This window comes from Mannheimia sp. ZY171111 (assembly GCF_017750945.1).
In the GTDB taxonomy this organism is placed as follows: Bacteria; Pseudomonadota; Gammaproteobacteria; order Enterobacterales; family Pasteurellaceae; genus Mannheimia; species Mannheimia pernigra.
On sequence record NZ_CP046532.1, the window covers coordinates 1,903,152 to 2,133,837 of the forward strand.

226 protein-coding genes, 3 tRNA genes, 5 pseudogenes, 1 CRISPR repeat array and 4 riboswitches (2 of these 239 only partly in view) are annotated in these 230,686 nt (G+C 39.3%); of the genes and pseudogenes, 155 read left to right on the forward strand and 79 right to left on the reverse strand.

The window, feature by feature from the left end:
* A protein-coding gene (locus tag GM698_RS09075) for a DUF1287 domain-containing protein (protein ID WP_176808680.1) crosses the window boundary here: on the forward strand, positions 1-279 show its 3' end. Its footprint begins 306 nt before the window's first position; the window shows 279 of its 585 coding nt (coding positions 307-585); its start codon lies off the left edge, out of view; its stop codon occupies positions 277-279.
* 106 nt (positions 280-385) lie between these two features.
* Positions 386-889: a murein L,D-transpeptidase family protein gene (locus GM698_RS09080; RefSeq protein ID WP_238336854.1), complete on the forward strand. Its 504-nt coding sequence runs from the start codon at positions 386-388 to the stop codon at positions 887-889.
* 44 nt (positions 890-933) lie between these two features.
* On the opposite strand, the pseudogene GM698_RS09090 reads toward GM698_RS09080, so the two are convergent.
* Positions 934-1,448, reverse strand: a pseudogene (locus tag GM698_RS09090) (M23 family metallopeptidase).
* A gap of 178 nt (positions 1,449-1,626) precedes the next feature.
* Between GM698_RS09090 and argG the strand changes: the two are divergent.
* The 4 genes from argG (at position 1,627) to purF (ending at position 5,692) form a co-directional block, all read left to right on the forward strand.
* A complete protein-coding gene (gene argG, locus GM698_RS09095; protein WP_176808679.1) occupies positions 1,627-2,958 on the forward strand; it encodes an argininosuccinate synthase in 1,332 nt (443 codons plus the stop codon).
* 83 nt (positions 2,959-3,041) lie between these two features.
* Positions 3,042-3,503: a ribonuclease HI gene (gene rnhA / locus GM698_RS09100; protein ID WP_159630438.1), complete on the forward strand. Its 462-nt coding sequence runs from the start codon at positions 3,042-3,044 to the stop codon at positions 3,501-3,503.
* A 153-nt stretch (positions 3,504-3,656) separates the two neighbouring features.
* Positions 3,657-4,160: a CvpA family protein gene (locus tag GM698_RS09105; RefSeq protein WP_176812657.1), complete on the forward strand. Its 504-nt coding sequence runs from the start codon at positions 3,657-3,659 to the stop codon at positions 4,158-4,160.
* Between the two features lie 14 nt (positions 4,161-4,174).
* Positions 4,175-5,692, forward strand: a complete 1,518-nt coding sequence (purF, locus tag GM698_RS09110) for an amidophosphoribosyltransferase (RefSeq protein ID WP_209289313.1) — start codon at positions 4,175-4,177, stop codon at positions 5,690-5,692.
* A 148-nt stretch (positions 5,693-5,840) separates the two neighbouring features.
* Here the strand turns inward: purF and mltA are convergent, their stop codons facing one another.
* Complete coding sequence (gene mltA, locus GM698_RS09115) at positions 5,841-6,947, reverse strand: murein transglycosylase A (RefSeq protein WP_209289314.1); 1,107 nt, start codon at positions 6,945-6,947, stop codon at positions 5,841-5,843.
* Positions 6,948-7,158: 211 nt separating this feature from the next.
* On the opposite strand from mltA, the gene GM698_RS09120 reads away from it, so the two are divergent.
* The 3 genes from GM698_RS09120 to GM698_RS09130 all read left to right on the forward strand — a co-directional run bounded on the left by GM698_RS09120 (position 7,159) and on the right by GM698_RS09130 (position 9,246).
* Positions 7,159-7,235: transfer RNA gene (locus GM698_RS09120), tRNA-Met, on the forward strand.
* 165 nt (positions 7,236-7,400) lie between these two features.
* Positions 7,401-8,861 carry an exodeoxyribonuclease VII large subunit gene (xseA, locus tag GM698_RS09125; RefSeq protein ID WP_209289801.1) on the forward strand — a complete coding sequence of 487 codons (1,461 nt, stop codon included), beginning with the start codon at positions 7,401-7,403 and terminating at the stop codon, positions 8,859-8,861.
* A 299-nt stretch (positions 8,862-9,160) separates the two neighbouring features.
* Positions 9,161-9,246, forward strand: a tRNA-Leu gene (locus GM698_RS09130).
* 86 nt (positions 9,247-9,332) lie between these two features.
* Here the strand turns inward: GM698_RS09130 and GM698_RS09135 are convergent.
* Positions 9,333-10,190 (reverse strand): DUF2877 domain-containing protein, encoded by an 858-nt coding sequence (locus tag GM698_RS09135; RefSeq protein WP_209289315.1) that lies wholly within the window; start codon positions 10,188-10,190, stop codon positions 9,333-9,335.
* A gap of 98 nt (positions 10,191-10,288) precedes the next feature.
* Between GM698_RS09135 and allB (GM698_RS09140) the strand changes: the two genes are divergently transcribed.
* Together allB (GM698_RS09140) and GM698_RS09145 are read left to right on the forward strand one after the other, a co-directional pair.
* Positions 10,289-11,695 (forward strand): allantoinase AllB, encoded by a 1,407-nt coding sequence (gene allB, locus GM698_RS09140; RefSeq protein WP_176808674.1) that lies wholly within the window; start codon positions 10,289-10,291, stop codon positions 11,693-11,695.
* 95 nt (positions 11,696-11,790) lie between these two features.
* Complete coding sequence (locus GM698_RS09145; protein ID WP_176808673.1) at positions 11,791-13,119, forward strand: NCS1 family transporter; 1,329 nt, start codon at positions 11,791-11,793, stop codon at positions 13,117-13,119.
* 102 nt (positions 13,120-13,221) lie between these two features.
* Here GM698_RS09145 and GM698_RS09150 read toward each other — a convergent pair whose 3' ends face one another.
* A complete protein-coding gene (locus GM698_RS09150) occupies positions 13,222-14,076 on the reverse strand; it encodes an alpha/beta hydrolase (protein WP_176810142.1) in 855 nt (284 codons plus the stop codon).
* A gap of 74 nt (positions 14,077-14,150) precedes the next feature.
* Here GM698_RS09150 and allE point away from each other — a divergent pair, with 74 nt between their 5' ends.
* The 9 genes from allE (at position 14,151) to GM698_RS09195 (ending at position 26,168) form a co-directional block, all read left to right on the forward strand.
* Positions 14,151-14,936 (forward strand): (S)-ureidoglycine aminohydrolase, encoded by a 786-nt coding sequence (gene allE, locus GM698_RS09155; protein ID WP_209289316.1) that lies wholly within the window; start codon positions 14,151-14,153, stop codon positions 14,934-14,936.
* Between the two features lie 21 nt (positions 14,937-14,957).
* Positions 14,958-16,010, forward strand: coding sequence for an ureidoglycolate dehydrogenase (allD, locus tag GM698_RS09160; RefSeq protein ID WP_176808670.1), 1,053 nt, complete (start codon positions 14,958-14,960; stop codon positions 16,008-16,010).
* 81 nt (positions 16,011-16,091) lie between these two features.
* On the forward strand, positions 16,092-19,091 hold the full coding sequence (gene fdrA / locus GM698_RS09165) for a DUF1116 domain-containing protein (RefSeq protein WP_209289317.1): 3,000 nt from the start codon (positions 16,092-16,094) through the stop codon (positions 19,089-19,091).
* A 141-nt stretch (positions 19,092-19,232) separates the two neighbouring features.
* On the forward strand, positions 19,233-20,165 hold the full coding sequence (gene arcC / locus GM698_RS09170; protein WP_209289318.1) for a carbamate kinase: 933 nt from the start codon (positions 19,233-19,235) through the stop codon (positions 20,163-20,165).
* A gap of 59 nt (positions 20,166-20,224) precedes the next feature.
* Entirely contained in the window at positions 20,225-21,829 is a 1,605-nt protein-coding gene (locus GM698_RS09175) for an L-lactate permease (protein WP_209289319.1), read from the forward strand.
* 9 nt (positions 21,830-21,838) lie between these two features.
* Positions 21,839-22,054 (forward strand): hypothetical protein, encoded by a 216-nt coding sequence (locus tag GM698_RS09180; RefSeq protein ID WP_006252410.1) that lies wholly within the window; start codon positions 21,839-21,841, stop codon positions 22,052-22,054.
* A 41-nt stretch (positions 22,055-22,095) separates the two neighbouring features.
* On the forward strand, positions 22,096-23,331 hold the full coding sequence (locus GM698_RS09185; RefSeq protein WP_176808666.1) for a M20 family metallo-hydrolase: 1,236 nt from the start codon (positions 22,096-22,098) through the stop codon (positions 23,329-23,331).
* A 99-nt stretch (positions 23,332-23,430) separates the two neighbouring features.
* Complete coding sequence (gene allB, locus GM698_RS09190) at positions 23,431-24,813, forward strand: allantoinase AllB (RefSeq protein ID WP_209289320.1); 1,383 nt, start codon at positions 23,431-23,433, stop codon at positions 24,811-24,813.
* A 2-nt stretch (positions 24,814-24,815) separates the two neighbouring features.
* Positions 24,816-26,168, forward strand: a complete 1,353-nt coding sequence (locus GM698_RS09195; RefSeq protein ID WP_245189260.1) for an NCS1 family transporter — start codon at positions 24,816-24,818, stop codon at positions 26,166-26,168.
* Positions 26,169-26,283: 115 nt separating this feature from the next.
* Here GM698_RS09195 and GM698_RS09200 read toward each other — a convergent pair whose 3' ends face one another.
* From GM698_RS09200 to GM698_RS09255, 9 genes are all read right to left on the reverse strand, one after another.
* A complete protein-coding gene (locus tag GM698_RS09200) occupies positions 26,284-26,451 on the reverse strand; it encodes a zf-HC2 domain-containing protein (protein WP_176810133.1) in 168 nt (55 codons plus the stop codon).
* Between the two features lies 1 nt (position 26,452).
* Positions 26,453-27,034 (reverse strand): sigma-70 family RNA polymerase sigma factor, encoded by a 582-nt coding sequence (locus GM698_RS09205; protein ID WP_176810132.1) that lies wholly within the window; start codon positions 27,032-27,034, stop codon positions 26,453-26,455.
* 74 nt (positions 27,035-27,108) lie between these two features.
* Complete coding sequence (locus GM698_RS09210; protein WP_209289321.1) at positions 27,109-27,840, reverse strand: DUF2063 domain-containing protein; 732 nt, start codon at positions 27,838-27,840, stop codon at positions 27,109-27,111.
* A complete protein-coding gene (locus GM698_RS09215) occupies positions 27,830-28,753 on the reverse strand; it encodes a DUF692 domain-containing protein (RefSeq protein WP_176808661.1) in 924 nt (307 codons plus the stop codon). The genes GM698_RS09210 and GM698_RS09215 overlap by 11 nt, the downstream gene beginning before the upstream one ends.
* A 100-nt stretch (positions 28,754-28,853) precedes the next feature.
* Positions 28,854-29,141: a hypothetical protein gene (locus GM698_RS09220; protein ID WP_006248065.1), complete on the reverse strand. Its 288-nt coding sequence runs from the start codon at positions 29,139-29,141 to the stop codon at positions 28,854-28,856.
* Between the two features lie 26 nt (positions 29,142-29,167).
* Positions 29,168-29,608: a DoxX family protein gene (locus GM698_RS09225; protein ID WP_176809038.1), complete on the reverse strand. Its 441-nt coding sequence runs from the start codon at positions 29,606-29,608 to the stop codon at positions 29,168-29,170.
* 188 nt (positions 29,609-29,796) lie between these two features.
* Positions 29,797-30,714: a hypothetical protein gene (locus GM698_RS09230; protein WP_209289322.1), complete on the reverse strand. Its 918-nt coding sequence runs from the start codon at positions 30,712-30,714 to the stop codon at positions 29,797-29,799.
* A gap of 18 nt (positions 30,715-30,732) precedes the next feature.
* Positions 30,733-34,815 (reverse strand): YadA-like family protein, encoded by a 4,083-nt coding sequence (locus GM698_RS10620; RefSeq protein ID WP_245189261.1) that lies wholly within the window; start codon positions 34,813-34,815, stop codon positions 30,733-30,735.
* A gap of 162 nt (positions 34,816-34,977) precedes the next feature.
* On the reverse strand, positions 34,978-36,207 hold the full coding sequence (locus tag GM698_RS09255; protein ID WP_176808659.1) for an alanine--glyoxylate aminotransferase family protein: 1,230 nt from the start codon (positions 36,205-36,207) through the stop codon (positions 34,978-34,980).
* Positions 36,208-36,482: 275 nt separating this feature from the next.
* Here GM698_RS09255 and lepA point away from each other — a divergent pair, with 275 nt between their 5' ends.
* The 7 genes from lepA (at position 36,483) to GM698_RS09290 (ending at position 45,148) form a co-directional block, all read left to right on the forward strand.
* Complete coding sequence (lepA, locus tag GM698_RS09260; RefSeq protein ID WP_176809037.1) at positions 36,483-38,276, forward strand: translation elongation factor 4; 1,794 nt, start codon at positions 36,483-36,485, stop codon at positions 38,274-38,276.
* An 86-nt stretch (positions 38,277-38,362) separates the two neighbouring features.
* On the forward strand, positions 38,363-39,322 hold the full coding sequence (gene lepB, locus GM698_RS09265; RefSeq protein ID WP_209289323.1) for a signal peptidase I: 960 nt from the start codon (positions 38,363-38,365) through the stop codon (positions 39,320-39,322).
* A 45-nt stretch (positions 39,323-39,367) separates the two neighbouring features.
* Positions 39,368-40,042: a ribonuclease III gene (rnc, locus tag GM698_RS09270; RefSeq protein ID WP_176808657.1), complete on the forward strand. Its 675-nt coding sequence runs from the start codon at positions 39,368-39,370 to the stop codon at positions 40,040-40,042.
* Between the two features lie 177 nt (positions 40,043-40,219).
* The gene (era, locus tag GM698_RS09275; RefSeq protein WP_176808656.1) at positions 40,220-41,128 is read left to right on the forward strand and encodes a GTPase Era; all 909 of its coding nucleotides are present in this window, start codon (positions 40,220-40,222) and stop codon (positions 41,126-41,128) included.
* 436 nt (positions 41,129-41,564) lie between these two features.
* Positions 41,565-42,287 carry a DNA repair protein RecO gene (gene recO, locus GM698_RS09280; protein ID WP_006250642.1) on the forward strand — a complete coding sequence of 241 codons (723 nt, stop codon included), beginning with the start codon at positions 41,565-41,567 and terminating at the stop codon, positions 42,285-42,287.
* A 76-nt stretch (positions 42,288-42,363) separates the two neighbouring features.
* Positions 42,364-43,599 carry an ATP-dependent RNA helicase RhlB gene (rhlB, locus tag GM698_RS09285; protein ID WP_209289324.1) on the forward strand — a complete coding sequence of 412 codons (1,236 nt, stop codon included), beginning with the start codon at positions 42,364-42,366 and terminating at the stop codon, positions 43,597-43,599.
* 58 nt (positions 43,600-43,657) lie between these two features.
* Complete coding sequence (locus GM698_RS09290; protein WP_209289325.1) at positions 43,658-45,148, forward strand: helicase HerA-like C-terminal domain-containing protein; 1,491 nt, start codon at positions 43,658-43,660, stop codon at positions 45,146-45,148.
* Positions 45,149-45,208: 60 nt separating this feature from the next.
* Here GM698_RS09290 and GM698_RS09295 read toward each other — a convergent pair whose 3' ends face one another.
* The 4 genes from GM698_RS09295 to GM698_RS09310 form a co-directional block, all read right to left on the reverse strand.
* A complete protein-coding gene (locus GM698_RS09295; protein ID WP_209289326.1) occupies positions 45,209-45,835 on the reverse strand; it encodes a DsbA family protein in 627 nt (208 codons plus the stop codon).
* Positions 45,836-45,848: 13 nt separating this feature from the next.
* Positions 45,849-46,859: an ABC transporter ATP-binding protein gene (locus tag GM698_RS09300; RefSeq protein ID WP_176808652.1), complete on the reverse strand. Its 1,011-nt coding sequence runs from the start codon at positions 46,857-46,859 to the stop codon at positions 45,849-45,851.
* Positions 46,860-46,868: 9 nt separating this feature from the next.
* A complete protein-coding gene (locus GM698_RS09305) occupies positions 46,869-48,515 on the reverse strand; it encodes an iron ABC transporter permease (protein WP_176808651.1) in 1,647 nt (548 codons plus the stop codon).
* A gap of 121 nt (positions 48,516-48,636) precedes the next feature.
* Complete coding sequence (locus GM698_RS09310; protein ID WP_209289327.1) at positions 48,637-49,665, reverse strand: Fe(3+) ABC transporter substrate-binding protein; 1,029 nt, start codon at positions 49,663-49,665, stop codon at positions 48,637-48,639.
* A 377-nt stretch (positions 49,666-50,042) separates the two neighbouring features.
* Here GM698_RS09310 and rpsB point away from each other — a divergent pair, with 377 nt between their 5' ends.
* From rpsB to frr, 4 genes are all read left to right on the forward strand, one after another.
* Positions 50,043-50,762, forward strand: coding sequence for a 30S ribosomal protein S2 (gene rpsB / locus GM698_RS09315; protein WP_176808649.1), 720 nt, complete (start codon positions 50,043-50,045; stop codon positions 50,760-50,762).
* A gap of 135 nt (positions 50,763-50,897) precedes the next feature.
* Positions 50,898-51,749, forward strand: coding sequence for a translation elongation factor Ts (gene tsf / locus GM698_RS09320; RefSeq protein ID WP_176808648.1), 852 nt, complete (start codon positions 50,898-50,900; stop codon positions 51,747-51,749).
* A gap of 352 nt (positions 51,750-52,101) precedes the next feature.
* Complete coding sequence (gene pyrH, locus GM698_RS09325) at positions 52,102-52,818, forward strand: UMP kinase (protein ID WP_159630287.1); 717 nt, start codon at positions 52,102-52,104, stop codon at positions 52,816-52,818.
* Between the two features lie 51 nt (positions 52,819-52,869).
* On the forward strand, positions 52,870-53,427 hold the full coding sequence (gene frr / locus GM698_RS09330; RefSeq protein WP_159630285.1) for a ribosome recycling factor: 558 nt from the start codon (positions 52,870-52,872) through the stop codon (positions 53,425-53,427).
* 71 nt (positions 53,428-53,498) lie between these two features.
* Here frr and GM698_RS09335 read toward each other — a convergent pair whose 3' ends face one another.
* Positions 53,499-54,182: a 2,3-diphosphoglycerate-dependent phosphoglycerate mutase gene (locus GM698_RS09335; RefSeq protein WP_159630283.1), complete on the reverse strand. Its 684-nt coding sequence runs from the start codon at positions 54,180-54,182 to the stop codon at positions 53,499-53,501.
* A gap of 216 nt (positions 54,183-54,398) precedes the next feature.
* Here GM698_RS09335 and GM698_RS09340 point away from each other — a divergent pair, with 216 nt between their 5' ends.
* The 12 genes and pseudogenes from GM698_RS09340 (at position 54,399) to tnpA (ending at position 73,028) form a co-directional block, all read left to right on the forward strand.
* Complete coding sequence (locus GM698_RS09340) at positions 54,399-55,493, forward strand: peptidoglycan DD-metalloendopeptidase family protein (RefSeq protein ID WP_209289803.1); 1,095 nt, start codon at positions 54,399-54,401, stop codon at positions 55,491-55,493.
* Positions 55,494-56,333 (forward strand): divergent polysaccharide deacetylase family protein, encoded by an 840-nt coding sequence (locus GM698_RS09345; protein WP_209289328.1) that lies wholly within the window; start codon positions 55,494-55,496, stop codon positions 56,331-56,333.
* Between the two features lie 13 nt (positions 56,334-56,346).
* A complete protein-coding gene (locus GM698_RS09350; RefSeq protein ID WP_176810120.1) occupies positions 56,347-58,182 on the forward strand; it encodes an autotransporter assembly complex family protein in 1,836 nt (611 codons plus the stop codon).
* Positions 58,183-58,242: 60 nt separating this feature from the next.
* A complete protein-coding gene (locus GM698_RS09355; RefSeq protein WP_245189262.1) occupies positions 58,243-62,340 on the forward strand; it encodes a translocation/assembly module TamB domain-containing protein in 4,098 nt (1,365 codons plus the stop codon).
* A gap of 103 nt (positions 62,341-62,443) precedes the next feature.
* A complete protein-coding gene (cydD, locus tag GM698_RS09360) occupies positions 62,444-64,210 on the forward strand; it encodes a cysteine/glutathione ABC transporter permease/ATP-binding protein CydD (RefSeq protein ID WP_176808645.1) in 1,767 nt (588 codons plus the stop codon).
* Positions 64,210-65,877, forward strand: a complete 1,668-nt coding sequence (gene cydC / locus GM698_RS09365; protein ID WP_209289329.1) for a cysteine/glutathione ABC transporter ATP-binding protein/permease CydC — start codon at positions 64,210-64,212, stop codon at positions 65,875-65,877. Before cydD ends, cydC begins: the two co-directional genes overlap by 1 nt.
* A gap of 134 nt (positions 65,878-66,011) precedes the next feature.
* On the forward strand, positions 66,012-66,641 hold the full coding sequence (gene hflD / locus GM698_RS09370) for a high frequency lysogenization protein HflD (RefSeq protein WP_209289330.1): 630 nt from the start codon (positions 66,012-66,014) through the stop codon (positions 66,639-66,641).
* 33 nt (positions 66,642-66,674) lie between these two features.
* Positions 66,675-68,042, forward strand: coding sequence for an adenylosuccinate lyase (gene purB / locus GM698_RS09375; protein WP_209289331.1), 1,368 nt, complete (start codon positions 66,675-66,677; stop codon positions 68,040-68,042).
* Positions 68,043-68,108: 66 nt separating this feature from the next.
* Positions 68,109-68,870: a DeoR/GlpR family transcriptional regulator gene (locus tag GM698_RS09380; protein ID WP_176810116.1), complete on the forward strand. Its 762-nt coding sequence runs from the start codon at positions 68,109-68,111 to the stop codon at positions 68,868-68,870.
* The gene (gene ubiA, locus GM698_RS09385; RefSeq protein WP_209289332.1) at positions 68,863-69,738 is read left to right on the forward strand and encodes a 4-hydroxybenzoate octaprenyltransferase; all 876 of its coding nucleotides are present in this window, start codon (positions 68,863-68,865) and stop codon (positions 69,736-69,738) included. The genes GM698_RS09380 and ubiA overlap by 8 nt, the downstream gene beginning before the upstream one ends.
* A 171-nt stretch (positions 69,739-69,909) precedes the next feature.
* Positions 69,910-72,342, forward strand: coding sequence for a DNA topoisomerase (ATP-hydrolyzing) subunit B (gene gyrB, locus GM698_RS09390; RefSeq protein ID WP_209289333.1), 2,433 nt, complete (start codon positions 69,910-69,912; stop codon positions 72,340-72,342).
* Positions 72,343-72,583: 241 nt separating this feature from the next.
* Positions 72,584-73,028 (forward strand): annotated as a pseudogene (tnpA, locus tag GM698_RS09395) (IS200/IS605 family transposase).
* 317 nt (positions 73,029-73,345) lie between these two features.
* Here tnpA and GM698_RS09400 read toward each other — a convergent pair.
* From GM698_RS09400 to cas3, 8 genes are all read right to left on the reverse strand, one after another.
* Positions 73,346-73,480: a helix-turn-helix domain-containing protein gene (locus tag GM698_RS09400; RefSeq protein ID WP_176808638.1), complete on the reverse strand. Its 135-nt coding sequence runs from the start codon at positions 73,478-73,480 to the stop codon at positions 73,346-73,348.
* A gap of 103 nt (positions 73,481-73,583) precedes the next feature.
* Positions 73,584-75,480: a CRISPR direct-repeat array (repeat unit 32 nt; unit sequence GTTTCAACTCACAGCTACGTGTAGGTAGCTGC).
* 200 nt (positions 75,481-75,680) lie between these two features.
* On the reverse strand, positions 75,681-75,974 hold the full coding sequence (cas2, locus tag GM698_RS09405) for a CRISPR-associated endonuclease Cas2 (RefSeq protein WP_176810112.1): 294 nt from the start codon (positions 75,972-75,974) through the stop codon (positions 75,681-75,683).
* A gap of 55 nt (positions 75,975-76,029) precedes the next feature.
* Positions 76,030-77,043 carry a type I-C CRISPR-associated endonuclease Cas1c gene (gene cas1c / locus GM698_RS09410; protein WP_176810111.1) on the reverse strand — a complete coding sequence of 338 codons (1,014 nt, stop codon included), beginning with the start codon at positions 77,041-77,043 and terminating at the stop codon, positions 76,030-76,032.
* A gap of 456 nt (positions 77,044-77,499) precedes the next feature.
* Positions 77,500-78,177 (reverse strand): CRISPR-associated protein Cas4, encoded by a 678-nt coding sequence (cas4, locus tag GM698_RS09415; protein WP_176810110.1) that lies wholly within the window; start codon positions 78,175-78,177, stop codon positions 77,500-77,502.
* Position 78,178: 1 nt separating this feature from the next.
* Positions 78,179-79,021, reverse strand: a complete 843-nt coding sequence (cas7c, locus tag GM698_RS09420) for a type I-C CRISPR-associated protein Cas7/Csd2 (protein WP_176808633.1) — start codon at positions 79,019-79,021, stop codon at positions 78,179-78,181.
* Between the two features lie 20 nt (positions 79,022-79,041).
* Positions 79,042-81,027, reverse strand: coding sequence for a type I-C CRISPR-associated protein Cas8c/Csd1 (cas8c, locus tag GM698_RS09425; RefSeq protein ID WP_209289334.1), 1,986 nt, complete (start codon positions 81,025-81,027; stop codon positions 79,042-79,044).
* A complete protein-coding gene (gene cas5c / locus GM698_RS09430; protein WP_209289335.1) occupies positions 81,024-81,746 on the reverse strand; it encodes a type I-C CRISPR-associated protein Cas5c in 723 nt (240 codons plus the stop codon). Before cas5c ends, cas8c begins: the two co-directional genes overlap by 4 nt.
* A gap of 19 nt (positions 81,747-81,765) precedes the next feature.
* Entirely contained in the window at positions 81,766-84,195 is a 2,430-nt protein-coding gene (gene cas3, locus GM698_RS09435) for a CRISPR-associated helicase Cas3' (RefSeq protein ID WP_209289336.1), read from the reverse strand.
* A gap of 182 nt (positions 84,196-84,377) precedes the next feature.
* On the opposite strand from cas3, the gene ycaO reads away from it, so the two are divergent.
* The 8 genes and pseudogenes from ycaO (at position 84,378) to lysS (ending at position 91,695) form a co-directional block, all read left to right on the forward strand.
* On the forward strand, positions 84,378-86,141 hold the full coding sequence (ycaO, locus tag GM698_RS09440; protein ID WP_209289337.1) for a 30S ribosomal protein S12 methylthiotransferase accessory factor YcaO: 1,764 nt from the start codon (positions 84,378-84,380) through the stop codon (positions 86,139-86,141).
* Between the two features lie 78 nt (positions 86,142-86,219).
* Entirely contained in the window at positions 86,220-87,182 is a 963-nt protein-coding gene (gene cmoB, locus GM698_RS09445; protein WP_209289338.1) for a tRNA 5-methoxyuridine(34)/uridine 5-oxyacetic acid(34) synthase CmoB, read from the forward strand.
* Between the two features lie 220 nt (positions 87,183-87,402).
* Positions 87,403-87,618, forward strand: a pseudogene (locus GM698_RS10805) (transposase); the annotation flags it as partial.
* Between the two features lie 8 nt (positions 87,619-87,626).
* Positions 87,627-88,142 (forward strand): IS3 family transposase, encoded by a 516-nt coding sequence (locus GM698_RS09455; RefSeq protein WP_209289340.1) that lies wholly within the window; start codon positions 87,627-87,629, stop codon positions 88,140-88,142.
* The gene (locus tag GM698_RS10810; protein WP_371739893.1) at positions 88,043-88,258 is read left to right on the forward strand and encodes a hypothetical protein; all 216 of its coding nucleotides are present in this window, start codon (positions 88,043-88,045) and stop codon (positions 88,256-88,258) included. Before GM698_RS09455 ends, GM698_RS10810 begins: the two co-directional genes overlap by 100 nt.
* Entirely contained in the window at positions 88,161-88,385 is a 225-nt protein-coding gene (locus tag GM698_RS10815; RefSeq protein ID WP_209289805.1) for an IS3 family transposase, read from the forward strand. The genes GM698_RS10810 and GM698_RS10815 overlap by 98 nt, the downstream gene beginning before the upstream one ends.
* A 174-nt stretch (positions 88,386-88,559) precedes the next feature.
* Complete coding sequence (gene rng, locus GM698_RS09465; RefSeq protein WP_209289341.1) at positions 88,560-90,035, forward strand: ribonuclease G; 1,476 nt, start codon at positions 88,560-88,562, stop codon at positions 90,033-90,035.
* A 157-nt stretch (positions 90,036-90,192) separates the two neighbouring features.
* On the forward strand, positions 90,193-91,695 hold the full coding sequence (gene lysS, locus GM698_RS09470) for a lysine--tRNA ligase (RefSeq protein WP_176808624.1): 1,503 nt from the start codon (positions 90,193-90,195) through the stop codon (positions 91,693-91,695).
* 80 nt (positions 91,696-91,775) lie between these two features.
* Here lysS and GM698_RS09475 read toward each other — a convergent pair whose 3' ends face one another.
* The 3 genes from GM698_RS09475 to GM698_RS09485 all read right to left on the reverse strand — a co-directional run bounded on the left by GM698_RS09475 (position 91,776) and on the right by GM698_RS09485 (position 94,486).
* Complete coding sequence (locus GM698_RS09475; protein ID WP_159629878.1) at positions 91,776-92,849, reverse strand: homoserine O-acetyltransferase; 1,074 nt, start codon at positions 92,847-92,849, stop codon at positions 91,776-91,778.
* A gap of 311 nt (positions 92,850-93,160) precedes the next feature.
* Positions 93,161-93,997, reverse strand: a complete 837-nt coding sequence (gene purU / locus GM698_RS09480) for a formyltetrahydrofolate deformylase (RefSeq protein WP_159629880.1) — start codon at positions 93,995-93,997, stop codon at positions 93,161-93,163.
* Between the two features lie 69 nt (positions 93,998-94,066).
* Positions 94,067-94,486 carry an H-NS family nucleoid-associated regulatory protein gene (locus tag GM698_RS09485; RefSeq protein WP_176808622.1) on the reverse strand — a complete coding sequence of 140 codons (420 nt, stop codon included), beginning with the start codon at positions 94,484-94,486 and terminating at the stop codon, positions 94,067-94,069.
* A gap of 135 nt (positions 94,487-94,621) precedes the next feature.
* Positions 94,622-94,791, forward strand: a riboswitch (Lysine riboswitch).
* 111 nt (positions 94,792-94,902) lie between these two features.
* Between GM698_RS09485 and GM698_RS09490 the strand changes: the two genes are divergently transcribed.
* The 11 genes from GM698_RS09490 to GM698_RS09540 all read left to right on the forward strand — a co-directional run bounded on the left by GM698_RS09490 (position 94,903) and on the right by GM698_RS09540 (position 106,995).
* Positions 94,903-96,441: a Na+/H+ antiporter NhaC family protein gene (locus GM698_RS09490; protein ID WP_209289342.1), complete on the forward strand. Its 1,539-nt coding sequence runs from the start codon at positions 94,903-94,905 to the stop codon at positions 96,439-96,441.
* A 228-nt stretch (positions 96,442-96,669) separates the two neighbouring features.
* Complete coding sequence (locus tag GM698_RS09495) at positions 96,670-97,422, forward strand: SDR family oxidoreductase (protein ID WP_176808620.1); 753 nt, start codon at positions 96,670-96,672, stop codon at positions 97,420-97,422.
* A gap of 27 nt (positions 97,423-97,449) precedes the next feature.
* The gene (gene trpB / locus GM698_RS09500; protein ID WP_176810100.1) at positions 97,450-98,640 is read left to right on the forward strand and encodes a tryptophan synthase subunit beta; all 1,191 of its coding nucleotides are present in this window, start codon (positions 97,450-97,452) and stop codon (positions 98,638-98,640) included.
* Between the two features lies 1 nt (position 98,641).
* Positions 98,642-99,454: a tryptophan synthase subunit alpha gene (gene trpA, locus GM698_RS09505; protein ID WP_176810099.1), complete on the forward strand. Its 813-nt coding sequence runs from the start codon at positions 98,642-98,644 to the stop codon at positions 99,452-99,454.
* Positions 99,455-99,614: 160 nt separating this feature from the next.
* Positions 99,615-101,018: a YdgA family protein gene (locus GM698_RS09510; protein WP_209289343.1), complete on the forward strand. Its 1,404-nt coding sequence runs from the start codon at positions 99,615-99,617 to the stop codon at positions 101,016-101,018.
* 117 nt (positions 101,019-101,135) lie between these two features.
* A complete protein-coding gene (gene polA, locus GM698_RS09515; protein WP_209289344.1) occupies positions 101,136-103,994 on the forward strand; it encodes a DNA polymerase I in 2,859 nt (952 codons plus the stop codon).
* A gap of 117 nt (positions 103,995-104,111) precedes the next feature.
* Complete coding sequence (gene lolA / locus GM698_RS09520; protein WP_176808615.1) at positions 104,112-104,744, forward strand: outer membrane lipoprotein chaperone LolA; 633 nt, start codon at positions 104,112-104,114, stop codon at positions 104,742-104,744.
* Between the two features lie 88 nt (positions 104,745-104,832).
* Positions 104,833-105,141 (forward strand): trp operon repressor, encoded by a 309-nt coding sequence (gene trpR / locus GM698_RS09525; protein ID WP_176808614.1) that lies wholly within the window; start codon positions 104,833-104,835, stop codon positions 105,139-105,141.
* Positions 105,142-105,915, forward strand: coding sequence for a monofunctional biosynthetic peptidoglycan transglycosylase (gene mtgA / locus GM698_RS09530; RefSeq protein WP_176812619.1), 774 nt, complete (start codon positions 105,142-105,144; stop codon positions 105,913-105,915). It abuts the gene before it with no gap.
* A gap of 10 nt (positions 105,916-105,925) precedes the next feature.
* A complete protein-coding gene (locus GM698_RS09535; RefSeq protein ID WP_176808612.1) occupies positions 105,926-106,075 on the forward strand; it encodes a hypothetical protein in 150 nt (49 codons plus the stop codon).
* Between the two features lie 2 nt (positions 106,076-106,077).
* On the forward strand, positions 106,078-106,995 hold the full coding sequence (locus GM698_RS09540) for a RimK family alpha-L-glutamate ligase (protein ID WP_176812618.1): 918 nt from the start codon (positions 106,078-106,080) through the stop codon (positions 106,993-106,995).
* Here the strand turns inward: GM698_RS09540 and GM698_RS10705 are convergent.
* Complete coding sequence (locus GM698_RS10705) at positions 106,992-107,117, reverse strand: hypothetical protein (protein ID WP_256437769.1); 126 nt, start codon at positions 107,115-107,117, stop codon at positions 106,992-106,994. The genes GM698_RS09540 and GM698_RS10705 overlap by 4 nt on opposite strands.
* A gap of 24 nt (positions 107,118-107,141) precedes the next feature.
* Between GM698_RS10705 and rplY the strand changes: the two genes are divergently transcribed.
* Positions 107,142-107,429 carry a 50S ribosomal protein L25 gene (gene rplY, locus GM698_RS09545; protein ID WP_176808610.1) on the forward strand — a complete coding sequence of 96 codons (288 nt, stop codon included), beginning with the start codon at positions 107,142-107,144 and terminating at the stop codon, positions 107,427-107,429.
* Positions 107,430-107,711: 282 nt separating this feature from the next.
* On the opposite strand, the gene queA is transcribed toward rplY, so the two are convergent.
* The 3 genes from queA to purE all read right to left on the reverse strand — a co-directional run bounded on the left by queA (position 107,712) and on the right by purE (position 110,638).
* Positions 107,712-108,797 carry a tRNA preQ1(34) S-adenosylmethionine ribosyltransferase-isomerase QueA gene (queA, locus tag GM698_RS09550; RefSeq protein ID WP_209289345.1) on the reverse strand — a complete coding sequence of 362 codons (1,086 nt, stop codon included), beginning with the start codon at positions 108,795-108,797 and terminating at the stop codon, positions 107,712-107,714.
* Positions 108,798-108,894: 97 nt separating this feature from the next.
* Positions 108,895-109,998, reverse strand: a complete 1,104-nt coding sequence (purK, locus tag GM698_RS09555) for a 5-(carboxyamino)imidazole ribonucleotide synthase (protein WP_176808553.1) — start codon at positions 109,996-109,998, stop codon at positions 108,895-108,897.
* Positions 109,999-110,140: 142 nt separating this feature from the next.
* The gene (purE, locus tag GM698_RS09560; protein ID WP_159629910.1) at positions 110,141-110,638 is read right to left on the reverse strand and encodes a 5-(carboxyamino)imidazole ribonucleotide mutase; all 498 of its coding nucleotides are present in this window, start codon (positions 110,636-110,638) and stop codon (positions 110,141-110,143) included.
* Positions 110,639-110,805: 167 nt separating this feature from the next.
* Here purE and GM698_RS09565 point away from each other — a divergent pair, with 167 nt between their 5' ends.
* Both GM698_RS09565 and GM698_RS09570 read left to right on the forward strand, forming a co-directional pair.
* Entirely contained in the window at positions 110,806-111,450 is a 645-nt protein-coding gene (locus GM698_RS09565) for a glutathione S-transferase N-terminal domain-containing protein (protein ID WP_159629912.1), read from the forward strand.
* Positions 111,450-111,854: a ClpXP protease specificity-enhancing factor gene (locus GM698_RS09570; RefSeq protein WP_159629914.1), complete on the forward strand. Its 405-nt coding sequence runs from the start codon at positions 111,450-111,452 to the stop codon at positions 111,852-111,854. Before GM698_RS09565 ends, GM698_RS09570 begins: the two co-directional genes overlap by 1 nt.
* Before the next feature lie 65 nt (positions 111,855-111,919).
* Here the strand turns inward: GM698_RS09570 and efp are convergent, their stop codons facing one another.
* Positions 111,920-112,486, reverse strand: a complete 567-nt coding sequence (gene efp / locus GM698_RS09575; RefSeq protein ID WP_209289346.1) for an elongation factor P — start codon at positions 112,484-112,486, stop codon at positions 111,920-111,922.
* Positions 112,487-112,647: 161 nt separating this feature from the next.
* On the opposite strand from efp, the gene GM698_RS09580 reads away from it, so the two are divergent.
* Entirely contained in the window at positions 112,648-113,184 is a 537-nt protein-coding gene (locus tag GM698_RS09580) for a hypothetical protein (protein WP_209289347.1), read from the forward strand.
* 52 nt (positions 113,185-113,236) lie between these two features.
* Positions 113,237-114,229, forward strand: coding sequence for an EF-P beta-lysylation protein EpmB (epmB, locus tag GM698_RS09585; protein ID WP_209289348.1), 993 nt, complete (start codon positions 113,237-113,239; stop codon positions 114,227-114,229).
* Positions 114,230-114,315: 86 nt separating this feature from the next.
* Here the strand turns inward: epmB and asnS are convergent, their stop codons facing one another.
* Entirely contained in the window at positions 114,316-115,719 is a 1,404-nt protein-coding gene (gene asnS, locus GM698_RS09590; protein ID WP_209289349.1) for an asparagine--tRNA ligase, read from the reverse strand.
* A 429-nt stretch (positions 115,720-116,148) separates the two neighbouring features.
* On the opposite strand from asnS, the gene sbcB reads away from it, so the two are divergent.
* From sbcB to GM698_RS09605, 3 genes are read left to right on the forward strand one after another with little or no spacing between them, the layout of a single operon-like run.
* Positions 116,149-117,693, forward strand: coding sequence for an exodeoxyribonuclease I (gene sbcB, locus GM698_RS09595; RefSeq protein WP_209289350.1), 1,545 nt, complete (start codon positions 116,149-116,151; stop codon positions 117,691-117,693).
* Positions 117,693-118,292 (forward strand): DNA glycosylase, encoded by a 600-nt coding sequence (locus GM698_RS09600; RefSeq protein WP_176808548.1) that lies wholly within the window; start codon positions 117,693-117,695, stop codon positions 118,290-118,292. Before sbcB ends, GM698_RS09600 begins: the two co-directional genes overlap by 1 nt.
* A 2-nt stretch (positions 118,293-118,294) precedes the next feature.
* A complete protein-coding gene (locus GM698_RS09605; RefSeq protein WP_159629928.1) occupies positions 118,295-119,113 on the forward strand; it encodes a PHP domain-containing protein in 819 nt (272 codons plus the stop codon).
* Positions 119,114-119,195: 82 nt separating this feature from the next.
* Here the strand turns inward: GM698_RS09605 and efeB are convergent, their stop codons facing one another.
* Both efeB and efeO read right to left on the reverse strand, forming a co-directional pair.
* Positions 119,196-120,386 (reverse strand): iron uptake transporter deferrochelatase/peroxidase subunit, encoded by a 1,191-nt coding sequence (gene efeB, locus GM698_RS09610; protein WP_209289351.1) that lies wholly within the window; start codon positions 120,384-120,386, stop codon positions 119,196-119,198.
* A 14-nt stretch (positions 120,387-120,400) separates the two neighbouring features.
* Positions 120,401-121,216, reverse strand: a complete 816-nt coding sequence (gene efeO, locus GM698_RS09615; protein WP_176808546.1) for an iron uptake system protein EfeO — start codon at positions 121,214-121,216, stop codon at positions 120,401-120,403.
* Positions 121,217-121,476: 260 nt separating this feature from the next.
* Here efeO and uvrB point away from each other — a divergent pair, with 260 nt between their 5' ends.
* The 3 genes from uvrB to GM698_RS09630 are packed head-to-tail and all read left to right on the forward strand — an operon-like array spanning position 121,477 to position 125,186.
* Entirely contained in the window at positions 121,477-123,495 is a 2,019-nt protein-coding gene (gene uvrB, locus GM698_RS09620; RefSeq protein WP_176808545.1) for an excinuclease ABC subunit UvrB, read from the forward strand.
* A gap of 2 nt (positions 123,496-123,497) precedes the next feature.
* Entirely contained in the window at positions 123,498-124,250 is a 753-nt protein-coding gene (locus tag GM698_RS09625; protein ID WP_176810033.1) for a TatD family hydrolase, read from the forward strand.
* 36 nt (positions 124,251-124,286) lie between these two features.
* Positions 124,287-125,186, forward strand: coding sequence for a DMT family transporter (locus GM698_RS09630; protein WP_209289352.1), 900 nt, complete (start codon positions 124,287-124,289; stop codon positions 125,184-125,186).
* 85 nt (positions 125,187-125,271) lie between these two features.
* Here the strand turns inward: GM698_RS09630 and GM698_RS09635 are convergent, their stop codons facing one another.
* From GM698_RS09635 to mazG, 4 genes are all read right to left on the reverse strand, one after another.
* Complete coding sequence (locus GM698_RS09635; RefSeq protein ID WP_209289353.1) at positions 125,272-126,042, reverse strand: Nif3-like dinuclear metal center hexameric protein; 771 nt, start codon at positions 126,040-126,042, stop codon at positions 125,272-125,274.
* A 49-nt stretch (positions 126,043-126,091) separates the two neighbouring features.
* Positions 126,092-127,486, reverse strand: coding sequence for an envelope stress sensor histidine kinase CpxA (gene cpxA, locus GM698_RS09640; RefSeq protein ID WP_176810032.1), 1,395 nt, complete (start codon positions 127,484-127,486; stop codon positions 126,092-126,094).
* A gap of 51 nt (positions 127,487-127,537) precedes the next feature.
* Positions 127,538-128,257, reverse strand: coding sequence for a response regulator (locus GM698_RS09645; RefSeq protein ID WP_176810031.1), 720 nt, complete (start codon positions 128,255-128,257; stop codon positions 127,538-127,540).
* Positions 128,258-128,353: 96 nt separating this feature from the next.
* Positions 128,354-129,136, reverse strand: a complete 783-nt coding sequence (mazG, locus tag GM698_RS09650; RefSeq protein WP_176812611.1) for a nucleoside triphosphate pyrophosphohydrolase — start codon at positions 129,134-129,136, stop codon at positions 128,354-128,356.
* Positions 129,137-129,445: 309 nt separating this feature from the next.
* Between mazG and accD the strand changes: the two genes are divergently transcribed.
* On the forward strand, positions 129,446-130,339 hold the full coding sequence (gene accD, locus GM698_RS09655; protein WP_176808539.1) for an acetyl-CoA carboxylase, carboxyltransferase subunit beta: 894 nt from the start codon (positions 129,446-129,448) through the stop codon (positions 130,337-130,339).
* Entirely contained in the window at positions 130,340-131,641 is a 1,302-nt protein-coding gene (gene folC / locus GM698_RS09660; RefSeq protein WP_209289354.1) for a bifunctional tetrahydrofolate synthase/dihydrofolate synthase, read from the forward strand. It abuts the gene before it with no gap.
* Between the two features lie 48 nt (positions 131,642-131,689).
* Here folC and GM698_RS09665 read toward each other — a convergent pair whose 3' ends face one another.
* The 7 genes from GM698_RS09665 to moaA all read right to left on the reverse strand — a co-directional run bounded on the left by GM698_RS09665 (position 131,690) and on the right by moaA (position 137,663).
* Positions 131,690-132,886 carry an amino acid aminotransferase gene (locus tag GM698_RS09665; RefSeq protein WP_272955342.1) on the reverse strand — a complete coding sequence of 399 codons (1,197 nt, stop codon included), beginning with the start codon at positions 132,884-132,886 and terminating at the stop codon, positions 131,690-131,692.
* A gap of 107 nt (positions 132,887-132,993) precedes the next feature.
* Complete coding sequence (locus GM698_RS09670; protein WP_176812609.1) at positions 132,994-134,907, reverse strand: GNAT family N-acetyltransferase; 1,914 nt, start codon at positions 134,905-134,907, stop codon at positions 132,994-132,996.
* An 8-nt stretch (positions 134,908-134,915) separates the two neighbouring features.
* The gene (gene ybeY / locus GM698_RS09675) at positions 134,916-135,398 is read right to left on the reverse strand and encodes an rRNA maturation RNase YbeY (protein WP_176812608.1); all 483 of its coding nucleotides are present in this window, start codon (positions 135,396-135,398) and stop codon (positions 134,916-134,918) included.
* Between the two features lie 18 nt (positions 135,399-135,416).
* Positions 135,417-135,872, reverse strand: a complete 456-nt coding sequence (gene moaE / locus GM698_RS09680; RefSeq protein ID WP_176812607.1) for a molybdopterin synthase catalytic subunit MoaE — start codon at positions 135,870-135,872, stop codon at positions 135,417-135,419.
* Position 135,873: 1 nt separating this feature from the next.
* Entirely contained in the window at positions 135,874-136,119 is a 246-nt protein-coding gene (gene moaD, locus GM698_RS09685; RefSeq protein WP_159629954.1) for a molybdopterin synthase sulfur carrier subunit, read from the reverse strand.
* Positions 136,112-136,588 (reverse strand): cyclic pyranopterin monophosphate synthase MoaC, encoded by a 477-nt coding sequence (moaC, locus tag GM698_RS09690; RefSeq protein WP_176812606.1) that lies wholly within the window; start codon positions 136,586-136,588, stop codon positions 136,112-136,114. The genes moaD and moaC overlap by 8 nt, the downstream gene beginning before the upstream one ends.
* Positions 136,589-136,640: 52 nt before the next feature.
* Positions 136,641-137,663 (reverse strand): GTP 3',8-cyclase MoaA, encoded by a 1,023-nt coding sequence (moaA, locus tag GM698_RS09695; protein WP_176810022.1) that lies wholly within the window; start codon positions 137,661-137,663, stop codon positions 136,641-136,643.
* Positions 137,652-137,806: riboswitch (molybdenum cofactor riboswitch) on the reverse strand. (Overlaps the previous gene by 12 nt.)
* 160 nt (positions 137,807-137,966) lie before the next feature.
* Between moaA and GM698_RS09700 the strand changes: the two genes are divergently transcribed.
* The 3 genes from GM698_RS09700 (at position 137,967) to GM698_RS09710 (ending at position 143,678) form a co-directional block, all read left to right on the forward strand.
* Entirely contained in the window at positions 137,967-139,706 is a 1,740-nt protein-coding gene (locus GM698_RS09700; RefSeq protein ID WP_209289355.1) for a LuxR C-terminal-related transcriptional regulator, read from the forward strand.
* Between the two features lie 160 nt (positions 139,707-139,866).
* Positions 139,867-140,982 (forward strand): NapC/NirT family cytochrome c, encoded by a 1,116-nt coding sequence (locus tag GM698_RS09705; protein ID WP_209289356.1) that lies wholly within the window; start codon positions 139,867-139,869, stop codon positions 140,980-140,982.
* 4 nt (positions 140,983-140,986) lie between these two features.
* Positions 140,987-141,173: riboswitch (molybdenum cofactor riboswitch) on the forward strand.
* 18 nt (positions 141,174-141,191) lie between these two features.
* The gene (locus GM698_RS09710) at positions 141,192-143,678 is read left to right on the forward strand and encodes a molybdopterin guanine dinucleotide-containing S/N-oxide reductase (RefSeq protein WP_209289357.1); all 2,487 of its coding nucleotides are present in this window, start codon (positions 141,192-141,194) and stop codon (positions 143,676-143,678) included.
* A 238-nt stretch (positions 143,679-143,916) separates the two neighbouring features.
* Here the strand turns inward: GM698_RS09710 and GM698_RS09715 are convergent, their stop codons facing one another.
* A complete protein-coding gene (locus GM698_RS09715) occupies positions 143,917-144,894 on the reverse strand; it encodes a calcium/sodium antiporter (protein WP_176808526.1) in 978 nt (325 codons plus the stop codon).
* 112 nt (positions 144,895-145,006) lie between these two features.
* On the opposite strand from GM698_RS09715, the gene glnD reads away from it, so the two are divergent.
* A complete protein-coding gene (glnD, locus tag GM698_RS09720; RefSeq protein WP_209289358.1) occupies positions 145,007-147,568 on the forward strand; it encodes a bifunctional uridylyltransferase/uridylyl-removing protein GlnD in 2,562 nt (853 codons plus the stop codon).
* A gap of 50 nt (positions 147,569-147,618) precedes the next feature.
* On the opposite strand, the gene GM698_RS09725 is transcribed toward glnD, so the two are convergent.
* Complete coding sequence (locus GM698_RS09725) at positions 147,619-148,014, reverse strand: YhcB family protein (protein ID WP_209289806.1); 396 nt, start codon at positions 148,012-148,014, stop codon at positions 147,619-147,621.
* 294 nt (positions 148,015-148,308) lie between these two features.
* Here GM698_RS09725 and rplM point away from each other — a divergent pair, with 294 nt between their 5' ends.
* Both rplM and rpsI read left to right on the forward strand, forming a co-directional pair.
* Positions 148,309-148,737: a 50S ribosomal protein L13 gene (gene rplM, locus GM698_RS09730; RefSeq protein ID WP_025217228.1), complete on the forward strand. Its 429-nt coding sequence runs from the start codon at positions 148,309-148,311 to the stop codon at positions 148,735-148,737.
* 15 nt (positions 148,738-148,752) lie between these two features.
* Positions 148,753-149,148: a 30S ribosomal protein S9 gene (gene rpsI / locus GM698_RS09735; protein ID WP_159629968.1), complete on the forward strand. Its 396-nt coding sequence runs from the start codon at positions 148,753-148,755 to the stop codon at positions 149,146-149,148.
* Positions 149,149-149,208: 60 nt separating this feature from the next.
* On the opposite strand, the gene GM698_RS09740 is transcribed toward rpsI, so the two are convergent.
* Together GM698_RS09740 and lysC (GM698_RS09745) are read right to left on the reverse strand one after the other, a co-directional pair.
* Positions 149,209-149,556, reverse strand: a complete 348-nt coding sequence (locus tag GM698_RS09740; RefSeq protein WP_176810016.1) for a VanZ family protein — start codon at positions 149,554-149,556, stop codon at positions 149,209-149,211.
* 95 nt (positions 149,557-149,651) lie between these two features.
* The gene (lysC, locus tag GM698_RS09745; protein ID WP_159629974.1) at positions 149,652-151,004 is read right to left on the reverse strand and encodes a lysine-sensitive aspartokinase 3; all 1,353 of its coding nucleotides are present in this window, start codon (positions 151,002-151,004) and stop codon (positions 149,652-149,654) included.
* A 93-nt stretch (positions 151,005-151,097) separates the two neighbouring features.
* A riboswitch (Lysine riboswitch) is annotated at positions 151,098-151,282 on the reverse strand.
* A gap of 229 nt (positions 151,283-151,511) precedes the next feature.
* Here lysC (GM698_RS09745) and nagE point away from each other — a divergent pair.
* Positions 151,512-152,960: an N-acetylglucosamine-specific PTS transporter subunit IIBC gene (nagE, locus tag GM698_RS09750; protein WP_209289359.1), complete on the forward strand. Its 1,449-nt coding sequence runs from the start codon at positions 151,512-151,514 to the stop codon at positions 152,958-152,960.
* Positions 152,961-153,051: 91 nt separating this feature from the next.
* Here nagE and GM698_RS09755 read toward each other — a convergent pair whose 3' ends face one another.
* Positions 153,052-153,381 (reverse strand): DUF496 family protein, encoded by a 330-nt coding sequence (locus GM698_RS09755; RefSeq protein WP_176808521.1) that lies wholly within the window; start codon positions 153,379-153,381, stop codon positions 153,052-153,054.
* Positions 153,382-153,575: 194 nt separating this feature from the next.
* Here GM698_RS09755 and ppx point away from each other — a divergent pair, with 194 nt between their 5' ends.
* The 3 genes from ppx to GM698_RS09770 all read left to right on the forward strand — a co-directional run bounded on the left by ppx (position 153,576) and on the right by GM698_RS09770 (position 156,634).
* Positions 153,576-155,078, forward strand: coding sequence for an exopolyphosphatase (ppx, locus tag GM698_RS09760; RefSeq protein ID WP_176808520.1), 1,503 nt, complete (start codon positions 153,576-153,578; stop codon positions 155,076-155,078).
* Positions 155,079-155,290: 212 nt separating this feature from the next.
* Entirely contained in the window at positions 155,291-155,755 is a 465-nt protein-coding gene (gene nanQ / locus GM698_RS09765; protein WP_176808519.1) for an N-acetylneuraminate anomerase, read from the forward strand.
* Between the two features lie 9 nt (positions 155,756-155,764).
* Positions 155,765-156,634 carry a MurR/RpiR family transcriptional regulator gene (locus GM698_RS09770; RefSeq protein ID WP_209289360.1) on the forward strand — a complete coding sequence of 290 codons (870 nt, stop codon included), beginning with the start codon at positions 155,765-155,767 and terminating at the stop codon, positions 156,632-156,634.
* Between the two features lie 325 nt (positions 156,635-156,959).
* Here GM698_RS09770 and GM698_RS09775 read toward each other — a convergent pair whose 3' ends face one another.
* Positions 156,960-157,178, reverse strand: coding sequence for a cold shock domain-containing protein (locus GM698_RS09775; RefSeq protein WP_209289361.1), 219 nt, complete (start codon positions 157,176-157,178; stop codon positions 156,960-156,962).
* A gap of 99 nt (positions 157,179-157,277) precedes the next feature.
* Positions 157,278-157,850: a DUF1439 domain-containing protein gene (locus GM698_RS09780; protein ID WP_176810011.1), complete on the reverse strand. Its 573-nt coding sequence runs from the start codon at positions 157,848-157,850 to the stop codon at positions 157,278-157,280.
* Between the two features lie 295 nt (positions 157,851-158,145).
* On the opposite strand from GM698_RS09780, the gene tgt reads away from it, so the two are divergent.
* The 3 genes from tgt to GM698_RS09795 are packed head-to-tail and all read left to right on the forward strand — an operon-like array spanning position 158,146 to position 160,091.
* Positions 158,146-159,300 (forward strand): tRNA guanosine(34) transglycosylase Tgt, encoded by a 1,155-nt coding sequence (tgt, locus tag GM698_RS09785; RefSeq protein ID WP_176810010.1) that lies wholly within the window; start codon positions 158,146-158,148, stop codon positions 159,298-159,300.
* Positions 159,301-159,313: 13 nt separating this feature from the next.
* Positions 159,314-159,826: a hemerythrin domain-containing protein gene (locus GM698_RS09790; RefSeq protein WP_209289362.1), complete on the forward strand. Its 513-nt coding sequence runs from the start codon at positions 159,314-159,316 to the stop codon at positions 159,824-159,826.
* Between the two features lie 49 nt (positions 159,827-159,875).
* Complete coding sequence (locus GM698_RS09795; RefSeq protein WP_209289363.1) at positions 159,876-160,091, forward strand: sulfurtransferase TusA family protein; 216 nt, start codon at positions 159,876-159,878, stop codon at positions 160,089-160,091.
* 7 nt (positions 160,092-160,098) lie between these two features.
* Here GM698_RS09795 and GM698_RS09800 read toward each other — a convergent pair whose 3' ends face one another.
* The 4 genes from GM698_RS09800 to yjgA are packed head-to-tail and all read right to left on the reverse strand — an operon-like array spanning position 160,099 to position 162,060.
* Entirely contained in the window at positions 160,099-160,533 is a 435-nt protein-coding gene (locus GM698_RS09800; protein ID WP_209289364.1) for a pyridoxamine 5'-phosphate oxidase family protein, read from the reverse strand.
* Between the two features lie 9 nt (positions 160,534-160,542).
* Positions 160,543-161,106, reverse strand: coding sequence for a UbiX family flavin prenyltransferase (locus GM698_RS09805; RefSeq protein WP_176810394.1), 564 nt, complete (start codon positions 161,104-161,106; stop codon positions 160,543-160,545).
* A gap of 46 nt (positions 161,107-161,152) precedes the next feature.
* Positions 161,153-161,524: a SirB2 family protein gene (locus tag GM698_RS09810; RefSeq protein ID WP_176808512.1), complete on the reverse strand. Its 372-nt coding sequence runs from the start codon at positions 161,522-161,524 to the stop codon at positions 161,153-161,155.
* A gap of 5 nt (positions 161,525-161,529) precedes the next feature.
* Positions 161,530-162,060, reverse strand: coding sequence for a ribosome biogenesis factor YjgA (gene yjgA, locus GM698_RS09815; RefSeq protein ID WP_159630002.1), 531 nt, complete (start codon positions 162,058-162,060; stop codon positions 161,530-161,532).
* 99 nt (positions 162,061-162,159) lie between these two features.
* Between yjgA and pmbA the strand changes: the two genes are divergently transcribed.
* Together pmbA and hpt are read left to right on the forward strand one after the other, a co-directional pair.
* Positions 162,160-163,509: a metalloprotease PmbA gene (pmbA, locus tag GM698_RS09820; protein ID WP_176810007.1), complete on the forward strand. Its 1,350-nt coding sequence runs from the start codon at positions 162,160-162,162 to the stop codon at positions 163,507-163,509.
* A gap of 62 nt (positions 163,510-163,571) precedes the next feature.
* On the forward strand, positions 163,572-164,108 hold the full coding sequence (hpt, locus tag GM698_RS09825; RefSeq protein WP_209289365.1) for a hypoxanthine phosphoribosyltransferase: 537 nt from the start codon (positions 163,572-163,574) through the stop codon (positions 164,106-164,108).
* A gap of 164 nt (positions 164,109-164,272) precedes the next feature.
* Here the strand turns inward: hpt and GM698_RS09830 are convergent.
* A pseudogene (locus tag GM698_RS09830) lies at positions 164,273-166,649 on the reverse strand (exo-alpha-sialidase).
* A gap of 437 nt (positions 166,650-167,086) precedes the next feature.
* Positions 167,087-168,093 (reverse strand): annotated as a pseudogene (locus tag GM698_RS09835) (IS3 family transposase).
* Between the two features lie 587 nt (positions 168,094-168,680).
* On the opposite strand from GM698_RS09835, the gene gpU reads away from it, so the two are divergent.
* From gpU to GM698_RS09935, 21 genes are all read left to right on the forward strand, one after another.
* Entirely contained in the window at positions 168,681-169,076 is a 396-nt protein-coding gene (gene gpU, locus GM698_RS09840; protein ID WP_176810006.1) for a phage tail terminator protein, read from the forward strand.
* Positions 169,077-169,086: 10 nt separating this feature from the next.
* The gene (locus GM698_RS09845) at positions 169,087-170,268 is read left to right on the forward strand and encodes a phage major capsid protein (protein WP_209289366.1); all 1,182 of its coding nucleotides are present in this window, start codon (positions 169,087-169,089) and stop codon (positions 170,266-170,268) included.
* A 56-nt stretch (positions 170,269-170,324) separates the two neighbouring features.
* Positions 170,325-170,891: an HK97 family phage prohead protease gene (locus GM698_RS09850; RefSeq protein ID WP_371739894.1), complete on the forward strand. Its 567-nt coding sequence runs from the start codon at positions 170,325-170,327 to the stop codon at positions 170,889-170,891.
* Entirely contained in the window at positions 170,892-172,115 is a 1,224-nt protein-coding gene (locus GM698_RS09855; protein WP_176810004.1) for a phage portal protein, read from the forward strand.
* Complete coding sequence (locus tag GM698_RS09860; protein WP_176810391.1) at positions 172,099-172,446, forward strand: phage head closure protein; 348 nt, start codon at positions 172,099-172,101, stop codon at positions 172,444-172,446. Before GM698_RS09855 ends, GM698_RS09860 begins: the two co-directional genes overlap by 17 nt.
* On the forward strand, positions 172,439-172,744 hold the full coding sequence (locus GM698_RS09865; protein ID WP_171023768.1) for a head-tail connector protein: 306 nt from the start codon (positions 172,439-172,441) through the stop codon (positions 172,742-172,744). The genes GM698_RS09860 and GM698_RS09865 overlap by 8 nt, the downstream gene beginning before the upstream one ends.
* Positions 172,745-172,753: 9 nt before the next feature.
* Complete coding sequence (locus GM698_RS09870; RefSeq protein WP_209289367.1) at positions 172,754-173,110, forward strand: HNH endonuclease; 357 nt, start codon at positions 172,754-172,756, stop codon at positions 173,108-173,110.
* A gap of 463 nt (positions 173,111-173,573) precedes the next feature.
* Entirely contained in the window at positions 173,574-173,933 is a 360-nt protein-coding gene (locus tag GM698_RS09875) for a phage terminase small subunit P27 family (RefSeq protein ID WP_138316994.1), read from the forward strand.
* Complete coding sequence (locus GM698_RS09880) at positions 173,930-175,600, forward strand: terminase large subunit (RefSeq protein WP_209289368.1); 1,671 nt, start codon at positions 173,930-173,932, stop codon at positions 175,598-175,600. Before GM698_RS09875 ends, GM698_RS09880 begins: the two co-directional genes overlap by 4 nt.
* Positions 175,600-175,851: a hypothetical protein gene (locus GM698_RS09885; RefSeq protein WP_138316992.1), complete on the forward strand. Its 252-nt coding sequence runs from the start codon at positions 175,600-175,602 to the stop codon at positions 175,849-175,851. The genes GM698_RS09880 and GM698_RS09885 overlap by 1 nt, the downstream gene beginning before the upstream one ends.
* A complete protein-coding gene (locus GM698_RS09890) occupies positions 175,848-176,315 on the forward strand; it encodes an HK97-gp10 family putative phage morphogenesis protein (protein ID WP_176812590.1) in 468 nt (155 codons plus the stop codon). Before GM698_RS09885 ends, GM698_RS09890 begins: the two co-directional genes overlap by 4 nt.
* A 66-nt stretch (positions 176,316-176,381) precedes the next feature.
* Complete coding sequence (locus GM698_RS09895; protein WP_176812589.1) at positions 176,382-176,576, forward strand: hypothetical protein; 195 nt, start codon at positions 176,382-176,384, stop codon at positions 176,574-176,576.
* A gap of 97 nt (positions 176,577-176,673) precedes the next feature.
* Positions 176,674-177,471, forward strand: coding sequence for a hypothetical protein (locus tag GM698_RS09900; protein ID WP_176812588.1), 798 nt, complete (start codon positions 176,674-176,676; stop codon positions 177,469-177,471).
* A 132-nt stretch (positions 177,472-177,603) separates the two neighbouring features.
* Positions 177,604-177,807 carry an AlpA family transcriptional regulator gene (locus tag GM698_RS09905; RefSeq protein ID WP_176812587.1) on the forward strand — a complete coding sequence of 68 codons (204 nt, stop codon included), beginning with the start codon at positions 177,604-177,606 and terminating at the stop codon, positions 177,805-177,807.
* Between the two features lie 11 nt (positions 177,808-177,818).
* Complete coding sequence (locus GM698_RS09910) at positions 177,819-178,160, forward strand: hypothetical protein (protein ID WP_176812586.1); 342 nt, start codon at positions 177,819-177,821, stop codon at positions 178,158-178,160.
* On the forward strand, positions 178,157-178,387 hold the full coding sequence (locus GM698_RS09915; RefSeq protein ID WP_176812585.1) for a hypothetical protein: 231 nt from the start codon (positions 178,157-178,159) through the stop codon (positions 178,385-178,387). The genes GM698_RS09910 and GM698_RS09915 overlap by 4 nt, the downstream gene beginning before the upstream one ends.
* A 120-nt stretch (positions 178,388-178,507) precedes the next feature.
* Positions 178,508-178,642, forward strand: coding sequence for a hypothetical protein (locus tag GM698_RS10710; RefSeq protein ID WP_256437770.1), 135 nt, complete (start codon positions 178,508-178,510; stop codon positions 178,640-178,642).
* Between the two features lie 118 nt (positions 178,643-178,760).
* Positions 178,761-179,753, forward strand: coding sequence for an ash family protein (locus GM698_RS09920; protein ID WP_209289369.1), 993 nt, complete (start codon positions 178,761-178,763; stop codon positions 179,751-179,753).
* Positions 179,746-179,955: a hypothetical protein gene (locus tag GM698_RS09925; RefSeq protein WP_209289370.1), complete on the forward strand. Its 210-nt coding sequence runs from the start codon at positions 179,746-179,748 to the stop codon at positions 179,953-179,955. The genes GM698_RS09920 and GM698_RS09925 overlap by 8 nt, the downstream gene beginning before the upstream one ends.
* The gene (locus GM698_RS09930) at positions 179,948-180,256 is read left to right on the forward strand and encodes a hypothetical protein (RefSeq protein WP_238348713.1); all 309 of its coding nucleotides are present in this window, start codon (positions 179,948-179,950) and stop codon (positions 180,254-180,256) included. The genes GM698_RS09925 and GM698_RS09930 overlap by 8 nt, the downstream gene beginning before the upstream one ends.
* A complete protein-coding gene (locus tag GM698_RS09935; protein ID WP_176812583.1) occupies positions 180,249-181,982 on the forward strand; it encodes a phage/plasmid primase, P4 family in 1,734 nt (577 codons plus the stop codon). Before GM698_RS09930 ends, GM698_RS09935 begins: the two co-directional genes overlap by 8 nt.
* A 158-nt stretch (positions 181,983-182,140) precedes the next feature.
* On the opposite strand, the gene GM698_RS09940 is transcribed toward GM698_RS09935, so the two are convergent.
* The 9 genes from GM698_RS09940 to seqA all read right to left on the reverse strand — a co-directional run bounded on the left by GM698_RS09940 (position 182,141) and on the right by seqA (position 193,430).
* Positions 182,141-183,376 carry an integrase arm-type DNA-binding domain-containing protein gene (locus GM698_RS09940; RefSeq protein WP_176812582.1) on the reverse strand — a complete coding sequence of 412 codons (1,236 nt, stop codon included), beginning with the start codon at positions 183,374-183,376 and terminating at the stop codon, positions 182,141-182,143.
* A 189-nt stretch (positions 183,377-183,565) separates the two neighbouring features.
* Positions 183,566-183,651: transfer RNA gene (locus GM698_RS09945), tRNA-Leu, on the reverse strand.
* Positions 183,652-183,675: 24 nt separating this feature from the next.
* Positions 183,676-184,002, reverse strand: a complete 327-nt coding sequence (gene secG / locus GM698_RS09950; RefSeq protein WP_176808510.1) for a preprotein translocase subunit SecG — start codon at positions 184,000-184,002, stop codon at positions 183,676-183,678.
* Between the two features lie 124 nt (positions 184,003-184,126).
* On the reverse strand, positions 184,127-186,028 hold the full coding sequence (locus GM698_RS09955) for a DNA topoisomerase III (RefSeq protein WP_209289371.1): 1,902 nt from the start codon (positions 186,026-186,028) through the stop codon (positions 184,127-184,129).
* 67 nt (positions 186,029-186,095) lie between these two features.
* Entirely contained in the window at positions 186,096-186,926 is an 831-nt protein-coding gene (gene mepA, locus GM698_RS09960; protein ID WP_176808508.1) for a penicillin-insensitive murein endopeptidase, read from the reverse strand.
* Between the two features lie 51 nt (positions 186,927-186,977).
* Entirely contained in the window at positions 186,978-188,060 is a 1,083-nt protein-coding gene (gene aroC / locus GM698_RS09965) for a chorismate synthase (protein ID WP_176809991.1), read from the reverse strand.
* A 9-nt stretch (positions 188,061-188,069) separates the two neighbouring features.
* Positions 188,070-191,444: a mechanosensitive channel MscK gene (gene mscK / locus GM698_RS09970; RefSeq protein WP_245189265.1), complete on the reverse strand. Its 3,375-nt coding sequence runs from the start codon at positions 191,442-191,444 to the stop codon at positions 188,070-188,072.
* Positions 191,437-192,852: an o-succinylbenzoate--CoA ligase gene (menE, locus tag GM698_RS09975; protein ID WP_209289372.1), complete on the reverse strand. Its 1,416-nt coding sequence runs from the start codon at positions 192,850-192,852 to the stop codon at positions 191,437-191,439. Before menE ends, mscK begins: the two co-directional genes overlap by 8 nt.
* Positions 192,853-192,860: 8 nt before the next feature.
* Positions 192,861-193,430 (reverse strand): replication initiation negative regulator SeqA, encoded by a 570-nt coding sequence (gene seqA / locus GM698_RS09980; RefSeq protein ID WP_176812578.1) that lies wholly within the window; start codon positions 193,428-193,430, stop codon positions 192,861-192,863.
* A gap of 117 nt (positions 193,431-193,547) precedes the next feature.
* Here seqA and GM698_RS09985 point away from each other — a divergent pair, with 117 nt between their 5' ends.
* From GM698_RS09985 to GM698_RS10000, 4 genes are all read left to right on the forward strand, one after another.
* Complete coding sequence (locus GM698_RS09985; RefSeq protein WP_209289373.1) at positions 193,548-194,330, forward strand: alpha/beta fold hydrolase; 783 nt, start codon at positions 193,548-193,550, stop codon at positions 194,328-194,330.
* Positions 194,331-194,333: 3 nt separating this feature from the next.
* On the forward strand, positions 194,334-195,062 hold the full coding sequence (gene cmoA, locus GM698_RS09990; protein WP_176808503.1) for a carboxy-S-adenosyl-L-methionine synthase CmoA: 729 nt from the start codon (positions 194,334-194,336) through the stop codon (positions 195,060-195,062).
* A gap of 124 nt (positions 195,063-195,186) precedes the next feature.
* Positions 195,187-196,203, forward strand: a complete 1,017-nt coding sequence (gene purR, locus GM698_RS09995; RefSeq protein WP_176808502.1) for an HTH-type transcriptional repressor PurR — start codon at positions 195,187-195,189, stop codon at positions 196,201-196,203.
* A gap of 1 nt (position 196,204) precedes the next feature.
* Entirely contained in the window at positions 196,205-196,801 is a 597-nt protein-coding gene (locus tag GM698_RS10000; RefSeq protein ID WP_159630058.1) for a DedA family protein, read from the forward strand.
* 684 nt (positions 196,802-197,485) lie between these two features.
* Here GM698_RS10000 and GM698_RS10005 read toward each other — a convergent pair.
* Positions 197,486-198,520: a phage portal protein gene (locus GM698_RS10005; protein ID WP_209289374.1), complete on the reverse strand. Its 1,035-nt coding sequence runs from the start codon at positions 198,518-198,520 to the stop codon at positions 197,486-197,488.
* An 8-nt stretch (positions 198,521-198,528) separates the two neighbouring features.
* Entirely contained in the window at positions 198,529-200,331 is a 1,803-nt protein-coding gene (locus GM698_RS10010; RefSeq protein ID WP_209289808.1) for a terminase ATPase subunit family protein, read from the reverse strand.
* Positions 200,332-200,484: 153 nt separating this feature from the next.
* Here GM698_RS10010 and GM698_RS10015 point away from each other — a divergent pair, with 153 nt between their 5' ends.
* From GM698_RS10015 to GM698_RS10065, 12 genes are all read left to right on the forward strand, one after another.
* Positions 200,485-201,309 carry a GPO family capsid scaffolding protein gene (locus tag GM698_RS10015; RefSeq protein WP_209289375.1) on the forward strand — a complete coding sequence of 275 codons (825 nt, stop codon included), beginning with the start codon at positions 200,485-200,487 and terminating at the stop codon, positions 201,307-201,309.
* 15 nt (positions 201,310-201,324) lie between these two features.
* Positions 201,325-202,353: a phage major capsid protein, P2 family gene (locus GM698_RS10020; RefSeq protein WP_209289376.1), complete on the forward strand. Its 1,029-nt coding sequence runs from the start codon at positions 201,325-201,327 to the stop codon at positions 202,351-202,353.
* 9 nt (positions 202,354-202,362) lie between these two features.
* The gene (locus GM698_RS10025) at positions 202,363-203,034 is read left to right on the forward strand and encodes a terminase endonuclease subunit (RefSeq protein ID WP_209289377.1); all 672 of its coding nucleotides are present in this window, start codon (positions 202,363-202,365) and stop codon (positions 203,032-203,034) included.
* 109 nt (positions 203,035-203,143) lie between these two features.
* On the forward strand, positions 203,144-203,659 hold the full coding sequence (locus GM698_RS10030) for a head completion/stabilization protein (RefSeq protein WP_209289378.1): 516 nt from the start codon (positions 203,144-203,146) through the stop codon (positions 203,657-203,659).
* Positions 203,659-203,871 carry a tail protein X gene (locus tag GM698_RS10035; RefSeq protein WP_176808496.1) on the forward strand — a complete coding sequence of 71 codons (213 nt, stop codon included), beginning with the start codon at positions 203,659-203,661 and terminating at the stop codon, positions 203,869-203,871. Before GM698_RS10030 ends, GM698_RS10035 begins: the two co-directional genes overlap by 1 nt.
* 21 nt (positions 203,872-203,892) lie before the next feature.
* Positions 203,893-204,096 carry an HP1 family phage holin gene (locus GM698_RS10040; RefSeq protein WP_176808495.1) on the forward strand — a complete coding sequence of 68 codons (204 nt, stop codon included), beginning with the start codon at positions 203,893-203,895 and terminating at the stop codon, positions 204,094-204,096.
* Complete coding sequence (locus GM698_RS10045) at positions 204,096-204,623, forward strand: lysozyme (protein ID WP_209289379.1); 528 nt, start codon at positions 204,096-204,098, stop codon at positions 204,621-204,623. Before GM698_RS10040 ends, GM698_RS10045 begins: the two co-directional genes overlap by 1 nt.
* A gap of 1 nt (position 204,624) precedes the next feature.
* Positions 204,625-205,080: a hypothetical protein gene (locus GM698_RS10050; RefSeq protein WP_209289380.1), complete on the forward strand. Its 456-nt coding sequence runs from the start codon at positions 204,625-204,627 to the stop codon at positions 205,078-205,080.
* Positions 204,974-205,204 (forward strand): Rz1-like lysis system protein LysC, encoded by a 231-nt coding sequence (lysC, locus tag GM698_RS10820; protein WP_371739895.1) that lies wholly within the window; start codon positions 204,974-204,976, stop codon positions 205,202-205,204. The genes GM698_RS10050 and lysC (GM698_RS10820) overlap by 107 nt, the downstream gene beginning before the upstream one ends.
* Before the next feature lie 24 nt (positions 205,205-205,228).
* Positions 205,229-205,450 carry a TraR/DksA family transcriptional regulator gene (locus GM698_RS10055; protein WP_176808492.1) on the forward strand — a complete coding sequence of 74 codons (222 nt, stop codon included), beginning with the start codon at positions 205,229-205,231 and terminating at the stop codon, positions 205,448-205,450.
* The gene (locus GM698_RS10060; RefSeq protein WP_176808491.1) at positions 205,447-205,932 is read left to right on the forward strand and encodes a phage tail protein; all 486 of its coding nucleotides are present in this window, start codon (positions 205,447-205,449) and stop codon (positions 205,930-205,932) included. Before GM698_RS10055 ends, GM698_RS10060 begins: the two co-directional genes overlap by 4 nt.
* On the forward strand, positions 205,925-206,389 hold the full coding sequence (locus GM698_RS10065; RefSeq protein WP_176808490.1) for a phage virion morphogenesis protein: 465 nt from the start codon (positions 205,925-205,927) through the stop codon (positions 206,387-206,389). The genes GM698_RS10060 and GM698_RS10065 overlap by 8 nt, the downstream gene beginning before the upstream one ends.
* 27 nt (positions 206,390-206,416) lie before the next feature.
* Here the strand turns inward: GM698_RS10065 and GM698_RS10070 are convergent, their stop codons facing one another.
* A complete protein-coding gene (locus GM698_RS10070) occupies positions 206,417-206,695 on the reverse strand; it encodes a hypothetical protein (protein WP_176808489.1) in 279 nt (92 codons plus the stop codon).
* A gap of 387 nt (positions 206,696-207,082) precedes the next feature.
* Here GM698_RS10070 and GM698_RS10630 point away from each other — a divergent pair, with 387 nt between their 5' ends.
* The 18 genes from GM698_RS10630 (at position 207,083) to GM698_RS10170 (ending at position 221,768) form a co-directional block, all read left to right on the forward strand.
* On the forward strand, positions 207,083-209,788 hold the full coding sequence (locus GM698_RS10630) for a tape measure protein (protein WP_371739923.1): 2,706 nt from the start codon (positions 207,083-207,085) through the stop codon (positions 209,786-209,788).
* A gap of 625 nt (positions 209,789-210,413) precedes the next feature.
* Entirely contained in the window at positions 210,414-211,070 is a 657-nt protein-coding gene (locus tag GM698_RS10080) for a BRO family protein (RefSeq protein ID WP_245189267.1), read from the forward strand.
* A gap of 72 nt (positions 211,071-211,142) precedes the next feature.
* Positions 211,143-211,322 (forward strand): hypothetical protein, encoded by a 180-nt coding sequence (locus tag GM698_RS10085; protein WP_209289381.1) that lies wholly within the window; start codon positions 211,143-211,145, stop codon positions 211,320-211,322.
* Entirely contained in the window at positions 211,315-211,602 is a 288-nt protein-coding gene (locus tag GM698_RS10090; protein WP_209289382.1) for a type II toxin-antitoxin system RelE/ParE family toxin, read from the forward strand. The genes GM698_RS10085 and GM698_RS10090 overlap by 8 nt, the downstream gene beginning before the upstream one ends.
* 126 nt (positions 211,603-211,728) lie before the next feature.
* A complete protein-coding gene (locus tag GM698_RS10095; RefSeq protein WP_209289383.1) occupies positions 211,729-212,298 on the forward strand; it encodes a phage baseplate assembly protein V in 570 nt (189 codons plus the stop codon).
* Positions 212,298-212,633, forward strand: a complete 336-nt coding sequence (locus GM698_RS10100) for a GPW/gp25 family protein (RefSeq protein ID WP_176808480.1) — start codon at positions 212,298-212,300, stop codon at positions 212,631-212,633. The genes GM698_RS10095 and GM698_RS10100 overlap by 1 nt, the downstream gene beginning before the upstream one ends.
* Positions 212,630-213,547, forward strand: coding sequence for a baseplate J/gp47 family protein (locus tag GM698_RS10105; RefSeq protein ID WP_209289384.1), 918 nt, complete (start codon positions 212,630-212,632; stop codon positions 213,545-213,547). The genes GM698_RS10100 and GM698_RS10105 overlap by 4 nt, the downstream gene beginning before the upstream one ends.
* Positions 213,537-214,079 (forward strand): phage tail protein I, encoded by a 543-nt coding sequence (locus GM698_RS10110; protein ID WP_176808478.1) that lies wholly within the window; start codon positions 213,537-213,539, stop codon positions 214,077-214,079. Before GM698_RS10105 ends, GM698_RS10110 begins: the two co-directional genes overlap by 11 nt.
* Before the next feature lies 1 nt (position 214,080).
* Positions 214,081-216,402, forward strand: coding sequence for a phage tail protein (locus tag GM698_RS10635; protein ID WP_245189268.1), 2,322 nt, complete (start codon positions 214,081-214,083; stop codon positions 216,400-216,402).
* Positions 216,403-216,410: 8 nt separating this feature from the next.
* Positions 216,411-217,085, forward strand: coding sequence for a DUF4376 domain-containing protein (locus GM698_RS10130; protein WP_245189269.1), 675 nt, complete (start codon positions 216,411-216,413; stop codon positions 217,083-217,085).
* Complete coding sequence (locus GM698_RS10135) at positions 217,069-217,338, forward strand: hypothetical protein (protein WP_209289385.1); 270 nt, start codon at positions 217,069-217,071, stop codon at positions 217,336-217,338. The genes GM698_RS10130 and GM698_RS10135 overlap by 17 nt, the downstream gene beginning before the upstream one ends.
* Positions 217,339-217,445: 107 nt before the next feature.
* Complete coding sequence (locus GM698_RS10140; protein WP_209289386.1) at positions 217,446-218,627, forward strand: phage tail sheath protein; 1,182 nt, start codon at positions 217,446-217,448, stop codon at positions 218,625-218,627.
* Positions 218,628-218,636: 9 nt separating this feature from the next.
* On the forward strand, positions 218,637-219,143 hold the full coding sequence (locus GM698_RS10145) for a phage major tail tube protein (RefSeq protein ID WP_209289387.1): 507 nt from the start codon (positions 218,637-218,639) through the stop codon (positions 219,141-219,143).
* 65 nt (positions 219,144-219,208) lie between these two features.
* The gene (locus GM698_RS10150; protein ID WP_176808473.1) at positions 219,209-219,520 is read left to right on the forward strand and encodes a phage tail assembly protein; all 312 of its coding nucleotides are present in this window, start codon (positions 219,209-219,211) and stop codon (positions 219,518-219,520) included.
* A gap of 32 nt (positions 219,521-219,552) precedes the next feature.
* Complete coding sequence (locus GM698_RS10155; RefSeq protein WP_371739924.1) at positions 219,553-219,660, forward strand: GpE family phage tail protein; 108 nt, start codon at positions 219,553-219,555, stop codon at positions 219,658-219,660.
* Between the two features lie 64 nt (positions 219,661-219,724).
* Positions 219,725-220,162 carry a phage tail protein gene (locus tag GM698_RS10160; protein ID WP_209289388.1) on the forward strand — a complete coding sequence of 146 codons (438 nt, stop codon included), beginning with the start codon at positions 219,725-219,727 and terminating at the stop codon, positions 220,160-220,162.
* Positions 220,162-221,394 carry a phage late control D family protein gene (locus GM698_RS10165; RefSeq protein ID WP_209289389.1) on the forward strand — a complete coding sequence of 411 codons (1,233 nt, stop codon included), beginning with the start codon at positions 220,162-220,164 and terminating at the stop codon, positions 221,392-221,394. The genes GM698_RS10160 and GM698_RS10165 overlap by 1 nt, the downstream gene beginning before the upstream one ends.
* Positions 221,394-221,768 carry a hypothetical protein gene (locus GM698_RS10170; protein ID WP_209289390.1) on the forward strand — a complete coding sequence of 125 codons (375 nt, stop codon included), beginning with the start codon at positions 221,394-221,396 and terminating at the stop codon, positions 221,766-221,768. The genes GM698_RS10165 and GM698_RS10170 overlap by 1 nt, the downstream gene beginning before the upstream one ends.
* 149 nt (positions 221,769-221,917) lie before the next feature.
* Here GM698_RS10170 and GM698_RS10175 read toward each other — a convergent pair whose 3' ends face one another.
* Genes GM698_RS10175 through GM698_RS10195 form a run of 5 tightly spaced genes read right to left on the reverse strand, consistent with a single transcriptional unit; the run spans position 221,918 to position 224,563 of the window.
* Entirely contained in the window at positions 221,918-223,096 is a 1,179-nt protein-coding gene (locus GM698_RS10175) for a hypothetical protein (RefSeq protein WP_209289391.1), read from the reverse strand.
* Positions 223,097-223,122: 26 nt separating this feature from the next.
* Positions 223,123-223,395, reverse strand: coding sequence for an excalibur calcium-binding domain-containing protein (locus GM698_RS10180; RefSeq protein ID WP_209289392.1), 273 nt, complete (start codon positions 223,393-223,395; stop codon positions 223,123-223,125).
* Positions 223,396-223,414: 19 nt separating this feature from the next.
* Positions 223,415-223,636, reverse strand: a complete 222-nt coding sequence (gene yidD / locus GM698_RS10185; RefSeq protein WP_371739896.1) for a membrane protein insertion efficiency factor YidD — start codon at positions 223,634-223,636, stop codon at positions 223,415-223,417.
* Positions 223,623-223,859: a DUF4177 domain-containing protein gene (locus tag GM698_RS10190; RefSeq protein WP_209289394.1), complete on the reverse strand. Its 237-nt coding sequence runs from the start codon at positions 223,857-223,859 to the stop codon at positions 223,623-223,625. Before GM698_RS10190 ends, yidD begins: the two co-directional genes overlap by 14 nt.
* Before the next feature lie 38 nt (positions 223,860-223,897).
* Positions 223,898-224,563 carry a S24 family peptidase gene (locus tag GM698_RS10195; RefSeq protein WP_209289395.1) on the reverse strand — a complete coding sequence of 222 codons (666 nt, stop codon included), beginning with the start codon at positions 224,561-224,563 and terminating at the stop codon, positions 223,898-223,900.
* Positions 224,564-224,695: 132 nt separating this feature from the next.
* Here GM698_RS10195 and GM698_RS10200 point away from each other — a divergent pair, with 132 nt between their 5' ends.
* The 3 genes from GM698_RS10200 (at position 224,696) to GM698_RS10210 (ending at position 225,481) form a co-directional block, all read left to right on the forward strand.
* Positions 224,696-225,124, forward strand: coding sequence for a hypothetical protein (locus GM698_RS10200; protein WP_209289396.1), 429 nt, complete (start codon positions 224,696-224,698; stop codon positions 225,122-225,124).
* Between the two features lie 61 nt (positions 225,125-225,185).
* Positions 225,186-225,344 (forward strand): hypothetical protein, encoded by a 159-nt coding sequence (locus tag GM698_RS10205; protein WP_209289397.1) that lies wholly within the window; start codon positions 225,186-225,188, stop codon positions 225,342-225,344.
* A complete protein-coding gene (locus GM698_RS10210; protein ID WP_209289398.1) occupies positions 225,332-225,481 on the forward strand; it encodes a YdaS family helix-turn-helix protein in 150 nt (49 codons plus the stop codon). Before GM698_RS10205 ends, GM698_RS10210 begins: the two co-directional genes overlap by 13 nt.
* Positions 225,482-225,537: 56 nt before the next feature.
* Here the strand turns inward: GM698_RS10210 and GM698_RS10215 are convergent, their stop codons facing one another.
* Positions 225,538-225,948, reverse strand: coding sequence for a hypothetical protein (locus GM698_RS10215; RefSeq protein ID WP_209289399.1), 411 nt, complete (start codon positions 225,946-225,948; stop codon positions 225,538-225,540).
* 139 nt (positions 225,949-226,087) lie between these two features.
* Here GM698_RS10215 and GM698_RS10220 point away from each other — a divergent pair, with 139 nt between their 5' ends.
* The 7 genes from GM698_RS10220 to GM698_RS10250 all read left to right on the forward strand — a co-directional run.
* Complete coding sequence (locus GM698_RS10220) at positions 226,088-226,360, forward strand: hypothetical protein (RefSeq protein ID WP_159630130.1); 273 nt, start codon at positions 226,088-226,090, stop codon at positions 226,358-226,360.
* Positions 226,361-226,442: 82 nt separating this feature from the next.
* Positions 226,443-226,772, forward strand: a complete 330-nt coding sequence (locus GM698_RS10225; protein ID WP_176808461.1) for a hypothetical protein — start codon at positions 226,443-226,445, stop codon at positions 226,770-226,772.
* 9 nt (positions 226,773-226,781) lie between these two features.
* Complete coding sequence (locus tag GM698_RS10230) at positions 226,782-227,075, forward strand: hypothetical protein (protein ID WP_159630132.1); 294 nt, start codon at positions 226,782-226,784, stop codon at positions 227,073-227,075.
* A 60-nt stretch (positions 227,076-227,135) separates the two neighbouring features.
* Positions 227,136-227,399, forward strand: a complete 264-nt coding sequence (locus tag GM698_RS10235; RefSeq protein WP_209289400.1) for a hypothetical protein — start codon at positions 227,136-227,138, stop codon at positions 227,397-227,399.
* A complete protein-coding gene (locus tag GM698_RS10240) occupies positions 227,383-227,715 on the forward strand; it encodes a hypothetical protein (protein ID WP_209289401.1) in 333 nt (110 codons plus the stop codon). The genes GM698_RS10235 and GM698_RS10240 overlap by 17 nt, the downstream gene beginning before the upstream one ends.
* Positions 227,712-230,084, forward strand: a complete 2,373-nt coding sequence (locus tag GM698_RS10245) for a replication endonuclease (protein ID WP_209289402.1) — start codon at positions 227,712-227,714, stop codon at positions 230,082-230,084. Before GM698_RS10240 ends, GM698_RS10245 begins: the two co-directional genes overlap by 4 nt.
* A 187-nt stretch (positions 230,085-230,271) precedes the next feature.
* Positions 230,272-230,686: the 5' portion of a single-stranded DNA-binding protein gene (locus GM698_RS10250; protein WP_209289403.1), read on the forward strand. 38 nt of this gene lie beyond the right edge of the window; only the first 415 of its 453 coding nucleotides appear in the window; it begins with the start codon at positions 230,272-230,274; its stop codon lies beyond the right edge, outside the window.

The window sequence follows — 230,686 nt, forward strand, 5'->3', positions numbered from 1 at the left end:
ATCGATCATCGCCGTGTCCCTAATTTAGAAACTTTTTTCAGCCGTTATGGAAAAACATTATCATTAACCGATATCAATAGCTTCCAAGCAGGGGATATTGTAACTTGGCGGCTACCGAAGAATCTCCCACATATTGGTCTTGTCTCAGATAAAAAATCAGCTGATGGCACGCCGCTTATTATTCACAATATAGGCAGAGGTACAGTTGAAGAAGATATTTTATTTAAGTATAAAATAGTTGGGCACTATCGATTACCTGAAAACATTAAATTCAAATAGTGAGGAAAAAATGAGTAAATTAATTAAGATTGTGTTGTTTATAGGTGGGCTAATAGTTGCTATGGTATCAATCTGTTTATTAATACAGGCTAAGGAGATAAGTCGAATGATACCAAAACAATTACTTGAAGGTGAGATTGAGGCTGCACCAATGGTAAAAAATTTTGAATCTTTACCAGAAGGAATTGAAATTACTCGTTTGGTGGTACTCAAAGGACAACGTCAAATGTTTGCTTATAATGGGGATAAACTTATTAAAATTTATCCAATTTCTTTAGGTTTTAATCCAATAGGGCATAAACAATTTGAAGGCGATGGCAAAACCCCTGAGGGGATTTATACCATCAATGAACGAAACAAAAACAGCAGCTATCATAAAAATCTGGGTATTTCTTATCCTAACAGTCAAGACAAGGCATTCGCAGAGGCTCAAGGGAAATCAGCGGGCGGATTAATTAAAATTCACGGTTTACGCAATGGATTTGGCGATATCGGACGTAACCACTTACTGAAAGATTGGACACACGGTTGCATTGCTGTAACAAATGAGGAAATTGATGAGCTGTTTTTATCAGTTATACATCGGGCTGAAATTGAAATTAAGCCTTGATATTTTTAGCTACAAGCGGTCATTTTTCCTTGAAAGTTTGCAAATCACTGTCTAATCAACGGATACGGATTTATTGCTCCGCTTGGTGTATAAATACCATAATGCAAGTGTGGCGGCGTGCCTCTAGCATTACCACTGTCGCCTACTGTGCCAATGATTTCTCCTTGCTCAATCCATCGGTGGCGGGAAATATTGCCATAATCTTCTAAATGGGCGTGTAGTGTACTGTTCTACCTGTCATAACCGAAACTACTTTACCGCCTAGTCTGTTTGTGCCAATTCGCACTACAACCCCGCTCGTAGTGCTACGAATAGGTGTTCCTCTCGGTGCAAAAATATCTACACCTTCGTGTTTACGTCCTCCACTTCTTGGGCTGTGCCAACTGTCAATAAAGCGTTGCCCTGCAATAGGATTTGGCAAACTTTGTTTAGTTGGAATGCCTTGTTTTAATGTCGGTATCCAACGCAGATAATCATAGAGATAAGGTACTTTAAATTGCTCAATACCGATCAAAGTAATCAATAGTATAACAATCCCTATTAGGCATTTTTTTAACATATCTATCTCCTAAAGAACTTAATATGACAAGCGGTTATATTTTACGGAAAATGTGCAAATCTGATGTGTAAATTTTAGATGAATTTTTAACGCTTTTCAGCTAGAATATTTTCCTTGAATGCATACGCAAGCGTTTGCGTTTAATTGTTTTTTACTTTCAAAATTTATAGGAATTCGTATGTCAGCAACAATTTTAGAAGCTTTACCTTTAGGGCAGAAGGTTGGTATTGCCTTTTCAGGCGGTTTAGATACCTCAGCAGCATTACTTTGGATGCGTAAAAAAGGCGCCGTACCTTATGCGTATACCGCAAATTTAGGTCAGCCAGATGAAGATGACTATAATGCAATTCCGAAAAAAGCCATCGAATATGGTGCAGAAAATGCACGTTTAATTGATTGTCGCCAACAATTAGCCCACGAAGGCATTGCAGCAATCCAATGTGGTGCTTTCCATATTTCAACAGGCGGCATTCCTTATTTCAACACCACGCCTCTTGGTCGTGCGGTAACTGGTACGATGCTTGTTGCTGCGATGAAAGAAGATAATGTAAATATCTGGGGTGATGGCTCAACGTTTAAAGGCAATGATATTGAGCGTTTCTATCGCTATGGTTTACTCACTAACCCAAAATTAAAAATCTATAAACCGTGGTTAGATCAACTCTTTATTGATGAGCTTGGTGGTCGTTTAGAAATGTCAACATTCTTAATTGAAAATGGCTTTGACTACAAAATGTCAGTTGAAAAAGCGTATTCCACTGACTCAAATATGCTAGGCGCAACCCACGAAGCGAAAGATTTAGAAGAGTTAAGCACAGGAATGAAGATTGTAAAACCAATTATGGGCGTTGCTTTCTGGGACGAATCTGTTGAGATTAAAGCTGAAACGGTTTCTGTGACTTTTGAAGAAGGCGTGCCAGTTGCATTAAATGGTAAACGCATTGATGATGCGGTTGAATTAATTATGGAAGCGAACCGCATTGGTGGACGTCACGGTTTAGGAATGTCAGACCAAATCGAAAACCGTATTATCGAAGCAAAATCACGTGGTATTTACGAAGCACCAGGAATGGCGTTATTACATATCGCTTATGAGCGTTTGGTAACGGGTATTCACAATGAAGACACTATCGAACAATATCGTATCAACGGTTTACGTTTAGGTCGTTTATTATATCAAGGGCGTTGGTTTGATCCGCAAGCATTAATGCTGCGTGAAACGGCTCAACGCTGGGTGGCAAAAGCAATTACTGGAACCGTAACGCTTGAATTACGTCGTGGTAATGACTTCACGATTCTTAACACAGAATCGCCAAACTTAACTTACGAATCAGAGCGTTTAAGTATGGAAAAAGTGGAAGATGCACCGTTTACACCAGCTGATCGAATTGGTCAATTAACAATGCGTAACTTAGACATTGTGGATACTCGTGGTAAATTAGCGGTTTACACCGATGCTGGTTTATTAGCTGCAAATAATAGTGTCATTCCTCAGCTTGGAAAAAAATAATGAGCGGATCTCAATGTTGATAATTGAGTAAAATCTGCCCCAAAGTGAAGGCTTTGGGGTTTTTATTTTCAAAGATTAATGTGATGAAATTAGTTGAAATATTTACAGACGGTTCTTGTTTAGGCAACCCAGGTAAAGGCGGACTTGGCATTTTACTTCGCTATAACGGATATGAAAAAACGGTTAGCAAAGGTTATTTTCAAACCACTAATAATCGTATGGAATTACGTGCGGTAATTGATGCATTATCTATGTTGAAAGAACCTTGCAAGGTAAAACTTAGCAGCGACAGCCAATATATGAAAAACGGTATCCAAAAATGGATTTTTAATTGGAAGAAAAATGATTGGAAAACAAGCGATAAGAAACCTGTTAAAAATAAAGATTTATGGATAGCCTTAGATAACGAGATTCACCGTCATCAAATTGAGTGGGCGTGGGTTAAAGGGCATTCGGGGCACCGTGAAAATGAAATTTGTGATGAACTGGCAAAAAATGGGGCAAATAACCCGACTTTAGAGGATGTTGGCTATGTTGTAGAATAGCCGCTTTTGACAAGCGGTCAGATTTTGCCATTTTTTTGTCAAATACACCCGCTTGTTATTTTACGTAGATTATCAAATTTTTAACAAAATGGGGCTACGCAAACGTTTTCTTTTTTTGTAGAATAGGAGAGCTTTAAGCTTTTAAGGGTATTTATGGTTGATTTAGTTATTATCGGAATTATTACTTTTTCTGTACTCGTAAGTTTATGGCGAGGGTTTACTAATGAAGCGTTATCACTACTTGGTTGGGTAATTGCTTTTTTTGTGGCAAGTTCGTTTTATCCTTATTTGAGCGGTTATTTAACACAAATAAATTCAGTTTACCTACAAAACTCAGAATTTTTACGCAATGGGTTAGCCGCAGTTATTTTATTCATTTTAACTTTAATTGTGTGTGGCGTAATTAACGGTTTGTTAGGCAGAGTAATTGATTTAAGTGGTTTGTCTATTACTGATCGCATTTTAGGGGGAGCTTTTGGGGCATTGCGTGGCATTTTAATCGTTTCCGCCGTTTTATTCTTTTTAGATACTTTCACACAATCAAGTCAGACGGATTTATGGAAATCATCATTATTGATTCCGCACTTTGACTTTATTGTGAAATGGTTCTTTGAACAGTTACAAACAAATTCTACTTTTCTAAACTCGACTAAATAAAGAGGTTTTTCTATATGTGTGGCATTGTCGGTATTATTGGGCATTCTCCTGTTAATCAGGCGATTTATGATGGTTTGACATTACTACAACACCGAGGACAAGATGCCGCAGGTATCGTCACCATAGACGATGAAAGCCGTTTTCGCTTACGTAAAGCAAATGGTTTGGTAAGCGATGTTTTCCGGCAAGAACATATGTTACGTTTGCAAGGAAATGTAGGTATTGGTCACGTGCGTTATCCTACAGCAGGGAGTTCTAGTGTCTCAGAAGCTCAACCTTTCTATGTAAACTCGCCTTTTGGTATTACACTTGTGCATAATGGTAATTTAACTAATAATGCACAATTAAAAGAGCGTTTATTTAATGAGGCTCGCCGCCACGTTAACACCAATTCAGATTCAGAATCGCTACTCAATATTTTTGCCTATTTTTTAGATCTTTATCCAAACAAGCATTTAACATCAGCGAATATTTTTGAAACAGTACGCAAAACAAACGACAGTATTCGGGGTGCTTATGCGTGTATTGCGATGATTATCGGGCACGGTATGGTGGCATTTCGTGATCCTTTTGGTATTCGTCCGCTAGTACTTGGTAAGCGTGAAGTAGAAGGCAAAACCGAATATATGTTTGCCTCAGAAAGTGTAGCACTGGATGTTGTAGGCTTTGAATTTGTGCGAGATGTGTTACCAGGCGAAGCAATTTATATTACCTTTGAGGGTGAACTACATTCTCAAATCTGTGCAGATAGCCCAAAACTTAATCCTTGTATTTTTGAGTATGTTTACTTTGCTCGTCCTGATTCCGTGATTGATGGTGTTTCTGTCTATGCAGCCCGTGTGCATATGGGAGAATTACTCGGTGAAAAAATAAAACGAGAATGGGGGCGTATTGTAGATGATATTGATGTGGTTATTCCGATTCCAGAAACTTCCAATGATATCGCAGTGCGTATTGCAAATGTACTTTATAAACCATATAGACAAGGTTTTGTGAAAAATCGCTATGTGGCTCGTACCTTTATTATGCCAGGTCAAGCTCAACGTAAAAGTTCAGTTCGCCGCAAGCTAAATGCGATTGCCTCAGAGTTTAAAGGTAAAAGTGTATTATTAGTTGATGACTCTATTGTTCGAGGCACTACCTCAGAGCAAATTGTCGAAATGGCAAGAGCGGCAGGGGCAAAAAGAGTTTATTTTGCCTCTGCCGCACCAGAAATTCGTTATCCGAATGTTTATGGGATTGATATGCCAACTTGTGAAGAGCTGGTAGCCTATGATCGTTCAGTGGAAGACGTTGCTGAAATGATTGGTGTAGATAAGCTGATTTTCCAAGATTTAACAGCACTTTATAAATCAATTCAAATAGAAAATCCCTCTATTCACAACTTTGATGACTCCGTCTTTACTGGCGAATATATCACAGGTGATATTGATAAAGGCTATTTAGATGCAATTGCTAACGCTCGTAATGATAAAGCAAAGACAAATGCGGCAAAGCAAGCCACAAATCTAGAAATTCATAACGAAAGCTAAAAAGAAAACTCGCAGCGTAATAAACTGCGAGTTTTCTTTATTTCTTCTGTTTTGCTAAAGTACTGGTAAGCGGTCAAATTTTTCGAATGATTTGCAAATACAAACAATCGAACTATATTAAGACTTCTTTTAACATATTTTTCTTAGATTAATTTAACACCCAAACACGACCATAGTGCTTCATTAAGCCTGCAACGTGTCCTGCTTTATCACCCACACCTTGATATAGATCGAAGTGATGTCCTTTTACCGCACCGCCTACATCAAGTGCAACCATTAAACGCATTTCATGTTTACCAGTCCAATTACCATTGTTATCAATAAGTGGCATTTCTACCAATAATACACTGCCAGTAGGCACGATGCTACGATCGGATGCTACAGAAGCTAGCGGTACTAACGGCACGCCTGCTGAGCCTTTTACTTTACCATTAGGATCGTTTTGGAAAAAAACATAAGATGGGTTACGTTCTAACAAGCCTTGAACACGACTAGGATTGCGAGTTCCCCATTCACGAATAGCTTGAACTGACATCTTTTCTTTTGCAATTTCACCATCTTCAACTAATAAACGTCCAACGCTGGCATATTTAAAGCCATTTTGTCCTGCATAAGCAAGGTAATTCAAATGACCATCGCCAAAATCAATATAACCACTACCTTGCACGCCTAATAAGAAATTGTCTAACATTGAATCACTATAAGCTAATTCCAAACCTTTCCCCCGTAATGCACCAGCATAAATTTCCGCACGAGAAAAGCGTTTGTTTATTGGCATTGCATAAATTGGGTGCTGATATTGCCCTTGAGGCATACGACGAGCTTTAATCACAGGGGAGTAATAGCCCGTCATTAAAACATTCTGATAACCGTCTTCGCCCCGCATTAAACGGGTGCTGATGCCATATTTGGCAAGATCATTAATATTTGCACCTGATGAAATCCAGCGATTAATCTTGCCATACGCCAAAGCGTGAGTATTCGCTAGGCGACTATAAGTTAAAACATTGGAGAGCTGCTGTAAAAAATCTTTCTGATTAACTGGAGAGGCATTTAAACTTAAACGACCACTTTGAAAATGTATGCCATAAGAGATAAATTGGCGACCATTATATTTTGCACCAAATTTTGCTTTATCGACGTACGAAGTGGTGGCTTGCTCTTTTTTGACTGAAGACGAACAGCCCACTAAAATTGTTGCTATAATCGCAACGCTAGTAGCAGTGATTGATTTTTTATATGCTTTCCAATTCATTGAAAATCCTTTTATTGTTAATAAAATCTGAAAAATTATTTTGGAGAATAGCAAAAATACTATTAAAAATAAAACAATAATATATTCTGCTTGATTTTGAATCGATAAATGGATTTTTATACTATTTTTGTTGTAAATTACATCATTCAGTGCGGTTTTTTATGATTTTACTTGTCAATATGCCAGATTGATATATTATAGCGACATCTGACGCGGGGTGGAGCAGCTTGGTAGCTCGTCGGGCTCATAACCCGAAGGTCGTTGGTTCAAATCCAGCCCCCGCAACCAAATTTAAACCCTCGATTATATCGAGGGTTTTTCTTTATTTGCTTTCCTAAAAGCGAATTTGCAAAAAAATGTGTAAAAATGACCGCTTGCATTGACTGCACACTTCCTCTCTTTCTGATTTCTCGCTACACTAAACCAACCTTTCCTCATTTACTTGTGATGATTATGAGCAATATCTTAACTGTTACGCAACTTAACTATTCTGTCCGACATTTACTTGAAATGGAATTAAGCCAAGTTTGGCTAACAGGCGAAATTTCTAATTTTAGCCAGCCAGTATCTGGGCATTGGTATCTCACGCTAAAAGATGACAAGGCACAAGTTCGAGCGGCTATGTTTAAAATGAAAAATATTAAAGTGAATTTTCGTCCGCAAAATGGTATGCAAGTTCTGGTTAGAGCAAGTGTCACACTCTATGAGCCAAGAGGTGATTACCAACTTATCATTGAAAATATGCAGCCAGCTGGAGAGGGTTTATTGCAACAGCAATTTGAACAGCTCAAAAACAAATTAGCAGATCAAGGTCTATTTGCTCAAGAACATAAAAAGTACATTCCACAATGTGTAAAAAAAGTAGGGATAATTACTTCATCAACAGGTGCGGCATTGCAAGATATCCTACATATTTTACAACGCCGAGATCCGAGTTTGTCAGTCGTGATTTACCCTACCTTAGTGCAAGGTAAGGAAGCTGCTCAAGACATTGTAAATATGATTAAATTAGCAAATCAGCGTAATGAATGCGATGTGTTGATTATTGGACGGGGCGGTGGTTCGTTAGAAGATTTATGGTGTTTTAATGAAGAAGAAGTGGCTTATGCGATTTATCATTCCAATATTCCAATTATTAGTGCGGTAGGACACGAAACTGATGTTACGATTGCCGATTTTGTTGCAGATTTAAGAGCGCCAACGCCTTCAGCAGCAGCGGAATTAGTTAGCCGTGATCAAAAAGAGCTACAACGCCAGCTACAGCATCAGCTTGATAAAGTAAGCTTAGCCTTTGACAGATGCTGGACTGCAAAAATGGCCCATTTCCAACAACTTCATCTACGTTTAAACGCTCAGCATCCAATTAAACTTATTGAAATACGACAACAAAAGTTTGATTATATGGAATACAGACTTGAGCAAGCGGTTTATAAATTACTTTCAGAGAAAATACAACAAATCAAAGATCTTGATTTGAGTTTGAAAAATCAACATCCCAAAAAGCAAATTGAGAGACAAAGCCTGCGATTAGCACAAATTCAACAAACACTTCACTGGCAGATAACACAGCAATTAAGTAAAAAACAGCAACAGTGGAAAACAGTCACTCAATGTTTGGAACGAAATCCACTACCTTATCAAATTAATCAGCAGCAAATGTTGTTGGCAAAATTTTCTCAACGCTTAAATTACACAATCGAAAAAATGATACTAAAAGAGAATCAGTATTTTCAGGAACTTTGTACAAAATTAGACGGACTAAGCCCATTAAAAATTCTAACCAGAGGTTACTCAATTACCCAAACAGAAGAGGGGAAAATGCTTGTTTCAAGCAATGATGTTAAGTATGGGGAAATGATCATCACACAACTAAAAACAGGAAAAATAAGAAGTCAAGTAGTGGGTTTTTTGTAGGGGAATTTTTGAACGCCTCTGATTTGAAAAATTAAATATATGAAAATCAGTAGGTTAAATGTTTATAAGCAGGCTTTTTCACTTACTTATCCACAGAACGTGTGCATAACTATTTTTGTAAAGATGAATCGAATGCTGGTTTTTAAATCAACCGATTTTTAAGACGTTTTTAACACTTGCGAAAGCGGTCATATTTTTCTATAATTCGGCAGAAATTTAAACCAGAGCTAGAAAAATAGTGAATGGTTCTAATCTGTACTCTTTACATTAAGAGTAATCAAATCAAAAACACACTCTCAGCCTGAGTGACGAAATTGGTAGACGTAGCGGATTCAAAATCCGCCGGTGAATAACCGTGTCGGTTCGAGTCCGACCTCAGGCACCATTTAACTAAAGTTAGCTCAACGAAGTTAAACAAAAAGATTTGAAAGCCTGTAAATTAACGTTTACAGGCTTTTTGCTATCTTGCAATTAACAATATTCGTTTTCATTCAATAGCAGAATATAACCATAATAAATACCAAAAAGCGTATCTATTCCTGAAGAATGTCCGATATTTTCAAATAGTTTACTAAGTTTTTCTATCTCTGCATTTTGTTTATTAATATTTTTAAAGAAAGCTAGCACAGGTAAAGAAAATTGTTGTTGTAATGCACATTCTAAAAATCGGCTACTGATGAGATTGGTGTTAGTCAAATTTTGTTTAATTTGCTGAGAAAGTCTTTGGTAAAAATGGGACTGTGTTGCATTAGAATGTTGGAGTGTTGCAAGCAAACCACAGAGAAAATCATCGCCACTTGGTGTAAGCCCTATTCCTAAGCCAATTAATTTACTCAACATATTACAGGCGTTTTCCTCATCATTCATATAATAAAAGTGTTTAGCTTTAATTAAATATTGCTTGAAAGCAGATAATATTAAGTCATCATTTTGCTTGTGAAAGAGTAGATTCAATCCTTTTTTATCTGACTGCTGTAAGATTTTTTTAGATAGTGAGGCATAACGGCTCAGTTGGTGGGTTAAAGAGGATGTACAAGCGGTCAATTTTGTACAAAAAGTTGTACAATCTTGATAATTAAAATGAAACGGATAAGTTCGATGAGGTTGTAATCTGAGTTGTTGAAATTGAGCGCGTGTTGTGATTAAGCTAATTGGCGATAGATGGCTTTCTTTAGGTTGTAGTGAGAAAAGTTGATTATTTATCAATAGGTTAATTGTGTTGTTGTAAATAGAATGAATGGTTGCTACACAGTTGCAACCTATAGACAGTTGAGCATATTGGCTGATTTTTAACAGGGAAATATGTATTGTTTGCTCTTTTTCAGTCATATTGTAAAATACCTATTGCTTTTTAATCGCTATTGATTAGTATAATGCTTCCTATTTTCCTTTCAAACCGTTAAAAGTCAATAAAAAGAAGGTTTATTATGTATGATTTAATTATTAAAAACGGTCAGTTAGTTACGCCTGATAGAATTTATTTTGCAACTATTGCGGTAAAGGAAGGCAAATTTGCTGGTTTTTTAGCACCAGAGGTCGAAGTTCAAGCAAAAGAAGTGGTTGATGCAAAAGGCAATTTGGTTTATCCAGGGATTATTGATTGCCACGCTCATCTAAACGAGCCAGGTTTTGATTACCGTGAAGACTTTGAAACAGGCTCCCGTGCTGCAGTGGCTGCAGGTTGTACAACCTTAATTGATATGCCACTTAATAATGATCCTTCTTTAATTAACAAAGACGTTTTTAAACTTAAACACGACAATGTGAGTAAGCATTCCTTTATTGATTTTGCTCTTTGGGGCGGAATTGTGGGTGATTATGATGATAGCCCGAACTCCATTAAAAGTAATTCCGCTGATCTTGTTGAGCTTGAAGCTTGTGGCGTAGCTGCTTTTAAAGGATTTACCTGCCCGAATGGGGATTTATTTCCAACGGTTAATTTAGGGAACGTACGTAAAGCGTTAGAAATCTTAAAGCCGTTTAATGCGTTATCGGGCTTTCACTGTGAAGAATATGGCCAAGTAAAAGAGCGTGTGAAAGAGGCGAAAGCGAAAACTGGCTTAACCAATCAAGAAAAAATCCGTGAATTTTTAGATGCTCACGATGTGTGGGTGGAATATGTGGCGACAAAAAATATTATTGATATGTCTCGAGCAACAGGTGGTCGTGTGCATATTTGCCACGTGACACACCCTATGGTGGCTCAGCTCGTTAAAGATGCCATTTATGAAGGTCTGCCAGTTTCCGGCGAAACTTGTCCACATTACTTAGGTTTTACCGAAGATTTTGTATTTGAAAAAGGGGGGCCTGCCAAATGTACGCCGCCGCTTCGTAAAAAAGAGGATATGGAAAAACTTTGGGATTATGTGATTGATGGTACGCTTTCTTGCGTGGGTAGCGATCACTCTCCAGCAGCCGATGAAGAAAAAAATAATGAAACTCACGATATTTGGGAGGCTTGGGGTGGTTTAAATGGTATTCAGTTTTTCCTGCCGATGATGTTTGATATGGTCGTGCATCAACGTAAACTCAGTCCAAGTTTAATTGCCAAAGTAATGGGTGTGAATCCAGCAAAACTATTTGGTTTATATGGTCGTAAAGGGGCGTTTGAAATTGGTTTTGATGCGGATATTGTGATTGTTGATCCAGAAAAACCGTGGAAAGTAGAACAAGAAAAACTCTTTACCAAGGGGCACGTTACCTGCTTCAACGGCTTAGAGGGCAAAGGTGCGGCAACGCATACTTTCATTCGTGGTCGTTTAGTTGCGGAAAACGGTATGTACAAACAAGATGCGATGGGCTATGGAGAGTTTATTCGCCCAGTCAAACGCTAGAATTTAAGTGCGGTCAATTTTTCAAAAATATCTGAAAAAATGACCGCACTTTTATTATCATAAAAATAAAACAATGTTATTACAGGAGAGACACAATGTCTGAAAATACCAACTTACAACCAATTCTGGCAAATAAGCGGATTATGGATTTACTTTCTTATCTCTTTCTTTGGCTAGGGGGCTGTGTATCTATTGGCACCTTTGCCCTCGGTTCAGGACAATTAGAGAAAGGGCTGAACTTAACCCAAGCTTTTGTTGCAATGCTAATTGGTTCATTGTTGTTGATTATTTGTTTATGTTTAAACGACCAAATGAGCTATAAAAGCGGTGTACCTTATGCGGTACAACTGAAAAGTGCATTCGGTACGAAGGGGGCTATTTTACCAGCAATGTTGCGTGGCTTGCCTGCGATTGTATGGTACGGCGTGCAAAGCTGGTTAGGCGGTTCGGCAATCAACCAAATTTCTATTTTATTAGTTGGTTATGACAATATCGTGCTTTACTTCTTGCTATTCCAAGCACTGCAAATTTGGATTTCTACCACTGGCTTCCACGGCTTGAAATGGTTGGAAAACATTGGTGCTGTAGTGATTATTGCCTCTCTTGCTTATATGTTTTACGTTTGTATGACCAAATTCGGTGGGCGTATTGAAGAAAACCTTATTAATAAAGAAGGTACATGGGGCTTGCCGTTTGTGAGTGCGATTGTGGCATTCTTTGGTGTGAATGTGTTGGTAATGCTGAACGTGGGTGACTATGTACGCGAATTAAAACCAGGCTATTCCACGACTAAACGTGGCGTGGTTTATTTTTTAGCAATGGTACCTGCTACTGTATTTATGGGTGTGATTGGTTTGATGATTTCATCTGCAACTGGTTTAGGCAATCCAATCAATGCGTTCGCACAAGCGGCGGATAATAAATTCTTAGTGGTTATTACGTTAGTATTTATCTTATTCGCTCAAATGACGACCAACCTGGCAAGTAACGTAGTGCCACCAGCCTATGCGTTAATGGATGCGTTCAAAATCAAACATAAAACTTCGGTAATCATCATCGGTTTAGTTGCGATTGCCACCTGTCCGTGGTTAATTACCTCAGATTCTTCATCAAGAGGTGTAGATATTTTCGTTTTAACCTACACCGTATTCTTTGGTCCGATTTTCTCCGTCTTATTGGTGGATTACTACATTCTCCATAAAGGCAAGATTAATGTTGCCGAGCTTTATGATGAAAATGGTAACCGCAAAGGCGTGAACTGGGCTGCAATCATTGCTATTTCTGTTGGGGCATTAATTGGTTTATTTAATGCGGATATATCATTCCTAACGGCTACCATTCCAACTGCCTTAGTTTATTACTTTGCGATGAAATATATGGCATCAAGTGCACGTTTCAGAAAAGGCACAATTTTGGAAAAATAATAACAACCCCATACGAGCCGTATGGGGTTCAATAAGCTGAGCACACGCTGTGACTTTGTAAAATCCCAGAGGGACTTATTATGTAACCTAGCACTTCTTGTGCTAGGTGCTTTGAATAAATTTTATCGTCGCTTGAATCAATTCCTCTGTATCTTTCGATTGTTCATCTCGGTCGAAATCGTGTAATTCGGCGGCGATGACAAATTTGGTTGGGTTGAATTTTTCGCACAGGGCTTGAAACTCTGCAAACGGCACATCAGGGTCGTTTGTGGCGTGAGCAGCGAAAATCGGTAGATTTAATTCTGCCAAACGTAAGCTGTAATCGAGGTAGAAAAATTTATCTCTGCCCTGATAAATTAATGATTTCCACTTGCCAGTTTGGCGAGCGTGAACATAACAACTGAAATGTGTGTTTAAATCAGCTTCTTGGCTTGGAGTGGCTATTAGTGATTGAACGGTATTTTCAATGACTAATGGTAATTTTAAATAGTGTGGGCTTGGGCTATCAAACCAACCATCTTTCAAAAAGCCATAACCATAATAAGAGATAACACCTTGTGGCTTTTCAATTTCTATTTGCTGGCTAAGTCTGACAGCAGTCAGTAATGCAAGATAAGCTCCAGCAGAACGCCCGAATAAAAAATAAGGGAGTTCTAGGTGTAGTTGGTTCTGTAAATGTTTTATAGATTGTTGAATGGAGCTTATAATTTCCTCAATCTGAGCCTGTGGTGCAAGCGGGTAATTTATTGCAAAAATTTGCAAACCAGCTTGAGTAAATGTTTCAAGATGTCGTTGAGGCAAATCCTCTTTTGTACCATAAAGTAGGCCGCCGCCGTGTAGATAAATAAGATTCGCTTTAGGTGCGATATTATCATCTAGATAATGGGTTGCTTCAATTACAAGAGCTGTGTCTTGGACTTGAACCGTATTTAATGTGATTTGTGTTGCTTTTAGCATAATGAACCTCTATTTTTGTATTATTATAGTACAAAATAATTCAACTTAACTTATATAAAAAGAAGGAGAATATTATGGGATATTTGAATGGTCAAACAGGTTATCGACAAGGATTACTTGAAACACGTTCGGTAATTCGTAAGCATAATTTTGTGATTTTGGAAACAGATGGTTTAGTGAGAAATAGTATTCCAAATTACCATAACTGCGATATTAGTATTTTATCCTCTCCTGCACTCGGTGCATCTTTTGTTGATTATATTGCTACAGTTCACCCGAATGGTGGCTGCACACAATTAGGTGGTAACGGTATTGAGGTTTTTGTTTATTTGATTAGCGGGCAGCTCGCTGTTAACAATGGTGATACTGATGTGGTTCTAGAAAGCGGTGGTTATATCTTTTCGCCTGCCGATCAAGTGCTGAGTTTTATCAATAAATCGGAACACGCTACTAAAATCTATATTCACCGTCGCCGTTATACCGCGTTAGAAGGTCACCAGGCAATCACTTATGTAGGTAATGTGAATGAAATCGACTATGTTGAATATGAAGGAATGAAAACCTGTTTAATTAAAGATTTACTTCCTTCTGCAACTGATTTTGGCTTTGATATGAATATGCACATTTTGTTATTTAAGCCTGGTGCGTCGCATGGTTATATTGAAACGCACTTCCAAGAACACGGAATGCTGTTTCTTTCAGGTAAAGGAATGTACCGTTTAGATGATGAATGGATTCCTGTGAAAAAAGATGATTATGTTTTTATGGATTCCTACTGCCCACAAGCCTGTTATGCGGTAGGTGATGAGGATTTTGTCTATATCTACTCGAAAGAGTGTAACCGTGATGTAGAACTTTAATTTAACGTTGAGGAATTGACAATGAAACTATCAAGAGAAGAATTAAAAGGCTTAATGAAAGCTAAATTAATGAAAGCGGGTTTAAACGATCAGCACGCAGATATTACAGCAGAAATTCTGACGTGGTCTGATGAACGTGGCTACCACTCTCACGGTGCCGTTCGTATGGAGTATTATTGCGAGCGTATTTTTAAAGGTGGCATCACACATAATCCTAAATTTGAATGGAAAGAAACAGGGCCTGCCTCAGCGATTTTTGAAGGCGATAACGGCTGTGGTTATGTCGCTGCAACCTTTGCGATGGAAAAAGCGATTGAAATGGCGAAAAAATCGGGCATTGCAATTGTAGGTATCCGTAACATTTCTCATAGTGGTGCGATAGGATATTACACAGAAATGGCAGCGAAAGAAGGCTTGTTATCTATTTCATTTTGTCAATCAGATCCTATGGCGGTGCCTTATGGCGGTTCTGAACCTTATTACGGCACAAACCCAATTTCTTTTGCAGCACCTGCAGATGAAGGCAGAAATGTCGTGTTTGATATGGCAACGACCGTTCAAGCTTGGGGTAAAATTTTAGATAAGCGTTCTCGTGGCGAATCTATTCCACCAGATTGGGCAGTTGATGTTGATGGCAATCCTGTAACCGATCCGAACAAAGTGAATGCTCTAGTACCAATTTCTGGAGCGAAAGGTTATGGTTTAATGATGATGGTAGATATTTTCTCAGGTATTTTATTAGGGGTACCATTTGGCAAACACGTTTCTTCAATGTACCACGATTTATCGGAAGGTCGTCGTTTAGGTCAAATGCATATTGTGATTGATCCTGCTCGTTTCTGTGGTGCAGAACAATTCCGTGAAAATATGGCACAATCAATTAATGAGCTAAATGAAATGTCTCCAGCACCAGGTAACGATAAGGTGTATTACCCAGGGCAACGTGCTGAAATGCGTCGTGATAAATACGCTGCAACAGGTGGTATTGAAATTGTGGATAAAGTCTATGAATACTTAATCAGTGACGATATTCATTTTGACCGCTACGATCATAAAAACCGTTTTGCGGACTAATCTTATCATATAGCCATAGTGTGGCTGAATTCAAAGAACCCTATACAGCTTGTATAGGGTTATAAAATTAGGAAGAATAATATGTTAAAAACAGTAGTAAAAAAAGGCAGCTACCAAGACTCGGTAGTGTTAATGTTGCTCACTAATGCCATTTCAGGCTTAGAAGGGGTAAATAAAGTATCTGTAATGATGGCAACCCCAGCCAACAAAGATATTTTTGCTCAAAGTGGTTTAGACACCGCGGAATTATTAGAAGCGACTGCCAACGATATGGTGGTGGTCGCAGATGTTGATCAAGAAGATGTGATCAATGTGGTAATGGAAAAAGTTGAAGCATTTTTAAAACAGAAATCTCAAGCAAGCTCGGCTCAAAGCGGTACGGAAGTGGTGAAATCTTGGAATAAAGCGACCGCTTCTCTGCCAGATGCAAACTTGGCAGTGATTTCAATTCCTGGTGCTTATGCTGCATTGGAAGCGAACCGTGCGTTGGATGAGGGATTAAACGTTTTTATGTTCAGCGATAACGTAAGTGTGGAAGATGAGAAAGCGTTAAAAGAAAAAGCTCATAGCAAAGGTTTAGTGGTAATGGGGCCAGATTGTGGAACAGGCATTATCCAAGGTGTACCGATTGCATTTACTAACAGCGTAACGCCAGGCTCAATCGGTATTATTGGTGCGTCTGGTACAGGTATCCAAGAATTAACCACGATTATCGACCGCTTAGGCGAAGGCGTGGAAAATGCGATTGGTACGGGGGGGCGTGATTTATACGAAGACATCGGTGGTATCACAATGTTAGATGCCATTGAAGCGATGGAACAAAACGACAAAGTGAAAGTGCTGATCGTGATCTCCAAACCACCAGCAAAAGCGGTACGTGAGAAAATCTCTGCTCGCTTAAGCCGTTATAGCAAGCCTGTTATTACCTTATTTTTGGGCGAAAAACCAACATTCCACGAAGAAGATTTCTATCACGCTTACACCCTAGATGAAGCGGCTCGTTTAGCGGTGGCATTAGTGCGTCAAGAGCCAATTCCAACATTTGCAAAAAATTCGACAAATTCGACCGCTTGCGGTAAAACCTTAAAAGCCTACTATTCGGGCGGCACACTGGCTGGCGAAGCGGCAATGTTGCTGAAAGATGCGTTACGCATTGAAGGTAGCGGCTCAAAAGCCGATGGGTTTATGTTCAAACAAGATGGACACATCGTGGTGGATTTAGGCGATGATATTTATACTCAAGGCAAACCGCACCCGATGATTGACCCCGCCAAGCGTATTGAATCTATGCGTGATGCGGTTGATGATGCGACTACTGGCGTGATTTTATTCGACATTGTGTTAGGCTACGGCTCGCACGAAGATATGGCAACAGCCTTAATTCCGACCATTCAAGAACTGCAACAAAAAGCCAAAGCTAAAAGCCGTGATGTTGCTTTTGTGGCAACCGTATGCGGTACTCGCAGCGATTACCAAGGCTATGATGAAACCGTGCGTAAATTGGTAGAAGCAGGCGTTGAAGTATGCGAAACCAATAAAGCTGCAGTAGAAAAATCATTAGATTTATTAGGTTTACAATTTGATGAACCAACCAAACCAATCCAGCTGAAAACCGTAGTGCAAGGCGAAAATAGCCCAGCTTCTGAGCAGTTATTACGCTTATTATCTGAAAAACCTAAAATCATTAATATTGGTTTGAAAAGTTTTGCAGATGTAGCAGAAAAATTTGGTTGCCAAGTAGTGCAATTTAACTGGCAACCTCCAGCAGGTGGTAATATTCAGTTGATCAAAGCACTGAATTTCTTAAACGAATATGAAGCGGTGGATATTGATGAGGCAAATCGTAAAGTGATTGCTAAGGTTGTGGCAGCCACACCAATTATTCGTGATAACGTGTTGGCAAAAACGGTGATCAAAGAGCTAAACGATGGCAAAGTGATCTTACACGCTGGTCCACCAATTCAATACAAAGATATGCCGAACACGGTGCAAGGTTCTTGCGTTGGGGCAGTATTATTTGAAAAATGGGCGACAGATGAAGCCTCGGCTCGTGCTTTATTAGAAAACGGCGACATTACATTTTTGCCGTGCCACCATGTGAATGCGGTGGGTCCGATGGGCGGAATCACGACAGCAAATATGCCTGTTTGGGTAGTAGAAAATGCTACAGATGGCAATTTCGCTTACTGTACAATGAATGAAGGTATCGGTAAGGTATTGCGTTTTGGTGCGTATTCAGATGAAGTGGTGAAACGTTTAGAATGGATGCGTGATGTATTAGGTCCAACACTTGGCAAGGCAATCCGTTCAATGGAAAACGGTTTGGCAGTCAATCCACTGGTGGCGAAAGCGATTGCGATGGGGGATGAGTTCCACCAAAGAAATATTGCAGCCTCAATGTCTTTCTTCAAAGAAGTGGCTCCACGCATTACTGCAATGAGTGATTTGGCAGAAAATGATAAATACGATGTGATTAAATTTTTAGCGGATACCGATCAATTCTTCTTAAACATTATGATGGCAAGCTGTAAAGCGATTATGGACGGGGCGAGAACCATTACAGAGGGTACGGTTGTGACTGCAATGTGTCGCAATGGGGTGCATTTTGGTATTCGTATTGCGGGTATGGGCGATGAATGGTTTGTAGGTCCAGTCAATACACCACAAGGCTTGTATTTTACTGGCTATGACGGCGAAGATGCTTGCCCTGACATTGGCGACTCAGCAATTACCGAAACCCTTGGTGTAGGTGGCTTAGCGATGATTGCAGCACCAGCGGTAACTCGTTTTGTGGGAGCGGGTGGTTATGAAGATGCTCTTCGCACTAGCAATGATATGATGGAAATTTGTATCGATCGTAACCCGAACTATGTGGTGCCAAACTGGAATTTCCAAGGGGCTTGCTTAGGTGTTGATGCTTGTTTAGTGGTAGAAAAAGGCATTACGCCAGTTATCAATACGGGTATCGCTCATAAAGTGGCAGGTTTTGGGCAGATTGGTGCTGGTACCGTTCGCCCACCGCTTGCCTGCTTTGAAAAAGCTGTGCTTGCGTATGCGAGAAAGTTAGGGTTTAACGAGTAAAATCCTGCATTAACCTAGCCAAGGCGTGCTAGGTTGAATAAACTAAGTCCTAGGGCTTTATGAGCCACGGCGTGGTTGAAATAATAGAACCCCATACGGCTCGTATGGGGTTGTAGTTCGGATAATTTTTAAGGATAGATAATGTCAAAACAAACCATCGTTTTAGCTTTGGGCGGCAATGCTCTTGGCAATAATTTAACAGAACAGCGTGACGCGGTTGCAAAAACAGGGAAAGTGATTGTGGATATTTTGCAACAAGGTAAAAATATCGTTATTACTCACGGAAATGGACCGCAAGTGGGAATGATCCAACGAGCAATGGACGATTTTGCTAAAACTTCAGGCGATGAAATTCCATTACCAACTTGTGTAGCAATGAGTCAGGGCTATATCGGGATTGATTTGCAAAATGCGATTAAATATGAACTGGTTGCTCGTGGCATTCAGAATAAAGTGAGTACAATTTTATCGCAAATTGCAGTTGATCCGAAAGATCCTGCATTCCAAAATCCAGATAAGCCGATTGGTAGATTCTTAACTAAAGAAGAAGCCGAAGAATTAGAGACAAAAGGTATTTGTACAATGGAAGATGCAGGACGTGGTTATCGTATTGTTGTGCCTTCTCCTAAACCACTACGGATTTGTGAATTAGAAACGATTAAAACGCTAGTAGAAGCAGGGCATATTGTTATTGCGTGTGGCGGTGGTGGTATTCCTGTTATTGATGATGAGCAAGGGCGTTTAGTCTGTGTAGATGCGGTTATTGATAAAGATAATGCCAGTTCGTTATTAGCTGAAAAGCTCAATGCAGACTATTTAGTTATCTTAACAGCAGTAGAAAAGGTTGCCATTAACTGGGGTAAGCCTAACCAAGAGTGGCTTTCTGAATTAAGCACAGAACAGGCTCGCCAATATATTGCCGAAGAGCAATTTGCAAAAGGATCAATGCTGCCGAAAGTAGAGGCTGCGTTAAAATTTGCAGAAAGTGGTGAGGCACGTAGAGCATTAATCACCTTGCTAGATAAGGCTGCAGAAGGCATTGCAGGCGAAACAGGTACGGTAATTTATTCGTAAAATATCTAGCACAAGCGGTCATTTTTCTTCATTTTTTCAATTAGGTTGTTTAAACGAAAATGGATATTCCAGTTAATTTTTTTATGTGGTTTATGGCGTCATTGCCGATTATCACCTTAGTTATTTTAATGGTTAAATTCCAATGGGGGGCGACTGAAGCTGCTCCTGTTGGATTATTAATTACCATTATTTCAGGCATTTTTTTATACAAAGCAGATATTACATTAATTGCAATTGAATCAGCAAAAGGGATTTGGTATGCATTAATTATTTTGTTAATTGTTTGGACTGCGGTATTAATGTATCAAGTCAGTGACGCTGCAAAAGCCTTTTTAGTCATTCGTTCGGAAATGAGTAAATTATTCCCGAACGAATTATTACTGGTATTGGCAATGGGCTGGATTTTTGAAAGTTTCTTACAAGGTATTACTGGCTTTGGTGTGCCAGTAGCAGTGGGCGCCCCGCTTTTAATTGGCATTGGGGTTCGCCCATTATGGGCAGTTGTTTTGCCATTGTTAGGTCAGGCTTGGGGAAATACTTTTGGTACATTAGCGGCTGCTTGGGATGCTTTAGCAGGCTCAGCTGGGCTTGAAATTGGTAATGAAAAATACTTTTTAACAGCACTTTGGTCTTCTGCATTCTTATGGTTTTGGATTGTCATTACAGGCTTAGCGATTGCGTGGTTTTATGGTAGAGGCAAAGCAGTTAAAAAAGGCTTAGTTGCAACCTTAATTATTGCGACTATTCAAGGCGGTGGCGAATTATTACTTAGCCAGGTAAATACAACAATTTCAGCGTTTATTCCTGCTTGTTTGTCAATTTTAGCGATTGTGCTTATCAGCAAAATGAGTATGTATAAAGAAGTTTGGCGTGTGGAAGAGAGTCCAATTATGGATAGAACTAAAACCACCGAAACGGAAGAAGCATTGCCGAATATGAATTTGTTACAAGCCTTTATTCCTTATATTGTGCTTTCAGTGATGACGCTTGCAATTCTTGTCATTACGCCAATCAACCAATTCTTATCGCAATTTAAGTTCGGCTTTGCATTCCCTGAAACGATAACAGGCTATGGCTTTTTGAATAAGGCTTATACCTCTTATTCGCCTATTGCCATTTTTACTCACGCAAGTATGTTCTTATTTATCTCTTCAATTATTGGCTTGATTTATTACCAACGCAAAGGCTGGATTGCGAAAGGAGAATCAAAAACGATTTTTGCTAAATCTATTTCAATGACAACGCCGTCTGGTATTGCAGTAGTAGGGCTTGTGATTATGTCGAAAATTATGGGGGGGACAGGGCAAACCGCCGTGTTGGCTGAAGGAATGGCTACGGTATTAGGTAAAACGTATGTGATTTTATCACCATTTATTGGTTTGTTAGGTACTTTTATGACGGGGAGCAATATGAGCTCTAATATTTTATTTGGTGACTTTCAAATGACGACCTCTAAACTCCTGAATGCGAATTCAGCTGCTGTGCTTGGTGCCCAAACTGCAGGCGGCGCTATTGGCAGTGCAATTAGCCCAAGTAAGATAATTTTAGGTACGACAACGGCTAATATTTTAGGTAAAGAAGGCGATGTGTTAAAAACAATTATTTGGATAACGTTACTTCCTATTTTATTAATTGGCGTTGTGGCTTATTTTGCTTCACTTTAGGAGGAGTTTATGACAGTAAAATCTACATTAGAAAGTAGTTTTTTTAAAACTAAAGCAGGCAAAATGACTCTTGCTTTCATTGTGATTATGTTAGCGTTTGCATTGATTATGCTTGGCATTTATCAAGTGAATAATGTCTTTATTCATATAGGATTTGTGCTAATGTTGGTGGCAATGTTATATTCGCCAGTTGATGTATTTATTCTAAATCGTAAGAAAAATTAACGTATGGCGAAATATTTTCGTTTATAAAAAGGAATAAAAAAATGGAACGAATTACTCAGCGTATTACGCAAAATTTAGAAACTTTAAAACAATTTACCGCGACACCAGGTAATGGTTGTACACGTTTACCGTTCTCACCAGAGGCGAGGAGTGCGGTAAATTATTTAAGAGATTTAATCGTGGAAGTTGGTCTTCGTGTGAAAGAAGATGAAGCTGGAAATATTTTCGGTATTTTAGAAGGCGAAGAGCCCAATTTACCCTGTGTGATGTCTGGTTCTCACTATGACAGTGTGCTTCATGGTGGCGATTATGATGGTATCGCAGGCGTGATTACGGCACTGGAAACGGCTCGTTTATTGAAAGAAAGCGGAAAAAAATTTAAACGTAGCTTTGTCGTTGCAGGCTTTAATGACGAAGAAGGTATGCGTTTTGGCACAGGTTATTTTGGATCGGGTGCAATGTTAGGGCTTCGTGATGCAGAGTATTGCAAAAAATTCTTAGATAAAGATGGCATTTCCATTTATGAAGCAATGCGTAATTATGGTTTAGATCCAGAAAAAGTTCAAAATGCAAAATGGGAAGAGGGCTCAATTGGCCACTTTATTGAAACCCATATTGAGCAAGGACCGGTGTTAGAAAATCAAGGGCTTGAAATTGGTTTAGTAACGGGTATTGTTGGCTTACATCGTCATATGTTTACGGTTCATGGGCGAGCAGATCATGCAGGCACAACCCCAATGGATATGCGTTTAGATGCCGTTGATGTGGCAACTAAAGTGATTGCTAAAATTGCAGACTGGGCAAGAGAGAAAAATGATGGCACTGTAGCGACGGTTGGCTATATGAATGTTCTACCTGGTGGGATTAACATTGTGGCAGAAAAAGTGATCTTTAGTGTTGATATTCGTTCTTTAAATATGGCAAATATTGAAGATATTACGGCAAAAATTGATGTAGCATTAGCGGAGGAAACTAAAAAAATTGGTTCGAGATTTGATAAAGAGACAAAATTGGTTATTCAACCCGTTAAGCTATCTGAAAAAATGTTAAACATTTTAGAAGAGGCTACTAAAGCTCACCAATTCAGCTATAAACGTTTGCCAAGTGGAGCAGGACACGATTCATTAGAAATTGGGCAAAAAATTCCAACTGTGATGATTTTTGTTCCAAGTAAAGAGGGGCGTAGCCATACTCCAGTAGAGTTTACTGAGTATCACTATTTCTCAAAAGCAGCGGTATTACAACAAGAATTAGCTGAGCAATTATTAGACGAATAATATTCAAATGAGGGGATTTGCAAAGTTTTTTTAAAATTTGACCGCTTGTAAATTGCCTATAAATTTTAATACAAACACAACTATAAGGAGTATTTGACTATGTATGATCTCATCATAAAAAATGGGAAGATAGTCTTATCCGATACCGTTTTCAACGGTAATATTGCCGTTAATTCAGGTAAGATTGCTGCTATTTTAGAAGAAGGCACAGAGCCAGATGCAAAAGACGTTATTGATGTTAAAGGAAATTATGTTTTTCCAGGGGCAATAGATACTCACACCCATCTTAATGACCCAGGTTATGAATGGCGTGAAGATTATGCACACGGTACAGCCGCCGCCGCAGTTGGCGGATATACCACCATTATTGATATGCCTTTGCAAAATGAGCCTGCTTTAACTAATGGCAAAATATTTGATGCCAAAATGGCTAAAGTATCGCCAAATGCGTATGTCGATTACTGTTTCTGGGGTGGTTTAGTACCAAGTAATTTTGAGCATTTAAGTGAATTAAATGATAAAGGCTGTGTCGCGTTAAAGTCCTTTATTGGGCCTGTTTCTCCTGATTATGCTTCACTTAACTATGGTCAAACTGTTGAGGCAATGGAAATTATCCAAAAATTTGGTGGTCGTGCTGGCTTCCATTGTGAAGATTTTTCCACCATCAAATGGCAAGAGCAAAGAATGAAAAACGAAGGGCGTTTAGACTGGAGAGCATTTCTAGATTCCCGTCCGCTTATTGCAGAAATGCTTGCCACCATTAATATTATTGAAATTGCTAAAGCGACGGGCTGTAAGGCGCATATTTGCCATGTTAGCCATCCTGATGTAGCTCAAAAAATTAAAGAAGCTCAACAAGAGGGCTATGATATTACCGCTGAAACCTGTGCACATTATCTCTGCTTTAGTGAAGATGATGTGATTGAAAAAGGGGCGTTGTTCAAATGTGCTCCGCCACTTCGCTCAAAATCTGATGTTGATCGTCTATGGAATTATGTGGTAGATGGGACATTTAGCGGCATTAGTAGCGACCATTCTCCTTGTTCTTATGATGAAAAGTACAATAAAATTTTAGGTCAAAAAATTAACAATGTATTTGATGTATGGGGCGGGATTAGTGGCATTCAAAGTTGTGTACAAGTGGCTTTCTATGAGGGTTGTATAAAGCGTGGAATATCTCCAACTGTATTGGCAAATGTAATGGCAAAATTACCAGCTAAAGCGTTCGGTATTTATGGGCAGAAAGGCGATATTCAAGTTGGATTTGATGCAGATTTTACGATTATTGACCCAAACAAGCAGTGGGAAATTAAAGCGGAAGATCTGCAATATGTGAATAAAATCTCCGCTTATGTGGGCAAAAAAGGTCAAGGTTTACCAGTTTGCACCATCGTACGTGGTAAAGTGATTGCTCAAGATGGGAAACTCACCGACAGTAAAGGTTTTGGAAAATTTATTACTAAAACAAAACAAGGAGCATAACAATGCAACACAACACACAACTTAACCCTGAGTTAGCAAAAGAAGTAAATGTTGACTTACAGCCAACCAAAGAACGCATTATGGATAACTTTTCCTATTGGGCAAGTTTTTTAGGTGGCTGTGTTTCTATTGGTACATTTTCTATGGGGGCAAGCCTGATTGGAGCGTTAACGATAACACAAGCGATTATTGCAATGTCGTTTGGTTGTATTGTGATTGCTATCGGCCTTGTGCTAATTGGCAATGGCGGGCATAAATATGGTATTCCGTTCCCAATCCAACTACGAAGCTCTTTTGGTACAACAGGTGTAAAAATTCCTGGTATTTTACGTGGTGTCCCTGCAATCGTTTGGTTTGGATTCCAAAGTTGGGTGGGGGCAGGTGCTATCAATATGTGTTTAAAACTGTTGTTCGGTTTTGATAACTTGCCTGTTGTTTATGTGCTATTCACTGTTCTTCAAGTTGGCTTATCCATTAATGGTTTTAAAGGTATTAAATGGTTGGAAAATGTTTCTTGTGTGTTCCTCATCGGTATTCTTGCTTATATGCTTTATGTTGTGAATACAAAATTCTCTGTAGAAATAGGCGAGCGCTTTGCCAATATTGAAGGCACTTGGGGAATGCCATTCTGGGCTGCAACTACAGCATTCTTGGGTATTTATTCAACAATGATTTTAAATGCTTCCGATTATTCTCGCCACGTTAAAAAAGGAACAACCCCAACAGCAACAGGTGTGATTTATGTATTATCAATCCTCCCTGTAACCTTATTTATGGGGTTAATAGGGTTGTTAGTTACGGCAGCTACAGGCAATAGTGACCCAATTGAAGTATTTGCAACTGCAATGGATAATAAATTTTTAACTGTAATAACGTTATTATTCATAGCTTTTGCACAGGTTACGACAAACGTGTTGAATAATATTGTTCCGCCATCTTACATTTTAATGGATTCATTTAAAATGAAATGGTCACATGCCACCATTTTAGTGGGCATTCTTTCTATATGTGTAATGCCTTGGAAATTGGTAACTGCTGAATCAGCAGATGGATTATCTTTGTTTATTAAAATTTACTCGGCATTCTTAGGCCCTATTTTTGCGGTAATGGTCGTCGATTACTACATCTTAAGAAAACGTACTTTAAACGTAAATGACTTATATAATAAAGAAGGTATTTTCAAAGGGATTAACTGGGCTGCAATCATAGCTATTACAATTGGTTCACTTTGCTCATTGATTGTGGTTGATCTTTCTTGGTATGTGAGTTTAATTCCTTCTGGTTTAAGCTACTACTTTCTTATGAAAGTATTGAAAAGTTCAGCATCTTTCCGTAAAGGGACGATTTTAGAATAAACCAAAGGAAAGGCCTTTATCTCTTGAATGTAGCGGCAGGTTAAACCTGCCGCTATATAAATTTGTGGATTTGCTCTTGTCATATCGAACATATACGAGATGACATCGTATTTTATTATTTAAACTCTTTCATTAATTTTTCTACTGTTTGGCAATTCTTCTGAAAACTACGGCAATGAGAGCACATCATTAAGTGAACTTCGAGCTGTAATTTCTGTTTAAACATCAATTTTTGTTCACAAGAGAAGGAAATTAACTCGGTATATTTCTTACAATTAAACATATTATTCTCCAAACCATTTTTGTGTTAGGCAAACTTGTAGCTGTAATCTTGCCCGATAAAGTAGTGTATGCAGATTTGCAGTGGAAATATCACATTCTCTGCAAATTTCATCGCTTTGCATTTCCAAGTGGCTTCGCATCATAAATACTCGAGCTTGGCTTGGCGGTAAATGATTCAGGCAAAGGTCAAATACTTGCCAAAACTGATCGGAATAAGCTTGGCTATCCGTGCTTTTCCATTCGGAGGATTGATAAACATCACTATCCCACATCCCGTTTTCGTGGAATAATTTCTCGCTGAGATCTTTTTCGTCTTGTTCGACTAATTCGGATATAGCTACCATTTTGCTCTTAGTCTTGAGTAGATCAACGAGCTTATTTTTTAAAATTGCAAATAACCAAGTTTTTAATGCACTTTTACCTTTAAAACTATCAGCATATTTATATGCACTGACAAAGGCTTCTTGTACCGCATCTTCGGCAAGATCTCTATTTTTTAAATGTAAAATGGCAAATTTCACCATTTGCAGTCGGATTTCTTCTAGCTGCTGAGGGGAAATTTGTCGTAGGATTGGAGTATTCATCTATATTCTATGGATAACGTTGTTTATTTGATTCTTCATTCTCTCTTTTCTTTTTTGTTAAAAAGAAAGTCATACTATACGGGATAAATCACGTCTGCATTTACCCATTTTACCCAAATCTGCTGTAATACGGCTTTCAAATTTGTGTTTTGGTCGAGAAATTCACTGAGTTCTTCAAATAAGCCATTGAGTGAATTTGCCCCTTCCTGTAATGAGCTGAGCAAGAAAAAATCGAGTTCCTCAAGCGTATTATGATAAATACCAAATTCAGCATCTCGCCAAACTAACGCATTACTGGGTTCTTGTTCAAACTGCTTGAAGTTACTACGTAGAAAGTGAGTTTCATATTGACGCAGCTCAGCTGCACCAGAAAATTGCATTATAGTATCGTTATCCCATTCAAATTCTGATGGTACGGTTGTCATTGATACCTCAGCCAGTAATTGAGCATTTTCAAAGTCCATCAACTCAAGCAAGTGTGGTGGCATACAGCCATTTTCTCGGCAAAAATTGAGAAATTCGCCAGCAATATCTTGGAAAAAGGGCGAGTGAGCCTTACCTTCTCGTATAAATTTTTCTTTGACTGCAAGCCATTCTTCAGGACTTAGATGTTGAGGGAGCTGTACATAACAACGGTCGATAAAACCGAGAGTATTATTGCGAACCAAGCGAGAATAGACGCCAAGCCGCTGTGGAGAGATATTACCACTCATCAGCTTTACATCGTTATGGCGAATTGCATTCGTAAACTCGGCTTGAATCTCTTTGAGTGAAGGTTTGTGTTCTTCAACGAGTTTAAGCGGCATTTTTTAGCCTCGTTTTTGCATATTTTTTCTGTAAGCTCATAATGTGCTGTACTTCACTAATCAGTTCTTGAAACGGTGGGAAGTTGAAATCCCGTTCTAACAGTGTTGGTGGAATATGCGGTAGGCGTTCATAGGTGTACTCTAGTAAATCCCACACGGTTTTTTGTACCGCTTCTCCGTGGGTATCGACCAATAAAGTTGGCAGATGACGCAATTCGCCTTTCACCATATTAAATGATTCGCCCTCGGTCATTTTAACTTCTTCCGCCGCACCGTGATCTTCATCGTGGCCTGCAATATGAATATAATTGACACGAGATTTATCCACTTGATCAATAAATACAAATGGATCAAGCAAGCCGTGATTTACGCCATTAACATAAATATTATTCACATCAAGGTGAATGCCACAATCCGCTTCTTGGGCAATTGCATTGAGAAACTCTACCTCATTCATCGTACTGGTTGGTGAATGCAGATAGTAGGACGTATTTTCAAGGGAAATTTGCATACCTAAATAATCTTGCACTTGTTTAATGCGATTTGCCACGTGATGTACGGCTTCATCGGTAAACGGCATTGGCAGCAGGTCATATAAATGCCCTTCACATTCGCAATAGCTTAAATGATCAGAGAAGAAAAAGGAGTTATACTGCTGCTGCATATTCTTGATCCCTTTTAGTAGCGTCATATCTAAAGGCGCTTGCCCGCCGAGAGAGAGGGATAAACCGTGAATAATAACAGGGATTTTTTCAGCGACTTTATCGAAGTTATACCGAGCCTGACCGCCCATTTTCAGCCAGTTTTCTGGGGCTACTTCCATAAAATTAATTATATTGTTATCTGTGAGAGATAAAAATCCGTCCGCTAGATCACGGCGATAGCCTAGACCGGCACCAGTAAATTTTAGCATCGTCTTGTTCCTTTAATTTGCAAAAAATCAGCGGAATTTAACCGCTTGTAGATTGTGTTTATAAGAGGTTAGGTGCGTTTAGAAAACGCACCTTCGCTACTTATTTAGAGGCTCCACACTTGCCTTCACCGCATTTACCTTCTGCCGCTTTTGGTGCCGTTGCTCCACATTTCCCTTCGCCGCATTTACCTTCGGTTGCTTTTGGCTCAGAAGAGGTTGCTCCGCATTTGCCTTCGCCACATTTACCTTCTGTAGCTTTGGTTTTTACACATTTGCCATCTTTTACTTCCATACAAGCATCTGCTTTCACTGATTTAGTTTCAGCGTTTACAGTTGCGGTTGCCATAGTTAATGCACCAGCTAATGCCATTAAAGTTGCTTTTTTCATTAAAAAATTCTCCATAAATTAAGGGATTAAAGGAATTTCAACCAGCGTTTGGTTGGGGATTTTTTCTGTAACAGAAAATCGAGAGAGAGTGAGCCAGCACCTTGTAGTAAAAGTGGTACTAACATCACTAAATAAATGAGTGCCATTTTATAGCCATTGTTGCAGACATTGTAGCCATTGCCAGCGTGAACAGCATACCACGCTACCGCTGTTAAGATCATTAATCCTAACGCACTGAAGCGGGTGAACAGACCTAAAGCGAGTAAAATAGGCAGTAAGATTTCCGCTCCGCTAGCAATAGCCCAGCTAAGATCGGCTGGTAGTACGTTAAAGGGGAATGGGAAGCTCTCTTGAATTGAGGCAAACCAATTTTCACCGTTTAGTTTTGATAACCCTGCTTCAAAAAATTCATAAGCAAGAAATAGACGTAATACAAGAAAGCCCAAGCCGTTTTTACAAGCTGTCATTGAGCAAGCTGACTGGGTTGAAAATGATGACATAAAAATGCTCCTAACTAAAAATGTGACTATTAGACAGAATAAGTATACGTTTATTACAAAAAATGTGTGAAAAATTATAACCTATTTTTATAGGTAAATAAAAATAGGTTAAATTCAGTGCAGAATTTAACCTATTTGTTTTTTAGCAAGGGTATTTAATTAGCTTTAGCTAGTTTATATTGCTGTTTATCAGGCGCTGTAATTAAAATTTCCTTCGGCGGTGTTTTCTGACGATGTAAAATTCCAACTACGTTACCTACGATAGCGATATCCTGAAATTGACCTTCAACTTTATATTTACTCATATCAATGCCATCTTTAAAAATTAAGAAGGTACTGATTTTAGTACTACGGATATTTTCTAACCCTAATGCGTGTTGGTTAACCACATTATAGGTAGGCACTTTTCGTTTAGCATATTGACTAATTAATTTCGTATTTTGACTCAATGCTAAAATATCACCGAGCTTTTTTTCTTCAGCACTGCTAACCTCGCTATATGATCCTTTATTTGATTGAGGAGGTACTGATATATTCTCAATAAGTTTTTTTGAGGAGTCATCTTCTGATTTCTCACTTTCTTTCTCAGTAGGATCTGAAACTATGGGTACAGAGATAATATTACGCTCTTCCTCTTCTTGAACTAGAGCTTTATTATCATAGACCACATCCCCAATAAATTGAGTTGGAGCTAAACTGACATTGTTGCCAACTAAAGCCAACACTACTTTATCATCTAGCATATCAAAGCGTAATTGCTGGTTACTATTTTGCTGTTTAAGTTGCTGGTTTATTTGATCGAGCAAATGTTGCAAGGTGTCGTTATCGGTCTGTTTCAACTTTACTTGAATAGATGAATTATGCTGTGTGGCATAATAACCAATTCCTAACTTCTCAGCGAGTTGTTGAGAGAGATCACCAACGTTACCTTTATAAGTTACCGCAATACGTGCTTGCTGGTATTTTGTTAAGCTCGCCTCATCAGCATAAGAGAAACCTAATGGAGCTAAAAGTAACATAGCAGCAAGTATTTTGTTTGCCTTTACAAAATGAGCATTCATTTTTTTAGTCATACAATACATTATGTTTCCTTACCATGAGAAACCAATACCAGCACCAACCGCAAAATTACTGTTTTGCGATACAGATGTGCCTAGCTTGTAAGATATTCTACCGTTATCACTAAGGCCATTTAAACCTACTGCAACTGAAGTGGTACCAAGGGTATGGCCTGTAGCGACAGAGAGTTGACGTTTTCCTGGTACAGATACTTGAGGTAAGCTTGCTATTGCGATAGCATTTGATACCGAACCTTTCACGTTTTTTACCTCTTTTTCTACATTACCGACCCTGTTTTCTACACCACCAACTCTGTTTTCTACACCACCGACTCTGTTGACTACATTACCGACTCTGTTTTCTACATCACCAACTCTGTTTTCTACACCACCGACTCTGTTGACTACATTACCGACTTTGTTTTCTACATCACCAACTCTGTTTTCTACACCACCGACTCTGTTTTCTACACCACCGACTCTGTTTTCTACACCACCGACTCTGTTTTCTACACCACCGACTCTGTTTTCTACACCACCGACTCTGTTGACTACATTACCGACTTTGTTTTCTACATTACCGACTCTGTTTTCTACATTACCGACTCTGTTTTCTACACCACCGACTCTGTTTTCTACATTACCGACTCTGTTGACTACATTACCGACTTTGTTTTCTACATTACCGACTCTGTTTTCTACGTTACCGACTCTGTTTTCTACGTTACCGACTCTGTTTACTACATCACCGACTCTGCTAACTACATTACCGACTTTGTTTTCTACACCACTGATTTTGTTATTTACTACACCTATTTCACGATCAAGTTGTGCTTTATTTACCGCATCTGTTGGTGCAAGACCTTCAGAAAGTCCAGTTAAGAGACGAGTATTGCCAGACTTATTGCTGATATTGACTTCATTACCATCTAAATGGTTAGCAATCCCTACTACACCTGTAGTTGTATATCTTACAACACCGATTTTACCTTCATTGGCTGCTGTAGTTAGAGTATCTAATCCACTATCAAGCTGTGCTTTATTTACCGCATCTGTTGGTGCAAGACCTTCAGAAACGCCAGTTAAGCGACGAGCCGTGCCAGAGCTATTTTGGATATTAACTTCATCACCACCTAAATGAGTGGCAATCTCTACTACACCTTTAGTGCCCGTAGCAGTTTCGGTCGTTTTATATTTTACTGCACCGATTTTACCTTCATTAGCTGCTGTGGTTAGAGTATCTAATCCACTCTCAAGTTGTTGTTTATTTACCGCATCTGTTGGTGCAAGACCTTCAGAAACGCCAGTTAGGCGACGAGCCGTGCCAGAGCTATTTTGGATATTAACTTCATCACCACCTAAATGGGTAGCAATCTCTACTGTACCTTTAGTACCCGTAGCAGTTTCAGTCGTTTTATATTTTACCGCACCGAGTTTACCTTCATTAGCTGCTTTGGCTACGGCATATAATTGGCTACCATTTACTGCATCAGTACTGGTTTCAGAAACTAAACCAGCCGCAACATTTTGAACACGACGCTCTTTACCTTTTGCCCCAACAGTCACGACTCCAGCAGGCTCTGAGGCGGCAAATTTATAGATCTCACCTAAAATCTCGGCATGTGCGTATTGCGTTGTGCCAGCCGTTTCAGGTGTCAGTTTTACGGTTGTTGCGGATTCATTGCCTAAATTTACTGAGTTTTCAGCTGTTTGGGTAATATTTGAACCAATAACTACTGCATTTTTATGCACAACGATATTATCTGCACCAATACTTACTGCACCATCGCCGAATACAATAGAATTTGAACCAATACCTACGGCTTTTTCACCAGAAACACCTACATTATCACCAATCGCAATAGCAGATGCCCCGTTGGCAATGGCATTTTCGCCTAAAGCAAGGGCTTTTTCTTTTAATGCTTGTGCACCTTTACCAATTGCAATCGCACTTTCTGCGTTTGCTTTTGAATTTGCACCTAGTGCGATAGCATTATTACCCGTAGCTTGTGAATCCGTGCCGAATGCGATGGCATTCTCACCAGAAGCAAAGGCATTCGTGCCTTCTGCAAGTGCATTTTTACCTTTTTTACCCAGTGGTGAGTTATCTAATTGGTTATTTAGCCCTAGTAATTCATCACGCTTTTCTTTGAGCGTTTGCTGGTTTTTTGCTAAGGCTGCTTTAGCCTCATCAAGCTTTGAGGTTAAATCATTTTTCACATCTTCCGCAAGTTTTTCTTCACCAGTTAAAGCTAAAGCATTAATTTGGTTTTCAAGTCTCTCGATCTCCCTTTCTTTATCACCAACCTCTCGTGCTTTAGTAGCTATTTCAGCCGTTTTTTTCTTGATTTCATCTTGTATAGCACTAGATACTGTATTTTCTTTGTATGGTTTTAATGTTGTTTTGGCTTCCTCTTCATATTTTAACCATAGATTTTTGGATTTTGTCATTTGATCTTTAATTTCAGGAATCCAATCGGTAGGTACAAATCCATTAATATAACTTTTAGGATTTTTTGCTTGTTGATTGAGATATGTTCTTAATTTAACGACTTCAGCTGTTTTGGTTGCACGTTCCTCTACACCTAAGTTATTGCTAGATAAAGCTCTTAATGTTACAGTAAATTCCTCTACCTTATTCATAAAAGGAATTACATTATCATTCATATAAGTGCGATATTCTTCTTTATCAAAGATCCACGCATCGCTATTATAATCAATTAAATCTCTGAAGTTATTGAACTTTTCTACAGTTTTTTCTAAATCAACAATTTGTTCTTCAGTAATGTTTGATGTGGTCCGTGCAATAGCGTAGTTGGTAACATTAAATTTCCAAGACAGATCGCTAGGGAATGACATTTCTGCTTGGTTTTTTAAACTTCTTTTAAGCGCAGGTGCTGTTAAGAATTCAAATGAATTTCCAGTGTAATTGCTTGAATTATATCCACCTATTAAGAATTCACCATCGGTTCCATATAGATTTTTCAGTTTATTAAATGTAGAGTCGAGTTTATTGGATAATTCTTTTTTCAGGTTTTCATAGGACATTTTCGCAACTACAAGATGGTAATTGTTAGCCATCCCATGATAATTTCTTGTTCTGAAAGAATCACTTAGAGCATAAATAGTGTCAGTAGCTCTTTGACTCATAAATGCTCGCATGAGTTCTGTTGAAGTTAGATTATCATCATAATAAATTCCATTTAGTGTTCGAAAGTTAAAATTAGAATGCCCCCACTCCTTAATACCACTGGGATGATAAGTAAGGTAGTAACCATATGTTTCTTCCTTTATAGCAAAATCATCATTAACTCTATTCAGGAAGTTAGGAATGGCATTTACTAAGTTACCTTGAATATTGCGATAACCTTCAATGAGATCTTTATATTTGTCATTTGAAAGATTAATATTAGGGAAATCAGTTTCAATTTTAGTTTTTAAGTCTGTTGCTAATTGATCTACCCCATTAGTTTTTGATAATTTACTCCAGTCTAATGATTCTATTACTGTAGTAAAATTTTGATATATTTCTTGTTTATTTTTTCCTGGTAAAAAACTAGTATTAAAATTATTTTGCAATTCTAGTAACTGGTTTCTTCTATTAACTAATTCTTTCCGAATTGGTATAACTCTATTGGCTAATGTTACTTGTTGTGCTTGTTTTTCACGTACACGCTCTAAAATAGTGTCATATTGAGCAATCTGACTCTTTAAAGCATCTTGTAATTGTTGATTAACAGAGCCTTGTTTTTCTTGTTCAGCAATTTGAGTACGTAACTCTTCAATTTGATTAACTAAATCACGGAAGTTTTCTAACTCCGCATTGAATTCTTTGGGGGAGATATTACCACCGGTTGCAATGGCATTCTTGCCGACTGCTTGAGAACCTGTGCCTGACGCGAAACTACCTTCACCTACAGCAAGGTTATTGGTGCCAGCGGTGTTGCCTAAAGGAAGTGGATTGGCATAAGAGACTTGGCTAAGCCCTATCAGAGCGGTAAGCAAGGTAACAGCAGGGAGCTCTTTTGTGTGTTTTTTATACAGGCGGGGGGGGGGGGGAGGTAAAACTAAAGTTTGGCATATCAAAATTTCCTCATTAAAATTTTTACTTTTCATTCTTAAAAAAAGAAATGCTCCGTATCATAATATTTAATTTGATTAAATAAAATAGGAAAAGATTAAATTTGTGAAAATATTTTGAGTTTCTGCGGTTTTACTGTGGATAAATATCCACAGTATTAATTATTAGTGAGTTGTATTGTAAATTTAGGAAGGTGGTTATTTATCAGCCTCTTTATAGACTGCCAAGGCAGCTGCAACCGCATCGCCTGAAGGCACTTTTACTTTATGGCTTAAAAGTACGGCTTCTAACGCACCTAAGGTTAAAAGTACGTTACGTTTTTGGCTTGAGAAACCCATATTACCGATACGGATTACTTTTCCATCTAAGGGGCCGAATGAGGTGGCTAATTCAATACCGAAGTGGTTTAAAATATCGCTACGCAAAGCAGGGCCACTAATACCTTCTGGAATGTGGAATGCCGTTACAACGGGGGCTTTGTGTTTGCGATCGCCAAAAATTTTCAAACCCATTGCTTCTAAACCAGCACATAATGCTTTGTCGTTTAAAATATGGCGAGCAAAACGAGCTTCTAAGCCTTCTTGTAAAATAATGCGTAACGCTTCGTGTACACCATATTGTGCAGAAGTGGCTTCTGTGTGGTGATTTAAACGGCGTGGGCTCCAGTAATCTTGTAGCTGTGCCAAGTCTAAGTAGTTACTTGGAATTGGCGGTAATGTGCCATCTACATCAGACTCTGCACGAATGCCTTTTTCCACACGTTTACGTTTTGCAATAATCTCTTCAATCCGTTTGTTATAAGTGATTAAAGCTGTGCCTGATGGGGCGGAAATACATTTTTGTGTACCGCCGATACAAGCATCAATGCCCCATTCATCCACACGAATATCTACACCGCCTAAGGTTGCAACGGTATCTACAATTAACATGGCATCATATTGTTTACAGATTTTGCCGATCTCTTCTAACGGTTGCATCATAGAGGTTGAGGTTTCGCCGTGAATAATTGCAACGGCTTTGTAGCCACCTTTTTTCAACTCTGCTTCAATTTCTTCTGGTTCAAATACGGTTCCCCACTCTCTTTCGATAATGGTAATATCTGCACCGCTACGAGCTAAAATTTCATTTAATAAATAACCAAAACGACCAAATGCAGGAATTAACACTTTATCGCCTGGGCAAATCGCTGCGGTTAGAACAGTTTCTAAGCCACCACGAGAGGTGGAGTTGACTACATAAGTTTGCTCATTTTTCGTTTGGAATAAGCGGCGTTCCATTTCCATTGTTTCGTTCATTAATGAGGTAAACTCTGGATCAAATTGACCTAAAATGGGTGCAGACATTGCACGCAAAACACGTGGGTCAGCATCTGTTGGGCCAGGGCACATTAATAAACGTGGGGAAGGGTTGATTTCTCTGAATTGCATTATAATTTCCTACCTGTGTAATATGAATTAAAAAAACTTATGGATTTTACAATAAAAATTTGTGATTGCTCAATATTTTTTATATTTACGGGAAATTATTTGCAATTAGGGTGAGTGCAAGCGGTCATTTTTCTCAAGAAATTTGCACATTTTTAGGAAAAAATAACCGCTTATTGCTATTTGTTTTCTTTGCAAAACCTTGTATTTCAAGTACAATTCCCCGATTAATTTTTGATAAACAAATAACAAAACAGGACATTAACTGCCCGATGAAAATGCAAAATATTCGTAACTTTTCGATTATCGCTCATATCGATCACGGCAAATCGACTTTATCTGACCGCTTAATTCAAACTTGTGGCGGCTTATCAGACCGTGAAATGGAGGCTCAAGTATTAGATTCAATGGATCTTGAGCGTGAGCGTGGAATTACTATTAAAGCACAAAGTGTAACCCTAAACTATAAAGCGAAAGATGGCGAAACTTACCAGCTGAATTTTATTGATACGCCAGGGCACGTGGATTTCTCATATGAAGTTTCTCGCTCGCTTGCTGCTTGTGAAGGTGCTTTATTAGTGGTTGATGCAGGCCAAGGCGTGGAAGCACAGACGTTGGCGAATTGTTATACCGCAATTGAAATGGATTTAGAGGTTGTGCCGATTTTAAATAAAATCGATTTACCAGCCGCCGAGCCTGAGCGTGTGGCAGAAGAGATTGAAGATATTGTCGGTATTGATGCGATTGATGCAGTGCGTTGTTCAGCAAAAACAGGATTAGGCATTGAAGATGTTTTAGAAGATATTGTCAAAAAAATTCCAGCCCCAGAAGGTGAGCCTGACGCACCGTTACAAGCGTTAATTATCGACTCTTGGTTTGACAACTATTTAGGCGTTGTTTCTTTAGTGCGTGTGAAAAACGGTGTGCTGAAAAAAGGCGATAAAATCAAAGTGATGAGTACAGGTCAGTCTTACAACGTCGATCGCCTTGGTATTTTTACACCAAAACAAGTGGATACCGCAGAACTTAAAACTGGCGAGGTAGGCTGGGTCGTTTGTGCGATTAAAGATATTTTAGGCGCTCCAGTGGGTGATACTTTAACTCATCATCACAACGCAGCAACTGAAGTATTACCTGGCTTTAAGAAGGTAAAACCACAGGTTTACGCAGGTTTATTTCCGATTAGTTCGGACGATTATGAAGCCTTCCGTGATGCCTTAGGCAAATTAAGCCTAAATGATGCATCCCTTTTCTACGAGCCTGAAACCTCAAGTGCGTTGGGCTTTGGCTTCCGGTGTGGCTTCTTAGGCTTGTTGCATATGGAGATCATTCAAGAGCGTTTAGAGCGTGAATACGATCTTGATTTGATTACTACCGCGCCAACCGTAGTTTACGAAGTGGTAGAAACCAGTGGCGAAACCATTTATGTCGATAGCCCATCTAAATTACCTGCCATTAATAATATTGCGGAAATTCGTGAGCCGATTGCAGAATGTAATATGCTTGTGCCGCAAGAGTTCTTAGGCAACGTGATTACCCTGTGTGTGGAAAAGCGAGGCGTGCAAACCAATATGGTGTATCACGGCAACCAAATCGCGTTAACTTATGAGATCCCGATGGGCGAAGTAGTGTTAGATTTCTTCGATCGTTTAAAATCCACCTCGCGTGGCTATGCTTCACTTGATTATGGTTTCAAACGTTTCCAAACTGCCGATATGGTGCGTGTGGATATTATGATTAACGGAGAGCGTGTTGATGCGTTGGCGATTATCGTTCACCGTGCAAATGCGGCTTATCGTGGGCGTGAATTAGTAGAAAAAATGCGTGAGCTGATTCCTCGTCAGCAATTTGATATTGCGATTCAAGCGGCTATCGGCAACCACGTTATTGCCCGTTCTACGGTAAAACAGCTACGCAAAAACGTACTGGCGAAATGTTACGGTGGTGATGTAAGTCGTAAGAAGAAACTGCTACAAAAACAAAAAGAGGGTAAAAAACGAATGAAATCTCTCGGTAACGTAGAAGTGCCACAAGAAGCATTTTTGGCAATTCTTCATGTGGGTAAGGATTAATTGTCAATATTCGTGTAAAATACGACCTCTTGCAAGCGGTCATATTTTGAGAAAACTTTGCAATTTTGAATAAAAAGGAGCATTCAGTGGCACAATTTATGCCAATTATTTTTCTAGGTATTATTTATGGTATTTGGCAATGGCTTGATTCAATGCAACTGCCAAATACTATTTCCATTATTTTAGTTGCCTTGGTTATTATTTGTGGTGGATTTTGGGCGTTTTACAAATTCAGTGCTGACCCAAGACGTAAACAGGCGATTGCTCTACAACAAAAACGTTTAGGCAGAGAATTAACCGCTGAAGAAATAGCGGAAATTCAACCTAAATCCGCAGTAGGCGAATTTTTTGCCTCACTTTTCGGCATTTTATTCTTTGTTACAGTACTTCGCTCGTTCTTATTTGAACCATTTCAAATTCCAAGTGGTTCAATGGAGCCAACATTGCGTGTGGGCGATTTTTTAGTGGTGAACAAATTTAGTTACGGTATTAAAGATCCAATTTGGCAAAATACTTTAATTGAAACAGGTAAGCCTGAACGTGGCGATGTGATTGTGTTTAAAGCACCTGCACAACCACACATTGATTATATTAAGCGTGTGGTGGCAGTAGGTGGTGATAAGCTTAAATATGATTTTGCAACTCAGCAATTAACAATAACTAAAATTAATGGTGAAGCCAATGTGTTTGAATACAGTGAAGGCAAGCCAAATCCTGAGTTTTTTTATCATGGTGAAATGCAAATCGAACGCACCGAAAAAGGTAATGTAACTCATCAAATTTTAAATCATCCAATGGCATTTAACTATGCACCTTATTTCTACCAACAAGAAGGGCAAGTAGAGGGTGAATGGATTGTGCCACAAGGACACTATTTTGTGATGGGCGATAACCGTGATAACAGTGAAGATAGCCGCTTCTGGGGCTTTGTGCCTGAGAGAAACATCGTTGGTAAAGCCACTTTTATTTGGTTAAGTTTAGATAAAAAAGCAAATGAATTCCCAACGGGGCTTCGTTTTTCTAGAATGTTTACCTCAATCAATTAATCTTAACAGGGGCGTATGAGATACGCCCCTTTATTCACATAAACTATGCAACTAGAACGATTACAGAAAAAATTAGGTTATCAATTTCATAACCTTGATTACCTCATTCAGGCCTTAACACACCGCAGTGCGGCAACCAAAAACAATGAGCGTCTTGAATTTCTAGGCGATTCAATTTTAAATTTTACTATTGGTAAAGTATTATACGACAAATTTCCAAAAGCGAATGAAGGTGAGCTTAGCCGTATGAGAGCAACTCTTGTGCGTGAGCAAACTCTAGCGATTATTGCTCGCAAATTTGATTTAGGCGACTACCTAAAATTAGGTCCAGGAGAGCTAAAAAGTGGTGGTTTTCGCCGAGAATCGATTTTATCGGACTGTGTTGAAGCGATTATTGCGGCCATTTATCTCGATCAAGATATGGCAAAAGCAATGGAAAAGGTGGAAGATTGGTATTCAGATTTGCTTAAAGACATCAGTCCAGGCGATTCACAAAAAGATCCGAAAACACGCCTGCAAGAGTTTTTACAAGGTAGAAAATTGCCATTGCCTGAATATGATGTATTAGATATTAAAGGCGAAGCTCATAACCAAACTTTCCGTGTAACCTGTAAAGTGATTAATATTGAGGAAATCTTTATCGGAACAGGCACAAGCCGCCGTAAAGCAGAGCAGAATGCGGCGGAGAAAGTGTTAGAATCGATTAAAATGAAGAAGTAAGCACTCTCTCCCCTTGTGGGAGAGAGACCGCGTATGAGCGTTCAGCGAAATAAGCAGAGAGAGGGGGCTTATGGGTATGATATTAGATTCCCCCCTCTCCCTGATTTTTATTCTGAATGAATAAAAATCTGTCCCTCTCCCACAAGGGGAGAGGGTTATAAATAAAAGGAATACAAAATGACAGAACAAACAGCCAAAACCTACTGCGGTTTTATTGCGATTGTTGGTCGCCCAAATGTAGGGAAATCAACATTATTAAATAAGATTTTAGGACAAAAAATTTCCATTACCTCACGCAAAGCTCAAACGACTCGCCATCGTATTGTTGGCATTCACACTGAAGATCAATACCAAGCGATTTATGTAGATACCCCGGGCTTACACATAGAAGAAAAACGTGCGATTAATCGTTTAATGAACCGTGCAGCAAGTTCTGCTATTGGCGATGTAGATCTCATCATCTTTGTTGTGGAAGGCACAAAATGGACAGAAGATGATGAAATGGTGTTAAACAAATTGCGTTCGGCAAAAGCCCCTGTTTTATTGGCAATCAATAAAATTGATAACATCAAGGAAAAAGAAGAACTTCTGCCGCATATTACCGAGCTTTCACAAAAATTTGATTTTGCTGAAATTCTGCCAATTTCGGCACAACGGGGTAAAAATGTGCATATTTTACAGAAATTTGTGCGTCAATCACTGCGTCAAGGTGAGCACCACTTTCCTGAAGAGTATGTGACAGACCGCTCTCAACGCTTTATGGCATCAGAAATTATTCGTGAAAAACTAATGCGTTTTACAGGTGAAGAGTTACCTTATTCGGTAACGGTAGAAATCGAACAATTTAAAATGAATGAGCGTGGGGTGTATGAAATCAATGGCTTGATTTTAGTAGAACGAGATGGTCAGAAAAAAATGGTTATTGGTGCGGGGGGGCAAAAAATCAAAACCATCGGCATTGAAGCTCGAAAAGATATGGAACGCCTATTTGACAACCAAGTGCACCTTGAGCTTTGGGTGAAAGTAAAAGCTGGTTGGGCGGATGATGAAAGAGCATTGAGAAGTTTAGGGTATATGGATGAGTAGTTTTTTTGTCACTTTTCTTTACTTGTGCAAAGAAAAGTAACCAAAAGAAAGCACACCCTGCTTCGTTGCTATCCTCACTTGGTTGAAATTTTCTTAACGAAAAATAACCCTGATGTTCGCTTCGCTCTCGCTCGGGTTATTTTCCTAAAAATTTCAAGTCGTTCGGGCAACTCAGAAGGGAACCGATCCGACCATACAAGCGGTGATTTTTTTGAAAAATTTTGCAAAATGATGCTCTGCCGAGTTCCCTTCTGAACCGCCTGAGCGACTTTGAATTTGTAGGAAAAATTCCTTGTTTGAGCAGCGAAGCGGCGAGTTTGGAATTTTTTCGTTAAGCAAATTCAAACCAAGCGAAGACAGCGGTGAAGTAGGGTCGCCTTTCTTTGGTTACTTTCTTTGGCGAAGCAAAGAAAGTGACATATAGTCGGGATTAATTATGACCACAGATCAATGGCAACGAGCCTTTGTACTCCATCGCAGAGAATACAGCGAAAGCAGTTTATTAGTGGAGTTTTTTACCGAACATCACGGGCGGATTACTTTACTTGCTAAAGGTGCAAGGCGGGCTCGCTCGCCGTTGAAAGCCGTGCTTCAGCCTTTTACACCCTTGTTAGTGCGTTGGTCTGGCAAGGGTGATTTAAAAACACTCACAAAGGCAGAGCCTGCTGCTCTTACTTTACCAATGGAAACGGCTGCACTTTATAGCGGTTTTTATATCAATGAGGTGCTTGCAAGAGTGTTAGAAAATCAGACCGCTTACCCTGAATTATTTCAACATTATTTGCGTTGTATGACGGAGCTGGCTACTCAACACCAAATTGAGCCGATTTTGCGTACTTTTGAATTTCATACATTAAAAGCATTAGGCTATGGCGTAGATTTTACCCATTGTACGGCAACAGGTTTGCCAATTGATCCGAAAATGAGTTACCAATTTAGAGAAAGTGAAGGCTTTATTGCCTCATTATTACAAAATAACAATAGCTTTTTAGGCTGTGATTTATTGGCGTTTGCTCAATTAGATTTTTCAGAAAAACAAACACAACAAGCTGCCAAACGATTTACCCGAATTGCATTGAAGCCTTATTTAGGTTCTCAGCCACTAAAAAGCCGAGAACTTTTTCAATCTATCTTGCCTAATAAAGTGAAAAGCGGTTAGTTTTGTTAAATTTTTTTGCAAATTTTAATTAAAATATAACCGCTTGTAGCAATAACAAATATCTCAAGGAAATATTATGTCAAATCATCTTACCGAACACCGTTTTATTGACTTCCCCATTCACACAAATGTACTCAATGCGTTGAATAGTAAAGGCTTCGAGTACTGTACACCTATCCAAGCAAAAACTTTCCCGATTACGCTTAACGGAAATGATATTGCAGGACAGGCTCAAACAGGCACAGGTAAAACGCTTGCTTTTTTAATTGCCACGTTCAACCATTTATTAAATAACGAAATTGAGACAGCAAAAAATCAGCCAAGAGCATTAATTCTTGCACCAACTCGTGAGCTGGCGGTACAAATCGGGGCAGATGCACAGCTTTTTTTACCACATTGCGATCTTAAACTTGCCCTTGCTTATGGTGGAGATGGTTACGACAAGCAAATACAAGCCATAGAAAAAGGGGTAGATATTTTAGTTGGAACCACAGGGCGTGTGATCGATTATGTTAAGCAAGGGATTATTCATTTAGATAAAATCCAAGTGATTGTGCTAGATGAAGCTGATCGTATGTTTGATCTCGGTTTTATTAAAGATATTCGTTATTTAATGAGAAAAGCTCCCGTGCCTACTGAGCGTTTAACGTTGCTCTTTTCAGCAACTTTATCCGCTAAAGTACGTGAGCTTGCTTATGAAGATATGGATAATGCTGAATATATTGAGATTGAACCGCTACAACGTACAGGGCATCGTATAAAAGAAGAGTTATTTTATCCGTCTAATGAAGACAAAATGGCACTTTTATTGACGTTATTGGAGGAAGAATGGCCAGACCGCTGTATGATTTTTGCCAATACTAAGCATAAATGTGAGGAAATTTGGCAATATTTAGCAGCCGATGGTCATCGGATTGGAATGCTAACAGGTGATATTCCACAGAAAAAACGCCTATCTCTGTTAGATAATTTTACCAAAGGTAATTTAGATATTTTAGTCGTGACTGATGTGGCAGCACGTGGATTACATATTCCAGATGTTACGCATGTGTTTAATTATGATTTGCCCGATGATAAAGAGGATTATGTTCATCGTATTGGTAGAACGGGTCGGGCAGGGGAGAGCGGCCATTCAATTAGTTTTGCTTGCGAGCGTTATGCGGTTAATTTGCCTGCAATTGAAGAGTATATTGGGCATCAGATTCCAGTGAGTCAATACGACAAGGAATCCTTACTGACTTTACCGAAAGTGAACCGCTCAAGAAGTAAAAAAACGTTCTTGGCAAAAACGAAAAAGAATAGCCGTAATTAAGTGATAAATTTTTATATGATGAGAACAAAAAATTAATTTACCTTTAAGAGAATGAAAGATGAGTTTGTATCAAATTGCTCAAACAGAAACAGGCAAAGTTATTTCGCTTAATGCCAAAATGGCAAATCGGCACGGTTTAATTGCTGGGGCTACGGGTACAGGTAAAACGGTTACTTTACGCAAATTGGCAGAATCTTTGAGTGATGATGGCGTGCCAGTATTTTTAGTAGATGTAAAAGGTGATCTTTCGGGCTTGGTACAAGCGGGTAATTTTTCAGGAAAAATTGCAGAACGCATTTTACAGTTTAATTTAGGGGGAGAAGATTACTTAAAGGGCTATCCAGTTTCGTTTTGGGACGTATTTGGTACATCGGGTATCCCACTTCGAACCACTATTTCCGAAATGGGACCGATGTTACTTTCTCGTTTACTCAATTTAAACGATACCCAAGAAGGCTTGTTAAATCTCGTTTTTCGTGTGGCAGATGACAGAGGTTTATTGCTAATTGATTTAAAAGATTTGCGTGCGTTGCTTAAATTTGTCGCAGATAATGCGAAAGAATTCCAACTGGAATATGGGCATATTTCTGCAGCAAGCGTCGGAGCTATTCAGCGTGCGTTATTAAGGCTTGAAAATGAAGGGGCAGATAATTTATTTGGTGAGCCCGCATTAGATTTGCACGATTGGATCCAAACCCGTAATGGGCGTGGTGTAATCAATATGTTGAATGCAGAAAAATTAATTAACTCACCAAGAGTGTACAGTGCATTCCTGCTTTGGTTTATGGCAGAGCTCTTTGAGAATTTGCCAGAAGTTGGCGACCCTGAAAAACCGACGTTTGTTTTATTCTTTGATGAAGCTCATTTATTGTTTGACGATGCCCCTAAGGCATTGGTGGATAAAATTGAACAGGTGGTTCGTTTAATTCGCTCAAAAGGGGTGGGTGTTTATTTTGTTACGCAAAATCCGCTGGACATACCTGATTCAGTATTAGGGCAGCTTGGCAATCGTATCCAACACGCTTTGCGTGCTTTCACGCCACGTGATCAAAAAGCGGTAAAATCAGCAGCGGAAACCTTCCGAGCCAATAAAGATGTGGATGTGGTGGAGGCCATCACCCAGCTAGGTGTGGGGCAGGCTTTGGTTTCGGTGCTAGATGAAAAAGGGATGCCAACTCCGGTGGAAATTGCCTATATCTATCCGCCAAAAAGCCAATTAGCACCATTAGCGACGGGCGAGCGTGATGCTATAGTGAAACAAGATGAGTTATATCATCACTACAGCCAATATGTGAATAATCAATCTGCCTTTGAATTACTCAATGCGAAAGCAGAAGCGATTAAAGCTGAGCAAGTCGCTGCGAAAGAGGCAAATAATGATTTCTTTGGCGGTATTCTTTCTTCGATTTTTGGCTCGAAGAAGAAAAAAGATCAATCTATTACTGAACAAGTGGTGAGCCAAGTGGCACATTCAGTTGGTAGAAATTTACGCAACCAAGTAACCAAGCAAATTATGCGTGGCATTTTAGGGGCGATCACAAAAAAATAAATTGCAAATGTTAAGAAGAATTAGACCGCTTGTAATGAATACAAGCGGTCTTTTTTTAGATTATTTTTGCAATGCTTGTTTGATAGCATCTAGCAACACCTTTGGCGGTTGAGCTCCTGACACACCGAGTTTTTCATTGATCACAAAAAACGGTACGCTGTGAATGCCATATTTGTGAGCGACTCGCTCATCTTCACGGACTTCGTGCCCGAAATCATCACCTGTGAGCAGTTGAGCGACTTCATCACGCTCTAAGCCAATGTCTAAGGCTAAACTGATAAGCTCTGTGCGTTTAGCTAGAATAGTGTTATCGGTAAAATAGGCTTTGAATAAACGTTCAACCATTGCTTCGCCTAAGTCTTTACTTTCCGCAAATTTTGCCAAGCGATGAGCCTCAAAGGTGCGAGTGTATTGTGTGGTGCGGTAGCGTAAATCTAGCCCGGCTTGTTTTCCAGCTTCCTCCACATAGTTAATCATTTCATCAGCCTGTTCAGCCGTTTTTTGATATTTCTGCATTAAGCGTTGCTGAATATCACCTTCTGGTTCACCATTTGCGTGTGGGTCAAGCTCAAAGGCTCGGAAAATCACTTCAACCTCACCCTCAAATTGAGCTAAGGCTTGCTCTAAATGGCGTTTGCCGATGTAACAAAACGGGCAGGCAAAGTCTGACCAAACTTCAATTTTCATATTCTCTCTCTGTTTAAAATAGGATAAATTCTCTCACTTGGAAGCCAACTTCCACTTGTTCGCCAATTTTCAGCTCTTGGGATTGGTAAGTTACAATCTCAATGCCTTTAATTTCAACTTGATAGCGGTAGTATAAGCCTAAAAACAGTTTGCCTACCACTTTACCTAAGCCTAGCTCATTGGGTTTTAAGATAATCTGTTCTGGGCGAAGAAGCCAGCGGTAACGCCCTTTCTGAACGTCCATTTCAGGGAAGAGTCGGAACTCACCAATCGGGCTACATAGCACTTTATCTTCCGTTACATTACAGTTAAGATAGTTTGTACCACCTAAAAAATCCGCTACAAATGGATTAACTGGAGAATGGTATAGCTCGTTTGGCTTACCAAATTGAATAATTTTCCCTTGATCCATCACCGCAATTTTATCGGCAAATGCAAAGGCTTCTTCTTTGCTATGGGTTACAAAAATAGCGGGCACATTTTGGCTTTTTAAGATTTGCTTGATCTCTTGAATCATTGCATAGCGAGTTTGGCTGTCAATATTGGAAAACGGCTCATCTAACAGTAGCAATTCTGGCTGGCAGGCTAATGCTCGGGCAATAGCGACACGCTGTTGTTGCCCGCCCGAAAGTTCGTGTGGAAAACGGCTTTCAAAGCCTTGTAAATGCACAACTGAAAGCATTTTTTCGGTAATTGCTTTTTGTTGTACTTTTGGCAATTTAGATAAACCAAATTGGATATTTTCTGCCACGGTTAGGTGTGGAAAAAGAGCATAATCTTGGAAAATCAGCCCGATTTTACGTTCTTCTACCGCTTTGCTTTTTAAGCATTGCCCAGCTAAATGAATATCGCCTTGTTCAATTGGTAACAAGCCTGCGATCGCTTTCAGTAAGGTTGTTTTACCGCAGCCGCTTGCACCAAGCAGGCAGATAATTTCATTTTGGTTTACCGCCAGATGGAGATGTTGTAAAACCGTTGTGCTGCCAAAATTAAGATTCAGATTATAGATAGTTAAAACAGACATAAAATTCCTTTATCTTTCCTTTTCAGACTGCGAAATAAGGGATCGGGTAAGCCAAATAACAGGCAGTAAACCGACTAACACCAGTACAATGGCAGGTAATGCTGCACGCTCAAGCTGCTCGTCTGATGTAAAGGTAAACACATAGGTTGCGAGTGTATCAAAATTAAATGGGCGAAGTAGCAGAGAAGCATTTAGCTCTTTCATACTCTCAATAAAGACCATTAATCCTGCAGTTAAAATACCTTTATAAATTAAAGGGATATGAATTTTTACTAACATTGCTGAGCCATTTTTACCAAGCGTTTGGCTTGCCATATCCAATGAAGGTGAAATTTTATTGAGCGAAGTTTCAAGACTTCCGATTGCCATTGCTAAAAATCGGATGGTATAAGCTAATACTAATGCAAAGAGTGAGCCTGAAAAAATCAATCCAACGGGTGATAATTCAAGGCTTTTTAGCCAAGCATGGAGTTGATGATCGGCAAATGTTAAAGGCGAAAGTAAACCGATCGCTAATACTGTGCCAGGAACCGCATAGCCCAGTGAGGCAAGTTGTAATGACAAGCGGTCATTTTTGACTAAAATTTTGCGGGTATTCAAACGTTTAGAAAAATGCAGAAGTAGAGCAATCAGTACCGTTATCACGGAGGCGATGATCGATACTTTCAAACTATTAAGCGAAAATTGGACAAAGTCTAAATTCCACGCTTGCTCGAAATAGTCGTATGCCCAATAGAGCAACCTGCCAAACGGAATGAAAAAGGCTAACGCCAATAAACCCCAGCACCAAGCAAGGGCTAATGCTAATTTCCAACCAGTTAAAAATTTAAAGGCTGATTTCTTTTCATAGCCACGTTGATAGCTTTTTTGTTTACGGCGACTATATTGTTCTAAACTTAAAAACAGGAAAATCATTAGCAACATAAAGATCGCAATCTGGCTGGCAGTACCAAGATCGTGATAGCCTAGCCACGAATCATAAATTGCCGTAGTCAGTGTTGGCACGGCAAAATAGGCCACAGTACCGAAATCGCCAAGCGTTTCCATTGCGACTAATGCGATACCAACTGCGATAGAAGGTCGAATTAATGGTAATGTAATACGGCGAAAAAGTTGAGCAGGAGATGCACCAAGCATTTTTGCACTCTGTGTTAAGTTTTCAGACTGTTCTAATAATGCCACTCGCACTAATAAAAAAATGTATGGATACAGTCCTAACGCAAGCACAAAGCAAGCACCATACAATGTACGAATTTGAGGAAACCAGTAATCTTGTGGATGAGTCCAGCCAAAAATACTACGCAGCCAGCCTTGAAAAGCACCTGAGTAATCTAATAAATCGGTATATAAATAGGCAATTAAATAAGCAGGCATAGCGAGGGGCAAACAAAGTAACCATTGTAAGGTTCTTTGCCCCCAAAAACGGTAATTTGCCACAATCCAAGCGGTAGGTAGAGCAAAAATCAGTGCAAGGAAAACGGTTCCTAATACTAATAAAGTTGAGTTTTTAAGATAGATTGGCAACATTGTTTGCCAAAGGTGAGCAAGGTTTTCATTATCCCCTTGCAATGCGTGATAGCAAATTGCAATAAGAGGAAGCAAAACGATAAAAGTTGTTAGGGCAGCAATACTTTTCCAGCAAAATTGTGATCGCATTTTTCTTTAAGCCTGTTATTCCATAAAAAATAAAAGGACGCAAAATGCGTCCTTTTGCAAGCGGTTGTATTTTAACAAAATTTTGCAAATTTTTGTGGAAAAATGACCGCTTATTGGTTGATTATTTTTTCTCAGAGAAATCGTCAAATTTCACTTCATCAACTAATTTTAATGCGGCTTCGTAATTTTTTGCGATATCTTCAAGTTTGATGGTATCTGATTTGAACGTACCCCAACCTTTTACGATTGCTGATGGCTCGATGCCTTCTTTTACTGGATATTCGTGGTTAAGTTCAGCATATAAACCTTGTGCTTTTTCGCCACTTAGGTATTCAATTAATTTCACCGCGTTTGCTTTATTTGGTGAGTGTTTTGCAATAACTACGCCGCTGATGTTTTTGTGCGTGCCGTGTTCACCACTCGGGAAATTAATAATCGCTGCTTCAGCCCACGATTTTTGTTTCTCATCATCTAACATTTTGCCGTAGTAGTAGCTGTTACCGATAGAGTAATCACAGATGCCTTCTTTAATTGCTTTTACTTGATCACGGTCACCACCTTGTGGTTTTTGTGCTAAGTTCGCTTTTAAGCCTTCTAAGAATGCTTTGGTTTTTTCAATGCCGTAATGTTCGATCATCGCCGCGAATAGTGAGACATTGTAAGAGTTTTTGCCTGAACGCACGCAGACTTTACCTTTATACTCTGGTTTAGCTAAATCTAGGTAGTCAAAGCCTGCTGGTAATTTACCTACACGATCTTTTGACGTGTAGATAACACGAGCACGTGTGGTTAAACCAAACCATTGGTCGTTAGAGTCACGGAATTGTGCAGGAATATTTTTTTCTAACACTTTAGAGTCAATTTTTTGTGCAAGATCAGCGTTAACAATTTCCATTACGCGTGAAATATCTACTGTTAAAAGCACATCAGCAGGACTTAATTCACCTTCTTGTTTTACACGATCAACCAACCCTTTATCAGCGAAGATGATGTTTACTTTAATGCCAGTATCTTTTTCAAAGTTTTTTAGCATTGGCTCAATTAAGTAAGGCTGGCGGTAAGAATAAACATTCACTTCATTTGCAGCAAGCGTTGAAGTTGATGTAAAAGTGGCTGCAGCAATAGCAAGTGCAGAAAGTGTTTTTTTCATGATTGTCTCCTTCAGACAGGTTTTCATAACAGAATGAAAGACATTCTAAACCTCCCCATTTTTTTAGTCAATAATGAGAACGGTTTTTGTTATTGATTTTTAAATGATGGCTTTTAGCATTTCTTAAAATGATAAGCTCGCAAAATGGAGAAAATATTTGGCAAACTGTTTGTTTTTTGGCATAATACACGCCGTTTTTTGTCTTCGTTAAGATAGAAAACATAAACATTTATTTTTTAACACTAAAACACACACATATTGCAAGCTAGGAATTGGGGTGTCTTTATAAAAAGATCGATTTTCTAGGATATGTGGAGGCTAAACCCCGTCTTGCCTTACATAAGTGGTAAGACAAACAACTTTGAAGGAAAATTCTTATGGCACAAGTTTCTATGCGCGATATGCTTAACGCAGGCGTTCACTATGGTCACCAAACTCGTTATTGGAACCCAAAAATGAAACCATTCATTTTCGGTGCTCGTAATGGTGTTCACGTGATTAACTTAGAAAAAACATTACCTTTATTTAACGAAGCATTAGCGGAATTAACTCGTATTGCCTCTAACAACGGTAAAGTTTTATTCGTAGGTACAAAACGTGCAGCGTCAGAAGCAGTTAAGCTAGCTGCTGTAGATAGCCAACAATTCTACGTTAATCACCGTTGGTTAGGTGGTATGTTGACTAACTGGAAAACAGTTCGTCAATCAATCAAGCGTTTAAAAGATTTAGAAACTCAAACTCAAGACGGTACTTTTGACAAAATCACTAAAAAAGAAGCGTTAATGCGTACGCGTGAGTTAGAGAAATTAGAGTTAAGCTTAGGCGGCATTAAAGATATGAACGGTTTACCAGATGCAATCTTTGTTATCGGTGCAGACCACGAACATATCGCAATCAAAGAAGCAAATAACTTAGGTATTCCAGTATTTGCGATTGTTGATACTAACTCAACTCCAGATGGCGTTAATTACATCATTCCAGGTAACGATGACGCAACACGTGCAATTCAACTTTACTTAGATTCAGCCGTTGCTGCTATTAAAGAAGGCCGTGGCGTTGAAGCGAAAGAAGTTGCAGCTGAAGAAGCAGCAGAATAATCGTATTAGGCAAACGATAAGGCGTAGCCCTTAATCATTTGATTATCATTTGATTATCATTTGATTATCATTTGAGAGCAGGGGTGAAAGGCTCTGCTTTTATCGTATTAAAAATCATCTTAGAGGAATAGTAAAATGGCTGAAATTACAGCATCATTAGTTAAAGAACTTCGTGAACGTACTGGTGCAGGTATGATGGAATGTAAAAAAGCATTAGTAGAAGCGAACGGTGATATTGAATTAGCGATCGACAATATGCGTAAATCTGGTCAAGCAAAAGCGGCTAAAAAAGCAGGTCGAGTAGCGGCTGAAGGTGTAATCCTTGCGCGTGTTGCATCAGGCTTTGGTGTATTAGTTGAAATGAACTGTGAAACTGACTTCGTTGCAAAAGATGCAGGTTTCTTAGAGCTAGCAAATGAAGTTGCAGATTTTGCGGCAGCGAATAAAGATACAACTATCGAAGCATTGCAAGCACAATTTGAAGAGAAGCGTGCTGCATTAGTTGCAAAAATTGGCGAAAATATGAATATTCGCCGTGTCCAATACTTAGAAGGTGAAGTAATTGCTCAGTACTTACACGGTGCGAAAATTGGTGTATTAGTAGCAGGTACAGGTTCTGAAGATGAACTTAAAAAAGTAGCTATGCACGTTGCTGCAAGCAAACCTGAATTTGTAAACCCAGAAGATGTTTCTGCTGATGTAGTTGCTAAAGAGCGTGAAATCCAAATCGAGATCGCAATGAATTCTGGCAAACCAAAAGAAATTGCAGAGAAAATGGTTGAAGGTCGTATGGCTAAATTCACTGGAGAAGTTTCATTAACTGGTCAGCCGTTTGTAATGGACCCATCAGCTTCTGTAGGTCAATTCTTAAAATCAGTAGGTGCTTCTGTTTCTAACTTTATCCGTTTAGAAGTGGGTGAAGGTATTGAGAAAGTGGAAGAGGATTTCGCAGCAGAAGTCGCTAAAATCACAGGTGGCAATGCTTAATTTTAGTTGAATGATGATATAAAGCAGGCTTATCGCCTGCTTTTTTTCTGTCTGGAATTTACTATTAGATAATCGTATAGGAAAGTTATAAGTGAATAGCAATTTTTTCGAAAAAAAAGTTATAAGTGAATAGCAATTTTTTCGAAAAAAATGACCGCTATACAACAAATTGGCTTATCCAAACTGAAAGTATAATTAATGAGTAGCAGACAGCGTTGCTAGTAAAGCGAATAATGATGCTGAAATTTGTTTTTTCTCATTTTTGTTAAAATTTTTCGGTTTATCGTTGGGTTGGATTGTTCTATAATAGCGTAATTTTGTGTTTACCCGATACAGTTAAGAGGCAAATAAAATGAGCAAACCTATTTACCAACGAATTCTACTCAAATTAAGCGGTGAGGCCTTACAAGGCAATGAAAGCTTTGGTATTGACCCATCTATTTTAGATCGTATGGCGTTAGAAATTAAAGAACTACTTGCAGAAGGCGTGGAAGTTGGTGTTGTACTTGGTGGCGGTAATTTATTTCGTGGAGCGAAGTTAGCAAAAGCAGGTATGAACCGCGTAGTTGGTGATCATATGGGAATGTTAGCAACGGTAATGAATGGTTTGGCAATGCGTGATGCACTGCACCGTGCTGAAGTGAATGCAAAATTAATGTCTGCATTCCAATTAAATGGTATTTGTGACACATACAACTGGTCTGAAGCAATTAAAATGTTGCGTGAAAAACGTGTGGTGATCTTCTCTGCTGGTACAGGTAGCCCATTTTTTACTACCGATTCTGCAGCTTGCTTACGCGGTATTGAAATTGAAGCTGATGTGGTATTAAAAGCCACAAAAGTGGATGGTGTTTATGATAAAGATCCTGCAAAATATGCGGATGCAAAACTTTACAGCCAATTAACGTATGCACAAGTAATTGATGAAGAGTTACAAGTAATGGATTTAGCGGCATTTACTCTTGCACGCGATCATGGAATGCCAATTCGTGTATTCAATATGGGTAAGCCAGGTGCATTGCGTAATGTTGTATTTGGTACAGAAGAAGGCACTACTATTTCTGAATAATTTATTTCTCGGTTTTAAACTCTCTGTTTTAAGTAAAAGGATAAAAAATCAATGATTAATGAAATCAAAAAAGATACACAAGATCGTATGGAAAAAAGCTTAGATGCTTTAAAAGGTCATATTGCAAAAATTCGTACAGGTCGTGCACAACCTTCTTTATTAGACGGTATTCAAGTCGAATATTACGGCTCCGCCACGCCTTTACGCCAAGTTGCTAACGTAGTAGCAGAAGATGCTCGTACATTAGCGGTAAACGTATTTGATAAATCGCTAATTTCTGCGGTCGAAAAAGCCATTTTGACCTCAGATTTAGGTTTAAATCCATCATCTGCGGGCACTACAATACGTGTTCCACTTCCACCATTAACAGAGGAACGCCGTCGAGATTTAATTAAAATCGTAAAATCTGAAGGTGAACAAGGTAAAGTGGCAATCCGCAACGTACGCCGCGATGCTAATGACCAAATCAAAGCGTTACTAAAAGATAAAGAAATCAGCGAAAATGAACAACATAAAGCTGAAGAAGATATCCAAAAAATTACCGATACTTACATAAAAAAAGTAGATGAAGTGCTAGCGGCAAAAGAAAAAGAACTGTTAGATTTCTAATTTGCAAAAAATAGGTAAAAATAAACCGCTTGTAGCAATACAAGCGGTTTATTTTTATAAAAACTTTACTATTATAAGTAACGTTTGCTGATTACTTTTAAGTTATCATCTAACTCATACACTAATGGCTGACCAGTTGGGATTTCTAAATCCATAATGTCCGCATCAGAAATGCCTTCAATGTGTTTTGCTAACGCACGAAGTGAGTTACCGTGTGCGGTAACTAGTACGGTTTTACCTGAAATTAACGCAGGGGCAATTTGATCTTCCCAGAATGGTAATACACGCTCAAGCGTGATTTTCAAGTTTTCTGCGTTTGGAATTAAATCTTTCGGTAAGTTTGCATAACGGCGGTCGTTATGAGCAGAGTTGGGATCTTGTGGGTCTAAATCTGGTGGTGAAATATCGTAAGAACGACGCCAAATATGAACTTGTTCATCGCCATATTTTTCAGCGGTTTCTTTTTTGTCTAAACCTTGTAATGCACCGTAATGACGCTCGTTTAAACGCCAATTCTTGATTTGTGGAACCCATAATTGGCTAGATTCTTCTAATACAATATTACAAGTTTTAATTGCACGGGTTAAAACGGAAGTGAAGGCAATATCAAATTCAAAGCCTGCCTCTTTTAATTTTTGACCAGCAGATTTCGCTTCTTCAATACCACGCTCTGTTAAATTCACATCACGCCAACCAGTAAATAAATTTTTAGCATTCCATTCACTAAAACCGTGGCGGATAAAGACTAATTTCATAACAACTCCTTACATTGAGTAAAATTAATGGGTGTAAACTGTGCTATTTATAACAAAATTTGTTAGATTTTTAAATAGATAGTTAAATTCTTTCACTAAAAAGCTGATCTTGAGCAAATAACCGACTAGAATATAGCCTCGTAATGTTTTGGATTAAAAGGTATATTTGTGAAACGAATAAATTCTTACACTTGGGCTGCCATTTTAGGCGGGGCAATGAGCATTTCTGTATCGTTTTCTTTTGCGAATAATCTAAATCAAATTCAGCAAAAAATTCAACAGCAAGCTTCAAAAATTAATGAGCAGAAGCAAAAACGTAACGAATTGCAATCCACACTTAAAACTCAAGAGGTAGAAATGGGAAAAGTGCTGGATAAGTTGCAACAAACTCAGATGTCGTTAAGTGAAGTGAGCAGAACCATTAAAGCAACTGAGGCGGAAATCACTCGTTTAGAAAATCAAGAAAAAGAGCAAAAAGAGCGATTAAAAGAGCAGTTAGATTCGGCGTATCGTTCAGGGGTAAATCCATCGGTTCTAGCACGTTTAATGTCTGAAGAGACAAAAAATGTGGAAAGAATGACCGCTTATTATGAGCATATGAATAATATTCGTATTGATGCTATTGTTGATATTCGCAAAACGCAAGCAGATTTAAAAGCCAGAAATGATGAGTTGAAAGGACAGCAGAAAGATCACCAGGCTCAGCTAAGCGAGCAGAAGAAGCAAGAAAGAAATTTAAAGAAAGTACAGAGCCAACGTGAAAGCACATTACGTTCGCTTAATAAAACCTTGGAAAAAGAGGAAAGCCGTTTAGAAAACTTACGTAATAATGAAATAGCATTAAGAGAACAATTAGAAAAGGCACAGAGAGAATCACAACAAGCACAAAATAGAGAAGCGAAGGAACAGGCTAAATCCTCTAAAAATGCAAATAAAATAGATACACTAATTACGTCAGGCAGATATATTATGCCAGTTTCGGGGAATATCATAACTAAATTTGGCAATAATTGGCATGGTGTTGTGATTGGTGCGGCTGCGGGGACGTCTGTAAAAGCAATGGCAAGCGGCAGAGTAATTATGGTAGAATGGCTCGCTGGCTATGGCAATATGGTGGCAATTGATCACGGTAATGGTGACATTTCCCTTTATGGTTATAACCAATCTATTTTAGTAAATAAAGGTAGCCGAGTAAATGCGGGGCAAATTATTGCAAAAGTGGGAAATACAGGCGGTCAAAGTAGCTCTGCACTCTATTTTGGAATAACTCGTAAAGGCAGACCGATTAACCCCCTAAATTTGGTGAAATAGATGCTAAAACAGATTTACAAGCGGTTAAATTTTAAGAATTTTTTGCAAATTTTTCTACTTTTTTCACCGCTTGCACAAGCCGCAAAGTTAGCGATTGTAATTGATGATGTGGGCTATCGCGTTAAAGGCGATCTTGAAATCTTATCACTTCCCAAAGAAGTGAGCGTTGCGATTATTCCTGCAGCTCCTTATGCTGAAGAACGGGCTACCGATGCTTATGTTCAAAAGCGTGATATTTTAATCCATTTGCCGATGGAGCCGAAATCTAAAGAATTCATTGAAGTCGGTGTTAAAATTGGCGATAGCGAAGAAAAAATTCGTAAACTTGTTGAGTCTGCTCGTAGCCGAGTGCCTTATGCGATTGGTTTAAATAACCATATGGGCAGTGGTGCAACGTCAGATTTGGCAACAATGCAACATTTAATGAACGTATTGAAAGAAAATGCCCTGTTTTTTTTAGATAGTAAAACGATTGGCAGTAGTGTTGCTGCCAAAACAGCTCGTGAATTTGGCGTGAAAACGTTAGAGCGAGATATTTTTTTAGATGATAGCGATCTACTTTCTGATGTACAAAAACAATTTGCATTGGCAATTCAATATGCCCGAAAAAATGGCGTAGCCGTGGTAATTGGGCATCCTCGCAAGAATACAATTAGTGTACTTAAACAAAATTTAGCTCAGTTGCCTAAAGATATTGAATTAATTGGGGTAGGAGCATTATGGCGAAATGAAAAAGTTGTGCCAGAAAAACCGTTCATGATGATATTTGAGCAAGAGCCTGCACTAACTTCTGTGCCACCTTATGAAAGCGTGCCGCTGTTACGCGGTATTCCAAAATAATAAAAGGTTACCAATGAATACAAAATTACATTTTTTAACATTCTGTTGCTTAGTTGTCTTTACTTCAATGGCTCAGGCTAATCAACAACATAGAATTACAGATGTTGATGCCAAGAGGATTAGATCGTTAGAAGACAAACTCACAGACGAACCTAATGAAAAAGAAAAGGTTGAAGCATTAGTAACTTTAGAAGTGAAAGGTATTCACGATAAAGAAGCGAAAAAAAACGTTGATTTGTATTTAGGTCAACTTGCCAATCAGTATGCAGATGGTTCTAAACGCCATCAATATTTAGTGCAAACTGCTGTGGATAAAGCGTTACGTGCCTTGGGTTACTACAATAGCGAATATCAATTTATGCAAGTTCCACAACAAGGCAAAAAGCCTTCGTTAGTGCTAAATGTGCAGTTAGATAAAGAAGTAGTTAAAATTGATGAAACGGATATCTTGTTACAAGGTGAGGCAAGAAATGATGGGGATTTTGCTCATCTTATCAAAAAAGTGCCGAAGCAAGGTTCTCGCTTAAACCATAAAACTTATGAAAGCTTTAAAAGTAGTATTGAAAGTAAGGCATTTAGTAAAGGCTATTTTGATGGGCATTGGCTTTATCATCGTTTAGAAGTTTATCCAACGGATCATAAAGCTGATTGGCGTTTAGGTTACGATAGCGGTATTCGCTATCGCTACGGGAAAATTCGCTTTGTAGATAGCCAAATTAAGGAAGAGTATTTGCAAAATATTCTACGAATACGTTCAGGCGAACCTTATTTTGCTAACGAGCTTTCTATTTTAACTCAAGATTATTTATCTAGTAACTGGTTCTCGTCGGTTATTGTTGAGCCACATTTAAATGAGCAAGCTAAAATTGTTGATTTAAATATTCTTTTTCAACCGAAGAAGAAAAATGAGGTTGAAGTTGGTATCGGTTATGAAACTCAGATTGGACCACGTTTACAATTTAACTGGAAAAAGCCTTGGCGAAACAAGCGAGGGCACAGCATTGAGACTCGAACTTATCTTTCTACTCCTGAGCAGAGATTTGAGTTTGGTTATAACGTTCCACTAAAAGAAGATCCGCTGCATTACTATTACCAATTTTCGGGTACATTTGAAAATGAAGATCAAAAAGATACTAAATCAACAGCAGCAACTTTGGGATTAAAACGCTATTGGACGCATACCACTGGTTGGTCGTTTTCAGCAGGTGTCAAAGCTCGTTATGATTCTTTTACTCAAGCACGTGATAAATTTAAAACCTTACTGATTTACCCAACTGCTTCGTTAAACCGCACTCGTACAGATGGTAAACCTTATCCATTATGGGGGGATAGCCAGAGGCTAACAGTGAATTGGGGGAGTAAAGCGTTCGGTTCGGATGTGAATTTTTATAGTTATAAAGCATCTACATCTTTTGTGAGAACTTATATTAATAACCATCGTTTCTATCTAAGAGCAGAATTAGGGTATTTGAAAGCTAACCAGTTTGAACGTATTCCTCCTTCATTACGTTTTTTTGCTGGGGGAGATATGAGTGTGCGTGGTTTTGGTTATAAAGAGATTTCGCCACGTGATCCCGCTACAGGAAAACGAGTAGGCAGTTCGCATTTAGCGACAGGGACAGTAGAATATCAATATCAAGTTTACCCAAATTGGTGGGGAGCAATGTTTTATGATGTGGGTTTAGCTTCAAATAAGTTTAAAACAAAAGCACTACATCATGGCTCTGGGCTAGGGGTTCGTTGGGTTTCTCCTGTCGGTGCTATTAAATTTGATGTTGGCGCACCAGTAAAATCGCCTGAAGGTAAACGTGGTGTCCAAATTTACATCGGTTTAGGCTCAGATATTTAATACAAGCAGTATTATTTTACTCAGTATTTACTTTTATCACACTACTATTAAGTATTTAAAATGATGAATGAAGAAAAACAACAAATAACTGATAATACAGAAGCACAGTCGCAACATAAAGTGCCTAAGAATAAGTCAAAATGGCGTTTCTTAAAATGGGGGATTTGCATTATTTTAGCACTTCTCTTTTCCCTCATTTTATTTTTATCTACGGGCTTTGGACAACGTAAAACAGTACAATGGGTGGCTGAAATTATTGAACCTTTAGAAATTGGTAAAGTAGAAGGCAGTATTCAAGATGGATTAGTCCTTTCCGATACTCAATTTGTCATAGATGGTGTGAATGTACAACTAGGTAAATCGAATTTACATATTGATTTTAACTGCTTGATTAAGTACGAGGTTTGTTTAAATGATTTTAATGTGAAAGATGCTAAAGTTGCTATTGATACGACTAAATTACCTCGTTCTCCAGAAAAAGAAAATAAGCCGTTTACTGAGTTAAATTTACCACTGGGCATTTCAGCGAAAAATATTACATTAGAGAATATTGAGGTTAGTGTTGATGATATGGATATTCATCTCAATCACTTAAATACCTCAATTTCTGGCAAAGACCGTGAAGTTATTATTCACCCAACAAGATTAGATGGCTTAAATCTGCTATTAGCTGCAAAAAAAGTAGATGCGTCAGAGACACAAGCGGTCGATTTTAAGTCAGAAAATGCAACAGTCACGGTAGAAAAAAATCCAACGAATGCACAAGAAATCGCAGAGCAGGTGATTCAAGATGCAGTCGAGAAAACAGATGAAAAATTAGCTGAAGGCTTCCAGCAATTGCAGGGAAAAACTATAGCAGAAACACAATCTCATCATAAAAATAAAATAGATTGGGCCGCAATTAGAACCCAATTAGAACAACCAATTCTGAATAAAAATATTCGCCTTTCTTTACCGCTAGATTTAACTATTGAGCAAATTGATATTACGAATGTTTCAGTCGCTCAAAAATCGCAAGCCGACCAAGATCATTGGGCTGATTCGATTCCGTTGCTCAATGTAGAGTCTTTACAAATTGAGGCACAAGCAAAAGATCAGCTTGTTAGCTTACAGCGTTTGGACTTAAAAAGTGATCTAGGTGATCTAAGTGCAACAGGTACGCTCTCACTTAAAGATAATTATCCATTAAATTGGCAGTTAGAAGGCATAGCGGCAAAACAGGCAAATGTGACGTTGCCATTTAGTTATATCAATGCCAATCTTTCTGGAGCGCTCTATGATAAAACGACTATTAACCTAAAAACAGAGGGTGCGATTAATGCTAGGTTAGATGGTCATATTGAACTTGCTACTGAAAAAACACCTTTTGACATAGTGCTTAAAAGTGAATCGGTGAAGTATCCTTTTACATCACAAAAAGACGATGAAAAGCTGGTTTTAGAGCATATCGACATTCGTTTAAACGGCAATCTCTTTGCCTATAATCTGGCAGCAAAAATGAGAGCTAAAGGAATGGGCATTCCTCCAAGTTTCGCTGATTTAACAGGAAATGGGACATTAACGCATTTTAATATTGATGATTTAAACTTAAATACGTTAGACGGCAACGTACAACTTGTTGGTTTAATTGACTGGACAGAAGGCGTAGAGTGGAACTCAACGCTTAAGCTGAGCAATATTAATACAAAAACGTTAGCGGGTGATTGGAATGCAGTATTATCAGGCTCTTTATCTTCTCAAGGTTATGTAGGACGTGGCAACAAGGGCAATGATTGGAAAGCGGATATTTCAAATATTGATATTAACGGTGCGTTAAACAACAAAAATCTTCAATTAAAGGGAAATCTAAATGCGAACAATCAGCAACTTTTAGATGTTCCAAGTCTATCTCTTATTTATGGTGAAAATAATATTGATCTGAAAGGCATTTTAGGTGAAGAGTCAGATTTTTATGCTGACATTAAAGCCCCTAATCTGCAAGGTTTAGTGCCGAATTTAAAAGCAAGTGTAAATGGTAAGGTGAAGTTATCAGGCAAGCTTACTGAGCCAAATCTGGATTTAGATTTAGTTGCCTCAAATGTGAGCTATGAACAATTCAAGCTGCAAAGTTTAATCGCAAAAGGCAACATTATTACCGAAAAAGCTAGCCAAGGTAATTTATCATTAGAGCTCCGTCAATTTGCCTATAATGATATTAAAGTAGATAGTGCCACTTTATTGGCAAAAGGCAATGAAGCTAACCATACCTTAACATTTACCTCAAAAGGTAATCCAGTTGGGGTGGATTTGCAAATTTCTGGAAAATTTGACCGCTTGCAACAAATTTGGGAAGGGCAATTAAGCCAAGTAGTCATTCAATCTGCTGAGTTTGGCAAACTGCAAACAGACAAAGCAGTAAATATAAAATATGACAATAAGGCGGTTAATGCGAATGTGTCTGCTCATTGCTGGCATAATCCGAAAGTTCATATCTGCTTCCCTACCGCGTTTAATGCAGGACAAGAGGGTAAAGTACCGTTTGATATCCGCAAGTTTGATTTGGCAATATTACAAAATTATCTTGATAACGCCAGTCAAATTTCAGGTATCGTGAATGCTAAAGGTGATGTTGCTTGGTTTAAAGATAAACAACCACAGGTTAATTTGGATGTAATGTCCAACTCAATAAAACTTGTGCAAAAAATAGAAGGAGGCCGTACTTTCCCTCTCACTATTTCGCCATTAAAAATGAATTTGAAAATGGCGGATAACAATTTAACCTTGAAATCTAAGTTAAAGGTTGAAAATAACGGCACACTTTCAAGCGATTTAGTGATTCGAGATCTGACCAATACTAGAACTTTATCGGGTAATATCAATATTGATCAATTAACCTTAAAGCTTGTTCAGCCACTGCTTGATCGAGGTGATTTTGTTGATGGAAGTATTAATGCTCGCTTAAAAGTAAGTGGTAAAGCGACCTCGCCATTGCTATACGGTAATCTAAATTTAACTGATCTAAAAGTTCGCTCTGTGACTATGCCATTTGATATAACAGGCGGTAATTTAGCGATGAACTTTCAGGGGGCAACCTCTACATTAAGTGGGAGAGTAAAAACGAAAGAAAGTGATTTGCTCTTAGAAGGTGATGCAGATTGGCGAAATATCAATGCTTGGAGAACGAGAATTCACGCACAAGCAGACCGCTTTAAAGTGGATATTCCAAACTTGGCGAGAGTAGAAGTTAGCCCTGATATTCAAGTAGTTGCGACACCAACGTTATTAACCTTAAGCGGTAATATTGATATACCTTGGGCAAGAATTGAAGTAGAAGAGTTGCCAGAACAAGCGATTAAAGTAAGTAATGATGAAGTTATTATGGATGGCTCAGCAATAAAAAAAGTGCCATTTAATCAACAGACTATTCCGAATAAAACGGCTGGAGGAATGGAGATTAATGCAGATATTAACATTAACATTGGCAATGATGTAAAAGTTAAAGCCTATGGTTTAAATAGTAATTTAAATGGATCGCTCTCAGTTCGCCGTGGTAAACAAGGTTTAGGGCTTTATGGACAGGTTCGCTTAGATGAAGGCCGTTTTGCTGCTTATGGACAAGACTTGCTGATTCAAAAAGGAAATATTAGTTTTGCTGGCTCACCATCGCAGCCTTACTTAGATATTGAAGCAATTAGGAATCCAGATGTAATGGAAGATCCTAATATTACCGCGGGTGTGCGCGTGACGGGGTTAGCGGATAATCCAACAGTGAAAGTATTCTCCAATCCTGCAATGTCGCAAAATGAAGCACTTTCTTATGTGTTGACAGGGCGTTCATTAGACAGTAGCGGCGATCCTGGTTCAAGTAATGAAATGGCGGCAGCCTTGCTGAGTATGAGTTTATCAAAAAGCAGTAAATTACTCGGCGATGTGGGTAGTGCTTTTGGCTTAAAAGATTTAAGTGTAAGTACTGCTGGTATCGGTGACAAAACCAGAGTAGAAGTGAGTGCTAGCCTGTCGCCTCGCTTCCGTGTGAAATATGGTTTTGGCTTATTTGTTCCTTTAACCGAACTCACATTAAGATACAACTTAACCAGAAGACTTTATTTGCAATGGGTTTCTAATGTAAACCAAGCGGTTGATTTAATGTACCGCTTCCAATTTGATAAATTGTTCTAATCTAAAGGTTGTTAATGTGGCACATTAACAACCTTTTTTCTTTATATTTATAGTAAAATGGCACCTCTATACAAGCGGTCGAAAAAGTAAAAAATTACACATTATGGAAAAACAACGCCAACACGAATTGCAAAAATGGCTTAAAAGTCAGCAGAAAGTCATTAAAAAATATATACACTTAAATGTACTGTTAGGGATATTCAGTAGTTTATGTATGATTGGGCAGATGTGGTTGCTAGCCACAATGCTTCAAAAAATGATTGTGGAGAAACTATCTCCGAACACTTTTATTAACGAGATCATTTTATTATTTGGCTGTTTCATCGCTAGAGCATTATTGATTTTTTTGCGTGAGCGTGTTGGCTTTAAAGCAGGGCAAACGTTACGTTTGCATCTTCGTAAACAAATTTTGGCGAAGTTGGAAGCGGTTGGGCCGATGAGCATTCAGCAAAAGCCAGCGGGTAGCTGGGCAATTTTAATGTTAGAGCAGGTAGAAAATCTGCATAATTTCTATGCTCGTTATTTACCTCAGCAATTTTTATCGCTAATTATACCGCTTGTAATCCTATGTTTTGTTTTCCCAATTAACTGGGCGGCGGGTGTGATTCTGTTTGCTACAATGCCGCTATTGCCACTATTTATGATTTTAGCTGGAATGAAAGCCGTTGAGGCAAATCAGCGTAATATCGGTATCCTTTCTCGTATTAGCGGTCAATTTCTAGATAAATTAAAAGGCCTTGAAACTATTCGTCTATTCGGGCAATCTGAAAAACAGACCCATCAAATCCACCAAAGTACGGAAGATTTCCGCACCAGCACTATGGACGTTTTAAAAATGGCATTTTTATCGTCAGCAGTATTGGAGTTTTTTACCTCTATTTCGATTGCGGTGATGGCAGTTTATTTTGGTTTTATCTTCTTAGGGGAGCTTGATTTCGGCTACTACAACACGGGCGTTACATTGTTTATTGGCTTTTTCTGCTTAATGTTAGCGCCTGAATTCTATCAGCCTATGCGTGAATTGGGCGTTTTTTATCACGATAAAGCGGCAGCGATTGGGGCGGCGGATAGTATCGAAAAGTTTTTAAACGAAGAAGTTAAAACGCAAAGTGGCAATTTGCAAAAATCAATGGAAAATCGACCGCTTGTGATTGAGGCAAACGCGTGTATTATCCTTTCACCCCAAGGCAAGGCTTTAACAAAACCGTTGAATTTTAAGATAAATGCCAATAAACACATTGCCTTAGTTGGGCAAAGTGGGGCAGGTAAGAGTTCGTTAATGAATATGTTACTTGGCTTTTTGCCTTATGAAGGGTCAGTTAGTATTAATGGTACAGAATTACGTGAGCTGAATTTAAACGAATGGCGAGCAAAATTAGCGTGGGTGGGGCAAAATCCGCAATTAATGCGTGGTAGCTTAAAAGAGAATATTTTGCTTGGTAATTCAGCCGCGACAGACAATGACATTGCACAAGCATTACGTTTAGCTAAAGCGGATGAATTTGTCTCACGCTTAGGGTTAGAGCATCAAGTACAAGATAGCAATATCGGCATTTCGGGTGGGCAAGCTCAGCGTATTGCGATTGCTAGAGCCTTGCTACGCCGTTATGAATTATTGTTACTTGATGAACCAACGGCAAGTCTAGATATAGACTCTGAGCAGCAAGTATTAGACGCATTACATCATTTAAGCCGTGAGCAAACTACGTTGATGATTACCCACCGTGTAGAAGATTTAACACAATGCGATGAAATTTGGGTAATGAAACAGGGGCAAATTATCCAACAAGGTAATTTTGCTGAATTAGAGCATACAGGCTTTTTTGCTGAATTATTGCGTAATGAATTAGTTCATCAGGGAGAAATCTAATGAAATCGTTATTCCCATTCTTTTCTCTCTACCAAACCCATTTCGGGCGTTTATTGTTAGGGATTGTACTGGCAATTGTTGGATTGGCGGCTAGTATTGGTTTATTAAGCCTATCAGGTTGGTTTTTAGCTGCCTCATTTTTAGCGGGTAATGCAATTATTTTTAACTTTTTTTACCCAGCTTCAGGCGTGAGAGGGCTGGCGATTTTTCGTACCGTATCACGCTATTTTGAAAAATTAGTTACCCATGATGCGACCTTCCGTGTATTGGCGAACTTGCGTGTCAGTGTGTTCAAAAAACTCATTCCACTTAGTCCAAGCGGTCTAAATCGTTTTAGAAATAGCGAATTGTTAAACCGTTTAGTGGCGGACGTTGATACTTTAGATACGCTATATCTTAACCTCATTTCGCCATTTATGAGTGCAATAATGATTATTTTGTTTATGGCAATTGGGTTATCGTTCGTTTCTGTTTCATTAATGCTGATCATTTGTGGCACACTTTTAGCATTATTAATTATTGTGCCAACGGTGTTTTACCATTTAGGGCTGAATTTGGGGCGAAATGCAATACAAAATCGAGCGAATTACCGTAGCCAATTTATTGAATGGATTCAACTAAATGCGGAATTTTTATTGTTTGGCAACTTAAACCAAGTAACTAAAAGGCTACAAAATACAGAACGTCAATGGCTCAACGCACAAAGTAAAGAAAGCCAACTTTCGGGTTTGTCGAATGCTTTGCTAATGCTCTCAAATGGCATTTTAACTTGTGTTGTGATCTACTTGGTTTCTACTGCAATTAATGTACCAACAGCGGAATACCCCGAAGCTTTAATTGCATTAGTGGTGTTTTGCGTAATGGCATCAGCTGAAATACTTAGCCCGATTGGCATCTCATTTTTACATTTAGGGCAGGTGATTACTGCTGCCGAACGTATTAACGAAATTACGGAACAGCAGCCGAATGTGCAATTTAATGGCAGAGCAGAATGGCAAAATTTGAGCCTGAATCAACCGCTTGTACGTTTTGAAAATGTTAATTTTGCGTATTGGAATGGCGAGCAACAGGTATTAAATGATCTTTCATTTGACGTGTTTAAAGGACAAAAAGTCGCAATTTTAGGTAAAACAGGCAGCGGAAAATCGACGATTTTCCAATTGTTAAACCGTAATTATGATCCAACAAGCGGTCAAATTTGGCTAAATAATTGCAAAATTGAAGATTTCTCAGAGCAAACATTACGCTCAAAATTAGTCACGCTTAGCCAACGCGTGCATATTTTCAGCCAAACTCTGCGTGATAATTTATTAATGGGGAACTCAGCAGCAACTGATGAACAGATGATTGAGGTGATAAAAAAAGTAGGTCTAGGCTACTTACTAGAAACGGAAAGTTTAATGCTTTGGTTAGGCGAAGGTGGAAGACCGCTTTCAGGTGGCGAACAACGACGATTAGGGCTTGCTCGTTTGCTGCTAAGTTCAGCTGAGTTAGTACTACTAGACGAACCAACCGAAGGGCTAGATCGTGAAACCGAACAGCACATCTTAAATCTGATTTTAACGCATTGTGCAAACAGAACATTATTGATGATTACCCATAGACAAAGTGGATTAGACAGATTTGATGTCATTTACCGAATGGATAATGGAAAGCTATTAGGATAATTTTATAAAGTTACTCAAAAACGTATCTATTATCGATTAACACATTTATCAGATAAATACCTTTTGCCATTCAAAAGAATGGTAAAAAATGCTATATTCGCCACTGATTTTTAACCATACTGAACTTTAGAAAAATGGCAGATTATTACGATATTACAATTTCCTATGCTGGAATATGCCAAGCGGCGAATTTAGTGCAACAATTTGCACATAAAGGCACGGCAGATAGAGAAGCATTTAGACAATCTATCCGTAGCTTATTAGTGACGCAGCCTGAGTCCACGCTAAGTGTATTTGGCCATGATCTTTCTCATCTAAAAATAGGGTTGGAAACGGCGATGTCTCAAACAGGTGGTGGCAATGGTAAGTTAGATACTGAAGTGGGGCGTTATTGGGTAAGCTTGATTGCACTTAGTCAGAAATTAAATAAAAATCTTGAAGCGAAGCAGCAGCTCTCTCAACGTTTGCAACAGATTGAACGTCAGTTACCACTTTATGAAGATAATATTTTAGCAGATCAAATGATTGTGAATTTGGCCTCAATTTATAGCGATATTATCAGCCCATTAGGCACCAAAATTCACGTGATGGGTATGCAGGATTATTTAATTCGCCCTGATATTCAACATAAAATTCGTGCATCACTTCTTGCAGGTATTCGTGCTGCTATTTTATGGCAACAAGTAGGTGGTAGCCGCTGGCAGTTTTTATTTTCACGCAAGAAAATTTTCGAACAGGCACAGCAGCTTTATCGTCAAATCTAACCGAACATTTATTATTTTGGAGAACATAAAACAATGGAACTTACTGCTCTAACAGCGTTATCCCCAATTGACGGGCGTTATCAAGATAAGGTTGCTTGCCTTCGTCCTATTTTTAGTGAATTTGGTTTATTAAAATTTCGCGTAGAAGTTGAGGTCCGCTGGTTACAAAAATTGGCGTCTCACCCACAACTTAATGAAGTTCCTGCTTTTTCAGAAATAGCAAACGATTACCTAAATCAAATTGTAGCAAATTTCTCGTTAGAGGATGCCAATCGTATCAAAACGATTGAACGTACGACCAACCACGATGTAAAAGCGGTGGAGTATTTCTTAAAAGAAAAGTGTGAGGTGTTGCCTGAATTACAAGCGGTGAATGAATTTATCCATTTTGCCTGTACTTCAGAAGATATTAATAATACTTCACACGCCTTAATGCTAAAAAAGGCACGTGAAGATGTGTTATTGCCTGAATGGAAAAAAGTGATTGATTCAGTAGTAGCGATTGCAAAATGTTATCAAAACATTCCATTGCTTTCTCGTACGCACGGTCAGCCCGCTAGTCCAACCACAATGGGGAAAGAGATGGCAAATGTTGCTTATCGTTTAAAGCGACAATGTAAACAGCTGGAAAATTTGGAGATTTTAGCGAAAATTAATGGTGCAGTAGGGAACTATAATGCACATTTATCGGCGTATCCTGAAATTGATTGGCATAATTTCAGCCAAGAGTTTGTGGAATCTCTAGGGGTCACGTGGAATCCGTACACTACGCAAATTGAACCGCACGATTACATTGCGGAATTTTTTGATTGCGTGGCTCGTTTTAATACCATTTTGATCGACTTTGACCGTGATATGTGGGGTTATATTGCATTAAATCATTTTAAACAACGCACTATTGCAGGCGAAATTGGATCAAGTACAATGCCGCATAAAGTGAATCCAATTGACTTTGAGAACTCTGAGGGAAATTTAGGTTTAGCGAATGCGGTTATGGCTCATTTAGGGCAAAAATTACCTATCTCTCGTTGGCAGCGTGATTTAACCGATTCAACTGTGCTGCGTAATTTAGGCGTAGGTTTAGGTTATGCGTTAATTGCTTATGCTTCAACTTTAAAAGGCATTAGCAAATTAGAAGTGAATGAGCAGCATTTACGTGATGAGCTTAATCAAAACTGGGAAGTGTTAGCTGAGCCAATTCAAACCGTAATGCGTCGTTATGGCATTGAAAAACCATACGAAAAGCTGAAAGAATTAACGCGTGGTAAACGTGTTGATGAAGTAGCAATGCATGAGTTCATCGAGAAGCTGGACATTCCTGAAAATGAGAAAGCCCGCTTAAAAGAGATGACACCAGCGACTTACATCGGCTATGCTGTCGAGCTCGTTGATAAATTGTAAAATATAACGCAAAAAAGACCGCTTGCAAGCGGTCTTTTTCTACCCAATTTTTGCAAAAGGAATGATATGAAGCAAGCAAATAGACATAAAAAAATTATTGAATTAGTCAATCAGCTAGGTTATGTCAGCACTGAAGAGTTAGTGGCTCAGATGAAAGTGAGTCCACAAACTATTCGGCGTGATTTAAATGAGATGGCGGAGAACAATCTTATTCGTCGTCATCATGGTGGAGCGGCAGCACCTTCTAACACGGAAAATAGTGATTATACGCACCGTAAGCAATTTTTCTCGCAAGAGAAAAATGCGATAGCTCAGCAAGTGGCAAAATTAATACCGAATGGATCGTCGATCTTTTTAGATATTGGTACAACCTCTGAGGCTGTGGCATTAGCGTTGCTTTCACATAAAAATTTAAAAGTAGTAACAAATAATTTAAATGCTGCTCATATTTTAATGAAAAATCCAGAGTGCCAAATTACGGTAGCGGGCGGTAATTTAAGAAGCGATGGTGGATTAATTGGCGAAGAAACGGTTCGTTTTATTAATCAGTTTCGTTTGGATTTTTGTATTTTGGGTATTAGTGCGGTGGATTTAGACGGCTCAATGTTGGATTATGATTATCACGAAGTTCAGGTAAAAAGAGCGTTAATGGAATGTGCTAGACAAGTGGTGTTGGTCGCCGATCACTCAAAATTCAGTCGCAATGCTATTGTTCGTTTAGGAAATATTAAAGAAGTAAATTATTTGTTTACAGATACTGATTTGCCGCTAGAATTACAACATCATTTAAGTCAATCAGACGTTATTGTTAAAGTTTGTAATGAATAAAGAAAGCCTTTTCTCTAAACAAAAATGGATTGCTTACGCTCAATTAATGCGATTCGATAAGCCAATTGGTACCTTGCTATTACTTCATCCGACATTATGGGCGTTATTTATAGCAGCAGATGGAATGCCACCCCTTTCTATTTTGCTTATTTTTACTCTTGGCGTAATTGTAATGCGAGCCGCTGGTTGTGTGATTAATGATTATGCAGATAGAGAAATTGATAGGTACGTTAAGCGTACCTCACAACGCCCGTTAGCAACAGGCAGGGTTACCATTACAGAGGCTAAAATCATTTTTGTGATATTGCTATTGTTTGCTTTTATGCTCAATTTAATGCTCAACCGATACACCTTTTTGCTTTCATTTGTAGCCGTATTTTTAGCGGTTATTTATCCTTTTATGAAACGTTTTACCCATTTACCGCAAGTGGTGCTTGGAGTGGCATTTGGCTGGTCAATTCCAATGGCTTTTGGGGCGGTAAGTGAAGCTCTGCCACTTGAATGTTGGCTACTTTTCTTTGCCAATCTTGCGTGGACGGTGGCTTATGACACCCAATATGCGATGGTTGATCGTGATGATGATTTGCGTATTGGGGTAAAATCCACCGCAATTTTATTTGCTCAATATGACAATAAAATTATTGCGTTATTGCAATTGATCACCTTGATATTATTAACCTTAGTGGGCATCGTACAAGAGTATAATATTGGCTATTTCATTGTTTTGGCGTTAAGTGCAACGCTATTTATTTATCAATGTTGGCTAACGAGAAAACGAGAGCGTAGCGATTGCTTTAACGCATTTTTGAACAATCATTACGTTGGCTTAGGTGTCTTTTTTGCGATTTTAGTTGGGGTTTATTTCTGATGGCAGTAAGGGCTAAAAATTTAGCCCTTATTTATTCTCTACAAGCGGTTAAATTTATTGGAAAATTTGCAAATTCCAATAGAAATTTAACCGCTTGTTTTACGATACATTTTGGCATTTTTCTGCTATAATTCACGCAATTTTTTCGATTTTAAATTAGTAGGAATAACAATGTCTGAACAAACTCAACCAACAAGTTATGATTCTTCAAGTATTAAGGTTTTACGCGGCTTGGATGCGGTGCGTAAGCGTCCAGGAATGTATATTGGTGATACCGATGACGGAACGGGTTTGCACCATATGGTATTTGAAGTGGTAGATAACGCCATTGATGAGGCATTAGCAGGACATTGTAAAGATATTATCGTGACCATTCACTCTGATAATTCAGTTTCCGTGCAAGATGATGGACGTGGTATTCCTGTTGGCATTCATCCAGAAGAAGGCGTTTCTGCAGCGGAAGTGATTATGACGGTTCTTCACGCAGGCGGTAAGTTTGATGATAATTCCTATAAAGTATCGGGTGGTTTACATGGTGTAGGCGTGTCGGTAGTAAATGCACTTTCTTCAAAATTACAACTTACTATTCGCCGTGAGGGGCACGTTCACGAACAGTTCTATAGTTTAGGCGAGCCTGATGCACCATTAACGATTATTGGTAATACCGATAAAACAGGCACATCTGTTCGTTTCTGGCCAAGTTTAGATATTTTTAAAAACAAAACCGAATTTGAATATAAAATTTTATCAAAGCGTTTGCGTGAATTGTCTTTTTTGAACTCAGGGGTTTCGATTAAATTAGTTGATGAGCGTGATGGCAAAGAAGAACACTTCAAATACGAAGGGGGCATCAAAGCCTACGTCGAATATTTAAACGAAGGCAAAACGCATATTCACAATACCCCTTTCTATTTGACGACTGAAAAAGACAGTATTGGCGTAGAGATTTCTCTGCAATGGAATGATAGTTACAACGAAAGCGTTTATTGCTTTACTAATAATATTCCACAACGTGATGGTGGTACGCATTTAGCCGGCTTTCGAGGGGCTTTAACCCGTGCATTGAAAAATTATATGGATAACAGCGGTGTGTTGAAAAAAGCGGATGCGAATATTGATGCTTCAGGTGACGATGCACGTGAAGGCTTAGTCGCCGTGATTTCGGTAAAAGTGCCTGATCCAAAATTCTCCTCACAAACAAAAGATAAATTAGTTTCCTCTGAAGTGCGTAGTGCGGTTGAAAGCTCAATGAATGAAGCATTATCAGACTATTTAGCTGAAAACCCAGATGACGCAAAAAATATCGTGACTAAAATTATTGATGCTGCACGTGCAAGAGAGGCTGCTCGTAAAGCTCGTGAAATGACACGTCGAAAAGGGGCGCTGGACTTGGGCGGTCTGCCAGGCAAATTAGCAGATTGCCAAGAGAAAGATCCTGCATTGTCTGAGCTTTATTTAGTTGAGGGCGATTCTGCAGGCGGATCGGCGAAACAAGGGCGTGACCGTAAAAACCAAGCGATTTTACCGTTAAAAGGTAAAATTCTAAATGTAGAAAAAGCGCGTTTTGACAAAATGCTTTCTTCACAAGAAGTGGCAACCTTAATTACCGCGTTAGGCACAGGGATTGGGCGTGATGACTACAATATTGAGAAATTACGTTACCATAAAATCATTATTATGACTGATGCAGATGTGGACGGTGCCCATATTCGCACGCTTTTATTAACTTTCTTTTATCGTCAAATGCCAGAGTTGATTGAAAATGGCTATATTTATATCGCTCAGCCACCGCTTTATAAGGTGAAAAAGGGCAAACAAGAGCGTTATATTCAAGATAATGATGAAATGGCACAATATGAAATTGACATTGCCCTTGAAGGCGCAGGTTTATATGTAAGCAAAGATGCACCTGCATTAAGTGGTGTGGCATTAGAGAATTTAATTTCGCAATATAATCACGTGCAAAAACTCATTGGGCGTTTAAGTAGACGTTATCCAATATTGTTATTAAATGAATTAATTTACTCAAAACCGCTTTCAGTTGAATTTGCAAAAAATGAAGCAAATATGACCGCTTGGAGCGAGGCTTTTGTGGCTAATTTAATGGAGAAAGAAGTAGGCGGTAGTTTCTATCGTATTCATACGGTGTTTAACGAAGAACGTCAAATTCACGAGCCACACATTATTGTGACCACTCATGGTATGGATACGACTTATCGCTTGGATTATAACTTTATCAATGGTAATGAATACGCCCACATTGTGGCATTGGGTAATGAATTGAATGATTTATTTTCTGATTCAGCCTACGTTGTGCGTGGTGAGCGTCGTCAAGATATCAGTAGCTTCGCTGAAGCATTAGATTGGTTGGTGAAAGAGTCTCGTAAAGGTTTAACTATTCAACGTTATAAAGGATTAGGCGAGATGAACCCAGAGCAATTATGGGAAACTACAATGGATCCAGTAGCTCGTAAAATGTTGCAAGTCAATATTAGCGATGCAATTGCAGCAGATAAGCTCTTCAGTACGCTAATGGGCGATGAAGTTGAACCAAGACGTGATTTTATAGAAACCAACGCATTATATGCTCAGATTGATGTCTAATTAACTGTAGAAGAACAGACTTGATCTGACAATTCACTCTAAAAATTGAGAGTTTACCGTTTAGAATATGAGTTTCCAAATTCAATCTAAACAAAAAAGGAAACTCTCATGTTTTATTACTAACTAAAAACCACCTTCTATGAAGGTGGTCATCGCCTTAAAAGGCTTTTGCCTGAATAAAAAAACTCATAGAGAATTTTCCAAGAAAGTTATCCCCATAACCAACATAAGGAAAAAACCTATGAGTCGATTTACAAAATCATCGCACGTTATCTGGCATTGTCAATATCAATATCATTTAATTTGGACACCCAAATGGCTGTTATAGAATACTAAAAGGAAACGTCGGGAAGGAAGTCTACGTTCAGCTGAGGATTTTATGTGAGCAGTTGAAAGTAGAGGTAGTGGAATTAAATGTCCAAATAGATCACATTCATTTATTGGTAAAAATTCCCCCGAAATTATCTGTATCAGAGGTAATGGGACATTTAAAAGGTCGAACAGCAATAAGATTGTTCAATAAGTTTCCCTATTTACGTAGGCATAAATTGTGGGGTAACCACTTTTGGGCAAGAGGTTATTGCGTAGACACCGTAGGTGTCAATGCGGAAATGATAAGGAAGTATGTGAAATATCAGGAAAAGCACGAATTAGAAGATAAGCAACTTCGTTTATCAGATATATAAAAATTCGGGTTCTATGAATTCGAATTTTAATTGCCCCCTTCTAGGGGGCTTTAGCAAATCCACCTTCTATGAAGGTGGATTTTTACTCCTAAATCCGTCACCGCCTGCGATACACGCCGTGAGCCATAGGTTTCACCGCTTGCCTCAAAGGCGGATAGCAACGTTTCCTGCAAGCTCATCAACGTTTGATTAGGCGACGATTTTTCTCAACGATGGCTGGTAGAACGGTTCAACGAAAAACAACGGGACAGTTGTGAGTGGGAAATGCCTTCTCGCAAACGCTGAATTCCCCGCTGCTCGGCGAGAAATTGCCGCTTCTAACGATTCAAGCAACGATTTAGGGCAGATTGGCTGACTCGCATCATTTTACACACTTGACTGACGCTATGTTTGCCGTCTAACACCATTTCAACACATTGCTTTTTATACTCAGGGGTAAAAAGTTTAACCATTTTGCTGTTCTCCATTTTGAGAGAGTTTATCAAAAATAGTCTTTGGTTTGTTGCTATGGGTTAGACCATTACATCCTGAATTTTCACGATTTACCGAACCAGTGTTTCAACTCACAGCTACGAGTAGGTAGCTGCCTTTCAACAGTTACATCAATGCTATTTAATTTAAGTTTCAACTCACAGCTACGTGTAGGTAGCTGCAGCGATAATAGAATCGCATTGTGCTAATCCCTCGTGTTTCAACTCACAGCTACGTGTAGGTAGCTGCAATGCTCCGTATTTTAAAAAATCTCGTTTGGGGAGTTTCAACTCACAGCTACGTGTAGGTAGCTGCATCTAACACTTGCACGATAGGGCGGCTTGCCAAGCAGTTTCAACTCACAGCTACGTGTAGGTAGCTGCTATAAACAGTCTCAAATTTACCTCCTAATTGTATTGTTTCAACTCACAGCTACGTGTAGGTAGCTGCATACTTCTCATTACGCTTTTTTGCAGCGATTAGATGTTTCAACTGACAGCTACGTGTAGGTAGCTGCATGAAGAATATGTCATTCTATCACCAACGGAATTTGTTTCAACTCACAGCTACGTGTAGGTAGCTGCAATATGACGGAGAAGCAGCACCTGCTTTAACTGGTTTCAACTCACAGCTACGTGTAGGTAGCTGCATAAAATTGTAGGCTATCTACAAGGACAAATCACCGTTTCAACTCACAGCTACGTGTAGGTAGCTGCTGATTCAGGTCAGTTTTTCTCCCTTGATAAAGCGGTTTCAACTCACAGCTACGTGTAGGTAGCTGCTAAGGTGTATCATTGCCTTAGCCTAAACAAAAAGTTTCAACTCACAGCTACGTGTAGGTAGCTGCCTTCGTCATTTCAGACAACATTCCATCAATGCCTTTGTTTCAACTCACAGCTACGTGTAGGTAGCTGCCTAATAATTGAACCTCCGCAGCGTACTTAGGGCGTTTCAACTCACAGCTACGTGTAGGTAGCTGCCTTGCGAATATGGCTTCAGTTGCTGCAGCTGGTGCGTTTCAACTCACAGCTACGTGTAGGTAGCTGCTGAAATAGTTAAAATATTATTACAACTTAACAATGTTTCAACTCACAGCTACGTGTAGGTAGCTGCCTCACAATCTGACTTTTGAGGAAATTTGCCAAAATGTTTCAACTCACAGCTACGTGTAGGTAGCTGCGCTTTTGTAAAATTCTGAGCAAAAGCGACCGCATTGTTTCAACTCACAGCTACGTGTAGGTAGCTGCAATAATTTAGCATCAGCTGTCCTAGTAGTTGATGCGTTTCAACTCACAGCTACGTGTAGGTAGCTGCTACCGACTCCAAAATATCTTGATGGTTCTGTGATGTTTCAACTCACAGCTACGTGTAGGTAGCTGCATTCCCCAAAATCAACTAATTAAATTAGCCGTTGAGTTTCAACTCACAGCTACGTGTAGGTAGCTGCCTCCTAACACGTCTTCCATACCACCGAAATCACTAGTTTCAACTCACAGCTACGTGTAGGTAGCTGCGGTCAGTGAAACCGCAGAATCAAATGCCCCTTGTGGTTTCAACTCACAGCTACGTGTAGGTAGCTGCCATCTTTCTGCAGTTGTTCCGCCTGCATCAATCGGTTTCAACTCACAGCTACGTGTAGGTAGCTGCAACAGGAGCTACTTATGATTTTTACTGTCGGTCTTGTTTCAACTCACAGCTACGTGTAGGTAGCTGCCCGAAGATGAAAACCCATATTAAATACTTGCTAGTTTCAACTCACAGCTACGTGTAGGTAGCTGCGTGGCTTCTTGGCTTTTATTTAGCGGTCAGCAAATGTTTCAACTCACAGCTACGTGTAGGTAGCTGCAACTGTCTGATGTATGTCCTGTTTTAGGCACAATCAGTTTCAACTCACAGCTACGTGTAGGTAGCTGCTTAATAGAAGAACACTAACAGTTGTAAAAGAAAATGTTTCAACTCACAGCTACGTGTAGGTAGCTGCCCCCTATATCAAAATACGTTATGCTATCAGGTTGTATTACCTGATTTTCGCTAAAGCAGTCGTTACAGGGGGTGATTTGAGTATAGCACATTCAGTAATATGCTATAAAAATTTTTAACTAATTAATTATTAAAGAACTTTTAAAATCGCTAGCCTCCCTATATATTGATGAGAACAAGTAGCTAGCGATAACAGAAAATCTATAAAATTAGAACATCTTTGAACATATCCACCGCTTTTTTTGCTCCGTGGTGCTCCACTTTGTTTCTCCATTTGCTTCCGAGATGATAGAAACGTAAACTATCCGTTTCCGGATTATAGGTGGAGAGTAATTTCTGTTTGAGTTTAACCCATTGGTCGGGTGTGACATCGCATTCAAATACAGAATATTGAACCCTGATGCCGTAATCTAAACAGTATTTGGCAATATGCCTCAGGCGCTTCTGCCCTTCTGGGTGGTCAAAAGAAATATCGTAAGTAATTAACATCATCATAATTCTATCCCTATACTTACTACAAGCGGTTAGTTTTTTCAGATTTTTTGTAACATTATCGCATTAAAAATGGGGGATACTCTGCCAAATCACCTCGTAGATGGCGAGCTAATAACATTGCTTGAATATAAGGCAATAAACCAATTTCTACCTCTTCTTGTAGAAACGGGTGCATAATCTTTTCTTGCTTTTTAGCTTGTAGCGTTTGGAAAACCACCTTTCGGGCTTCTGGTTTAAGAATCACAGCGCCACTCGCTTCGTTCACAAAATCAGACAATTTAATTTGCCCTCGGTTAATCAGCGATAGTACCATTCTGTCTACCCACCATGCACGGAACTCCTCCAAAATATCAAGTGCTAAGCTATCTCTCCCAGGTCGAACTGCATGCATAAAGCCAACCTGCGGATCTAATCCTACTCCTTGCAATGCTCCGCTAATATCCTTGCTCAATACACTGTATAAAAACGAGAGCAAAGCGTTGACGCCATCTCTTGGAGGGCGACGATTGCGTCCGTTAAATTGAAATTCACATTTTTCACTTAATAAATATGATAAAACACCAAAATAGCGAGAAGCAGCTTCGCCCTCAATACCTCGAATTAAATCTAAATTATCCGCTTTCTGTAGCTGTCTGAGGCTAATGTTCAGAGCGCTTATCGCCGACTCTACAGGCGCACAATCTCCGTGATTTCGCAACCTCCGCTGTAATACACGTTTAGAGGCTTGAATTTTCACCGCGATAATATTTTTAGCAATCGGCATAGGGTTTTCTTCCGAGCGTTTATATTGAGCCCTTCGGAGCAACACATTACCGCTCTGCCGCCCTTGCAAGCGGGCTAAAAATCGTCCATTTTCGCTAAAAAAGGCGACATTAACATTATTCTCCCCACAAAACCCTAGCAAAAACGGCGAAACCAACACATTACCAAAACAGAAAATATGTCCGATGGAATGAATCGGCAACTGTGCCACTTTCTTTCGTTCTTGCTCCACCACTAAGGTTTCACGTTCTTTGTGCAAATAACTGCCTTGGGTGGTGATGTAGAGGGTGTTTTGAAGTTTTCGCATTTAGAGAATTCCCTTGGTTTTAGTCGCACTTTTATATAACAACTGCCCTAATTCGGGCAGTGATGCTTTACAACAGCTCACAAAAAACCATTAATATTTCAACTCACAGGCATTAAATGACTGACAATCGATCTTCCTTTAAGAAACAATATCCTAAGATATTAGAAAGGAAGCTTTCCTGAAATCAATAAGCTAACGCTTATAACAGATATTATAAAATATATTAGCTTTCCTATATTTCCCTCCAAAAGAAATAAGAATTTATTTTCCTGTCTATAAATCAAGCAACGCAGATAATTTCTAACTTTCATATTCACCTCTCAATTATTGATTAAAAATGCAATTATGATAAGACGAGCTAATGAACAGGTCAATAATGATTACTAAAATAAACCGTTAATGAAATATTAAATATCACTAGGAACTAAAAACATTTCTCATATACTTAAATATTATTTAGACGTCTTCACCAAATAATCCTCCCACATACACTACCGACCTATCCCTGCCCAATAACTTTGGCTGACAAACCTCCACCAACGAGCAAGCTTTGCAATGTTTGCCGTATTCAGGTGCAGGCGTTTTTCCACTGATAAACAATTTACGGACTTGGGCTATAGTATCCTGTGTTGTCTGTCTAAGACTGTCTGAAAATACTACCAACACACGATGCCGGGTTTGTTGATACCACAATGCCCCTTCCTCAATCCGCTGCCCCGTCATTTCTTCCAAACAGAGGGCTTGGGCGCAGAGTTGGATTTCATCCATGGCGGTCGGTTTTGGTTTGCCGTGTTTGTATTCGACAGGTTTGAACTTGCCGCTTGCCAGTTCATATTCCACCATATCCGCAATGCCGGTTAAGCCAAGCTGCTCAGCACAAAGATGTACGGTGCGTTCAAAACGCACGCCTTTGCGGGTTTCTGGCTCGCCGCTATCCACCCGTTCGTGTAATACGCGACCTTGGGCGGTGAGATAATTTTCTGCCCACGCCTGTTCATTGTGGATCAACGCACATTGTCTTGGGCAAAAAGCGTAGTGTTGCAGGGCAGAAAGAGGAATAAGCAACGTTTCTTTATTGCTTTCCTGCCCTGTAAGCGGTCGGATTTGCTCGGAATTTTGCAAAACCGTTGGCATATTAGAAACCGTCAATTTCTTGTGGTTTCAAGCCTTCGAGCTGGCTTAATGTGTAACTGCCATCTGCACTCACGTTCAAGCTACCATGCACTTTCGCTGAGGAATACTGCCCCGTTTTGCAGTTATGCTCCCACCAAATCAATTTCAGCACCTGCATTGAGCCTTCCGGGCGAGCGGAAGAGGCATCGCCTTCAAACAATTTGGTAAGAACAGATTTGATTTTGTCTGCATCGTTATCAGAGAAACCCGTACGTTCGGCAAGTTGCGGCGACATTGCCCCATATGCCACATAAATACCGCCATCAACACGGTGTTTCATTCCCATAGTGTCGGAAGATTTTTTGCTGCCGTCACCTTCGCCACTCACGCTTTTAGTGATTTGCGTGCTGGTAATCAACACCGGCTCAACACTAAATGCCGATTGAATGGTTACCGGCCCACGCACGGCAATCGACACGCCGGCACCGTCATCACTTTTACCAAAAGCGAATACTTGCCCGAAGCTCCGTACATCAAGCCATTTTTCACAGGATTTTTTCGCCGTTTCATCACGGTTGGATTTTTTCGCGTTGAATGCCTCATTACCCAAACCTACATCCTTATCTTTCGCACGGTTGGCAAGGCTGGTCATTCCGTCAGTTTTCTTTTCGTCAGATTGCACAAAAATGCTCTCGCCGTCATCTTGCAAGCGGTCACGAATTTTGCGTTTTAAGCAAACATCGGTGATTTCGCCGAAGCCTTCAAAATCGGTACGAGGACGGTTGCCGTTTAATGGGTCACCGTTTGGATTAGCATTTTTTACTTGGATAATTAAGGCAAAGTCGATTTTTTTGGTTAAAGACATACTATTTTCCTTCTATAAAATTATTCTTCAGTTGATTTAGCACTTTTCGCTTTTAATTCAGCAACTTGGCGAGCAATTTCCATTTTTTGGCAATGGTAACCTAATAAAAATTCGCCACTTAATTTGCCATCATTGATAAAATCATTATGCTCAAAGAGATCGGTTATCTCACTAATGGCCTGCATTCCCGTATCTTTGCCATTATTTTTCAGGCGTTCTTGGTAAGGCTGTAAGGCTAATTCAAGATTACGCCAAGTATAATAAGGGCGATCAGCAAACTGCTGCATATAGCGTTCTGCATTGGTTGAGCGTTTTTCGCCGGCGAGATAGAGTGCGTAAGATTCAATATTTTCTGCAACAGCCAAGAGTCTGCCGTACAGATAATCCCGTGAGCGATTTTTGATGTCTAAGCTCATATCGTAAGTTCTCCTTTCTGATTCTTTGTGATGACGAGCGCACCAGCCTCGATATAGGCCGCAAGCTACGCCGATATTGCGTTGCCACTCCCAAGTATCGCAGCCGTTTGGATTACAGGCGACTTGGAAACTTTTTTGCACCAAATCGTAGGGAATTGGCACACTTTTCCCACCAGCAATCACGGGGAGCAAGCGGGCATAAAGTTGTTTTTTTAACTTATCATTTAACGATTTGCCATACACGGCTTGCGCAATCGCAAAAGGGGATGGCGGAAGCTCGAACCACAAGGTGCGTTTTTCGTTTTTCTTACCGCCTTTTACCTCAAAAGTGTGGCGTTGGAACCAAGTAAAATCGTCCAACCACGCTTCTAAATTGGCAAAATAATCCTTTGGCAAAAATTCTTGATAATAGGTTAATGCCATTCGCCCCGGTGTGGCAGAATCTAACATCAGCAGCGAAATTTGCTCGTGATGATCCAATTTCGCTTTATAGCCGTGATATTTCTTTTTGATGAGGTTGGCTGCCTCTTTGCCGATATTCTCTGACCAGTCCAGCTTCGTTTCCGAATCTGCCGATGTTTGAAATTCAGCGTTATTTTCGATCGCACTGGTATCCGCATTATCAAAATCGAAGTTTTGAAACGGATCTTGTAATGGCGAAGGCACTTCTTTACCACTAATCGCCCAAGCCACGGTGACTTGATCGCCATTGCGAATGCCCTGGCGGGCAATCAACCAACGCAATGCACTATGGGCTTTGGCTGAAACCTCGGCTGAAATCGTCGCTGCTTCATCTGCCGTTTCAAACCGGCCACGGAAGGTATAACCGCCAGTGTCATTTGATGAAATCAGCTTAGCTTTATCGCCTGTATGACGTAACTTCGCAGGGTGCATCGTAGAAATAGCTGCCTCCTCGCCTTTTACCAAGCAGAAGCCTTTGTTGCTGTCGGCAGAAGCTAAGTAATCAGCCCAAGATTGTTGCACGCTGCTATCCGTCCAAGTATCAGACTGCGGATCATTGGGTATTTCCACACACCAACACACTAAGGCAGAACCAAACTCAATTTCGCCTTTGGTTTTTGGCAAGGTTGAAAAAATAGCCGGGGCTTCACTGTCATTTTCCCATTTATTCAGCACCTTACCATTCGCATCAAGCGGCAAAACAGCAGCTCGGGCTAAATCTGCAATCACCTGCCCTTTTTTAACATAATGGAGAACGGCTAACACTTTTGGGTGTTGAAAAGATGAATCACACCAAGCCTGTAATTGGGTTAAATAGCCCTCAAAATAAGCTTTTTTCTCGCCACCGAAATCGACATAATCTTTCGCGACATATTGTAGTTTGTCCGCCAGCGGATGAGGGGCTTCACCGCTTGTGCGGTTTTCCGAGGATTCTGTCGCCGGTAACATAATCGCCGTTTTCGGCGGCATCACTCTTGCGGTTTGAAACTCACTATCTCCATTCAAGACAATCACAATATGGGCATTTTGTAGTGTATGCCCTATCGGTGTTAAAGGATCGCCATCAAGTTTATCCGAACGAGCTAAAACCGCTTCATAAGTCCGATAAAGTTTCTGCATCCAGCTCATAATTCAAGCTCCTTTTCCTCGTCTTCCACCAGTTTCACATTTTCGCCGCGTTTAAAAGGTTTAAACGGTTTCATTTCACGAATAAAACGTTTTTTTAAACGACCGGATTGATCATTGACGCTTGGAAATTCAATCACGCCATTTTGCATCGTGGCATTCCAAAAACGGCTAATCAGTTCGTGTTTGCCGGTTTCTTCCGGATAGCCAAAACTGTGGAACATTAAACCAAAATCCAACTCGCCTGTTCCATCATAAAAACTCTCGCCCGCTCCAAACTGACAAGGCTCAACATAACCTTGGCAATCTCTTGTGCCAAGGAAAATATCTTGTCGTCCGCCTCGGGCTAACATTCGTTCGGCAATCGCCATATGTTTTCCTGGATTACGATCACCGGCTAATTCGTCCCAATGTTCGTTCCAAGTAAAATGGGCTTCCACTTGATATTCAACCTCTTGCAAGAAAGTATAAATGGCTAAGGTATTGCCGCCATTCCAATCCAAGGGTTTGGTGGATTTAGTTTGAGTACGAATTTGCTTCATAATCCGCACGCGGTCGATATGCCAAATCAAGGTCGGCTTCCAATAAATGCTTCTTAAAATACCTTTTAAGGCTTCACAAGTCGGCACCGGATAGCTAAATTTTTCACCGCCAATTTTAGTGACAGGATCAGTAAAAAGTGCTTGCCTACCCCATACGCGAAAACTAATTTTATTATTCATATCGCTCCTTTTTCACAACTTAAAAATCATAGCAAGTCATATTGCCTGCACGATCTGTACATAAACCATATTCTTCCAAATAATGCCGTTCATCTAAATAGTAGATTCCCGACCCTGCCTGCGTTTCTTGTAAGGCCTCTGCCTCCACCAATTTTCGCCACACCTTGGGGAAAACATTCACGCTATATCGTTGGGCTTTGGCAAGAGCTTCATATTTCTCCTTGTTATCTTCCACGCTACATAATGTCGTAATTATCTCTTTTCCCTCACCATAAGGCACAATGATCGCTTGGGTTGGGGCGTCAATCATTTGAAATTCCCTCCCCGTACTTTTAAAGGATTGCATCAATAACGGGAAAGGCCGGGTTCTTCGATCATTTTTCGGGGCATAAACATTGTGGCAATTATCCGACAACCAATCCAGCAAGGATCCCGATGTACTATTTTTGAGCGGATAAACCATTTCATCACTGCGATCGTGGAAATAATACTTGAAATATTGCGTCATTGCCGCCGGTTGTAAAATATCTTGCCCTTCATATTCACCAAATACCCGAGCCGCTTTATCTTGCCCGATTGTAATATCCGACAAGACTTCTTCTAAATTGGGTTCTTTCAGATTTATCACATAAACTTGCCCTTTGCCCTCTTTTTCACCGTGGCGATTACAACGCCCTGCCGCCTGAGCAATGCTATCCAAACCGCCTAAGGCTCGAATGACACACGCCATAGAAATATCTACACCCGCTTCAATAAGCTGAGTACTGATACAAATCACCGGCTCTTTATTTTTCAATCGAGTTTTAATTTGCTCAAAAATCACTTTTCGATGAGCAGAACATTGGTTGGTACTTAAATGAAAAAGGGCATCTTGGGGAATATGGTGATCCTGACAGTAACGATATAAATCCTGAGCCCATTTTTTGGTATTCACAATAAATAAACAGCTAGAATGTAATTTGAACTGTTCTAGCAAAAACTCACCTGCATTTTCTAGCGAAAATCCGCCCACTTGCGAGCGATAGTGGATTTCCACACGGGAGAGATCATCAAAAAGTGCGGTTAAATTCTGTTGATTTCCCATTAACTCCGCGTTTTCCGCTAATTTCACTTGCCCTAATTCCGGCTTTTTGAGCTGATTTAATAAAGGTTGTGTCGCGGTACATAAAACGGCGGTACTTTTACCAAATTGGGCAAGCCAATTTAATACATTGGAAAACAGATGAACGCATTTAATCGGCAGGGTTTGAATTTCATCAAAAATCAAAACGCTTCTTGTCATGGCGTGAATATGACGAACACCACGCGTGCCACCGCCAAACCAAGCATCAAGAAATTGCACCATTGTCGTGAAAATAATCGGCTTATCCCAGTTCTCAGATAACACTTTATTTTGCCAAGTCTGTTTTTCCGGCTCAATGTTGGAATGATGCTCTAACACCCAATCATCGCCTAGAATCTCTCTCACATTCTGAGCATTTTGATCGATAATTGATGTGTAGGGAATAATGTAAATAATGCGATCAAGTTGGTGTGTTTGAGCGTGATGTAACGCATAACGCAAAGTGGCAAGGGTCTTACCTCCGCCAGTTGGCACGGTAAGAGAATAAATACCTTGTTTATCACAGGCTCGCGTTAAGCAATCGTTGGAAATATTACGGCGAATTTGGTCAATCGGATATTTAATTTCAAAACGAGATAAATAGTTTTCTAATGTATCAATCGCCTGTTGCCAGTTTGGTTTTTCGTTGAAATGGCGAATCTCTTTTTGTTCTTCCCGCTCGAAATCAGCACTATTTATACGGTCGGCATCAATCAAACAACTAAATAAAAAACGGGTTAAACAGGCTAAATAAAGCTCTTTAATTTTAAAGGGAACATCTTGCTGACTTAAAATTGCGGCAATCGGTTTTTGAAGGGATTGAATGAGGGATTCAGAAGCTAATTGCTCTGCACGTTCAAGAATAGATTTATCCACCTTTTGCTCACATTCGCTAAGATGGGCGTCTTTATCCTCCTTATTAAAACGGTCTCGCCAAACCGCCTTACCTTCCGGACTTAAACAGTCAATCAAGCCTGCACCGTGGTGAGAGGCAATGCATAGTCCTAAAATTTGCCCACAAAGCTCGCCAATACCGTTCGAACCATATTTTATCAAACGGCGATAAATCCACTGAGCCCCTGCGGTGGAATGGTCGCCGCCGTTGGTTTCATCTTCGCTGTCTAAATCCGCTTGATTTAACATACTGGTCACTCGGCGAATATATTTCTGGAATTTCTCGGAATATTTGCCGAAATCGTGCATTAAACCAAGTAATTCTCCCGCCTCAGCTAAATCTAACTTCGTTGCCAAAATGCGAGCAATTTGAGCGGTTTCCAAAAGATGGGTTAGAACAGATTGAATCACCCCATCAGATTTTCTAATGTGTGCAAAGTATTCATTTTTCATATTTATATAAATCCCTATCTATATTCTCTAGTACTATAATTTATTATAAATAGAATAACAATAATGTGGCGTATATTCACATTAAAGTATAAATTTCTCCAAATTCTATTGATTAAACTTCCCCACTTTATATCCATTTTTTAGTATAATAATTAGCTTACTAAATCATATTAAAGGCCTCTATGTCAGAACAAACTTTTATTACCGGTAAAGATGCTGCTCTTGAAGAGAGTATTTCTACCTTTCAACACAAATTAAAAAACCTTGGCTTTAATATTGAAGAAGCCTCTTGGTTAAATCCCGTTCCAAACGTGTGGTCTGTACATATTCGTGATGCAGATTGCCCGCAATGTTTCTCAAATGGTAAAGGGGCAAGCAAAAAAGCAGCGTTAGCTTCTGCATTAGGCGAATATTTTGAGCGTTTATCCACTAACTATTTCTGGGCAGATTTCTACTTAGGGCAAGAAATTGCTAACAGCGCTTTCGTGCATTATCCAAGCGAAAAATGGTTCCTGATTGAAGATGAAGATGTGCCACCACCAGAAATGATGGATGATTTCTTATGGGAATATTTCGACCCGAATGGTGAACTTACCCCTGAATTATTAGTGGATTTACAATCGGGCAACTATGATAGAGGCATCGTTGCTTTACCTTATATTCGCCAATCTGATAATCAAACCGTCTATATTCCGCAAAGCATTATCGGTAACTTATTCGTATCAAACGGTATGTCTGCAGGTAACACCAAAAACGAAGCTCGTGTGCAAGGTTTATCCGAAGTGTTCGAGCGTTTCGTAAAACATCGCATTATCACTGAAGCGATCAGCTTGCCTGAAATTCCGCAATCGGTGATTGATGGCTATCCAACGATTAAGGCTTCTATCGAAAAATTAGAGCAAGAAGGCTTCCCGATTCTTTGCTACGATGCCTCATTAGGTGGCGAATTCCCTGTAATTTGTGTGATTTTACTCAATCCACAAAACGGCACTTGTTTCGCCTCTTTCGGTGCACACCCAAATTTCCAAGTCGCATTTGAGCGTACTGTCACCGAGCTTCTGCAAGGTCGCAGCCTCAAAGATTTAGATGTGTTTGCACCGCCGTCTTTCAATAATGAAGATGTAGCCGATCACGCGAATATGGAAACCCATTTTATTGATTCAAGCGGTCTTATTTCTTGGGATCTTTTCAAACGTGATGCAGATTATCCATTCGTGCATTGGGATTTCTCTGGTACAACCGAGCAAGAATTTAATAATATGATGGCGATTTTCAACAAGCACAATCAGCCAGTTTATATTATGGATTACGAGCATTTAGGTGTGTACTCTTGCCGTATTTTAGCACCAGGAATGTCAAATATTTACCCAAGCGATGATCTCATCTACGCTAACAATAATATGGGATTAGATTGGCGTGAAATTTTGTTGGACCTGCCACACTTCCATCACGATGCAGACACTTATCAAGAATTGCTTGATGAATTAGACGAGCAAAGCATTGATGATTTAACCCGTGTGCGTGAGTTTATCGGCGTGGTAGCAGAAAAAGAATCTGCAATGCAAACCTTGCGTATCGGTGAGTTAAAATCAATGTTGCATTTAGCACTCGGAAATTTAGAGCAAGCCTTAGATTGGGCAAACTGGACGGCAAATATGAACGCCAGCGTCTTCTCAGCAGAGCGTAACAATTATTATCGCTGCTTAATCAGCACGCTTGAATTATTTCTAGATCAAAACCGTGAACCGGCTCAATATCGTTCTGTATTCGAGAAAATGTACGGCGTGGAAGCGGTGGAATTCGCTTGGAATGCGGTGCAAGGCGGTAATCCGTTCCACGGTTTAACCGCTTCTGACGAAACGTTGGAAAATATGATCGCTCATCAGAAATTACTCAACGCTTACCGCAAAGTACAGAAAGCGAAAGTTAATCCGATTGTGAGATAATCCAATTTAATTTGTGGGGCAGGCACTTAGGCTCGCCCTTACAAAATTCAATATTTTATTATTAAAACCCCTGAATATATGATCGACTTCCGTCCTTTTTATCAACAAATTGCAACTACGCCACTTTCTGATTGGCTTGAAACCTTGCCTTTGCAGTTAAAGCAATGGGAAAAAACCACTCACGCCGATTATGCAAAATGGGCAAAAGTTGCAAATTTTTTACCAAATTCGACCGCTTGTATTAACCTAAAAGACAAAGTGGAATCAATTCCAAGTGAAGTGTTGTCTGAAGGTGAGATAAAGCAAATCACCCATCATTTAAGACAACTTATGCCTTGGCGTAAAGGCCCTTATCACTTACACGGCATTCATATTGATACCGAATGGCGTTCCGATTTTAAATGGGATCGTGTGTTGCCACACTTATCTCCGCTTGAAGGAAAAACCATTTTAGACGTTGGCTGTGGCAGCGGTTATCATATGTGGCGAATGGTCGGTGAAGGGGCAAAAATGGTGGTAGGAATTGATCCCACCGAGCTTTTTCTTTGTCAATTTGAGGCAGTCAGAAAATTATTAGGCAATGACAGACGAGCCAATCTTATCCCACTTGGGATTGAGCAAATGCAACCGCTGGCGGCTTTTGATACGGTTTTTTCAATGGGCGTGCTTTATCACCGTAAATCACCTATCGATCATCTTTCTCAGCTCAAAGCACAATTAGTAAAAGGCGGGGAATTAGTGCTGGAAACTCTCGTCATTGATGGTGATATCAATGATACACTTATGCCAACGGATCGCTACGCTAAAATGAAAAATGTCTATTTTATTCCGTCCGTGCCTGCATTAATTAACTGGTTGAAAAAAGTCGGCTTTAAGAATGTACGTTGTGTTGATGAAGGAATCACCACCCTTGAGGAACAACGTAAAACCGATTGGTTAGAAAATGAAAGTTTGGTAGATTTTCTAGATCCAGCCGATCGCAATAAAACCATTGAAGGCTACCCAGCCCCTAAGCGTGCGGTTATTTTGGCTAATAATTAAAAACTCAAATACTGTAAATTATTACACTATTTTATTGACATAAAAATCCTCACTCATTATACTGTATGTAAAATCAGTAACCAAAGTGAGGATATAATGAAAACACTTGATATACGTTTTGTAATGGTCTAACCCACTGCAATAAACCAAAGACTATTTTTGATAAACTCTCTCAAAATGGAGAACAGCAAAATGGTTAAACTTTTTACCTCCTGAGTATAAAAAGCAATGTGTTGAAATGGTGTTAGACGGCAAACATAGCGTCAGTCAAGTGTACAAAATGATGCGAGTCAGCCAATCTGCCTTGAATCGTTGGAAGCAGCAATTTCTCGCCGAGCAGCGGGAAATTCAGCGTTTACGGGCGGAGAATGAGCCGTTGCGTAGCGACAATGCCTTACTAAAAAAGGTGTCCGCCTTCTTGCTCGAGAAGTCTTGAAATCCTGTGTGGTGGATTTACGGCGAGAAGGCATTTCCCCCGCACAACTGTCCCGTTGTTTTTCGTTGAATCGCTCCACCAGCCATCGTTGGGAAAAATCGTCACCGAATCAAACGTTGATGAGCTTGCAGGAAACGTTGCTATCTGTCTTTGAGGCAAGCGGTGAAACCTATGGCTCACGGCGTTTATCACAGGCGGTGACGGATTTAGGGATAAAAATCGGGCGGTTTAAAGCTCGCCGTTTAATGCGGGAGCTCGAGATAAAAGCCAAGTGCCCGAAAGCTAAAGTTTGGCGAAAACAAGCGGTCGATTTTGCGGAAAATAGTGCAAATGGGCAGTGTGCAATGATGCCCGACACCATTTGGGCAGAATTGTCGGCTGGTCGGTATCGGATACGCCGGACAGCCGCTTATGCGTTCAAGCCTTGCGACTTGCCATTCACCGCCGCAAGCCCCCTGCGGACGTTATTTTCCACTCAGACCGCGGCTCCCAATACAGCAGCCAAGCCTTTCGGAATGTGCTGACAGAAGCGAAAATGGTGCATAGCCAAAGTAGGGCGGGGGAAATGTACGGACAATGCGGTAACAGAGCGTTTTTTCCGCAGTTTAAAGACGGAGAAACTCAACGGCTACCGATTTAAGACACGCGAGCAGGCATTGCTTTGTGTGGCGGAATACATTGAAGATTTTTACAATCCGAGACGACTGCATTCTGCATTAGGAAATCGCTCCCCAATGCAGTTTGAAATGGATTGTTTAAGGATTTAAATGTGGTTGTGTCTTTGGAATGTTGCAAGGAATTGAACTATTACAGTTTGTGCAGTACGATTTATCATTCTTTCTTTTGCAGCTACCATACAAATATACATACTATACTAAGGTTTTGTTTTCTTAATGATGAAATGGTAAACTTTAGAGTAGTTTACAAATATAGAGAAAAAAATGAGTGGGACAGAATTATTAGTTAATGTAACTCCAAGTGAAACTCGGGTAGCATTAGTTGAAAACGGATTGTTAAGAGAGCTACACATTGAACGTGAAGCTAAGCGTGGTATTGTCGGTAATATTTACAAAGGACGAGTAACCCGGGTGTTGCCAGGAATGCAGTCTGCTTTTGTGGATATTGGGTTAGAAAAAGCGGCTTTTCTACATGCCTCTGATATTGTTTCACATACAGAATGTGTTGATGAAAATGAGAAGAAGCAGTTTGTAGTAAAAGATATTGCCGAGCTAGTGCGTGAGGGGCAGGATATTGTTGTGCAAGTAGTTAAAGATCCGATTGGTACCAAAGGGGCTCGTTTAACGACTGATATTACGTTACCTTCTCGCTATTTAGTTTTTATGCCAGAAAATAGTCACGTTGGGGTCTCGCAAAGAATTGAAAGTGAGGAGGAGCGTGAGCGTTTAAAAAGATTGGTTGAGCCTTATTGTGATGAATTGGGTGGATTTATTGTTCGTACTGCGGCTGAAGAAGCAAATGAAGAAAGCTTAAAGCAAGATGCTGCTTTTTTGAAAAGATTATGGCGAAAAGTGTTAGAGCGGAAAACAAAATATCCAGCTAAGTCAATGCTTTATGGAGAGCTTGCGTTGGCTCAACGTGTGCTAAGAGATTTTATTGGCACGCATATTAATGCAGTCTGGATTGATTCAAAAACAACTTGTGAGCAAGTCAAAGAGTTCTTAACTGAGTTTATGCCTGAGCTAACAAATTCTGTAAGTTTGTATATGGGGGCTAAAACATTATTTGACGCTTACGGTGTTGAGGAAGCTATTCAAAAAGCACTCGATAAGAGGGTAAATCTGAAATCAGGCGGTTATCTGATTATTGAACAAACAGAATCTATGACAACAATTGACATCAATACAGGTGCATTTGTTGGGCATCGAAATCTTGCACACACCATCTTTAATACGAATATTGAAGCAACGCAGGCAATTGCACACCAACTTCAATTACGTAATTTAGGCGGTATTATTATTATTGATTTTATTGATATGCAAGAAGTAGAGCATCGCAACTTAGTTTTACAATCGTTACAAGAAGCGTTAAAAGGTGATCGAGTAAAAACTAACGTAAATGGCTTTACTCAACTTGGTTTGGTTGAAATGACACGCAAGCGTACGCGTGAGAGTTTAGAACGCATTCTTTGCTGCGATTGCTCGGCTTGTCAGGGGCGTGGTACGGTAAAAACAGTTGAAACCGTCAGCTATGAAATTATGCGTGAAATTGTGCGTGTACATCATCTATTTAAAACAGAAAAAATGCATGTTTATGCGTCTAAAGAAGTGGCAGAATACTTGATTAATGAAGAAAGCCACGCATTACTAGCTGAATTGCAGGCCTTTATCGGACAAAAAATAGAGATAAAATTAGAACCGTATTATCATCGGGATCAATTTGATGTTGTTGTAATGTAATGTATAACGGATTGGAGTTAAGTGATTTAGCTTCAATCCTGCCTATTTGCAAAATTTATTGAAAATCTTACCGCTTGTTTCCTACCAAAATTCCTGAAAATAACGTATAATCGCCCAGTTTTATTTATCCAAATTTTGAAAATCTAAAGGTAATTTAATGTCTGAAGTAGAAAATCAAGAATTAGATCTTAATGGAGAAATGTTAGCTCGTCGTGAAAAGTTAAATAAAATTCGTGAGCAGGGTAACGCTTTTCCAAATACTTTTCGTCGTGATGTGTTAGCAAAAGATTTACATACTAGGTATGATGAAGTCGAAGGCGAAGTATTAAAAGAGCAACATATTCAAGCTAAAGTAGCGGGCCGTATTATGCTAAAACGTGTAATGGGCAAGGCATCTTTTTTTACCATTCAAGATGTGAGTGGTGCCATCCAACTTTATGTGGCACGTGATAATTTGAGCGAAAGTGTTTACGAAGAAAACGTAAGTCTTTGGGATCTTGGTGATATTGTTGGTGTTGAGGGAACTTTATTTAAAACTAAAACAGGCGAATTAACTATTCGTTGTTCTGAAGTTCAACTTTTAACAAAAGCGTTACGCCCATTACCCGATAAACATCACGGCTTAACGGATTTGGAAACTCGTTATCGCCAACGTTATTTAGATCTTATTTCTAATGAAGAATCTCGCCGTACTTTTATGATTCGTTCGCAAGTAGTATCAGGCATTCGTAAATTCTTCTTAGATAGAGATTTTATTGAAGTTGAAACTCCGATGTTACAAGTAATCCCAGGTGGAGCAGCAGCGAAGCCTTTTGTTACACACCATAATGCGTTAGATATGGATATGTATTTGCGTATTGCGCCAGAACTTTACTTAAAGCGTTTAGTCGTTGGTGGCTTTGAACGTGTATTTGAGTTAAACCGTAACTTCCGTAACGAGGGGGTGTCTGTTCGTCATAATCCAGAATTTACAATGATTGAGTATTATCAAGCCTATGCAGATTATCACGATTTAATGGATAACACCGAAGAATTGTTAAGACAATTATCATTGGATATTCTTGGCACGACAGATGTACCTTATGGCGAATATGTGTTTGATTTTGGTAAGCCATTTGAGCGTATTACAATGCACGATGCTATCGTGAAATATGGTAATGGTATTTCTCGTTCCGATTTAGATAACATTGAGAAAGCCGTTGAAATTGCAAAAGGTTTAGGCATTGAAATTCAAAAATCATGGGGATTAGGCTCTGTAGTGAATGCAATTTTTGAAGAAGTCGCAGAACATCAATTAATTCAGCCGACTTTCTTAATGGCACATCCTGCAGAAATTTCACCGCTTGCACGCCGTAATGATGAAAATCCAGAGGTGACCGATCGTTTTGAGCTCTTTATCGGTGGTCGTGAAATTGGTAATGGTTTCTCTGAATTAAATGATGCGGAAGATCAAGCTGAGCGTTTTGATGCACAAGTTGTCGCGAAAGATGCAGGTGATGATGAAGCGATGTTTAAAGATGAAGACTTTATTGTAGCATTGGAACACGGTTTACCACCAACAGCAGGTGAAGGTTTAGGTATCGACCGTTTAGCCATGATTTTTGCAAATGCACAGTCAATTCGTGATGTGATTTTATTCCCTGCAATGCGTTTGAAATAATCAGTAAAATAGTGAAAGCACACCAAGGTGTGCTTTTTTCTTGATGACAAGCGGTCAAATTTCGCTAAAAAAATGTAAATTTACTTTTCTAAGCCTTTTTTAATCATCGGTTCAAAGAAATCATAATCCACCAAGAATGAGTCGTGTCCAAAATCGGAATGAAACTCGTGGAATTCTAAATTCACCCCAGCTTGCTCTAATTTCTGTTTGCTTTTATATACATCAATTTGTTTGAAAAGCTGATCGCTAGTGACCGCAACAAATGTATAGTTAGCTTTAATGCGTTTTAACGCCATTTCTTCGTTTTCATAACCAAGGGCGGGATCGTATAAATCCAGCGCTCTTAATAAATGAATATAGGTATTTGCATCAAAACGCCCCAGAAATTTTGTGCCTTGATAGCTTAGATAAGATTCCACTTGGAAATATTCACCCCAAATTTTGCCTTGCTGTTTTGTTTCTCGTCCGAACGCTTTAGCTAACTGAATATCGGTACGGTAAGTGAGCATTCCTAACATTCGAGCTATTGTTAAGCCGTTATCTGGTGCTATGCCATCATAATAATCTCCACCATTAAAATGTGGATCGTGAATAATGGCTTGACGCATAATATGGTTAAAACCTATCGCTTCAGCACTTAAGGTAAGCGATGAGCAGAGGTTAATAATGTTACGCACTTGGTCTGGATAACTAATTCCCCATTGTGTTGCTTGCATTCCACCAAAAGAGCCGCCCACTACTGTATGAAGTCTTGGGATTTCTAGATAATCAATCAAGGCTTTTTGTACATTCACAATATCTTGTACCGTAATAATGGGGAATTGGCTACCGTAAGGTCTATTCGTTTTAGGGTTGATAGAAGCGGGACCTGTCGTACCTTTACAACCACCCAACACATTACTACAAATAAAGAAGTATTTTTCGGTATCAAAAGCTAGCCCTTTTCCCATAAAATCTTGCCACCAACCTTTTTCAGTTGCTGTATCGTAATAAGGCTCAGCATCGCCAGTAAGGGCGTGGCAGATTAAAACTGCATTACTTTTATCTGCATTTAAGACGCCGTAAGTTTGATAAGCGACAGTAATAGGGGAAAGTTCACCGCCTAATGAAAGTGGCAGGGGCGTTTCCTCAAAAAGCGTGATGTGCTGAGCCATAGAATCCTTATTTGCAAAAAATTGTGTTTTTTTGACCGCTTGTAGTTGTAATAATATGGCTAAATTAGCGGTGTTGCGGTGAATTGTCAAGGATTTTTAGACGTCTAAACGTCTGGATTTTTAAACGGCTAAAAAATTTAAGTTTATTTTGTTTTTTAATCTATTTATTGGAAATTAGAACTTAGAGGCCTAGATCGGGGAAAGATTTATAGCGATTATGAAAGGGCATTATTTTATTGCTGAGTTTAGAATATTGATGCAATTAAATAGAGAGAAGCTGGTTATTAAGATGAACCAGCTTTTTATTTTGGTTATAGAATAATCGTCTTATTTTTATAGACAAAAATTTTATCGGTAAGCACTAATTCTAATGCTTGGCTTAGAACTGTTTTCTCTACATCTCGCCCTGCACGCATCATTGCTTCTGCGGTATAGGTGTGATCGACGTTGATCACATTTTGCATAATAATTGGGCCTTCATCTAATTCATCATTTACGAAATGTGCAGTTGCTCCAATAATTTTTACCCCACGCTCATAAGCTCTTTGATATGGCTTAGCCCCAATAAAAGCAGGTAAAAAAGAATGATGAATATTTACGACTCGGTTTGGATAACGAGCAACAAATTCAGGATTTAAAACCCGCATATATTTAGCTAGAACAATATAGTCAGGTGAGTATTCGTCAATTTTTTCAGCAAGCATTTTGTCGTGCTCAATACGAGTTAGGTTTTCGTGGCTGATTAAATGAAATGGCACATCAAAGCGTTCAACTAAGCCTTTTAGCGTATCGTGGTTGCCAATTACAGCAGCAATTTCTACATCTAATCCACCATAATAGTTTTTCATTAATAAATCGCCTAAACAATGAGCCTCTTTTGTTACTAAAATAACAATACGCTTTCTCTGTTTTGGTAATAATTTATAAATAGAACCTTCTGGTAAAGTAAATTCCAGATCTGCTAATAAGGTTTTATCGTTAAAAATACCATTTAATTCAGTACGCATAAAAAAACGTTTGGTTTCGTTATCTACAAATTCCGAGTTTTTAATAATATTTAATTGGTGTTTGTAACAAATATTAGTAATTTTGGCGACTAATCCTGTGTCATCAGGGCATTCGGTTAATAATATTTTGTGTTCAAGCATAGCATTTCCTGTTATAAAAATAAGAGAACTCAATAGAGTTCTCTCTTATATTTAATGTTATTTAATATATTAAATAGCGAAATCTTCTAACTTTTTACCTTTATCTAGTGCTTGTTGCAATGCTTTTGGTGTTCTGCCTTGACCTGTCCACGTTTTTTCATTGCCTTTAGCATCAATAAATTTATATTTAGCAGGGCGAGGAGAAGCTGATTTGCGTGCTTTAAGTGTTTTACGGCCTTTAATCATTTTATCTGCTAATAATTGTGCCAATTCATCAATAGAGAGCCCGTCTTGTTTAAGCATTTCGGTATATTTTTTCAAGCTTTCTAATTGTTTTGCTTTTTCCTGCTCTTCTTTTCTAATTTCTTCTTCTTTTTCAGCAATAATAGTATCTAGTTTTTGAGCAATTGATTTTAATTGCTCAAGAGCTAAATCTTTAGCGAATGCTCTTAAACTACGAATATTTAAAAGACTTTTTAAATCTGACATTTTTTACTCCTTATTTTATTAGTAGTAACGAAAAGTTAAAGTTATTGCTATTTATCATATATTAAAAGATATTTAAGGTAAATAAAAAAGAGATACTTTATATCTTAAGATATTCGTGGTATCTTACGACCTCCTACAAAATGTAGAGGTGCAAATTCAATAAGTATTTTTTCTGAGTGGAAAACGATGAAGAAAAAGGAAAGGTGAGTTTGCCGAAATCAATTAAGCGTCATCTTAATTGGTTGGGGTCGTTATCGAAAGAAACGACACTGTCGTAGTTAATGCTACGGAGTGCTACTGTTAGGGTGGGTTTTAGGCTTTCATATTTCCTTCCTTTATATTTATTTTATAAATATCTCAGTACATCTCTTGTTTGGCTGTTATCCTTAATTATACAAAGTCATTTTAGAGGTTTTATGAATCTAGTTGATTATTCTACATCGCTTTGGTCTGTGTTGCCTGCATTGATTGCATTAATGTTAGCAATAATTACGCGCAAAGTGATTATTTCATTAAGTATCGGAATTATATTTGGTGCATTTATGCTAACTAATAGTAATTTTCTTGATGCACTTACCTATATTAAAAATAGTGTTGTTTCTTTAGTCTATAAAGGTGCTGGGGAAGGTTTAAATGCTAATAATGTCAATATTATTTTATTTTTGGTTTTATTAGGCGTGTTAACTTCTTTATTAAGTATTTCTGGCAGTAATCAAGCCTTCGCTAATTGGGCACAAAATAAAGTAAAAGGTAAACGTGGTGCAAAATTAATGGCAGCTGGTTTAGTATTTTTTACTTTTATTGATGATTATTTTCATAGTTTAGCTGTAGGGGCTATTGCTCGTCCAGTTACGGATAAATTTCGTGTTTCTCGTGCAAAATTAGCTTATATTCTAGATTCAACTGCTGCCCCAATGTGCGTATTAATGCCTATTTCAAGCTGGGGGGCTTACATCATCACTTTAATCGCAGGTTTATTAGCGACGCATTCTATTAGTGGCTATTCGCCACTTGGTGCATTTATGACAATGAGTATGATGAATTTTTATGCGATTTTTTCAATGATTATGGTATTCGTTGTCGCTTATTTCTCATTTGATATTGGCTCAATGGCTCGTTTTGAACGCCATACAGAAGCGTTAGATTCATTAGAGGAAGAGCAAGTAGAGACAAAAGGACAAGTTCGTGATCTGATTTTACCAATTGCTACTTTAATTTTTACAACTGTTACAATGATGATAAAAACGGGGGCAGATGCTTTAGCTGACGCTGGTACACCATTCTCTATTTTAGGGGCGTTTGAAAATACCACCGTAGGTATTTCGTTGGTTGTCGGTGGGCTTGCTGCACTTATTGTCGCAACGATTTGTATTGTAACAAGCGGTCATATTTCGCTAAAAAATTACTTCCGTGCTTATGGATTAGGCGTAAAAATGATGTCTGGTGCAATTACTATTTTATTCTTCGCCTGGACAATCAATGGCGTAGTAAGTGATATGCAAACGGGTAAATATTTATCTGGTTTAGTTGGTGAGCATATTGCAGCGGGTTTCTTACCTGCGATTTTATTTGTATTAGCGGCGGCAATGGCATTCTCAACAGGTACAAGTTGGGGAACCTTTGGTATTATGCTGCCAATTGGTGCAGCAATGGCTGTACATTCTGACCCTTCATTAATTATTCCTTGTTTATCGGCAGTAATGGCGGGCGCAGTATGTGGAGACCACTGCTCACCTATTTCTGATACAACTATTCTATCTTCAACAGGGGCTCAATGTAACCATATGGATCACGTTATTTCTCAATTACCTTATGCGTTATTAGTGGCAGTAGCATCTATTGTTGGTTATTTGTTTGTGGGCTTCACACAATCAGCCTTATTAGGATTTGTATCAACTGCTGTAGTAATGGCACTATTGATTTTAATCTTTAAAGCGAAAAAAACAGAAAAATAAGGTTAATTTCTAAAAATGTGAAGACAATCACAGAATTAAAGGGATTTATGGTATAGAATGCAACTCAAGATATGGATATCGAATGTTGTGTTATATAAAATTATAAGATCCTCCTATGTATTTAGCGTACCTTTTGGTACGCTTTTTTTCTCTTCTGATATATATTCCTTGCAATTTTGTTCTTTTTGTACTACTTTGATAGTACATTTTAATTTTGAGAGTAAAAAAATGAAAACTGCATTAGTAACAGGCGTAACCGCTGGTTTTGGTTTAGCCATTTGTAAATTACTGCTTCAATCAGGCTATAAAGTGATTGGTACGGGCAGACGAGCGGAGCGTTTAAACGAGCTACATTTGCAATTTGGCGATCAATTTTTACCGCTTGTATTTGATATTCAGCAACCAGAAAAAGTGGAAGAAGCATTAAACAGTCGTCCTCAAGGTTGGCGAAAAATAGATGTATTAGTTAATAATGCGGGGCTAGCCCTTGGATTAGAGCCTGCCTATAAATCTGATTTAAATGATTGGTATCAAATGATCGATACTAATATTAAAGGCTTAGTCACAATAACGCGTATAGTACTACCTGAAATGGTTGAGCATAATTCAGGCCATATTATTAATATTGGCTCAATTGCAGGCACTTACCCTTATCCTGGCGGGCATATTTATGGTGGGACAAAAGCTTTTGTAAAACAGTTTAGTTTAAATTTACGTGCAGATTTAGCAGGCACAAAAGTACGAGTGTCGAATGTTGAGCCAGGCTTATGTGGTGGAACCGAATTTTCTCATATTCGTTTTAAAGGCGATGATGAAAAAGTAGCAAAAATTTATGAAAATGTGGAATTTATTCGCCCAGAAGATGTTGCCAACATTGTGTTATGGTTAAATCAACAACCAGAACACGTGAATATAAATCGTATTGAAGTAATGCCAGTTGCACAAACTTCATCAGCTTTGAATGTGGCACGCAGTCTTTAGCGAATTAAATTTAGAAAAGGAAAAATTATGTCAGATACACTTCTTAATCCTTATTTTGGCGAATTTGGCGGTATGTATGTGCCAGAAATTTTAGTGCCCGTACTCAAAGAATTAGAGCAAGCTTTTGTTGAAGTGCAGCAAGATCCAGCTTTTCAAGCGGAATTTGCTGATTTATTAAAAAATTACGCAGGTCGTCCAACGGCATTAACTCTTTGCCGTAACTTAACAAAAGGTTCAAAAACGAAGCTTTATTTAAAACGTGAAGATTTATTGCACGGCGGAGCACATAAAACTAACCAAGTGTTAGGACAAATCTTACTAGCAAAACGTATGGGCAAAACGCGGATCATTGCTGAAACTGGAGCAGGGCAACACGGTGTTGCAACAGCTCTTGCTTGTGCAATGCTTGGAATGCCTTGTGTGGTGTATATGGGTGCAAAAGATGTTGAGCGTCAATCGCCTAATGTATTTCGTATGCATCTAATGGGAGCAGAGGTCATTTCGGTGCAGAAAGGCTCTTGCTCATTAAAAGATGCCTGTTGTGAGGCAATGCGTGATTGGGCAGCGAATTACGATACAACCCACTATTTAATAGGCACGGCAGCAGGCCCACACCCTTTTCCAACAATGGTGCGTGAATTTCAAAAAATGATTGGCGAAGAGACTAAATGCCAAATTTTAGAAAAAGAAGACCGCTTGCCAGATGCAGTGATTGCATCAGTTGGCGGAGGCTCTAATGCGATTGGTATGTTTGCGGACTTTATTGAAGAAAAAACGGTTAAATTAATCGGTATAGAGCCTGCGGGCAAGGGGATTGAAACAGGTGAACACGGTGCACCGCTTAAACACGGTACAACAGGAATTTACTTTGGTATGAAATCCCCAATTATGCAAGATAAAGATGGGCAAATTGAAGAGTCTTACTCCGTTTCAGCTGGCTTAGATTTTCCATCGGTTGGTCCACAGCACGCTTATTTAAATGCAACAGGGCGAGCAGAGTATGTTTCAATTACAGATCAAGAAGCACTAGATGCTTTCCAAGCCTTAGCGAAGTATGAAGGAATTATTCCAGCACTAGAATCTTCCCACGCTCTTGCTTATGCGTTAAAACTAATTCACCAAAACCCTGAGAAAGAACAATTGCTCGTCGTCAATCTATCAGGACGAGGCGATAAAGATATTTTCACGGTCGATAAAATTTTAAATGGAGGAAAGTAAGATGAGTCGCTTTGATACTTTATTTAATAGCTTAAAGGCAAAAAATGAAGGGGCTTTTGTTCCATTTGTTACTTTATGTGATCCTGATTTTAATCGCAGTGTTGAAATTATCGAAACAATGATTGCAAAGGGGGCAGATGCTTTAGAGCTTGGCTTACCATTTTCTGATCCTCTATTAGATGGACCCGTTATTCAAGCGGCTAATAAACGTGCATTAGATGCAGGTTACAGTACGAATGCGTGTTTTGAATTAATTGCACAAATCCGTAATAAATATCCAGAGATTCCAATTGGTTTATTGCTTTGTGCAAACTTAATTTTTGTACCAAGTGCAGAGACATTCTTCCATCGCTGCCAACAAGCAGGTGTTGATGCTGTCTTAATTGCAGATTTGCCCGTTTTAGCGGCTGAAGAATTTACTCCTGTGGCTAAAAAATATGGTATTCAGCCTGTCTTTATTTGCCCACCCAATGCAGATGAAAATACGATTCAACGCATTGTACAATTGACCGAGGGCTATACTTATTTGGTTTCTCGTGCAGGGGTCACTAGTGCAGAAAATCAGGCTCACGCAAGTAATCTGGATTCTTTAGTAGAGAGCTTAAAAAAAGCAAATTCAGCCCCTATCTTGCAAGGCTTTGGTATTGCTACACCTGAACAAGTTAGAGAAGCGTTACGATTAGGGGCAGATGGAGCTATTTCAGGTTCGGCAATTGTGAAAATCATTGAGCGTAATTTAGATGATCAAGCAAATTTGCTTAAAGAGCTAGCGGAATTTGTCGCTTCAATGAAGTCAGCAACTAAAAGTAAGTAGCAAGCGGTTATTTTTTTGAAATAATTTGCGTATAATATGGCAGGCAATGTTCGCCCAATAGCGTTTAGTGCAAATAAACTGAGCGTTTTTTAAGTTGAAGAAATTTAAAAAACGATGATCTAAACGACAGAAATAACTATTTTAAATAAAAGGAAACACAATGAAATTAAGCAAAATTACACTTTCAGTCGTTGCTGTAATTGGTGTAGTGGCAGTTGGTGGCAGCTGGTATACAGGTAAACAAGTCGAAGAAAAATATCAAGAATTAGTTACGCAAGCCAATCATCAATTTAAACAATTGAGTGGTGAATTGGGTGCAAATATTGCGTTTAAAGATGTGCAGATTGAACGCCACTTCTTCAGTTCTGAAGCGAAATATCGATTAGAGGTAGATTTAGGTGATGGTGAAAAATTAGACTTTATTGGTAATGATAAAATTCATCACGGCCCATTGCCACTTAACCGTTTAGCGAAGTTTAATTTCCTACCTGTTATGATGAGTACTGAAAGCGAACTTCAAGCACCAACGCAGTTTAAAAAATTCGTTGGAGAAAATATTGGTTCGGGGGTGGCTAATATCAGTTATTCGGGTGATATAAAAGGAAATTTTGAGGTATCTCCGATTAAATATGGTGATGAAGCTGGCTTTGTTGAAGCAACACCCATTAAGTTAGAATATAGTTACCAGAATGCAAAGGCAATAGATGGCACGGTTGAATTAGATGCCTTTAAGGTAATGGATAAAGAGCTTGATTTCCAAGTGCAAGGTGTGTCTTATGAGATGCAAGCAGAGGTTAATGGCGATTATCCGAATCTCACCTTTGGAGTAGGAAGTGCGAAAGTTAAAGATATTGAATTTAAGTCTAAAAGTGGCAAGTTATCACAAATTAAAGATATTGTGGTTAAAGGTGATAATCTGTTAAAAGGCGAGCGTTTAGTTTCTACAGGTAGTTTGACTGCTGAATCTTTCAACCTTGAAGGGGTTGAAATGGGAAAATTAAAAATGGATATGGCATACGATTTAGATGCTAAATTAACTAACGATATTAAGCCATTATTGTCTAATCCTGAAGCTATCGAAAATCAGCAGACAACCGAACTCTTATTGAAATTACTGGAAAAATCAGCCAAGTTCCACATTAATAATTTCTCTTTTGAAAATAGCAAAGGAAAAGTGGATTTAGCCTTAATACTAAATATGGCTCAAGTTAATTTACAAGATCTTGGTAATATTCAAGAGGTATTAAAAGCCCTCTCAACCAGTAAATTTACTTCAAATATCAACCGTGAATATGCAGAAGATCTTATTCGCCAAATCTCAATGGCAACAGAGAAGTTAAGCGAAGAAGAAGCAAAAGCGTTTGCCAAACAACAAGTCGATGCTATTTTTCTCAATGCCGACGTTGGACACTACGGATTAAGAAAAGTAGATGAAAACAACGTGAAGATGGAATTATCGGTTGAAAATGAGAAATTAATCGTCAATGGACGTGAATTAACCGAAGATGAAATTCAAATGGCGTTATTTATGATTATGATGGGAGCAAGTTCGCTCGGTCAATAATCGTAACCACTTGAAAAAGCGTATTTTGGCTATGGCTGAAATACGCTTTTTTATCCCTTTCTTTTACGATTCTTGTATAATAACGCCAATATTTATTTGATTTTCAAGAGATTTTTTATGGCAACTATCGCAAAAAATCCACTGGTGCTAGTGGACGGTTCTTCTTATTTATATCGAGCATTTCACGCATTCCCTTCGCTAACTAATCAAAATGGAGATCCAACAGGGGCAATGTATGGTGTATTGAATATGTTAAAAAGCCTGATCGCACAAGTAGAACCCAGCCACATTGCCGTTGTGTTTGACGCGAAAGGAAAAACGTTTCGTGATGAATTGTTTGAGCAATATAAATCGCACCGTCCGCCAATGCCAGATGAGTTGCGTGCTCAAATTCAACCGTTACACGCTATTATTAAAGCGTTAGGTATTCCACTGATTTCGATTGAAGGGGTAGAGGCAGATGATGTTATTGGCACATTAGCTGTGCAAGCAGCTAAAGATGGCAAAGATGTGTTAATTAGCACTGGCGATAAAGATATGGCACAACTGGTGAACGATCACATTATGTTGATTAACACAATGAATAACACCGTGCTTGATCGGGAAGGTGTTATTGAAAAATATGGTATTCCACCTGAGTTGATCATCGACTTTTTAGCCCTAATGGGAGATTCAGCAGATAATATTCCTGGCGTTAAAGGCGTTGGTGAAAAAACCGCACTCGCTTTATTGCAAGGAATTGGATCACTTAAACAGATTTATGATAATTTAGATAAAATTGCCTCACTTTCGTTTCGTGGAGCAAAAAGTTTCGCCCCAAAATTAGCCGCTGAAAAAGAGAATGCTGATTTATCTTATCTGCTGGCAACGATTAAAACCGATGTGGAATTAGATGTTACTCATCATCAGCTTTTAACCCAAGCACAAAATCGTGCGGAACTGACGACTTTATTTGAATATTATGAATTCAAACGTTGGCTGAATGAGGTAAATAATAACGCCAATCCGCTTACTCGCATATCTGCAGAGAAAGTGCCCAATCATTACCAAGTGACACAAGCGGTTAAAAAAGAGGAAAATGTTGCAGATCCTATCGTGATTGACCGCAGTAAATATGAAACGGTGGACACACAAGAAAAATTGGCGGCTTGGATCGGCAAATTGAATTCAGCCAAGATGGTTGCAGTGGATACTGAAACGGATAATTTAGATTCAATGTCAGCCAATTTAGTGGGGATTTCATTTGCGCTTGAAAATGGCGAAGCGTGCTATATTCCACTTGGGCATAAGCAAAAAGCGGAGCAAAAACAAGTAGATATGTTTGGTGAGCTTGGCGATACAGATAATGAAAATAGTGATGAATTGGTAAAAAATCAGCTAAATTTGACCGCTTGTTTAACGCAACTCAAACCAATTTTAGAACATTGTGGCATAAAAAAAATTGGGCAGAACATCAAATATGATTTAACCATTTTTTCTCACTATGGCATTGAGTTACAAGGCGTTGAGTTTGATACGATGATAGAATCGTACACCTTAAATAGTACAGGTCGCCATAATATGGATGAGTTGGCTTACCGTTATTTAGGGCATAAGACTATTCCATTTGAAGAGTTGGCGGGTAAAGGCAAAAATCAGCTTACTTTCGATAAAATTGAGATTCCTAAAGCCGCAGAATATGCCGCCGAAGATGCTGATGTCACAATGAAGTTACACCAAGTGTTATGGCAAAAATTATCATCAGAGCCTGAGTTGGTGAAATTGTTTAACGAAATTGAAATGCCATTGGTGAGCGTGCTTTCTCGTATTGAACGCAATGGTGTGTTAATTGACCAAAAAAAATTATTAACACAATCGGCAGAAATTGAAAAACGTTTAAGTGAAATCGAGCAGCTAGTTCACGCGGAAGCAGGACAGACGTTTAATTTAGCTTCAACCAAGCAGTTACAAGACATTCTATTTGGCAAATTAGGCTTACCAGTTTTGAAAAAAACGCCCAAAGGTGCACCCTCGACGAACGAGGAAGTGTTAGATGAATTGGCACAGCGAGGGCATATCGTCCCGAAATTATTAATGGAGCATCGTGGATTAAGTAAATTGAAATCAACATATACTGATAAACTTCCACAATTAATTAATAAAAAAACAGGGCGAGTACATACCTCATATAACCAAGCGGTAACTGCAACAGGGCGACTTTCTTCTAGTGATCCAAATTTACAGAATATTCCTATCCGCAACGAAGAGGGCAGACGAATCCGTCAGGCATTCGTTGCAAGAGAAGGCTATAAAATTGTTGCCGCCGACTATTCCCAAATTGAACTACGGATTATGGCGCATTTGGCCAATGATGAAGGGATGATCGCTGCGTTTGTGGAAGGAAAAGATATTCACCGAGCAACCGCCGCAGAAATTTTCAGTGTTGCATTAGAAGAGGTTACCAGCGAGCAACGCCGCAGTGCGAAAGTGATTAACTTTGGATTGATTTATGGAATGTCATCATTTGGGCTTTCAAACCAACTCGGTATTGGACGAGCAGAAGCCCAAAAATATATGGAGCTCTATTTTAAACGCTATCCAGCCGTGCAGCAGTTTATGACAGATATTCGTGAAGTTGCCGCAGAAAAAGGCTATGTGGAAACTTTGTTTGGTCGCCGTTTATATTTGCCCGATATTAAATCAAGCAACGCTATTTTGCGTAAAGCAGCGGAGCGAGTGGCAATTAATGCCCCAATGCAAGGCACGGCGGCAGATATTATCAAAGTTGCAATGATCGGTATTGATAAAGCGATTCGTGGTAATCACGAGATTAAAATGATTATGCAAGTTCACGATGAATTAGTGTTTGAAGTGAAAGCAGATAAGCTAGAACAATACAGCCAGCTCATTAAAGCTGAAATGGAAAAAGCCATTTCGCTTAACGTACCACTGATTGCAGAGGTCGGAATTGGCGATAATTGGGACGAGGCTCATTAATCTAACGCTATACAATGGCGAACTTTTATTGTATCGTTGTAGCAGTTCATTAATATGAAGCGTTTAATTGGTTCGTTGCCAAAGAGGTAAAAATTCTTTGAATAGTAAGGAAAATAAATGAAAAAATTACTCAAAAAATCCGTATTAAGTTTCGCCTTATTAGGCTTAGCAGGCACGGCATTTGCTGATGCTCAATCAGTTGCTGAATTACAACGCCGTTTAATGCAAGTTAGCCAATATAGTGCAGATTTCGATCAAGTTGTACGTTCAAGCAAAGGCAAAGAAATTCAAAAAGGTAAAGGAAAATTCCAAGTAAAACGCCCTAATTTATTTAGAATGGAGACTAAATCACCACAAGAAAATTTGATTGTTTCTGATGGTGAAAATTTATGGTTTTATGATCCTTTTGTGTCACAAGTGACCGTAAATAATGTGCAAGATGCGGTTAATAATACGCCATTTGTATTATTAACCAGCAATGATAAGAATCATTGGGCGCAATACGATGTAACCCAAAATGCGGATACTTTTGTATTAAAGCCAAAATCCAATAAAAGTAACTTAAAACAGTTTGATGTACGTATTGAGAAAAGCGGTTTATTAAAAGGATTCAGCACCATTGAGCGTGATGGGCAAAGCAATTTATATGTATTACGCAACATTACCACAGGCGGTGTTTCAAGCGAGTTATTCAAATTCAGAGTACCCAAAGAGGCTGAGTTAGATGATCAGCGTGCTAGTAAAAAATAGAAAATAATATAGTGACAAGCGGTTATAAAAAGTGAGATTTTTGCAAAATTTCTGACAAAAATGACCGCTTGTATATTGAGGAAATAAAATGAAAACGCTTTATAACCAACGAGATCCAAAAGAATGGGAGCAATTTTTAGTGTTGCTTAAACAAGCTGTGACGGAAGATAAATTAGCACTTTTTTTCTCAATGTTTTTAACTGCAGATGAGAGAGAGTCTTTAGGGCTGCGGGTGAAAATTGTACAAGCCTTGTTAGAGGGTAAAGATTCGCAACGTGAAATTCAACAAAATTTGAATACCAGTGCGGCAACTATTACACGTGGCTCAAATATGCTAAAAACCTTAGATCAAGATTTTCTGCAATGGGTGAATGGCAAGCTCAATGGTAAATCGTAAATGGCAACGCGTAAGAACTGTTTGTTAAGCTCTCTTTTGAAGAAAATAGGGCTTTTTTTTATTCCTCGAAAAATAGGAACGATATTTGGCTGGCTTTGGTTTGGTTTTAGTCGGTTATTTACTTTTTGGAGTGGTTTTTTCTTAATCGCTATTTTAGTTTTTTCTGTGCTGCCTGTCCCTTACTCTGCGTATATGGTGCAGAAAAAAGTCGAAAATATGTTACAAGATAAAACTTACGCTATTAAGAAAGATTGGGTAAGTCTTGATGCGATTTCTTGGCAGGTGAAAATGGCTGTTATTGCTTCTGAAGATCAAAAATTTGAAAGCCATTTTGGCTTAGATCTTGCTGCTATTGAATCCGCGTTGAAATTCAATGCGAAATCGAAAAAAATTCGAGGCGGCTCAACGATTTCCCAGCAAACCGTGAAAAATCTATTTTTATGGCATAGGCAGAGTTGGATAAGAAAAGGCATTGAGGCACTATTGACTCTTTTAGTTGAGAATATATGGACAAAATCCCGAATTTTAGAGGTTTATCTCAATATTGCTGAGTTTGGCGATGGTATTTTCGGCGTTGAAGCTGCAGCCCAACATTTTTTCAAAAAATCAGCTAAGCACTTGAATTTACAAGAATCAGCATTATTGGCGGCCTCTCTACCAAATCCAATTGTGTTTAAGGTGGATAAACCTAGCTTAAGTATGCGAAAACGCCAAGCGTGGATTATACGTCAAGTCAGCTTGCTTGATGGTAAACATTATTTAGACAAACTATAGAAAAATAACGATGACAATACAAAGCACACTAGCTTCACATTTAAACCATTTACAATCCGTTGCAGAGCGAGATTTAACTCAATATCAACCTTTTGATGCGGCAGAATGTGCAAAATATAATGAAAATTTGACCGCTTGCGTTACCCAAGAAGGATCGTAAAAATGAGATGGTTAATGTTATGTCGTGAACCTCGTCTCTATAGTTGCAAACGCATTAAAAATGCGTGCATCAAAAGAGGCATTGAATTAGATATTTTAGATCCAAATAAAATGTTACTGATGCTAAATAATGGAAAATTTGAGGTTTTTTATCAACAAGAAAGAGAGCATTATGCTAAAAGCTATTCAGAGGCTGTGCTATTAAAGGATTATGATGGCATTTTACCCCGTTTTGGAACAAGCAGTACCGAAATGGGCTGCACAGTGTTACGCCATTTTGAAGCAAAAGGTATTCCTGTTTTAAATAACGCTCAAGCTTTTGCCTTAGCGCGCAATAAATGGCAATCTTTGCAAAGGCTAGTAGAATATGGTTTACCTGTCCCGAAGACTAATTTGGCAGGGGATTTAGTTTCAGTGAAATCGCAACTAAATCATTTCTCTTTTCCGCTTATTGCAAAAGTCCTGAATGGCTCGCAAGGCAATGGCGTAATGCTGTTTGAAAATAGGCATAATGCCGAATCGGTACTCTCAACTTTTAGGCAAGTAGAGGAAGCTTATCTGTGCCAAGAGTTCGTTACCGAATCGAAAGGGCGTGATATTCGAGTTTTTGTGATTGGTGATAAAGTTGTAGCTGCGATGAGTAGAACCAGTGCAGCAGGAGACTTTCGAGCCAATCTCCATCAAGGCGGAATAGCAGAAAGTATTGAATTAACTGAAGAAGAAAAAATATTAGCGATTAAGGCAACTCAAGTAATTGGGCTTGAGGTAGCTGGAGTAGATTTCTTTCGTACGGCAAATGGAGTGGTTGTTCTAGAAGTCAATGCAAGTCCTGGATTTGAAGGCATAGAACAAATAAATGAGATAGATATTGCCCTAGAAATTGTGGATTATTTCATCAGGAAAATAAGCAAATTATCTTAATTTACGTTGCATTTTTCGCCATCTTCAGTAAAATACGCACTCAGCCTACCATAACCATAGTAGGCTGAAGTTTTTTCACAAACAGCTGGGTCGCCTGCTGTTTTTTCTATCAACGGGGTCATTCCCATTTTTAAGAGAATTAAACAATGTCATTCAAATTTGAAGCTGAAGTTCGTTCAACGCAAGGTAAGGGTGCGAGCCGCCGCCTGCGTCATAATGGTCAAGTTCCTGCCATCATTTATGGTGGTAGTGCAGAACCTGTATCAATCATCTTAAACCACGATGATGTAAATAACGCACAAGTACACGATGCGTTCTACAACGAAGTTTTAACTATCGTTGTAGGTGGTAAAGAAGAGCAAGTTAAAGTACAAGCAATTCAACGCCACCCAACTAAACCAAAATTAGTTCACTTGGACTTCAAGCGTGTTTAATTTGCGGTAAGTGAATAACAAAAAATCTGCACCCCAAAAGTTGGGTTAAACAACCAACTGATTAAGGTGCAGATTTTTTATAACTAAATACAGCCTATCTTTCAAACAGCAAATCATTGTTTCTTCAACGGTAAAAATGGCTCACTGAGCCGTTGGGATTTTTAGCTTGCAAAAACAACACTAAAACGTTGGATTAAACAGTATAATCATTTGGCATCAATAGATGAGTGTCCTTAGAAAAAGCGGATTTACTCGTTTGAATTTAAATGAGTAGCCCTTAAATCAAGGTACGTCATTTAGTGCATTCGGGTTTTTATTAATAAACATAGCGTCACCGTAACTGAAGAAGCGATATTTCGCTTCAACCGCGTGGGCATAGGCATTCATCGTATTTTTATAACCAGCGAAAGCGGAAACTAGCATAATTAACGTCGATTCAGGTAAATGGAAGTTGGTAATTAACGCATCAACTATTTTGAACTGCTTGCCTGGATAGAGAAAAATCGTGGTGTCAGAGAAAAATGGAGCAATGAGTTTACCTTCTTTTTCTGCTGCCAAAGCGGCACTTTCTACTGAGCGAACAGACGTTGTGCCAACTGCAATCACTCGCTTTCCTAGCGCTTTGGTGGCTAAAATTTTATCTACAACCTCTTGGCTTACTTCGGCATATTCTGCGTGCATTTTATGTTCTTCAATAGTATCGACTCGCACAGGCTGGAATGTACCCGCACCAACGTGAAGGGTGACAAAAGCCGTATCTACCCCTTTTGCTTTTAGTTTTTCAAGCATCGCATTATCAAAATGTAAGCCCGCAGTGGGGGCGGCTACGGCACCTAACACTTTGCTATAAACGGTTTGATAACGTTCTTGGTCAGTATATTCATCAGGGCGGTTGATATAAGGTGGCAGAGGTATATGTCCGGCTTGTTGTAATAAATCAAATAACGGTTGATTTTCACAAAACACTAATTCAAATAAAGTCTCGTGGCGAGCAATCATTGTGGCGGTAAAACCGTTTCCTTCGCCTAATTTATCTTCTCCGAAAATTAATTTTGCCCCTTCTTTGGGGGCTTTTGAGGATTTAACGTGTGCCAAACATCGGTGTTCATCTAATACGCGTTCCACTAATGCCTCAACTTTTCCACCACTTGGTTTACGGCCGTAGAGTCGAGCAGGAATCACTCGAGTATTATTGAAGATTAAAAGATCACCTTCATTAATGTGATCGTATAAATCAATAAATTGCTGATCAGCAAACTTGCCTGTTTCGCCGTTTAAATGAAGTAGTCGGCTGGCAGAACGCTCGGCAGTTGGGTAGCGAGCAATTAGCTCATCGGGCAAGTCAAAATAAAAATCTGAAACTAACACGGTTATTCTGTTCTCTCTAGTAAAAAATGGCAGAAATAATAGCATAAAAAAAAGCACAAGTCAGAAACCTGTACTTCTTGAAATGAGCAAATTTTTCTTAAAATTTAACCGCTTGTCTTAACTTCTCAATGGTCCAATCCAATCCTGAATAGAAATCATCAGTTAAAGTAGGTTTTAATTGTTCAAGTAAATTAATCAGCTCATTTTTATCTGGATGAGTAAGGTTGATGTGCCCTACTTTTCTGCCTGCTCTAACATCTTTACCGTACCAATGGAGCTGGCTAAATGGAAGGTTAAGCCATTGGTTGGTGTGTTCAATGCCGATTAAATTCACCATTACACTAGGTGCAATTTGCTTAAGCTCTGGTGTTGGTAAATCAAGTAAAGCTCTTAAATGAAGCTCAAATTGGCTGATAGAACATCCAAGTTGTGTCCAGTGTCCGCTGTTGTGAACACGAGGAGCAAGTTCGTTAATTAATAAATGCTCTCCCACGACAAAGCATTCCATTGCCATTACGCCGATGTAATCTAATTCTTGCATTACCGCACTGAGCATTTGTTCAGCTTGTTGTTGGTAAATAGCTTGGTTAGGTAAATTTATATCTGACACCGAATAACGCAAAATACCATTTTGTTGGAGGTTGTGAGAAATTGGATAGAAACGGGTTGAGCCATTTCTAAATCTTGCTCCAATAATCGAAATTTCGCCGTCAAATGGAATAAATTTTTCGGCAATCACCTCTCCGAATAAAGAGGCTGGAATTTGGTCTATCGAGTCTGGGGTAATAATCCATTGCCCTCGTCCGTCATAACCGCCAGTACGGCGTTTAACCACTATTTTTTCTCCAATATGTTGAAAAATAGACTTTAATTTCTCCGCATTTTCTACTAATTGCCAAGTTGATGTGGCAAGGTTAAGTTCATCAAGTAGCGATTTTTGCGTGAAGCGATCAGCTAATCGTCCAAATACGTTGAGATTCACAAAATTTTTATGATTACCGAGTAGTTGCGTTAGGGGGGTATCTGACCAACGTTCAATTTCGGCGGTAATAATGCTATTTGGATTAATATCAAAAATCGGGGCATCGAAGGCAAGTGGCTTGACCTCAATATCAAGCGGTGCTCCTGCATAACGCAACATTCTGCCCAATTGACCATTGCCTAATACATAAACAGGAGGGTAGATTGTACTTTTTTGCATAGTAATGTTCTCAAATAAATAATTTGGTCGTGAGGATAATTAAATAATAGTAAAGCCATATTTTGCAAATACTCGCAAGCGGTCAATTTTTGAGAAAAAATTACCGATTTTTCTTCACTCATTTGCAAGAGTTAGGCAAATGCTATTCCATGCGGGGATCTGGATTATCTAACACCACTTTAGTTTGATTTTGGCGGAAAGCGTGTAACTTTTCTGCAATTTCAGGATTGAAAGCAGCTAGAATTTGAGCGGCTAATAAGCCTGCATTTGCTGCACCTGCTGGGCCAATAGCAAGTGTACCAACAGGAATGCCTTTTGGCATTTGTACGATAGAGTAAAGGCTATCTACACCGCTTAACATTGAGCTTTTCACTGGTACGCCTAGCACAGGTACAATAGTTTTGGCTGCAATCATACCAGGTAAATGGGCTGCACCACCTGCTCCAGCAATAATGACTTTATAGCCTTGAGCTTGGGCGGATTCAGCAAAAGAGAAAAGTTTATCGGGTGTACGGTGAGCAGAGACGACCTCAACGTGGTAGTTCAAACCAAATTGATCTAAAATTTGTGCGGCTTCAGACATTGTAGCCCAATCACTTTTAGATCCCATAACAATAGCAATTTCCGCGTTCTTTGACATTTTAAATCCTTATGTGCTATGTAAAATGGCGTCATCATACCACACAAAGCAATCGTTTGCTTGGCTATTTCATACCATAAAGCCAAATTTGGGGGCTATTATCTATTAGTTGAAATATGATATAATTAGCGACCAATTTTAGTTAAATGTAATCATCGGAGATATAAATGACGAGTAGTATAAATAAACGTTCAGTAATGACGCTTTTTTCGGATAAAAATGATATTTATAGCCATCAAGTACGTATCGTATTAGCAGAAAAAGGGGTTCCTTATGAAATTGAGAACGTTACGCTAGGTAGTATTTCTGAAGATTTATTAGAATTAAACTCTTATGGTAATATTCCGACCTTAGTTGATCGTGAGTTGGTGTTATTTAACCCTCGCATCATTATGGAGTATTTAGATGAGCGTTTTCCACATCCTCCATTAATGCCCGTTTATCCTGTTTCTCGTGGGCAATGTCGCTTGAATATTTATCGTATTGAACAAGATTGGTATGCACAAATTGATTTAGTGAATAAAGATCCTGAATCGGCAGAAGGCAAAAAAGCATTAGCACAGTTAAAAGAAGATATTTTGGCATTAGCTCCCGTTTTTTCTGCTAAACCTTATTTTATGAGTGATGATTTTAGTCTTGTTGACTGTTATATCGCACCATTATTATGGCGTATGCAGATTTTAGGCGTGAAATTTACTGGCTCTACAGCAAAACCAATTAATACTTATATGACCAGAGTATTCCAACGAGATAGTTTTATTCAATCTGTTGGTGGTGAAGCACCTAAACACTTAATGGATGATAAAGATTAATGAAACCGTTAAGACCTTATCTTTACAATGCGTATTACAACTGGATTATTGATAACGACAATACGCCTTATTTATTAGTAAATTCAGAGTATCCAGATGTTGATGTGCCAGTAGAATTTGTCAAAGAAGGAAAAATTATCTTAAATATTTCTTCTCGTTCTATTGGACAATATATTGCAACCGAAGAATATATTGGCTTTAGTGCACGTTTTCAGGGAATGTTAAGAGATATTCACATTCCTTTTGGCGCAATGGAAGCTATTTATGCTCAAGAAACAGGTGATGGTATTATGTTTCAAGAGGAAGAGTATTATAGCGTGGAGGCTTATCAAGCCCGCTTGGGTACTGAAAAAATTCAGAATCCTAAAGTGAAAAAAGCATCAACTTTAAAATTAGTCAAATAGCACAGTAAAATTAAGCCCTGTATTACAACAGGGCTTAATTTTTTTAATTATAGTGAGATAAAAACTTATTTCACACGAGAAACATATTCACCAGAACGTGTATCTACGCGAATTACTTCGCCAATTTGTACGAATAGCGGTACGCTAACAACCGCACCTGTGCTTAGTGTTGCTGGTTTACCGCCTGTACCTGCGGTATCGCCTTTTAAGCCTGGATCAGTTTCAACAATCTCTAACTCAACAAAGTTTGGTGGCGTTACGGCAATGGCAGAGCCATTCCATAATGTCACGATACATTCTGCATTATCAACTAACCATTTTACGTTATCGCCTAATGCTTTTTCATCAACAGAAATTTGCTCAAACGTTTCTGGGTGCATAAAGTACCAGAAATCGCCATCGTTGTATGAGTAGTTGTAATTAGAATCAACAACATCGGCTGCTTCAACAGAAGAGCCTGATTTGAAGTTGATCTCTAATACTTTGCCAGAAATTAATTTACGAATTTTAGTACGTGTAAATGCTTGACCTTTACCTGGTTTTACAAATTCGTTTTCAACAATTACACAAGGCTCACCATCTTGGATAAATTTTAAACCTTTTTTAAAGTCATTAGTGCTGTAACTAGCCATTATTTCCTCAATTATTCAAAAAATAACAATAAATTAACGTATTTTGAACCGAACCCTCTTGGGGTTTCCAAAAAGAGCTATATAATAACCTAAATTCATAAAATTAGCGAAAGATCTCTAAAATTTTTTGCTATACTTTTTACTTTTAATGAGGAATACGAATGAAAAAATTAATTACTCTTTCTGCTATTTTAGCGGTTTCTGTTGCCACAGTTGCAGAGGCAAAACGAGGTGGTGGTTTCCGTTCAATGAGTTCATCAAAAGCGATTTCGACTAAACCTGTAACTAAAAAACCAACTCAACAGCAAAGAGACGCAACATTTGCAAATACGCCAAATAACACAGCAACTCAACCGCAAGTTCGCCAAAGTAGCACAATGGCCAATGTCGCAATAGGGGCGGCGGCAGGCTATATTTTGGGTGATATGATGTCATCAAATGCACACGCAAACCAACCAGCAGAGGTAAATGCACAACAAGCGGTTAATTCTGCGCAAAATATTGCAAATGGTGCGATTGCAGAATTTAAGAGCATTGGTGGACAAATTGATCCTTTCTTAGTTGAGAAAACAGATGGCTACCGTCGTTACTGTATTTCTGGGGTGCAGTATTTGGTGGCAGCACAAGGTGCTCAAGCTTCGCCTGTGGTAATGGTAAATCCAAATGGTACACCATTACAATGTAACTTAATTCCTTAGCTTCTTGTCATTTTTTACTCTCGTTCTTTATGGAGCGGGAGTATTTTTGTTTATGCAACCAATTCAAATTAAACCACATTGGCTTACTGAACTTGCTCAGGCCTTTAATAATCCTATTGATTTACTGGAATTTTTATCGCTTAATCCTGCAGATTTTGAGGCAGATATTGCTGCTCGAAAATTATTTGCCCTCAGAGTACCAAAAGCATTTGCAGAGAAAATGGAAAAAGGGAACCCCAAAGATCCGCTTTTTCTGCAGGCGATGTCATTGCAAGAGGAATTTATTGAGCAGAAGGGATTTATCGCTGACCCTTTAGAAGAGCAGAAAAGTCCAGCACCGAATATTTTGCACAAATATCATAACCGTTTATTATTTATGATAAAAAATAGTTGTGCGATTAATTGTCGATACTGTTTTCGCCGTCATTTTCCTTACGATGAAGTGAAAAGTGGTAAAGCGGTCTGGCAAGAAAGTTTAGACTACATTGCACAACATACTGAGCTGGAAGAGGTTATTTTTTCAGGCGGTGATCCGCTAATGGCAAAAGATCAAGAATTACACTGGCTGTTAGATAAACTTGAGCAGATTCCACATATCAAAACGTTGCGTATTCACTCACGGCTTCCTGTTGTTATCCCAAATCGGATTACTTTTGAATTATGTGAACGGTTATCAGAATCTCATTTGAATATAGTTCTGGTTACACATATTAATCACGCTAATGAAATTGATGAAATTTTTGCTGAAAAAATGAGAATGCTTACAAAAGCAGGCGTAGTATTACTTAATCAATCGGTAATGTTAAAAGAGGTAAATGATAATCCTCAAACCTTAAAAGCATTAAGCGATAAATTATTTGAGTGCCGTATTTTGCCTTATTATTTGCATTTGTTTGATAAAGTAGCGGGGGCAAGTCATTTTTATATTGAAGATGAAAAAGCGATTAAGATTTATCGAGAATTACAAAAAATAACTTCAGGTTACCTTGTTCCCAAACTGGCAAGGGAAATTGCAAAAGAGCCGAATAAAATATTAAAAGGCTAGTAACGATATGTAAAAAAGGCGAAATGTAAAATTTTCGCCTTTTTTGATCGCTTGCAAGCGGTCGTTTTTATTCGATTTTTTGCAAATTAGAAGCTTGCATTGCGTGGAGAGCGAGGGAATGGGATCACATCACGAATGTTTTGTAAACCTGTTACATAAACAATTAAACGCTCAAACCCTAACCCGAAACCTGAATGTGGCACTGTACCGTACTTACGTAAATCACGGTACCACCAGTAATCCTCAGGATTTAAGCCCATTTCATTCATACGTTTATCTAATACATCTAAACGCTCTTCACGCTGTGAACCACCGATAATTTCACCAATTCCTGGTGCCAAAACATCCATAGCCGCAACGGTTTTCCCATCATCATTTAAACGCATATAGAACGCTTTAATATCTTTCGGATAGTTTTTCACCACCACGGGTGATTTAAAATGTTCCTCTGCTAAATAGCGTTCGTGTTCAGAAGACAAATCAATTCCCCATTCTACTGGGAACTCAAATTCCTTGCCTGATTTTAATAAAATCTCAATAGCATCAGTGTAGTCTACCTGAGCAAAAGGTGCATTAATAAAGTTTTCTAAACGGTTGATTGCCTCTTTATCAACGTGTTTAACAAAGAATTGCATATCGTCTTTACGTTCTGCGAGCACGGCACGGAAAACGTATTTCAACATATCTTCCGCTAATTTTGCATTATCATTTAGGTCTGCAAATGCAATTTCAGGCTCCATCATCCAAAACTCCGCTAAGTGACGAGTTGTGTTTGAATTTTCAGCACGGAAAGTGGGACCGAAAGTGTAAACTTTGCTTAATGCACAAGCATAAGTTTCCGCATTTAATTGACCTGATACGGTTAAGAAAGATTCTTTACCGAAGAAATCTTGGTTGAAATCTACTTTACCACTTTCGCCGCGTGGTAAATTTTCTAAATCTAATGTTGAAACACGGAACATTTCCCCTGCACCTTCAGTATCTGAAGCAGTAATCACAGGGGTTGCAACCCAGTAGAAACCTTGCTCGTGAAAGAAACGATGAATAGCTTGTGCTAAACAGTGACGAACACGTGCTACGGCACCAATTAAGTTTGTACGAGGGCGTAAGTGGGCGACTTCACGTAAATATTCGACAGAGTGGCGTTTTGCTGCCATCGGATAGGTATCGGGATCTTCAACCCAGCCAACAACTTCTACGTTTGTTGCTTGCAACTCAACAGCTTGCCCTTCAGCAGGTGATTCAACCACTTTACCGGTTACAATCACAGAGCAGCCAGCAGTTAATCGTAATACTTCATCATTATAATTTGTTAAATTGTTATTGATGATTGCTTGGATTGGATCAAAACAAGAGCCGTCATAAACGGCTAAGAAAGATAAACCTGCTTTTGAGTCACGGCGGGTACGAACCCAGCCTCGCACGACAACTTCTTCACCTACTGCAATTTTGCCAAATAGGATATCCGAAACGGTTGGAAATTTAGACATTTAATACCTCAAATTTTTCTTGTGAGTTCTTTTTATAAATAATGTGGAATATTCTACAAGAAAATGGGGGGAATTATAATAAGTTTACGGAATTATTTGAAAATTTGTTGGTCAATAAACATTGTAAGCAGTTAAATCTGGAAACTGGATTTACGGGTGGTTAAAAAATTTTTTGTTTTTAATGAACTTTTTATTTAATCAGCTGGTCTTAATATCCGTATAACCGATTTATGCAAGTTTTTTCATTTTTCATTTTTCCTTTTCCTTAGGTAAGACCTCCGCCCCTTTTCGATATTTGATTAGGGGCTTTTTTTATTTAAACATTTGCACATTTTTATTGAAAAATAACCGCTTGTATTTCTGCCACTCTTTTACACTAGATATGATACAATCTCTGCAATTTTTATAATTTCTGGATAACGAAAACTAATGAGCAAATCCTTTTCTTTTTTCTTTTATGACTATGAAAGTTTTGGTGTAAGCCCATCTCACGATAGGCCAGCACAGTTTGCAGGCATTCGTACCGATGAGGATTTTAATATCATCGATGATCCAGTGATGTTTTATTGCAAGCAAACACCAGACTATTTGCCTAGCCCTGAAGCCGTTATAGTTACAGGCATTACACCGCAACAATGTAACGATAAGGGTTTGTCTGAGCCTGAATTTACAGCCAGGATTCACGCAGAATTTAGCCAAGCAAATACTTGTACTATTGGTTATAACAATATCCGTTATGATGATGAAATGACACGTTATACTTTTTTCCGCAATTTTTACGATCCGTACGAATACAGCTGGAAAAATGGCAATTCTCGTTGGGATTTATTGGATTTAGTGCGTGCGTGCTATGCTTTACGCCCCGAAGGTATTGAGTGGCCCAAAGATGAAAACGGTATGCCGAGCTTTAAGTTAGAAAATTTAACGAAGGCAAATGGCATTTCTCACGAAAACGCACACGATGCAATGTCGGATGTTTATGCCACCATTGCGATGGCGAAATTGATTAAAGAAAAACAGCCGAAGTTATTTCAATTTTTCTTTAATTTACGGATTAAAAAAGAGGTGAAAATGCTTATTGATACAGGCGAGATGACTCCGCTTGTACACGTTTCAGGAATGTTGGGCAATTATCGTGGTAATACGGCTTGGGTAGTGCCGTTAGAATGGCATCCAACTAATCCCAATGCAGTGATTGTGTGCGATTTATCGGGCGATGTGAATGGTTTACTGAACGAAAATGCAGAAACCTTACACCAACGTTTATATACCAAACGTGAAGCATTAACTGAAAATGATCTCCCTGTGCCACTAAAATTGGTGCACATTAATAAATGTCCAATTTTAGCACCAGCAAAAACCTTGTTACCTGAAAATGCAGAGCGATTAGGTATTGATAGGGCGTTATGTTTAGCAAATTTGCAGGCATTAAAAGCACAAAAATCGCTTGTGCGAGAAAAAGTACTGGAAATTTTTAATGACAAACGAGTTTTTGAGTTGTCGCCTAATGTAGAAACAACCTTGTATGATGGTTTTTTCTCAACATCAGATAAAAATAATATGGCAATTTTACGTACGTTATTACCTGAACATTTAGCTAATCACGGTTTGAAATTTGAAGATCCTCGTGTAGAGAAATTGTTATTCCATTATCGAGCAAGGCATTATCCACAAACGCTGACGAGGGCTGAACAGATAAAGTGGCAGAAATACTGCCATCAGCAAATTGATGCAAAAGCAGAGCAGTTTGCGAAGTCTATTGATGAGTTATACCAACAATATAATGATAACCCTGGAATAGTAAAATTATTGGAAAATTTGACCGCTTACGCAGAACAAATATCACAAAAACAAACGGCGGTTTACACAAAAAATAACGAAGATGGAAAATTAATCAGTGATTTAAATAAGGCTGCAGAGCAACAGTTAAATAAGGCTGAAAAATTGAAATTATTAAAGGAATTGATCAAATAATGCCAATACCTGAATTAGAACATCATCCTTTTGAGCCAGTTCTGCCAGAACAATCTATCGTTATGATGATGGGAACTTTTCCGCCAACATCAGAAAAACGTTGTATGGAATTTCATTATCCTAATTTTCAAAATGATATGTGGCGAATAATGGGAAAAGTGTTTTTTGATGATATAAACTATTTTCGAGTAAAGGATGAAAAACGATTTGATCCTATTCAAATTGAAGCCTTTTTACAAGAAAAACAGATCGCACTTTGCTCATCTGCCAAAACAGCCATTCGTTTGAAAGGGAATGCGGCAGATAAAGATTTGCAAATTGTGGAGCCTGTAGATATGGACGAGCTTTTAATCCAACTACCAAAAATGAAATGGATTTTTACTACAGGTGGTTTGGCAACAGAGACTTTATTAGCACTTTTGCCAGAAAAAATTAAAGCACCCAAAACAAATGAATGGGTGAACTATCCGTATTTGAAATCAAGAGAGCTATATTTATATCGTTTGCCTTCTACTTCAAGGGCTTATCCATTAAGTTTGGAGAAAAAGATTGAGGCCTATCGCCAATTTTTCATTCAAGCGGGGTTAATTAAGGATTAATAATGAAATACGATTTACATTCACACAGCACGGCTTCTGATGGAATGCTTTCCCCAACCGAATTAGTTCAAAGAGCAGTTGATCAAGGCGTTGATATGTTAGCTTTAACTGATCACGATACTATTTCAGGTATTCGTGAGGCAAAAAGATTCGCGCAAACTCAACCAATCACTTTTATTTCTGGTGTAGAAATTTCGATTTTGTGGCAGGATAAAAGTATCCATCTAGCGGCACTCAATATTGATGACAAGAACGAAGAAATGATCCAGTTTCTTGATAATCAAGCACTATTACGTGAAGAGCGAGCGGTCGAAATTGGCGAAAAATTAGCAAAAGAGGGGATTGCAAATGCCTATGAAGGTGCAAAGGCTTTAGCAAGTGGCGAAGTAACCCGAGCACATTATGGGCGTTTCTTGTATGAACAGGGATATGTCCGTAACATTGAACACGCTTTCAAACGTTATTTAGGTATGGGAAAGCCAGCCTATGTAAAACCTCGGTGGAGTAGTTTGGAGGAAGCCGTTCGGACAACACACAACGCAGGCGGCGTGATTAATATTGCCCACCCATTACGTTATAAAATGACAGCGCGTTGGATTCGCCGTTTAATTAGTGATTTCAAATTAGCTGGGGGAGATGGCATAGAAGTTTCAGGATGTGGGCAAACCCTAGACCAACGTCAACTACTCACTCGCTGGGCGAAAGAGTTTGATTTATATGGCTCAGTAGGTTCTGATTTCCATCACCCGACAGGTTGGATTGAACTCGGTAAAAGTTTAGAGCTACCAAGAGAGTGCAAGCCAATTTGGGAGCTATTTTAGATTATAGGAGCAATAGTGATTTGCTCCTATGTTTTATAAGTACAGAATAAAATGAACTAAATTAGTAACCATTTTTATTCCTTTAAATCAAATCAAATAAGGCTTTCCCCAAATAATCATTTTCATCTTTCACACCTGCAAAACAGGCAAATAAACCACTGCCAATGTGGGTAATATATTCATTCATTTTATCAATATTACCCAGTGAGTTTTGAATTTGGATAAATTGCTCAGGGCTTTGTTGAAACGAGATAAATAACAAACCAGCATCAAACTGCCCCTTGTCATCAATACCGTTTGAGTAAGAAAAGGAGCGGCGAAGTATTTGTAAGCCTGTTTTATTTGCAAGATGTGTATGGGACATTTCAGGAATAGCAGTATGACCTTTTTCGTCTTTTTTTGCCAAATTCAATGTATCAAATTCGTGTTGGTGCCTGAGCCCTACACCAGAATCTCGATGGCGACCAAAAGTTTCTTCTTGAGAGTGGAGATGGGTGCGATCCCAGGTTTCTAAAAACATCTTAATGCGACGAACTGCTAAATAAGAACCGCCTTTCAGCCAGCCATCTTTAACCCAAATGGTATTATCTTGTTCTTTTAAGCTACGGGCATTGGCAGTACCATCTTTAAATCCGAATAGATTGCGAGGGGTTCGCTCATCAATAAAAGAGTTAAAGCCCATTTGTGACCACCTCATTTTAACTTCACCTCGTGCTGCACGAACCAAATTGCGTATGGCATGAAAAGCCACTTGTGGATCATCAGCACAAGCCTGAATACAAATATCACCAGCAGTATATTCGGTTTGAAGCTGATCACGAGGAAAGCGTGGGAGGTTATTGAGTTGGGTAGGTTTCAGTTTTTCAATGCCTAATTTACTGAAAAAACTGTGGCTAATACCAAAAGTTAGCGTAAGACCTTGTGGCGACAAGCTATCTGCTTCCCCAGTATCATTAGGCGGAAGGAAATTATTCGTACTATAAGGCTTTACATTTTTGCCCTGCGTGAGGTTATTACTGTAAGCCGTCCATTTCTGAAAAATGGTTTTTACTTTATTAATATCGTTGGTATCTAAATCAAGCACCAAAAAATAGATATGTTTTTGTGCCGCAGTAACGATACCAGCTTGGTGTGTGCCAAAAAATGAATGTTGATTTTCTGCGTTTTGAGGAATTTGTCGTGATTCTAAACTAAAAGCAGGAGCAGACAATAAACCTGCTCCCATCAATGTAGAGTTTTTTAAGAAATCACGGCGAGAACGATTTTCTGCCATAATTGTTACTCCCATTATTTATTTAACAGCACACCTAATTGAGCTAATGGTTCGCCAAGTTGATTCACTGCTTCTGCAAGGGATTTGATATCTCCTTTTGAAAGTGCATCGTAACTTATGTAATCATAACCACCTGTTTTTGATTTATTATGCTTTTCTAATAATGCATTCACAGTAATAAAACGGCTAGCAATCTCAGCGGAAAGCTTTGCATCTACTTTTTCAAGCTGAGGTTTGAAAATCTCATAGATTTTCTCAGCCCCTTCAATATTGGCTTTAAAATCGTACAGGTCAGTTTTTGAGAAGATCTCTTCTTCGCCCATTACCTTAGTGGTAGAAACTTCATTTAATAAATCCACGGCACCAGTAATCATTAGCTCGGGCGTGACTTCTGCAGTTGGAATTTTAGCACGTAGCTCTTTCACGTCTTTAAGTAATTGCTCAGCGATTTCTTTTGTGCTTTCAGTCGTATTTTTCTCCCACAGTGTTTTTTCAATTTTATGGAAACCAGACCAGTCTTTTTCGGTTTTGCCTTCTTCTACTAAATCAACAAGGCGAGCATCAATACGAGGGTCTAAATCGTCAAAGCTCTCTGCAATTGGCTCAGAACGTTCAAAATACATTCGAGCAAGCGGGTAAATTTCTTTCGCTTTTTGCACATCTCCTTTAGCTAAGTAACTGACAAATTTTTCTGTACTAGCCACTAATTGGTCTATCTCTTCAATGACAAATTGCTTATATGCCTCAGTTTCTTTGGTTAAATCTAATGCAAAAGCTTGAGTTGCTACAAAAAAGCTAGAGATGGCAAAAGTAAGTTTAGTTAAACGCATAATTTCTCCTTAGTAATGGTAAACTTATATATCATATTGATATTACGAATTATTATCAAGATGACTATGATTTAATTTATATAATAATTTGCAAATTATTATCAAAAAAACACCGCTTGTTTATTCCAGTTATAAAGAAGAATATAAATAGGCAAAACAACAGCTTACATCCCTAATATTAGGGGATTTCTAATGAAATTATGCGATCAATTATTAACTTATGCTAAAATCCTGCGAACATTTTTCAGGATTTTTATTTTATGAGCAAACAGCACAAACCTTTTATTCTTCACGCCCCATTTAGCCCCTCTGGTGATCAGCCAACTGCTATTGCAAAGCTAGTCGAAGGCTTAAATGACGGACTTGCTCATCAAACATTATTGGGTGTAACAGGATCGGGGAAAACATTCACTATTGCAAATGTGATTGCTACGCTTAATCGTCCTGCTATGTTGCTTGCCCCGAATAAAACCCTTGCGGCTCAGCTCTATGCGGAAATGAAAAGCTTTTTCCCTGAAAATGCGGTGGAATATTTTGTCTCCTACTATGATTACTACCAACCCGAAGCCTATGTTCCAGCAAGCGATACCTTTATTGAGAAAGATGCCTCAATTAACGAGCAAATTGAGCAGATGCGACTTTCTGCTACTAAATCGTTCTTGGAGAGACGAGATACCATAGTAGTGGCCTCTGTTTCCGCTATCTACGGTTTAGGCGATGTTGATGCCTATATGCAAATGATGCTGCATTTACAAGTAGGAGCGATGATTGGACAACGGGAAATTCTCTCTCGTCTTGCGGAGCTGCAATACACTCGCAACGATCAGGCATTTCAACGTTCAACTTTCCGTGTACGGGGCGATGTGATTGATATTTACCCCGCAGAAAGTGATGAAGTGGCATTGCGTGTTGAGTTGTTTGATGATGAAATCGAAAACCTCTCATTGTTCGACCCGCTCACGGGGCATAATTTAGGCAAAGTGCCACGCTACACGATTTACCCGAAAACGCACTATGTCACGCCACGAGAACGAATTCTAGAAGCCATTGAGCAAATTAAATCGGAGCTGGTCGAACGCCGCACCTACTTTATTCAGGAAAATAAACTGCTGGAAGAACAGCGGATCGCTCAACGCACGCAATTTGATATTGAGATGATGAATGAGCTAGGTTACTGCTCGGGCATTGAAAATTATTCACGCTATCTTTCGGGGAGAAAAGAGGGAGAGGCACCGCCCACCTTGTTTGATTATATGCCTGCAGACGGTATTTTAGTGATTGATGAAAGCCATGTTACCGTACCACAAATCGGCGGTATGTATCGGGGAGACCGCTCAAGAAAAGAAACACTGGTGCAATATGGCTTTCGACTGCCGTCTGCACTTGATAACCGTCCGCTTAAATTTGAGGAGTTTGAACGCCTATCACCACAAACAATTTATGTATCTGCCACACCTGGGGCGTATGAGTTAGAGAAAAATCCCGAGGTGGTCGATCAAGTTGTTCGTCCAACAGGTTTGCTTGACCCCATTATTGAAGTCCGCCCAGTGGCTACGCAGGTGGACGATTTATTGTCGGAAATTCACAAACGAGTAGCGGTAAACGAGCGTGTGTTGGTTACTACGCTTACTAAAAAAATGGCGGAAGATCTCACGGATTATCTAGATGAACACGGCGTTCGGGTTCGCTACTTACATAGCGATATCGATACGGTAGAACGGGTCGAGATTATTCACGACTTGCGTATGGGAATGTTTGATGTACTGGTAGGAATTAACTTGCTCCGTGAAGGTTTAGATATGCCTGAGGTCTCACTGGTAGCGATTTTAGATGCAGACAAAGAGGGTTTTCTCCGTTCTGAACGATCGCTGATTCAGACCATTGGGCGAGCTGCCCGAAACCTTAACGGCAAGGCAATTTTATATGGCGATCGTATTACGAACTCAATGCAGAAAGCGATTTTTGAGACCGAACGTCGTCGTGAAAAGCAGATAAAATATAACGAAGAAAAAGGCATTGTGCCACAAGCATTAAATAAAAAAGTCGGTGAGCTACTCGATATAGGACAATCCGACAAACCAAAACGTGGCAAACAAGCGGTCAAAAAAGCTGAAAATTCTGCAAATGAATACAAACCGAAATCCCGCAAAGAGTTGGAAAAAGAGCTGAAAGTGTTAGAACAACAAATGCGAGATTTTGCCGCCAACTTAGAGTTTGAAAAAGCGGCTGCAACAAGGGATAAACTGCAGCAATTGAAGGCGGTTTTATTGGAAGTCTAAAAATGCTTTTCGATACCCATATCCATCTTGATCAATTTTCAGATCAAGAAATAGCAGACATTTTACAGCAACCTAATTTACAAAGTGTGCTGGCGGTTGCAACAGATTTAGCCAGTTGTGAAAGGTTATTGGCATTAAAAGAGCAATATTCTAAGCTTTATATTGCCGCAGGTTTTCACCCAGAACAGGCGTTACTTTCGGAAAATGAGATCGAAAAACTCTTCGATTTTATTGCAAAAAATCATCAAAAATTGACCGCTTGTGGGGAGGTTGGCTTGCCGCATTACCGAAAGCGGGAAAATCCAGTATTAGATTATCAGCCTTATATTGATTTGTTAGAGCGTTTTATCATAACGAGCAAGCGGTATAATTTGCCGTTAAATTTGCATATTGTGTATGATGATACAAATATTGCCCTTGAACTACTGGCAAAACATCAAATTCAACAAGCCCATTTTCATTGGTTTAAGGCAAGTGATGAGACGCTGGAAAAATTGCTTTTAACCCCTTATTTTGTTAGTCTTACGCCCGATATTTTGACTAACCCGAAAACGCAAAACGTTGCTCAGATTTTTCCGTTAGCACGGCTTTTAATTGAAACCGATGCCCCTTGGCAACACGAGGGCTTTGAGCCTGTCGAAATTACTCAGCAACTTTCCGCCGTAATTAAAAAACTGGCAGAAATTAAGCAGTTGCCTGAAATAGCTGTTACAGTGCAGATTAAGCAAAACACGCAGTCATTTTATCTCATTTAATATCATCTTTTAGCTTAACGTATTTTATTAGAACCTATGAAAAATCATCAACCGATTAAAGGGGCAATTGCAATTATTACCGCAGGGGTATTGTTTGCCTGTATTAATACACTTATTCCGAAACTCACGTCCATTTCGCCCATTGATTCTAGTGTGATTGCATTGGTGCAATATCTTATTGCATTCGTGTTCCTTGTGCCAAGTATGAATAATGTTGGTTTTTTTTCTTCGCTGAAAACCGCCCATTTTGGACAACATTGTTTTCGCATTTTTCTTTCAGCTATTGGTATTCAATGCTGGACAATGGCATTGGCTAATCAATTACCTATTTGGCAGGGTATTGCGTTATTGATGACATCGCCATTATTTGTCACTATTGGTTCTGGCATATTTTTGAAAGAACAAATTGGAAAACGGCGTTGGATTGCTACCGCACTGGGTTTTATTGGTGCGATGATTATTTTAGAGCCTTGGAGTGATGATTTTAATCTTATTGCTTTACTACCCCTTGCTGCTGCTTTTTTCTGGGCAGGCTATTCATTGATGGTTAAAAAACTTTCTCGCTATGATAGCCCAACCACAATGGTTGCCTATTTATTTATTTTAATTACGCCATTTAACGTGCTGATTGCTTTAACTAACCTAAGTCCAAGCGGATTTAGCCTGCCTTCTTGGAGTGATTTCGGCTTTTTAATTTTGCTTGGTTTTTTAACAGCACTGGCTCAATTAGCGGTTGCAAAAGCTTATAACTTAGCGGATGCTTCTTATATTCAACCGTTCGATTTTATTAAATTACCACTCAATGTATTAGCTGGTTGGCTCGTTTTTAACTGGGTTCCACCAGGTAAATTATGGTTAGGGGCGGCGATTATTATTGCTGCAACAGTTTACATTACCTATGCAGAAGGAAAAGTAAGTAAGCGGACAAGCGGTTAAATTTGGCTGATTTTTTGCAATAATCTAACACCTTTTAAAAGGCGGGCGTTTCCGCCTTTTGCTTTAAACGCTGCGGAATAATTTATTATGCAGGGTTATTAATATCAATGAATTCCACGTCTAAGCCGTACTGTTGAGCCAGCCATTCACCGAGGGCTTTTACACCGTCTCGCTCTGTGGCGTGGTGTCCGCAGGCAAAGTAGTAAATGCCTTGTTCACGTGCTGAGTGAGTAGTTTGTTCAGAAATTTCACCACTAATAAAGGCATCACAACCTTTTTCAAAAGCTAAATCAATATAGCCTTGTCCGCCACCAGAGCAAATGCCGATTTTTTTAATCATTTTTTGTGGGGTAGAAACAAATTCATCACACAAAATCACCGTGCGTTGTAACGTTTTTTCAAGCGTTTGTTTTAGATCTTCGGCAGAAATTGGGCTGTCTAATTCGCCGTACATTGGAATTGAGTTTGGGCTATCTTCAAGACCTCTAAAATTAAGCAGCCCTAAATGTTTTGCCAATTGTGCGTTGTTGCCTAGTTCTGAGTGGATATCAAGCGGTAAATGGTAGCCGAAAAGATTAATATCATTCACTAAAAGTTGTTTGATGCGTTTGCCTTTCATACCACGAATACACGGGTTTTCGCTTTTCCAAAAATAACCGTGGTGAACTAAAATCGCATCAGCATTTTTCTCAATTGCTTTTTCAATCAGTGGCAGAGATGCTGTTACGCCTGTAATAATTTTACGAATCTCTTTTTTGCCTTCAACCTGTAAGCCGTTTGGGGCGTAGTCGTTAATGGCAGAACTATTTAGTTTAGTATTGAGAATTTGCTCGAGTTCAATATTGGTTATGGTCATTTTGTTTTCCTTATAAACAAGCGGTCGTTTTTCTTATCATTTTTACAAATTATGAATATGGTTTCCAAAGCGGAATTTCTAATTCCGCTCTTAGACCACCCAGATCACTTTTTGTTAAGTGGATATTGCCTTGATGCTGCTGTGCGGCATTATGCACAATAGAAAGCCCTAAGCCTGAGCCACCCGTTTCTCTTGTTCTGGCTTCATCTATACGGTAAAAAGGTTTTAAAATATTTTCATATTCATTTTCTGGAATGCCTTCTCCGTTATCTTCAACCACTAAAATCAATTTTTCCTCTTTAATTTCCATTGAAATAGAAATGATTTTATTCGAATATTTTTGTGCATTGCGAATTAAATTTTCCAATGCACTGGTGAGTGTGCTTACTGAACCATTAATAGAATATAATTCAGGGTTGGAGATATTTTGTTTGATGATGAGTATAATATTATTTTGAGCTGTTTCAAATTGTGCATCTTCAATGACATCGTGCCAAATTTCATTAATTTTAAATATTTTCTTATGAATCTGATAATTTAGTTTTTGCTGTGAGATAACCAATAAACCTTTAACCATCTGATCAAGTTTTCTGATTTCCGTTTCAATACGATGAATTTCAGCAGATTCGCCCATTTTTCGGCGTGAAATCGCGGTTGCCAGTTGTAATCTTGCCAACGGTGTTTTTAGTTCGTGAGAAATATCAGAAATCATTCTTCTTTGCTGTTCGGTTAAGTCTTTTAAACTTTTTACCATATGATTAAAACTTTTGCCGACTTCTCTGATTTCATAAATATCTTCTTTTTCAAGTTTAGGATTTATTTCTAGGTGCCCTGTTGCGATAGCATTTGCAGAGGCTGTTAAACTTTGAACAGGTTTTGTGATTTTAAATGATAACCATAATAGTAATGGCATACCTGAGAGCATCAGGATGAATATCATCAGAAATGGTGAATCCAAAATTGTATCAAACCATTCTTCTTGTGCATCAACTGCTTTAATAAAATATTGGTTATAAGTACGTATTGGAGATTTAACGACAAAAGGTCCGTATATTTCAATATTTTCAAAACGGCGTTGGTATGGCATTTTCGCTTGTTGTGATTGGTAAATAAAAAATTGTAACGATTTAATATTACTTTGGTTTACACCACTTAAATTTCCAGTAGTGTTGTCTTCTAAAATAACATCATAGCCGTTAGCTGTTTCAACGGATAAATTCCGTTCGAATACGTCATCTAAATTTAAATTTTTTTCTGTTTCAACACTTTCGTTTCTAAAATAAGATTGGTCTTTTTGTGAAAGCGGTGAGAATTTTCTGGCATCAAACTTATCTAAATTAAAGGTAATAGTAATAAATAAGATAAGCAATAAACCATAATATTTAACAAGTTTATAAGCTAAACGTTTTCTAAGTTGGGAAATTCTTTTAAATAAGTTTGACATAATAATAGAATGTAAAAATCCCTAATCACGTTAGGGATCTGAAAGAGTATTTTATTTTTCAGTGACTAATAAGTAACCTTTGCCTCTTAAGGCTTTAAACCAAGGTGAGCCATCATTTTTTTCAGGTAATTTTCTACGAAGATTAGATATGTGCATATCAATTGCACGATCGTAAGGGGTTAATGGTTTGCCTAATATCTCTAAACTTAATGATTCTCTAGTGATAACCTCACCAGGATTACGCACGAACAATTGTAATAGTGCAAATTCAGTGGCTGTTAAATCTAAATTGTTACCTTGGTAAAATGCTTGTTGGCGACCTGAATGTAATTCTATACCTGTAAATTGAAATAATTTGCTATTATGTATTTCAACTGGAGCATTTTTTTCTTGTTCTGGTAATGACACGGGAGCAGTACGTCTTAAAATAGCTCTCATTCTAGCGACTAATTCTCGGTCATTAAAAGGTTTTGGGAGATAATCATCAGCCCCTAATTCTAACCCTAAAATACGATCAATTTCATCATCTCTTGCACTCAACATTAAAACAGGCAATACATATTTTTGCCTTATTCGTTTTAATGTTTCTGTGCCATTTAATACAGGCATCATCACATCAAGTAGTATTAAATCATATTGATTAGCTTCTAATTCATTTAAGCCTTCTTGACCATTATGAGCGACAGTGACTTGAAACCCTTCTAATACAAGCAGTTCAGTTAATAATTCGGTCAATTCAATATCATCATCTATTAATAAGATTTTTGACATAAGATATTTCCTATAAAATATGAATGCTATATTTTTATAGCTAAAAATAGGGGGGCTAAAATATTAAATTTGCCTTATTATAACAAGCAAGATGAATTATTCTACCCTTTTTATTTCGTGCCAAATAGCATCTAATTCAGCTAAACTACAGGCTTTTACAGATTTTCCTGCATTTTTAACCGCTTGTTCTACTTTTCTAAAGCGTTGTTCAAATTTAAGATTTGCATTCCGTAAATTTTCTTCAGCATCGGTATGATAATGACGACATAAATTCACCGTGGCAAATAATAAGTCACCTAATTCTTCGGCCAGCTCTGCAGAGCGATTAGGGTATTCGGCAATTTCGACTTTTACTTCGTGAAGCTCTTCTTCTACTTTTGCAAGCACATCTTTAGGATCATCCCAATCAAAACCAACTTTCGAACAACGTTTTTGCAATTTATTAGCACGAGTCAGTGCGGGTAAAGCAAAGGGTAAATCATCTAAAATAGATTTTTGCTTTTTATGCTTAGCATCATTGGCTTTTTGTGTTTCCCAATTTTTTAATGCCTCTTCACTATTTCCTGCTTTTTCATCACCAAAAACGTGAGGGTGTCGGTAAATTAGCTTATCGTGAATGTCGCTGACAACATCATCAAAAGTAAAAGCCCCTTCTTCTTTTGCTAATTGGCTTAAAAACACAACCTGAAGTAATAAATCGCCCAGCTCCTCCCGGAGTGCTGTGCGATCATTGGTGTGAATTGCTTCTGCAACTTCGTAGGTTTCTTCTAGTAAATGGGGGAGCATAGTGTTAAAGTTTTGTTTTAAATCCCACGGGCAGCCGTGTTCTGGATGACGAAGTTGATTTACCACTTCAAGAAATTGTTCAATAGTTGCCATATTTTCCCTCACGACAAGCGGTTGTTTTTGCTTAAAATTTTGCAAATTCTAGCATAATAATACTCTTTTCGCTTATAATACGGCATTCTTAGCAAAACAGGAGAGAAAATGGCAGCAGAAAAATTAACTAAACAACGTTTAATTCAAATTGTGATTATGTTAGTCATTCTTCTGATTGCGTTTTTTTATCGAACTTATACGCACGCTTAGTGATCTGATATGTCAATAAAACATATCACAAAAGCGTAAATTGTGCTTTAATAGCAAAAATTTGTTTATATCCCAAAACTCAATCCAAAAGGAATAATAATGAGCTGGTTAGAAAGAATTTTAGGTAGAGACTCATCATCAAGTGCAGCAAAATCAAAAATCCCAGAAGGCGTTTGGACAAAATGTACAAGCTGTGAACAGGTGCTCTATAGCGAAGAATTGCAACGCAATCAACACGTTTGCCCTAAATGTGAGCACCATATGCGTATTGATGCTCGTACTCGTTTACTCAACTTATTAGACAATGATTCAGCAGTTGAAATTGCCGCAGACCTAGAGCCTCAAGATGTGCTGAAATTTAAAGATTTAAAGAAATATAAAGATCGTTTGACCGCTGCACAAAAGCAAACGGGCGAAAAAGATTCCTTCATCGTGTTATCGGGTAAACTTTATGGTATGCCAGTAGTGACCGCTTCATTTAACTTTGAGTTTATGGGCGGTTCAATGGGATCTGTGGTAGGGGCAAAATTTGTAAAAGCGGCAGAGAAAGCCTTAGCAGAAAGCATTCCGTTTATCTGTTTCTCTGCATCGGGCGGTGCACGTATGCAAGAGGCATTATTCTCATTAATGCAAATGGCGAAAACCAGTGCCATTTTAGCAAGAATGAAAGAGCAGGGCGTGCCATTTATTTCTGTATTAACTGATCCAACTTTAGGCGGTGTTTCAGCCAGCCTTGCAATGTTAGGTGATGTCAATATTGCTGAACCAAAAGCATTGATAGGCTTTGCAGGCCCTCGAGTTATTGAGCAAACGGTGCGTGAAAAATTACCAGAAGGTTTCCAGCGAGCAGAGTTTTTATTAGAACACGGTGCTATTGATATGATCGTTCCCCGTAAAGAGATGCGTGATACGCTTGCCCGACTTTGTGCTAAATTAACCAATCAACCAACGCCATTTAAAGTGGCTGAATTGATTGTTGAAAACATAGAATAAATGAATAGATTAATGACTCCTAAAGCCACGGATTCTTTGGAAACGTGGCTTTCCTATTTAGAACAAGCTCATACAAAAGCGATTGATATGGGCTTAGAGCGTATTACAACTGTGGCAAAAGAGTTGGATTTACTGAATCCTGCTCCTTATGTGATTACCGTTGCAGGTACAAATGGCAAAGGTTCTACTTGCCGACTTTTAGAAGTAACATTATTAAAAGCGGGGTTTCGTGTAGGGGTTTACTCTTCACCGCATTTAATTCATTACAATGAACGAGTAAGGATTAATGGTGAGGTTTTAGTCGATGACGATCACGTTCGTGCATTTGCAAAAATTAATGAAAAAAAGACCGCTTCACTCACTTATTTTGAGTTCAGCACACTCTCGGCTTTTGAATTATTTAAGCAACATAAACTAGATATTGTGATTTTAGAAGTCGGTTTAGGCGGGCGGTTAGATGCAACGAATATTGTTGATCCGAACCTTGCGATTATTACGTCTATTGATATCGACCACGTCACATTTTTGGGTGATAATCGAGAAGATATTGGGCGTGAAAAAGCGGGAATTTTCCGTGAAAATATTCCAGTGATTATTGGCGAGCCAGATTGCCCGAACTCGATTAAAGAAATTGCAAAATCGTTAAGTTGTCACGCTTTTTATCGAGATAAGGATTGGCAGTTTGACATTAAAAACAATCTATTTCATTGGACTTCTAAAGAAAAATCCTTTAAAGATTTACCTTTGCCATTAATTCCTATCCCAAATGCAGGTACGGCACTTGCGGCATTAATGCAATTACCCTTTGAAATTGATGAGCAAATTATTCGCGAAGCCGTTCTTGAAGCTCAAATGACAGGGCGTTTCCAAATGCTGACGGATAAGGATTTTGAGAAATTCTCAGGACGAAAACCAGTTGCAAAAGTGATTATTGATGTAGGGCATAATCCACACGCTGCTCGTTATTTGGCAGATAAACTTGCAGAGTTAAAACAAGCAAATCAAAAAATCTATGCGGTATTTAGTGCATTGGAAGATAAAGACTTATCGGGTATTGTTGAGCCGTTAGAACATTTGATTGATGAATGGTATTGTGCCAGTTTAGATTGCTGGCGAGGGCAAAGTGGTGAAGCTGTGTTGAGTAAACTGGTAAACGTGTTACCGAATTCGATCGCTTTTAGTTATGAGACGGTTGGTCAAGCAAGCCTAGCATTATTCAAAAAAGCCACAGCACAAGATATTGTGTTGGTGTTTGGTTCATTCCATACTGTAGCAGATTTTATGCTTTGGTTGGAAAAATAGCAGAAAATGATGGCGAAAGCAGTATATGCTACGCCATCTACATTTTAATTAAAGCACGTTGACAATGGCATCAGCAAGTACATCAATGTTTTTGCTGGTAATTCCTGCAACATTAATTCGGCCTGAACGCACCGCATAAATGGCGAAATCATCTTTTAATTTATCGACTTGCTCAGGCGTTAAGCCACTAAATGAGAACATACCATTTTGCTCAGTAATGAAAGAGAAGTCTTTATTTGCCCCTTTTTCTTTTAATTTTTGTACTAATTGAGTACGCATATCTTTAATGCGGTTACGCATTTCGTCTAATTCGTCAATCCATAATGCTTTCAGTTCAGGATCAGCTAATGCCACTGCTACCGCACTTGCACCGTGGGCAGATGGGTTAGAATAAAGCACACGAATAATCGATTTAATTTGTGTGAATGCACGGTTTGCATCCTCTGCGTTATCGGCAATTAACGTAAATGCCCCAACACGCTCATTATATAAACCGAAGTTTTTCGAGAATGAGCTGGCAACTAATAATTCACGGTTGTTTTTAGCGAAAGTACGTAAACCGTAAGCATCTTCTTCTAAACCGTTCGCGAAACCTTGATAAGCAAAATCGAATAACGGTAACCAGCCTTTTTCTGCGGATAATGCTGCAAGTTGTTCCCACTGTGATGGCGTTGGGTCAATCCCTGTTGGGTTATGACAGCAACCGTGGAGTAACACCACATCGCCAGCCTCAGCTTGGCTTAGGTCTGCAATTAAATTGTCCCAATCTAAACCATTGGTGTCTTTATTATAGTAGCGATAACCTTTTACATTCACACCAACCGCATCAAAAATACCGTTGTGGTTTGGCCAAGTTGGGGTAGAAATCCACACATTTTTCGCATTAGTATGGCGTTTAATAAATTCTGCTGCAATACGCAACGCCCCTGTGCCACCTAAGCTTTGAGCCGTTTTTGCACGCCCTGAGGTAATCACTTCAGCCCCTTCGCCAAATAATAAAGCTTGAGTTGCTGCATTGAAGGCTTGAACACCATCAATAGTGAGGTAGTTTTTACTGGTTTCGGTATCTAGTAAGCGTTTTTCTGCTTCTTTTACCGCTTTAACGATAGGGGTTTTGCCCTCATCTGTCATATAAACGCCAATACCAAGATTAATTTTACCTTCACGGGTATCGGCTTTGAACGCTTCGCCTAAACCTAAAATCGGGTCGGCAGGGGCGGCTTGAATATGGCTAAACATTGGCATAAGAAATACTCCTAAAATTTAAAAAATAAACGTTGAATTTATACGGCTAAATGGAAAATTTAGCAAGAGGGAAAGCATAAAAAAATTAAGTTAATCCATAAATTATTTTAATGATTTACACTTTTTAAGTATGTTTTCACAATTTCCCGATACTTTTCAATTTCTACTTTTGAATATTTTTGCTGATGTTCGTTAAAAACAGCAAGTGAGTTCAGCGTTTGCGGAGCAGATAAATATAAACGTTTTAAACTAATATAAACAGCAGGCAAGGCTCGCTTTCCATTTGCAAATGCGGTTAAATTTTGCCAATCACGCTCATCTAAAGAGATTTCTACAAGCGGTTGAAATTGCTCGAAATTTTGCAATTCCTCACAAATTTCCGTGAAAAACGGTTGAAGAGCGAAATCTCTGACAAAAGCTTGGGTAGCTTGTTGGCTAAATTGTTTACCTTGTTCTGAAATTGGGTAAATCATCATCGCACTGCGGTAGCCGCTACTGGCTTCTTTGTTGGGGGTAATTTGCACCAGTTCAAAACCGCAATTTGCCCAAAATTGATAGAGCGGAGCTGTGAGCCCAAAGCTGACAGAAATAAAATCAAGCGGTTGTTTTTGTTGAATATTTTGCAAAATAAATTGAGAAATTAACCGCTTGCCAATACCTTGATTTTGCTTTTCAGGCAGAACCGCAATGCGAGAAATACGAACCGAATGCAATTTACAAGCTTCTGGTAAATTGCCTTGAAAGCAGAGATATTGAGCCACTAAATTACCCTGCGGGCGGCGTTCGCCACGCCAAATTGCTTGAGTTAATTCGTCACTAAAGCCACCTTCTAACATTGCCCAAATACCGCCAATTAGTTTTTCATTCTCTGTTTTATGTAGAAAAATTTGCCTCTCGCCGTCAAACAAGCGGCGTAAATCGGTTGGCGTGGTTTTGTAATGGGCGGAGGCAAGCAGATGATAGAAGGAACTTTTTTCCTGTAAATGCTTGTTTGAATAAATTATATTCTTCGATAATTGCTTCTGCCAAATCTCCCCCTGCCCCTCTTTGTTAAAGAGGGGGGCTTTTTCTTCGGAAAGTAAAAGCAAATCTGTAATAAATCTCTCAAGGGGATCATTCTCCCCCCAGCGTAACGGTTCAGATAACGTCCAATGTTTGAATGGCTTATTTAACATCTTCGGTAATTTCAGCTCAAACCCTCGCCCCGTGCCTTCGTAATTTTGCGTGGTGGTGGTTAAAACCACTTTGTCAAAATGCTCACAACATTGCTGCAACATCGGCAACGGCAAGCTCGCTGCTTCATCAATAAACAGCCACGTTTTTGCAAAATTTTCACCATTTCCCACCGCTTGTATCAACCGATCTGGAGCAAAAAAACGGACTTTCTCACCCTCCACCTGCTTCCAAAAATTCGGCAGAGCAGAGTGGGAACGAGCGGTAATTACAACAGGATTTTCTTGAGAAATGGTTTCCGCTAATTTGCCTGCAAGGGTGGATTTCCCTCGTCCACGAGGGGCAGTAATTAAATGAATATCAGCATTATCAAGCGGTAGATTTTGTAGAATTTTTTGCTGTTGCTCGGTTAAATTGCAAAATTTTGTTGAAATTTGACCGCTTGTTACAGGGAGTTTAGGCAGATCTGGCTTGATTTCAAAACCAAATTTGGCGACTAATTGCTTGAAATGCTGATAAAAATTAGGACAGGCAATTGCGTGATTAGCGTTCCAACGTAACGCATCATAATCTAATTCGTTTTCTAAATTATGCCACTGAGGACAAAGCAAAAATAGAGTACCGTTTTCTTGAATAGTGCCAGCAAGAATAGAAAATGCCTCAAGATGAAAATTTATACCATTTTCTGCTTGCATATTATAGAGCGCAAAAGGATGTTCTTGCCCTAAAATAGTTTTGGCGTTGGAAAAAGGAATAGCCTTGAGGGTATGGTTTTCAGAAATGTAAAAATAGCCTTGCTTAGCAAGGCTAAAGGTATTTTGATTTGTTATAATGACTAGCGAACGCATTGTTTTATTTACATTTTCTCACTCAAATACGGATCGTCATAGCCTAAACTTTGCATAATTTCCGTTTCCAGACTTTCCATTTCCTCTGCATCCTTTTCTTCGATGTGGTCGTAGCCAAGCAGATGGAGTGTGCCGTGAACGCTTAAATGAGCCCAATGGCTTTCTTCGCTGATTTGCTGTTCCTTGGCTTCTTTTTCCATCACTTGACGGCAGATAACTAAATCTCCCAATAGCGGCATTTCAATGCCTTCTGGTACTTCAAATGGGAAAGAAAGCACGTTGGTCGGTTTATCTTTGCCTCGATAAGTGAGATTGAGTTCGTGGCTTTCGGCTTCATCCACAATTCGAATAGTGATTTCACTTTCGGGGAAATTTTCCGTTTTTGCTTCAATGGATAAAGCTTTGTGAACCCAGGTGTAAAATTGTTGTTCGCTTGGTAAGTTTTCGGTATTTTCACAGGCGATCTGTAAATCAATATATAAATTTTCCATTCGTATTACCTTTGCAAATTATAGCCATTTTTCGACCGCTTGTTGATCGCTCTCACGCCCTTCAATCCAACGTTCTCCTTCTTGAGTTTGCTCACGCTTCCAAAAAGGGGCTTTGGTTTTGAGGTAATCCATAATAAATTCATTGGCATGGTAGGCATCGCCTCGATGAGCTGAACTGACTCCAACTAATACAATTTCATCGCCTGTGTGAAGCTGCCCAATTCGATGAACAACGGCAACGCGTTGTAAATCCCAACGTTGGCGTGCTTCATCAACAATTTCTTGCAGGGCTTTTTTCGTCATTGCAGGGTAGTGCTCAAGAAATAAACCCGACACATTATCGCCTAAATTCATTTCACGCACTTTGCCGATAAAAAGCGTAGTTGCCCCAACACTATTGTATTCACTGAGCCAACGATAGATTTTGTTTTGGTCAAATTCAGCTTCTTGTACTTCAATCAATGTAGCGTGCATTTTAACCCCCTGTTACTGGTGGGAAAAATGCGACTTCATCACCATCTTTGATGGCTGTCTCAAACGGACAGATGGTTTGGTTAATTGCTACTAAAAGTTTGCCTTTTTCTAACGCTAACTGCCATTTTTTCCCTTGTTGGCTTAAATGCTCACGCAGCTCTTCTGCGGTATTAAATGTGGGGTCAATTTCTAACATATCTGTTGCCACAAGTTCACGTACTTGGGCGAAAAAAAGCACTTTAATCAATGTTGAAGTCTCCTGATTTTCCGCCACTTTTGTGTAGCAGGCGGACATTTTCAATAATCATATCTTTTTGCACCGCTTTGCACATATCGTAAATTGTTAGTGCAGCAACACTTGCAGCCGTGAGGGCTTCCATTTCTACACCTGTTTTACCTGTGAGTTTGCAAAGAGATTCAATACGAACTTGGTTAGTCTCAGGCAAGGCTTCAAGCTGTACTTCTATTTTAGAAAGTAGTAATGGGTGGCATAGTGGAATAAGCTCCCAAGTTCTTTTTGCTGCCTGAATACCTGCAATGCGAGCGGTGGCAAAAACATCGCCTTTATGATGATTACCGCTGACAATCATTTGTAGCGTTTCCGCATTCATTCGTACAAAGGCTTCGGCACGAGCAATGCGTACCGTTTCTTGTTTCATCGAAACATCGACCATATTCGCTTCGCCGCGTTGGTTGATATGAGTGAAGGTTGTCATTTATTTTATCTCTTTCTTTATTTGTGCCAAAAAGTAAATTCTAGATGGTGATTTAACCGCCTATGCTTGATAAATTATTCCTTACGCCACTATCCCCAATATGTAAATAGTGGTGTTCTCTCTTGCCTTGTAATGCTGATTTTAAACGAGTTTCTAGTTGTAATTGCTGTTCGTCTCGTTCAAGTAAATCACGAAGATCTATTCCTTCTTCGCCAAATAAACAGAGATGAAGTTTACCAAGTGCGGAAACACGCAAGCGATTACAAGAGGCACAGAAATTCTTTTCATAAGGCATAATTAAACCGATTTCCCCTTGGTAATCGGGGTGGGATAGCACTTTTGCTGGCCCGTCTGATATTGCTTTCGGTTGTAATTGCCAGCCTTCATTTAGCAAGCGATTTATAACAAACTGGCCAGAAAGGTGCTGCTGTTTGAAAAAACTATCCATTTCCCCTGTTTCCATTAGCTCAATAAAACGCATTTGAATAGGCTTATCTTTGATCCAAGCAAGGAAATTATCTAACTCGTGCGCGGTGTACTGCTTCATTAAAACGGCATTGACCTTGATTTTTTTGTAGCCAATTTCAAAGGCTTTATTAATGCCGTTTAAAATCGATTGTAATTTATTTTCGCCCGTGATTAGTTGAAATTGTCGTGTATCTAAACTATCTACGCTCACATTAATATCCGTAATACCAGCTTGTTGCCAAAGAGCAACGTCACGTTCCATTCGGTAGCCGTTGGTGGTTAAGGCGACTTTGTGGATGCCAGCAGTTTGTGAAAGAGTATGAGCAATTTCGGCAAAATCTTTGCGTAAAGTCGGCTCGCCACCAGTGATACGGATTTTCTCTGTACCTAGATTAGCAAAGGCTTTAGCGATTCGTTGAATTTCATCAACGGTGAGAAATGTTTGTTTATGCGAAGGTGGTCTATAGCCATTAGGTAAACAGTAGTTACAACGGAAGTTACAGACATCAGTAATAGAAAGTCGTAAGTAAGTATATTGACGCTGAAAACGATCAACAAGCCCAGAAATATCATTACCCACGTTTTTAATTGGAATAATAGATTGCATTTGACACCTTTCTAAATACGAGAGGACAACTCATTTCTAAGTTATCCTTTGAACAGCTAAGCTGTTACTGGCATAAATTCCATATCAAAAAATGTGCTTTAATTTTTAGAGTTAGGAAATAATGCTCGGAGTCTTAAATAAAATTGGTTTTATTGTAGGGGGAGAATGCGGATTAAGCAAGGGTATATCACGTTATATTTTGATAAGTAGCCATCACTAAATCAGGTTGGTTTGATTTATATCATTTTTTTGAATAGGTAATTTTGTTATTTTAGTGTTGCAATTTTTTATTTAGGAAACGGAATGAGTGAAAATAATCGATGGTCTTGCTTGATTAATAAGCAGGGTGATGTTTTAGAGTGGGAAAATAAAGCAGGGGTGCAATATTTTACGCAGTTAGAACAACTCTGCTGCTATGCTCAAGCGTTACTTTATTCTAATCAAACTTCGCTGTCTTTCTTTTATTGTCTGCCGAATCAATATTGGCTTAAAGTGTTGTTGAATCGCCATCAAGATTTTACGTTAATACAAGCAGAGCAAACTGAATTGCCTTTTGACATCAGTAAAAGGGAAATTGAACTATTAACTTTAATTAGCAGTGGGCTTAGCAATGAAGAAATTGCACATACATTGAACATCAGTAAGCGTACTGTGGGTAAACATATTGAACATATTTTTGCTAAAACAAATACCGAGAGCCGAACACTATTAGCGGTGTTTGCCATTACCGAGCATTTAATTTGCTTGCCAACCCCAGGTAATCTAGAAAAGTCTATTCTTGCTACCTTTAAAATTGAACAACTAGCTTTGCAATTTAAAAGCAAAAAACGACCGCTTGTAATAGATGAGCCTGCCGCTTTTTCGATTAATTGCTACAGTCATCGCCCAATTATGCTTGGCGTACCTTACGTAGAGCAAGGTATTGGTCAAATTGATACAAGAGAATTACTAAATGGCACACAACTTGCGGTAGAAAATATCAACCGACAAGGGGGGATTAATGGGCGAGAAGTACAGATTGCTACTGCAGGTTTTTGTGTAGAGAATAAATCCAGTATTCTTAATGCTTATAACACGTTGTTGGAACAAGACGTTGATGCAATTTCTACCGCCTATGCTTGTTATTTGCCCGAAGTTCACGAACTTATTGCAACGGAAGGTATTCCCTATTTGCATATTGCAACGCATAGTGGCTCTAATAAACTTGCTCAGAATTTGCCGAATAAACGAATTGAGAATATGTTCCAAGTTTGTGCAAGCGATGTCACTTATAGCTTGGGTATTCTAAATTTTCTGCAATATTACCGTTATTATTATGCAGATTTTATTCAAAACAAAACCGTCATAGTTGTTAGTGTAAAATGGCAAAAAGTCGATATTGGTATAGATAATTTATCAATCAATTTACGTAAACAAGGCTGGCATATTGAATATGTGGAGTTAGAACAGGCTAATACGGCTTATCAAGATTTGATGAAGAAAATTCACGATACGGCTCCATCTATGATTGTGCTTGCTTCCTATTTTGCAGAAGATATTGTCCATTTTCATCAAGCCTTTATTGAAAATCCGACTAATGCAATTATTTACAGTATTTATGCACCTTCTGCTTTTTTACCTCACGAGCAACCTTGTGAAGGGGTATTATGGAGCACTAACAGTGGATTAAGCGATAACTATTTAGGCAGACAGTTCTGCCAATCCTATGAACAACTATTCGAACGAAAACCCACCTATTCGCAGGCAAGCATTGCCTATGATCAAGCAAATATTTTAGTAAATGCTTGGAAACAAAGCGTTTCCCCTCGTCATTTTAAAGCGGTTTCGAATATTATTCGCCAGCAACCACATTATGGCGTGAATGGCACCTATTATTTTAATACCGATAGTCAAATTGGTTTAACTTATCCAGAAACGAAAGATTTATCTATTAGCTTGCCACAATTAATTTATCAAATTCAGCAAGGTAGAAGTGCTGTTATTGCTCCAGCCCTATTTGCTGATTCACAGTTCATATTACCAAACTGGTTTTCTTATAAATAAATATGATTGAGGAAGCATTTTCTCATTTTTATTTACTATTTTTGCCTTAGATCAAACTTTATTAACTCTTTTGAGTTAATACGTATTTTTACTTATTGCAGATACCTCTAATGAGTTAATAAAATATGCCCGTCTTTAATTTTTAGTTAGTGGGAGAGTTATGTCTAAAGCGAAAAAAATAGTGGCTTTTATTGGTGTGATGGGGTTAGGAGCCATTTTGTTAGGTGGTTCTCAATATGCAATGAAAGCCACTAATTCAACAGAATTTTGCGTAAGTTGCCATTCAATGAGTCACCCTCAAGCAGAGTGGGAAGGGAGCGTACATTTTTCTAACCGTAAAGGCATTCGAGCAGAATGTTCGGATTGCCACGTTCCACAAGATACCTTGCATTATGTAAAAGCAAAAGTAATAGCATTAAAAGATGTGTGGCACACTTTTGTGACTAACAAATTACCCGATCAGGAAGCGTATGAAGCTCATCGTCTGGAAATGGCTCAACGAGTGTGGGAAGAGATGAAAGCAAATGATTCTATGACTTGCAGAAGTTGCCATAGTTTTGATGCTATGGTGTTGTCAGATCAAAAAGAATCTGCTCAGAAGATGCACAAACTTGCACAAGAAACTAACCAAACTTGTATTGATTGCCATAAAGGTGTTGCTCATTTTATGCCAGATATTCAATTAGATAATGTCGCAGCAGCAGGAGAATTATCAAAACACGGTGCAGAATTTACTACCAGTGATAAAACGCTTTACACGCTTGCGATGACCACGGCTCAACTTCCACAAGGAGGAGAAGTTCGGTTATTGCCTTATGCTGAATTACATCAGTGGAAAGAAGAAGGGGAGCAAGTAAAAGCGACAATTAAGGGCTGGCAACAAGAAGGAGCAGAATCTGTTGTATATATGGATTTAGGTAAACGCATTATGGTGGCGTTATTACCTGATGAGACTCAAAGTAAAGTGAATATCGTAAACACGGTTTTTGATAATGTGACTAACTCGAATTGGAAAGAAATTAATGTTGAGATTATTGCGCCTAAAACTGCAGTAACCGCAAATATTATGGCATTAAATCAATTTGGAGATAATTTGAACCAAACCCATTGTAGCGGTTGCCATGCACCAATCGGAGCAGATCATTACACGGCTAATCAGTGGATTGGGGTAGTAAATTCAATGAAAGATAGAACATCAATGTCTGCAGATGATGTCAGAGCGGTCACTATTTATTTACAACGTAACGCTAAAGATATTGCAGGTAGTTCACATTAATTTTTAACTTAGAGGATACCGAGCTTGTGAACCTAAGTCTCTATGTGGGATATGGTAGCAAGCCGTAAAGATGCAAAACAAGCGGTCGTTTTTTGCGAAAATTTTGCAAAAAGATCTAGCAACTTTACCAATGGATAAGCGAGAAATGGCTTATCCACTCGACTTCAGAAAGGTGTCTATTTTTAACTTAACTTCAAATGAGGTTTATTATGAAAAAGCAAGACAATATTGACGTAAGTCGTCGTGGTTTTCTAAAAAAATCATCACTTAGCTTAGCTGCGGGTGCAGGTTTCGCAACCAGTACTACTGGCGTAGTAGGTGCATTAGCATCAACGAGTGCAAAAGCGGCTGAAATGAATGCGGTGCTAACGGCCGCCCATTGGGGGCCATTAGCCGTTGTGGTTGAAAACGGTAAAGTTGTGAAATCCGATTCTGCTATTGATATTTCTGTGCCAAATGAATTACAGCACGTTGTGGCTGATCAAGTTCACGGTGAAGCTCGTGTGAAATATCCAATGGTGCGTAAAGGCTACTTAGAAGGTAATAAAGATACCACCTTACGTGGGCGTGATGAATGGGTTCAAGTTTCTTGGGAAAAAGCCTTTGAATTGGTTCACGCAGGGATAAAATCTGCTCGTGATACATACGGTGCAACCAGTATTTTTGCAGGCTCTTATGGTTGGTATAGCTCAGGCTCATTACACGCTGCCCGTACATTATTACACCGCTATATGAACTTAACGGGTGGATTTGTTGGGGTAAAAGGTGATTATTCGACTGGTGCGGCTCAAGTTATTATGCCGCACGTGCTGGGTACTATTGAGGTTTATGAACAACAAACCAGCTGGGAGGTTTTACTTGAAAGTAGCGATATTATCGTGCTTTGGTCAGCAAATCCATTAACGACTTTACGTAATGCTTGGACATCAACCGATCAACAAGGTATTGAATATTTCAAAAAATTCAAAGAAACAGGTAAACGTATTATCTGTATTACGCCTGAACGTAATGAGTCAGCGGAATATCTCAATGCAGAATGGGTGCCTGTGAATACTGGGACAGATGTGGCATTAATGTTAGGTATCGCACATACTTTAGTGAGTGAAGATAAGCACGATAAAGCGTTTTTGAAAAAATATACGGCAGGCTATGATAAATTTGAAGAATACCTATTAGGCAAAACGGATAATCAGCCAAAAGATGCCGCGTGGGCAGCGAAAATTTGTGGTGTGCCAGCAGAAAAAATTAAGCAATTAGCCGCTGATTTTTCATCAAAACGCACGATGTTAATGGGGGGCTGGGGTATGCAACGCCAACGCCACGGTGAACAAACTCACTGGATGTTAGTTACCCTTGCTTCAATGTTAGGTCAAATTGGATTGCCAGGTGGAGGGTTTGGGTTAAGTTATCATTATGCAAATGGTGGTGCACCAACTGCAACTGGCGGGATTGTTGGTGCAATATCGGCAAATACAAGTGGTGATGTAGGCGAAAAAACGTGGTTAGATGATACGTCAAAAGCGTCATTCCCATTAGCCCGTATTTCAGATGCGTTACTCAATCCAGGTAAAACTATTCAATATAACGGAACAGAAATTACCTATCCAGATATCAAAGTGATTTATTGGGCAGGCGGTAATCCATTAGTGCATCATCAAGATACTAACACAATGGTAAAAGCCTGGCAAAAACCAGATTTAATTGTGGTGAACGAATGTTATTGGACGCCAACCGCTCGTATGGCAGATATATTATTACCAGCAACAACCAGTTATGAGCGTAATGACTTAACAATGTCGGGTGATTATTCAATGATGAATATTTTCCCAATGAAACAAGTTGTTGAGCCACAATTTGAAGCGAAAAGCGATTACGATATTTTTGCTGAGCTTTCTAAACGTGCTGGCGTAGAAGATAAGTTTACTGAGGGGAAATCAGAAATGGATTGGATCAAGGGCTTCTATCAATCCGCTTTTGATGCAGCACGTAAAAACAGAGTTATTATGCCGAATTTCGATAAGTTCTGGGCAGAAAATAAACCAATTACATTTAAAGTAAGTGATAAAGCGAAAAAATGGGTGCGTTATGAAGAGTTCCGTAATGATCCATTGCTCAATCCATTAGGTACGCCATCGGGAAAAATTGAAATATTTTCAGATGTGATTGCTAAAATGAATTATGATGACTGTCAAGGCTATCCAAGTTGGATGGAACCAGAAGAGTATGCGGGTAATGCAACGGCTGAAGCACCATTGGCTTTAGTTACCCCTCATCCTTACTATCGCTTACATAGCCAGTTAGCACATACTTCATTGCGTAACAAATATACCGTAAAAGATCGTGAACCTATGTTAATTCACAAAGATGATGCCGCTGCTCGTGGTATTGCTGATGGTGACATTGTTCGCGTGTTTAATACCCGTGGTCAAATTCTAGCAGGTGCAGTTGTTACAGAGGGCATTATTAAAGGCACTGTCGCTATTCACGAGGGGGCTTGGTATGATCCAGCAGATGCAGATCAAAGTGAAAAACCACTGTGTAAATTTGGTTGCCCGAATGTGTTAACACGTGATGAAGGCACATCAAAATTAGCACAAGGTAACTCACCAAATACGGCAGTAGTACAAGTTGAGAAATTTACAGGACAAGCACCAGAAGTAACGGTCTTTAAAGAGCCTAAATATACGAAAGCTTAATTGATTGCATAAAAGCACCACGTTTTGTCTGCACCCCAAAAGTTGGAGTAAATAACCAACTGATTAAGGTGCAGATTTTTAATGTGGGATCAACCAATAATCATAATGAAATCAATCGGTACTGTTCTTGGTAAGAGGCAAACTTGCTCTCCTGAACTTAAATTACTTGTCATACAAGCGGTCAAAAACGGCAAATATTTTGCAACTTAAGCACAGGGGATTTTCATTTATATTAGAATCAGATAGCTGTTTTAAACAGATAGAGGTTATAGCCAATATACGCGGAGAAAAGTAACAGACCTTCTATGCGGTTAATTCTCCCACCTTCTGGTCGGCGATAAATATTGATACCATAAATAAAGAGTAAGAAAGTTAAAGCGGACATCGTAATAATATCACGATAGAATATTTCTGCTGTGACTTGCATTGACTCAATTGTCCCTGCAATCCCTACAACGGCAAGGGTATTGAATAAATTAGAACCGATAATATTACCTAATGCTAAATCTACTTCGCCTTTACGGGCTGCAGCAATTGATGAGGCAAGCTCTGGTAAAGAGGTGCCTATAGCGACAATGGTTAACCCGATAACTAAGTCGCTTACACCGAAGAATTTGGCTACTTCAACCGCTCCCCAAACTAAAAATTGAGAACTCACCACTAAAAGTACTAACCCAATAATGAGCCATAGAATCGATTTTTTTAAGCTCATTGCTGAACTATCAGCTAATTGTGCATCAACATCTATTGCTAACGCATCATTTTTATTTCTCATAGAGATAATAATTGTCCAGACCATATAAGCCAAAAATATAGCAAGTAAAATAATCGCATCTAAGAGAGTAACATTCGCATCGTAAAGTAAATAAGCAGAAAGTAGAGTCACTGCCATTAAAATGGGTAACTCTTTTTTCAACACGTCAGAGTTTACCCGTAGCGGTTTAATTATGGCGGTTAAACCTAAAATAAGGGCAATATTAGTAATATTTGAGCCATACGCATTACCGAGAGCAATACCAGGTACGCCATTTAACGCCGATGAAGCTGAAACAATCATCTCGGGTGCGGATGTACCAAAGCCAATTACGACAATCCCGATGAGTAACGGAGCCATACCAAAATGGCGAGCTACTGAGGCAGCACCATCAACAAATCGATCGGCACTCCAAACTAGCACAAGTAAGCCGCCAATAATGGCTATAAGAGCAAAAGTCATAAATTATCCTTCTATGTACAAAGAAATGGCATTATAGCTTGTTGCCTAAAAATAAATATAGGCAAAGCAAAATAAATCGCCTATTATTTTGAAAAACTTGGACAAATAAACAATGAAAGATAACGAATTAAAAACGCTTTTAGCTGAATTTACGCAACAGCAGAAAGCTGCATTTTCAAACACGGATGTACTAGAATTAATTGCCGAACGTAGTCGCTTTTATGATGAAATTTTGCATACACTTTGGCAAGAATATGGATTAGAAAAACGTGAAGATCTTGCTTTATTAGCCGTTGGCGGATATGGGCGGGAAGAAATGTTTCCGCTCTCTGATCTGGATATTTTAGTGCTAACTGAAAAGCCGTTAGATGAAAGCACTCAACACGTGTTGAATGAATTATTTAATGTACTTTGGGATAGCAAATTACAACTTGGCTCAAGTATCCGAACTATTGAGGAATGTATTGAAATTGGCAGGGCTGAAATTTCGGTTGCGACTAATATGCTTGAGGGCCGTTTTTTATTCGGCAATCATCAGCTCTGGCTCAATTTAAAAGAAGCAATATACCAACCCGATTTTTGGGACATTCAGGCATTTTTTAAAGCTAAAATGGACGAAAAAAACGCTCGTTATGTCCGCTATCATAATACCAGCTACAATCTTGAGCCTGACTTAAAACATAGCCCTGGCGGGTTAAGAGATCTCAATTTGATCTCGTGGATTATGTTACGCCAATACGGCGTGCATTCATTTTTAGATTTGCTCAATAAAGGCTTGCTCTATTACGAAGAATATAAGGAATTAACCGCAGCACAAGCGGTGCTTTTTCGGATGCGTTTTGCACTTCATTTACAACTCAAACGTTATGATAACCGCCTGAGATTTGATAGACAGCTCCAATTAAGTGCATTTTTAGGCTATCAAGGTGAGGGAAACCAAGCGGTTGAAATGATGATGAGAGATTATTTCCAATCGACAAAATCCATTTCTCAACTTAGCCAATTACTGCTTAATAGTTTTGAGCAAGCCCATTTATTGAATTTGCAAAAAATGGGGCAAAAACAACCGCTTGATCGGCATTTTTATCAACAAAATCAGATGTTGTTTGTTGAAGATCGCCGCATTTTCAGAAATCAGCCAACGACCATATTGGATCTTTTTTTCCATATGACGCATTTTCCGCAATTAAATGCGAGTGCTGATACGTTAAGACAATTACGTTTATCTCTCCAGCAGCAAGAGCAACCACTTTGTGAAGATCGGGAAATGCGAGAAAAGTTTGTTCAGCTTTTTAATCAGCCTAAAGTGGTATCTAGAGCTATTTTACCTATGCACCAATTAGGTTTCTTGGCGGCCTATTTGCCACAATGGAAAGGGATTGAAGGATTGATGCAGTTCGATCTTTTCCATATTTACACGGTAGATGAACACACCATTCGAGTTATGCTGAATTTGGAGCATTTTACTGAAAATGCTAAAAATTCGGCTTTTCCGCTCTGCCATACATTATTTTCACAGTTATCGAATAACCACGCATTGATTTATATTGCCGCACTTTTCCACGATATTGCGAAGGGAAGAGAGGGTGATCACGCTAAGGTAGGGGCTGGTGATATGAGTGCGTTTGCCGAATTACATCACTTTAATCAAGAGCAAACCGACTATATGGTATGGCTGGTGGAAGAGCATTTAACAATGTCGATTACTGCTCAACGGCGTGATATTCACGACCCTGAAGTTGTGCGTACATTTGCAAAAAAAGTGAAAAATCAGACCGCTTTATCTTCACTACTTTGTTTGACCGTTGCTGATATTTGTGCAACGAGTGGAAGTTTATGGAATGATTGGAAAGCCTCACTCTTTACGCAACTATACCAATTCACCTTAAAACAACTCGCTGAAAATTTAGACTACGAAGCAGTAGCGAACGAGCATCGCTTACAAGCTTTAGAGCTAATGAAGTTTATGCTTTCGCCGAATGAGCGTAAAATCTTAGCTGAATTTTGGCAGCCTTGCCCACAAAGCTATTTTTTACGCCATACCCCGACTCAGTTGGTCTGGCATACCTTAAGTTATATCAAAAATCAAAAATTGCCAATGGCATTGATAAGTAATGAATGTGCAAGAGGGGGGACAGAAATTTTTGTGTGTTGCCAAGATCAACCCCAGCTTTTTGCTCGTATAGCACAGTTATTAAGCCAAAAGAAAATCAGTATTCACGATGCACAAATTATTACTAGCGAAAATGGATTAGTGTTGGATAGCTTTATTGTCACCGAACGTAATGGAGCGGACTTAACGAATGAAAGAAGTCTGCAAATTCAGCGATCGCTCATTAAAATGTTAGGAATGCCGCATCATCACGTTAAATTTATTAAAAAGCCCGTTAAACATTCATCATTTAAACGCAAAACTAGACTACGTTTTCTTCCAGCAACATCAAAAAAACAAACTGAATTTGAACTATTTACGCTTGATAGAGAAGGCTTATTAGCACAAATTGGTTATATTTTTAATCGCCTTAATTTGAATTTGCTAAATGCGAAAATTACTACAATTGGAGAGAGAGTAGAAGATTTCTTTGTCGTAAATAATGCTAAAGGGCAGGCGTTATCCGAGCAAGAGCAATTTGCACTTCAAGAAACAATAATCAGCGAATTAGAGAGTGAATAGAAAAACCGCTTGCCGTTAATAACTACAAGCGGTTATTTTTTCTATAAATTTTACGATTTAAGTAAACCAGATGAGCCTTCAGAATAATCTCGTGGCTGATCTTCGTCTGTCTTTTTAGGCTGAGTAGGCAATTGGGTTTGTTGGAAAAAGGGAATGTTTTTGGCATTTTCAGGCAATAGTTTTTCAGAACTTTGGGCTAAGTGTGCATAAAGTTTTTTATAATCTGTTGCTAAAGTGGAAAGTAACTGAGCGGATTGTTCAAAATGTTTCTCAAGTTGTTGATTTTTTTCATTAATATCTGCTTTTGCCAGTTTAAGTGTTTGCTCTAATTCGTGTTGTTTCTTAACATTACTATTAAATGCACGTACTAGAATAGCACCTAGTACAGCACCAACAATAAATGCAGCAGCAATTGCCGTCCAAATATCGCTTGCCCATTGTTCCATCATAAGCTCCTCATATTTTAAGTAGTAAAATTTATGACTGTCTTTTTAACACTTCCGATTTTATTTGAAAAGCAGCAAATGATTAAAATGTGATATAGGCTTAATTTTAACGAATAAGTCTAAAAAATATTAGATTTTGGTATAAAAAATCTGTATAATCGTGCCACCCTGTTTTGCTTGGTTTTCCCGCCAAGTAGTTTGGTCAGAACTGACTCGAAGGGGTTAGATTCTACCGTCATAGGTAATTCCTTTTTAGGAATTGGGTTATAAACTTTAAATTTTGGTATTTAATTAATGAAAACTTTTGTAGCAAAACCAGAAACCGTTCAACGTGACTGGTATGTAGTAGATGCGACAGGTAAAACTTTAGGTCGTTTAGCTACTGAATTAGCACGCCGTTTACGCGGTAAACATAAAGCTGAATATACTCCGCACGTAGATACAGGTGATTACATCATCGTGATTAACGCAGAGAAAGTAGCAGTAACTGGCAAAAAAGAAACTGATAAAATCTACTACTGGCACACTGGCTACGTAGGTGGTATCAAAGATGCAACCTTCAAAGAAATGATTGCACGTCGTCCAGAAGCAGTGATCGAGATCGCAGTTAAAGGTATGTTACCTAAAGGTCCTTTAGGTCGTGAAATGTTCCGTAAATTAAAAGTTTACGCAGGCAACGAACATAACCACGCTGCACAACAACCACAAGTTTTAGACATCTAATCACGGAGCAGAAAAATGACAGTAGCAAATCAAAACTATGGCACAGGTCGCCGCAAAAGCTCTTCAGCTCGTGTATTTATCAAACCGGGCAATGGTAACATTACCATTAACCAACGTTCTTTAGAGGTTTACTTCGGTCGTGAAACTTCACGAATGATCGTTCGTCAACCATTAGAATTAGTTGAATTAACAGATAAATTAGACCTATACATCACAGTAACTGGTGGTGGTATTTCTGGTCAAGCAGGTGCTATCCGTCACGGTATCACCCGTGCATTAATGGAATATGATGAAACTTTACGCCCAGCACTTCGAGCAGCAGGCTTTGTTACTCGTGATGCTCGTCGCGTTGAACGTAAAAAAGTGGGTTTACACAAAGCACGTCGTCGTCCACAATACTCAAAACGTTAATTATATTTTCGTTTTCAAAAAAGGGCAGGGTTTCCTGCCTTTTTTTATTGCAATTTGAAGTTATTTTTTATAGATATATTTTACAATTAATAATGCTGTTCCTGCACCAATCAGATCAGCCACTCCATCTAACCAAGAGCCTTGTCGGGTTTCAGTAAAATTAGCTTGTCCCCATTCTGTTCCAAAAGCGTAAATGAATGCAAAAATTATCAACCCTAAATAGGGTACGGCTTTACTGGATTGAATAAATGCTCTCGCCGCCAACCAAATTTGTATAAAGAAAATAGCGAAATGCCCTATTTTGTCAATATGTGGAAAAGGTGGTGGGTTGCCCCCATTTTCACGAAAAATCAGCGCATAGATACTAACAACAAGCCAAATTATGGCTAATAGAGTATATTTATTCATCTTTAAATTTAAATGTATTTTAGAAAGGATAGGCGAACAAGCGGTCGTTTTTAGCAAAAAATTTACTAAAAATAACCGCTTGCAGTGTAGATTGATTACTCAAACAAGTTTTTGTGTAATGCACGAACAGCATCGTCAGCTTCACTATTTTTGATAAGCATACAGATATTGTTACTGCTTGCACCATAGCTGATTAAGCGAATATTATAATTCTCAAGAGTATGGAATAATTTTTTTGCTACGCCTGATTGGTGGTGTAAGTTATTACCAATAATGGCGACTAATGCTAAATCATTTTCAACTTGAACATTGCAATAAGCATTGAGCTCATCAAGTAATTCGGCAGATAACATTTCTGTGCCAGAAGAGGCTGATCCTGTTTTGTCTAGTGTGAGAGATACGCTTACTTCTGAAGTAGTAATGACATCAACCGAAATTTTATGTTTTGTTAAAATAGTAAATAGATTTGCTAAGAAACCTTGTGCGTGTAGCATTGAAAGGCTTGAAAGTGTTAATAAAGTTTGGTTACGACGTAGCGCTATTGCTCGGAAAGTCGGGCGGGGTTGAGGATCACGTGTTACCCAAGTCCCATTTTGTTCAGGGGCTTTGCTTGACCCCACGTAAACAGGAATATTGCTACGTACGGCTGGTAGTAATGTGGCTGGGTGAAGTACTTTTGCTCCAAAGGTTGCCATTTCTGCTGCTTCGTTAAATGCCATAGTATCAATACGTTGTGCATTCGGTACAACACGTGGATCAGTAGTATAGATGCCGGGAACGTCTGTCCAAATTAAAACATCATTTGCATTTAATACCTCAGCTAATAATGCGGCAGAGTAGTCTGAGCCTCCACGCCCTAAAGTAGTGGTTTTACCTTCATCATCACGGCCAATAAAGCCTTGTGTAATTACAATTTTGCCAGATTCGATAAGCGGTTTGATTATCTTGTCAGATTGCTGTTGGGTTTTTTCGTCATTTGGTGTGGCTTTGCCGTAGAAATTATTTGTCGCCACAACGTCACGCACATCTACCCATAATGCTGGGTGTCCACGTTCAATTAATAATTGAGTGAATATTTTTGTGGACATCATCTCACCGTGACTAATTAATTCATCACTTAATGCGGCAGAAGTAGCAAGGCTTGCTGATTCGGCTAATGCTTCTATATGCTCTAATAACTCGTTAATTTCAGCACGTACGTTATCTTGCTGTTGTAATTTTTCAATAATATTGTATTGAATTTGGCGTACTGCTTTTATGATTTCATCACGTTTTTCTTTTTCACAACCATTTGCGAGTTCAACTAAATAGTTTGTAACTCCCGCAGAAGCAGAAAGAACGACCACCCGAGTGTTTGCATCAGCAATCACGATATTAGCAGACAAAGTCATTGCATCAAAATTGGCAACACTTGTACCACCGAATTTAGCCACAGAAAGATGAGACATAAAAATTTCCTTAAATAGATTGAGATAATATTGTGTTAGGGGATATTCGGAAAGGAAATTTGAGCAGATTATACGGTTTGATTGATTGAACCAAGTAATCAGAGCACTCCATTTAATATATGATATTAAATGACAGCTGATAGGATTCAACCTACGCAGCCGATGTTAATTCCATTCTAGTGAATTCACACCTCGGCAAGCACTCCCATCACTTAATTTTCAAACGGTCCTAGTTACCTCAAATTAAGTTGCCTGAGTGTTGCACCTCTCCCACAATGGTAAAGCCATTGTTATTTTTCCAGCACAATGGAAAAACGGTATAGAAATACCTTTTTATCATAGTTTTGTCAATGAATATTTGTTATCTAGGGCTTGGGTGCCGTATTGAAATAAAATTTCAAAGATATTTTTTGAAATGGATCACAAAACTCAATTTATCTAGTTGTAGTTTTCTTGAGTTAATTTTATTCTCATTTCCTCATAAGGTAACTTTGGAGATCATATATTATGAGTGCATTAACATATTTACAAAAAATCGGGCGTGCCTTAATGGTGCCTGTTGCTGCATTACCAGCAGCAGCGTTACTAATGGGTATTGGTTATTGGGTTGACCCAGAGGGTTGGGGGGCAAATAGTCAGTTTGCGGCATTACTCATCAAATCGGGTGCGGCAATTATTGATAATATGTCTATTCTATTTGCAGTAGGGGTTGCATTTGGAATGTCAAAAGAAAAAGATGGTGCAGCAGCATTATCAGGTCTAGTGGGGTATTTAGTCCTAACAACCTTACTTGCTCCAGGGGCGGTGGCTCAATTATTAGGTGTAGCGGCAGATCAAGTGCCTGCGGCGTTTGGTAAAATCAATAATCAATTTATTGGTATTTTAGTCGGTGTTATTTCTGCAGAGCTTTATAACCGCTTCTATCAAGTGGAATTATCGAAAGCATTATCATTTTTTAGTGGTAAACGTTTAGTACCGATTGTTGTTTCTGTTGTGATGATTGTGGTCGCATTTATCTTACTTTATGTATGGCCTGTTATTTTCGGTGGTTTAGTCTCTTTTGGTGAATCAATTAAAGATATGGGTTCAATCGGTGCAGGTATTTATGCTTTCTTCAACCGCTTACTCATTCCTGTTGGTTTACACCACGCATTAAACTCAGTATTCTGGTTTGATGTGGCAGGTATTAATGATATTCCAAACTTCTTAGGTGGTGCGAAATCATTGGCTGAAGGCAACGCAGTTGTTGGCGTGACAGGTATGTATCAAGCAGGCTTTTTCCCAGTAATGATGTTCGGTTTACCAGCCGCAGCATTAGCGATTTATCATAGTGCAAAACCAGCTAAGAAAGCACAAGTTGCATCAATTATGTTTGCTGCTAGCTTGGCTTCATTCTTTACGGGTATTACAGAACCACTTGAATTTGCATTTATGTTTGTCGCACCCGTACTTTATGTTGTACACGCATTATTAACGGGGCTTTCTGTTTATATTGCAGCTTCAATGGAGTGGATTGCAGGTTTCGGTTTTAGTGCTGGCTTAGTGGATTTAGTCTTGTCTAGTCGAAACCCACTTGCGGTTCAATGGTATATGCTTATCGTACAAGGCCTAGTTTTTGCAGTGATTTACTATGCGTTATTCCGTATTGTCATTCGTGTTTTCAACTTAAAAACGCCAGGTCGTGAAGATGAGGTGGATGCACAAACAATCAATGCAACTTCTCGTAGTGAACAAGCCTCAAAATTTATTGCAGCATTAGGTGGTAAAGGGAATATTACCAGCATTGATGCCTGTATCACACGCTTACGTTTAACCTTAAACGATACGAACAAAGTAAATGAGGCAAAATTAAAAGTATTAGGCTCAAAAGGTAATATCAAATTAGGCAATAACGGCTACCAAGTTATTCTTGGACCTGAAGCTGAATTTGTTGCTGATGCAATGAAGAAACTTTAAATCAGCTATTAAAGTGTTCTGATAAAATAAACAAGCGGTCATATTCTGTAAAATTTTTGAAAAATATGACCGCTTGTTTTTAATTTTTGTATTAGGCTTTCTTATTGGTTGGCGCCTGTTTGTGAGAAGCCATTTTTTGACGAATCTCACGGCGTTGCTTAGAAAGTTCAGCATTGCGGATCATATAATCATCAACGCGGTTTTCGTAGTCATCACGCATATTCGCTATAATTGCTCGGACATCGTCTATCGACATTTCATCTGAGATGTATTGTGTTAAGTTATCTAGTAGGAGTACTCGTTTTTGGTTATCACGAATCTTGCGATCATTATCAGCAGTTTCTCGATGTAATTTATTTTTTAAACGATAAAGATGTACATACTCTAACATATCGTGGAATGATTTATTTACTTCAGACATAGACAAAGCCTCTTGGTTGAGTTGATTAAAAGTAAGTAGATAAATCCTATTCTTTTTCGAACGATTCGTCAAAAATTTTTGTGTGAATTCTATGATTTAAATCGGTAATTAAAAAGATCATTAAATTTGTCGTGCTATTTAGTTTAAAATGGTAATATCTCATCATTTTAGTTTATATAGTACAGGGTTTAATAATGTCATCAAATATTGCTCCTCGTGAATTTGCTGCGATTGATTTAGGGTCAAACAGCTTTCATATGATCGTAGCCCGTATTGTGAATGGCTCAATTCAAATCCTTTCTCGTCTTAAACGCCGTGTACGTTTAGCTGATGGGCTTGATGAAAACTTAGTGTTAAGCCAAGAGGCTATTGATAGAGGCGTTGATTGCTTAGCATTATTTGCTAAGCGTTTGCACGGTTTCTCAGCAGATGATGTAAAAGTTGTCGGTACTTATACGCTACGCAGAGCTGTGAATAAGCAGGATTTTCTTCATCAAGCAAAAGCAGTTTTTCCTTATCCGATTTCAATTATTTCTGGGCAGGAAGAAGCCAAATTAATTTATTCGGGTGTTAGTCATACTCAACCCGAAACAGGTAGAAAGTTAGTATTGGATATTGGTGGGGGGTCAACTGAAATTACGATTGGCGAGAATTTTAATCCCATTCGAGCAGAAAGCCGTCATATGGGCTGTGTAAGTTTTGCGAAGCGTTTTTTCCCAAAAGGGGAATTAACTCTCGAAAATTTTGATAGAGCTTATCAGCTTGCAATGGAAAAAATTGAAGATCTGATGTGGGAATACCAAGAATTAGGCTGGGAGCAAGCACTCGGTTCGTCAGGCACAATAAAAACCGTTCATAGAGTGCTAATTGCTAATGGCTATCGAGATGGCTTGATTACTGAACCCCGACTACAAAAAATTATTGATTTGTGCTTAGAATTTAAATCGTTGCAAGATATAAAAATGAGGGGACTATTAGAAGATCGGGCAGATGTATTAGTGCCTGGTTTAGCCATTTTATTAGCCCTTTTCCATACGTTCAAAATTGAAACGCTACGCTATTCTAACGGTGCATTGCGAGAGGGCGTGATGTATGGCTTAGAAAAAAGTTTTCAGGTGAGTGATATTCGTCAACGCACAGCACAAGCATTAGTGGAGCAGTTTGATTTAGATAAGAAACAATCTGCAAGAGTAGAAAAAACAGCTTTTATGCTTTTTGAACAAGTGAATATTTGGAAAAATCGCCGTCACGTTGAAGATTTGCATTCTATGTTGAAATGGGCAAGTTTATTACACGAAATTGGTATCGTGGTGAATCATCATGATGTTCATCGTCATTCGGCATATTTGATTTCAAACCGAGATTTACCAGGGTTTGATTTTGAACAACAGACATTGCTAACAGTGTTAATTCGATACCACCTCAAAGGATTTAAACGATCAGATATTCGCAGTATTAATCGCTATCAATATCGCGATATATTAACTTTAGTCCGCTTATTTAGATTAGCCGTATTGCTTAATCGTTCCCGTCAAGCGACTATTGAGCCAAAGAATGTTACACTGACTATTGAAAATAATGATTGGCATTTAGTATTTGATGAGGGCTTTTTAAGCCAAAATCCATTAGTGTTAGCAGATTTGCAAGAGGAGCAAAAGACGTTGTCTAAGGCGGACTTTCGTTTAACAGTGTCTTAACCTATACACATTTCTCTTCGTTTTCATTAACGCTATGAGAGGCATTAATGATTTCTTCAGCTTTAAAGTTTGATCTACTTCGCATTTTTGGAATTTTCTTATTGAGATTATATTTTTAAACTATTATTCTTCCATTGGAGTATATCTTCATAAATATATATTTATGGAGTGATACATCAAATTATATTGTTGATTAAATTAAGGAAACATCTATGTTATTAGCAGATTTATCAAGAGACGATTATGCAAAATCTCTCCCTCCTGTATTTGCACGCCTTTGTGGGAAATTAAAGGCATTAGATTTAGCAAATTTAGCATTAGGCTGGCAAGATTTAGAAGAGGGTATTCGTATGAATGTGATGTCATTTGAAACTAGTCCAGCTGAAGGTAAAAAAGCAGAAATGCATCGCAAATTTGTAGATATTCAACTGCTTATTGAAGGCGAAGAAATGATCGAATATGGTTTAAGTCAGCCTAATTTATCAAAATACGATGAATACAGAGATGAAGATGACTATCAATTAACTGATGAAATTGATGATAAAAACGAAGTCATACTTAAACCCAATATGTTTGCTATTTTCTTACCTTATGAACCACATAAGCCAGGTAATACAGTGAATGAGAACAAAACATTAAAAAAATTAGTAGTAAAAGTACCTGTGGAATTACTATAGGAGGCGGGAATGTCTGCTAGAGGAAAAATTCTCAATACAATTAGCTCTCTACAAAATAGTTTGACAAAAACAGAAAAAAAAATAGCAACTGTTATTTTGTCTCAACCAGAATTGCTTAGCCAATGTTCTTTATCTGATGTAGCAAAATATTTAGATGTTGGCGAGGCAACGTTTATTCGTTTTTGTCGAACATTAGGCTTTAAAGGCTATACTGATTTCAAGTTGGAATTAGCGATAGAATTGGCTACTCAACATCAAGATAAACAAGTGCTATTGGATACAGATGTATCTGAAGCGGATACATCTAAAGATATTGCCAATAAGGTGAAAAATAGCTTAGACAGCGTGATTAGCGAAACGATTAACTTACTGGATTTTGATGTGTTAGAAAAAGTGGTGCAGGAGTTAAGGCAAGCAAAAAGAATATTTTTATTTGGTGTGGGCTCTTCGGGTTTAACGGCAGAAGATGCAAAACATAAATTGATGCGTATTGGGCTACAAACCGATTCTGTAACCAATAACCACTTTATGTATATGCAAGCAGCTCTTGTACAAGAAGGTGATTTAGTTATTGGCATTAGCCATTCTGGCTATTCTGAAGAGGTGGTAAAATCCCTTCGTTTTTCTCGAGCAAATAAAGCGAAAACTGTTGCTATTACCCATAATTTACGATCTCCTGTAACGGAAGAAGCGAATTATGTGTTAATTAATGGTAATCGGCAAGGTCATATGCAAGGGGATTCTATTGGTACGAAAATGTCGCAACTTTTTGTACTAGATTTAATTTACACCTTGTTAGTAAAAGCTGAGCCTGAAAATGCGTTAAAACAGAAACAAAAAACGCTGAATGTGATTTTAGAGCAAAGAATTAAAAGCTAGATAGTTCGAGCAAGAAAAAACCTTTGGTTAATTTGATCAGCCAAAGGTTTTTTATTACAAGCGGTCTATTTTCTCTTAAATTTTACCAATTCAAACAAAGGCTAAGCCACCTACGAGAAATCTCAAGCCATTATTATTGAGCGGATCGAAATGTAGGCTCAAAAATCGTAATAATACAATGTTTAAACCAATAAAACATAGAGCAAATGAGTGAGAATTAGCTGATGAGAAAGAGGCATAAAAATACATATAGCTCGGTTTAAAACCGAGCAAAGCATAAAGAATGTGTGTGGAATAGCAAGAAAAGTTATTATTTTACAGTAGATTATGAGGTTTTATCATCAAGTGGGGCAATGTTGGTAGCGGATGCTCCTCGATCGCTTTGTACTAATTCAAATTGTACTTTTTGCCCTACTTTTAATAAGCGATAGCCTTCTGTTTTGATTTCAGAGAAGTACACAAAAATATCACCCTCGCATACATCCGATGTAATAAAACCAAATCCTTTTACATTGTTAAACCATTTAACAACACCGATTTCCATTTAAATCTCCCCAATAATTAAATAATATTCGGATTGTAAATAAAATGTTTAAAAGCTCAACTGCCAAAGTGTAGAAATTAGACAGAGATCACAAAATTTTTAAAAAATGGAGGTTTCTAATCGGATGTTACCCTCTTCAACTACTATTGCTTTACCAAATTTTTTTATCATTGCTTCTTTCGTTTTATTTTCATCTAAAGTGTAAACTGGCGTATTGTTTAAAAAGCTAGCTAACCCTTCTGCAAGCATCGGTAAGAACATCTGAAGTTCAGATTGATATTTTGTTGGTGTAGCAGACCAACTTAGTAATCGCACATTTTTGAGGAACAATGCGCCTTTTTGTGGATCGTAATAGGGTGTAGTATCCATATTTAAATGGACTGAAGCATCATATTTTTTGCCTCTGGCTTTTAAAATGCCGTCAACTGCACCTGAAATGGCAACTTTTTTGTCTTCGGTTCTGCCAATTTTGCTAGTCAGTGAATGAAGGCGATAATCCAATTCAAATAACTGAGGAATGCCGACTTTATCTTGTAGTGGCACTTTTTCATTTAATTTAGTCGATAAATAATCGTTAATTTCTTTTTCACTAATGCGAAGCATATTCGCATTCGCTGAAAACATTGCTGTTGAAGCAACAAATAAAGCGGTAAATTGGCGTAAAATTTTCATAATTTGCTCTTTTAAATTAGGTTTAATCGTTTAAACAAGGTAAAATGCACTCGGACTATCATCCACTTTCCATTTAGGACATATAAAAAATGAAAAAATTCTTATTATGCTTTAGCATTTTAACAATAGTGGCTTGTTCATCAACAGGTGTTGATGGAAGCATAGGAGCTGGCGGTGGCTCAAATGGAGTTGGAATCGGCTTGGGCGTTGGCACAGGTCTGAGATTCTAATATTTAAATTGTAAATTTTTAGCGGTTTTTGACCGCTTTCACGAACTGTTTATTTGTGGATAGAAATGAAGTACGAATTAAAGAAAACCAGCGGTAACGCACGTCGTGGGCGTTTAACATTCAATCGCCCGAAAGGGGAGTTTCACGTTGAAACCCCTGCATTTATGCCTGTAGGAACATACGGCACAGTAAAAGGAATGACGCCTGAAGAAGTGGCTGCAACAGGCGCTCAAATTCTGTTGGGTAACACTTTTCACCTTTGGCTGCGTCCAGGTCAAGAAATTATGAAAATGCATGGTGATTTACACGACTTTATGCAATGGCACGGACCGATTCTAACCGATTCAGGGGGGTTCCAAGTATTTAGTTTAGGTAAATTGCGTAAAATAAAAGAAGAAGGCGTGACTTTCCAAAATCCAATTAGTGGCGAGAAAATTTTTCTTTCTCCAGAGAAATCAATGGAGATTCAATACGATCTTGGCTCGGATATTGTTATGATTTTTGATGAGTGTACGCCTTACCCGGCGACCTTTGATTACGCAAAGCAATCAATGGAAATGTCGCTACGTTGGGCAAAACGCAGTCGTAATCGTTTCGATGAATTAGAAAATCCAAATGCACTCTTTGGTATTATTCAAGGTGGTGTGTATGAGGAATTGCGTAAAGTCTCAGTGGAAAAATTAGTCGAAATCGGTTTTGATGGTTATGCAGTAGGTGGGTTGGCAGTTGGTGAGCCAAAAGAAGATATGCACCGCATTTTAGAATATGTTTGCCCACAAATTCCTGCAGATAAACCCCGCTATTTAATGGGGGTGGGAAAGCCTGAAGATTTAGTAGAAGGCGTTCGCCGTGGTATTGATATGTTTGATTGCGTAATGCCAACCCGTAATGCTCGTAATGGTCATTTATTTGTAACGAATGGTATTGTGAAAATCCGTAATGCGAAATATCGTGAAGATACTACACCACTTGACGCTGAATGTGATTGCTACACTTGTAAGAATTATACTAAAGCCTATTTATATCATTTAGATAAATGTGGTGAAATTTTAGGTGCAAGATTAAATACCATTCATAATTTACGTTATTATCAACGTTTAATGGCGGAAATTCGCCAAGCGATTGAAGATGATCGCTTTGATGATTTTGTGATTGAATTTTATGCTCGAATAGGTAAAGAAGTACCCCCTTTACAATCTGAAGTAAACAATCAGAAATAATCAGGAGTTTTATATGCAACAACTTGAACCACAAGAGTTTGAAAGCTGGGCTGAACCTATTGATATGTTATATGCCTGTCATAGAAAAGTGAAAAACTTTTGCAAACAGTTACAAATTTTGCCAGATTACCTTGAAAAGAATGGCATCAATCAGGCAGTAAAAAATGATGTTCAGCAGATTTTAAATTATTTCAATATTTCAGCTCCACTTCATCACCAAGATGAAGAAGATGATTTCTTTCCAGAGTTGATTAAAGTGCAGCCGCAAGCACAAGCTAATGTTGATGAACTAGAGAGCCAGCACCTTCATTTGCATAAGAATTGGGACGATTTATCTGTACAGCTAGAAGATTTACTTAAAGGCAAACGAGAGAATGTTGATAGAGATCTTATTAAGGCTTTTGTGGCAGGCTATGATGTGCATATTGCCATTGAAGAGCCGCTTTTTGAGTTAGGGCGAGAGCATTTAGCAGAAGAAAAGCTATCAGCAATGGGTAAGATTATGGCGGATCGCCGTAAATTATAATTTCAACGAATAAGGCGAACTTTAAGTTCGCCTTTTGTGTATCAATGCAATGAAATATTCTTTAGATTTAACAGGCTATAGCTGCCCGTTACCTTTGTTTATGGCTAAAAAAGCGATGACCGATCTTAAAAAGGGCGATTACTTAACAATTTTACTCAACAAGCAGAGTAGTCTTGCTGATTTTGAACTGCTTGCCCAGGAGCAAAGTTGGATTGTAGAGATTATTAAGCAAGCGGTCGAAAACCGAGTAAATTTTACCAAATAAGTTTGATTTATTCTTTTTCCCAAATAGTCTTTTTCGCAAAGATTACTTTATTATCTGTGTGCTTGATTGTGCTAAAGCCTATTTCCCATACATCACTCGGTTTAAACCGTGCAAGCGGGTGTTTTTCGTAATAAATTTGTAAAGCGATTTTTTTGGCTGCTTTGTCTTCTAAACATTTCGCAGTTGCAGAAAATTGCACGCCCTCAATATCTTTTATTTTTTCAGTTTGCCCACAAATAGTCCCAACAATCTGTGGATTTTCTAGCATAATTTGTGCGTGTCTGGTTTTTTTTGCGGTTAAGATAATTAAACGAGCATTTTCTTCATCAAAGGCATAAAAACAATTTGCTGCCCAGAAATCATCTTGAGTATGAGTAGCAAAACTCACAACGTGATTTGAGCGGATAAAATCGGCGATCTCTTGGGGAATTAGCGAATTCATTTTTATAACTTATTCGCCCCAATGAGGTATATTGGGAATTTCAATATCCAGTAATGAAAGGGCGTGAGCAACGCTATGGGTTACCATTTCATCAAGGCTGGTTGGTTTTTGATAAAAAGCGGGAATCGGGGGGAAAATAATGCCGCCCATTTCAGTTACTTTCCGCATATTATCAATGTGTACAAGATTAAAAGGGGCTTCTCTTACCATCAGTACCAATTTTCGGCGTTCTTTTAATACCACATCAGCGGCTCGAGTAAGAAGATTATCGCTAAACCCATTGGCAATAGAGGCCAGCGTTCGCATTGAGCAAGGTGCAACAATCATTCCTATGGTTTTAAACGAACCACTTGCAATACTCGCCCCCACGTTTTGAATGGCGTGTATTTCATCAGCTAAGTGGTGTAGAGCTTCTCGCTCATAATTTGTTTCAAGTGTTCGAGTAAGCTCTGCCCCTTTTGTGATGACTAAGTGGGTTTCTATGTCTTCAAAAGGGTGGAGTAACTCAAGCACTTTATAACCATATTGAAAACCACTTGCACCACTAATACCAACAATAATACGTTTTTTCATCATTAACTTACCTAAAATTGTTGTGCTACCTTAAATGATCATCATTCTATTTAAAGCTTGCGATAAGCATAATCATCATAAATGAGAAAACTGAAAGCAAATAGAACTTTAATGAAAATGGATGCCCTTTTTTGAAGGCTTTGGTTGCAAAAATAATGTATAACACTAAAAATAATATTTTAGGCAACAACCAGCTAAATTGGGCTAAGGTAAAAAATTCATACGAGAGGAAAATAATAACCGCTGCAATCCCCGTTATTAATAAAATTGTATCTACAATATGTGGTGCAATACGTAATATTGTGTATTGTCTCCAATTAACCGCCTTTGCTGCTAAAAAACCACGCACTAATAAGAGCACTAAGCTAATGTAGGCTAATCCAAAGTGAGCTTTAAGTATTATTGATAGATATTCCATTTTAATTACTCCGCAATTTCAGCTTTTAAATATTGATAAATTTCACGATAATTTTTTGCTGGTTTATTCGCTTCACGCTCTTTAATTGCGCCACGAATTAAATTACGTAAATGTTGGCGATCTAAATGAGGGTATTCATTTAACAGATTATCTAGCGAAGGATCGCCCATTGCAATTAGCTGATCACGCACCAGTTCTAATTTATGCAACAATGCCTGTTGCTGGTTATGGCGATTTTTTACTTTGTCTAATGCTTCTTGAATGGGGTTAGGATCTTGATTTCGCAATAACTTTCCAATAAATTGAATTTGACGACGGCGTGCTTCCATTTTAAAGCTTTGAGCTTGGCGAATGGCTTCTTTAAGTGTGTCATCAAGCGGGATTTTTTCTAGATTTTGTGGTGTTAATTCAATTAATTCTGCCCCAATTTTTTTTAAATGCTCGGAATCTCGTTTAATTTCACTTTTACTGACCCAGATAATCTCTTCTTCGTCATCTGTCCAATCAATCTCATTTTTGCTACGTTTTCTAGCCATTGTGCGTCCTTTTTCGTGCAAACTATAAAAAATGCCGTATTCTAACAGAAATTTGAGTTAGAATATATGAATCGTTGAAATCAATAAGATGGAACAAGAATGTCGATTACAGATAAACAAATTTTACAACAGCAAGAGCAAGAACTACGACAAGCGGTTGAATTTGCATTAAATTTTGCAAAAAAGGCAGGAGCAGAAGCGGAAGTTGGCGTGACTAAAGTGATGGGGCTTTCGGTTTCAAGCCGATTAGAGCAGGTTGAAAATATAGAATTTAATAATGATGGATCTCTTGGTATTTCTGTATATTTAGGAAAACGAAAAGGCAATGCCTCAACCTCTGATTTACAATACGCCTCTATCCAAAAAACCGTAGAAGCAGCATTAGCTATTGCAAAATATACCTCCGAAGATGATTGCACAGGGCTGGCAGATAAAGAAATGTTAGCATTTGAAGCCCCTGATCTCGAACTTTATCATCAAGCGGATATTTCCGTTGATCAAGCAATAGCATTAGCGATTGAGGCGGAACATTATGGTTTAAACGCCGATGATAAAATTGTAAATAGCGAGGGAGCAGCGTTTAATTCGCATAGCGGTGTGAGGGTTTATGGCAACACGCACGGAATGTTGCAAAGTTATCTATCTAGCCGTTATTCGCTTTCTTGTAGTCTGATTTCAGCTTATGAAGACCAACTTGAGCGTGATTATGAATACACTATTTCTCGTGAGTTTGATAAATTGCAGCCTGCAAAATGGGTAGGTAAACAAGCAGCAATGAAGGCGGTAGATAGAATTAACCCTCAGCGTATTAAAACGGCAGAAATGCCCGTGATTTTCTATAATGATGTTGCTACAGGTTTAATCGGACACCTCGCGGGTGCTATTAGTGGCGGGGCATTATACCGTAAATCAAGTTTTTTATTAGATAAATTAGGCGAGCAAATTCTACCCGAATGGTTTGCTATTTCAGAGCGCCCCCATTTATTACGCCAGTTAGCCTCTTCTGCTTTTGATAGCGAGGGAGTCATTACGCAAAACCGTGAAATCATTACTGAAGGGGTGTTACAAACCTATTTAATGACAAGTTATTCAGGGAGAAAAATGGGGCTAAAAAGCACAGGGCACGCAGGTGGCATTCATAATTGGCTGGTTAAACCAAACCGTCAAGGTGGATTGAAGACTTTGTTAAAGGAGATGGATACTGGCTTATTGGTTACTGAAATGCTTGGCTCAGCAATTAATAACGTAACTGGCGAATACTCACGCGGAGCTGCCGGTTTTTGGGTAGAAAATGGTGAAATTCAATATCCTGTGGCAGAAATTACCATTGCAGGACAGCTACAAGATATGTATAAGAACTTGATTGCTGTTGGTGATGATATTGAGCATCGCTCAAATATCCAAACAGGTTCAATTTTATTGGAAAAAATGACAGTATCTGGCGAATAATTTGCAAAATTTTTACAAAATATAACCGCTTGTCATCAAATCAAATTTACTTGGAGAAATCAATGCAAAATCATCATATCGAAACGTTATATTCAAAAGAGGATGTGCTAGCAAGAATCAATGAGCTGGCAAAACAAATCAACCAGCACTACCAACAAAAACAGTGTCAAAATTTGGTTATTGTTGGATTGTTGCGTGGTTCATTTATGTTTATGGCAGATTTAGTTAGGCGGTTAGATCTACCTGTAGAAGTGGATTTTTTAACCGCTTCCAGTTATGGAAACAGTACAGAATCTAGCCGTGATGTCAAAATTCTCAAAGATTTAGATGGTGAAATTCAAGGTAAAGATGTATTGATTGTAGAAGATATTATTGATACTGGCTTCACCTTAAGCAAGGTAGGGGAGATTCTCAAATTACGTGAGCCAAATTCACTTGCTATTTGTACTTTATTAGATAAACCTTGCCGCCGCGAAGTTGATGTGCCCGTAAAATGGGTGGGATTTGAGATCCCCGATGAATTTGTGGTGGGTTATGGGATTGATTATGCCCAAAAATATCGTCATTTAGATTATATTGCTAAAGTAGTGATTGAATAAAAATTCAATCACTACTTAGATTTTCACGACTAATTACATTCTCGATTAAGGTTGAAATATAAAATATTCTTATCGAGAAAGAAAAATTAAAAGACTGAGCTCTATGGAATATAGAACTCAGTCTTGAGCTAGTCTAACTTTTAAATCGTAATCAGTTTACGGTATTACCAGTTATAACTCACATTTAGACCGAAATTACTTTCAGTAGTTTGAGAACCATAACGATGTAATTTGAAATCAGCCCCTAATGCCACACCATTTGCAAAGCGTTTTTTCAACCCTGTCGTGACAGAATACACGTTACTTTTATCCTTTATTTTGTATGTGTTTGTCATATCATTAGATTGAGATAAAGTTATATCACCATTGACAAACCCTATACTTGGACGAATATAAGCATCAATATCATTTAGCTTATAATGGATATTCAATCCTACATCACTTGCATAGACCGTGCGGCTATTAATCGCAAGATCTTCATCTATTAATGAGCGAGAAGAACGTGAAACGTAAGCACCAACTGATGGGCTAATGCTTAATTTATCATCTAATTGAATACGATAAGCATAATTGAGGTAGCCATCAACATTGTTATTACGTGCTATGTTTTACGCCACGATAGCGTAAGAAGCCAGAAAGTTGGTGATTATCCATTTCATATTTAGCTCTTGCACCAATTTGTACGCTATTACGATTTTTATTACTGTATTCAAAGAATAAGCCACCACGTAAATTCGCACTTAATTTTGTATTCAAGCCTAAGGATAGATTATTGTGTTTTACACCTGTGTCGTAATGGGCAAAGAAATTATCAAAGCTACGATATAAAATATCCGTGTTATATTCATTGAACTTTCTCGCTTTTTGGATGTAGCGAGTGAAGTCTAATTTAGTATTTAAAGCCAAATAGCTTTCATATAAATTAGCATACGTATCCATAATACCATTATAATTTAAATAAGTGGTATCCGCTGTATTGGTGACTTTATTCACATAAGCTAAGGCTCTTTGATAAATATTCTGTTGAGACGGCAGTGCTTTAGTAATATTTTTTGCCAATTTATCCAGCTCATCACTATTGTTTTTCAGATTATACATTTCTTTGTTAATCACAAAAGATTGTGCAATCGCAGTATCATTAGCACGACGCATTTTTTCGACTAGTGTCTCTTTTTGAGCTTTATTGAGATAAGGCAGTGCATTGATTTTATCCAAAGCAGGAGTAAGTTCATCTGGTAATCCCCATTCGATAGCTTTTGCTTCCATTTCAGCAATATGTTCAGTTAAATTTTTTACTGAAATATCACCATCGTTTTCAAAAGCAACAAATAAATTCCCTTCTTTATAGGCTAAAGAGGAATAACCAGCACCAGCGGCATTACCTGAACCTGGACGAATAATATGCACCTTGTGTTTGTGCGATGGATCTTTTGCATCTAGCATCCAAAGTGTAATATCACCCCTTTTCCACCCATCATTCTTTCCATCTGGTTTAGAGATTAGTAGCACTTTTCGACCATTTGGTAGTGTTACATAGATAGAAGAGCCTTGAGTTGGTTGTGAGCTAGTTGGTAATAATCCATTAGTTGGAGTAAATAATTCCCAGGTTTTACCCATATCAGTAGAAGAGTATGCCCAGCGACTGTTTCCTCGTCCAGTCATCACCAACTTACCAGGTTCGAGTTCAAACACCATATTTTCTAAAGAACTTTGGTTCGGTGCAACTGGGTTGTCAATTTCTGGCATATCCCAAGTTTTCCCATTATCTTTAGAATACATAATAGTGGTCGCAATACCATTTTGATGTGCGGTTTGAATTGGGAAAACCAACGTACCATCTTGCATTACAATTCCAGATCCGACCCCGCCTAAAAAGCCTAAGGTAGGTTTTCCATTTTTGGTGACTTTAGAAAATACGTCTAAATTGCTGAATTTACTAAACTCAGTATTTTTCTCCCAATTTAAACCGCCATCAGTAGATTTATAAATGGTAGCTGCCCAGCTGCCACTATTAAAGTGAGGAACACGCCCACCATACCATTGTTGATCCGACATAGACCAAGTTCCGTGCATGACATATAAACTATTATCAATAGGATTATGTAATAAAGTTGGATCCATTGAACGACGTGCTGGGTGATTAGTTCTATCAAAAGACCAAGCGGTTTTCTTCGTCCAAGTATGGCCACCATCGGAAGAAATCGCAATACCAGGATCAATACGATCTTGGTCATACGCACGATTCCAGCGTAAATCAAACATAACAACTAATTTATTATCTTCGGTAACTTGCATAGCTGGAATACGGCTATAATATAATGGCGCAGTACCTGCAGCTTCACCATTTGGACCAATACCAGCCCAAGGCTCGCCAGCTACTGGAGTGGTAAAGTTATCGACTCCGACACGCTTGGTAATATTTGTGAGATTAAAATTAAGGTCGCTTTTCCAAAAATCAGAGTTAGCGGAAGCAGGCAAAATACTTAGGAAAAAGTATGGGGATATGATTAACTGATTGATTTTTCTCATCATTTTCTCCATTAGGGGGATAAAGTGCAAAAACTAATTTTTAGCTGAACAGCTATTATATGGTTCAATCTTATGTATAAAATACCAGCTAGCAAGTAATTGTAACGGCATTTTATGATTAAGATTTAAGCACAAAAAAATAAAAAAATCTGAGAGATTTGTCACAATTATTGAAAAAAGTGATATTTTTTAAATATCACCGAAGCCCAAGCTTTGTATCAAGGTTTCATCTTAATGTTAGTGATAAAAGTGACTTTTTTCTGAACTTTGGTGTAAAAAATATAAGAGCTGTAACAAAAAGGCCGCCAGGCAATAACCTAACGGCATTACAAGCGGTCATATTTGGCGGAAAATTTGCTAGGCTACTTAAAATTTGCGATATGAAACGTTTAGTGCCATTGAGCAAACAACAAAAAAGCCTGTAAACGTTGTGATCTGCCCCCAAAAAGTTAGACTGTTATTTTAAAGGACTGATGTCGATATTGTATCGGACTCAGTCCTTTTAGTTTTAGTTGGATTCGTTCTTCATTATAGTAACGAACATATTCATTGATGACTTGTTCCAGTTCATCAATCACTTTAAATTCGGTCATGTCTGTCAGCCATTTCTCATTCGGCTTAGTTGCACTAAAGTTTCTTTGTAACAGATTTGGCGCGATTTTGCCTGGTTCTCCTTTATAAGCGTTATATTTACGTTGTTTCTTCGACCTAACTTGTCAGCCCATTACTTGAATCAAGCGTTGAACTCGTTTGTGATTCACATCGCCTAATTTTGCGGTGACTCGGCGATAACCATAGTGAGGCTCTTTCTGCTTAATTTCACAAATCCGTTTTTTGAGCTCACTGTCTTTGTCTAATTTAGGGGGTTGATGATAAAAGAATGTACTTCGAGCCAGCTTTGCTATTCGCAGAAGAATAGCTAACGGATAGTGTTCTCTTAACTTTTGGATTGTTTCTGCCGTTTGGCTTCGCCCCTTTTGATTATCTCGTCTAACTTTTTTAGATAGGCTACCTCTGCTTCTAGTTCTAAAATACGCAAGCGTAGGCGGTCTTCTTCTGTTTTAGGCGGTGGCGGCATTTTCGCATAGTGAGGCTTCATACTCGGGCGACCTTTGGATTTTGGTTGGAGTCCATTTATACCGCTTTTCCGAAAGGCTTTCAACCATTGGCTGATTACCCCGCTATTGGAAATACCAAAATGAAGAGTCGCCTCTTCAGCAGAAAATAAACCATCAAGGATTGATTTAATCGCCTGAAACTTAAATTCTGGAGAGTAAGCTCTTTTACAATGGAGGACAGCTAACCCATTGATACCTGAATATTTATATTGAGCAATCCAACGTCTCACTGTTTTACTAGATAAATCAAAATGATGAAGTGTTATAGGAAGATTTTCGTGATGTTCAACATAGAAATCCACAACTTGTTGTTTAAAAATTTGGGTGTATTTAGTCATAAAAAATCTGCACCTTAATCAGTTGGAAAGTGAGTCCAACTTTTGGGGGGCAGATCATTGATTTTACAGGCTTTCTAAGTTTTTTTGTTTAGCTCCGTTGAGCTAAATTTAGTCAAATGGTGCCTGGGCGAGACTTGGAATAATTGATTAACTTATTGATTTTTAAAGGTATTAGTTATTGTGTTGTTTATTGTGGTTACAATTTTGGTTACATCAGGAAAATAGTGTAATTCTCATATGTTTTAATAGTATATCAATCTATTTTTGCTTAAAGGAAATTATTTTATAAAACAAGTCATCACCTCATCACTAAATTGAAATAAACCCTTATATATCAATATATTAATATAGTGATGACTTCTTTTTAAGTCATCACTAAGTCATCACAGTCATCACTTCTATAAAATTATTCGTTTATTTCCTTCCATTTTGTCTTTTGTTGAATAAAAAATAATCATTTAAAAATTATCCTCTTAACGTGTTCAAACGTAGCTAAACGATTAAATTTTACCCTATTTACTCCGTTGAAATTATGCCTATATTGTTCTATGGCTAATTGTAGCCTTCTTAATTAAGAGGACTTTTTTATGATTTCTAACGAAGCAATCCGCCAAGAAGTTATCGACTTATTACAAGGTAACATTCAAGGCATTCAACATTTCCATAACGGCAGAGCCGTGTTCACCGATGTAGAAAATGAATTACCGGCTATCGCCGTATTCATTGATGAAGCAGAATATAGCCAACTCACGCTTTGCGATGGCGAATGCAACGCCTATTTGAAAATCGGCATTTACCTACCAATGTTTTCAACGGAAAACGACCTTGATTTAGTGGCTCAAAAAATCAGTGATGTAATGAATGAAGCTACATTCCGCAGTATGGACGAATGTGTGCTTGCTAAATACAGCTATGACTATGATGCTAACGAATCAGCGTGGAAAACAGCCACAATTCATTACAACATCAATTATTTGAATTAAGGACAAAGCAATGTTTAAAAAACTTTTAGAACTCCGCCAACAAAAAGCGGCTATTGAAGCAGAAATGCGTTCAATTTTAACCAAAGCAGATGAAGAAAAACGTTCTACTACTGAAGCTGAAGGGGCTAAGTTTGATGAACTCCGCTCACAAGCTGAAAACCTAGTGAAAGAAATTTCACGCTATGAAGCGATTACTGATGAACAGCGTAACCAGCCGGGGCAACAAGTCGAAACCGCAGCCGTAAAAGTCAGTGATGACGAACTCCGCCACTGGATTAAAACAGGTGAATTGCGTTCACTTGCTACAAATACGAATGGCGGTGCAGACGGTGGCTATTCTGTAATCCCTGAACTTGATAAGCAAGTGATGAAACGCCTAACAGATGATTCCGTAATGCGACAAATTGCTAACGTGGTAAAACTCACTCAAGGCAAAGAATATAAAAAATTAGTATCGGCAGGCGGTGCGGTAGTAAATCATATCGGTGAAGGCGAAGCACGCACCGAAACCACAACCCCGAAAATGAACGAAGTAACGATTGCCGTTCATAATATTTACGCTTACCCGAAAACAACGCAAGAGATTTTAGACTTTGGCGGCGTTGATATTCTAGGCTGGCTGACGGAAGAAATTTCAGAATCCTTTGTGGAAACTGAAGAAACCGATTTAACCAACGGTACAGGCACAAAACAGGCTAGAGGCTTCTTAGCTTATCCACGAGCAACCGACAACGATAAAACCCGACCATTCGGCACGCTGCAAAAAATGGAAGTGCAACCAGCGAAACTTGACGCAGATGTATTGATTGACTTGTTATTCTCTCTTCATAGTAAATACCGTAAAAATGCGGTGTGGGTAATGAACTCTCAAACGGCTGCAACGCTACAGAAAATCAAAAATAAAAATGGCGATTATATCTGGCGTGATGGTTTACAAGCTGGCAGTCCTAGCACGCTTTTAGGTTTACCAGTTTACTACTTAGAAACAATGCCAAATGCGACAGAAACTAATCCATTCTTAGCGGTGGGCGATTTCAAACGTGGTTATACCATTGTAGATCATACAACAGGCACACGCACCAAACCGGATTCAATCACCGAACCGGGCTTCTATAAGGTTCACACTGATAAATACCTTGGCGGTGGCGTTGTAGATTCTAACGCTATCAAAGTGCTTGAAGCGAAAGCCTAAGCAATAAAACATAAGGGGCAGCATTCGCCCCTTTTGTTGTTTTAAAGGTGGAAATAATGACAGATTTAGAAATTCGATCCGCCACACTCTCCGCAGATAAAGAAAGTCAAAAATTAGTCGGTTATGTGGTGCAATGGAACAAAGATAGCGAAATTTTATGGGGAGAGTATATAGAACGGTTCGCCCCAAATGCGTTCGCTGAATCGTTAAAAAGTGGGAAAGATGTAAGGGCGTTATTTGAACACGACCACACGAAACTGTTAGGCAGAACCTCAAGCGGTACACTTACGCTTGAAGAAGATAATATTGGCTTACGTTTTGAATTATTACCGCCTGATACTCAAACAGGGCGAGATTTATTAGTTAGTGTAGAGCGTGGCGATATTAGCGGAATGTCTTTTGGATTCCGTACTATTAAGAACGAATGGGATTTTAGTGTTGAGCCAAATACTAGAACAGTATTACAAGCGGAGCTGGTTGAAATTACAGTTACAAGCATTCCTGCTTACCCTGATTCTAGCCTAGAAATTTTAAAACGTTCACAAGCGGTAGCAAAAGGTAAAGATTCTTCAAATTGGCAAGATGATAACCGCCATAAATGGCTTCATATTTTGGGGGCTTAAATGTTCGGACTATTTAAAAAGAAATCTGAGACCCGAAGCCTGACCATTGATGACTTGATCGCCAATATGGGAGTAGCTAACACAGGAGCGGGCGAATATGTTAGCCCTTACAATGCGGAATCATTGCCAGCCGTCCTTAATGCCGTGAATGTGATTGCTCAAGCGGTGGCGGCTATGCCTTGCTATCTGTTTGAGGTTAATGCGGAAGGGCGTAAACGCATTGAGAATCACAGCGTTGAATACTTGCTTAATGAAATGCCTAACCGAAATCAAACCCCTTACCAATTCAAAGAAGTGATGATGAGGCACGTTCTCTTAAATGGCAATGCGTATGCGGTGATTGGTTGGAATAGCAAGGGGCAACCCGAAACTTTAACCCCTTATCCGCCTTATGCGGTAAATGTTCAAAGAACCGTTACAGGGGATTATTTTTATCAAATTACCGACTTAAACGGCAAAGTAAGAAACTACTTTCAAGATGAAATTCTACACTTGAGACATGCTTCAAACGATGGCTTTATGGGGCGTTCGCCTATTACGGTGTGCCGTGAAGCGGTGGGGCTGGGATTGGCTCAACAGAAACACGGATCAAGCGTAATGAAAAACGGCTTGATGGCTGGCGGTATTGTTACAACTGCAGAATGGTTCGACCAAAGCAAAGGACAAAAGGCGATGGAAGCCTTAAAACGCTATCAAGGTGCTAAGAATGCGGGCAAAACACCGATTTTAGAAGGTGGAATGGAATATAAACAGCTAGGAATGAGCAATCAAGATGCGGAATGGTTAGCAAGCCGTAAATTCACGATTGAAGATATAGCACGCATTTTTAATATCAGCCCGATCTTCCTACAGGATTATAGCCATTCAAGCTATGCGAACTTTAGTGAAGCAAGCCGAGCATTTTTGGGGCAAACCCTACGCCCTCACTTAGTCAATTTTGAACAGCAGCTAAAAGATGCCTTGATGATTGACTTAACCAGCAACAGCAAAAAGCGTTATGTGGTGGAATTTGACACCAGTGATTTATTACGCACAAATCAGCAAGAACGCTTTAGTAGCTATGATGTGGCGATTAAGTGCGGAATCCTTAGCCCAAATGAAGCCCGGAAGCGTGAAGGCTTACCGCCTTATGTTGGCGGTGATGAATTTAGTCAAGCGTGGAAGCAAACCGTTGAAGTTAAGAAAGGCAACTCAAAAGGGGGCAATGATGGCAAGAATGGTTAGAGCCGGAAAATTCGATAAGGTTATCACTATTCAAAAGCCTGTGATTGGCTCAAATAATTACGGTTCAGTTAAGCGTGAATGGCAAGATGTGAAAACGATAAGAGCCAGTATCGAACCTTTACAAGGGCGAGAATATTTTAGTGGCCCTTTCCAGCTTGGTGAAAATATCACACGCATTCGCATACGTTACCAGCCTGATTTACAGGTTGATCGCAAAATGCGGATTAAGTACGGCGATAAATTATTTGATGTGTATTCTGTTATTGATAGCAAAGAACGACACGAGGAAATTCAAATAATGTGTAAAGAGGGAGAAGCCCATAATGGCTAGAATCGAGTTAGAAGAAATCAAGCAACACTTACGCATAGATCACAATTTAGATGATGAACTACTAGAGCTCTATTCTACTGCAGCACTGGAGGCGGCAGAGAACCATATAGGGAAAACGTTTGGCAGCGATAACAGTAGCGATACAGTGAAATTCACACAGGGGATCAAGGTGGGCTGCTTAATGTTTATCGGTCATTTATATGCTAACCGTGAAACCGTGAGTGATGTTCAATTATATGAAGTACCTATGGCGGTGAAGTCTTTATGGAATCCATACAGAGAACCGGCAATTTATTAAGGGAGAATTATGCCAACACAACCGCTAAGGCGTTGCACTTTCCCTGGTTGTCGTAATCGTGTGAAGGCTGGACGATGTGAAGAACATAAACCAAAGGACACCCGAGAGAGTGCAGCTAAACGAGGTTACGACCACAGATGGACGAAATACCGTAAAGGCTACTTAGCACAAAATCCCCTTTGTGTGATGTGCTTAGCAAAAGGAATTTATACACCAGCAACGGTTATAGACCATATCAAACCAGTAGAAAACGGACAAGCCGATCCACTCTTTTGGGTGCAATCTAATCATCAAGCCTTATGCCGTGATTGCCACAGCTACAAGACAAGAGAGATAGACAAACGAGGATATGGAGCGAAGAAATAGAGTATTCGCATCATACGAACATTTAGTCAGATGTGTATATATGTACACAACTAACCAAACCAAACTTGGTTAGGTTCAAAAAATGAACGGAACTCAAATTTGAGTTTTGCGGAAAATTTGGACAGGTTGAGGCAGTGGGGGGAGTTTTGAAAAGAAAAGCCAAAACGCTAAGAACCGCCCCCTAATCAAATTTTTACGCACGGCAATTTTTTAGAAAATATAGGTGGACGCAGTTTTGCGTTTACCATCTCCCCAAATTTGGAGAGATTAACCAGCTGAAAATTCAGCAGATTGAGCGAACGCAATTTTGCGTTTGTTAGTCTCCTCAATTTTGAGGAGAACATCCCCGAAATTATGGGCGAGTACGCTCCTGAAGTTTTAGGAACGTTCCCGAAAAATGGGGAGCGTTCAATCTCCCGAATTTTCGGGAAATTACCACAACAACAATTTAAGGACTAAACGAATGACAAAAAAGAAGTTACCAAAAGCACCCGATTATTTAGACGAAATCGCTAAGAGCCAATGGAAAAGCAAAATCAATATGTTGGCGGAGCGTGGCGATATTACAGGCGAGGACTACACCAACTTAGAACTTTATTGCGTGAATTATTCGCTTTACCGGCAAGCGGTTCAAAATATCGCAGAACGTGGCTTTAGCATTACCAACAGTCAAGGCACAGAAGCACGCAATCCGGCACTTACTGCCAAAAGCGAAGCTGAAAAAATCATTATTAAAATGTCGTCCTTACTAGGCTTTGATCCGGTAAGCAGACGAAAAACCCCGATTGACACCGAAGAAACAGACGTACTAGATGAACTATGACACCGTGGCACACTTACGCAGAACAAGTACAAAATGGCGAAATCATCGCTTGTAAACGCATAAAGCAAGCGGTAGAGCGTTATTTTTCAGACCTAAACAACCACGAATACTATTTTGATGAAGAAATTGTAACGAAATTTATCAAGTTTTCAGCCTTATGCCCTCACGTTAAGGGGTATTTATACGGCAAACCGATAGAGCTCTCAGACTGGCAAATATTCTTATTTGCGAACATTTTAGGCTTTAAATACCGTGAAAGTGGCTTGCGAAAATACAGATCCGCTTACGTTCAAGTTGCCCGGAAGAACGCCAAAAGCACGGTAGCGGCAATATTGGCGAACTGGTGGCTTGTAATGGAAAAAGGGCAACAGGATATTTACACTGCAGCAGTAAGCCGAGATCAAGCCCGAATTGTATTTGATGATGCCAAGAAAATGGCAACCTTAAGCAAGCCATTAAGCAAACGCCTCACAATCCAACAGCACAAAATGCTATACACGCAAAAAAACAGCCTAATGCGACCGCTTGCGGCTAAATCTTCCACTATTGAGGGAACTAACCCTAGCCTTGCGATTGTGGACGAATACCACTTACACCCCGATAACAGCGTATATAGTGCGTTAGAGTTAGGACAAGGGGCAAGACCTGAAGGGCTTTTATTTGCGATCACGACTGCCGGCAGTAACACCATTTCAGCTTGTAAACAGCACTATGATTACTGCTGCCAAATTTTAGACGGCACGGAAAAAAACGAATCTATTTTCATTCTGATTTTTGAGTTAGACGATGAAAACGAAATTGAAGATCCGCAAAATTGGATAAAAGCCAACCCCAACATAGGAAAATCCATTCCTTACAAAGATTTTGAAAATACCATAGCCAAAGCAAGGGGGATTCCGTCCGAGTGGGTAGAAATGCTTACCAAACGCTTTAATGTATGGTGCAACGGCTCTACACCGTGGCTAGGCGAAGGGGGCTGGAAAGCGTGCGAGCGGCAATACAACGAAGAAGAATTACAGGGTAAAGCGTGCTATATGGGGCTTGATTTATCTAGTACAAACGACTTAACAAGCCTTTGCTATGTGTTCCCGGTGGAACAAAACAAAGTACGAATAATCACCCGGCACTACATACCCGAATACCAACTTGCGAATGTGGCCAACAAAAATAGAGCGATGTATCGCAACTGGGAGCGTATGGGCTGGCTACGCATTACCAAGGGCGACTGTATCGACTACGACCGAATCCGAGATGATATTTTCAAAGACGCAGAAAAATTTGAAATCAAAATGACCGGCTTTGACGTATGGAACGCCACACACCTACGCACGCAGTTACAAGGCTATGGGTTGGAGGTTGAACCCTTTCCGCAAACCTATCAACGCTATAGCCCGGTGGCGAAGTCTGCCGAAGTGCTCATTAATCGCCAAATGATAGAACACAATGGCGACCCTATTTTAGCGTGGGCTTTATCAAATGTCGTAATGGAATCAGACGCCAATGCCAACATTAAGCCGAATAAGAAGAAATCAGCGAACAAAATCGACCCGGCAATCGCCTTTTTAATGGCGTTAGGCACTTATCAACTTGAATATGGTGATCTTGCTTTCGAGATGACAGAAGAACAACGTAAAACCCTAGAAAACTTCACAGGAGTGGATATTTAATGAAATGCGAATTTGCGAAAACTAACCCGCTAATCATCAAGCAAGCGATGGAGTTTTACCTAAAAAATAAAAATGGCTTATTTACTTTTGTTAGCCTATGGAATGATGAAGAACCATTCCCAAAAGATGAACTATTAATCTGTTTAGATGTGTGGATTAAGCAGCTAAAAGAGCTACATTCAACCACACCGACTATAGAAACTGAACTAACCCTTAAAAACCTATTAGAGAAACGGAGAAAGCTAAAATGAGTGTAAAAATCACAGGACTAAAAGAACTACAGCAAGCCTTGAAGAAGAAAGAGAAAGAAATTCAGAGCAAAGCGAAAAAAGCCATCAGAAAATCACTTAATGCTGGAGCAAAAGAGGCGAAAAGCATTATGAAGCCTTATATTCCCGTTTTAGGCTCAAGCACCAATTTTAGACAAAAAGGCACGGTAAAAAACAACCTCCGACACCGCACGCATATAGCCCGAGACGGATTAAGCGGAACAACCATAATCAGAATTAGACGAGCTGGTGGAAAACGTATGGCAAGAGTAGGTGAAAATACGAGAGACCGCACCGACCCTTTCTACTGGTTTATGCTTGACCGAGGCACAAGCAAGATGACCGGCACACACTTTTTTGAGAAAGGAGCAAAGGCAGCAGAGGAAAGAGCCTTAAGGACGGTAAAAAACACTTTTGAAAAAGAAATGAAAGATGTCATAAAATAGGCTTGAAAAAATGCTAAAACACCCACAAAATAAGGGAAACGGTTATTTCTACTAAGGGGGTGTTTTATGAAAGACTACGATCCACTCTTCCCGAACAGAGAGGAGGAAAGCGGCACACTTTCAAGCGTAATAAGCAGCTTTTTTGATGTAATTCGTGCGGCTATTCCAACCAAAGATAATCCACTCAAAGCAGAAATTACTTACACAACCCCGAAAGGAGAAGATTTTAGTATTAATCTACAAATTAAGGGCAAAGAATAACCTAATATAATGCACCTAGGCTGATCCCCGAAAGCAAGAAACCTTATCTTGTTGGTGCATTCCCTCTATAAGGACTAAATGCGAAAGGGGCGTTTATATGATATTTTCTAAAGATTTCTATTCTATAGAAAATGCGGTTCATTTATTAAATGAATTATTTAAAACTAACTCTTTTACCCAAAGAGATATTATAGATTTCTATTTGTCTGATTATTTCAGATTCTGCTTGCGTGTTAAAAATATAAATGAAAGAGAAATAGATTTATTTACTTTCAAAAAATCAATAAAATCACACCCAATAGATTTATTTTCTAATCCAGTAAATAATGCCTTTTTATCTATTATAGGAGATGACGAAAATAATCTATATATAACAAGAGAAAATATAAGTGGAAATGGTTATTTTCAAATACCTAAAGAGCTTGTGGAAATATCAGAGGATTTTAAAATATATGGTTTGAAAGTTTTAGCTGATAATTCTTTACACATTGAATCCATTAAGGAATTAATAGAAGATGAATTAATAGAAGAAGATGAAGATACCTTTAAAACTGAAAATTTAATCATTTATTTTGAACAAGGCTTGTTATTGCCAAGAGATGAGATTTTAATATCTAAAGACGGATTATTGAATGCTATAGATATTATAAAAGAGCAGCACGCTAATGCTTTAGAGCAAATATCGCCTAAAGATGAAATAGCTAAAAAATCCGAAACCGCTTACTTAAACATCATTGGAGCATTACTTGAAACTAGTTTACAAAGTGATAAATTTGAAAACCAAAACGCCTTAATTGAATACTTATCAAACCATTATCAAGGCTATTCAGGTTTATCTGAAAGAAATCTCAAAGGCAAATTTGCCGCCGCAAAAAACTCTCTTCAAAATGTATAGGTGCAAATGCACCACCCAAAAGTGTAAATGCACCGACCCGCCGCCTTGGCGGGTTTATTATTCCTCCCGTTCGAACAACTCAACGAAACGCCACAGCGTTTTAAATAACTGAACGAATGAAGAGGAATTTTTATGACCCAATCACAAACCCAATCAAAAAAACTAATTAGCGGAAAAGAAGTAACCGCCATTGTTGGCTTTGGCAGAACAAAACTAAATTTGCTGGTAAAAGCCAATCAATTTCCACAACCGATCCGATTTTCTGAAAACTTTATCCGCTGGGATTTAGCAGAAGTGAATAGCTGGATTGAAGAACAGAAAGCAGCACGAGCTTAAGGTGGCGGAAGATGGAAAAAGCAAGAAAACCAACCCAATTTTTAAAAGTCCTTCATCGCCTAATCGTGGCAAGTGTTAGCGGTATTGATGGCTATGCGATGAATATGACTTCCGCCCGGAACTATATTAGCGAACTTGAACGCAACCACTTAACCGAAAAAGTAAAACGTACACGAGAAAGCACAAAAGACGGTGCGGGGCAGTATTACCGCTATGAAATTGCCAATCTTAAGCAATTAAAGCAAGTGATTGCGATTTATACGGCAAAAGGCGGGGAGCTGGCGGCAGAAGAACAACAACGGGCTTATTCTCGATTCCAATCTACAGCAGTTAAACAGAAGGAGGCAGAATGATTACATTCACAAGCATAGCCAAAGAGTTAGACAACCTTTTAACTTATATTGACAGCGTAAGAAATGGTAAGCCTATTTACTGGACTAATACCGCAACTGGCGAACGTAAACAAGCAACCGCAGACGAAAATTTATCTTACATTGAAGATCAAGTTTTATTAGTGGCGGCAGATGTGAATATTCTGAAAGAGGAGCTGAAAAAACAAGTAGGCAAATTTACGGATTAGGAGGAGCGAAAAATGCGACTAATTCCACCGCCACCAATTTTGCTTTTAGGAATTGTGCTGGCATATCTCTCAATCGCTGGGGGATAAATGATTTTTAAAATATCAAAGGAGTTTAATCAAATGTTAGAACTAATGGATAAATCAGCAACAGTTAAGCGGTTTATATGGTTCCTAGTGTTATGCGGAATGTTCGCTTTAATTCTCTTTAAATTACCTGAAATAGGCGAATTTATTGTAACCATTAAAAACAGCTAAAAAACAACTCCAAGCCTCACGACTTGGAGCTATTTAATCAATACCAATACGAACAAGATCAAAATCAGTGGACGTGGCACACAGTAACACTGGTTTTCAATTAAAGGACTTCACGAATATGCCTGTATTCATAAAGCAATGCTATTTTAGCAAAATTAATACAAAAATCAATAAACTTGAAATTATTTCATTTTCAAAAAGTAAAAATTCGATTTATTCTATCCTCGCAGTCACAAAATCGGCTGTCGAGCCTGAGAACTCGAATAATCAAACTTTGGCGGACAGTAGCACGCCTTTAAACCGTGCTTTTTTTGTTCGTGGCACACGCACACCTAAAGAACACCTAGAAACCCTTAGAGGTTCAGAGTGTCTTTATGAATTAGGTATGTCGGTTTTTGGACACACCCAAATTCTATCAATGGTAGCGTGTAGCGGGAAAGGTTCGCCCTTTGCTGTGTTCCAAAGTTCGCAGTTTCTCAGCCCGTTACACGTTACCGCCCAAACCCTGAGAAGTTTAGCGGTAGCCCCTCAAAATTTAACTTTGGAGCTATCAGCGATGATCTACAAATTCCTTTTACTAGGCTCAAAACGCCTGAAAATTACCGTACACGCCAACAACAAAGCCGAAGCCTTAAGCCGTGTTCAATTTGCCTCTAAACCGCTTCTAGTGGCACGTTTACGCAATCCGCTTGTAAATAATTCACAAAATCCGACCGCTTGCGATACTGAACAAAATAACAGCTTGCCAAATGTGGGGAGTTGCGGTCATAATGACCTCACTACTACATACGACGCTAACCGCAAGCGTGATACAAGCGGTCTTTTTTTACCTAAAATTCACCAATATCACGGGCTTACTACACCCAAGATCTATTCAGAATTAGCGGTAAGGGCGACACCCCGAAATAAGGCTTTAAGCACGAATAAGGGGGGCTATTCGTATGTAGCAGTTGAACCCTTATCGCACCTTTCACAAAGCGATAAGTCATTTTATTCACTAACTAAAACATACGACACTATGAACAAACCAACCCTATTTTACAAAGCCTTAATTGGCACAACTTCCGCCATTGTATCTTCTCCACGTTTTGAGGGGGGGCAATATGCGTAATCAACAAAAACAATTCAACAAAGGCATTGCTAAATGCTGGCAAGCGGCAACCATTCTTCAAGCAATGTCAAAATCACGCCTTCAAGAAATGGACGGCGTAGATATATCGCTGGCCTTAGAAGGCGTTTATAGCATTTTACATTCTGCTTTATGTGATATGGAAGATTTAGATTTCAATCAAGAGGGAGGTAAAAATGCGTAATCGAGCTATTCCTACCCATATCGCTTTAACTCAAGAACAGGCGGGCAAAATTGACTGGTCACTAAATTACGCCAAGGCGATTTTAACGCTAATCCAAAACGACAGCCCGAACAACGAGAGCGATGAACCCGAAGAGTTTTTCACGAGTACAAGCACTATCAAAACCGCTATTTCAGCCGTTCAGCATTTCTTAGAGGTGGCGGAAGAGAACCGCAAGAGTGGTATTTATTGCAACATTGAGCTTGAAAGGGTATCAGGCAATGCCGCACACCCTCAAACAACAGGGGGCAACGATGACTAAACTAAGAAACGCTCCTTTTGTAGATAAACAACCGAAAGGCAAGCCATACGAAGCCTATATTATTGCCGGTGGCAATGCGTGGAATAAAACCAAACAGCAAACCGTGCTAGAGTGGACGAAAGCCGAAGCGAATTATCAGCCTATCATTCTAGGTAGTAAAGAATTGCGAGAAATTGACCGCTTGAAGTTGGCGTTAGAGGTCGGCAATGTGGCAATATACCGTGCCGGTACACTCACAGAGGCGGAGAAATCCGCCATCTGTCAAAATCTCGCTAAGTATTCCGCCGCTGAAACGGTCGTATTCTATGACGAAGCTCTACAGCTTGAAGAAAATGCGAGCGGCTATATCGCCCGATTGCGTACTGAAAATGGCGGAAGTGTGGCGGAAAAACCGAAGATAAAGGAAAGCGACCGAACCAACGATAAAGCCCGAGCCTTTCAAAAATGGCTAGGTTTAGATCTTGCTTTTCAATGTGGTAGCCGTGAAATACACGCATATAACGGCAAAATATGGGAAAAAGTAGAACGAGAGCAGATAAACCGAAGTGTAGTTACCTTTTTGGAAGAGAACGAGATAGGATATAGTAAAAAATCGGTGAATGCTTTGTTGGAAACGATGGAAATTCAACTGCCATTAATGGGGGAAGTTGCTGGTGATTTAATTGCTTTTGATAATGGCGTATTAAATCGGAATACATTGTTATTTGAACCTCATAACCGCCAAAACTGGCTAACGGCTTATATTCCACATAGCTATGACGAGAACGTAGCCGAAACACCACACTTTGATCAATGGCTTAACTTTGTATCAGACGGCAAGCAAGACAAGGCGAAGAACATTCTAGCCGCTCTCTATGCGATTTTAACAAACCGCTACAACTGGCAAGTATTCTTCCAAGTAACAGGGAAAGGCGGAAGCGGTAAATCGGTATTTGCTGGCATTGCGACACTATTAGCTGGAGAAAAGAACACAGCTTCAGCAAGGCTAGAAAACTTTGATGATGAACGCAAAATCGCAGGGCTGGAAGATAAAAAGCTGATTATCTGTTCCGAGCAAACGAAATACGCTGGAGATGGTGGCGGATTGAAAGCGATTACTGGCGGTGATATGGTGCGAGTCGATCCGAAGAACAAGCACCCATTTAACGCAAGAATTGCGGCAATGATTATGATCGTCAATAACGACCCTTGTAAATGGACAGAACGGAATGGCGGTATAGATAGGCGGATTGTCAATTTCCGTTTTAATAAAAGACCGCCTGAAAATGAACGTGATCCGTATTTTATGGATAAAATTACATTAGAGATAGGGGGCATTATCCGTAAAGTGCTTGATACCTTCCCTGACCCACTCGAAGCTAAAAGAGCCTTAGAGGAGCAAAAAGAGAGCCTAGAGGCGTTGGAGATTAAAAAGCAGTCTGACCCATTAACGGATTTTTTCGAGTATCTATATACAACAGAAAATACAGACGGGCTTTATATCGGAACTGGCAACACGCTTGGACACGACAAAATAAGAACGCACCTTTATCCGGCATATTTAGCCTTTGTTAAGGCTAAGAATGTGCTAGAACTAGGCTTAAATACTTTTGTAGTAGGTATTGAGCAAGCAGTAAAGCAACACGGCAATAAGCACGATTTCACAAAACGAAAGACGAATAAAGGGCAACGAACAAACGTTCATTTCAAAAATTTTGATGACTTTCAAAGTGATATTTTGAATTAGCAAAGAGGGGGAAACCCCTCTTTTTTTCTAGGTCATCACCTTTTTGTGATGACTTAATGATGACTTTAAAACCAGTCATCACCACTTAACTATTTGATTTTAAAGGAGAAGGTGGGGAAAGTGATGACGTGACGACTAAAATCATATATTTTACCTCCCTAACCCCGAACTAACTCTAAATTCATTCCGCACTGTTCGCAATAATCACCTAAAAGCTGCATTACTGGCACACGCTCTTCTAAAAAATCATATCGGTTGTATGTGTTTTCTAAATCATCTCCACCTTCTAATAAATGGGATAATATACTTTCGGAAACGTGGCGATCTACTTTGCGAGAAGATAGAAATGTTTTCACAAATGCCCGAATACCGTGTGCGGTTAGTCTATCTTTATATCCATTCCTTTTTAATGTTGAATTTACCGTTGCGTTGCTCATTGGTTTACTATTTGATGAACGACCTGGAAAAACAAAAGGACTAGAATTAGAGTACATTTTCATCATCTCTAATATCTTTAACGCTTGGGAGGATAACGGCACAGCGTGAGGGCGTTTTTTATCTGCTTTTCCTTTCATTTTCTCTTTAGGGATATTCCATAGCTTTTTCTCAAAGTCTATTTCTTTCCATTCAGCATTAACGGCTTCATTTGGGCGTAGAGCAGTCAAGAACGACCAACAAACAAGGGCGTAAGTTTGTTTTGATAACTTAGCATTATTTAAATCAGTAAATAGCTGCGGTAATTCTTCAGGCTTAATCGTTGGATTGGGGCTAGACGGCTTGATATAAAAGTTTTTAATGGCTAATCGGCAGTTATGGCTTTCTATAATGCCTTGCGTAATGGCGTGATCCATTACAGCAGATACAAGCTGATGAAGTTTTTTTAATGTGTTGCTTCTATCTGCTACTTTGGCATAAATATCAACAAGGGCTTTTACTTTGATTTCTTCAACGTGTTTATCGCCAATATAGGGGAATATATGATTTTCTAGCCTTATCCAATTCTTTTCACGGGTAAGCGGATTTTTCGCTTTCTCTTTGTAAATGCCATTGAAATAGCTTTCGGCAACATTGCGGAAGGTGTCGTTTACTCGATTTTCGGCTTCTTGTTGGATTCTCTCTTGCTCTTTCTGTGGATCTATCCCTTTTGCTAATAAAGCACGGTATTCATCACGAATAGCACGAGCTTCCGCAAGTGAAATATCAGGGAATAAACCAAGTGAGATTTTAGTCCTTTTCTTTGTAATGGGGCGTACATAATTAAACCGCCAACTTTTAGAGCCGCTAGGCAAGATCAATAAAAATAGGTTATCGCCATCTGATAAAGAGTATTCTTTATCTTTAGGCTTTGCGTTTTTTATTTGGGTAGGGGTAAGCGGTTTGATAACTTTAGCCATAATGTAGTAACCATAAAAAGAGACTCGATGTAACCATTATAAATCGTGGTTACAATTTTGGTTACAATAATTTGCGATTAGAAGCGTTTAGTTGCGTTTAGCTAAGATAACAAAAAAGCCTGTAAACGTTGATTTTACAGGCTTTCTAAGGCTTTTTAGTTTAGCTTCGTTGAGCTAAATTTAGTTAAATGGTGCTCTGGGCGAGACTTGAACTCGCACGGACTGTGTCCACCACCCCCTCAAGATGGCGTGTCTACCAATTCCACCACCAGAGCTTTATTCTTTTTAATGTTAAGCGATTATTGAGGGATATCGCTATTTTCTATTTTTACAGGTTCTACTTGCTTTTGTTCAACATTACTTAAGTCTTCAAATTGACTTGTTGGTGCTTTAGTATGTGAACTTAAGTTGCCTATTGCTAAGCTAATAGCGAAGAAAATAGTTGCTAATAAAGCAGTTGTTCTTGATAAGAAATTAGCTGAACCAGCTGAACCAAAAACAGTTGCTGAAGCACCTGCACCAAAAGAGGCTCCTGCATCAGCACCTTTACCTTGTTGCATTAATACGAATGCGATGAGTAAAACAGCAACAACAAGATAAATAATGGTTAGTACATTAATTAACATTAATTTATTCTCTATATTATTCTTTATGCGAAAATTGCAATGGCGTGAATAATATAGAATTTACTTCTCTTTGACAAGAGGCAAACGTTGATTTTTAAACGCTTGATTTAATTTTCAGCAATTTTTATGATCTTTTGGAATATTTTTTCTTAGACTGAGTTGCAAGCGGTGTGATTTTTGCCAAATTTTGTAAAATTTGACGATTTGGGCTTTGCAATAAATGGGGGAGTTGTTGATTTAATTCAAACATAAATTTCTGATAGCTTGTCTCTTTTTTACTGATTTGGTTCAACCGCATTTCCCAATGAGCGGTCATATCAGGTTGGGTAGCGGAGTCAGGTAAGGCATTGATAAGCGTTCTGCCAGCTTCTGTACTGTGAATATTTTTACCTTTACGGGTTAAAAAACCTCGTTTAAATAGTAATTCAATAATCCCTGCACGAGTTGCTTCTGTGCCTAAACCGTCAGTTTCTCTTAGTACTTTTTTCAATTCTTTATCTTGTACAAAACGAGCAATTCCCGTCATTGCAGAAAGTAAACTGCGGTCAGTAAAATGGCGAGGTGGTTGTGTTTTTTTACTCATAATTTCGCCATTTTCGCAGTGTAAAACTTGTCCTTTTTTCACGATTGGTAGAGCTGGTTGAGCGTCATCAAAATTATCTTCTTTCCCTAATAGGGTTTTCCAACCTGCAACCGATAAATGGCGAGCTTGTGCGGTAAATTTGCCTCCTGCAATTTCAAGATCAATTTTGCTTTTGCGATATTCGGCATCAGGGCAAAATTGAATTAAATATTGGCGAGCAATCAGCTTATAAATGCGTTTTTCGTTTTCGGTTAAATGTATTGTGCCTTGTCTAGCCGTAGGAATTATTGCGTGGTGTGCTTCTACCTCTTTGTCATTCCAACAACGATTACGGCGGTTAGAATCAATGACATCGGGCTTGTCTTGGTATTCAGCTAAATGATGGATGATAGCAGCCATCACTTTAAATCTGTCGTTAAAATGCTCAGTGGGTAAATAGCGATTATCGGAACGTGGGTAAGTAATCAGCTTATGCGTTTCGTATAATTTTTGGCAAATATCTAGCACAGCTTGTGCAGACAATCCATATTTTCCCGCTGCATCCATTTGCAAAACAGAAAGTGAATAGGGTAAAGGAGCCGCTTCTTTTTCAATTTTGTCTTGATAGTCAGTAACATTGGCAGGCTGATTGGTTATGCGTTTTACCACATTTTCGGCAAGTGGAAGTGATAGCACACGCCCATCTTCATCCTGATAATCTTCGCAGGCTTTACTTGGTTGCCATTGCGCTTTAAATTTTTCTTGGGTTTCAGGCACAAGAAGGTGGGCAAATACCTCAAAATAATCTTTCGGGATAAAATTCTCAATCTCAAGATCTCGTCTAACGATCAGCCCTAACACAGGGGTTTGCACTCGCCCAACTGATAATACGCCTTTGTAGCCTGCCCAGCGACCTTGAAGGGTGTAAGCACGGGTCATATTGATTCCATAGAGCCAATCGGCTCTAGCACGGGCAAGGGCAGAGGTTGCAAGCGGTATAAAATCACTATTTTTTTGCAATTTTTGAATTGCTCGGCTTACCGCAGTTGGATTGAGATCGCTTACTAGGCAACGCTGAATTTGGCTTTTACGTTCTGGCGGTAAGTTGAGATAGCCAAACACTTCATCTACTAGAAGTTGCCCCTCACGATCCGGGTCGCCCGCATTCACTAAAATATCTGCTTTTTTAATGAGTTTTTCGACCACTTTAAATTGCTTTAATGTCTCTTTTTTAGGAGTGAGTTTCCATTGTTCAGGCACGATGGGGAGGTGTTCCATTCGCCATATTTTGAAACGTTCGTCATACGCATCGGGTTCGGCTTGTTCTAATAAATGACCGATACACCAAGTGACGGTATCGTGTTCTCCGCATTGAATAAAGCCATCTCCGCGTGTATGCGGTTTTGGTAATACATCAGCAATTGCTCTAGCGAGGCTTGGTTTTTCGGCTACAAATAAACGCATAGTTGTTAATTTTTAAAGAAAATTAACCGCTTGTACAAGCGGTTAGAAATAACGATTTTTTGGCAAATTAGTTTAAACCTTGTTCAGAAAGTATCATCTGACATTGAACAGGCGGAGTTGGTAATGTTTTTGTCGCTGGAGTGCCTGTATCTGGTTTCGGCTCGAACCAGGAGTAAAGTTCCTTGCCACAACCATCGCCTGCTGGAATAGGTGCTTGGTTTTCGCAACTTGTAGCATCAGCAGGGCAAGTTAAGCGAATGTGGAAATGGGCATCGTGTCCATACCAAGGGCGGATTTTAGCTAACCAAGCACGATCATTTCCTGCTGTTTGACAGAGTTTTACTTTAATAGCGGGGTTTACAAAAATGCGGTTTACTCGATTGTCTGAGGCGGCAAGTTTAATTAAGTCGGTATGTTGTTGCTGCCATAAATTGTCATAAACTCGTTGTGTATTTCGGTTAACCATAATAGTTGCAAGCCCTGCTGGGTTGCGTGCAGTTTGGTTGTCCATCGGTCCGAATCTTAACCAAATATCGGCATCAAGCCCTGTTTGATGAGAGGCGTGACCTGAGGCAAAACGCCCGCCAGCAGGCATTCCCATATCGCCAATTAAAATAGTTGGAATGCCTGCCGCTTTTGTTTTTTTGCCTAAGTTAATGAGGTAATCCAGTAATTCTGGGTGCCCATAGTAACGATTTCTCGCTGAGCGTATTACTTGGTAGCCTTCACCTTGTAAGGCTAAAGGTTTTGCTCCAATAATACAGCCGTTACTATATCCGCCAATAGATTGGGCTTTTCCTCGTATGGGTGTTTTGATTTTTTCCCATAGTGTTGCGTTAGTTTGAGTGCTTGTGAGAGCAACGGTTGTGATAAAAAGGAGTTTGAAGAATATTTTCATTTTTTCTAATCTATTTAGCGGAAATATTTTATCCTGTAATGTCATTAGGCATTATCGACATTGTGCTTTAAATCTTAGCATATGATCTAATAACACAATGGCGACCATTGCTTCTGCAATGGGCACAGCACGAATACCCACACAAGGGTCGTGTCTGCCTTTGGTAATGACTTCAACAGGCTCATTGTTTTTATTCACACTTTTTCCTGGAATCGTAATACTGGATGTTGGTTTTAACGCAATGTGAGCAAGAATTGGTTGACCAGAACTAATACCGCCTAAAATCCCCCCAGCGTGGTTAGACAGAAATGCCTCTGGAGTGATTTCATCACGGTGTTCACTGCCTCGTTGTTCGACAACAGCAAAACCATCGCCAATTTCAACCGCTTTTACCGCATTAATTGACATTAAGGCATGTGCTAGATCAGCATCTAAGCGGTCAAAAACTGGCTCACCTAATCCAACGGGTACATTTTCTGCGATTACTGTGAGTTTTGCCCCCACAGAATCGCCCTCTTTTTTCAGTTCACGAATTAAAGTATCAAAGCCCTGAATGGCGATAGGATCGGGGCAGAAAAACGGATTACTGTTTACTGCTTGCCAGTCGATTTGCTCAATATTTTCAACGGTTTTTGGGGATATTTTAATATTGCCGATTTGAGAAAGATATCCGCGTACTTGAATGCCGAATTTTTCACGTAAATATTTTTTGGCAATTGCACCTGCTGCAACACGCATTGCGGTTTCACGAGCAGAGGAGCGGCCGCCTCCACGATAATCACGAATGCCGTATTTATATTCATAGGTATAATCAGCGTGCCCAGGGCGGAATTTTTCTGCAATGTCGCTATAATCTTGTGAGCGTTGATCCCCATTTTTGATAATTAAACCAATGCTAGTTCCTGTTGTTTTACCTTCAAACACACCAGATAAAATTTGCACTTTATCGTCTTCACGGCGAGGTGTTGCGTAGCGTGATGTACCTGGTTTGCGGCGATCTAAGTCAGGTTGTAAATCTGCCTCACTGAGTTCCATATTAGGCGGTACACCATCTACAATGCAGCCTAATGCTATACCGTGTGATTCACCAAAAGTGGTAACCTTAAATAATTGTCCAATGCTGTTGCCTGCCATTTTTATTCCTTATTTATTTTGTGTTTGTGTGAGGTCAAAATCAAAGCGTTTTGAGCTTACCTTGACTTCATCTTGCGTATCATTATTTCTAAGATATACATCTAATTGGTTAAATGCAATCTCCACATTATGTTCCTTAAATAGCTGATGAACTCGGCTATTTAATTCATCTATTACAGGGTTTCTATCTGCAATATCATTTACATAAACACGTAACTCATATTCAAGGCTACTTGTACCTATATTCAAGAGAAATACAATTGGGCTCGGTGTTTTTAATACTTTAGGATTTTCTTCTGCAGATTGTAATAATAGAGATTTCACCAACTCTAAATTAGAGCAGTGTGCAACACCTACTTTAATGATGATTCGAGTGGATGTACTACTTAATGCCCAGTTTACTAATCGTTCAGTTACGAAAGCCTTGTTTGGTACAATAACTTCTTTTCCATCAAAGTCAACAAGGGTGGTTGCACGAATACGAATTTTAGATACAGTACCACTGAATATATCAATTGTAATCGTATCACCAATACGTATAGGACGTTCGAATAGAATAATGATCCCTGAAACAAAGTTTGCAAAGATTTCTTGCATACCAAATCCTAAGCCAACCGATAAAGCGGTTAATAACCATTGTAGTTTTGTCCAAGATACGCCTAATATAGAGAACGCTGATATTGATCCAAACGCAATAATGATATAGGTTAGTAATGTTGTGATTGTATATGGCGTACCTTGTGATAATTTAATGTGTGAGAAGATAAGCGTTTCAAGCAAACCACTTAAATTACGAATTAACATAACCATGACTACAATGATCAAAATAGCGGTGAGTAAATTCAAGAGCGTGATAGACTCCATCACAATACCCGCTTCTGTTGTTGCACTTTGTTGCCATAATGTTACGCCATCTAGATAGAGTGCCACAGTAATCAAATCTGACCATACCCAATAAAGCAACACAAATAACCCAATCCAAAGAACAAAATCGGTTAATTTCAACATTTGGTTTTTGACTTCGCTTACGGCAATTGAGTCTTCTTTTAATTCAAATGGAATTTCAACACCATCTTGATTTTCATTACTCTGTTCAGCTTTAGCTCTAGCCTTGGCTTCGGCAGTTTCTCTTTTCTCTTGTAAACGTCGATAAACGAGACGGCGTGCAGAGATGGAGAATGCTCGATAAATAACATTATGTATAATAATCCAGGTGATAATTGCAAAGTAAGAGGCAATTAAATGTTCGATAATGACTAAAGCGGTATAGTAGTAGCCCAATACGATTAGAATAATCAAAGTAACAGGGGCAATCAGCAATACTAATTTAACGATAGTGAGAAGAATACTGTTCGATTCTTTATTTTTTTCATAAGCAACATTTTCATAAGTGGAAATTGCTCGTCTAAATGCAGGAACGATCATCCAAATCATTAAAATAAGAATGAGGATTACCATAGTTTGACCCAGCACATCATAAGAAACATCGGTCTCTACGTTAGTAAAAATAGAGGTGCTAAGCAACAAGGTAATTATTAATACTGAACGTTTTAAAATATTACGGAAAATTTCATTACTTTTTTGTGGCATATTAAAATGAACGTGCCCAATGCCATGAGGACGTAGCATAGCCACTAAAAAAGCAAAGTAAAGCCAGTAAATTGCTATTTTTAATCCCCAAGGCCAAACTTGTTGCGGATGTTCAAATGAAATATAGGTTACGGCAATAAATCCAGCCAAGAAGATTAACATTCTAGGTAAACAAAGGACTAATGTCCAAAAAATAGCAAGAGGGGTATTCCATTGGCTATCTGTGGCTACAATTTTTAACCGGTTATTGATTTGGTTTAGTCTTTGTTTAATCTTATTTTTTTGGCGATTAATAAAAGCTGCAACTAGCAATAAAAGTGTAACCAAGACAGTTGTTGGTACGATATTATCACGCCAGTTTGAAAAATTGAGCTTTTCACCGATATTAATAATTTGGTAGTGGGCTATATCAAAAAATCGGCTAAACCACTCTAAATCCATAGGACTATTACTTTTTACCCAGAAACTTTGTTGTTGCAGTTTTTGTTGTAACGAGTCGCTGATTGTTTGAACCTGTTGTTGGTTAAGTTCAATATTAATTAATAAATTAAGCTGATTATTCAATGATTTAATCATTTCAGTTAAAGTGGTTAAACGCTTTTGAATAATGTCGGTTAATTGTTGTTTCTCCTTGTCGGTAAAGCTCTCTTTTTGCTCTTGCTCCAATTTGCTAATATAGGCATTTATATTAGAAAAAGAGTCCTTAAACTCAGTCATATCAAAAACACGTACACGTAGTTCGGTAATTTGCTTAGAAATACCAGAAATGATTTCATCTTGTGGTAACGATTGTTTTTGTTTATTGATGATGCGAGAAAGCACTAATGTGCCTTGTAATGAGCTAATTTGTTCTTCAATATTACGCTGCGTTTGTTGCAAATTATTAAGCACGTTTTTAATTCGCAAATTATCTTGTGATAACTGCGTCATATCTTTGGTTTGCTCAAGTAACTCTTGCGTTATTTGGGTGTTTAGATCTAACTCACGCAAAATAACAGGATTAGTCCTTGCATTATTTTGCTGATTTTGAACCGCTTGTGCTTGCTTTAACTTATTTTTGGATTCTTCTACAACCTGATTATTAATAGCGGTTTGTAAGTGACTAATTTTAGCTTGTAGGTTTTGCTGTTCTTGTCTTTTTTCCTCTAGTTGTGATGAATAAAGAGCTGATAAGTTATCGCTGCCATTAAGTAAAATTTGGTTATAAGTATTTTTTAGTTCAATGAGTTCAAGTTCTACTTCTAATTTGGTTTGTAGCTCGTTTTTGATATTATTAGCAGATGAAAGTTGAGTATTAATTTCCTGCTTACGTTTAATCATTTCAGTTAATGTCGCCTGAGCTTTATCTGGCACGGTATTTTGAGCAACTAAATTGTTATTAATCAGACTTAAATCTTGTTGTACGGTTTCAAGTTTAGATTGTGCTGCGGTTAATTCCTTTTGCAAATCAGTTGTTGATTTTTGCATTAAAGCTTCAAGACTTGGTGCGATAGTTGCTTTTAATTCTTCAATATTGTGTTGGCTAGCTTTCAAGGCTTTTTGGGAGTCTTGAATGGATTGATTTAATGCTTGATTATCTGCCTTTTGCTTCTCAATTTGGGCTAAGAGGGAAAAGGTGTCTTCAAGTGTTTGGACTAAGGCTTTATTATTTGTATCCGTTTGATCGAGTTTTTTTGCACTTTCTAATTGATCCTGAATCAATAGTTGAAGCGGAATTTGAGATAAGGCATAGCTATTAGTGACAAATAGAAGCCCTAAACTGAGAAAAGCGGTTTTTAACATCGGTTTAAACATAGATTTCCTCTAATATTTTATATTGTATATCGTGTTGTAATTGTTTTCGTGAAATTTTGATTGCACCTTGTATTTGATATTTTTCAATATCCAACAAGTAATAAGCAACGGGATGCTTGAATTTTTCTAATTTATCAGACAGCCAAATTTTTAATTTATGCATTTCTTGTTCAAAATGAGGCTGTTTGAATTTTATGGCGGCAATGGGGCGTTGCCCAAACTCGCTATCATTTATTGGTAGAATAAATACTTGTTCTACTAGGTTGGAGTGAAAAATAATCTGTTCAATTTCTTCAGGTTGAATATTTTCTCCACCTGAAATAAACATATTATCTAATCGCCCTTTTATTACAAGTTGTTTTTTGCTGTTCCATTCGCCTCTATCTTTGGTAGCAAGCCAACCGTGTTGATTAACAAGCGGTCGAATTTCTTTATTTTTTTGCCAAAAGCCTAAAGCAAGAGGCTTACCTTTTACCCAAATCTCGCCATTTTCTAGTTTGACTTCTCGATGTTTTAATGGATAACCGACATTATCTAATTCATTTTCTATGCCACAAATAGTCGAAGCCATTTCCGTCATTCCATAACTAGAAAAGGGCGTAATGCCGTGTTGTTGTGCTTGAGTGACTAATTCTGATGGAATAGTTGTTCCGCCTAATAAACATTTTTGATTCATACAACAGTCTAACTTGTCTAAATAGCGTTGTAATTGGGTTGGCACTAATGATGTGTGGCTTACTTGTTTAAGCCAAACAAAAAAAGTCTCTTTAGTTTCATTAACATAAAGCGTTGCCCCTTTAAGTAGCCAACGCCAAATAATGCCTTGCCCTGAAACGTGAAATAATGGCAGGCTAAGTAACCACGAATGTGATTTTTCAAACTGCATCAACTCACACACACCTTCGGCACTGTATAAATGAGCAGAAATAGAATGAACAACTGCTTTCGGTGAACCTGTTGATCCTGATGTTAATGTCAGCGTAGCAGCTCTTTCAATATCAAGGCGGGCTGAATAACAAGCGGTGATTTTTTCCGAAAAATTTGCAAATATATCATCGCTAATAAAAACATCGGCTCCCACTTCTTCTAAAATCATTTTTTGTTGTTCTTCGCTATAAGCTGGATTAAGCATTAAGATCTTTGCCCCAAGCCAGAGTGTGGTGCAGTAGGCGAGTAATCCACAAAAACGGTTAGTGCCACAATAAGCAACTAAGCATTCAGAATGAATGCCCTTTGCTTTTAAAATCACACCAATTTGCTGAATAAGTTGCTGAAATTCCTGCCAATTAAGTTGGGAAGGAAGAGTTGGAAAATAATCAACCTTTCCCTTTTCTCGGACAATAGCAATATCTTGCTCTGTCTTTTCCGCCCAAAATTGAGTAGGAAATAGAGAAGAATGAAGTATCATACGATGTGTTATACAAAAAGGACTTGAATTCGCTCAACTAGTTTAGATGGTATTTGCATAGATTCCATTACGCCTTTTAGAATAAGCCCTTTGCGAGCCGTATTATTGTTAGTAATAACCCAAAATGGCGAATCTGGGATCTGTTTTGCTTTCACGCCACTGCCTGTAGCTAAAATTTCTTCTTCACTTTGAGAAAAATAAATACGCTCATTACCACGCACATTTTCGGTTGCTTTAGCAAAGGCGTCAGGGTTAGAACGGTAGAGTGCTGCCAATAGCATAATAAAACGCACGACATTTTTATTTTCATTCATAAAATGTTCTGAGTTTAAAATATCTTCCAATTTGGCTACCGTTTTTTCAGTCTTGGATTCATCTTTTCTCGCGGTAGCACGCGATGGCGTTTTAACCAGCTCTTTGAGCTCATTGATCATATGCTCTTGTACTAATACAAAAGGTTGAGGCGATTGCGGTAATCTTAGTAAACGACGTAAGATATCTGATGCCGTTTCACCAATAGATTGTGTACGACTGGCAATATATTGATATAATTCATCATCAATTTCGATTCGTTTCATCGGGATCCTCATTCTTTTTGAACATAAAATAGCATTAGTTAGGGTGCTATTATACGCATTTATTTGCTTTTTTATAGAGGATCTTGATTGAAAATTTATGCTAAAAAAGACATTTATATGACAAAAAAATTAGGTTTAAATTTTCTTTATCAGCCAGCTAAACATAATCCAAATGCCCAAACAATGGTGTTTTTACACGGGTTATTTGGCGATATGAATAATTTAGGTATTATTGCCAAATCGTTTGAAGAAGATTACTCCGTGCTGAGAGTGGATCTGAGAAATCACGGAAGATCTTTTCATTCCGTAGAAATGAATTATTCGTTGATTGCTCAAGATTTAAAAGCGTTATTCGTTGAACAAAATATTCAAAATGCTATTGTGGTGGGGCATTCAATGGGCGGTAAGAGTGCGATGGCATTAGCGAACCTCGCCCCAGAATTGGTGGATAAATTAATTGTGATTGATATTGCTCCTGTAACCTATACGCAAAGTCGCCATAAACAGATTTTTGAAGGTCTATTTGCAGTAAAAATGGCTAAGCCCGAGACTCGCCAACACGCAAAAACAGTGATGGCAGAGTATATTCCTGATCAAGGTATTCAACAATTTATGTTGAAATCCTTCGATGCACAAAGCGAACAATTATTCCGATTTAATTTAACGGCGTTGCATCAAAATTACCAAAATCTAATGGATTGGAATGAGGTGTTTGTCAATATCCCCACTCTTTTTATTAAAGGGGCATTATCCGATTATATTCAATCAGCACATACAGAAACCATATTAAAACAGTTTCCACACGCGAAATCCTTTATTGTGGCAAATGCTGATCACTGGGTTCACGCTGAAAAACCAGAGACAGTTGTACGAGCAATTAAAAAATTTTTAGAGAAATAAAAAATGCAAAGAGATACTCTATTTTCAGCCCCGATTGAAAAATTAGGCGATTTTACTTTTGATGAATCGGTAGCGGAAGTCTTTCCAGATATGATCCAACGATCTGTGCCAGGCTATTCTAATATTATTACGGCAATCGGTATGTTGGCGGAACGGTTTGTCACAGATAATTCAAATGTTTATGATTTGGGCTGCTCAAGGGGGGCGGGTATTTTATCTATCCGCCGTAATGTAAGAGCCCAAAATGTACAGATTATCGGTGTGGATAATTCTCAACCAATGGTTGAACGTTGCAAAACACATTTGAATGCTTACCACTCTGATATTCCCGTTGAAATTTTATTAGATGATATTCGCCAAGTTGAAATCAAGAATGCTTCAATGGTGGTGTTAAACTTCACGCTACAATTTTTACCGAGAGAAGATCGTCTTTCGTTACTACAAAAAATTTATCACGGATTAAATTTAAATGGTATTTTAATCTTATCGGAAAAATTTACCTTTGAAAGTGAAATGATGAATGAATTGTTAATCGATCTTCACCATACTTTTAAACGAGCGAATGGCTACAGCGAATTAGAAGTAAGCCAAAAACGCAATGCGTTAGAAAATGTAATGCGAACAGATAATATTGAAACCCATAAAAAGCGTTTAAAAGAGGCGGGATTTAAGCAAATAGAACTCTGGTTTCAATGCTTTAATTTTGGTTCCGTGATTGCAATTAAATCTTAACAAGCGGTTATTTTTTGCAAATTTTTGAACAAAAACAACCGCTTGTACTTCATTTATTCTTTATAACCCAAAATTAGGTAGAATCAGTTATAATGCACAGTGACTTATTTTTGAGGAAAATGGTATGGCAACAATAAAAGATGTCGCTAAACAGGCTGGTGTTTCAACTACGACTGTATCACACGTAATTAATAAAACCCGTTTTGTTGCAGAAGATACAACTAAAGCTGTTTGGGATGCAATCAAAACATTAAATTATTCTCCTAGTGCGGTTGCTCGTAGCTTAAAAGTGAATACGACTAAATCAATTGGTATGATTATTACAACTAGTGAATCTCCATTTTTTGCAGAAATTGTATTAGCAGTAGAGGAATTTTGCTACAGTAAGGGGTATTCACTATTTTTATGTAATACTCAAAATAAATTAGAAAAAATCGAAAACCATTTAGACATGCTAATTAAAAAACGAGTTGATGGTATTTTAGTAATGTGCTCTGAATATGCGGGTAATTCATTCGAGATTTTTGAAAATACCAATATTCCAATGGTTATTATGGATTGGGGAATGAGTGATGGGCGAGCTGATGTGATTTTAGATCACGGTTTTGATGGCGGTTATTTAGCTACGCAACATTTAATAGAAAATGGGCATAAAGAAATTGCAGTTATTACTGGCAACCTAGATAAAGAGATTGCACGCACGCGTTTTGAAGGCGTTAAAAAAGCATTATCAGATGCTAGCTTATCACTTAGAGATGGATGGGTTCAAGAAGGTGATTTCGAGCCAGAGGGCGGTTATGAGTGTATGAATAACTTACTCAAAAACAAAGAGTTACCAACAGCCGTATTTTGTTTTAATGATGTAATGGCATTAGGTGCCATTTCAGCTATTACTGAAAAGGGCTTAAATGTGCCACAAGATATTTCTGTGATCGGGTATGATAATGTACATAGCTCACGTTTTTATGCTCCGCCACTTACCACAGTACACCAATCAAAATCACGCCTAGGAGCAGCCGCTTTAGAATTATTACTAGAACGAATTGAGAATAATGAAAAGGCGAAAGAGCCTAAAGTTTTGGAATTTTTCCCTGAATTAGTAAAACGCAAATCGGTTAGAAATTTAACCATTAAGGAGTAATATGGAAACATTAATTGAATTTTTTAGTAGCTATGGATACTGGGCGGTATTTTTTGTATTACTTGCTTGCGGATTTGGTTTACCTATTCCGGAAGATATAACGTTAGTTTCAGGTGGGGTAATTTCAGGGCTAGGTTATACTAATGTGCATTGGATGCTCGTTATAAGTATGCTAGGTGTACTCATAGGCGATAGTACTATGTACTGGTTAGGCAGAATTTACGGCGAAAAAATTCTAAGATTTCCGCTCATAAAACGTATAGCCACACCTGAACGCTTTGCAATGGTGCAAGAACGTTTTGAAAAGCAAGGTTGGAAATTACTATTTATGGCACGTTTCCTACCAGGACTACGAGCAGTAATTTACCTTGTTTCAGGTATTACTCAAAAAGTGAACTTTGGCACATTTTTACTCGTAGACTTTTTTGCTGCAATTATTTCTGTACCAATTTGGGTTTATTTAGGGGATTACGGTGCTTCAAATCTAGATTGGTTGAAAGAACAAGTGACCAACGGTCAGCATATTATTTTTGCTATTTTAGGTGCGGTAATCTTATTTTTCGGTTGGAAATGGTATAGAAATAAAAAAGCTAAATAGACATACAATAATAATGCTGAAGTCACAAAGCCTATCAATCTTTTTGATAGGCTTTTGTTTTGAGACTTATCGCTGTTATTAACTTACAATCATAAGTGGTTACAAAGATGGTTACATAAAAAAGAGATTAAATGCGTTTTAATGCGTTGAGTTATGTTGAGAATAAGCAATAAAAAAGCCTTTCGTACTAGGCTTTACAAGGGATTTGCGAGCAGTTACGAAAGGCTACTATAGGGATAATGGTGCGACTAGCTCGCACCAATAGGCATTATTTATCAGTAAGTTATGGTCATCAGTGAGCAGTGTTTGGATATAACATTTAGGTATAAGAGATTTTATTTATATGGTAATATTTTTGCGTTTAGGTGCGTAAATTTGCGTAAAAAGATCGAAGTGAAAAGATCGCACTATTGCCATATATAGCTTGTAAGGATCGGATTTTGCATTTGCGTAGAAATCGACACTTTAAGTGTGCGGGCGTGGCGAGGATACGAGCGGACGGGCAGGGGCGGACGAAGAAAGTTATTGAAAAACAAGGGAAAATTTATTTTTGAAGTGTCTTTTACTCGTGATTTTGGTATAATAAATTGCCCAAGTCTATTATCTAATCGGTAAAAATTTTGTTTTAAGAATAACAAAAAGCCCCAATCTAGGGGGCTATGTTTGAGCTTGTAAGGATCTATTTTATTGTGGTCGTTGCAATAATTTGGACGGTTTAAATTTGATAACCTCTTGACCTAACCACTGGTTAAACTCTTTCAATCGCTCTTGCAATGGTTCAATCTCAGTTATAAAAAACACCTCGGCTGCATCAGCCACGTTGCCAAAACCACCGGTATTGTTTGGGATAATCCCCATCAGTTGCGGTGGCACACGGTGAGCGGCTAACACATCATCACGGCTCACGTTCTTGATATTAAAAAACTCATCTTTGGCTGATACATCAGCAATCGGAATAATCTGTATTCCATCTTTCTTGCCGTTTGGTGCGTGGACGAACAAGTTTTTAAAATTCCCCACCCCTTTTGACTGCTTGAGCTGCTGGCGAATATTATCAATATCTTCTTGTTTTTGAGCAGCATCAGTCATATAAAACACAAAGCCGGCGTGAGCTCCATTTAAAAAATACTTACGGCGAAACAGAGTAGCACTCTCATTTAACCACGCAGATTGCAGGGCCGAAAGATATTGTGGCAAGCCGTAAATATCTTGATTAATATCAGGCTCAAGCAAGTGATAGATTGAGCCTTTGGCAAATTCGTGCTCTTGGTGATCGAATCGTTGTGGCACATAGTAAAATTGCCCAGCCTCTACACCCTTTCGCACATATTTTGCCAAAGGTGATTCGATTCGCTGTACCTGCCCAAGGCGATTTCGCACCACCTCAAAATAGGCGTTACCGAATACTAAATAATCTTTAACAAACGATGACAAATCACGGCGTGATAAATAACGGCTATCAATCTCACAAGTTGAGAGCAAAATATTTGCTTTGGTGATGATCGCACTTTCGTGGTGTGTTGATGACCTTAACGATTTCGCCAAGCCGTCAAAGCTCATCGGTGGGTTATACCATTTATCAAACATCGCTGTACACTCTAAATAGTTGAGAATATCGGCACGGTCTAACACAGGGATTGGGTCGCCAAAGCTAAAGATTTCAGTCTGTGCTTGCAAGCGGTCATTTTTGGTTAAATTTTTGCGAAATTGTTTCTTCATTTTTTATCCTAATCATCTAAAAAATCTACTGTGCCGGTCGTTTCTTCCAGTTTCCCATCAAACGGCTCATTAATAAATACCTGCAAGCAGGCCCACGCAAGGTCGGCGTGGCTTGCCTCTTCCGAACGGTCGGCGACGTAGGTCACTTGTCGGCCGCTATTGGTGATCTGTTTTTTGATTGCCATAAAACTTGCACCAACCTCAACCGCGTGCATTGAGTCAAATTCAAATCGTCCTTTGCTGATAATATCTAAGCCTTTCAGCACCATTTTAGATTTCAGCTCCACGTTGTAAGTAAGAGCCACCGCATCGGGGCGTTCTTTTTTCACGATTTCATACACACCAACGCCAAGCCCTGTGGTATCAATCGCTAGCCGTGTCACGTTATATTTTGCACAAATAGCGACAATTTCTGCCGCTTGTTCGGCAAAGTCGGCACCTTTAAAAGTGCGATACTCTAATAGTCGGAATTTCCCATCGTCCACTTTCGGTGGGGCAATCACCACCAATGCCGAACGGTCGCCTGTGTAGGAAGGGTCATAGCCCACCCATACCTCTTTATTGCCGAATGGGCGTTGATAGCCATCGGTAAAGACATAATCTCGCCACACCTCCATCGAATCCACAAGGCAACGTTGCATCATCGTGAATTTAAATACAGACTGGTTATCATCAATAAACTCACACATAAAGAGCTGCTCGAACTCATCGGGTGAGTTCTCAAGTTTTAATTGCTCAATATCAAACAGGTTACAGCCACCTGCCTCGGCATCGTAGATATTCACGATTTGTCGCCATTGCCCGTCTCCGCACTTTTTGCCGTTTTTCAAATTAGCGTGCGAAATATCAATTTCCACCTGTTCCGCTTTCGGACGTTTGCGGTTAAACAGCTTGCCTGACCAAAGCAGATAGGCAGAATGAGTAATTGATGACGGCGTGGAAAAGTAAGTAATCCGATATTGCTTTTGGCTCGCCATACCCGCTGCCACTTTGCGGATTTCTTCAAAGCGGTTTACCCAAAAGATTTCATCAAAATAGAGGTTGCCGTGATAGGACTGAGCCGTTTTCGAGTTCGTGCCTAAGAAAATCAACTGTGCACCGTTCGGCAAGGTAATGGTTTCGCCTTTTAAGTCCACATCGGCGACACGTTTTGCATAATCAACAATATAGGCACGGAACTGCAATGCCTGTTTTTTCGAGGCGGAAATAAAAATCTGATTTCGTCCGGTTACTAACGCATCAATTAATGCCTCGTGAGCAAAGTAATAAGTCGCTCCAATTTGGCGACTTTTTAAAATATTGCGGATTCGGTGAGTCAGCCCAGCTTCGTGCCATTTTTTCTGATAATGGAACATTCCGTCTAAAAAGCCGTTTATCAGCAGTTCGGCTTGTTCTTCGGAAATGGCATTTTGCTCCGGCTTTTTGCGTTCGCCTTTATTTCGGCTTTTGATGTTCGGGTTTAAATCCGCCTCGTTGCCCCCGCCGTTGGAGTATTTCTTGATTCGTGCCACGCTCTCCATTTGTCGGCGTAGTAAATCAATCTCCTTAAAATCTTTGCCCGATTTGTCCTCTTTAAGAATAAGTAGATTGTAGCGAGCTTCGATTGTTGCTTCGACACGCCCAATCGGGCTAATTTCGTCCCATTTTTCTCGCTTTTTCCAACTTGCAATGGTAGAGACCGGAATATTTAGCTGGCGTGAAATTTCGGTCACGATATAGCCAGCCCAGTACATCAACTGAGCTTGGCGTTTATCGTGAATCGGGTTAGAGGCTAAAACCTCATATTCGGTGATGCTATCTTCATTTTTCATAGGTGCGATTATCAAAAATCCACCTTGTTTAAGCATTTGCTTACGCCTGTTAAACCGCATTTCACACTTGCCAAAAATTGCAACTACGTGCACAAAACCAGATCATAAATCCGATTTTTACCTATCCCTTTTCAGCAACAAGGACAACACGCAATGACACAAAAATCGAAATGGTTTGTAGTGGCAACGGAAGGTGCAACCACAGACGGTCGCAAAATCAGCCGTGAATGGCTCTCGCAAATCACACAAAACTACGACCCGAAAAAATATGGTGCAAGAGTAAATCTTGAGCATTTCCGCTGGCGTTATTTTGACCCAAACGATGCCCATTCTTTTAGCTATGGCGATGTATTAGCGGTTAAAACCGAAGAAAACGCAGACGGCAAACTCCAGCTTTTAGCCCAAGTTGAGCCAACAGAAGCCTTAGTGAAGTTAGTAAAAGACAAGCAAAAAGTTTATACCTCTGTGGAAATTGACCTTAATTTTGCGGACACCGGCGAGGCGTATTTAGTTGGTTTAGCGGTGACTGATACACCGGCAAGCCTCGGCACGGAATATTTAAAATTCTGTGCAAAAGTAGAACATTCCCCGCTTTCAGACCGCAAGCAAAAGCCGGAAAACCTTGTGAGTGAGGCGGTAGAGGCGAATTTAGAATTTACGGCTGAACCTGAAAAAGGTGCGTGGCTGGAGAAATTCAAGGCGATGTTTACCAAAACCAAAACCGACAATGACGGCAAATTTGCCGAACACGAAAAGGCAATGGAATTGTTAGCAGAGCAGTTTAGCAAAGTTTCGGCAGAAAACGACCGCTTGCAAGCCGGACTAGGCACATTGCGAACCGAATTTACCGAATTGCAAAAACAAGCGGGCGAATTTGCCGAAAAATTTGCAAAACTGGAACAAGAACCGTCTGCCAATTACACCCCACGCCCGAAAGCGACAGGTGGTAACAGCAAAGACGAACAAAGCGATTTCTAACCAAAGGAAACACGAATGAAACAATTGACGATTGAAAAATACCAAGCTTACCTTGAACGCCAAGCAGAGTTAAATAATATCCCTTACAACGTGCTGGCCGATGGTGTGAAATACACCGTTACTCCCTCTGTACAGCAAAAACTCTATGAAAAGGTGCGTGAAAGCTCAGAGTTTTTAAAACTCATCAAATTCAACTTCGTTGAAGAGCAAATGGGCGAAACGCTTGGATTAGACTCATCGCACACGGTGGCAAGCACCACCGACACCAGTGGTGATGGAGAGCGTAAAACGACTGATATTGCTAAGCTGGTCAAGCAGACCTACCACTGTCAACAAATCAACTTCGACACCCACGTTCGCTATGCACAATTAGATGCTTGGGCAAAATTCCCTGATTTCCAAAAACGCCTTGCCAATGTGGCTGTAAAACAGCGTCAGCGTGATTTGCTGATGGTTGGTTTCAACGGAACTAGCCGTGCGGCAACCAGTGATCGCAACAGCAACCCGTTATTGCAAGACGTGGCAAAAGGCTGGTTGCAAAAAATCCGAGACAATGCCCCAGAGCGTGTAATGCAGGGCGAAAGTAGCGGCAATCAAGTGTTAGTTGGCAAGGGTCAAGATTACACCAACCTTGATGCACTGGTGATGGACGCCACCGAAGAGATGATCGCTGAATGGCATCGTGACGACACCGATTTAGTGGCGATTGTAGGCCGTAAACTGCTTGCAGATAAATACTTCCCGATTGTCAATAAAGACAATGCACCGACCGAGCAACTGGCAGCGGATTTGGTGATCTCGCAAAAACGGATTGGTGGCTTAAAAGCGGTGCGAGCCTCTTTCTTCCCAGCGAATGCGATTTTAATCACTAAGCTGGAAAACTTGGCTATTTATATCCAAGAAGGTTCGACCCGTAAGCTACCGATCAACAACCCGAAAAAAGACCGCATCGAAACCTACGAAAGTGAAAATATCGACTACATCGTAGAAGAGTACGAGTGCGCAGCGCTGATTGAAAACATCACCCTCAAAGATAAAGAGTAAGGTGGCACTATGCGAATGAGTCCGGCACGGGCTCATTTTTTGCGGAAAACCGCAGAAAGTGAGTCTGCAACCCCCAACCGAGAAAACCTTGAAGGCTTACAAGGCTATGACTTAGTCCTAGCCCAACTTAAAGCCCATCAACGCCAATTAAAGCAAATTCAGTCGATTGAGCGAAAGATTGAGTTTAAACGCAACAATTTTGATCAATACCGCCCGTGGGTGGAAGGCTCGCTTGCCAAAGGCTCCGGTGTGCAAGACACGGTTATCACCACAATGCTCATTTGGGCGATTGACATCGGTGACTACCCAACCGCCCTTGAGATTGCCCAATATGTGCTAATGCACGATTTGGCAATGCCAGAGCAGTTCCAACGCACCGCCTCAACCGCATTAGTAGAGGAGTTAGCCGAGGCTGCGAAAAAGGCAAGAGACCAAAAACAGCCCTTTGAGGTGGATGTGCTAAAACAAGCCAATCAGCTCACTGCCGAATCAGATATGCCCGACCCTGTGCGAGCCAAGCTCTTACGAGAGCTAGGCGAGCTAATCCAAGAAACCGAACCACAAACCGCACTAGAGCATTACAACCGAGCTATCCAGCTTGATAGCCAATGCGGTGCAAAAGGCTTGCGTGATAAGTTGGAAAAACAACTTACCAAACAAGCCGAACAACCGAACGAGTAGGTGAAAGCCGAAACAGAGCGTATCACGCCAACCAAGGGGCGGATTTTAAACGGTGATTTATTCCTTTTACACCGTTTTAAAATCCCCACCCCTTACTTTGGAACGCAATATGGAACAACGAAATACCGTTATCAGCATACCAAAAGTGCAAGGCTATGAATCCAGTAAAAATGCGATTAAGCCCACGGCTGAACCTGACGAGACCATTACCAATAATGGCTTTTTCCCCAATATTGATTTGCTTGAAGTTCGCAATGCAATGCGGATAGATGGCACGGTTATCAATGAGCGGTTAAAACAAGCGGTGATTGAGGCAATAGCAACGGTAAATGCTGATCTAAAAAGTTACCGCTTAAACGCCCAAAAAACAGAAAAGGCAAGCTTAAAAGCCTGTGATGACGAGCAAATTAACGGCGAAAGTGTGCTGGTATACAAATACAAAAGAGCCGTGTATTGCCTTGCGGTTGCGAATCTCTATGAGCGTTACCGCAGTTACGACAGCACCAAAGACGGACACGACAAAGCGGATGAGCTAGACACCACTGCAGGTGATTTAAAGCGAGATTATCATTTTGCAGTGCGTGATATTTTGGGCGAAAACCGAATGATTAGTGAATTAATTTAATGAATACCTTTATTGCACGCCAAGACGAAACCTTAGACGAGCTGATTTTTCGCCACTACGGACAAACCGCAGGATTGGTAGAAATAGCATTGGAATACAACCCCAAGCTTGCCTATTTGCCCCGTTTGCCAATGGGGACAGTAGTCACAATGCCAGAGATTGAAAGCAGTTTTATCACCGTTTCAAAATCCACCGTGCAACTTTGGGATTAAATGCGTAAGTGCAGGATTAATATGCAAAAAACGGAACAAGCCACGATTTTAGCGGCAATTTGCAATTTATTTAATAGTTTAACACTCTCTGACATTGGCGTACTTGTCAGTATTTTAGTCACGCTCTTAACGCTTTTTCTGAATTGGTCTTACAAAGCCAAAGAGCACAAACTAAAAGAACGAGAGTTAGAACTTAAACTAAAACAATACAAGGAAAAATTTTGATGAGCAAAAGCGTAAAAATTGGGGCGTTTGTCTGCTCCGTTGCGGCTGTAATCGGGGCGGTGATGACAAATTACAGCGATAAAATCCGCACCACAGAAACAGGTTTAGCCATTATTGGCAATGCCGAAGGGTGCAGACGTGATCCGTATAAATGCCCTGCCGATGTATTAACCGTAGGCATTGGCTCAACCGAGGCAAGCGGTCAAAAAATCGAAAAAAATCACAAATACAGCGATTTGGAAATTGCCGAGCGTTGGGTGAAAGATATTCAAATTGCGGAAAACTGCGTAAACCTCTACGGCAACGGCAGAAATCTACCACAAGGAGCATTTGAAGCAATGACTTCCATCACCTTTAACGTAGGCTGCGGCAAAATGAAAAAATCCACCCTGTTTAAAATGGCAAACCGAGGCTATAGTCCTGAAATGTGCCAACAGTTTGAGCGTTGGGTGTACGCTGGTGGCAAAAAGTTAAACGGCTTAGCCACAAGGCGAGAACAAGAACGCCGATTGTGTTTAGGAGGTTAAGATGATTGCGAAAATCTGCCAATTAACCAACAAACATTTCAGCCCCTTAATGATTTTTCTGGTATTAAGTGGAGTAGTCGCAAATTTTGTTTTATTTCAGAACAACATAAGCCTAAAAGCCGAGCTACAAGCTAAAACAACAGAAATTGAGCTTACTCAAGCCGATAACCTTAATTTAGCCAATCAGCTCGAAAATAGCCAAATTCAGCTTGAGGCATACCAAAAGCAAGTCGATAACCTCAACAACAAAGTCTTAGCCAAAATGAAACAAGCGGAGCAACGAAGCAATGACATCCTCCACGAACTGGAAAAACACAAAAAATGGGCTGATTCTGCCGTGCCTCATACTGTTGGCAAGTTGCTCAACCAGCGAAAAGGTACGCTATCAAATCATCAAGCCCAACCCGATAATCTGCCCGAAAAGGCTGGAGTGCCAAACACTGGCAACCGAAATTAACACCAACGGCGATCTTGTCAAAGCACTAGACAAAAGCCTCAACACCATTGAGGTGTGCCAAGTCATCATCGAATCGTTCGAGCATTGCATCGAGCAATACAACAAAATCAACCAAGGCGAGTGATCGCCTTTTTTAATAAGGACGACTATGTCAGACCAAATCGACCGAGCCAACGAATTAGCCGAAAAAGCCCGAGAGGCGGCACTTGCAAAAATTTTGCAAAATCAGACCGCTTGCACTAGCCTTTTAGAATGCGAAGAGTGCGGTGAGCCCATTCCCGAAAAACGCCGAGAAATGGTAATCGGCTGCACACGTTGTTTTGATTGCCAAATGATTCACGAACACAAACAAAAAGGCTACCGCAAATGATAAAACCTGACCGCTTGCGAGAGCTACTCACACAAACCATAGATACCTTTAAAACCAACCCCGAAAAACTGATTTTGCAGTACGACAAAGGCAACATTAAAAGCAGGGGCAGTAAAACGCCCTCTTTTGAGTACCACTACGATTTAGAAATTATCGTGGTGGATTTCCCCTACCACCCCGATGTGCTATTTGTGCCTGTGCTGACCTTTATTCGCAACGAACAATGGGAGCTACTGCAACACCCAGACCTACAAAACAAAATCGAGTTCGAGATTGACCGCAACAACCACGACAGCTACGACATCTATATCCGCATTCCGCTCACCGAAAGGGTGATCGTGAAAGAGGAAAATGGGCATTTTACGGCAACCCACGCCGCCGAGCCGAACCTTGCCGATGTAGCTGGATTTACCCACCTCACCGAATACGAGGTCTATTTGCAAAACGAGCTGATTTATCAATGGGTAAAAGGTAATGAGTGAGGCTATTGAGCAAGTTAAAACCGCCTTTGACCACTTGCTGAATAACGTCAGCAAACCACGCAGACGGCTAATGTATCAACAAATCGGGCGAGAGCTGGCTAGAAGCCAACGCAGACGAATTAAAGCCCAACAAAACCCAGACGGCACAGCCTACGAACCCCGTAAAACGCCGAAGAAAAAGGTTAAGGGCAAAATCAAGTCGGGCAAGATGTTTAATAAAATCACGAAGCCAAGTTTTATGCGATTACGGCTGGAAAATGAAGGTATTAGCCTAGGCTATGAAGGTGGAAATGCTGTGATTGCCAGAATCCACCAAGAGGGCTTAACCGCCCGAGTGCGGAAAGATTGGCATTTAAAGGTGAAATACGCCAGCCGTGAGTTATTGGGTTTTACCGATGAAGACAGGCAGATGATAGAGGATTATGTGGTAAGGGCGGTAAGTGGTTCGGAGTATTAAAAAAGCGGTCAGATTTGACCGCTTCGATTACGAATTAACACGTTTTGTTTCTGAATAATACCAACAGAGGAAGCCTAAAATGCTTATAAAAATTAATGCAGTGAGCAAAAAGATATTTAATGGCAATAAGGCATAGAGAGAAACGAGAATAATTGTAATCGAAAGCCCGATTGAGCTTGCCAAAAATGAAAGCAGAGCTAAAAAAGCCGTCATTACAAGACTAAATAGGGTTGCAAAGGCGGTAAATCCCACAGCTAACAATGCACTAAAACCAATTAAACCAAGCAAAATAAATAAGAGTTCCATACAAACTCCTTTGTAAAAGTCCCTAAAAATCATTAAGGTCATAATATGAGCCAAAATCTAAAAATTCAAGTAGTTTTATCAGCGATTGATAAATTAACTGCACCTTTTAAAAGTGCAACAGCTCAAATAGATAAACTAAGTAAGAGTATTAATCAATCAAAAAGCAAATTGAAAGAGCTAGAAAGAACTCAAAACTTAGTTAATGCTTTTAAAACCACAAAAGCAGCTATTCAAGCTAATAATCAAGCGATTATCGAAGCTAAAAATAAAGCTCAAGAATTGGGTAGGCAATTAAATTCGGTTGCTAGTCCAACTCAAAAAATGAAAAGGGAATTTGAACAAGCTCGCAATGCAGTAAAAAAACTTGAAACAACACAAAATCAGCAAATCCAAAAATTACGAACTCAACGAGCAGAATTAAATAATAACGGCATTAATACTCGCAAATTAGTACAGGCTCAACGTCATCTAAAAGAGCAGATGGAACAGGCAAATAAAAGTATTGACCAACAAAAAGCAAAATTAGAAAAATTAAATGCTGCAAAAGCTCGGAATGCAAAATACCGTGCAACGGTTGAAAAGGTAAAAAATACGAGCGAAAGATTACATAATTTAGGGCAACGCTCAATGATTAGCGGTGCTGCAATCGCAGCCCCTGTTGTTGGAATGGGTAAGGGTGTTGTAGGAATGGCACAGACTGCAGGGAAGTTTGAACAGTTTAATGCTATTTTAGAAATTACAGAAGGAAGTGCTGAAAAAGCAAAAGAAAGTTTTGACTGGGTAAAAAAATTCGCCGTAGATACTCCCTCAAATCTTGATGAGGCAATGGAGGCATTTGTTAAATTAAGAGCTTACGGACTCGATCCTACAAATGGTTTATTACAAACCTTAGGTGATACAGGTGCTGCAATGGGTAAACCTGTAATGCAAGCTGTTGAGGCAATAGCTGACGCATTAACAGGCGAAAATGAGCGATTGAAAGAGTTTGGTATTAAAGGCAGTGTTGTTAAAGGTACAAATATTATTGAGTATGCTTATACCGATAAATTGGGTAAACAACAAGTTGCCAAAGTAAACAAAAATAACCGAAAAGAAATTGAAGAAACCCTAACCCGTATTTTTAATGAAAAATATGCAGGAGCAATGGGAAAACAAGCTAAAACTTTAGTAGGGATTTGGGCTAAAATTGGCGATTATTGGACAAATTTTCAAATGCAAGTAATGGAAACAGGAGCATTTGACTGGATTAAAAATAAGTTGCAATGGGTCTTAGACAGTCTCGATAAAATGGCTGAAAATGGAGAATTGCAAAAATGGGCAGAAGATATTGGTGCAATTATTCAAGAAACTGTGCAGGGCTTGTGGGAATTTGGCGAAAAAATCTTTGCTGCGATTAAATGGATTGCTGAACTTGCTAGAGAAAATAAAGGCCTGATAGCAACATTTGTTAAATGGTCGGCTATACTTGGCTCTAGTTTAATGGTGCTTGGTGCTTTTGCAATGGTAGCAAGTTTTGCATTATATCCTGTCGCAAGAATAGCTCTGGGAATTGGTAAATTTACAGGTGCGACTAGCTTGCTGAATAAGGCTCTATTTAATAGTGACAACAAATTTAGATTATTTAATAAATCGCTATATTCAGCAGGTACAACAGCTAATTTTGTAAAAGCTAAATTTAGCCAACTAATGACTTTACCTACTATTGCTGGTGGCTTTGGGAAATTAGGTCATAGTATCAAAATGCTGATTCCACAACTGAAAACAAAAGTATTTTGGTGGAATTTATTAAAAGGTGCTTTTTTTAAGTTGCTTGGCATCATCCGTTTTATGTTTTCGCCGTTAAAATTATTACTTGGTATTTTCTCGCCGATTGGATTAGCGATTACAACCATTACGATAGCTGGGACTGCATTGTATGCAAACTGGGAACGAATCAAAGCCTTTTTCTCCGGTTTTTTCGAGGGCTTTAGTACGGCGGCTGAACCGATTAAACAAGCATTTGCCCCAATTAGTCCGTTATTTGATGCCATTGCAAGTGCAGTATCGGGTGTATTTAACTGGATTAAGCAGTTACTCTCTCCAACCCAAGAATCAGCGACAACGCTGGAAACTGCGGCAAGCTGGGGCAAGAAGTTTGGCGAATGGACGGCTGCGGCGTTAAACCTTGCTCTTGCTCCGCTTTCTGCACTCATTGATGGCGTAAGTTGGCTGATTAACAATATCAGCAATATTTCCTTTGATGGGGTGAAAAATAAGCTCAGTGAGATCGGTAGCAGTTTTACCGATAAAGTTGGGACAGCTTGGGATAAAACCAAAGCATTTTTCAGCGGCGAAGATCCAAAACCGCAAATGGCTCAAACCTCAAGCGTTGTCGGTATGGTGGCAGGCATTACCCAAAACCTCCCGAAAAAGCAGTTTTCCGTAGGCGGCTACACTGGCAACGGAGGCAAATATGACCCTGCAGGGATTGTACACCGTGGCGAATATGTAATGACCAAAGAGGCAACGGCACGCTTAGGGGTGGCGAACCTCAACCGCTTAAACTATAGCAAAACAGAAACAAGCCCTAACTTGCCGTTACCAAGCCCAAGCCTAATAACCCAAAATACCGTGAATAATATGGTCACGCACCTACCCAAACCAGATATTATTGAGCAAAAATGGGTTGGTGACTTAGTTAGCAATAGTAAAGGCTTTGCACAAGGCGGCTACACTGGCAACGGGGGCAAATATGACCCTGCAGGGATTGTACACCGTGGCGAATATGTAATGACCAAAGAGGCAACCGCACGCTTAGGGGTGGCGAACCTTAACCGCTTAAATTATGGTGGAGTAGCAGGGCTTGCGGCTCTCGCCTCAAGTGTTGCGTTGGCTCAACCTATGCCAATGGTAAAAGTGGATAGCCGACCACCGCTCACGGCAAGCCAACCAAGCCAAACGGTCGCCCCTGTTTCGCAAAATATCCAGATTACCATCAATGCCACAAGCGGACAAAATCCGCAAGAAATTGCCCGAATGGTTACGGCAGAGTTAGATAGACGAGAACGCCAAAAACAGGCAAGAGCGAGATCGTCTTTAAGGGATAGAGGATAAAATTTCACTAAAAGCCTGTTGATTTCAATAGGCTTTTTTATTATGATGAATTCAAGGTCTCAAAAGCCTTATAAACAGCGGTAATTCACCCCGTCAGCGTGATTTTTTTGTATCCGTCATTTAGTGGTTTAAGTCTTACCATTACTTAGCCCATTACAAGCGGTCAAAAAACAACAAATTTTTACCAATGGTCGGCAGTGCGAAGAATACAACACCGTAAGGGAATAATTCCGCCTGACTGTTTACAGGTTTTGAGCTGCCGACCGCCCGATTTTCGGGATTTCCATCAAAAGGAATGCGTCTTGCCTATCAAAATGCGAAAAGCAATAATGTTTAAATCCCACTTTACACAGTGGGATTTTTCATTTAGTATTCACCCCATAGGCGTAGAAACCTAAACAAACAGCGGCAATCCGCACCCGTCAGACAAGCGGTTTTTTTGTGTCTAAATTTTGCGATCTTTTTCCAGCCATTAGAAAAGGATTGCACAGGCTCAATGTCGAGAGGGCGGAGAATACAATACCCTTCGGGGGAATAATCCCGACCGTCTGTTTGCGGTTTTCTAACCTCTCGGCACCCTATCAAATAGGGTAAAACTTAGAAAAAAACAAACAGGAGCAGACTTATGTCTAATCAAATTACTACTCAAACTCAACTTTCTACATTTAATTTTGAAACTCATTCTATTCGTGTAATTGCAATCAATAATGAACCTTGGTTCTTATCGGTGGATATTTGTAATGCGTTAAATATCGCAAATTCTCGTGATGCGATCAGCAAATTAGACGAAGATGAGTATCAAACATTAAATTTAAAAGATACCGTCGGTTTAACCGACAGTATCGCAAATCAAGTGCAATCAGTCGGGATTGTCAGCGAAAGCGGAATGTACACCCTAATTCTCCGTTGTCGTGAAGCCGTGAAAAAAGGTTCAGTGCCACATCGTTTCAGAAAATGGGTAACGGCTGACGTGTTGCCTCAAATTCGTAAAACAGGGCTGTATTCGCAAAAATTACCGCAAAAACAACCGCTTGAAGAGCAAGCCAAAGCATTAAGTGTGATAATGGATTTATACAGTTTCGGCACACAGGCGTTTGAAATGGCACATCAATTAGAGCGTTCTCCGTTAAGAGGTAGCATAAATCATCAAATTGGTGGGCATTATTTGCATAATTTGCAGTATCCTCTAAAAAATGCCCTAGACCGAGCCAAAGCCTTTATTCAAGGGGATAATGAACGCATTATGTTTGTGAAAGGGGCGTTGAGTTTGCTAGAAAAATAAGTACTCAATTTGACAACGTAAACCTAAAAGCGGACAATGCCCTAAATTGTCCGTTTTTTATGGGAGCAAGTTATGTTTAAAGAAAAAGGCTATGATGAGTTTTTGGCTGAACAGATTCGTATTGGCAGAGAACAAGCTAGAGCCGGGCAAGGAATCCCGCTTGAGGTTGCTAAAAAACAAATTCAAGCTCGATTAGAGCAGAAAATTCAAGAAATGGAACTAAGCCGAAACAGAGATGTTGTCTATGGCTAATCTGATTTTAACCCCACGAGCTCGCAGTAATATTGATGAGATTTTAGAAAATGTTATTGAGTTTACAGGTTATGAACAAAGCGGTCTTAAACTCTATGATGACATTGTTAAGAAATTAGAATTACTGGCTTTTATGCCAACAATCGGGCTAGTTCGAGATGATGGCACACGAGAAACCTTTGTGAGAAATTATCGCATTGTGTATGAAATTATCGAGGAAGATGTGTTTATCATCACAATTATTCATACACGCCGACTTTACCCAAGCCTTTCTAATTAATCGAGTAAGCGACTTTTAAAGTCGCTTTTTCTTTGCTTGTTAAACCCCATTTCACATCGCACACCGATACCCAAACGCCGCCCCCTTTTGCAAAATATCCTCATTTTTAAACCGCTTGTAATGAAAATGAGTGAACCCAACCAAACCGACCAACTCCGCCGTTTAGATAACGTAATAAGGCTAGGCACAATTGCCGAAGTGGATTTAGCCACAGCCACCGCACGGGTTAATTCGGGCGGCATTACCACTGATTTTCTGCCGTGGCTGACTTTTCGTGCTGGCACATCACAAACGTGGTCTGCTCCGACAATCGGTGAGCAGTGCGTAGTACTTAGCGTAAGTGGTGAATTTACTGCAGGCGTTATTTTGTTTGGGCTTTACACCCAAAACGCCCCGAGCCAATCTGAGTATGAGCATCTATTTAGATTTTCAGACGGTGCAGAAATCAGCTACAACACCGCAAGCGGTCAATTAACTGTAAAAAATTGCAAAGTGGTGATAGTCCAAGCAAGTGAGAAAATTGAGCTCCAAACGCCCCTAGTGATAGCCACGCAAAATGTTGAAGTCGGCGGTAATTTATCGGTGCAAGGAACAGTTACCGCACAAGGTGATGTGTTAGGTGGTGGAATTAGCTTGCAATCGCACCACCACATCGAACAAGGTGATGGCAGACCAACCAGCGGAGCGAAAGCGTAATGAACCGAGAAACAGGTGAACAGCTTGATGATGAAGTAGAGCACATCAAGCAATCCATCAAAGATATTTTACTCACGGCAAAAGGTAGCCGTGTAATGCGGAGAACCTACGGGAGTAATCTTGACAGACTGATAGATAAGCCGATTGCCGCCGTGTTATTTATGCAGCTCTCCGCTGCTTGCGTGATGGCATTACAACAGTGGGAACACCGCATCACCATTACCCGATTTAAAGTGGAATTTGCACAAGATAACCAAAGCAGGCTTATCTGCACTTTAGATTTTACAATTAAAAAACGCAAAATCTCGATTAAAGGAATGAGTTTAAAACTATGAGCGAAATTGTCGATTTATCCAAACTCCCTGCCCCGAAAGTGCTGGAAGATCTAGATTACGAAACCTTACTGACCGAACGCAAGGCAAAATTTTTATCGCTCTACACAGACGAAAGCGAAAGAGCCGTAATGGCAACAAGGCTAACCCTGAAATCGGAACCAATCACAAAACTGCTTGAGGAAAACTGCTATTTACAACTCCTTGAGCGACAACGCATTAATAATGCTGCACAGGCAACAATGCTTGCGTATGCCACTGGCACAGATTTAGATGTGATAGGCGCGAATTACAATGTTGGCCGTAAAGTTATCCAAACCGAAGATTTAACCACCAACCCACCGACACTAGAAGTTTTAGAAGCAGACGATGATTATCGGGTGAGAATCCAACTGGCTTTTGAGGGGCTATCGGTTGCGGGTCCTTGTAATGCGTATATTTTCCACGCCCTTTCCGCTCACGAAAAAGTTGCGGACGTATCGGTAAGCTCCCCAAGTCCTGCAAGCGTATTAGTGACGGTGATGAGCAGTGATAATAACGGCATACCAACTACAGAAATATTACAGGCAGTCAGAAACAAGCTAAACGATGACGACATACGCCCGATTGGCGACCGCGTAACGGTGCAAGCCTGCACAAATACAACTTATGAGATACAGGCAAAATTACACGTGTATCAAGGTCCAGAAATCGAACCCATTAAACAAGCCGCGGTTAAAAATCTTGAAAAGTACACCAAAGAGAAGAGACGATTAGGTAGAGATATATCGCTATCGGGTATTTATGCCGTGTTACACATCGAAGGTGTGCAACGGGTCGAGCTGCTACAACCTAGAGCAGATATAGTGCTAAATCATAGTCAAACAGGATTATGCACTCGCATTAATATTGAAACGGTAATAAGCAATGATTACTAAACATTTACTGCCTACTAACTCAAGCAAGCTGGAAAAGCGTGCGGCAGAATGCCTGCGTGAAGCGGTCAAAAATCCTATATTTATTGCAGATTTAATCAACCCGAAAAAATGCCCAGCTCATTTATTACCTTATCTTGCTTGGGCGTTATCGGTAGATAAATGGGACGAAGCTTGGAGCGAAGAAGTTAAGCGGCTAAGCATCGAACAATCGTTTTTAATCCATAAACAAAAAGGCACAATCACCGCAATTAAAAGAGTGATTGAGCCAATAGGCTATTTAATCGATCTGAAAGAGTGGTTTAACACCAGCACAATGCAAGCAGGTGAATTTAGCCTCACAGTAGAAGTGCCGGAAATCGGGTTAAATGAAGAAACCTATAACGAACTTGTTAGGTTGGTGGATGATGCAAAACCTGTATCACGTCATTTAAAACAACTGGCGATCTCAATCTCACCAACGGGCAAACTGAATTTTTTTATCGGGCAATATAGCACTGATGTAATGACAATTTACCCTCCCAACAAGGTATAAAATGACAAGTCCAAAATTTTATTCAGTCCTCACAAATTACGGTGTAACGGCTTTTGCTCAAGCTATTAGCCATAAACAACCATTAAATATTGTCAAAATGGCTATTGGTGATGGTAATGGGCAACCTATTACCCCACAAGCCACTCAACAATCTTTAGCAAGAGAGGTTTATAAGGCAAATCTCTCATCAATAAAATTAGATGTCAGAAATAATAAACAGGTTATTTTTGAATTAATTATCCCCGAAGATATAGGCGGATTTTACATTCGCGAGATCGGCATTTTTGATAATAATGATAGATTAGTCGCGATTGCTAACACGCCTGAAAGCTATAAGCCACAATTAGCTGATGGGAGTGGCAAAATACAAGTAATCCGTATGATTTTATTAGTTAGCTCAAGCGATAGCGTGACACTGACGGTAGATAATTCAATGCTTTGGGCGAAACGTACCGAGCTTACGCCTAAAGATTTAGACGAAAACAGTGAATCTCTGATTGCAGATGACGGCCATTCTCACCGCTTACCTCAAGCTAACCTAACAAGTAAAGGCATCGTCGGACTAGGCAACGAGATAAACTCAAACGCCGAAGATAAAGCTGCCACATTAAAAGCAGTCAAAACCGCCTACGACAAAGGCGTGGAAGCTAAAAATAAAGCAGACGAGGCACTCGGGGTGGCCAATACTAAACAATCCCCAGCTACGACGCTTGCAGGTTATGGTATCACGGACTTTGTAGTGCAATCTGCAACAGGCGATCTCAATACCTATCGCACGGATGGGATTTACAGCTTTAACTCACGCAGCACAACCACCAATGCCCCACCAAATAAAACAGGGCATCTGATTGTGATAGCAGGTGGACCAGGTAATGAGCGTTGGAGTAGGCAACTATTTAAGGTGCATTATACAGGCGAGACCTACGAGCGTTGGCAAACCAGCGGCAGTGATGACAACTGGTCTGATTGGCAGCGTACCGACATAACGCTAACGCTTAATAATACGCTTACCAGCACCGCAACCGACCAAGCCTTGACCGCCGCACAAGGTAAAGTACTCAAAGACCTCATCGACGCCGTGCAAGGTATCGCTAATGGTAATGCAGGTGCGGGTCATCTACACGTGATTGCTGATATCACAGGCTTGCAAAATGCCCTAAATGGCAAAGCAAACAGTAGCCATAATCATGGTATTGGCGAGATTACAGGCTTGCAAAATGCCTTAAATAACAAAGCCAATGATAGACATAATCACGGTATTAGCGAGATTACAGGCTTGCAAAATGCCTTAAATAACAAAGCCAATGATAGACATAATCACGGTATTAGTGAGATAACAGGACTACAAAATGCCTTAAATAACAAAGCCAATGATAGACATAATCACGGTATTAGCGAGATTACAGGCTTGCAAAATGCCTTAAATAACAAAGCCAATGATAGACATAATCACGGTATTAGCGAGATTGCAGGCTTGCAAAATGCCCTAAACGGCAAAGCAAACAGTAGTACCACCTTTGCAGGGTACGGCATTACAAACAGCCAGCAACTCAACGGGGATTTACGCTTAAAAAGCGGCGATTACTCATCAATCCAGCTCGAAAATAATTCGAGACGCTATGTGCAAATTGAGTCACAACCAGATAACAGCGGCGATATCGCCCACATTATCTACAAAACGCCGATAGGGGATAACCTCAAACGAGTCAAAATAAAAAAACAAAACGGGACAATGCTACTTGATAGCGATTTAAGTAGCTCCGTTACCTCCAATTCGGACACCGAGCCAGCTAGTGTGGCAGGGGTAAAAATTGCTTATGACAAAGGCGTGGAGGCTAAAAATAGAGCGGATGAGATAATTGCATCTTTTGTCGGTTCGGTTGCTTACTTTGCAACTGATACCGCCCCGAATGGCTGGCTAAAAGCCAATGGTGCGGCGGTCTCTCGTACAACCTATGCGGAACTATTTGCCAAAATTGGGACAACATTTGGTGCGGGTAATGGGTATAGCACATTTAATCTGCCTGATTTGCGAGGTGAATTTTTACGTGGCTTGGATGATGGGCGTAATGTGGATGCGGGCAGACGTTTGGGGAGTACGCAGGGAGACGCTATCCGCAACATCACAGGTGAGGTCTGGGCTGGGATCGAGGAGACGCAAGGTAATGGAGTAGGTGCCTTTAGAATAAAAAACTTTGGCAGACGAGGTGGTAGTGGCAGTCATTGGGATGATGGCTTTACCTTTGACGCATCGCGTGTTGTACCAACGGCCGATGAAAACCGCCCCCGCAACGTGGCATTATTAGCCTGCATAAAATATTAGGAGTAAAAATGGATTATCCACAAACAAAAACCGTCTGCCAGCTTGATGCACAAGGTGTTTACCTTGGTCAAGCCCAAGCGGATTTATCGCCTCTTGAATCGGAACAAGGTGTATATCTTTTACCTGCCAACTGTATTGATACGTCACCGCCCGAAATAAGAGAGGGCTATATGGCACAATGGCAAGATGGTACGTGGCATTATGTGGCACTAAAGCAGCCCAGCCCAAGCAATTACCACACTTGGGACGGCGAGACTTGGGTCATTACCCCCGAGCAACAAGCGGTCAAAAACGCCGCAGAAATTGCAAAAGTAAGAGAGGCAATCAACGCCTTACGAGACCGCAAGATTAACGGAGGCGTATATGTTGAGCCACTCGACAAATGGCTGGATACCGACGCCACCGCTGAGCGTAATTTGCTCAGTGCCAAAAGTAGTTTTGACCTGTTTGGCGATGCGGTGGGCGAGATTGCTTGGACGTGTGCAGACAACTCAATATTAATGCTCAACAAAGCCAAGCTGATAGTAATTTGGCAAGCGTTGATGGCTGCAAAAACAGGCAACCACGCTAACGCATTACGCCACAAAACAGTGGTTGAGCAAGCAGAAAATCCGCTGGAATATGACTATTCGGACGGTTGGACTAAGACGTATGAGGAGTATCTCAATGAGCAAAATCAATAAAATTAAATTATGGGGCTACCACGTTTTAATCGCCATCGACCAACTCTTCAACGCCTTAACAGGCGGAGCAGCGGATGAAACTTTTTCTAGTCGTTGTTATCGTGGGGCGAGTAAACCGAACCCTAAAAAGCGTTGGCGTTTCTGGTTTTGGTTAGTTAATAGTCTGTTTTTTGACAAAAATCACTGTAAGCAAGCCTATGAAAGCGAGGTAAGTCGCAAGCAATATCCCCCCGAATTTACGCAAATTGATTGATTCTGTTAAACCCCATTTCACACCGCTAACCGCTCGCAGTTTGAGCGGTTATTTTTTAAAGTTTACCTCAACATTCAACCCTAACCTTTCCCAAAAATAGGATTACTATGTCAATTTTAGATACTTACTTACACGGCGTTGAGGTCGTTGAGGTTAATGCTGGAGGTGTAACTATTTCAACAGCGGCTACTGCCGTTATTGGGGTAGTCTGCACAGGCGACCAAGCAGATACAGCCACCTTTCCGCTCAACACGCCAGTGTTAATTACTAACCCACTTAATTACCTCGAAAAAGCGGGTAAATCAGGCACATTACGCCGCACCTTAAATTCAATTGGCTCAATCGTCAAAACCCCGACTGTTGTCGTGCGTGTGGCAGAATCGGAAGAGACAGACACCTTAACGGCAAATATTGTCGGCACGCAAGAAGGCGGTAAATTCACAGGCTTAAAAGCCTTATTAACGGCTCAATCTACCGTTTTTGTTAAGCCGAAACTGCTTGCCGTGCCGAAACACGATAATCAAGCAGTAGCTACAGAACTATTAGCAATTGCAAAAAAACTCAATGCCTTTGCCTTTATTTCTGATAATGGAGCAACCACCAAAGAACAAGCTTATGCCTACCGTCAAAACTTCTCACAACGCGAAGGGATGATGATTTTCGGCGACTGGCAGTCATTTAACACCGATACCAAAGCCTACGATACGGATTACGCCGTGGTTCGTGCCTGTGCAACTCAAGCGTGGATTGATAAAAATATTGGCTGGCATAAAAACATCTCTAACGTTGAGGTTCCGGGTGTAACCGGTATCACTAAACCGGTAGAGTTTGATATTAACGAGAGCTCAACCGAAGCCAACTATCTGAACGAAAAAGGCATTACCATTTGCTTAAACCACAACGGTTTCCGCTATTGGGGCTCACGCACACTTGCTACTGATACCCGCTGGGCGTTCCAGCAGTCGGTGCGGACGGCTCAAATCATTAAAGAGACGATTGGTGCAGGCTTAACGTGGGCGGTGGATATGCCACTCACGCCGCTGCGTGTCAAAACAATGCTGGAGGCAATTAACAACAAACTCCGCTCTTGGGCCTCAGGCGATGACCCACGCATTTTAGGGGCGCGTGTTTGGGTGTCTGAAGAGATCACCGCAGATATTATCAAATCAGGCAAATTCATCATTAAATACGACTACCACTGGATTCCGTCGCTTGAAAGTCTAGGCTTAGAGCAACGTGTAAACGATGAGTATGTGGTGGACTTAGTCAATACGCTTAAGGCGTTATAGAGGTAAAAAATGGGATTACCAGCAAAACTCAAGAATTTTAATTTTTCGCTAGACGGCACAAGCTATTTAGGCGAAACCACCGAAGTTACACCGCCTAAATTGGCAATGCAGCTTGAAGACTACCGTGCAGGTGGAATGATTGCCCCTGTTGGTATTAATATGGGCTTAGAAAAACTGGAGCTCGAATTTAAAATCGGCGGCCACGAAGAAGATTTAATCAAGCTATTTGGTGGCACGATTAGCGGTAACGTATTCCGTTTTAACGGAGCATACCAACACGACGATGATGATTCGGTTGATGCCGTAGAGTTAGTTTGTCGTGGACGCATTACAGAAATTGACGAAGGCTCAAGTAAAGCAGGTGATGATACCGAGCACACCTACAAAGCCTCGTTGACTTACTACAAAAAAACCGTGAACGGTATCGACATTGTCGAAATCGACACACTCAATCAAATCTACATTGTAGGTGGCAAAGACCGCCTAGCGGAAATCCGCAAAGCAATGGGGATTTAATATTAAGTTATCGCTCGTCGTTGACGAGTGATAAATTTTAACCAAAAACCAAAGGACGAAACCCAATGCAAAAAGTAACTTTAAAACAAGGCATTCTCCGTGGCGACAACCGCATTACCGACATTAGCGTGAAAAAGCCCCTTACCAAACAACTGCGTGGCACAAATTTAACCTCATTAATGCAACTGAACGTGGACGAATGGTGCGTGGTGTTGCCTCGCATTACCACACCAAAACTGGATAAAGCCGATTTCGCCACAATGAACGCAGGCGATTTACTCAAACTCTCGGGCAAGGCGTTAGAGTTGATGGGTGAAGACTTTGACGAAGTGGACGAAGAAGAAACTGAATCGGGAAAGGGCGAAATCAAAGCCTAATTCCGCAATTTGTTGATGATGCCATTGCCGATATTGCCACCGTGTTTCATTGGACACCAAACGCTTTCGATGAAATGACGATAGTGGAACTCGGGCAGTGGCGAGAAAAAGCCCGCTTAAGAAGTGGGGTAGAAAATTAATGACAAGCGGTCGGATTTTGTAAATTTTTTGCAGAAAACGACCGCTTGAACGTAGAGAAATCAGATGTTCCAACAATTCGCAATGATGTCGCTAGGCTATTTTGTCTTTATGCGATCTACCATTCCATATCAAGACACCAGCCGAGAAGTTAGCTGGTCGCACGTGCAAAATGACGTGGTTGGGGCAATGCCCAAAAGCCAATTTACAGGAAAAGCAGGGGAAACGGTGGAGATTTCAGGCGAGCTACGCCCAGAAATCACAGGCGGTAAATCTTCAATCCTTGCTCTTGAGGTGATGGCAGAGCAGGGTAATGCTTATCCGCTCATCAGTGGCTCGACCTTTATGGTGCTAGGCTGGTTTGTGATTGAGCAAATCAGCGTGCAGGAAACCACTTTTTTTGCAGACGGCACGGCTAGGGCGATTAGCTTTTCAATGTCGCTCAAGCGTGTTGATGACAGCTTATTAAATAACATTGTAGATGACGTAACAGGGTTTATTTAATGGATATTCTTAACCAACTCAGCCAACACAACCACCGCACGCCAGCCGTATCGGTTACGGTTCGCCCCAAAGCAGACAAGCAAGGCAAAGGCAAGGATATTTCCACGCTGATTACCCACCGCTTAATTCAGCTTACCCTCACCGACAGCAGAGGCTTTGAGGCAGACCAATTAGATTTAGTGCTAGATGACACAGACGGCTTACTAGAGCTGCCGAGCCGTGGGGCGGTATTATCTATTGGTTTGGGTTGGCAAGATACCGCCTTAACTCACAAAGGCGAATACACCGTGGACGAGCTCACCCACGATGGCCCGCCCGATAAGGTCACTATTCTGGCAAGAAGTGCCGACTTGCGAGGCTCATTGATGAACCGACACGAGCGGAGCTTTCACCGCACTACCATTGGCAAAATCGTGAAACAGATCGCTGATGAAAACAAACTCAAAGCGATGGTGGGCAAAGAATTTGAGAACTATGAAATTAAGCATATCGACCAAACAAATGAAAGCTCAATTAACCTGTTACAACGTTTAGCGGAACAGTTTGATGCCATCGCCACCGTTAAAAACGGCAGTTTGTTATTTATTAAAGCAGGCAATGCCACCACCGCAAGCGGAAAGCCTTTACCGCTATTTATGATCACTCGCAGTTCGGGCGACGCCCACAGCTTTTCCATTGCCGAAGGGGATAATTACAAGGCAGTAAAGGCTTACTGGCACAACACCAGCACTGGCAAACGTGGCGAGGTAGTGTGGGACGAAAACAGCCAAGTGAAAAAAGTCACCAAGCCCACAATGCGGAAAAAGACCAAAGTCAAACGAGGGAAAGACGGCAAGCCGATAAAAGGCAAAGACGGCAAAAGCATTAAAGAAACCGTATTTGTACAAGGCAAAGGCAGAAAGGTCAACCAAGTGGTGCAAAGCAAGCCGATTGAGAGCGACAGCGAAAAAATAAAAACCTTACGCCATACCTATGCCACCGAGCAATCAGCCACTGAAGCCTGTAAACGAGCCTTTAGTAAATTAGCCCGAGGCGTTGCCACCTTTAGCCTTACCCTTGCCGAGGGCAATGCGGAATTAATCCCCGAATTACCGGTACAGGTTTCGGGCTTTAAGGCGGAGATTGATAGCAACGAGTGGATAATTTCGCAGGTTACGCACAGTTTAAGCAAGGGTGGAGGGTTTACCACTGCGTTAGAAATGGAGTTAAAGCCAAAAGAGGAGAAAGAGTAATGACGCAAAATATTCCCTACGGAAACTCAAACAATCTTTATGACGGCAACCAAAAATGGGAAGGCAGAATGAGCGTGAAAAAAGGTAAGGTTTACATCTACCTCAAGCACGATATTCGCCAACCGTTTTATGTGTTACACGGTGCTTGCTGTGGATATTTTGAATGCACTGGAATGATTGAGGACTGGTATATTTACAGCCCTGTTGAATGGGAACCGCTTGCTAACCTATGCCAAGAAATTTCTTCAAACCAGCGGCAACTATGGATTTCAGGGCTTCTTCAGGTAGAACCTTCAAAACCGTGTGAAGAGAAGATTTATCGGATTGCAGTGCATTTAGTGCATCTACAAGGCGAGAATATTCCAAGCCTTTAAGTTCAGCAGTTAAACCGCCCTCTTCCAATAAATCATAGCCATTGTTATCTAGCAAATAATCGCCATTGACAAATCGAATAATGGCGTTATTTTTTAGCCTTTCTAATTCAATCTTTAAGCGTTTTTCCACCGTTCTATCTTTGAGTTTATTAATTAAATTGAATTTTACGTTTTTCTAACTTTTCAATCGTCAGAAATGCCATACCGCCTAGGCTAGGGTGCACTTTTAGTTTGAGGGTTAAACCATCAACTACGGCAACCTCTTCAATTTTATCGGCTTTTTTCAATTTTTTAGCCGCTTTTTCCATCATTGTTTTTACAGCACTAAATGATTTGTCAGGGTTCGGTGTAGCTAACATTGCAGCACCAATACCACCAAGAGAATGAACAATCATTTGCTGATCGTTGCTAAATACAAATTGTACTGCTACTTGTCTAATCGTTTTGGCTTGGTCTTTATCGCCAATAGCATAGACTTTCACATAGTCGCTAATCGGCGTGGAATATTCTATTCTTCCGTCTGCAAGTTCTCTTCTGTCATTATCGAAAAGCGATAAATCGAACACCTGTTTTAATTTTACTTGTATTTTCGTAAAGTCCACATCAAGCGGCAACTGCACTTCTTCTTCCGGAATCTCGACTTTCCCGGTTTTTAATGCTTTGGCAATTTGAGGGCGTAAATTTGTCGTGTTAAATTTATCAAAGGCTTTTGATTTGTCTAACCCAATCACTGTATATTCTGCATTTTCATCAAAGCTGACCGTATCATCAAAAGATGTCATCGCACTAAAGGCTTGTAGAATTTCTAAGGCTTTTTCTCGATTCAGTTTGGCTTTTTGTGTGATTTTGGCAAGTTGTTTGGTAGTCTTTTCTGTTTTTGCATCAACCGGAATAACCTCTAAGGTAAACTCATTTACAGCGGTATGGCTAAATACCTTATAAATATCCCTGATTAATTTATATTGCAGCTCATCAATAACATCAGCATTATCACCTGCTACACGTTCAAAAATTTGGATATGTAGCGGATTTTGTGAAACGATTTTAAGGTCTTTATCTTCAAGAGAGTAGTCTCCCATATATTCAAATAAATCAACGACCTTTTCAAAAATAACCGTGCCTTTCTCATTTTTTGTAAAAGCAAAGCCATCATCTTTTAACGCATCTTCAGGCAGAGTCGCTTTTATTTTCTTTTCTGTCTTTTCTACAGGTTGGGATTGTTCTGTGGTTTGTGTGGTAGCTTGATTTTCCGTTGTTGCAGGCGTTTCATCTCCACAGCTTGCTAGGAATAGGGTAATTAAGGTTGCAGATAGTAGTTGTTTTTTCATTGGGTTTCCTTATGTGCCTTGCATTTTTATTTTTTAGACTTAGTTGATTTTGATTTTTTTGATTTAGAGGCTGGCTTTTTACCTACTTTTGCTGATTTGCCTTTCTTGCCACAAACATTTTCGCAAGGTATGCCGTCGTTATCCCTGTCTAAGCGATCTGCATCGCATTTTTCTAAATAGAACTTTGCTTGCTCACAAGATGGCATTTCTTTGCAGTAAGGGATAGGATCATTGCAACTATAAGCCAATAATACAGGCGAGGAGAATAACAAAGCGGAAAAAATAACTAGTTTTTTCATTTTTTCACTCAAGGTAAGACTACGGTAAATCCACTCCACCATTAGGATATTTACAACGCTTAAGGCGATTTAATGCCATTTTCCAACCTTTCCAAAAGCCGTATTTTTGTAAAGCAAGAAGGGCATAATTAGAACAAGTCGGCTCAAAACGGCAACCTTCACGTATCTTGGATGGAGCAGTTTTTTGATAAAATTGAATAAATAAAATACTCAATTTCACAGCGTAATTAAGCTTTTTCACGGCGGAAAGTAATTACTTTATAAAAATAAGTTTGAGTTTTACCACCAGATAAACAGCCAAGCTTTTCTTCTGTGTTAAAGTCATCAATGCGGAAAAATTCCCAACCTTCCGAAGCGTGCTCATTTACCACACCTTGTAAATAGTCTGCGGCTGCAGTCTGAATATTTTTGCGAACTGCCATAATATTAGGCGGTACTTGAACCATTTTATATTCATATTTCATAAGTATGACCTCTATTGTTGATGATTGATTTGAGTTTTCTAAACCCTTCTAATATGCCCTTGCATAAATTCCACTTTGCCGTGAATTTTGAATTTATGCTCGTTTTCTTTTTTGATTTCCCACTCTTTATAGCGTGGGTTATCTGAAATCACTAACAACACATCGCCGGCAAACTGCAGGCGTTTTACATATAAGTTTTCGCCGTAGCTAAACACATACACGCCATCGCCTTGATAAGCGGCTTTTGTGGTATCTACGAATAATAAGTCGCCATTGCCGATGGTTGGTTCCATTGAGTCGCCATCTACATTGATAATGGATAGCCCTTTTGCATTCGCACGCTGAAAGACTTGAGCAAAATAGGCATTTTCAAATTCTACGGCGTGCGTGTATGAAGTTAAATCGCCGGTCACAAAACTGCCATTGCCGGCAGAGGCATATACATCTAACACTTCAAGGCGAAGCATTGGCTTTTCATCTTCGTAAGCGGTCGGATTCTCTTCTAATTTTGCAAAATCAAAACCTAAAGCTTTTTGAATGTCTAGAGGCATATCGGCAATTCGATATTCATAGATTTTACCCTTTACACCTTCAATCCGTCTTCTTTCCCAATTTGCTTTTTTGGCTTTTTGGGTTAAACCTTGTATGGATATGTCTAAATTTAGTTCTTCAATAATTGTTTTTAACTCAATCCACTCACGCATAATTTACTCCTAAATTCAAGTAGTTACATTGCATAGTTAAGAAAAGTATTAAATTTTAGATTTAAATATATTGATTTAAATCTAAATTAGATTTAAACTTGATTTAAACAATGTAAACAAACAAGCTAAACTATGACCAACAAACCATTTTTACAAGACATACTTCTTATTGCTCAATTAAGCATTTTATTGCACCGATTACACCAACAGGAAAAAACCTTAGGAAAATTAGGTATAGCTGAGTTGGTTAATCAGGAGTTACAACGACAACGTCAAAAATTGCGTGCTCGTAGTTCGCTTTCAAATCCTCTAAATGAGCCAACTCATTTGCATACAGGCGATGAAGTTCATCAAGATAGACTGAAGGCTCTTGAGGTAGCTCAGAAAGAAACTCACGAGTTGATTCAACTCTTAGTGCAACAATTTTCAGATATTTACGAAGAGCTTCGCCACCATCTTGAGCTCCCGACAGAAAAAGAGCCGTTTGTTGCTCGGATTGATGAAGTTCTGAAACGTAATGCTCGTTTAATTGATGATAGAAATCGTCAGTTGGGTTCATAAATACTCCAAGATGAAATAAGTCTTAGTATAACAAAGTAAACATAAACAACAAGAGGAAGCAATGGCAAATCCAGAAAAACCAAAAAAAGAGTTGAAAACTGAAGTTATCGCTTTTCGGATAACCTCAAGTTTTAAAGAAAAATTGATTAACGCAGCCGGTGCGGAAAAACGTGAACTACACGATTTTATCCGCTTGAAATTGGAAGAATGTGTGGCGTAAGTCAGCCTACAGTTCTGAAATGGCTAAACGGCGGCGGAATTTCCGCTGAATATTTACTAAAAATCGAATCAGCCACAAACGGGCAAGTCACGATTCGGGAAATTTGTGAGGAGTTGGAAAATGGAACAGCAAAATAAAAGCCCTGAATTATCAGAGCTGAGACGATTAGCTGATTTAGGAGATTATGAGCAGTTTAAGGCTTGCGAGCAGTTTGGAGGAAATTTAATAGCTCACCGAGCAGCAATTCAAGCGAATCAAGGGCGTTATCCTGTTCACAAACCTCTATCTGCTGAGCAACAGATTTTGCGTAAGCGTTCAATGCAGCGTGCTGCTGCGGCTCGATTAGCTTGGCAAACTCGTCAAGCAGTTTGATGTATTTTTGTTCTAGATTATCCAGTTGCTGAACTTCCGGTTTATCCCAAGGCTTAAAAACAGCAACTAAAGTTTCTCGACTTAGCGGCAACTTCCGTGGGTCAAAAGCAAGGCGGCTTTTTAATGTGGTGAGCTGGGCTTTAGTGAGTAATTTCACGATTGCATCAGCAAGTTTGCGGTAAGCATTCAGCGAGCTAAATTCATCGCTGGTTAAAATGTCGATTTCGTTCATAAGATTTCCTTTTGGAGGGTTAAACAATATGTAAAACATAATCAAAATTCAACCGCTTGTCTATGGGGATAGATAAGCCGTAACAACCGTAAAAACGCAAAGAATGTTAATTAGCCTTGGGGAAGGCGTAAGGGAAAATATGAATTTAGACCACATCTGCACAAACTGCAACAGTAAAAATCTGCGAGTGCGTACATCGGGCAAAATCGGAATGCTGGTAATTGAAGCCATTGTTTATTGTAATAATTGTGGCACAGAGCACACCATTCAAAGCCAAATTATTCGTGTGCGTACGCCAACCTATAACGAAAGACCAGAGGCAATGCGTGTTAATAAATGCTTAATGGAAGCCGATTTAAATACGCCTGATTTGTTCGATGGTGTTGTAGCAGAACAGCCTAAGCAAGACTAATCCCAATTTTAATCAACCGTAAAAATAAGCCTTATTTTGCATAGGGCGAGATTTTTACACCCTAAATTTAGGAAATTGAGCAATGAATAGACAATTACACCAAGTCCACAAAGCACGCTGGAATCGATTTAAAAAAATGAATAAACGCCGTGTAAATCAGTTTCAGTTAGAAAAACGAGTGGCAAATTTGGAAAGCAAATTAGCTGATGAAGCAGAGCTGGCAAAGCTGAATAGTGAGCAGATTAATGATTTGCTCACAGCGTTAGAAAGAAAGGTAGCACGCCTGCTTCGCCAGCAAGATAAGTTAAAAGCACGCATTATTCAGTTAGAGAAAAAGCCAACACCAACACAGAAAGAAAGCTTATTTGCTCTGTTTAAAAAAGTGTTGTGTAGCAAGGGTAATCCTGAGTAAGAGGTGGCTATGGATTTTGTGGCAACGTTTCAAAAAATACGAATTAACAGCCATCACAAGCAATTTACTTGTGATCACTTAGGCGAGATTTGGGGACAAGACAACGAAGATTTTAAACGCTTTTTATTGCGTGTTGCATTTTTGCAAGATAACCCCGAGCTGAAGCCTTGGGGAGCGTATTCGCCACAAGAAAAACGCCTTTTACACAGTTTTAGCTTGTGGTTAGAGCAGATAGCCGATTTTCAGCGAGTAATGAAAAGAGAATCAAAATTGCGTGAACAACGCATTAATGAACCAGATTAAGGAAGAAATGATGAGCCGTAACCGTGAATTATGTGAGCTGTTTCACAAGCTATGGTGTAAGTGGGGCAACCACTACGCTTACCGACAATATCAGGCGTTTTCAAAGCGTTATCAGCAGGAAGTGGCAAGATGATTTGGAGCGGCAGATTTGAGATTACTGAGATTACCGAAGAATATGATTGCTACTGTTTGTATCGGTTGGTGAGAAATTCAAGCGGTGATGTGATTAAAAAAGTGTTGGTGATGAATACGGCAGATTTAACAAAGGCGATCATCAAAATGGTGGAGCAAATGAGGCAAAGGAAAAATGAGCAACGTCATTAAATGTGCTTACACCCACATACACCCCAGCTGGCAAGCCCCAAGCGGTAAAACCTACCACATTGAGCGGTATGAATTAAAAAGGCGTTACGCCTTGTTCTGCGAGGGTGAGATAGTTGTTTTATATCAAGACCGAAAACAACCAAACAAGAACGTAGAGAGCCATATAGAAAGCGATGTATTGTTGCTCTGGCTACTGAAAAACGAATTAGGCTGGAGTGGTGAGCTTAAAAAGCCGTTCAGCCTGCAAGATGTTGAGAATATCCGCTTGCTCGAGCAAGCATTTTGTTTAACTTACTTAGGTACTTTCATTAAATGAATTATCAGAATGAGATTCTTACAGCGACAGAGGCGTTCGCAATGGGTGTTTCACTCCCACCTGTTGCGGAGGCTTTTGCACTACCTGTAGCGGTAGAGTCTCATTCTGATCGTTTATATCAAGCATTCAAACAGCCTTACACGTCAATGGTTCAGCAGGAGTTATTTCATTTAGACCCTGTTCACGAGCCATTACGCCAATCTTATTTTGAGCGTTTGCCTCGAGCATTAGCGGAATATTTCGGCAGAAAATACCACGAAAAACTAGCAAAACAAAAACTTAGCCAAGTTGAAACTGCTGATTGGTTCAAAGCGGAAATGGTTCGCAAGTTGCCACGCATTGAGGCGGTGATTAGCCAATATTGTGATGTGTTCGAGTTTATCAAGCAGTCCCACCAAGACTTAGATTTTTTAGCTGAATTAGACAGCAATATCTATTTCGGTGCGGGTGTTGATACGCAACAAGCGGTTAAAAAAATCAAACAAGATGCAGAGGCGAAAGGCATTCAACTGCCCATGCACGTTTGTCGATTAGAGGCGAGTTCTCGCTACTTAAAAGCTCAAGGCATTCGCCCTATTGCCTACCAAACAGAGGAGCAAATCAAACAGCTTGCCTTAAGCATTGCCTACCGTATTCGCCAAATTCAGCAAGATAGCATTGAACAGAATATGCACAAAGCCACAGATGGCGACACCGCCTATAGTGTGTTGCTTGAGTGTTATCGGGCAATGATGACAGAGGTGAATAAGCTCAAGATTGATTCGCCGTATCAGAAAAAAGCGAGAAAGGGCAGATTAACCAAAGAGGAGATCACCACAGGCTTTTTAAAAATGACCTGTGAAAAATGGTGGACGAGAAAGCTATCCATAATCGCAAAGCAGATGAAAGAGCATTTAGCCATAGCCTGCGGTATGGTGAATATGCTTTCGCCTTATTGCTCGAATGTTTGTTTGAAAGCATTTGAAGCTCAACGTAAGGCAAATATTGACTATTTGCGTTCGATGATCATTTCAAATATCGCCGAGCCTGAAGAGCAGCTTTCACTTTTTGAAACGTGGTTGAAGTCTGCCTCTAACCCGAAAATCAAGCGTCTTGAATTGCTTAATCGTATGAATGGTTTTGAGCGTTATGCGGATAAGCAAGGGCACGAGGGCTGGTTTATTACCTTAACTGCTCCGTCTAAGTACCACGCAATGCTTTCAAAGACCAGTAGCGTGAACCCGAAATGGAATGGGGCAAGCCCTGCCGAAACACAAGCTTACCTTGTAAACACTTGGGCGAAGATTAGAGCGAAATTAAACCGTGAAGGTGTGATGACTTACGGTTTCCGTGTGGCTGAACCGCACGCAGACGCGACACCTCACTGGCATTTGATTTTATTCACTCGCCCTGAAGATATGGAAAAGATCCGCCGTGTGATTTTGAGCTATGCCCTTGAAGTTGATGGCACAGAGGCTGGTGCGAAGAAATACCGTTGCAAATTCAAGCGTATTGAGAAAGAGAAAGGCACGGCAACGGGTTATTTAGTGAAATACGTATCCAAAAACATTGACGGTTTTGGAATGGAAGATGAGCTTTCGGACGAGGCGAACATCAAGGCGAAAGAGAACGCTGAGCGTGTGGGAGCTTGGTCTAGCGTTTGGCGTATTCGCCAGTTTCAGCAGTTGGGCAATATTCCGATCAGCTTATGGCGTGAATTACGTCGTTTAGGGGACGTAGAACAAGAAGATGAAACCTTAGAGAAACTCCGTGTGATTGCAGACAGCGGAGAGTGGGACGTTTTCACGGAAGAATTAGGCGGTGCCTTGGTTAAACGTGCTGATCTTGTGGCACGCCTAACTTACACCGAACGCAAAAGCGAAAGCGGTGAGGCGTTATACACAATGTATCAAGAGCCATCATTAAAAGTGAGCGGCATTATTAACACTAAGAATGGTGTGCAAATTAATACACGCCCGAAAGAGTGGGCGATTAGCTTAAAACCTGAAAATTGGGAGGAAAAACAACTACAGAAGAAATTAGCACAAGCAACAGCATTAGAGCGAGAAGAAATTGAGCGTAAACACCTTGAGAAGTTAGGGTTTAACGCTGAGGCTATCGCTTTATTAGGGGAGCTTGCTCCCCCTTGGACTTGTGTCAGTAACTGTACGGGGTTAAAAAATAACCAAATTAGCGAAGATGCTCGAAGTTGTTTAAGAAATGAGCTAATCACGATGAAAGGACGAGTTACTGAACACCAAATTGATGATTTATTGAACGGTAAGCGGTTAAAAATCTGGGCTAATTCGCAAAAAACAATTTTTGTGAGTTATAGCCGTGGGCATTTAATTGAGCATATTGTTGATAATTATGAGAGTTTTTTGAATTAGGGGTAGATATGGTTCATTTAGTGCCTAAAAAATTAAGAGATAAGTACAAAAGAAAGATCATTCAAATTGTATCTTCGGGGGGAGGTGAGCTAGTAGCTCTATGCAATGACGGCACCGTTTGGATTTATGATTTGAGTAGGTGGATTAAATGTGAGGATATTCCGCAAGGTAATGGGGAGTTAGCAGAATGAATTTAGTTACATTAATCGGTCGATTGGGGCAAGACCCTGATATTAGAACAATGCAAAACGGTGAGAAAGTTGCGGTTTTATCGGTAGCAACAACAGAAAAATGGACGGATAAGCAAACTGGCGTGAAGAAAGAAAGCACCGAATGGCATAGGGTGGTGCTTTATCGCCGATTAGCTGAAATTGCCGAATTGTATGTAAAAAAAGGGCATTTGGTATCAATTATCGGGAAAATTAAAACCCGAAAATGGACGGATAGCAACGGTGTTGAGCGGAGTATTACAGAGATTATTGCCGAGCAGATGCAAATGCTAAGTAGTGGTGAGAAAAATACGCCAAATAAGGCAGAAAATAAACCGCAACCAAAGCAGAAAAATCAAGACGTGATGACTGCGGACGAGCAGAAAGATATTC

Excerpts from the sequence above, each read along its gene's own strand:
- uvrB (WP_176808545.1), top strand. The coding sequence starts at position 121,477 with ATGAGCAAACAGCACAAACCTTTTATTCTTCACGCCCCATTTAGCCCC.
- GM698_RS09800 (WP_209289364.1), bottom strand. The coding sequence starts at position 160,533 with ATGAATTCGCTAATTCCCCAAGAGATCGCCGATTTTATCCGCTCAAAT.
- allE (WP_209289316.1), top strand. The coding sequence starts at position 14,151 with ATGGGATATTTGAATGGTCAAACAGGTTATCGACAAGGATTACTTGAA.
- cas5c (WP_209289335.1), bottom strand. The coding sequence starts at position 81,746 with ATGAATAATAAAATTAGTTTTCGCGTATGGGGTAGGCAAGCACTTTTT.
- nagE (WP_209289359.1), top strand. The coding sequence starts at position 151,512 with ATGAGTGCATTAACATATTTACAAAAAATCGGGCGTGCCTTAATGGTG.
- cmoA (WP_176808503.1), top strand. The coding sequence starts at position 194,334 with ATGCAAAGAGATACTCTATTTTCAGCCCCGATTGAAAAATTAGGCGAT.
- GM698_RS09290 (WP_209289325.1), top strand. The coding sequence starts at position 43,658 with ATGAGTTTGTATCAAATTGCTCAAACAGAAACAGGCAAAGTTATTTCG.
- GM698_RS09400 (WP_176808638.1), bottom strand. The coding sequence starts at position 73,480 with ATGGTTAAACTTTTTACCCCTGAGTATAAAAAGCAATGTGTTGAAATG.
- GM698_RS10190 (WP_209289394.1), bottom strand. The coding sequence starts at position 223,859 with ATGAAATATGAATATAAAATGGTTCAAGTACCGCCTAATATTATGGCA.
- GM698_RS10245 (WP_209289402.1), top strand. The coding sequence starts at position 227,712 with ATGAATTATCAGAATGAGATTCTTACAGCGACAGAGGCGTTCGCAATG.
- GM698_RS09305 (WP_176808651.1), bottom strand. The coding sequence starts at position 48,515 with ATGCGATCACAATTTTGCTGGAAAAGTATTGCTGCCCTAACAACTTTT.
- rnhA (WP_159630438.1), top strand. The coding sequence starts at position 3,042 with ATGAAATTAGTTGAAATATTTACAGACGGTTCTTGTTTAGGCAACCCA.
- cmoB (WP_209289338.1), top strand. The coding sequence starts at position 86,220 with ATGATCGACTTCCGTCCTTTTTATCAACAAATTGCAACTACGCCACTT.
- GM698_RS09930 (WP_238348713.1), top strand. The coding sequence starts at position 179,948 with ATGCGTAATCGAGCTATTCCTACCCATATCGCTTTAACTCAAGAACAG.
- GM698_RS09805 (WP_176810394.1), bottom strand. The coding sequence starts at position 161,106 with ATGAAAAAACGTATTATTGTTGGTATTAGTGGTGCAAGTGGTTTTCAA.
- GM698_RS09295 (WP_209289326.1), bottom strand. The coding sequence starts at position 45,835 with ATGAAAATTGAAGTTTGGTCAGACTTTGCCTGCCCGTTTTGTTACATC.
- secG (WP_176808510.1), bottom strand. The coding sequence starts at position 184,002 with ATGTTAATTAATGTACTAACCATTATTTATCTTGTTGTTGCTGTTTTA.
- GM698_RS09600 (WP_176808548.1), top strand. The coding sequence starts at position 117,693 with ATGCCAATACCTGAATTAGAACATCATCCTTTTGAGCCAGTTCTGCCA.
- GM698_RS10620 (WP_245189261.1), bottom strand. The coding sequence starts at position 34,815 with ATGAAAAGTAAAAATTTTAATGAGGAAATTTTGATATGCCAAACTTTA.
- epmB (WP_209289348.1), top strand. The coding sequence starts at position 113,237 with ATGCAACCAATTCAAATTAAACCACATTGGCTTACTGAACTTGCTCAG.
- mepA (WP_176808508.1), bottom strand. The coding sequence starts at position 186,926 with ATGAAAATATTCTTCAAACTCCTTTTTATCACAACCGTTGCTCTCACA.
- allB (WP_209289320.1), top strand. The coding sequence starts at position 23,431 with ATGTATGATCTCATCATAAAAAATGGGAAGATAGTCTTATCCGATACC.
- purB (WP_209289331.1), top strand. The coding sequence starts at position 66,675 with ATGGAACTTACTGCTCTAACAGCGTTATCCCCAATTGACGGGCGTTAT.
- gpU (WP_176810006.1), top strand. The coding sequence starts at position 168,681 with ATGATTTCTAACGAAGCAATCCGCCAAGAAGTTATCGACTTATTACAA.
- GM698_RS10240 (WP_209289401.1), top strand. The coding sequence starts at position 227,383 with ATGAGCAACGTCATTAAATGTGCTTACACCCACATACACCCCAGCTGG.
- lysS (WP_176808624.1), top strand. The coding sequence starts at position 90,193 with ATGTCTGAAGTAGAAAATCAAGAATTAGATCTTAATGGAGAAATGTTA.
- purF (WP_209289313.1), top strand. The coding sequence starts at position 4,175 with ATGTGTGGCATTGTCGGTATTATTGGGCATTCTCCTGTTAATCAGGCG.
- era (WP_176808656.1), top strand. The coding sequence starts at position 40,220 with ATGACAGAACAAACAGCCAAAACCTACTGCGGTTTTATTGCGATTGTT.
- tsf (WP_176808648.1), top strand. The coding sequence starts at position 50,898 with ATGGCTGAAATTACAGCATCATTAGTTAAAGAACTTCGTGAACGTACT.
- GM698_RS09920 (WP_209289369.1), top strand. The coding sequence starts at position 178,761 with ATGCCTGTATTCATAAAGCAATGCTATTTTAGCAAAATTAATACAAAA.
- sbcB (WP_209289350.1), top strand. The coding sequence starts at position 116,149 with ATGAGCAAATCCTTTTCTTTTTTCTTTTATGACTATGAAAGTTTTGGT.
- fdrA (WP_209289317.1), top strand. The coding sequence starts at position 16,092 with ATGTTAAAAACAGTAGTAAAAAAAGGCAGCTACCAAGACTCGGTAGTG.
- GM698_RS09355 (WP_245189262.1), top strand. The coding sequence starts at position 58,243 with ATGATGAATGAAGAAAAACAACAAATAACTGATAATACAGAAGCACAG.
- GM698_RS09795 (WP_209289363.1), top strand. The coding sequence starts at position 159,876 with ATGAAATATTCTTTAGATTTAACAGGCTATAGCTGCCCGTTACCTTTG.
- GM698_RS09700 (WP_209289355.1), top strand. The coding sequence starts at position 137,967 with ATGAGTGAAAATAATCGATGGTCTTGCTTGATTAATAAGCAGGGTGAT.
- GM698_RS09755 (WP_176808521.1), bottom strand. The coding sequence starts at position 153,381 with ATGTCTGAAGTAAATAAATCATTCCACGATATGTTAGAGTATGTACAT.
- GM698_RS09630 (WP_209289352.1), top strand. The coding sequence starts at position 124,287 with ATGAAAAATCATCAACCGATTAAAGGGGCAATTGCAATTATTACCGCA.
- tgt (WP_176810010.1), top strand. The coding sequence starts at position 158,146 with ATGAAGTACGAATTAAAGAAAACCAGCGGTAACGCACGTCGTGGGCGT.
- nanQ (WP_176808519.1), top strand. The coding sequence starts at position 155,291 with ATGTTATTAGCAGATTTATCAAGAGACGATTATGCAAAATCTCTCCCT.
- GM698_RS10005 (WP_209289374.1), bottom strand. The coding sequence starts at position 198,520 with ATGAAGAAACAATTTCGCAAAAATTTAACCAAAAATGACCGCTTGCAA.
- GM698_RS09850 (WP_371739894.1), top strand. The coding sequence starts at position 170,325 with ATGACAGATTTAGAAATTCGATCCGCCACACTCTCCGCAGATAAAGAA.
- GM698_RS09905 (WP_176812587.1), top strand. The coding sequence starts at position 177,604 with ATGACCCAATCACAAACCCAATCAAAAAAACTAATTAGCGGAAAAGAA.
- GM698_RS09340 (WP_209289803.1), top strand. The coding sequence starts at position 54,399 with ATGAGCATTTCTGTATCGTTTTCTTTTGCGAATAATCTAAATCAAATT.
- GM698_RS10210 (WP_209289398.1), top strand. The coding sequence starts at position 225,332 with ATGTGTGGCGTAAGTCAGCCTACAGTTCTGAAATGGCTAAACGGCGGC.
- rplM (WP_025217228.1), top strand. The coding sequence starts at position 148,309 with ATGAAAACTTTTGTAGCAAAACCAGAAACCGTTCAACGTGACTGGTAT.
- GM698_RS10200 (WP_209289396.1), top strand. The coding sequence starts at position 224,696 with ATGACCAACAAACCATTTTTACAAGACATACTTCTTATTGCTCAATTA.
- GM698_RS09205 (WP_176810132.1), bottom strand. The coding sequence starts at position 27,034 with ATGAATACTCCAATCCTACGACAAATTTCCCCTCAGCAGCTAGAAGAA.
- GM698_RS09145 (WP_176808673.1), top strand. The coding sequence starts at position 11,791 with ATGTCTGAAAATACCAACTTACAACCAATTCTGGCAAATAAGCGGATT.
- rng (WP_209289341.1), top strand. The coding sequence starts at position 88,560 with ATGAGTGGGACAGAATTATTAGTTAATGTAACTCCAAGTGAAACTCGG.
- GM698_RS09175 (WP_209289319.1), top strand. The coding sequence starts at position 20,225 with ATGGATATTCCAGTTAATTTTTTTATGTGGTTTATGGCGTCATTGCCG.
- GM698_RS09875 (WP_138316994.1), top strand. The coding sequence starts at position 173,574 with ATGACAAAAAAGAAGTTACCAAAAGCACCCGATTATTTAGACGAAATC.
- GM698_RS09105 (WP_176812657.1), top strand. The coding sequence starts at position 3,657 with ATGGTTGATTTAGTTATTATCGGAATTATTACTTTTTCTGTACTCGTA.
- GM698_RS10040 (WP_176808495.1), top strand. The coding sequence starts at position 203,893 with ATGCAAAAAACGGAACAAGCCACGATTTTAGCGGCAATTTGCAATTTA.
- GM698_RS09880 (WP_209289368.1), top strand. The coding sequence starts at position 173,930 with ATGACACCGTGGCACACTTACGCAGAACAAGTACAAAATGGCGAAATC.
- GM698_RS10025 (WP_209289377.1), top strand. The coding sequence starts at position 202,363 with ATGCGAATGAGTCCGGCACGGGCTCATTTTTTGCGGAAAACCGCAGAA.
- trpA (WP_176810099.1), top strand. The coding sequence starts at position 98,642 with ATGAGTCGCTTTGATACTTTATTTAATAGCTTAAAGGCAAAAAATGAA.
- cas4 (WP_176810110.1), bottom strand. The coding sequence starts at position 78,177 with ATGCCAACGGTTTTGCAAAATTCCGAGCAAATCCGACCGCTTACAGGG.
- GM698_RS10170 (WP_209289390.1), top strand. The coding sequence starts at position 221,394 with ATGACGCAAAATATTCCCTACGGAAACTCAAACAATCTTTATGACGGC.
- GM698_RS09855 (WP_176810004.1), top strand. The coding sequence starts at position 170,892 with ATGTTCGGACTATTTAAAAAGAAATCTGAGACCCGAAGCCTGACCATT.
- GM698_RS10060 (WP_176808491.1), top strand. The coding sequence starts at position 205,447 with ATGATAAAACCTGACCGCTTGCGAGAGCTACTCACACAAACCATAGAT.
- GM698_RS09200 (WP_176810133.1), bottom strand. The coding sequence starts at position 26,451 with ATGTTTAATTGTAAGAAATATACCGAGTTAATTTCCTTCTCTTGTGAA.
- GM698_RS10065 (WP_176808490.1), top strand. The coding sequence starts at position 205,925 with ATGAGTGAGGCTATTGAGCAAGTTAAAACCGCCTTTGACCACTTGCTG.
- rplY (WP_176808610.1), top strand. The coding sequence starts at position 107,142 with ATGTCATTCAAATTTGAAGCTGAAGTTCGTTCAACGCAAGGTAAGGGT.
- GM698_RS09670 (WP_176812609.1), bottom strand. The coding sequence starts at position 134,907 with ATGCGTTCGCTAGTCATTATAACAAATCAAAATACCTTTAGCCTTGCT.
- GM698_RS09490 (WP_209289342.1), top strand. The coding sequence starts at position 94,903 with ATGAATCTAGTTGATTATTCTACATCGCTTTGGTCTGTGTTGCCTGCA.
- GM698_RS09775 (WP_209289361.1), bottom strand. The coding sequence starts at position 157,178 with ATGGAAATCGGTGTTGTTAAATGGTTTAACAATGTAAAAGGATTTGGT.
- GM698_RS10100 (WP_176808480.1), top strand. The coding sequence starts at position 212,298 with ATGAACCGAGAAACAGGTGAACAGCTTGATGATGAAGTAGAGCACATC.
- GM698_RS10195 (WP_209289395.1), bottom strand. The coding sequence starts at position 224,563 with ATGCGTGAGTGGATTGAGTTAAAAACAATTATTGAAGAACTAAATTTA.
- allB (WP_176808674.1), top strand. The coding sequence starts at position 10,289 with ATGTATGATTTAATTATTAAAAACGGTCAGTTAGTTACGCCTGATAGA.
- moaC (WP_176812606.1), bottom strand. The coding sequence starts at position 136,588 with ATGACAACCTTCACTCATATCAACCAACGCGGCGAAGCGAATATGGTC.
- mltA (WP_209289314.1), bottom strand. The coding sequence starts at position 6,947 with ATGAATTGGAAAGCATATAAAAAATCAATCACTGCTACTAGCGTTGCG.
- cas7c (WP_176808633.1), bottom strand. The coding sequence starts at position 79,021 with ATGTCTTTAACCAAAAAAATCGACTTTGCCTTAATTATCCAAGTAAAA.
- purR (WP_176808502.1), top strand. The coding sequence starts at position 195,187 with ATGGCAACAATAAAAGATGTCGCTAAACAGGCTGGTGTTTCAACTACG.
- ubiA (WP_209289332.1), top strand. The coding sequence starts at position 68,863 with ATGAATAAAGAAAGCCTTTTCTCTAAACAAAAATGGATTGCTTACGCT.
- GM698_RS10165 (WP_209289389.1), top strand. The coding sequence starts at position 220,162 with ATGGATATTCTTAACCAACTCAGCCAACACAACCACCGCACGCCAGCC.
- arcC (WP_209289318.1), top strand. The coding sequence starts at position 19,233 with ATGTCAAAACAAACCATCGTTTTAGCTTTGGGCGGCAATGCTCTTGGC.
- GM698_RS10140 (WP_209289386.1), top strand. The coding sequence starts at position 217,446 with ATGTCAATTTTAGATACTTACTTACACGGCGTTGAGGTCGTTGAGGTT.
- ppx (WP_176808520.1), top strand. The coding sequence starts at position 153,576 with ATGTCATCAAATATTGCTCCTCGTGAATTTGCTGCGATTGATTTAGGG.
- seqA (WP_176812578.1), bottom strand. The coding sequence starts at position 193,430 with ATGAAACGAATCGAAATTGATGATGAATTATATCAATATATTGCCAGT.
- GM698_RS09790 (WP_209289362.1), top strand. The coding sequence starts at position 159,314 with ATGCAACAACTTGAACCACAAGAGTTTGAAAGCTGGGCTGAACCTATT.
- GM698_RS09580 (WP_209289347.1), top strand. The coding sequence starts at position 112,648 with ATGAAAAAATTAATTACTCTTTCTGCTATTTTAGCGGTTTCTGTTGCC.
- GM698_RS09770 (WP_209289360.1), top strand. The coding sequence starts at position 155,765 with ATGTCTGCTAGAGGAAAAATTCTCAATACAATTAGCTCTCTACAAAAT.
- cydC (WP_209289329.1), top strand. The coding sequence starts at position 64,210 with ATGAAATCGTTATTCCCATTCTTTTCTCTCTACCAAACCCATTTCGGG.
- GM698_RS10710 (WP_256437770.1), top strand. The coding sequence starts at position 178,508 with ATGTTAGAACTAATGGATAAATCAGCAACAGTTAAGCGGTTTATATGG.
- GM698_RS10020 (WP_209289376.1), top strand. The coding sequence starts at position 201,325 with ATGAAACAATTGACGATTGAAAAATACCAAGCTTACCTTGAACGCCAA.
- GM698_RS10055 (WP_176808492.1), top strand. The coding sequence starts at position 205,229 with ATGTCAGACCAAATCGACCGAGCCAACGAATTAGCCGAAAAAGCCCGA.
- allD (WP_176808670.1), top strand. The coding sequence starts at position 14,958 with ATGAAACTATCAAGAGAAGAATTAAAAGGCTTAATGAAAGCTAAATTA.
- GM698_RS10110 (WP_176808478.1), top strand. The coding sequence starts at position 213,537 with ATGATTACTAAACATTTACTGCCTACTAACTCAAGCAAGCTGGAAAAG.
- GM698_RS09625 (WP_176810033.1), top strand. The coding sequence starts at position 123,498 with ATGCTTTTCGATACCCATATCCATCTTGATCAATTTTCAGATCAAGAA.
- GM698_RS09860 (WP_176810391.1), top strand. The coding sequence starts at position 172,099 with ATGGCAAGAATGGTTAGAGCCGGAAAATTCGATAAGGTTATCACTATT.
- GM698_RS10175 (WP_209289391.1), bottom strand. The coding sequence starts at position 223,096 with ATGAAAAAACAACTACTATCTGCAACCTTAATTACCCTATTCCTAGCA.
- menE (WP_209289372.1), bottom strand. The coding sequence starts at position 192,852 with ATGATACTTCATTCTTCTCTATTTCCTACTCAATTTTGGGCGGAAAAG.
- GM698_RS09495 (WP_176808620.1), top strand. The coding sequence starts at position 96,670 with ATGAAAACTGCATTAGTAACAGGCGTAACCGCTGGTTTTGGTTTAGCC.
- GM698_RS09255 (WP_176808659.1), bottom strand. The coding sequence starts at position 36,207 with ATGCAATTCAGAGAAATCAACCCTTCCCCACGTTTATTAATGTGCCCT.
- xseA (WP_209289801.1), top strand. The coding sequence starts at position 7,401 with ATGAGCAATATCTTAACTGTTACGCAACTTAACTATTCTGTCCGACAT.
- pmbA (WP_176810007.1), top strand. The coding sequence starts at position 162,160 with ATGTCGATTACAGATAAACAAATTTTACAACAGCAAGAGCAAGAACTA.
- GM698_RS09185 (WP_176808666.1), top strand. The coding sequence starts at position 22,096 with ATGGAACGAATTACTCAGCGTATTACGCAAAATTTAGAAACTTTAAAA.
- GM698_RS10130 (WP_245189269.1), top strand. The coding sequence starts at position 216,411 with ATGGATTATCCACAAACAAAAACCGTCTGCCAGCTTGATGCACAAGGT.
- GM698_RS09740 (WP_176810016.1), bottom strand. The coding sequence starts at position 149,556 with ATGAATAAATATACTCTATTAGCCATAATTTGGCTTGTTGTTAGTATC.
- GM698_RS10215 (WP_209289399.1), bottom strand. The coding sequence starts at position 225,948 with ATGAACGAAATCGACATTTTAACCAGCGATGAATTTAGCTCGCTGAAT.
- mazG (WP_176812611.1), bottom strand. The coding sequence starts at position 129,136 with ATGGCAACTATTGAACAATTTCTTGAAGTGGTAAATCAACTTCGTCAT.
- GM698_RS09350 (WP_176810120.1), top strand. The coding sequence starts at position 56,347 with ATGAATACAAAATTACATTTTTTAACATTCTGTTGCTTAGTTGTCTTT.
- cas1c (WP_176810111.1), bottom strand. The coding sequence starts at position 77,043 with ATGCGAAAACTTCAAAACACCCTCTACATCACCACCCAAGGCAGTTAT.
- GM698_RS09865 (WP_171023768.1), top strand. The coding sequence starts at position 172,439 with ATGGCTAGAATCGAGTTAGAAGAAATCAAGCAACACTTACGCATAGAT.
- GM698_RS09705 (WP_209289356.1), top strand. The coding sequence starts at position 139,867 with ATGTCTAAAGCGAAAAAAATAGTGGCTTTTATTGGTGTGATGGGGTTA.
- GM698_RS09215 (WP_176808661.1), bottom strand. The coding sequence starts at position 28,753 with ATGCTAAAATTTACTGGTGCCGGTCTAGGCTATCGCCGTGATCTAGCG.
- rhlB (WP_209289324.1), top strand. The coding sequence starts at position 42,364 with ATGTCAAATCATCTTACCGAACACCGTTTTATTGACTTCCCCATTCAC.
- recO (WP_006250642.1), top strand. The coding sequence starts at position 41,565 with ATGACCACAGATCAATGGCAACGAGCCTTTGTACTCCATCGCAGAGAA.
- accD (WP_176808539.1), top strand. The coding sequence starts at position 129,446 with ATGAGCTGGTTAGAAAGAATTTTAGGTAGAGACTCATCATCAAGTGCA.
- GM698_RS09535 (WP_176808612.1), top strand. The coding sequence starts at position 105,926 with ATGACAATACAAAGCACACTAGCTTCACATTTAAACCATTTACAATCC.
- GM698_RS09345 (WP_209289328.1), top strand. The coding sequence starts at position 55,494 with ATGCTAAAACAGATTTACAAGCGGTTAAATTTTAAGAATTTTTTGCAA.
- GM698_RS09225 (WP_176809038.1), bottom strand. The coding sequence starts at position 29,608 with ATGACAGCTTGTAAAAACGGCTTGGGCTTTCTTGTATTACGTCTATTT.
- GM698_RS09605 (WP_159629928.1), top strand. The coding sequence starts at position 118,295 with ATGAAATACGATTTACATTCACACAGCACGGCTTCTGATGGAATGCTT.
- gyrB (WP_209289333.1), top strand. The coding sequence starts at position 69,910 with ATGTCTGAACAAACTCAACCAACAAGTTATGATTCTTCAAGTATTAAG.
- lolA (WP_176808615.1), top strand. The coding sequence starts at position 104,112 with ATGAAAAAATTACTCAAAAAATCCGTATTAAGTTTCGCCTTATTAGGC.
- GM698_RS09135 (WP_209289315.1), bottom strand. The coding sequence starts at position 10,190 with ATGACTGAAAAAGAGCAAACAATACATATTTCCCTGTTAAAAATCAGC.
- GM698_RS10220 (WP_159630130.1), top strand. The coding sequence starts at position 226,088 with ATGAATTTAGACCACATCTGCACAAACTGCAACAGTAAAAATCTGCGA.
- GM698_RS10050 (WP_209289380.1), top strand. The coding sequence starts at position 204,625 with ATGATTGCGAAAATCTGCCAATTAACCAACAAACATTTCAGCCCCTTA.
- efp (WP_209289346.1), bottom strand. The coding sequence starts at position 112,486 with ATGGCTAGTTACAGCACTAATGACTTTAAAAAAGGTTTAAAATTTATC.
- GM698_RS09570 (WP_159629914.1), top strand. The coding sequence starts at position 111,450 with ATGAAACCGTTAAGACCTTATCTTTACAATGCGTATTACAACTGGATT.
- lepA (WP_176809037.1), top strand. The coding sequence starts at position 36,483 with ATGCAAAATATTCGTAACTTTTCGATTATCGCTCATATCGATCACGGC.
- cas3 (WP_209289336.1), bottom strand. The coding sequence starts at position 84,195 with ATGAAAAATGAATACTTTGCACACATTAGAAAATCTGATGGGGTGATT.
- GM698_RS09565 (WP_159629912.1), top strand. The coding sequence starts at position 110,806 with ATGACGAGTAGTATAAATAAACGTTCAGTAATGACGCTTTTTTCGGAT.
- GM698_RS10030 (WP_209289378.1), top strand. The coding sequence starts at position 203,144 with ATGGAACAACGAAATACCGTTATCAGCATACCAAAAGTGCAAGGCTAT.
- GM698_RS09870 (WP_209289367.1), top strand. The coding sequence starts at position 172,754 with ATGCCAACACAACCGCTAAGGCGTTGCACTTTCCCTGGTTGTCGTAAT.
- GM698_RS10105 (WP_209289384.1), top strand. The coding sequence starts at position 212,630 with ATGAGCGAAATTGTCGATTTATCCAAACTCCCTGCCCCGAAAGTGCTG.
- rpsB (WP_176808649.1), top strand. The coding sequence starts at position 50,043 with ATGGCACAAGTTTCTATGCGCGATATGCTTAACGCAGGCGTTCACTAT.
- ybeY (WP_176812608.1), bottom strand. The coding sequence starts at position 135,398 with ATGGAAAATTTATATATTGATTTACAGATCGCCTGTGAAAATACCGAA.
- GM698_RS09710 (WP_209289357.1), top strand. The coding sequence starts at position 141,192 with ATGAAAAAGCAAGACAATATTGACGTAAGTCGTCGTGGTTTTCTAAAA.
- purU (WP_159629880.1), bottom strand. The coding sequence starts at position 93,997 with ATGCTTGAACACAAAATATTATTAACCGAATGCCCTGATGACACAGGA.
- GM698_RS10080 (WP_245189267.1), top strand. The coding sequence starts at position 210,414 with ATGTCTAATCAAATTACTACTCAAACTCAACTTTCTACATTTAATTTT.
- GM698_RS09150 (WP_176810142.1), bottom strand. The coding sequence starts at position 14,076 with ATGCTAAAAGCAACACAAATCACATTAAATACGGTTCAAGTCCAAGAC.
- argG (WP_176808679.1), top strand. The coding sequence starts at position 1,627 with ATGTCAGCAACAATTTTAGAAGCTTTACCTTTAGGGCAGAAGGTTGGT.
- GM698_RS10180 (WP_209289392.1), bottom strand. The coding sequence starts at position 223,395 with ATGAAAAAACTAGTTATTTTTTCCGCTTTGTTATTCTCCTCGCCTGTA.
- GM698_RS09540 (WP_176812618.1), top strand. The coding sequence starts at position 106,078 with ATGAGATGGTTAATGTTATGTCGTGAACCTCGTCTCTATAGTTGCAAA.
- GM698_RS09895 (WP_176812589.1), top strand. The coding sequence starts at position 176,382 with ATGAAAGACTACGATCCACTCTTCCCGAACAGAGAGGAGGAAAGCGGC.
- purE (WP_159629910.1), bottom strand. The coding sequence starts at position 110,638 with ATGTCAAAGAACGCGGAAATTGCTATTGTTATGGGATCTAAAAGTGAT.
- GM698_RS10230 (WP_159630132.1), top strand. The coding sequence starts at position 226,782 with ATGGATTTTGTGGCAACGTTTCAAAAAATACGAATTAACAGCCATCAC.
- yjgA (WP_159630002.1), bottom strand. The coding sequence starts at position 162,060 with ATGGCTAGAAAACGTAGCAAAAATGAGATTGATTGGACAGATGACGAA.
- GM698_RS10035 (WP_176808496.1), top strand. The coding sequence starts at position 203,659 with ATGAATACCTTTATTGCACGCCAAGACGAAACCTTAGACGAGCTGATT.
- mscK (WP_245189265.1), bottom strand. The coding sequence starts at position 191,444 with ATGTTTAAACCGATGTTAAAAACCGCTTTTCTCAGTTTAGGGCTTCTA.
- GM698_RS10095 (WP_209289383.1), top strand. The coding sequence starts at position 211,729 with ATGAGTGAACCCAACCAAACCGACCAACTCCGCCGTTTAGATAACGTA.
- GM698_RS10150 (WP_176808473.1), top strand. The coding sequence starts at position 219,209 with ATGCAAAAAGTAACTTTAAAACAAGGCATTCTCCGTGGCGACAACCGC.
- GM698_RS09220 (WP_006248065.1), bottom strand. The coding sequence starts at position 29,141 with ATGAAAAAAGCAACTTTAATGGCATTAGCTGGTGCATTAACTATGGCA.
- glnD (WP_209289358.1), top strand. The coding sequence starts at position 145,007 with ATGAAAGATAACGAATTAAAAACGCTTTTAGCTGAATTTACGCAACAG.
- GM698_RS09635 (WP_209289353.1), bottom strand. The coding sequence starts at position 126,042 with ATGACCATAACCAATATTGAACTCGAGCAAATTCTCAATACTAAACTA.
- purK (WP_176808553.1), bottom strand. The coding sequence starts at position 109,998 with ATGCAAAAAAGTACAATCTACCCTCCTGTTTATGTATTAGGCAATGGT.
- GM698_RS09475 (WP_159629878.1), bottom strand. The coding sequence starts at position 92,849 with ATGGCTCAGCACATCACGCTTTTTGAGGAAACGCCCCTGCCACTTTCA.
- pyrH (WP_159630287.1), top strand. The coding sequence starts at position 52,102 with ATGAGCAAACCTATTTACCAACGAATTCTACTCAAATTAAGCGGTGAG.
- GM698_RS09940 (WP_176812582.1), bottom strand. The coding sequence starts at position 183,376 with ATGGCTAAAGTTATCAAACCGCTTACCCCTACCCAAATAAAAAACGCA.
- GM698_RS09935 (WP_176812583.1), top strand. The coding sequence starts at position 180,249 with ATGACTAAACTAAGAAACGCTCCTTTTGTAGATAAACAACCGAAAGGC.
- GM698_RS09300 (WP_176808652.1), bottom strand. The coding sequence starts at position 46,859 with ATGTCTGTTTTAACTATCTATAATCTGAATCTTAATTTTGGCAGCACA.
- cas8c (WP_209289334.1), bottom strand. The coding sequence starts at position 81,027 with ATGAGCTGGATGCAGAAACTTTATCGGACTTATGAAGCGGTTTTAGCT.
- folC (WP_209289354.1), top strand. The coding sequence starts at position 130,340 with ATGAATAGATTAATGACTCCTAAAGCCACGGATTCTTTGGAAACGTGG.
- GM698_RS09645 (WP_176810031.1), bottom strand. The coding sequence starts at position 128,257 with ATGTCAAAAATCTTATTAATAGATGATGATATTGAATTGACCGAATTA.
- GM698_RS10225 (WP_176808461.1), top strand. The coding sequence starts at position 226,443 with ATGAATAGACAATTACACCAAGTCCACAAAGCACGCTGGAATCGATTT.
- cydD (WP_176808645.1), top strand. The coding sequence starts at position 62,444 with ATGGAAAAACAACGCCAACACGAATTGCAAAAATGGCTTAAAAGTCAG.
- GM698_RS09900 (WP_176812588.1), top strand. The coding sequence starts at position 176,674 with ATGATATTTTCTAAAGATTTCTATTCTATAGAAAATGCGGTTCATTTA.
- GM698_RS09885 (WP_138316992.1), top strand. The coding sequence starts at position 175,600 with ATGAAATGCGAATTTGCGAAAACTAACCCGCTAATCATCAAGCAAGCG.
- GM698_RS09380 (WP_176810116.1), top strand. The coding sequence starts at position 68,109 with ATGAAGCAAGCAAATAGACATAAAAAAATTATTGAATTAGTCAATCAG.
- GM698_RS09715 (WP_176808526.1), bottom strand. The coding sequence starts at position 144,894 with ATGACTTTTGCTCTTATAGCCATTATTGGCGGCTTACTTGTGCTAGTT.
- GM698_RS10045 (WP_209289379.1), top strand. The coding sequence starts at position 204,096 with ATGAGCAAAAGCGTAAAAATTGGGGCGTTTGTCTGCTCCGTTGCGGCT.
- GM698_RS09180 (WP_006252410.1), top strand. The coding sequence starts at position 21,839 with ATGACAGTAAAATCTACATTAGAAAGTAGTTTTTTTAAAACTAAAGCA.
- moaA (WP_176810022.1), bottom strand. The coding sequence starts at position 137,663 with ATGCAATCTATTATTCCAATTAAAAACGTGGGTAATGATATTTCTGGG.
- trpR (WP_176808614.1), top strand. The coding sequence starts at position 104,833 with ATGAAAACGCTTTATAACCAACGAGATCCAAAAGAATGGGAGCAATTT.
- GM698_RS09080 (WP_238336854.1), top strand. The coding sequence starts at position 386 with ATGATACCAAAACAATTACTTGAAGGTGAGATTGAGGCTGCACCAATG.
- GM698_RS10635 (WP_245189268.1), top strand. The coding sequence starts at position 214,081 with ATGACAAGTCCAAAATTTTATTCAGTCCTCACAAATTACGGTGTAACG.
- GM698_RS09195 (WP_245189260.1), top strand. The coding sequence starts at position 24,816 with ATGCAACACAACACACAACTTAACCCTGAGTTAGCAAAAGAAGTAAAT.
- GM698_RS09665 (WP_272955342.1), bottom strand. The coding sequence starts at position 132,886 with ATGCCAATGTTTAGCCATATTCAAGCCGCCCCTGCCGACCCGATTTTA.
- GM698_RS10000 (WP_159630058.1), top strand. The coding sequence starts at position 196,205 with ATGGAAACATTAATTGAATTTTTTAGTAGCTATGGATACTGGGCGGTA.
- trpB (WP_176810100.1), top strand. The coding sequence starts at position 97,450 with ATGTCAGATACACTTCTTAATCCTTATTTTGGCGAATTTGGCGGTATG.
- GM698_RS09890 (WP_176812590.1), top strand. The coding sequence starts at position 175,848 with ATGAGTGTAAAAATCACAGGACTAAAAGAACTACAGCAAGCCTTGAAG.
- rpsI (WP_159629968.1), top strand. The coding sequence starts at position 148,753 with ATGACAGTAGCAAATCAAAACTATGGCACAGGTCGCCGCAAAAGCTCT.
- GM698_RS09485 (WP_176808622.1), bottom strand. The coding sequence starts at position 94,486 with ATGTCAGATTTAAAAAGTCTTTTAAATATTCGTAGTTTAAGAGCATTC.
- asnS (WP_209289349.1), bottom strand. The coding sequence starts at position 115,719 with ATGTCTAAATTTCCAACCGTTTCGGATATCCTATTTGGCAAAATTGCA.
- polA (WP_209289344.1), top strand. The coding sequence starts at position 101,136 with ATGGCAACTATCGCAAAAAATCCACTGGTGCTAGTGGACGGTTCTTCT.
- ycaO (WP_209289337.1), top strand. The coding sequence starts at position 84,378 with ATGTCAGAACAAACTTTTATTACCGGTAAAGATGCTGCTCTTGAAGAG.
- GM698_RS09210 (WP_209289321.1), bottom strand. The coding sequence starts at position 27,840 with ATGCCGCTTAAACTCGTTGAAGAACACAAACCTTCACTCAAAGAGATT.
- GM698_RS09310 (WP_209289327.1), bottom strand. The coding sequence starts at position 49,665 with ATGAAAAAAACACTTTCTGCACTTGCTATTGCTGCAGCCACTTTTACA.
- GM698_RS09955 (WP_209289371.1), bottom strand. The coding sequence starts at position 186,028 with ATGCGTTTATTTGTAGCCGAAAAACCAAGCCTCGCTAGAGCAATTGCT.
- GM698_RS09335 (WP_159630283.1), bottom strand. The coding sequence starts at position 54,182 with ATGAAATTAGTCTTTATCCGCCACGGTTTTAGTGAATGGAATGCTAAA.
- frr (WP_159630285.1), top strand. The coding sequence starts at position 52,870 with ATGATTAATGAAATCAAAAAAGATACACAAGATCGTATGGAAAAAAGC.
- GM698_RS09725 (WP_209289806.1), bottom strand. The coding sequence starts at position 148,014 with ATGGAACAATGGGCAAGCGATATTTGGACGGCAATTGCTGCTGCATTT.
- GM698_RS10205 (WP_209289397.1), top strand. The coding sequence starts at position 225,186 with ATGGCAAATCCAGAAAAACCAAAAAAAGAGTTGAAAACTGAAGTTATC.
- GM698_RS09910 (WP_176812586.1), top strand. The coding sequence starts at position 177,819 with ATGGAAAAAGCAAGAAAACCAACCCAATTTTTAAAAGTCCTTCATCGC.
- cas2 (WP_176810112.1), bottom strand. The coding sequence starts at position 75,974 with ATGATGATGTTAATTACTTACGATATTTCTTTTGACCACCCAGAAGGG.
- cpxA (WP_176810032.1), bottom strand. The coding sequence starts at position 127,486 with ATGTCAAACTTATTTAAAAGAATTTCCCAACTTAGAAAACGTTTAGCT.
- GM698_RS10090 (WP_209289382.1), top strand. The coding sequence starts at position 211,315 with ATGGCTAATCTGATTTTAACCCCACGAGCTCGCAGTAATATTGATGAG.
- efeO (WP_176808546.1), bottom strand. The coding sequence starts at position 121,216 with ATGCGTTTAACTAAACTTACTTTTGCCATCTCTAGCTTTTTTGTAGCA.
- GM698_RS10135 (WP_209289385.1), top strand. The coding sequence starts at position 217,069 with ATGAGCAAAATCAATAAAATTAAATTATGGGGCTACCACGTTTTAATC.
- hpt (WP_209289365.1), top strand. The coding sequence starts at position 163,572 with ATGCAAAATCATCATATCGAAACGTTATATTCAAAAGAGGATGTGCTA.
- GM698_RS10070 (WP_176808489.1), bottom strand. The coding sequence starts at position 206,695 with ATGGAACTCTTATTTATTTTGCTTGGTTTAATTGGTTTTAGTGCATTG.
- GM698_RS10085 (WP_209289381.1), top strand. The coding sequence starts at position 211,143 with ATGTTTAAAGAAAAAGGCTATGATGAGTTTTTGGCTGAACAGATTCGT.
- aroC (WP_176809991.1), bottom strand. The coding sequence starts at position 188,060 with ATGGCAGGCAACAGCATTGGACAATTATTTAAGGTTACCACTTTTGGT.
- GM698_RS09510 (WP_209289343.1), top strand. The coding sequence starts at position 99,615 with ATGAAATTAAGCAAAATTACACTTTCAGTCGTTGCTGTAATTGGTGTA.
- GM698_RS10705 (WP_256437769.1), bottom strand. The coding sequence starts at position 107,117 with ATGACCCCGTTGATAGAAAAAACAGCAGGCGACCCAGCTGTTTGTGAA.
- moaE (WP_176812607.1), bottom strand. The coding sequence starts at position 135,872 with ATGCACGCTACATTGATTGAAGTACAAGAAGCTGAATTTGACCAAAAC.
- rnc (WP_176808657.1), top strand. The coding sequence starts at position 39,368 with ATGCAACTAGAACGATTACAGAAAAAATTAGGTTATCAATTTCATAAC.
- GM698_RS10145 (WP_209289387.1), top strand. The coding sequence starts at position 218,637 with ATGGGATTACCAGCAAAACTCAAGAATTTTAATTTTTCGCTAGACGGC.
- lysC (WP_159629974.1), bottom strand. The coding sequence starts at position 151,004 with ATGTCTCATCTTTCTGTGGCTAAATTCGGTGGTACAAGTGTTGCCAAT.
- efeB (WP_209289351.1), bottom strand. The coding sequence starts at position 120,386 with ATGGCAGAAAATCGTTCTCGCCGTGATTTCTTAAAAAACTCTACATTG.
- GM698_RS09925 (WP_209289370.1), top strand. The coding sequence starts at position 179,746 with ATGCGTAATCAACAAAAACAATTCAACAAAGGCATTGCTAAATGCTGG.
- GM698_RS10015 (WP_209289375.1), top strand. The coding sequence starts at position 200,485 with ATGACACAAAAATCGAAATGGTTTGTAGTGGCAACGGAAGGTGCAACC.
- mtgA (WP_176812619.1), top strand. The coding sequence starts at position 105,142 with ATGGCAACGCGTAAGAACTGTTTGTTAAGCTCTCTTTTGAAGAAAATA.
- GM698_RS09845 (WP_209289366.1), top strand. The coding sequence starts at position 169,087 with ATGTTTAAAAAACTTTTAGAACTCCGCCAACAAAAAGCGGCTATTGAA.
- GM698_RS09230 (WP_209289322.1), bottom strand. The coding sequence starts at position 30,714 with ATGACTAAAAAAATGAATGCTCATTTTGTAAAGGCAAACAAAATACTT.
- GM698_RS10160 (WP_209289388.1), top strand. The coding sequence starts at position 219,725 with ATGTTCCAACAATTCGCAATGATGTCGCTAGGCTATTTTGTCTTTATG.
- GM698_RS09810 (WP_176808512.1), bottom strand. The coding sequence starts at position 161,524 with ATGGAATATCTATCAATAATACTTAAAGCTCACTTTGGATTAGCCTAC.
- GM698_RS10010 (WP_209289808.1), bottom strand. The coding sequence starts at position 200,331 with ATGAAAAATGAAGATAGCATCACCGAATATGAGGTTTTAGCCTCTAAC.
- GM698_RS09915 (WP_176812585.1), top strand. The coding sequence starts at position 178,157 with ATGATTACATTCACAAGCATAGCCAAAGAGTTAGACAACCTTTTAACT.
- GM698_RS09780 (WP_176810011.1), bottom strand. The coding sequence starts at position 157,850 with ATGAAAATTTTACGCCAATTTACCGCTTTATTTGTTGCTTCAACAGCA.
- GM698_RS09985 (WP_209289373.1), top strand. The coding sequence starts at position 193,548 with ATGACAAAAAAATTAGGTTTAAATTTTCTTTATCAGCCAGCTAAACAT.
- hflD (WP_209289330.1), top strand. The coding sequence starts at position 66,012 with ATGGCAGATTATTACGATATTACAATTTCCTATGCTGGAATATGCCAA.